Source organism: Amorphoplanes digitatis (assembly GCF_014205335.1).
Classification (GTDB): Bacteria; Actinomycetota; Actinomycetes; order Mycobacteriales; family Micromonosporaceae; genus Actinoplanes; species Actinoplanes digitatus.
Genome location: NZ_JACHNH010000001.1, coordinates 1,713,832 through 1,944,517, shown reverse-complemented (window position 1 = coordinate 1,944,517; position 230,686 = coordinate 1,713,832). Strand labels below are relative to the sequence as shown.

The following is a 230,686-nucleotide window of genomic DNA, read 5'->3' as shown; positions in this document are numbered from 1 at the left end:
AAGAGCACGTCACCGGAGAGGCAGATCTGCTCCGCCTCCCACGGTGAGCCCGCGCCGGGCAGCCGGAAGAGCACCGACCCGCCGGTATGGCCGGGCGCGTGGTCGACGACGATCTCCAGCCCCGCCAGCGACAGCGTCATGCCGTCGGTCAGCTCGGCGACGTCGTCGGGCTCGGTGTACGGCAGCCGCCCGCCGAACAACGAGCTCAGGTCCATGCTCAGCGCCTTGGCCGGGTCGGCGAGCATCTCCCGGTCGGCCGGGTGCACATACGCCGTGATCCCGCGGGCGCCGCAGACGGGCGCGACCGAGAAGGTGTGGTCCAGGTGCCCGTGCGTCAGCAGGACCGCGGCCGGGTGCAGGCGGTGCTTGGCCAGCACGTCGTCGAGGCGGTCGAGCACGCCGATGCCCGGGTCGACCACCAGGCACTGCTCGCCGGGGCCCGGGGCAACCACGTAACAGTTGGTGCCGAAGGCATCGGCCGGAAAGCCGGTGACGAGCACTCCGCACCCCTCTCTAGCGGTCCGTCTTCGCCCGCAAGCCTAGTGGGACGCACGGTACACACCGTGACGGAACCTCGCACACCACATTCCCAGCGGCTACCCGTACACTCTTGCGGGCGTGTGGCGTGGCGCACCGACAAGAGTTTAAGGAAGGGGAGCGCTCCGTGGCTTCCAGCAAGGACAGGGCGCGGAAACTGGCGCGCGAGAAGCTCGACCGGCAGCTTGCACGCCGGGCGGGTAAGCAGCGCCGGCGCCGGCAGATCCAGGCCGGGCTCGGTGCCGCCCTGGCGCTCCTGTTGATCGTGGGTGGCGTGGCGTGGCTGGGCGGTGCCTTCGACGACGACGAGCCCGCCGACACCAGCGCCGCCGAGCAGTGCCTGTGGACCCCGCAGAACACCACGGCGAACCCGGAGCTCAAGGACGTGGGCCAGCCGCCGACCACCGGCATCCCGATCACCGGCACCCGGCCGATGACGATCACCACGGACAAGGGCGAGCCGATCGTGGTCAGCCTGGACCTGGCGAACGCGCCGTGCAGCGCCGCGAGCCTGACCCACCTGGCGTCGAAGCAGTTCTTCGACAACACGACCTGCCACGAGATCACCGCCGAGGGCGCGATCCGCTGCGGCGACCCCAGCGGCACGGGTCAGGGCGGCCCGTCGTACTCGGTCTACAGCGAGAACATGCCGGTGGCTCCCGCGCCCGAGCCGAGCGCCTCCGCGGGCGCCGCCGCCGCGAAGCCGGCCGCGCCGCTCTACCCCAAGGGCACCGTGGCGATGATCGGCAATCCGCCCGGCTCCAACGGCAGCCAGTTCCTGATCTTCTACAAGGACTTCACCCCGAAGACGGAGCCGCAGTACCCGATCGTCGGAACGGTCACCGGGGGCATGGCGACCGTCACCAAGCTCGGCAAGATCCCCACCGTGGCGAACACCGCGGGCGACAAGGTCACCCCGAAGGACAAGATCGCAGTTCAGAGCATCACCGTCGGCGAGCCCAGTGCCGAGCCCGCCGTCGTCCCGTCGGCCGCCCCCTCGGCGTCCCGCCAGTCCTGATTTCCACGGATCAGACCCGTCCCGACATAACCCCTCACCGCACCGAGGCATACAGGAGGAACACCGTGTCGTCGATCAAGGACCGGCAGCGCGCGGCGGCGCGGGCCCGGCTGGAGAAGGAGATGGCCGAGCGCGCGGCCTCAGCGCGCAAGCGCCGGCAGCGTCAGGCCATTATCGGCTCGACTCTGGGGGTCCTCGTGATCGCCGGCGCGGCCTTCTGGATCATCAACGTGCTCGGCGACGATGACAAGAAGGACACCAACACCGCCGCGGCACCCCCCGCCGGCACCGTCGCGTGCACCTGGATCCCGGAGGACGGCAGCAGCGGGGCCAAGGTCAAGGACGTCGGCACTCCCCCGCCGAACGTGCCGAACGTCGGCAAGGCCACGCTGACCATGGACACCAACCTCGGCACGATCGTCGCCGACGTCGACCAGTCCAAGGCACCCTGCACCGCGGGCGCCTTCACCCACCTGGCGAGCAAGCAGTTCTGGAACGACACCAAGTGCCACCGCCTCACCACCGAGGGCATCAAGGTGCTCCAGTGCGGCGACCCGACCGCGACGGGCAAGGGCTGGCGCGAGAGCGACGGCTCCGGCGGCCCCAGCTTCCGCTACGCGGAGGAGAACCTGCCGGTAAACGCCAAGCCGCCGTACCCGAAGGGCACGATCGCGATGGCGAAGACCAGCGCGCCGAGCAGCACGGGCAGCCAGTTCTTCATCGTCTACGAGGACACCGAGCTGTCGCCCGACTACACCGTCCTCGGCACGGTCACCAAGGGCATGGACGTCGTCGAGGCGGTTGCCAAGGCGGGCAGCGACAACTCCAACGGGCAGGGCGACGGCCACCCCAAGAAGGAGATCGTCATCAAGCAGCTGACGATGGCCGGAGCCTGATCACGCGAACATGAGGAGGGGGCGGGCCGAATTCGGCCCGCCCCCTCCTTCGCTTTTCCCGTGTCAGGCGCCCGAGGTCACCCGGTAGGCGTCGAAGACACCGTCCACCTTGCGCACCGCGGCGACGAGGTGGCCCAGGTGTTTCGGGTCGGCCATCTCGAAGGTGAAGCGGCTGACCGCCACTCGGTCGCGAGTGGTGGTGACCGTCGCGGAGAGGATGTTGACCCGCTCCTCGGAGAGCACCCGGGTCACGTCGGCGAGCAGCTTGTGCCGGTCGAGCGCCTCCACCTGGATGGCGACCAGGAACGTCGACGCGGACGTCGGCTTCCAGCTCACCTCGACGACGCGCTCGCTCTGCTCCCGCAGGTCCTCCGCGTTCGCGCAGTCCTCCCGGTGCACGCTGACGCCGCCGGAGCGGGTCACGAAGCCGAAGACGGCGTCGCCCGGCACCGGGGTGCAGCAGCGGGCGAGCTTCACCCAGACGTCGCTGACGTCCTTGACCACGACGCCGGGGTCCTGTGCCGTGCTGCGGTTGCGCGGCGGCCGGGTCGCGACGGCGGTCTCGGCGATGTCCTCGACCGCGCCCTCCTCGCCACCGAACCCGGCGACGAGCTTCTGCACGACCGACTGTGCGGAGACCGCGCTCTCGCCGACCGCCGCGTACAGCGAGGCGACGTCGGCCAGGTGCAGGTCGCGGGCGATGGTCGTCAGGTTGTCGCTCGTCAGCATGCGTTGCAGGGGCAGGCCCTGCTTGCGCATCGCCTTGACGATCGCTTCCTTACCGTCCTCGATCGCCTCTTCGCGGCGCTCCTTGTTGAAGTACTGCCGGATCTTGGTGCGGGCGCGCGGGCTCTTGACGAAGCCGAGCCAGTCCTGGGTCGGGCCGGCCGTTGCCGACTTCGACGTGAAGATCTCGATGACGTCGCCGTTGGACAGCGTGGACTCCAGCGGCACCAGCTTGCCGTTCACCCGGGCGCCGATGGTCTTGTGGCCGACCTCCGTGTGCACGGCGTAGGCGAAGTCCACCGGCGTCGAACCGGTCGGCAGCGGGATGACGTCGCCCTTGGGGGTGAAGACGTACACCTCCTGGCTGGACAGGTCGAAGCGCAGCGCGTCCAGGAACTCGCTCGGGTCGCTCGCCTCGCGCTGCCAGTCCAGCAGCTGCCGCAGCCACGTCATCTCGTCGATGTGCGCGGGCGGGCCCACGATCGTGGCGCCCTTCTGCTCCTTGTACTTCCAGTGCGCGGCGATGCCGAACTCCGCCGTGCGGTGCATCGCGAACGTCCGGATCTGCATCTCGACCGGCTTGCCGGACGGGCCGATGACCGTCGTGTGCAACGACTGGTACATGTTGAACTTCGGCATCGCGATGTAGTCCTTGAACCGGCCCGGCACCGGCTGCCAGTTCGCGTGGATGACGCCGAGCGCGGCGTAGCAGTCGCGGACCGTGTCGACCAGGATGCGCACGCCGACCAGGTCGTAGATGTCGTTGAAGTCGCGGCCCCGGACGATCATCTTCTGGTAGATCGAGTAGAGGTGCTTCGGGCGGCCGGTGGTCTCCGCCTTGATCTTCGCCGACTTGAGGTCGAGCTGGACCCGCTGGGTCACCTGGCGCAGCAGCGCCTCACGCTGCGGCTGGTGCTCGCCGATCAGGCGGTTGATCTCCTCGAACCGCTTCGGGAACAGCGTCCCGAAGGCCAGGTCCTCGAGCTCCCACTTGATCGTGTTCATGCCGAGGCGGTGTGCCAGCGGCGCGAGGATCTCCAGCGTCTCCTTGGCCTTCTGCTCCTGCTTGGGCCGCGGCAGGAAGGTCAGGGTCCGCATGTTGTGCAGCCGGTCGGCCAGCTTGATGACCAGCACCCGGGGGTCCTTGGCCATCGCGACGACCATCTTGCGGATCGTCTCGGCCTTGGCGGCGTCGCCGAGCTTGACCCGGTCGAGCTTGGTCACGCCGTCGACGAGCAGCGCGACCTCGCCGCCGAAGTCGGCACGCATCTGCTCAAGCCCGTAGTCGGTGTCCTCGATCGTGTCGTGCAGCAGGGCGGCCACCAGCGTCGTGGTGTCCATGCCCAGATTCGCCAGGATCGTGGCGACCGCGAGCGGGTGGGTGATGTAGGGGTCGCCCGACTTGCGGTATTGCCCGGAGTGCCAGCGCGCGGCCACGTCGAAGGCGCGCTGGAGTGCCCGGCCGTCGGCCTTGGGGTGGCTCGCCCGGTGCGTGGCGATCAGCGGCTCGAGGACCTCGCTGACCTGGGTGCTCTGCCAGGGCGCGTTGAAGCGCGCCAGCCGGGCACGGACCCGGCGGCCCGTTGGTGCGCTGGCCAGGCCGAAGCCGCTGCTGGGCTCGTCCGCCGGGGAGAGTGGCTGGGTGGTCTCGATGTCGTGCGTCTCCCCGGCGGCCGACGGCTCGGGCCTGGGGGCCTGGGTCGTCTGTTCCGGGGCGCTTTCGCCGGTCGGTTGCACCGTGCCCTCCGCCTGCGGGGCGACGTCGCTGGACACCGGCCTCCTCACACCATCGCCTGGGACCGCTGGGTCCTCACCTGGTTGAAAACGCCATCCTACCCGCCCCCACTACCCGCTTGGCCCGGCCCGAACCTCCGAAAGAGTGCCGCCGTAAGGGGCGTAAAAGCATCAAACGGTCAATAGCGCATGGACCGTACGCGGTGCCAGGCGCGCGCGCCCGTCCAGGAAGCTCAGCTCCATCAGGACCGTGAAGCCCGCGACGGCGCCACCGGCCCGCTCGACCAGTTCCAGGGCCGCGAGGGCCGTGCCGCCGGTTGCCAGCACGTCGTCCACCACCAGCACCCGCTCACCGGCCGCGAACGCGTCCTCGTGCACCTCGAGGGTCGCCTCGCCGTACTCCAGGGCGTACGAGACGGAGTGGGTCCTGCGGGGCAGCTTGCCGGCCTTGCGCACCGGCACGACGCCCTTGCCGGTCGCGTACGCGATCGCCGCGGCGACCACGAAGCCACGCGCCTCGACGCCCGCGACAACGTCGAACGAGTCCGGGCCGTGGTAGGCGACGATCTCGTCGATGACCTGCCGGAAGACCTCCCCGTCGGAGAAGAGCGGCATCAGGTCCTTGAACAGGATGCCGGGCTTGGGGAAGTCGGGCACGTCCACCACCCGGCTCGCCACGAGAGCGGCGGCCTCCGGGCCGCTGTCGCCGCGCACCTCTTGAGTCTCAGTCACGCGCCACAGCCTAGACAGGCCGACGGCCCGCGACCGCGTAGGTGGGGGCGGGCGCTGAAATCGCCACTGTTACCTCAGTTGTCGATGCCCGGAGCCGATTGCGATCCAGTGGAGGACCGGACCTGGAGGGGCCGTGGAGTGCAGCGCGGACAGTGGCGCAATGGGTGCCGAGGCGTTGTCGGCCGCCCTGCTGGCGATCGACGAGCAGATTGTCACCGACGCCGTGGCCGGGCTGGCCGCCGTGGCCGGGCTGCTGCGGCAGGCAATGGCGATGGGCGATGAGGGCCTGGTCATGCGCGCCCGCCTTCAGCATGCCCGCTTGAGTATGCGGATCGGCGAGATCACCGGGGTTGCCCGGGAGGTCTCCGACATCCTGCAGTGGGCCGCCCAGCACGGCGAGCGCCAGCTGGAGGCCCGCGCCCACATGCTGTTCGCGAACATCCACGAGCTGAGCGGCGACGCGGCCCGAAAACTGGAGCACGCGCTGAGCGCGGTCGAACTGCTCGACGAGACCGCCACCGCCCCCCAGCAGATCGCGGCTCGCACCCGGCTCGGTGACGCGCTGGCCGCGACCAGCGCGATGGACTCTGCGGGGCTGCAATACCAGCAGGCCGAGGAGCTGGCCCGGAAAGCACAGCGGTGGGACCTGCTGACCAACGGCGTGCTCAACAACTGGGCCTACTACGCCTACATCTGCGGCGACATCGCCCAGGCCCGTGAGGTCGCCGGCCAGATGATGACGGCCGCCGACAGGCACGGAGTCGAACTCGCTCCCTCGGGGCTGCACACGATCGGGGAGATCCAGGCCGCCAACGGCGAATACGCCGAAGCCGAGCAGACGACGCTGGCCTGCATCGCCCGGCACGACGCCGGGCACATCAACCACGCCGATGATCTGGCCTACTACCGGCTCACCCTGGCCCGCGCCCGGCGTGGGCTCGGCGACCTCGTCCAGGCTCAGCAGCACCTCGACGCCTGCCGCGAACTGTGCGCGGAACTCGACCTGCACGAACTCCTGGCCCAGGTACACGGGGAACAGGCCGAACTGCACGCCGCCTGCGGCGACCACCACGCGGCATTCACCCAGCTGAAAGCATTCATCGCCGCCCGCGACAACCTCAGCTCACGAGAACGCGAAGCCCAGGCCCAGGCGCGCCAGGCCATGTTCGAAACCACCGAAGCCCGCCAGCAAGCCGAACAGTTCCGCGAGCAGGCCCGCCGCGACCCCCTCACCGGCCTGCACAACCGCCGCTACGCCGACGAGGAACTGCCCGCCCTCATCACCAGCGACCCCGGCCTGACCCTGGCCATCGCCGACATCGACCACTTCAAACGCATCAACGACACGCTCTCCCACGATGCCGGCGACCAGGTCCTCATCCAGGTCGCAAAGATCCTCGATACCGAACTCGCCGCCGAAGTCCCTCACGGCTTCACCGCCCGCCTCGGCGGCGAAGAATTCCTCCTCGTGCTTCCCGCCACCGCCCTGGCCGCCGCGACCGCCGTCCTCAACCGCATACGGCACGCCGTCAGCGCCTACGACTGGCACGACACCGCCGGCGGCCTGCCCGTCACCATCAGCATCGGCGCCGGCGCCACCAGCGAAACCACGCCCTCCGGCCAGACCGCCACCCTCGCCAGCGCCGACCGCAACCTCTACGCCGCCAAACACCAGGGACGCAACCGCGTCGTCACCGGCACCCCCCGCGACAAACTCCCCCGCGCCTACCGCGACCGCGACATCACCTGAACACCCAGCCCAGCATGATCACGCGGCACACAGCGCTTGGCCGGCCCCGGAGGTAAAGCACAAGCTCAGGGCCTGTCTCGGAAAGGGGCGAGCGCCGCGGCCCGCCCACCTTTCCGAAACAGGCCCAAGCTTCAGCGGCGCTTCTGGCCGCCGCTGGGGCGGTTGCCGGCGCCGCCGCGGGTGCCGCCGCGCTTGGCGGCCGGCCGCGCGCCGGGCCTCGGCGTGGAACCGGCCAGCGCCGGCGCCTCCTCGGCGTCGGACTTGCCGGAGCGGGGCCGCTCGCCGCGGGCCACGTCGCCGGAGCGGGCCGCGGAACGCCGGGCCAGGACCCGGGCGTTGTGCGACTTGATCCGGGGCTCCTGGTTCTTGAGCGCCACCAGCATCGGCGCCGCGAACAGGATCGAGGAGATGACGCCGAGACCCATGCCGACGAAGAGCACCAGGCCGAGGTCCTTCAGCGAGCCGGCGCCGAGCAGGCCGGCGCCGATGAAGAGCAGCCCGCCGACCGGCAGGAGCGCGACAAGGCCGGTGTTGATCGAGCGCATCAGCGTCTGGTTGACCGCCAGGTTGGTGGCCTCGGCGTACGTCTGAGCGGTGCCGCCGGTGATCCCGCGGGTGTTCTCCTGAACCTTGTCGAACACCACGACCACGTCGTAGAGCGAGAAGCCGAGAATGGTCAGGAAGCCGATCACGGTCGACGGCGTCACCTCGAAGCCGACGAGCGAGTACACGCCGGCCGTCAGCACCAGGTCGATCAGCAGCGACATCACCGCCGCGACCGCCATCCGCCACTCGAAGCGCACCACCAGGTAGCCGAGCACCAGCACCAGGAAGATGCCCAGGCCGAGCAGCGCCTGCTGGGTGACCTGGGTGCCCCAGGCCGCGGAGACCCGGTCGTCGCTGATGTCGTCCGGCGACACCTTCAGGTCGGCGGCGACGGAGTTCTTGATCTCCGTCGACTTCTCCTGGCTCAGCGCGGCCGTGCGGATGGTGTAGACGGCGTCGGCGCCCTTGCCGACCTGCTGCACCGGCCCGACGTTCGCCTCCTCGGCGACACCGGCGGTCTCGACCGCCCGGGCCATCGCGCTCTGCGCCTCGGCCTGGGTGCCCGTGGAAGCCGGGATCGCGAACTGCGTGCCACCGGCGAACTCGATGCCGAGGTCGAAACCGCGGAGGACGAAGCTGCCGAGGGCGACGATCAGCAGCCCGGCGAAGATCCCGAACCACATCTTGCGGCGACCGACGATGTTCAGGTTCGCCTCGCCGAGGTAAAGGCGTTCGGCAAGACCCTTGCTGGCCATGTCAGGCCTCCTTGACATCGGTCGAGACACGCTGCTGCTGCTGCTTCATGGCGCGGCCGAGACCGCTGACCCGCGGCGACATGAACGCCTTCGTGTTGGCGAACATCGTCATGATCGGATGCCGGAACAGGAACACCACGACGAGGTCGAGGATCGTCGACAGGCCCAGCGCGAACGCGAAGCCCTTTACCGCGCCGATCGACACGATGTAGAGCACCACCGCGGCCATGATCGTGATCGTGTTGGCGGAAATGATGGTACGCCGCGCGCGGACCCAGGCCCGCGGTACGGCGGCGCGCGCGCTGCGCCCCTCGTGGATCTCGTCCTTGAGTCGCTCGAAGTAGATGACGAACGAGTCCGCCGCGACGCCGAGCGAGACGATGAACCCGGCGATGCCCGCCAGGGTCAGGGTGAAGCCCGTGGTCCGGCCCAGCACCACCAGGGCGCCGAAGGTCAGCAGGCCGGACAGGAGCAGGCTCAGGAAGATGACCGAGCCCAGCAGGCGGTAGTAGAAGAACGCGTAGATCGCGACCAGGCCCATGCCGATCGCGGCGGCGAGCAGGCCCGCCTCGAGCTGCTTCTTACCCAGCGTCGCCGAGACCGTCTTGGTCGCGGCGGCCTCGAAGGTGACCGGCAGCGCGCCGTAGGTGATCTGGTCGGCGAGCTCCTTGGCGCTCGCTGCGTCGAACTGGCCGGTGATCTGCGACTGGCCGGTCAGCACGCCCTGGATCTCGGGGGCCGAGATGACCTCCTTGTCGAGCACGACCGCCACGAGGCAGTGCGTCGCGCCGGTCGACAGCGCCTGCGCCGCCGCGAGACAGGGGTCGTCCGCCGCCGGCTGGAACGCCTCGCGGGTCAGCGCGGTCCACTTCTCCTGGCCCTCGGACGTGAAGTCGAGCGAGACGACCCACTGGCCCTGCTGCTGGTCAAGCTGCGGGGTCGCGCTGTCGATGTCGGTGCCGACGACCTTCGCGACGTCGAGGAACATCTTGGCGCCGCTCTGGCAGGCGACCACCTGCTCGTCGACCGCGTCGATCGCGCCGTTCGGCCGCTTGTCGAGCTGCTCGCAGCTGATCGTCGGCACGTTGAACTGCATCTCCGGCGTGAGCGCGTTGACCTCTTCGCCGGTGAGCGTGCTGAACGCCTTGAACGGCAGGCCGGCGGCCGGGTCGGTCTGTAGGTCGACCGGCGCGGTCAGCTTCTCGGCCGCCGTCCAGGCCGCCGGGCCGACCTTCTTCTCGATGGCGGCGCGCTGCTGCTTCTTCTTCTCGTTGACCGGGACCGGAGCCGGTGCCGCGGAGGCGGACGGCTTCGGGGCCGGCGCGGACGCGCTGGCGCTCGGGCTCGGGCTCGGACTCGGCGCCAGCTCGCCGCCGCCCTGGCCGCCGGACGGCGACGCGGTGACCTTCGGGCCGGGGCTGGTGTTCGCCTTCGGCGCGACGCTGCCGCTCGGCTTCGGCGCGGCGCTCGCGCTGGCGCTGGGTGCGGCCGACGGCGGGGCCACCGCGACGGCGGCGTTGTCGCCGGTCGCCTTGAGCACCTTGCGGAAGCGCATCTGCGCGGCCTGGCCGACGTTCTTCAGCTGGTCCTCGGCCTCGCCGGCCACGGAGACCACGATGTTGGTGTTGCCCTCGATGACCACCTCGGCCTCGGCGACGCCGAGCGCGTTGACCCGCTGGTCAATGATCTTGCGGGCCTCCTCCATGCTGCTGCGCGGCGGCGGCTGCCCGTTGCTCATCAGCGACGCGACGTAGGTCGCCTGGGTGCCGCCGACGAGGTCGAGCCCGAGCTTGGGGTGCAGCCGGTCGGTGAAGCTGCCCGACGCGCCCGGCCCGAAGAAGACCAGCGAATAGAGGATGACGAAGAGGAGACCCAGCACGGCGAGCTGCCGCCCGGGATGCATCTGTCCCTGTGGTGGTCGTGCCACGACTGTCGATCTCCTCGTGCTTTTCGGCCGGCGGGAGCGCGCGGCGCTGGGGATTGTGTGGGTCGGGCGGTCTTGGACCGGAAACGAGTTTCCGGCCGATTTGCCCGGCGACGATTATTCACAACTACGGGCCGCACGGCTGCCCCGCCCCGCGGCCTGCTGTGTTTTCCGTGGTCACGGCCCGCCCGTAGCGGCGGGCCGTGCACGGCGGATCGTCAGTCCTTGGACTTGCGGGTCTCGACGACCGGGCTCTCGATCGGGGTCTCCTCGACGGTCTCGGGCTCGTCGTCGGCCGGCTCCGGCACGACGTCGGACGCAGACGACACGACCCGGGCGATGGCCGGGCGGGCGAAGCGGACGTTGACACCGGGAGAGATCTCCACCGTGATGACGTCGTCGTCGACGGACACGACGGTCGCGTGCAGGCCGCCGATGGTCACGATGTCGTCGCCGGGGCCGAGCGCGGACTGCATCTGCTGGGCCTCACGGCGGCGCTTCTGCTGCGGACGGATCATCATGAAGTACATGACGCCGAAGAGCAGGACGATCAGAAGCAGAGGCATGAAGCTGCCGCCGCCCTGCGCTTGAGCTGCGATAAACACGAAGACGACCTTCCATGGGGCCTCCGGCGCGGCTCAGGGCACACGACGGGGCGATATACACAATCCCGTGCGAACGGCGGGGAGTCTAATCCCTCTACCTGGGAACTCCGTACGCGGCACGCGTCACGTTCACATTACGGAGGGGATTCCGCATCCCGGGCGAAGAGGTCGGGCTGATTCGGCGGAACGCCCCGGCCCTCGGGGGGCTTGCGGCCCAGGTGCAGCCAGCCCGCCTCGGTGGCGACCCGGCCACGCGGCGTCCGCGCGAGCAGGCCGGCCCGGACCAGGAACGGCTCGCACATCTCCTCGACGGTGTCGGACTGCTCCCCCACCGCGACCGCGAGCGTGGAGAGGCCGACCGGCCCGCCCCGGAACGAGTCGATGAGCGCCCGCAGCACCGCCCGGTCCAGCCGGTCGAGCCCGAGCTGGTCGACGTCGTAGACGGTGAGCGCCGCCTTGGCGGTGACCTCGTCGACCACGCCGTCGCCGCGGACCTCGGCGTAGTCGCGGACCCGGCGCAGCAGCCGGTTGGCGATGCGCGGCGTGCCCCGCGACCGGCCGGCGATCTCCGCGGCGCCGCCGGGCGTGATCGGCACGCCGAGGATGCGGGCGGAGCGGTGCAGCAGCGCGTCGAGCTCGGCCGGCGAGTAGAAGTCCAGGTGCGCGACGAAGCCGAAGCGGTCGCGCATGGGCCCGGAGAGCAGCCCGGCCCGGGTGGTGGCGCCGACCAGCGTGAACGGCTCGACATCGAGCGGGATCGCGGTGGCGCCGGGGCCCTTGCCGACGATCACGTCGACCCGGAAGTCCTCCATCGCGCTGTAGAGCAGCTCCTCGGCCGGCTTGGCGATGCGGTGGATCTCGTCGATGAACAGCACGTCGCCCTCGGCGAGCCCGGTGAGGATCGCGGCGAGATCGCCGGAACGCTCGATGACCGGGCCGCTGGTGGTCCGGATCCCGGTGCCGAGCTCCGCCGCCACGATGTTGGCGAGCGTCGTCTTGCCCAGCCCGGGCGGGCCGGACAGCAGGATGTGATCGGGCGGCGTGCCCCGGCCCTGCGCGCCACGCAGCAGCAGCTCCAGCTGGTCGCGCACCCGGTGCTGCGCGATGAACTCGGCCAGGCGGCGTGGCCGGACGCTCACCTCCGCGTCGAGCTCCTCGTCGCCCGCGAACGGGGAGACCAGGTCGTCGGGGCCGTCGGTCATCGGGTGCGGCCCAGCAGGCGGATGGCCTGACGCAGCAGCACCGGAACGGCCGGCACCTCGCCGTCGATCGACTCGGCGACGGCGGCCACCGCCTGGTCGGCCTGCTGCGCGGACCAGCCGAGCGCGATGACGCCCTGGCGCACCTGGTCCTGCCAGCCGCCGGCCAGGGCGCCGGCCACGCCGTCGGCGCCGGTCGAGACGGCGCCGATGCGGTCGCGCAGCTCCAGGACCAGGCGCTCGGCGCCCTTCTTGCCGATGCCGGGCACCCGGGTCAGCGCGGCGAGGTCACCGCCGGCGATCGCGCGGCGCACGACCTCGGGCTGGTGCACGGCGAGCACGGCCTGCGCCAGCCGCGGGCCGACGCCGCTGGCGGTTTGCAGCAGCTCGAACAGGTGCTTCTCGTCGTCGTCGGCGAAGCCGTACAGGGTCAGCGAGTCCTCGCGCACGACCATGCTCGTCGACAGCCGGGCCTGCTCGCCGGCCTTGAGCCCGGCGAGCGTCGCGGGCGCGCACTGCACCTGCAGGCCGACACCGCCGACCTCGATGACGGCGCTGTCTGGGGCGATCGCGGCCACCACGCCGCGCACGCTGGCGATCATCGTCGGACTCCTCCCCTGCGAGCCGAAGCGGCGGCAGCCTGGATGCGGGCGCGGGTTCCGCCGCGCCAGATGTGACAGATGGCCAGGGCGAGCGCGTCCGCGGCGTCGGCCGGCCGCGGCGGCGCGTCGAGCCCGAGCAGCCGGGTGACCATGCTGGTGACCTGCGCCTTGCCCGCGGTGCCCGACCCGGTGACGGCGGCCTTGACCTCGCTGGGCGTGTAGGTCTGCACGGGCAGCCCGGCCCGCGACCCGGCCAGGATGGCGATCGCGCTGGCCTGGGCGGTGCCCATGACGGTGCGCGTGTTGTGCTGGCTGAAGACCCGCTCGACCGCGACGCTGTCCGGCTTGTGCTCCGCGACGAGCTCGCCGAGCGCGGTGTCGAGATGCAGCAGGCGCAGGGCGATGTCCTCGTCGGGCTCGGAGTACACCACGTAGTAGCCGATCAGCTTGCCGGGCCGGCCGGGGACGCCCTCGACCACGCCGACGCCGCACCGGGTCAGGCCGGGGTCGATGCCAAGCACCCGCAAAGCAAGCCCCCTCGACTCGGACGTGTGTTCGACACCCTATTACCTGCCGTCCCGCCCGCATCCACCGACACACGGGTGTGCCGCGGGCGCACCTTGCGTTGCGTGCGCGCCGCGGCCGCACCCGCGTTTGCGCGGGTGCGGCCGCACCTTGCGCGGGTGTGCCCGCGGCGCCGACCATGGTGGCGGGAGGTCGCCATGGCACACCTAATTCCGCCGATGGACGACGAACCGCCCGCCGAGTTCGTCGCGTTCGTGGCCGGGCGGCTGGCCTCCCTGCGCAGCGAGACGGCCCGCCTGGTCGGCGGCGAACGCTTCGCGCCCGAGGTGTACACCGAGGTGCTGACCGACCTCGCCGGGCACTGGCGCCGCCTGTGCTGGCGCAGCCGCCTCAGCCACCGGGACGCGCACGCCGAATACCTGGACCGCCGCCTCACCGCCCGCACCCGGCAGTGGCGCGAGGAGCAGATCTACCCGGTCGAGGTGAGCGTCGCCGGGCACGACCCCTGGCCGGCGCCGGCGACCCCGCCGACCCCGGCGGCCCTGTACCGGCGCCCCGCGCCGGTGGCGCAGACGGTCGCACACCGGCTCGCGCCGCTGCTGCCGACGACGGCCCGGGCCGAGGCCCAGGTGCTCGCCGAGGCGGGGATCGCGTGGGTGCACGCCTACCGCCGCTACGTCTGGCGGCGCTACGCCCGGATGTGCGGCGGGATCGTGCTGCTGATCGGCTACCTGGTCCAGTTCATGTCCCAGTTCTCCACACCGAGCTGATCAGGAATCGAGAAGCACCGGCCCGGGGCCGCACGTAGCGTTACCGCCATGGACGCCCGGCGGTTTCCACACGCCCACGGCTCCAGGACTGACGGGCTCGCGGCCCGGGCCTGTCACACGTAGCTGCTTAGATCACGCAAGGCCAACAGATGGGGAGACGATGTCGCCTGAACCGCACGTCGCCGACAGTCACGACCTGATCCGCGTGCAGGGCGCCCGCGTGAACAACTTGAAGGACGTCAGCGTCGAGATCCCGAAGCGCCGGCTGACGTTGTTCACCGGCGTCTCCGGCTCGGGCAAGAGTTCGCTGGTGTTCGGCACGATCGCCGCGGAGTCCCAGCGGATGATCAACGAGACCTACAGCGCCTTCCTACAGGGCTTCATGCCGACGCTGGCCCGGCCCGAGGTCGACGTGCTGGACGGGCTCACCACGGCAATCATCATCGACCAGGAGCGGATGGGCGCCAACGCCCGCTCCACGGTGGGCACCGCGACAGACGCCAACGCGATGCTGCGCATCCTCTTCAGCCGGCTCGGCGATCCGCACATCGGCTCGCCGCAGGCCTACTCGTTCAACGTCGCCTCGATCAGCGGCGCGGGCGCGGTCTCCATCGAGCGGGCCGGACAGACCATCAAGGAGCGTCGCAGCTTCAGCATCACCGGCGGCATGTGTCCGCGCTGCGAGGGCCGGGGCTCGGTGACCGACATCGACCTGACCGCGCTCTACGACGACACCAAGTCCCTCAACGACGGCGCGCTGACCATCCCCGGCTACAGCATGGATGGCTGGTACGGCCGCATCTTCAGCGGCTGCGGCTTCTTCGACCCGGACAAGCCGATCAAACGGTTCACCAAGCGCGAGCTGAACGACCTGCTGTACAAGGAGCCGACCAAGATCAAGGTCGAGGGCATCAACCTGACCTACGAGGGGCTGATCCCCAAGATCCAGAAGTCGATGCTCTCCAAGGACGTCGACTCGCTGCAACCGCACATCCGCGCCTTCGTCGAGCGGGCGGTCACGTTCACGACCTGCCCGGAGTGCGACGGCACCCGGCTGTCCGAGGCGGCCCGGTCGTCGAAGATCAAGGGCCTCAACATCGCCGACGCCTGCGCGATGCAGATCAGTGACCTCGCCGATTGGCTGCGCAAGCTGAAGGAGCCGTCCGTTGCGCCGCTGCTCACGTCGCTGCGGCACACCCTCGACTCGTTCGTCGAGATCGGCCTCGGCTACCTCTCGCTCGAACGCCCGTCGGGCACGCTGTCGGGCGGCGAGGCGCAGCGCATCAAGATGATCCGCCACCTCGGCTCCTCACTCACCGACGTGACCTACGTCTTCGACGAGCCGACCATCGGGCTGCACCCGCACGACATCCAGCGGATGAACAACCTGCTGCGCCAGCTGCGCGACAAGGGCAACACCGTGCTGGTCGTCGAGCACAAGCCGGAGGCGATCGCGATCGCCGACCACGTCGTCGACCTCGGCCCGCGCGCCGGCACCGAGGGCGGCGAGGTGGTGTTCGAGGGCACCGTCGAGGGACTGCGGGCCAGCGGCACGCTGACCGGGCGGCACCTGGACGACCGCGCCACGCTCAAGCCCTCGGTGCGCAAGCCGACCGGGGTGCTGGAGGTGCGCGGCGCGGACACCAACAACCTCCAGGACGTCGACGTCGACATCCCGCTCGGCGTGCTGATGGTGCTGACCGGCGTGGCCGGTTCGGGCAAGAGCTCGCTGATCCAGGGCTCGGTGGCCGGCCGGGAGGGCGTGGTCACCGTCGACCAGAGCGGGATCAGGGGCTCGCGGCGCAGCAACCCGGCGACCTACACCGGGCTGCTCGAGCCGATCCGCAAGGCCTTCGCCAAGGCCAACGGCGTGAAGCCGGCGCTGTTCAGCGCCAACTCCGAGGGCGCCTGCCCCAACTGCAACGGCGCCGGCGTGGTCTACACCGACCTGGGGGTGATGGCCACGGTCGCCACCGTCTGCGAGGTGTGCGAGGGCAAACGGTTCATGGCCGAGGTCCTGGAGTACACCCTCGGCGGCAAGGACATCAGCGAGGTGCTGTCGATGTCGGTGACCGAGGCCGAGGCGTTCTTCGGTGCCGGTGAGGCCCGGACGCCGGCCGCGCACGCGATCCTCGCCCGGCTCGCCGACGTCGGGCTCGGCTACCTGAGCCTCGGGCAGCCGCTCACCACGCTGTCCGGCGGCGAGCGGCAGCGGGTCAAGCTCGCCACCCGCATGGCCGAGAAGGGCGGCGTCTACATCCTGGACGAGCCGACCACCGGCCTGCACCTGGCGGACGTCGAGCAGCTGCTCGGCCTGCTCGACCGGCTCGTCGACTCCGGCAAGTCGGTGATCGTCATCGAGCACCACCAGGCGGTAATGGCGCACGCGGACTGGATCATCGATCTCGGGCCCGGCGCCGGCCACGACGGCGGCCGGATCGTCTTCGAGGGCACGCCCGCCGACCTGGTCGCCGACCGCTCGACCCTCACCGGCCAGCACCTGGCGGAGTACGTGGGCGCCTGACGGGAGGTGCCTCACCGGAAGCGCCAGACCCCGGGGCGCCTGACCGGAGGGGCCTGACGGGAACGCCAGACCCCGGGGCGCCTGACCGGAGGGGCCTGACGGGAACGCCAGACCCCGGGGCGCCTGACCGGAGGGGCCTGACGGGAACGCCAGACCCCGGGGCGCCTGACCGGAGGGGCCAAGACCTCGACCAGTGCCGCCGCGTCGAAGACGCGGCGGCACTGGTCGGGCTACATGTCGAGCAGCGCGAGCGTCTCGTCGGAGACGTCGAAGTTGGCGTAGATGTTCTGCACGTCGTCGCAGTCCTCGAGGACGTCGATCAGCTTGAACACCTTGCGGGCCGCGTCCTCGTCGACCGCCACCGTCATGCTCGGCACCAGCGGGGACTCGGCCGACTCGTAGTCGAGGCCGGCGTCCTGCAGGGCCGTGCGGACCGCGACCAGGTCGGTCGGCTCGCTGACGATCTCGAACGACTCGCCGAGGTCGTTGATCTCCTCGGCGCCCGCGTCCAGCACGGCAAGCATGAGGTCGTCCTCGCTGACGCCGTCGGCCTTCTGCACGATCACGACGCCCTTGCGGGAGAACATGTAGTTCACCGAGCCGGCGCCGGCGAACGCGCCGCCGTTGCGGGTCAGCGCCGTGCGTACCTCGGTCGCCGCGCGGTTGCGGTTGTCGGTGAGGCACTCGATCAGCATCGCGACGCCGTTCGGGCCGTAGGCCTCGTACACGATCGTCTGCCAGTCGGCGCCGCCCGCCTCGAGGCCGGAGCCGCGCTTGACCGCGCGGTCGATGTTGTCGTTCGGTACGGAGCTCTTCTTCGCCTTCTGGATGGCGTCGTAGAGGGTGGGGTTGCCGGTCGGGTCTCCACCGCCGATGCGCGCCGCGACCTCGACATTCTTGATCAGCTTGGCGAACATCTTGCCGCGCTTGGCGTCGATGACGGCCTTCTTGTGCTTGGTCGTCGCCCACTTGGAGTGGCCGGACATGCGAAACCTCCGTGGTCTACCGCGTTAACGAGCGTCGTCTGCGGCCCGGCGGACCAGCTCGACGAAGTACCGGTGGACGCGGAGGTCGCCGGTTAGCTCCGGGTGGAAAGCCGTGGCGAGCAGGTTCCCCTGCCGAACGGCGACAATCCTACCGGCGGCGGGTCCGGACGTGACGCGGCCCAACACGCTGACTTCCGCGCCGACCTCCTCGACCCAGGGTGCGCGGATGAAAACGGCGTGGAAGTCAGGGCCGGCGATGCCGTCGATCGCGACGGCGGCCTCGAACGAGTCCACCTGCCGGCCGAAGGCGTTGCGCCGCACGGTCATGTCGATGCCGGCGAACGACTCCTGATCGGGCCGGCCGTCCAGCACCGTGGTGGCGAGCATGATCATGCCGGCGCAGGAGCCGTAGACGGGCATGCCGCCGGCGATGCGCTTGCGGATCGGTTCGAGCAGCCCGAACGTGATGGCCAGGTTGCTCATCGTGGTGGACTCCCCGCCGGGGATGACGAGGGCGTCGACCTCCTCGAGCTCCTCGGGCCGGCGCACCGGCCGGGCCAGGACGTCGCTCTCCGCGAGGGCGGACAGGTGTTCCCGCACGTCGCCCTGGAGGGCGAGCACTCCGATGTTCATGAGCTCCTCAAATGGTTTCGCCAATCACGCAGAAGGAAGGGCGCAGGGTCCTGTTCTGGAGCGACAGCTCCTCGGGACCCTGCGCCCGGCCTCGGCGTGAGCGACGGTCAGCACCATGCAACCAGGCACGACATGGTCCTGCCGTTGATCTTCAACTGCCCGCGCCTCGGCGGGAGCGACGGTAACCATGCAACCAGGCACGACAGCCGAATTTGATCTTGCCGGTTGGCCTACCAGCCGCGATCTTGTCTTTAGATTTACCAGCCACGCTCGGCGAGGCGGTGCGGCTGCGGGATCTCGTCGACGTTGATGCCGACCATTGCCTCGCCCAGGCCGCGCGAGACCTTGGCGATCACGTCGGGGTCGTCGTGGAACGTGACGGCCTTGACGATCGCGGCGGCGCGCTGCGCGGGGTTGCCGGACTTGAAGATGCCGGAGCCGACGAACACGCCCTCGGCGCCGAGCTGCATCATCATGGCGGCGTCGGCCGGGGTGGCGATGCCGCCCGCGGTGAACATGACCACCGGCAGCTTCCCGGCGGCGGCCACCTCCTTGACCAGGTCGTACGGCGCCTGAAGCTCCTTGGCCGCGACGAACAGCTCGTCCTCGGGCAGCGAGGTCAGCCGGCGGATCTCGCCCCGGATGGTGCGCATGTGCGTGGTGGCGTTGGAGACGTCGCCGGTGCCGGCCTCACCCTTGGACCGGATCATGGCGGCGCCCTCGGTGATCCGGCGCAGCGCCTCGCCCAGGTTGGTGGCACCGCAGACGAAGGGAACCGTGTAGGCCCACTTGTCGATGTGGTTGGCGTAGTCGGCCGGGGTCAGCACCTCGGACTCGTCGATGTAGTCGACGCCGAGCGACTGGAGCACCTGCGCCTCGACGAAGTGCCCGATCCGGGCCTTGGCCATCACCGGGATCGAGACGGCGTTGATGATGCCGTCGATCATGTCGGGGTCGCTCATCCGCGAGACGCCGCCCTGTGCCCGGATGTCGGCGGGCACCCGCTCGAGCGCCATGACGGCCACGGCGCCGGCATCTTCGGCGATCTTGGCCTGCTCCGCGTTGACCACATCCATGATCACACCGCCCTTGAGCATCTCGGCCATCCCCCGCTTGACGCGGGCGGTACCGGTGACGGACGTGGGCGCGCTCTCCGAGCTGGACACAGCGAAACTCCTCAAGGTGGGTGGACTGCCCCGATTTTAGGCGCGTCGCGGCGGGCCGCCGATGGCCAATCAACCCCACGGTGGCCTGCTTACCCGGTGCCAAAAACCCGACGATCATGGGGTAACGCGACATTCCAGTCGCGTCAGGTGGCCGCCTCGACCGGGACCGGCGGCTCCGGGATCGGGCCCCGGCCCGCCGCGGCGGGCTCCGGCAGGGTCGGATCCGCGATCTCGAAGTAGCCGGGCCGCTCGTAGCCGCGCGCCATCCGCAGCAGCCGGACCAGCGGGCGCCGCCGCGCGGTCAGGGCGTCGCGGACCAGGTCGGTGTGCACCTGCCGGGCCAGCGCGACCCGCCGGCTCGTCGCGACCAGCGCGTGCGCCGCCTCGTCCGGCGCCGCCAGCGGGACCGACCGCAGCTGCCGGGTCAGGTCGTTCTCCGCGACCTCGCGCTCGTCCTGCTCGGCGTCCAGCGCGAGCCGGGCCGCCGCGTAGAGCTCGACGGACGCCGCGTGCTCCGCCACCACCGCGGCCGCCGCCGCGCGGCGCATGAGGTGTGCGTCGAGCGCCCGGCGGGCCGAGGCCGCGCGGACGTGCACCCGCTCCACCCGGTGTGCGGTCCAGGCCAGGTACCCCGACAGAGCGGCCGCCACCGCGAGCACACCCAAGACCCACCACATGCGGGCATCGTAGCGACGACTTGTTTCGCCGGGCCTACGCCCCGGACCGTGGGCCCGCCCACTCCTCGTCGAAGACCCGGCCGTCGGTCGCCTCGATCGCCGCGGCGTAGACCTCGAGAATGCGGTCGGCCACGCTCGGCCAGTCGTACGCCTCGACCGCGGTGCCGGCGGCCGCCGCCAGGGCCGCCCGGCGGCCGGGGTCGTCCAGCAACTCGCCGAGCAGCGTCGTCAGCGCCGCCACGTCGCCGGTCGGGAAGAGCGCGCCGGCGCGGCCGCCGTCGAGCACCCGGCGGAAGGCGTCCAGGTCGCTCGCCACGATCGCCGCGCCGGCGGCCATCGCCTCGGTGAGGATCATGCCGAAGCTCTCGCCGCCCGTGTTCGGCGCCACGTAGAGGTCGACGCTGCGCAGCATCCGGGCCTTGTCGGCCTCGCTGACCAGGCCCAGGAACTCGACCCGGCCGTGCAGCTCCGCCGGGATGCCGTCGAAGAGCTCGTCGCGGTCGCCCGGCCCGGCCACCAGCAGCCGCAGGCCGGGCCGTTCCCGTGCCAGCGTGACGAACGCCGTACGCAGCAGGTCGAAGCCCTTGCGCGGCTCGGTGAAGCGGCCGAGGAAGCCCAGCGCCCCGCCGTCGCCGGGCCATCCCGGCAGGGGCTCGGCCGCGGCGAACTTCGCCACCGCGACGCCGTTGGGAATCTCCACCGCGCCGCCGCCCAGGTGCTCGACCTGCACCTTGCGGGCCAGCTCGCTGACCGCGATGCGCGCGGTGATCTTCTCGACCACCAGCTGGAGCATGCCCTGTGCCGCCGACAGCGCGCGGGAGCGGATCATCGCCGTGTGGAACGTCGCCACGACCGGGCCGCGGGCGGAGAGCACCGCGAGCAGGGCGATGCTCGGCGTCAGCGGCTCGTGCACGTGCAGCACGTCGAACCTGCCGCGGGCCAGCCAGCGCCGGACCCGCGCGGTGGACAGCGGGCCGAACGAGACCCGGGCCACCGAGCCGTTGTAGGGCAGCGGCAGCGCCCGGCCGGCGGCGACCACGTACGGCGGCAGGTCCGCGTCCTCGTCGGCGGGCGCCAGCACGCTGACCTCGTGTCCGAGACCGATCAGGGCCTCGGCCAGGTCGACGATGTGGTTCTGCACGCCGCCCGGCACGTCGAACGAGTACGGCGAGACGATCCCGATCCGCACGCCGGCCCGCCCCTCAGCCCCGGGGCTTCTGGTCGAGCCACATCTTCTGGAGCATGTGCCAGTCCTGCGGATGGTCGGCGATGCCGAGCGCGAACGCGTCGGCCAGCCGCTGGGTGGTCACCTGCACCCGGTGGTCGAGCGCGCCCTCGGCCGGGTCCGGCAGCGCGATGCGGCGCATCTTGCCGACCGTGCGGTCCGGCGTGAACCACAGGTCGACCGCGTAGAGCGGCGCGCCGGTCCGCAGCGCCAGCAGGGCCGGCCCGGCGGGCATCCGGGTGCGGCCGCCGAAGAACCGCACCTCGACGCCGCGCGCGGACAGGTCGCGATCGGCGAGCAGCGCCACCGCGTAACCCTGCTGGGCCCGCTCCGCGAGCACGTCGAGCGGCGCGCGCTCGCCGCCGGTGAGCGGGACCACCTCCATGCCGAGCTTCTCCCGGTACGCCACGAAGCGCTCGAAGACGCCCTCGGGCTTGAGCCGCTCGGCGACGGTGATCAGGTTCCAGCCGTTGGAGACCACCCAGGCGGCCGCGGCGTCCCAGTTGGCGACGTGCGGCAGGGCGAGCACGACACCGTTGCCCTCCTTGAGCACGGCGTTGAACTCGTCGGCGTCCTCGAGGTGGAAGTCGGTGAGGAAGTCCTCCTTGCGCTGCGAGGGCAGCCGGAAGGCCTCCATCCAGTACCGCGCGTACGAGCGCAGGCCGGCCCGGACCAGCTCGTCCAGCTCGGCCTCCGGCAGGTCGGGGCCGACGACCGTGCGCAGGTTGCGGCGCAGCCGCTGGGTGCCCGGGCCGTTGCCGCGTGCCGCCCGGTCGGCGCCGGCGTTGAACAGCGCCCGGGCCGCGGGCAGCGGCAGCGTCCGGGTCAGCCGCCAGCCGGCGGCGTAGCCCAGCTCGGTCAGCCGATCGCGCCCGGAGCTCACGCCGGGTCACCCGCGGCGGGAGCCTTGTCCGACTTCGCGGCGTGGACCAGTCGCTGAAGGACCGTGATGAGTGACAGCACGGCGAGGAACCATAGCGTGGCCGGCAGGCCCCACTCCAGGCCGGCGGCGCCGAGCAGGCCGCCGACGCCGACGATGAGCAGCCGCTCGAGGCGCTCGGCGATGCCGACGTCCGCGTCCAGGCCGAGGCTCTGCGCGCGGGCCTTGACGTAGGAGACGACCTGTCCCGCGGCGAGGCAGATCAGCGCGGCGACCAGGCCACCGTACGGATTGCCCAGGCCGGCCAGGTAGTAGGCGACGGCGCCGAACACGGCGGCGTCGGCGAGCCGGTCCATCGACGAGTCGAGCAGCGCGCCGAACTTGCCGGACGGGCCGCGCATGCGGGCCATCGTCCCGTCGAGGGCGTCGGTGAGCGCGAACGCGGTGACGATCACCGTGCCCCAGAAGAGCTCGCCGCGCGCGCCGAAGCCCAGCGCGCCGATCAGGACGCCGACGGTGCCGGCGACGGTGACCATGTTGGGGGTGACACCGAGGCGGAGCAGGAATCGGGCGGCGGGATTGAGGACGTACGACACGAGTGCGCGCGCGGGCACGCTGACGATCTTTGCCATGGCCGTCCCACCATAACGGCGCCCGACCACAACGGGTACGGCCTGCGTCACGCGTCGCCGGATCGTCACAAAGGCCGGTTCGTAACTACAAAGGGTTGCGGCGGCGACTGCGCTGGGTGTCAGATCCAAGGACGGGGACGTAACAGCCAGGGAACACTGAGGGCTGCCCGCCCTGGGCACGGCCGAGTGCCGGGTCCGGGAGAATGGGCGCCGACCGGCTGCCGACAGGAGGGCGTCACAGCATGACGCAGAAGATCCAGGAGAAGGGGCTCACCGCGGCGGTGGTGACCGAGCCCGGCAGGGTACGCAACGTGGTGCTGGTAGGCCACTCCGGCGCGGGCAAGACGACGCTGATCGAGGCACTGCTCGCCGCGACCGGCACGATCTCGCGCGCGGGCACGGTGGTCGACGGCACCACGGTGACCGACCACGACCCTGCGGCCGTACGCCAGCAGCGGTCCGTCTCCCTCTCGTGCGCCCCGCTGGTGCACGACGGAGTGAAGATCAATCTGCTCGACACCCCCGGCTACGCCGACTTCGTCGGCGAACTGCGCGCCGGTCTGCGCGCGGCGGACGCCGCCGTCTTCGTGGTGTCGGCCGTCGACGGCGTGGACGAGGCCACCGTCGTGCTCTGGGAGGAGTGCGCCGCGATCGGCATGCCCCGGGCTGTGACGATCACCCGGCTGGACCACCCGCGCGCCGACTACGAGGGCACCCTCCAGGACTGCCAGGAGGCGTTCGGCGAGAACGTCATGCCCATCTACCAGCCCATGCTCGGCGACGACGGCCAGTCCGTCGTCGGCCTGCTCGGGCTGGTCAGCCTGCGGGTGCTGGACTACTCGGCCGGCTACCCGCCGCAGGCCCGCGACGCCGAGCCCGAGCACCTGAACCCCATCAAGGACGACCGCGACCTGCTCATCGAGGGGATCATCGCCGAGAGCGAGGACGAGACCCTGATGGACCGGTACGTGGCCGGCGAGCTGATCAGCACCGACACGCTCGTGCCCGACCTGGAGAAGGCCGTGGCCCGGGGCAACTTCTACCCGGTCATCCCGGTCTGCGCGGAGACCGGCGTCGGGCTGGACGCGCTCCTGGACGGCATGGTCAGCAGCGCCCCGTCGCCGCTCGAACACGAGCTGCCGGTGGTCACCGGCGTCGACGGCACCCCGCGGCCGCCGCTGGTCTGCGACCCGGACGGCCCGCTGGTCGCCGAGGTGGTCAAGACGACGATCGACCGGCACGTCGGCCGGGTCTCGCTGGTCCGGGTCTTCTCCGGCACGCTGCGCCCCGAGCTGGTCGTGCACGTCTCCGGGCACGGCCTGGCCGAGCGCGGCCACGCCGACCACGACGCCGACGAGCGCATCGCGCACGTCTACTCCCCGCTCGGCTCCCAGCTGCGCGAGGTGGGCTCCTGCGTCGCCGGCGACATCTGCGCGATCACCAAGTCCGGCAGCGCCGAGACCGGCGACACCCTCTCCGGCAAGGACAGGCCGCTGCTGATGGAGCCCTGGACGATGCCCGAGCCGCTGCTGCCGATCGCGGTCGTGGCGAAGTCCCGCTCCGACGAGGACGCCATGGCCAGGAACCTGGCCCGGCTCGTGGCCGGTGACCCGACGCTGCGGCTGGAGCGCAACCCGGACACCCACCAGCTGGTGCTCTGGTGCATGGGCGAGTCGCACGCCGACGTCGTCCTGGACCGGCTCCGCTCGGGCGGCGTCGAGCTGGACACCGAGCCGGTGAAGGTCTCGCTGCGCGAGACGTTCGGCGCGGCGGCGAAGGGCCACGGCCGGCACGTCAAGCAGTCCGGCGGCCACGGCCAGTACGCCGTCTGCTCCATCGAGGTCGAGCCGCTGCCCCGGGGCACCGGCTTCGAGTTCGTGGACCGGGTGGTGGGCGGCGCGGTGCCGCACAACTACATCCCGTCGGTGGAGAAGGGCGTACGCGCGCAGCTCGAGCGGGGCATCGTCGCCGGATACCCCGTCGTCGACCTGCGGGTGACCCTGGTGGACGGCAAGGCGCACAGCGTCGACTCCTCCGACGCGGCGTTCCAGACCGCCGGGGCGCTGGCCCTGCGCACCGCGGCCGAGCAGGGCCAGATCGCGCTGCTCGAGCCGGTGGACGAGATCGTGGTGCGGGTGCCGGACACCTACGTGGGCGCGGTGATGAGCGACCTGTCCGGCCGCCGCGGCCGCCCGCTGGGCACCGAGTCCGAGGAGAACGGCGAGCACAGCCTGGTCCGGGCCGAGGTGCCCGCCACCGAGCTGGTCCGCTACGCGGTAGAGCTGCGGGCCCTGACCTCGGGCACGGGCACCTTCACCCGGACCTACGCCCGGCACGAGCCGATGCCGGCGCACCTGGCCGACGCGGTCCGCAAGGAGCACGCCGCCAGGTGATCTGGTGACTCAGACGGCCGGCGCCATCGGGTGGGAAGGCAGCTCGATGGCGTTGGCCGCCTCGTGCAGCGGCCGGGTGATCCGCTCGATGAGCTGGTGCCGGAGCGGGTGGTACTTCAGCGTCCGCATGCCGTAGTTGCGCACGGCCAGCGACAGCCGGCCGCCGGGGACCATGTCGCCGGCCATCTTGCGGCCGAAGGCGAGATTGCGTTCCACGTACGGCCGCAGCGCCGCCTCGTAGGAGCCGAACGCGGCCCGGTGCTCGCCCGCGGCCGCCGCCAGCTCGCCGGCCAGCACATAGGCGCCGACCAGCGCCATGCTGGTGCCCTGTCCCGCGGCCGGCGAGGGGCAGTACGCCGCGTCGCCGAGCAGGACGACCCGGCCGGCGGACCAGCGCGGCAGCTCGATCTGGCTCAGCGAGTCGAAGTAGACGTCGCGGGTGCCGCGCAGCACCTCAAGGAAGCGCGGCACCTGCCAGCCCATCCCGGCGAACCGCTCCTCGATCACCGACCGGTCCAGCACCGGCGATTCGGACCCGAACACCAGCCCGACCTTGGTCGGTGCCCCGCTGCCGGTGCTGTAGGCGAAGACCATCCGGCCGGGCTCGGTGTAGAAGACCTCCTCGCGGTCCAGGCCGAGGTCGTCCGGCACGTCGAAGATCGAGATGTGCGCGCCGAGGTGGCGTAGCGGCACCTCGCCTATGGCCATCCTGCGGGTGGCCGAGTGCAGCCCGTCCGCGCCGACGACGAGGGCGAAGCGCCGGACGGTGCCGCTCGCGAAGGTCACCTCGACGCCGTCGGCGTCCTCGGCCATCGCGGCGACGGCGTCGCCGAAGACGTACTCGACGTCGGCGGCGGTCGCGTCGTGCAGGATCCGGGTGAGGTCCGTGCGCATGACCTCGAGGTCGTCGCCGCGCCGGCCCATCAGCAGGTCGGCGTCGAGCCGCGCGAGCTGCCGGCCGTCGCGCCGGACGTAGGTGACGTGCCGCATGCCGGTGTCGGCGGCGCGGGCGGCCTCGAACAGCCCCATCCGCTTGAGCACCTCGGTGGCGGCGCCCCGGATGTCCACCTTGTAGCCGCCGTCGCGCAGGGCCGGCGCCCGCTCGACGACCGTCGGCACGAAGCCGTTGCGGTGCAGCTGGTGTGCCAGGGCGGGGCCGGCGAGGCCGGCACCGGAGATCAGTACCTCGCGATTCGTCATGTGGCTACTATACAAACGTCTTATACGTTTGTATAGAACTTAGGATGTCGGCCATGGGACACCGCGAAGACCTGCTCGCCGGAGCCAAGCGCTGCCTGTACGAGAAGGGCTACGCGCGCACCACCGCGCGGGACATCGTCGCGGCCTCCGGCACCAACCTCGGCTCGATCGGCTACCACTACGGCTCGACGCGGAGCCTGATGAACGCGGCGATGCTCAGCGCGATCGAGGAGTGGGGCGAGGCGATCGGTGCGGCCCTGGCCACCGGGGCCGACGACGGGACCGACGATCCGCTGGTGCGCTACTGGCGGCGGGTGATCGGCACCCTCGGCACCCATCGCGAGCTCTGGCTGGCCAGCGTCGAGGCGATGCTCCAGAGCGAGCACTCCCCCGAGCTCAAGGCCCAGATCGCCGCCGGCATGGAGCAGGGCCGGCGCGGCCTGGCCGCGCTGCTCACGGCCCGCGACGAGGACAGCCTCGACGAGCCGACGGTACGCACGGTCGGATCGGTGTCGCTGGCGCTGATGTCGGGCGTGATGACCCAGTGGCTGACGGACCCCGAGCACGCGCCGTCGGCCGAGCAGATCGCCGCCGGGGTCCGCGCCCTGGCCGGCGTGCCCGGTCTAGTCGGTGACCTCGGCCCAGGACTTCACCAGTAGGGCCCGGGTGTCGCCGAGCAGCTGCGGCAGCACCTTGGTCCGCCCGATCACCGGCATGAAGTTGCCGTCGCCGCCCCAGCGCGGCACCACGTGCTGGTGCAGGTGCGCGGCGATCCCGGCGCCGGCCACCGCACCCTGGTTCATGCCGAGGTTGAAGCCGTGCGGGCTGCTCGCATGCCGGATCACCCGCATCGCCCGCCGGGTGAACGCGGCCACCTCGGCGGTCTCCTGATCGGTCAGCTCGGTGTAGTCGGCGACGTGCCGGTAAGGGCAGACGAGCAGGTGCCCGGGGTTGTACGGATAGAGGTTGAGCACCGCGTACACCAGCAGGCCGCGCGCCACCACCAGGCTCTCGCCCTCGGGCAGGCCCGGCGCGACGCAGAACGGGCATCCGGCCGGCTTCTCGTAGCCGCCCTCGGGGCGGCCCTCGCCGGTGATGTACGCCATCCGGTGCGGTGTCCAGAGACGGTCGAGGCCGTCCGCCTCCCCAGCGCCTTCCCCAGCGTCACTCACCCTCCCACCCTAGGCCAGGTACCCATCGGACCGCCCGCGCGCGGGAGACATCGACGTACGTCATAGAGTGGCGGCGATCGATGCGAGGTGGACGACAATGCGTGGGACGCATACCCGGCCCCGGCGGGAGGTCTCGCCGACGGCGGTGGCCGTGGTGGCACTCGTCGTCTGCGCCGCGGCGGTGGCGATCGGCGTGCTCCGGATGCGCGACGACGACGAGGCGACGGCGCCGTCGGCGGCCGTCGCCGTCGTGCGGCAGCCCTGGCAGCTCACGCTCGGCCTGGACGCCGCCGCGGGTTACCTGGTGACCGCCGCGGTCGCCGACGGCGGGCGGCAGAGCCTGACCGTGCAGGACGTCGCCTTCGGCAGCCGGCCGGACGGCGTCTACGGCGGCGAGGTGACCGCGTTCCCGCCGGGCACCCTTGACGAGGGCCAGTTCGGCGCCGGCGAGCCGATCAACGGCGCGTACTACCTGCCGGCCTTCGTCTTCCCCGAGCACACCGCCGGCGACGCGAGGCCGTGGCGCACGGCGGCGGTTGGCCGGCCGGACCCGTCCGGCGTCTGGGTGGTCGTCTACGCCGACCCGGCCCGCGCCACCGGCGGCGCGGCCGTCGACCGTGACGACCTGCTCCGGCTGGCCGCGGCCGTCCGCGTCGGCGCGCCCCGTGACCTGCGGATGCCGCTGCGCCTCGGCACCGTCCTCCCGGCCGGGCTGCAACTGACCTACGTGCGCTCCCCCGACCAGCGGCTCGACCGGGGCCCGGCGGCGATCGGCCTGAGCGCGGCCACCCGCGGCCCGGCGGCCGCGGGCGTGTACGCGCAGGCGCCGCCCGGCCTCGACCTCACCGTCCTGATCGCACCCCGCGACGCCGCATGGAACGAGCGCCGCGCCGCGCTCGCGGGCACGACCAGAAGCGCCGGGTTCGAGGCCTGGTACGACGGGAGCAGGCGACTCACCGTCCAGGCGGAACGCTGCGTCGTCACGATCGACGCGGCGCTGCCGCGCGCGGAGCTGGACCGCCTGGTCGAGCGGATGACCATCGGGGACTGCGCCGACCCGGACTCCTGGATCCCGCCGGTATAGCGGAACAGGGGCAGGTACGCGGCCGCGCACCCACCCCTGTCGCCGTGGTCCGTCAGGCCGCGGACGGCCCGGTGTTGACCCGCGAGCGCACGACCTCGACGACGTGCGCCACCGCCTCGTCCAGCGGCACCCCGTTGCGCTGGGAGCCGTCGCGGTAGCGGAACGAGACGGTCCCACCGTTCACGTCGTCGTCGCCGGCGATCGCCATGAACGGGATCTTCTGCTGCTGCGCGGTGCGGATCTTCTTCTGCATCCGGTCGTCGGAGTAGTCCACCTCCGCGCGGATGCCCTCCTTGCGGAGCCGGGCCACGAACTCGCCCAGGTAGTCCGCGTGGTCGTCGCGGATCGGGATGCCGACCACCTGCACCGGCGCCAGCCAGGCCGGGAACGCGCCCGCGTAGTGCTCGGTGAGCACGCCGAAGAAGCGCTCGATCGAGCCGAACAGCGCCCGGTGGATCATGATCGGCCGCTTGCGGGTGCCGTCCGCCGCCGAGTACTCGAGCTCGAAGCGCTCCGGCAGGTTGAAGTCGAGCTGGATCGTCGACATCTGCCAGGTCCGGCCGATCGCGTCCTTGGCCTGCACGCTGATCTTCGGGCCGTAGAACGCCGCGCCGCCCGGGTCCGGCACCAGGTCCAGGCCGGACTCGGTGGCGACCCGGCGCAGGGTCTCGGTGGCGATCTCCCAGTTCTCCTCGGTGCCGACCGACTTCTCCGGGTTGCGGGTGGACAGCTCCAGGTAGAAGTCGTCGAGGCCGTAGTCCTTGAGCAGCTGCAACACGAAGGTGAGCAGCGAGGTCAGCTCGGCCTCGAGCTGGTCGTCGGAGCAGAAGATGTGCGCGTCGTCCTGGGTCATGCCGCGGACCCGGGTGAGGCCGTGCACGACGCCGGACTTCTCGTAGCGGTAGACGGTGCCGAACTCGAACATGCGCAGCGGCAGCTCGCGGTAGGACCGTCCCCGGGACCGGAAGATCAGGTCGTGGAACGGGCAGTTCATCGGCTTGAGGTAGTAGTTCGCGCCCTCCATCTCCATGGGCGGGAACATGCCGTCCGCGTACCAGTCGAGGTGCCCGGAGGTCTCGAACAGGTGCCCCTTGGTGATGTGCGGGGTGTTCACGAAGGAGTAGCCGGCCTCCTCGTGCTTCTGCCGCGAGTAGTTCTCCATCTCGCGGCGGATGATGCCGCCCTTGGGGTGGAAGACCGGCAGACCGGAACCCAGCTCCTCCGGGAAGGAGAACAGGTCGAGGTCGGCGCCGAGCTTGCGGTGGTCGCGGCGGGCGGCCTCCTCCAGCAGCTTCTGGTACGCCTTCAGCTCGTCGCGGGTCGGCCACGCGGTGCCGTAGATCCGCTGTAGCTGGGGGTTCTTCTCGCTGCCCCGCCAGTACGCGGCCGCGCTGCGCATCAGCTTGAACGCGCCGATCAGCCGGGTGCTGGGCAGGTGCGGCCCGCGGCACAGGTCGCCCCAGACGCGCTCGCCGTCCTTGTTGATGTTGTCGTAGTGGGTCAGCTCGCCGCCGCCCACCTCCATGACCTCGGCGTCGTCGATGTCGCCCTTGATGTCGACGAGCTCCAGCTTGTACGGCTCGTTCGCCAGCTCGACCTTGGCCTCGTCCAGCGAGCCGTACTCGCGGCGCCGGAAGGTCTGTCCGGACTTGACGATCTCCTGCATCCGCTTCTCGAGCTTCGCCAGATCCTCGGGCACGAACGGCTTGGCGACGTCGAAGTCGTAGTAGAAGCCGTTCTCGATCGGCGGCCCGATGCCGAGCTTCGCCTCCGGGAAGACGTCCTGCACGGCCTGGGCGAGCACGTGCGCGGTCGAGTGGCGCAGCACGTTGAGCCCGTCGGGCGAGTCGAGCGGCACCGGGGTGACCTCGGTGTCCAGCTCCGGCGCCCAGTTCAGGTCGCGGAGCCGGCCGGCCGGATCGCGCACGACGACGATCGCCTTCGGGCCCGCGGCGGGAAGGCCGGCGGCGGCCACCGCGTCGGCCGCCGTAGTCCCGGCCGGGACGACTAGGGCGTCGGCCACGACTTGGGTACGGGGTGCAGACACGGTGATTCTCCATTCACTGGAATTGCGGGGTCGACAACGATGCTAGTAGGTCCATTTGCTCATCCTTCGCCCGACGCGGCCACCCGTTTCCGCGACGGGGCGCGAGGCACCCGGCCCGCGGCCGCGGTATACCCCGAAATGGGTACCGGACCGGCCGGCGGGGCGGCCCGGATGGAGATCGAGACCGTCACTGTCGGTCAGGACGGCGGGGAGAGGGCGAGCCGCCTCACCGCCATCCGCCCGAATAATCCGTAATGTGACTACGCTCCGTGCTTGATAGCTGCCTCTCAATGACAAATTCGGCCTGGCTTGCCAAGGGCAGTACCTTCTTCGCATGGCCACGGTGTTGCTCGTCGAAGACGACCACGTCGTGCGCGGTGCGATGCTCCGGTCGCTGGCCGACCGGGGACACGCCGTGCACGCCGTCGGTACGGCTCTCGACGCACTGCGCCGAGTCGCCGCGGAGACCCCTGACCTGGTGGTGCTCGACCTGGGCCTGCCCGACCTGGACGGCTCGGACGCGCTGCGGATGCTGCGCGGCATCACCGACATCCCGATCATCATCGCTACGGCGCGTGACGATGAGCAGACGGTCGTCCGCCTGCTCCGGGCCGGTGCCGACGACTACATGGTCAAGCCGTTCACCGGCGCCCACCTGGACGCGCGCATCACCACCGTGCTGCGCCGCGTCGGCCGGGCCAGCCGGACCACCCAGCCCGCCGTGCACGAGGTCGGCGACCTGCGGGTGGACATCGGCGAACGCAGCGCCAGCCTGGCGGAGCAGCCGCTGGCACTGACCCGCAAGGAGTTCGACCTGCTGGCTTACCTGGCCGCCCGACCGGGCCGGGTCGTCTCGCGTCGTGAGCTGTTGGAGGAGGTATGGCGACAGCCGTCAGTCGGCGAGGACCAGACGATCGACGTGCATCTGTACTGGCTACGTCGGAAACTGGGCGAGTCCGCGGCGAAGCCTCGTTACCTGCGCACCGTGCGGGGGGTCGGATTCCGGTTGGTGGCGCCGGACTGAGGGCGCGGCTGGCCTACGTCAGCGCCGCCACCACCGCCATCGCCGCACTCGCGTTCCTGGTCCCGCTGGGCTGGGAGCTGCGTCAGGACCACCGTGAACAGGCCATCTCCGCCGCCGAGCAGCGCAGCGCCAAGGTCGCGGGCGCCGTCGTGTCCGGCGCGAACGCCAAGGCGCTCGACGCCGCCGTCGCGGGCGCGGGCGGCGGCCTGATCGTGCACCCGCCGGGCGCGACCGGTAACACCCGCGCCGGCGCCGACGACGTGCTCGACGCGGCCAAGGGCACCGAGCCCCTCGTGATCGATGTGGACGGCGGCCTGGTGGTGCTGGAGCCCGCCCGGACCGGCAACAAGACGTCGGTCGTCGAGGTCTTCGTCAGCGACGACGAGCTGAGCGCGGGCACCGCCCGCGACCTGTGGATCCTGCTCGGCATCATGCTGGGCCTGGTCCTCGGCTCGGTGATCGTGGTGGACCGGCTCGCCCGCGGCGCGGTCACCTCGGTGCGCGGCCTGGTGCACGCCGCGATGGCCGTCGGCGGCGGCGACCTGGGCGTGCGCATCCACCCGTCCGGCCCGCGCGAGCTGGCCGAGGCCGGGTACGCGTTCAACCGCATGGCCGACCGGCTGGTCACCTCGCGCACCAGCGAGCGGGAGCTGGTCGCCGACCTGTCGCACCGGTTGCGGACCCCGCTGACGGTGCTGCGCCTGGACGCCGAGGCGCTGGACCCCGACGACACGCACATCGGCGAGTACTCCGCGGCCGAGCTGGACCGGCGGCGCGGGATACGGCGGATCAGGCAGGCGATCGTCACCCTCGAGGCCGAGGTCGACCAGCTGATCAACACCACCCGCCAGGCGGTCGCCGCACAGGTCGCCGCGCCCGAGGAGGGCGTCTGCGACGCGAGCGAGGTGGTCCGCGACCGGATGGTCTTCTGGTCGGCGCTCGCCGGCGACCAGAACCGGCAGTACCGGGTGGTCGGCGCGCACCTGCGCATCCCCGTGCCGGTGGCGCGGGCGGAGCTGGCCGCGGCGCTCGACGCCGTGCTCGGCAACGTGTTCCGCTACACCCCGCAGGGCACGGCGTTCGAGGTGGGCATCACCCGTCGCGACGGATGGGCGGCGGTCCGGGTCGACGACGCGGGGCCGGGCATCGACGACCCGGAGAAGGCTTTGCGCCGCGGCGAGAGCGAGCAGGGCTCGACCGGCCTCGGCCTGGACATCGCGCGGCGGGCCGCGCAGGCAACCGGCGGCTCGGTGAGCATCGACCGGGCCGCGATGGGCGGTGCCAGCGTGGTGATGCTGCTTGCCGACGCCGAGGCCCTGCCGAAACAGGCGAGCCGGTTCGGGCTGGTCGGGCGGCTGGCCCGGGAACGCGATCCGGTGAAGCGCATGTGGCCGCATCAGCGCACGGACGAGACGTGAACGCCGGCCGCGGAGCACCGCACGCGCGAAACACCCGGACGGTACAACAATTGCTTAGATCTGTATTAAAGGCGTTCCCCTGGCGCGCCAGGACTGACACGCTCTATCCCGGTCCCATCCGGCTTTCCGGTCCGCGTCCCACGGCACGACCCCACACTCTGGGCCGGACGAGCCGATCAGCGGTGGGAGGTGGTCACCCCATAACCCCCTCCCACCGCGCCCCCGCAGCACGAGGAGATGGTTTGTCCAGCCACCGACAGTCCGCGCTGCGTGGGGAGGCGCTGCCGGGCCGGCGGCGCCCGGTCCCCGAGCGCGGACGGCGTCGCGCGACCCACCGACCGCACCGGCTGCTGCCGGTGGTGCTGGGCGTCGCCGTGCTGGGCATCGGCGGCGTGGTCGGGCCGAGCGTCGTCGGCGACGCCTGGAGCCCGGACGGCGGCGGCGACCGCGAGCGGATCACCTACGCGTCCCTGCCGGAGGACGACCCCGGCCAGGGCCTGGTCTACGACGGACTGGTGCCGGCCGGCAAGGGCTCGCTCTGCGCGGGCATGTACGAGCTCGACGAGGAGACCTGCACGCACGGCCCGGACACGGCACCGGCCGGGCTCGCGGTGAGCCGCGACGTGCCGCCGGTGACCGTGAAGGCGCCGGAGCCGGAGGAGCCGAGGCGCGAGGCCGCGACGGTGCCGCCGGACGCCGAGATCGTCCGCGACCAGGGCGGCAGCTCCCTGTCGCCGGGCGCGCCCGCGCTGATCCCGGACGCCGCGCCCGGCGAGGCGGACTTCATCATGGGCGCGCACGACGTCGCCTGCGAGGGCGACGGCCGGACCGGCAAGCGGGTCCAGGTGCTCTACCTGCACGAGTTCGGCACGCCGAGCCGCTTCACCGGCTTCGTCGGCTCGATCCGCACCTGGTCCGCGGGCGTCGACCAGATCTTCGACGCGAGCGCGGCCGAGACCGGCGGCTCGCGCCACATCCGCTTCGTGACCACGCCGCAGTGCCGGGTCGACGTCGCCGAGGTGCAGCTTCCGGAGGGCGCGCTCGAGTCGTTCACCGGCAACATCGCCGCGTTGCAGACGCTCGGCTACAACCGGACCGACCGAAAGTACCTGATCTTCGCGGACACCAACGTGTACTGCGGCATCGGCACGTTCATCGCCGATAGCCGGCCGGGGCTGGGCAACCGCAACAACGGCGGTCCGTCGTACGGCCGGGTCGACTCGGGCTGCTGGAGCTCGGCGGTCGCCGCGCAGCAGACCACCCAGATGCTGGGCGCCCTGCTACAGGACTCGCCCAACTCCACCGGCGCCGGCAGCTGCACCGACGACCACGACCTGCTCTGCTCCGGCGACCGCTCGGGCACCGCGCTGCGCACGGTCTGCCCGAAGAAGCACGAGAACCGCCTCGACTGCGGTCACGACGACTACTTCAGCACCGACCCGGCGCCGGGCAGCTACCTGGCGAAGAACTGGAACGTCGCGCAGAGCGAGTTCCTGCTGGGCGGCGACGGCGGCGACGAGGCGCCGGACGCACCGAACCAGCCGGACGCGAAGCCCTCCGTGACACCGCGGGCCACCCCGCCCACCGCGCCGACGCAGGCGCCGGGCGTGCCCGTGCCGGGCGCGAGCGGCGGCGACGTGTCCGACGGCGGCGGCGACGGCCCGCCGCCCGGCGGACCGGTGGTTCCGGTGCCCGGCCTGCCGGCGCCGACGACGGGCGCGCCCGTCGAGGAGGCCACCGGGCCGCCACCGGAGGTCGTCGCCACGGACCCGGCCGCCGCGCCGGCGCAGGCCTTCCTCGAGGTACGTGACCCGACGAGCACCTCCGTCCGGCTCACCTGGGGCGCCGCCGCGCCGGGTGCCACGTACGAGGTGCAGGTCGACGGGGTGAAGGTCGCGACGACGGTCGCCACCCGGGCCCGGCTCATCGGGCTGCGCCCGGACGCCAAGTACCAGGTGAGCATCCGCAGCACCGCGAACGGCTACCTCGCCCGGGCAACGGCGCAGTCGGCGCCCGCGGCACGGCCGGCGGCGAACGCGTGGTTCGTGCTGACGAACTCGCTCACCGGCGGCGCCGCGGACCTGTACGCGGCAAGGACCGCGAACGGCACGCCGCTCTCGCTCGGCGGGGTGGACGGCGACTCGCAGCAGCAGTGGCGGCTCGTGCCGGCCGGCGGGGGCGGCTACAGCCTCCAGTCCCGGGCCACCGGCAAGTGCGTGGTGCCGCTGGGCGGCAACCCGGTGGCGGGCGCGCCGCTGGTGCAGGGAGACTGCGCGAGCGCCGTCGCCGGCCGGTGGTCGCTGTTCGCCACCGACCACGGATTCAGCCTGCGTACCACCGTCGGTGACCTGGTCGCCGGCGTGGGCAGTCAGCGCTTCGGCGCCGCCCGGCTGCTCGTCCTGCAACAGCCGGACAAGGCCCGGCACCAGAGTTGGACGGCGGTTCCCGGCTGAGGTCCGGGCGAGGGGAGTCACGATGCTGGACACGGACGTACGGACCGACCCGGAGCTCGAGCCGGACGACGACCCGGGCCGGTTCAACCGGCGCCGGGTCGTACGGGTGGTCACGATCCTGACGCTGGGCATCCTCGCGGTGCTCGCGATCTGGCAGGACCCCCTCTACGCCGGCTTCGGCCGCTAGCCGGCGGCGTAGCCGTCGATCTCGGCAAGTAGGGCGGACTTGCCGCCGGCCGGGAGGAACGAGGCGCGCACCGCCGCGCGGGCCAGCTCGGCCACCCCGGCCGTGTCGAGGCCGAGCAGTCGCGCGGCCACCGCGTACTCCTCCTCCAGGGTGGTGCCGAACATCGGCGGGTCGTCGGAGTTGATCGTCACGGGCACGCCCGCGGCGACCAGGGCCGGCAGCGGATGCTCGTCGAGGCTCGGCACGGCACGGGTCCGCACGTTCGAGGTCGGGCAGACCTCCAGCGGCACCTGGTTGTCGGCCAGGTAGGCCATCAGCTCCGGGTCGCCGGCGGCGGAGACGCCGTGCCCGATGCGCTCGGCGCCCAGGTCGCGCAGCGCGGACCAGATCGTCTCCGGCCCGGTGGTCTCACCCGCGTGCGGGACGCTGCGCAGCCCGGCCGCGCGGGCCTTGTCGAAGTACGGCTTGAACTGCGGCCGCGGCACGCCGACCTCCGGGCCGCCCAGTCCGAAGCTGATCAGCCCGTCGGGCCGCTCCTCGAGCGCGATCCGCAGCGTCTCCTCGGCGGCCGGCAGCCCCGCCTCGCCCGGGATGTCGAAGCACCAGCGCAGGTCGATCCCGAAGTCGGCGGCGGCGCTCCTGCGGGCGTCCTCGATGGCCGCGCAGAACTCCGCCGCCGGGATGCCCCGCCGCACGTGCGAGTACGGCGTGATGGTCAGCTCGGCGTACCGGACCTGCTGACGGGCCAGCTCCCGGGCCACCTCGTAGGTGAGCGTCCGGACGTCCTCGTCGTCACGGATCAGATCGACCACGCTGAGGTAGACCTCGATGAAGTGGCCGAAGTCGCGGAACGCGAAGTAGTCGGCGAGCGCCGCCGGGTCGGCCGGCACCGGGCTCGCGCCCTCGTGCCGGGCCGCCAGCTCGGCGACGATGCGCGGCGAGGCGGATCCGACGTGGTGCACGTGCAGCTCGGCCTTGGGCAGCCCGGCGATGAACGAGGTCAGATCGGTCAACTTCTCCCCCTAAAGTTCTGCAACCACGAAGATTCGGCGGAACGGGAACGCCACAAATCCGTTGTGCGCAGGGTATTCGGCCGCCAGCCGGGCGCCGAGCGCGGCACGGAGATCGCGCCACCGCGTGTCGTCCAGCGCCGCCTTCACCGGGCGCAGCGCGGTGCCCTCCATCCAGCGCAGGACCGGGTGGTCCGCGCCCGTCTCCGGCAGCAGGTGCACGTAGGTGGTCTCCCAGGCGTCGACGGCCGCACCGGCGCCGGTCAGCAGCGCGGCGTAGCCGCTCGGATCGTCCACCGGCGCCTCCCGCACGATCTCGCCGATCGCCGCCCGGTACGGCTCGCCGCGGGCGAGCTCCTGGAGGGCGCGGTGCGACGGCGCGGCGAAGTTGCCGGGCACCTGCATGGCGAGGCAGGCGCCGGACGGCAGCGCCCGGGCCCATCGGCCGATCAGGTCTCGGTGGCCGGGCACCCACTGGAGCGCGGCGTTGGTGACGACCACGTCGGTGTCCGGTCCGGGCCGCCAGTCGCGCAGGTCTGCGACGGCGAACTCCACCGGCGTGTCCAGGCCCCGCGCCTTGGCGATCATCTCGGGCGAGGAGTCCAGCCCGGTGACCCGGGCTCCGGGCCAGCGCGCCGCGAGGGTCGCGGTGAGCTCGCCGGAACCGCAGCCGAGGTCGGTGACGGCCCGCGGCCGCTCGGCGCCGACCCGGGCCAGGAGGTCGAAGAACGGGCGTGAGCGCTCGTTGCCGAAGCGGTGATAGACGGCGGGATCCCACATGCGCGCCTCCAAACCGTACGTACGTCTTTTTTGCACCGTACCACCGGACGGATAGGGTCACGAGGTGGAGAATCGCACCTTCGACCGGATGGGCCGCACCGTCGGCGTCATCGGGCTCGGCGCCTGGCAGCTCGGCGCCGACTGGGGCACCGTCAGCGAGGACGACGCGCACGCGACGCTCGCCGCGGCGGTGGACGCCGGCGTAACCTTCATCGACACCGCCGACGTCTACGGCGACGGCCGCAGCGAGCAGGTCATCGGGCAGTTCATCAAGGGCCGGCCGCAGCTGACCGTGGCGACCAAGATGGGCCGCCGGATGCCGCAGGAGCCGGAGAACTACTCGCTCGACAACTTCCGGGCCTGGACCGACCGCTCCCGCGCCAACCTCGGCGTCGACACCCTCGACCTGGTGCAGCTGCACTGCCCGCCGACCCCGGTCTTCTCCACCGGCGCGGTCTACGACGCCCTGGACACGCTGGTCCAGGAGAAGCGCATCGCGGCATACGGCGTGAGCGTCGAGCGGGTCGACGAGGCGCTCGCGGCGATCGAGCGCCCCGGCACCGCGAGCGTCCAGATCATCCTGAACGCGCTGCGGCTCAAGCCCCTCGAGCGGGTGCTGCCCGCCGCCGCGGCGGCGGGCGTCGGCATCATCGCCCGGGTGCCGCTGGCCAGCGGCCTGCTCTCCGGCCGCTACGACGAGCAGACCACGTTCGGCGCCGACGACCACCGCAACTACAACCGGCACGGCGAGGCCTTCGACGTCGGCGAGACCTTCTCCGGTGTGGACTTCGGCACCGGGCTCGAGGCCGTGCGCCGGCTGCGGCCGCACGTGCCGGCGGGCGCGACGATGGCGCAGTTCGCGCTGCGCTGGATCGCCGACCAGGACGGGGTCACGGTGGTCATCCCCGGCGCGCGCAACCCGGAGCAGGCGCGCGGCAACGCGTCGGCCGCCGCGCTGGCGCCGCTGGACGCCGCGACGCACGAGGCGGTCCGCGCCGTGTACGACGAGTTGATCAGGCCGCAGGTCCATGACCGCTGGTGAGGGAGTGCCGATGAAGGGTTGGACCTGGCTCACCGCGGGCCTGCTCTGCGTCGTGGTGGGCGGGCTCTGGACGGCTCAGGGCCTCGACCTGCTCGGCGGCAGCGTGATGAGCGGCGTCACGCTCTGGGCCGTCATCGGGCCGATCGTCGTGATCGCCGGGCTCTTGATGATCGTCACCGGCATCCGGGTCCGCGCGCGGAGCAAGCAGCAGCCCTGACGGGCACAGAAAAACCCCGCACCCCCTGAGGGGGGATGCGGGGTCACTCAAGCCGATCTCCGCCAGGCGATCGACGGCCGGCGGCGACGCCGGCAGGTTGGTCTCAGAGCGGGCGAACCTGCTCCGCCTGCGGGCCCTTCTGGCCCTGGGCGATCTCGAACTCGACCCGCTGGTTCTCTTCCAGAGTGCGGTAGCCGCTCGTCTGGATGGCCGAGAAGTGGACGAACACGTCAGCACCCCCGCCGTCGACGGTGATGAAGCCGAAGCCCTTGTCTGCGTTGAACCACTTCACGGTTCCTTGCGCCATGCTGAACTCTCCTTCTGAAAATGCCGGCCCGGTGATGCGGGGCCGATGGTCGTTTTCGAGCAGCGGCACCGCGAGGGGGCGGCTTTTCAGAAGGACGAGCCCCTGAACCACTTACACAAAAACTGGCCACACTGTACCCGAAGAAGCAGTCCGAAGGCTGCCCCCTGGACGAATCCAGTCGGGCCCGCCAACGCCTGAATAGGCCTTCAGCAGCGCTCAGACGGGCACCTGAAGCCTCGACCGAGGTCTATGCCGAGTCCGGGCGGCGCCCCGGCCACGGTCTATGCGTGGCGAAATGTCAGTCCGGCCACTCGCCGGTGATACGACGGATACCGGCCGCGCCACCGCGATCGACGAGCGCCTTTACCGTTGCGAAGATCGCGCCTTGTAGCGCCGCCGCGGCGATGATCTCGCCCCAGCCCCGATCCTCGTCCGTGGCGTTCGGTGCGTCGTCGTCGCCGGAGGCGAGCCTCCAGACCTCCTTGAAGACGAAGCCCGCCACCGCGCCGGCGGCGACGCCGAGCAGCAGTCCGACGGGCTTGTACGCCACCTTGCGCAGCATGTGGCTCACTTGAGCCTCCCCCGCACGATCAGGATGACGCCGACCAGGGCGGCGCCCGCCACCAGCGCGGCGGCGAACGGCACCGGGTTGCTCCGCACCTTCACGGACGCGTCGTGCACCCGCACCCGCGCCCGCTGCTTGGTCTGCGCGACCTGCTCCCGCGCTCTCGCCTTCACGTCCGCCTTGGCCGCCAGGGCCTGCACGGTCTCGCCGAGATCGGCGCGAGTCTGCCTGATTTCCTCGCGGAGGGCCGTCACATCGGGCCGCCCACCAGCCGATCCGTTCACGTTGCTCATGCCAGGCTCCTGGTCTTGATCGCGTGCTTGACCTCGTCGACGTCCGCCTTCGCGCTGGCCATCGCGGCCGAGGGCTCCGGCGGGACCGCCTTGCTCACCTGCCGCTTGCCGAGCAGCGCCAGGACAGCGGCCGTGGCGAACAGCACCACGGTCACGATCAGCGCGGCCAGCCACAGCGGCAGGAACAGGTCGAGGACGATGATCAGCGTGGCGAACAGCGCGCCGACGCCGTAGAACGCGAACGCCGCACCCCCGCCGAACAGGCCCGCACCGATTCCGGCGTGCTTAGCCTTCTCCGCGAGCTCCGCCTTCGCAAGGGTGATCTCGTCCCGCACCAGGCGAGACAGCTGCTCGGTCGCCTGCTGCACCAACTCCGAGGTGGACTGGTCGGTCACCGGACGGGCCGGGCTTCCGTTCAGGACATCGGCCATGGTGTCCTCCTTCCCAATGACGGCTTAATGCCCTGCGCAGGGCCGGGTCAATCCTCGCAAACCGAGGCCCGGAATTACTGCCGCATACCGGACGTGGAGGCTCTCGAGGGCTCTTCGGGTCCACCGAAGGTGGCGGCCCGCTCGTCGCCGTCGCCCGCGCCGCCGAAGACCCGGCCGTCGTCGGGAGCATCCGAACCGGCCTGCGCCGGCACCGCGGGCCGGTCGGGCGCCACGGGCTCCTCGTTCGCCACGTCGGCGCGCAGCCGCGGCAGCGCGTCGCGCCGGTGCTCGAACACCCAGGCGACCAGCCGCTCGCGGACCAGGCAGCGCAGGTCCCACAGCGAACCGGCGTCGCCGGCGCTGACCAGCGCCCGTAACCGGATCATACCGCCGACCGCGTCGGTCACCTGGAGAACGCAGACCCGGCCGTCCCACAGCTCGGTGCCCTCGCAGACCGCGCGCAGCTCGGCACGCAGGGGCTCGACCGGTGCCGACCAGTCCACGTCGATCTCGGCGGTGCCCAGCACGGCGGAGTCGGTACGCGTCCAGTTCTGGAACGGCTTGGTGGTGAAGTAGGAGGTGGGCAGGATGAGGCGCCGGTCGTCCCAGATCTGCACGGCGACGTAGGTGAGCGTCATCTCCTCGATGCGGCCCCACTCGTTCTCGACGACCACCACGTCGTCGATGCGCACCGCGTCGCTGAAGGCGAGCTGGAGGCCGGCGATCAGGTTGCCCAGCGTGCTCTGCGCCGCCAGCGCGGCGATGACGCTGATCAGGCCCGCCGAGGCGAGCACGCTCACGCCGAGCGCGCGCACCTCGGGGAAGGTCATCAGCATCACCCCGACGGTGACCACCACGATGCCGGCCACGGTGACCCGGCGCAGCATCACCACCTGGGTCCTGAGCCGCCGGGCCTTCAGGTTGTCCGGCACGTCGACCCGCCAGCGCGCCAGCGCGACGTCCTCGAGCACCAGCAGGAGCGCGCCGACCAGCCACGCCGCCGACGCGACCACGAGGAGCACCAGGCCGTGCAGCACGAGCTCGCGGCCGGGGAAGTCCCCGGCGAAGCCGCGGACCGCCTGCTGCACCGCGAACGCGGTGAGCACGGCGAGGAAGGGCCGGTGCGCCGTCGCCGCCAGCTCGCTCAGCAGGGTCGATCGCCGGCCGAGGCGCTTGACGATCCAGTGCACGGCCTCGGCGAGCAGAAGCGCCGAGCCCGCCGCGATGACGACGGCGAGCAGGGCGGTCAGGATGCTGGTCACAGGGCTAGGTATACGTCACACCTTGCGGTAGCGCGACTGCGAGAAGCAGTAGACGCCGTACGCCGCGATGCCCAGCGCCACCAGGCCCAGCAGCCACGGCCCGTACGGCTGGCCGGCCAGCAGCTTGAGCGCGGCGTCGAGGCCGCGCGCCTTCTCCGGGTCGTAGGTGACCGCGGCGGCCACGATCAGGGCGCCGGCGATCGTGTAGGCGACGCCCTTGGCCGAGTAGCCGGCGACGCCGAGCCGCCGGGTCGTCCGGCGCACGGTGGCGTTCATCTGGTGGGTGTTGAGGTGCTTCTCGAACTTGCCGGTGACGCCGTACACCACCAGGCCGATGCCGATGGCGGCGACCGCGATACCGACGATGCCGATGAGCAGGCGGCCGCCGGAACCGTCCATCATGGTCGACGCGTTCTTCTCCTGGCTGTCCCCGGTCGAGGCGTTCACGCCTTGCAGCACCTTGACGCCGATCCAGGCGAAGTAGAGGTACAGCACCGCCCGGAAGCCGGAGACGACCCGCTCGACGAGCGCCGTCCGGCCCCGCACGCCGCTCTCCCCGATCGCGGCCTCGAAGGCCTGCCAGACGGCCAGGCCGATCATCCCGATGACGGAGACGACAACGAGGAACTTGCCGAACGGCTGAGCGGCGAGGTGCTGGATCGCGCCGGACTGGTCGCTCTCGGCCGAGTTGCCGAACGCGACCTGGAGCGCGAGCCAGGCGAAGAGCAGATGGATGACGCCGTACATGACGAAACCACCACGGGCGACCAGCTCGAGGGGCTTGCTGTCGGCGGCGCGTGAGGCCGTGCCTCGGACGTGCTCGGTGGCAGACATGCGACTTGGTTTGACCCGCGCCGCGAATGTTGAAACCTGCTACTGGCGGGCCACCACGAAGCTGATGTTGTCGGCGGTGATGCTGTTCAGCGAGACCTGGAGGCCACCGACGTCGACGGCCTGCTGGCCCTTGCTCAGCTGGATCTGCTCCCCGGCCACCTCGAGGGTCACCGTGCCGGCGTCGGCGCTGACGAACTTGGCCTCCACGCCGAGGACGCTGGCGCTCGCGCTGGTGCTGCGCTCCAGCGTGACGGTGCACTGGTCCAGGCTGCAATCGACGTTGTCGCTGCTGCACCCGGCGAGCAGCGTCAGCCCGAGGGCTGCGGAGGCGAGCAGGGCGGCGAGGCGGCGTACCGGGGGGTTTGTCACGGGACCAGGGTACGGGCCGCCCGCCAGCCGGAGCACTCAGGCCGCGAGCGCCTGCCGGGACGGGTGCGGAACCGAGGTGCCGGCGATGATCTCGGCGGCCGCCTGGCCACAGGCCCTTGTCGCACCGAACGTCGCCAGGTGTATGCCGCCGCTGATCGCGACCGGCACGCCCATCTCCACCACGATCGCGTCGGGCCGCACGGCGAGGGCGTGCTCGAGCGCGGCGGCGATCCACGGGTGCCGGTGCGCGTCCCGCACGACAAGCACCAGCGGGCGCGCGCCGACCCCGGCCAGGATCAGCCCCGCGACATCGGCGACGCCCGCCAGGTCCTCGGCGCTCAGCCGCACCGAGGTCGTGCCCGGCAGCAGCGTGCTCAGCGGCGCGCCGACGCCCCACGGCGTCTCGGCGCCGATGGCGATGTTGCGCTCCGGCGCGAACTCGACGACGTGCGGCGCCCGGGTGAGCGGCAGCTCGGGTGCGGCCGCGGCGGCGGTGACCCGGACCGCGCGGCGGGCGGCGGCCTGGCCGACGGCCGAGCCGCCGATGACCGCCACCTCGTGCGTGGCGGAGCCGGCGGCGTCGGCGACGGCGCGGGCGCCGATCGCGGTCTGCGTCTGCTGCGTCCACGCGGCAAGCCGGCGTACCCGGGCGGCGGCGTCGCGCAGCCGCGCCTCGGTCAGCTCGCCGCTGCGCACGGCGGCGACGATCGCGTCCCGCAGCCGGATCGCGGTGTGCTCGTCGGCGTGGTCGCCGCCGACGCAGATGGCGTCGGCGCCGGCGGCCAGGGCCCGCACCGTGGCGCCCTCGAGCCCGAAGGTGCGGCGCACGCCCTGCATCTCGATGCCGTCGGTGACGATCAGCCCGTCGAAGCCCAGCTCCTCGCGGAGCAGCCCGGTGAGGATGCGCCGGCTCAGCGTCGCGGGCAGGTCGGGGTCGTAGGCGGGCACCAGCAGGTGGCCGGTCATCACCGATTGCACGCCGGCGGCGATGGCCGCCCGGAACGGCACGAGCTCGACCTCGGCGAGGCGCGCCCGGCTGCGGTCGATGAGCGGTACGGCGTGGTGCGAGTCGACGGCGGTGTCGCCGTGGCCCGGGAAGTGCTTGGCGCAGGCGGCCACGCCGGCCTCCTGGAGGCCGCGGATCCACGCCGCGCCGTGCCGGGCGACGAGGTCGGGCTCGGCGCCGAACGCCCGTACCCCGATGATCGGATTGTCGGGGTTGCTGTTGACGTCGGTGTCCGGCGCGTAGTCGAGCGTGATGCCCGCGTGTGCCAGCTCGAGGCCGAGATCCCGGGCGACGGCGCTGGTCAGCTCGGTGTCGTCGATCGCGCCGAGGCCCAGGTTGCCGGGGCGGGAGCTGCCGTGCCGCGACTCGAGGCGGGTGACGTCGCCGGCCTCCTCGTCGATGGCGACGATGACGTCCGGGCGCTCCGCGCGCAGCTGCGCGGTCAGGGCGGCGACCTGCGCCGGCGTCTCGACGTTGCGGGCGAACAGCGCGACGCCGCCCAGCCCCTCGCCGAGCGCGCGACGGACCCAGTCGGGCACCGTGGTGCCGACGAATCCCGGCTGAAGAACCGTCGCCGCCAGCTCCGGCAGTTCCCCATGATTCGGCATAAGTCCGCGTACCTCCGGTGACGACATACGCGCTCAGCGAGCACGTCCCCCAACGTGATCGGCCGGGACCGTCATGGGCGCGGCGACGACTTATGGTCACCCACTTCCGGGTTTCAGTCAACAAACCTTTCTATTAAGCCTACTTAAAGTGTTCGGTCCATCGCTCGTCCGGTTAGGCTGCGATGCGTGCTGAACGACGCGATTCCCCCGGTCCTGGCCGCCTCCGGAGTGGACTGGTCCGAGGTGCACGCCGTGCGCCTGCTCGGCGTCGCGTTGGGGGCATTAGTCCTGTTTTGGGCGATTCGCCGGATGTTCGGCGGCAAATAACCGGCGTTTGCCTGTCGCACCCCTGGGGCACAATGGCCGCTCGATGAAGCTACCCATATACGGCCCCCGCCTGCGCAGGGTCGCCCGCCGGCACTTCGGCTGGCCCGCACTGCGCCCCGGCCAGTTCAAGCCCATGCGGGCCGTGCTGCGCCGCCGCGACGCGCTCGTCGTGCTGCCCACCGGCGCCGGCAAGTCGGCGATCTATCAGATCCCGGCGGTGCTGCTGCCCGGGCCGACGGTGGTGATCTCGCCGCTGCTCGCCCTTCAGCAGGACCAGATCGCCGCGCTCAACGAGCGAGCCGACCCCCGGGTCCGCGCGGTGCGGGTCAGCTCGGCCGAGACGCCCCGCCAGCGGCGCGAGGCGATCCGGGAGGTCGCCGAGGGCCGGGCGGAGTTCCTCTTCATCACCCCGGAGCAGCTCAGCAATCCGGAGTGGACGGCCGAGGTGCGCGCGCTGCGGCCCGGGCTCGTCGCGATCGACGAGGCGCACTGCATCTCCGCCTGGGGTCACGACTTCCGGCCCGACTACCTGTCGCTCGGGCACCTGATCAAGGGCATCGGCCGCCCGCCCGTGCTGGCGCTCACCGCCACCGCGTCGCCGCCGGTGCGCGACGACATCATCGCCCGGCTGGACCTGCACCGGCCCGAGATCCACGTCTCCGGCCTGGACCGGCGCAACCTCTTCCTCGAGGTGGCGCACTGCCCCGACGAGGACTACCGCTGGCGCCGCCTCACCGCGCTGCTCGACTCCTCGCCGCGCCCCGGCATCATCTACGTCGCCACCCGCCGCGCCGCCGAGGAGCTGGCCGAGCGCCTCACCGATGCCGGCTACCGGGCCGACTTCTACCACGGCGGCATGGCCTCGGGCGCCCGCGAGCAGCGACACGAGGACTTCACCGCCGACAAGATCGACATCATGGTCGCCACGTCGGCGTTCGGCATGGGCATCGACAAGGCCAACATCCGCTGGGTGGCGCACGTCGCGCTGCCGGACTCGCCGGACAGCTACTTCCAGGAGATCGGCCGGATGGGCCGCGACGGCGAGCCGGGCCGCGCGCTGCTGCTCTGGCGCGCCGAGGACGAGGCGATCCAACGGTTCTTCAACGGCGGCGCCCCCGACCCGGTGGAGATCCGCGAGCTGGCCGCCGCGCTGCGCGCCGGCCCGGCAACCAAGACGGCGCTCGGGCAGAAGACGGGCCTCGGCACCCGCCGGCTCGGCGCGCTGCTCGGCCTGCTCGAGCAGGTCGGCGCGGCCGTCGCCGGCCACGGCAACAAGTGGACGGTCCCGGTCTTCGCGCCGCTGCCGGCCGCCGCGGCCGAGGCCGCCGCCGCCGAGCACGAGCGACGGCAGGTCGTGCAGCGGTCCCGCAACGACATGATGCGCGCCTTCGCGCAGACCACCGCGTGCCGCACCCAGACCCTGCTCGCCTACTTCGGCGAGAACCTCGCCAAGCCCTGCGGACACTGCGACAACTGCGCCGGCGGCACGGCGGCGCGGACCGAGCGCGCCTCCGGCCCCGAGCCGTTCGCCGTGCACAGCACGGTCCGGCACGCCGACTGGGGCCCCGGCATGGTGATGGGCTACGAGGCGGAGCGCATGACGGTCCTCTTCGAGACCGTCGGCTACAAGACACTCTCCGTGCCGGTCGTGACCGAGCAGCGGCTCCTCACGGCCGGGTAGGCGATTCCCCGCCCCGGGTTCTGGGTAACGTCGACTGTCTCCGACAGCCGAGAGAAGCGAGGATCAGTGACGGACGCACCGCAGTACGCCGAGTTCGGCTTCACCGACAGCGAGTGGGGGCTGCTCGTCGGCCTGCCGCAGTCGGTACTGACCGCCGCGAGCGTGGCGACGCACGACAGCGCCCGCAAGACCCGCGCCGAGACGGCCGCGGGCCTCGACGAGATCGCCGACGCGCGCGCCTCGGCGAGCGCCCTGGTCGCCGCCGTCGCCGGGGCCGTCCTCGACCTGACCGGTGACCCGGAGCGCGGCGAGGTGCTGCCGGCGATCGAGCCGGCCGACCCGGTGGGCTACGCGCAGGACGTGCTGGAGCGCGCCGCGCAGGCGGCGGCCCTGCTGGCCGGCAAGGTCGCGGCGGCGGACGCGGAGACCTACAAGCACTGGCTGGTGGAGATCGCGGAGAGCGTGGTCGGCGCTGCGTCGACCGGCGGCGTCCTCGGCATCGGCGGCGACACCGTCACCGAGGACGAGCGCACGTTCCGCGACGAGCTGGCGAAGACCCTGGCGGGCTGACACCCGCGCCCTGACCGCGCCGGCGCCCTAGGCGCCGGCGCGGTGCCGTCTCAGACTCGGAAGCCGGCGGCCAGGTTCTGGAGCGAGCGGCTCAGCTCGTCGAGCTCGCCGGCCGCGCGCCGGGACTCGTCGACCGAGGACGTCGTGTCCCGGGCGGCGTCGGCCACGCTGCCGATGTTCACCGCGATCTGCTCGGAGGCGGCGGCCGCGTCGCCGACGCTGCGGTTCATCTCGTTCGTCGTCGCGGTCTGCTCCTCGACGGCCGAGGCGATCGTGGTCTGGTAGTCACTGATCCGGGTGATGACCTCGGAGACGTCGGCGATGGCGGCGACGGCGCTCGCGGTGTCGGCCTGGATCGCCTCGACCCGCCGGGAGATGTCCTCGGTCGCCCGTGCTGTCTCCTGCGCCAGGTCCTTGACCTCGCCGGCGACCACGGCGAAGCCCTTGCCGGCCTCGCCGGCCCGGGCCGCCTCGATGGTGGCGTTGAGGGCGAGCAGGTTGGTCTGCTCGGCGATGTTGGTGATCGCCTTGACCACGTCGCCGATCATGCGGCTCGAGTCGCCGAGGCGGGACACGGTGTCGGTGGTGGTCCGGACCGTGTCGACGGCGCCGGCCGCGACGGTGGCCGCCTCGTGTGCGTTGTGCGAGATCTCGCTGATCGACGCGCCCATCTCCCCGGCGCCGGCGGCGACGGTCTGCACGTTGAGGGAGACCTCCTGCGCGGCGCCGGCCACGACGTTCGCCTGCGCCGAGGACTCCGCGGCGCCCTTGGCGATCTGCCCGGACAGGCCGCCGATGCGGCGGCTGGTGTCCGCCAGCCCCTCGGCGCTGTGCGTCAGCTCCGTGATGACCGTGCTGATCGAGGTCAGGGCGGCGTTCGCCGACAGGCCCAGCTGGCCGACCTCGTCGGTGGAGGTCACGTTCACCCGGCGGGTCAGGTCCCCGTCCGCCACCGCGGCCAGCACGCTCGCCGCGTCGTTGATCGGCCCGGTGATGCTGCGGGTGATCAGCCAGGCGACCACGGCCGCGACGGCGGCCGCCAGCAGGCAGACGACCGCCATGGTGGTCACCAGGCCGTCGGCGATGTCACGGGCCTGCGCCGCCCCGGCGTTGTCGACGCCGGTCAGCCCGTCGCTGATCCTGCCTACCTGGAAGATCGCGATCGCGGTGAGCGCGACCATGCTGAGAATCACCACGAGGAAGCCGGCACCGAGCCTGCGTCCGACCTTGAGGTACGAAAACTTCACCTGATCACCTTCGGCAGCGGGTTGCGGGCCGACGGTGGCCCTACCGGTAGGTCGACCGGCCGGGGAGGCACGTGAGGTTTTTGTCGCTCCGCCGCACCCCGTGCGGGTGAGATGCTCGGAAGATGGTGGTGGACGAGTCCGCGTGGGCACGGCCGTGCGCGGCGCTGCGGCCGTACGTCGCGCACTACTCGGGCTGGCGGCAGGTCGGCGTGCCGAGCGTCACACACCGCGGGCTGCCGTCGCCGTACCTGACGCTGGTCCTGACCCTCGACGACCCGCTCGTCGTGTGCGCCGACCCCGATCGGGGGCGGGCGGCGCGGCGCTACGACGCGCTGGTCGGCGGCCTGCACCTGACCCCGACCCTGATCGCGCACGGCGGCCGGCAGTCCGGGGTGCAGGTCGCCGTGCACCCGCTGGGGTGCCGCGCCCTGTTCGGCCTGCCCGCGGGCGAGCTGGCCGGCCTCGACCTCGACCTGGCGGACGTGCTCGGCGCGCCCGGCGCCGAGGAGGTCCGCGAGCTCCTGCGGGCCGCGCCGAGCTGGCCGGGCCGGTTCGCGGCGGTGGACGCCGCGCTGCTCGCGCTCGCCCGGCGCGGCGCCGCCGAGGTGCACCCGGACGTGACGCACGCCTTCGGGCGGCTGCTGGCGACCGGCGGCAACCTGGGTGTCCGGGCGCTGGCCGGCGAGGTCGGCTGGAGCGCCCGCCACCTCACCGACCGGTTCCGGGTCGAGACCGGGCTGGGGCTCAAGGAGGCCGCCCGGGTGGTCCGCTTCGACCGGGCCCGGCGCCGGCTCACCCCGCGTACCCGGCTGGCCGACCTCGCCGCCGACACCGGCTACTACGACCAGGCACACCTGAACCGCGAGTTCCGGGCGATGGCCGGCTGCTCGCCGTCGCGCTGGCTCGCCGACGAGTTCACTTTCGTCCAAGACGCGGCCGCCGCGCGCGGCGACGATGGCTGACATGAACACGACCCCGCCACCCCAGGTGTGGCCCACGCTGCGGGCCCGCGACGCGCGCGCCCTGATCCGGTTCCTGGTCGACGCGTTCGGCTTCATCGAGACCGCCGTGCACGGCGAGGGCGACCGCGTCGACCACGCCGAGCTGGCCTGGCCGCCCGGCGGCGGCATCATGCTCGGCTCGCACCGCGACGACCCGGACGACATTTGGGCGCTGCCGCCCGGCACCTTCGGCGCGTACGTGGTCACCGACGACCCGGACGGGCTGCACGACCGGGCGAGCAAGTGCGGTGCGACCATCGTCAGGGCGCCGGCGGACACCGACTACGGCTCGCGGGACTTCGCCGCCCGCGACCCGGAGGGCAACCTGTGGTCGTTCGGCACCTATCGCGGCGAGCCGCGCACGCCTTAGGGCCTGTCCTAGGCGATCGCCTCGCCGGACCGGCGCCCGGCGACGGTCAGGTACACCGAGCCCAGCTGGGAGGCGACGCGCTTCCACGAGTACGCCTGCCGGGCCCGGTCCAGCGCCGCCGTCGCGTACGCGAACCGGCGGACCTTGTCGTTGACCAGCCGCCGCAGGGCGCCGCCCAGCGCGCGGGGGTCGCGGGCCGGCACCAGGTCTCCGGTGAGGCCGTCCACGACGGTCTCGTTGAGGCCGCCGACGGCGGTGCCGATCACCGGCAGGCCGCAGGCCATCGCCTCCAGCGAGGCCAGCGCGGACTGCTCGTGCCAGGGCGCCGCGACGAGCAGGTCGGCGGAGCGGTACCAGCCCGGCATCTCGGCGCCCGGCACGCCGCCGACCAGGCGGACCCGGTCGGCGACCCGGTAGTGCTCGGCGAGGGCACGCAGCCGCTTGGCCTGCGGGTCGGTGGCGAGCCGATCGGCGGGCGGACCGCCGACGACGACGTACTCGGCGCCGGGGACGTATCGCATGGCCTGGATGACGTCGCCATGGCCCTTGCGCTCGACAAGCGGTCCGACGGACAGGATGCGGGTCCGCTCCGGGTCACGCTCGGCGGCCGGCCCCTCGGGGGTGAAGCGTTCGCTGTCGACGCCAGCGGGGACCACGGTCAGCTGGGTTCGGGGAACGCCGATGCGCACCAGGCCGCGCGCCTCGTCGTGGCTCTGTGCCACCACCCGGTCGACGGCGCGGCCCAGGGCGCGCTCGTAGCCGTTGCGCGACGGCCCGTCCCGGGCGGCGCCGCCGGCGGCGCCGCCGAGCTCGTGGAACGACTGCACGACCGGGATACCGACCCGCCGGGCCGCGGTGACCGCGGCAAGGCCGCTGGTCCAGAAGTGCGCGTGCGCGACCTCGGGGACCCAGTCGGCCTCCCGCCATTCGGTACGCAGCCACTGCGCGAAGTCGCCCATGTGCGACAGCATCCGTTCGGGCGGCAGCGCCCGCGGTGGCCCGGCGGGCACGTGCACGACGTGGACGCCCTCGCCCATCGGCACGACACCGGGCAGGCCGGGCGCGTCCCGGCGGGTGTACACCCGCACGTCGTGGCCGGCGGCGGCCAGCGCGGTGGACAGGTCGGCGACATGACGCTGCTGCGCACCGGCGGCAGCGGTGGGCAGTGGGCTCGCCTGCTCGGAGATCATGGCGATGCGCACAGGGTCCTCCTCCGACAGCTTGGTTCCGGGAGAAGACCGGATTCGAGGCTGCGTCACCCGGCGAGTCATGCCCTACCCCCGAAACCGTAAACATCGCGGGGCGCCAGGTATGTCCAGCCTTGCGGCTATCGTCCAGCCTACCGCTCCGGCACCGGCCCGGGTGCCGTCCGCGCCGGAGCTCAGCGGTACACGGCCCGGTGCGCCGCGCCGACCGCGGCCTGGTAGAGCCGTCCGGTCAGCGCCCGGTCCCTGGCCAGCGCCGCCCGGGCCGCGTTGGCACCCGGCACGCCGTGCACCCCGCCGCCCGGATGCGCCGACGCGCTCGCCAGAAACAGCCGCTCCACCGGGGTGTCCGCCCGGCCGAGGCCCGGTATCGGCCGCAGGAACAGCTGCTGGAACGCCGCCGCCGTCCCGCCGCCCAGCGCACCGCCCACCAGGGACGGGTTCTCCCGCTCCAGGCCGGCCGGCGAGAACACATTGCGGCCGACGACCATCGCGCCGAAGCCCGGCGCGTACTCCTCCATCACCGCCTCCATCCGGGCCACCCGGGCGGCGATCTCGTCCGCCGTCCAGTGCCGGCGGTGCGGCAGGTGGGTGTACGCCCAGGCCGACTCCGTGCCCGCCGGCGAGCGGGACCCGTCCGCCGTGGTCATCTGGCCCATCAGCAGGAACGGATCCGGCGGCGGCTCACCGGTGGCCAGGTGGGCGGCGTACCGGGTCAGCCCGTTCAGGTCGGCGCCGAGGTGCACGGTCCCGGAACCCGCCGCGGCCGGGTTGCGCCACGGGATCCTGCCGTTCACCGCCCAGTCGACCTTGACCGTCGCGCCGTCCCAGCGGAAGAACTCCAGGTCCTGCACGACACGCGGCGGCAGCCACCGGGCGCCGACCAGGTCGAGATAGAGCGCCGGCGCCGGGACGTCGGCGAGCACCGCGCGGCGGGCGCGCCGGGCGCGCCCGTCCGCCGTACGCACACCCATGGCCCGGCCCCGCGCGACCAGGACGCGCGTCACCGGGGTCCCGTAGGTGATCCGGCCGCCGCGCTCCGAGAGGCGCCGGACCAGCGCCGAGGTGATCTGCTGGGCGCCGCCGACCGGCACCGGCCAGCCGACCTCCTGGCCGAGCATCGCCAGCAGCCAGCCGTACACGCCGCCGCCGGCGTCCTCCGGCGACAGGTCGGTGTGCAGCGCGCAACCCGCCAGCGCCAGCGTCGCACCCTCGCCCCGGAACAGCTCCGAGCCGAGGTCGCGCACCGACAGCATCAGGCGGCGGGCCAGCCGCAGCGAGCCGCCGGCCCGCAGCCGCCGGGCCAGGTCCAGACCCGCCCGCACCGGAGGGAACGGCCGGAACAACGCCTCCAGCAGCTGCGGGGAGACCGCGCGCCACTCCTCGTACGCGTGCCGCCAGCGCTCACCGTCGCCCGCCGCGAACCGCTCCATCGAGGCCATCGTGGTTTCCAGGTCGCGGCTGACCGTCGCCGCCCGGCCGTCCGGGAGCAGATGGGTGAACACGTCCGGGGCATGCGTCCACTCCAGCCCGTGCTCCCGCAGATCCAGCGCCTTGAGCACCGGCGAGGCGTAGCCGAGCGGGTAGAAGGAGCTGAACAGGTCGCTGAGGTAGCCCGGCGCGGTGACGTGTCCGGAGCGGACCGCGCCGCCCGCCTGCGGTGTCGCCTCGACGACCTCGACGCTCCAGCCGGCGTCGGCGAGCAGGTTCGCCGCGACCAGGCCGTTGTGCCCCGCCCCGATGACTATCGCGTCAACGGCTTCCACGCCGGCCGCCTCTCTGTCGTCAGCCCCAGACGGTCACGGTGCCCACCTCGGACTCCACGTCCACCGCGTACCTGTTGCGGGCGGTGAGCCAGCCGGCCGGGGCGACCAGCACCCCCGCCGCCGCCCGCGCCCGCCGGGTCCAGGGCACGGCCACCAGCGCCGCGCCGCCGCGCAGGCGCAGGCCCAGCGGGGTACCCGGCGGAATCGCCACCGCGATCTCGCCGACGCCACCGGTCAGCTTGATCGGGACCGTACCGCGCGGCGGCGGCAGCCGCATGCTCACCAGCCCGGTCCCGGAGCCGAGCTCGACCCGGCGGATCCGCCCGGCGGCCAGATCCAGGTGCTGCTCCCCCGCGCCGGCCGGCAGCCGGATGTCCCAGCGCACGGCCCGGTTGAGCAGGATCTCGACCGTGTCGGGGCCGTCCGCGCCGGTCGGCCGCAGGCCCAGCCGCACCCGGCCGGGCGTGCCGGTGACGGCCGGCGCCAGCCCGGAGTCGGCGGGCGTGCTGATCCGGTACAGCAGCCCCGGCAGGTCCGCGAGGCGCACCTCGACCCGGGACGCGGCGTCCCGGACGACCAGGAAGGCGCCCCTGCGGCCGTGCAGGGCGCCCGCGAGGACGTGTTGCTGCGGGCCGTCCCCGGCCGGCATCTGCCGCGCGCCGAGCGTCGACACCGGAGCGCAACCGGCCAGGGCGCAGCCCGCAAGCAGGCCCGCGACCAGCAGGAACAGGGATCGCGAACCGGCCGTTGAGCGGCGGCTACGTGGCGCAGTGTGCACCACCGGACAACCCGGGATCGGCCGAAAGGGTGACGGCGAAGCATCCAATTCCGGTCAGACTTTCCCAATGCGTTCTGCCGGTTTCCTGTCCGAGCGCCAGCGCGACATCGCCTGGCTGGGCTTCCTGCTCTCCGCCGTCCAGGCCCCGATCGCGGCCCGGCTGATGCACGACGCCTCCTGGCTCTTCGCCGTCGTCGTCGCCGTCCTGGTCGCCACCGTGATCCTGGCGGACGACGCGCAGCGCCGCCGCCCGGAGACCGAGGCGGAGGCGGAGTAGGTCAGCGGGCCTCGTGGCCCTCGCGGCCGTGTGTGCGGCGCCGCTCCTTGAGCTCGGCCTCGTAGAGGTGCCGCCGGCCGCCGGCCAGCTCGCCGCGGACGTCCCGCTCCACGGTGCGGAATTCGTCGTAGTAGCCGTCGTCGAACTCCTCGACGAGCTGGAACGTCCAGTGGCCCGGCACGATGTTGCGGCCGATGAGCTCCCGCTGGATCCGCTGGGCGATCCCGGCGTGCCCGGCCTGCATGAACAGCGACACCGCCTCGTCGAGCTTGAAGTCGGCCTGCCCGGTCAGCTGGTGCACCTCGTACAGGCACCCACGGACCCGCTCGATCACCTCCAGCGCCTCGCTGAGCTTGCCCAGCGCCTCGACCGTCGCGTCACTCATCCCCTCCGGGCGCCGGTGGGCGTCGTCGGGTCCGTCATGGTTCACAACCGCCTCCGTGGTCGCCGGGGTCCGGTTTCCGGCTCCGCGCCGGCCGAAGTTCAACCGTTCTGCACCGGTCGCGGGAACCCGTTGACTACCCCAGGATCCCTAACGTTCCTCCCATGAATGGCCTGTTCAGCGGCGCTGCCGCTCGTGCTGCCCTGCGTTCTGCCCAAGCCTGCCTCGAGGAGCTGATGAGGTCCGTCGGCGATTCCGGCCTCGCGGCCGCGGCGGAGTCACCGGGCCTGCTCGCCACCCTCGACCAGCACATCGCGGGCATCCGCGACAGCCTGTCGTCGGACGTGCGCCCGCTCACGGCCGTCATCCTCGCCGCGTACGCCGAGGGCGTCCGCGACGCCGCCTTCAAGCACGGCTGGGAGCCGCCGCTCGGCCCGGTCGACTGGACCGAGCAGGACTGGGTGCTGCACCGCCTGCTGGCGGTCTGCTCGCTCGCCAGGACGCTGCCCGGCAACCGCTGACGTTCGGGGCCGGCGGCGAAGCCGGCCCCTTCGCTCAGGTCTCGTCGCCGGGCTTCCGGGCCGGGATCACCTGGGTCCTGTCCGCGTCGGCCGATCCACCCTGCCGGGGAATCACCTGGCGTCGCTCCGTCACCGGAATGATCGCCGTCGTATCCGGGTCCGAGGCGATGTCGACGGTGGTGTCGGAGTCGTCCGTCTCTGGCGTCCCGCCCTTGTCGGAGTCGTCCGTTTCCGGCGTCCCGCCCTTGTCGGTGCCGTCCGGATCCTCGGCGGGCCGGGCCGGGCCGCCACCGGTGTCCGCCGTCGCGTCCGGGTCATCGGCGGGTCGCGCCCGGCCGCCACCGACATTCGGCTCGGTGTCCGGCTCGCTGTCCGGCTCCGCCGCCGGGCCGGGCTCGGCCGAGGTGTCCATCGTCAGCCGGGTCGTGGTCTCCGCGCCGGCGGCTTCGGCCACCGGCGGCCGGGGTTCGCCGAATCCCGGTACCGGATGCGGCCGATCGTCCTCGTCGCCGCTGCGCGGCAGGGGGATGACCTGCGTCGCCTCCGCGGCCGCCGCCCGCGCTGCCCGCTGCCGCTCGGCCTCGGCCGCCACGCGCTCCGCCTCCAGCCGGGCGGCCTCGGCCGCCGCGCGCTCCGCCTCCACCCGGGCGGTCTCGGCGAGCGCCGCCTCCCGGGCGATCCGCTCCTGTTCGGCGACGCGCGCCTGCTCGGCCGCCCGCGCCTCCTCCGCCGCCCGCGCCGCCGCGGCCTCCTCGGCCGCCTTCTTCCCGGCGGCCGCCCGGGCCCGCTCGTCGGCGTAGTTGCGGGCGTGTTCGCGGATCGCCGCCGACTCGGCGCCGGCCCGCTCCAGCCAGAGCTCCCACCGCTGCTGCATCGGCCGGATCAGCCCGCCGCCGACGCCGACGATGAGCACGCCCGCGACGGTGGCCAGCACGGCGATGAGGATCGGCTGGGTGACCGCCGTGGCGATCTGCACCTGCTCCAGCGCGGCGATGACGCCGAGCGCCACGATCAGCCAGTACGCCGCCTGCGCCAGCACCCGGCCGTAGGGCAGCCCGCCGAGCACGCTGCCGATGAGGTCGCGGACGGCGCCGCCGATCGCCGCGGCGACCACGATGATGACGATCGACACGAACGCACGGGGCAGCCAGGCGACGAGCGCGGTGAGCAGGTCGCTGACCGCATTCGGTCCCCAGACGCCGAAGGCCAGCTGCAACGCGAAGAGCAGCACGGCGTAGAAGGCGATCTTGGCGCACAGGTCGCTCGGCTCGACCCGGCCGCCCAGTGCCCGGCCGATGGCGCCGCGTTCGACCCCACGGTCGAAGCCGACCCGGCGCAGGGTCTTGCCGACCACCGTGCGCGCGATCCGGGCCAGCACGTAGCCGATGATCAGGATGGCGATGAACGCCAGCGCGATCGGCACGAACAGCAGCACGGAACTCCACATGTCACTCAGCGCATCGCTCAGATCGGGCCCGGTCATCCGCTCTCCTTCAACGCCCGCTACCCGCCCGGCATCGACGCCCGGCCTGTGCTGACCATAGGTCGCCCCGGGCCGTACCGCAGCTCGGCGCGGCGATGTTCTCCGGACCCGGCCGGGCGCGCGGCGGGACAGTCGATCATGGATTCCGGTCCGCGGGCGGCATGACGGCCCTTGTCGAATATGCGACACCCGCGGGCGAATGGGTCCACCGCACCGGCGCTGCGGAGAGTGGTCGCGCGAGAAACCCCGCCTGCGGCGACGGTTCCCGGACGCCTGCCGAAGAGCGGCCGGATCGCCGCAGCTCAGCGACGTGCCCCACGTCGCCCGGGTTCGATGCGGCCGGCCGCAGGACGGGAGCAGGACGAGCGCACCGGGGCCGGATCCCGCGCACCCGGACCACGCATCGTAAGATCTCGCCGGGACGGGTCCCGAGCGACACACCCGGTCCACCTACGCGTACCGGCCATAATCGGACGACCGTATGGTGCCCCCATCGTCCGAACGGCCGAGGCGGGCTACGCTCATCTCATGGTCGGCATGGGGAGCCCTTCAGCGATGACCACGCTGCCCAACCAGACCGGTGCTCCGGCGGCGCCCGCCGTCGACTGCGCCGCACGGGTCCGCGTCCACCCCTGGGCCGCCACCTCGCTGGGGTCGGCCGAGGCGTGGGATCCGGTCGTCCGCGCGACGGTCGACGTGCTCCTCGCCTCCCCCGTGCCGATGGCGCTGGCCTACGGCGACGACCACGTGCTTGTCTACAACGACGCGTACGCGGAGCTGCTCGGCGACCGGCACCCCGCCGCGCTGGGCCGCCCCGGCGCCGAGGTCTTCGGCGAGCAGTGGCAGGCGCCCGGCGTCGGCGGCGTCATCGAGGACGTCTACCGAACCGGCCAGCCGTTCCTCGAGGCCGAGACGCAGGTCGCGGTGGCCCGCGGCAGCGCCGGCCAGGTCGAGCAGGCCTCGTTCACCCGCGGCCACTCGGTGGTCCGCGACGCGCACGGCGCCGTCGTCGGCGTGCTGACCGTCGCGGCCGAGACCACCCAGGTGACCCGCCGGCTGCAGAGCCTCGGCGACCTGACCGCCAAGCTGGCGGCGGCGCTGACCATCGACGACGTCGCGCGCGTCGTCCTGGCCTACGCGATGACCTCGTTCGACGTGGACCACTGCGTCTTCGCCGTCGACGACGGGCCGGCGTTCCGCTACGTGCGGCGCATCCGCGGCGAGATGATGGACGAGGCCGACGAGCGCCTGCCGCCGCTGTGGAAGCGCATCGGCAACGACCCGGCGTCGCCCCTGGTCGCCGCGGCACAGACCGGCCGGCCCCTGTTCCAGCCGGACGGGTCGCCCCTCGCCAAGATCGCTACCGACCGGCACGAGCGCCGCATCCGGGCCCTGGCGGCCATGCCGCTGCGCACCGCCTCGCTGGTCGGCGCCCTCACCATGGGCTACCGCACGGCGCACACGTGGCTGCCGGCCGAGCGCGCGCTGCTCTACGCCGCCGCCGAGCTCGTCGCGCAGGCCGCCGAGCGCGCCCGCCGCTTCGAGGCGCAGCACGGCACGGCCCAGCTCCTCCAGCGCAGCATGCTGCCCGAGCACCTGCCGGAGCTGGAGCGGTTCCGGATCGCGGCCCGCTACGACGTCGGGGTGGACGGCAACGCCGCCGGCGGTGACTTCTACGACGCCTTCGAGCTCACCGACGGCCGCCTGGCGATCGTGCTGGGCGACGTGGCCGGCCACGACGTCCGCGCGGCCGCCGTGATGGGGCAGGTCCGGGCCGCGCTGCGTGCGCTGGCGCTGACCGACCCGGCGCCCGGCACGGTCCTCACCGGGCTGGACCGGCTGGTCACCTCGCTGGGCGCGGAGTCGCGCAACGAGGAGATCTTCGTGACCGTCGTCTACGGCGTGCTCGACCTCGCCGACGGCACGCTCACCGTGGCCAGCGCCGGCCACCCGCCGCCGGTGGTGCGCCGCCCGGGCACCGACGGCGGGCCGGCGACCGCGGAGCTCGTCGGGGTGCCGCCGGGCGCGCCGCTGGGCCTTGGCGGGCAGTGGCACACGGCGTCCCTGCGCCTCGAGCCGGGCGACTCGATCCTGCTGTTCAGCGACGGCGTGGTGGAGCGCCGCCACCGGCCGCTGAGCGAGGGACTCGCGGACCTGGTCGCCGCGGCCGCGGCGGCCAACAGCGGCGACCCGCGCAACCTGTGCTCGCTGGCGACGGCGGCGGTGGCCGGGCGCACCGACGACGACGTGGCCGTGCTGGCCGTGGAGCGGGCGGTGGCGCTGAGCCGCTCGGCGACGATGCTGGTGCCGGCCGAGCCGACGGGCCCGAGCCGGGTACGCCAGTGGATGTCGGCCCGCCTGCGCGAGTGGGCGGTCCCGGAGCCGGTGATCGGCGCCGCGATCCTGTGCACGAGCGAGCTGACCACGAACGCCCTGCTGCACGCGGGCACCCCGGCGCAGGTGCACATCGACCTGAGCGCGGAGCGCCTGCTGGTGTCGGTGGCCGACACGGGTACGCGGGGCAGCGTCACCCGGGCCCGCACCGACACGCTGAGCAGCCGGGGCCGCGGCCTGGGGCTGATCGAGGAGCTGACCGACGCCTGGGGCACCGACCCGACGGTGCGCGGCTCGACGGTCTGGTTCGAGATGCTGATCCCGCCGCGCTGAGCGCGGCATGTTTTGGCCTGTCGCGGGGCAGTTTGAGGACCGTGGAGCTGTCCGATCTTCTGTTCGCCCTGTTCGGCGTCGCGGCCCTGCTGGCCGGCATCCTGCCGCGGGTCCTGGAACGCCGCCCGCTGTCCATGCCGATCGCGTTCCTCGCCCTCGGGATGCTCGTCTTCGCGCTGCCGATCGGGCTGCCGGAGATCGACCCGATCGCCCGGCCGGAGCTGACCCAGCACCTCACCGAGGTGTGCGTGATCGTCGCGCTGATGGGCGCCGGCCTGAAGATCGACCGCCCGCTGGCAGGCCGCCGCTGGTCGTCGACGTGGCGGCTGCTTGCCGTCGCGATGCCGGTCACCATCGCGGCGATGGCGCTGCTCGGCTGGTGGTGGGCCGGGCTGGTGCCGGCGTCGGCGCTGCTGCTCGGCGCGGCCCTCGCGCCGACCGACCCGGTGCTGGCCGCGGAGGTACAGGTCGGCGAGCCGACCGACGAGGAGGACTCCGAGGACGAGGTGCGGTTCGCGCTGACCTCGGAGGCGGGCCTCAACGACGGGCTGGCCCTCCCGTTCGTGTACGCGGCGATCGCGGTGGCCGGCGCCGCCTCGGCACACGGGAGTCCGCTGGCCGAGTGGCTGCTGGTCGACGTGCTCTACAAGGGCGTGGTCGGGGTGGTCGGCGGGCTGGTCATCGGCCGGCTGCTCGGCAAGCTCTTCTTCCGGGCGCCCCGCCACGAGCTGCGCCTGGCCCGGCACGCGGAGGGCTTCCTCGCCCTTGCCGCGACGTTCCTCGCCTACGGGCTGGTCGAGGTGGCGGGCGGGTACGGCTTCCTGGCGGTGTTCATCGCGGCGCGCGCCATCCGCTCGGCGCAGCGCTCGCACGAGTACCACCAGGTGCTGCACGACTTCGCGGAGCAGATCGAGCGGCTGCTGACGGTGTTGCTGCTCCTGCTGCTCGGCGGTGCCGTCGTCGGCGGCCTGCTGGCGCCGCTGACCTGGCCGGCCGCCCTCGCCGGCCTCGCGCTGATCCTCGTGATCCGCCCGGTGGCCGGCTTCCTGTCGCTGCGCGGCGCGCCGGGCCGTACCGCCGAGCACTGGGTGATCGCCGCGTTCGGGATCCGCGGCATTGGTTCGTTTTATTACCTCGCCTATGCGATGAGCCTTGCGACGTTCCCGAACGTGGATGTCATATGGGCGACAGTGGCATTAGTCGTGGTCGTGAGCGTGGTGTTGCACGGCGTTGCGGCCACGCCTGTGATGCGGCTTTTGGATAGGTCCAACGAACGATCCCGGACCCCGGAAGAGCGCCACTCTCAGTAATGATCGCAACTCTGAGTAATGCTTGCCCCGCGAACTCGTAGTTTATTTAGGACATTGAACCCCAGCATGGTGGCAGAGCGTATTCATACCTGTAAGGTGGTCGGCACCTCCCAGGCCGAGATTCCACGATGGAACGACAGGAAAGGTGCGGCCGATGCGAATTCGGGGCTTTGCGCCGGCGACCCCCTGCTGGGTCGAACTGGCGAGTGCGGATCCCGCACGGGCGGCGGAATTCTATGCCGGTCTTTTTGGCTGGGAACCGGCCGGCGACCGTTTCAAACTGGGCGGGCGCGCCGCGGCCGGCCTGACCCGGGCGCGCGCCGACCGGCCGGTCGGCTGGCTCACCTACCTCACCGAGCACAACCTCGAGGCGTCGATCACCCGGGTCCGCGAGGCCGGCGGCCGGCTGGTCACCCCGCCCACCGACGGGCACGGCGGGCGCTCGGCGCTGATCGCCGATCCGGCCGGCGCGCTGCTCGGCCTCTGGGAGACCGGCGACTTCACCGGCGCGCAGGTGGGCGGCGAGCCGGGCACGATGACCTTCCCGGAGCTGCTCACCGACGACGCGGTCGCGGCGGCGGGCTTCTACGGCCGCGCCTTCGGCTGGCTGCTGCGCGACGAGTACGGCAGCGACGGCACCCGGGGCGAGTGGATCACCACCGCGCACGACGCGATGGCCGGCCTCGCGCCGAGCCGGGGCGGCAGCTGGTGGCGCGCGGCCTTCCAGGTCGCGGACTGCGCCGAGACGATCGAGCTGTGCCGCAGCCTCGGCGGCGGCGTCATCGCGGGCCCGACGGACATGGGCTTCGGCAGCTACGCGGAGCTGCTCGACCCGTGGGGCGTGCCGTTCTCGGTGGCGGCGCCGGCGGCCCTGCCGGTCGAGCTCAGCATGTCGTTCACCCCGACGGCGGGCATGGAGATGACGTTCGGGGTGTAGCAGCAGGTCGGATCGAACAACGAAAGGCGCCGGACCGGGTCCGGCGCCTTCTTCGTGCGCGACGGTCGATGTCAACCAGGGTTGACAGATCGGGCCGTGTCAACGTAAGTTGACAGCCATGACCGAAGCAACCGATCTCGCCGCGGCCGCGGGCAGCGCCGACCCCCGGGTCGGCCTGCGCGCGGTGGTGGCGCTGCGCCGCCTCCTGGAGGGCCTCGAGCATCTCCAGGTGGCCAACGCCCGCCGCAAGGGCTGGTCCTGGCAGGAGATCGCGGACGCCCTCGAGGTGACCCGCCAGGGCGTCCACAAGAAGCACGCCGGCCGCGTGCCGATGCAGGACCCACGGGAGGGCTGAGATGTTCGAGCGATTCACCCATGCGGCACGAACCGTCGTCGTACGCGCACAGGAGGAGGCCCGCGACCTGCGGCAGGAACCGATCGGGACGCAGCACGTGCTCCTGTCGCTGCTGGCGGACGCGGACGGCCCGGTGGCCTCGGCGCCGGCCCTGCGGGACCGCCACGTCGACGCCGCCTACGCCCGGGCCGAGATCATTCGCCGCGTCGACGGTGGCGCGACGCCCTACCGGGACGCGCTGGCGGAGGCGGACGCGGAGGACGCGGCGGCCCTCAAGGCGATCGGCATCGACCTGGACGCGGTCCGCCGGGCCATCGAGGAGAACTTCGGCCCCGGCGCGCTGCGCCTGCCGCGGGACACCGCGCCCAAGCGCCGGGGCCTGCTGCGCCGCTTCTACGGCAGCGGGCACACGCCGTTCTCGCCGCGCAGCAAGAAGGTCCTGGAGCTCTCCCTGCGCGAGGCGATCCGCCTCAAGCACAACTTCATCGCGCCGGAGCACCTCATGCTCGGAATCCTGCGCGAGGGTGAGGGCCTGGCCGTGCAGATCCTGACAGAGGCGGGCGTCGACCTCGCCCGGCTGCGCGAGGACGTGACCCGCTCGCTGCGGGACCAGGCGGCCTGATGCCTACTCCGGCGGCCGCCTGGGTATTACCCGCCGACCTGGGCGACCGCTGGAGGGCACGATGAACTACCGCGTCGAGTACAACGGCGACGACATCGATCTACCCACGCTGGATTCCGCGCTCGACAACGCCAAGCGTGCCATCGCCTCGGACCTCGGGACGATCAGCGGGTGGAGCGTCGAGCACGACGAGTCGATCAACGACTGGTTCATTCAGGGCGTGGTCGACGGCGAGGCCGTCGGCTCCACCGCCGTGATCACCGGACCGGAGCCGACGCTCACCGCGCGAAGCTACCCGCGGCACGCGCCGGCGCCGGCCGACGATCACGCCCGCCGGCGGGTCTTCACCGGCGGCACCCCCGCCGACGTGCTCGCCATGGCCGCGAACTGGCTCGCCGGGCGGCCCGAGGTGCGCGCCGTCGACGATCTGGGCTGGCGGACCCGCACCGACGGCTTCGAGCTGCGCCTCTACTACCGCGCCTGACCCAATATCCTCGTCGAACGAGGATATTGGAGGACGACGTGGATCCGAGTTCCATCGCGGCGGTGCTCTTCGACATGGACGGCACCCTTGTCGACTCCGACGCGGCCGTCGAGCGCGCCTGGCGCGCCTGGGCCGCCGAGTTCGACGCCGACCCGGACGCGGTGCTCGCGGTCGCGCACGGCGCGCCGGCCGAGCGCACCGTCCGGCTGACCCTGCCCGGCCTGCCCGAGGGTGAGGTGGCGAGCGTCGCGGCCCGCCAGCTCGAGCTCCAGTACGACGACCTCTCCGACGTCGTGGCCACCCCGGGCGCGCTCGGGCTGCTGGCGAGCCTGCGCCTGCCCTGGGCGGTCGTGACCAGCGCCGACCTGCGGCTGGCCCGGGCCCGGCTGGGCGCGGCCGGCATCGAGGCGCCCGTGCTGGTCACGGTCGAGGACGTCCGGGCCGGCAAGCCGGACCCGGAGGGCTACCTGCGCGCGGCCGAACTGCTCGGCGTCGCGGCGCGGCACTGCCTGGTCGTCGAGGACGCGGAGGTCGGTGTCGCCGCGGGCCGGGCGGCCGGCGCCCGGGTCGCCGCGCTCAAGGGCGTCGACGGCGACCTGCGCATCGAGGACCTCGGCGGGCTGCACCGGCTGCTGGGGCCGTGACGGCCGTTACCGCCGTACCGGTGGTATTTCAGATTTGAAAGAGTTATGGTCGCACCATGACGCGACCGCTCAGCGACAGCCAGCAGCAAGCCTGGCGGGCCTTCGTGGAGAGCAGCTGGGCGCTGCACACCCGCCTGGAGGAGGACCTGCGCGCCACCACCGGGCTGAGCATGGCGGATTTCCACGTCATGGTCGCGCTCTCCGAGGCGCCCGGCCACCGGGTCCGGATGGGCGAGCTCGCCAGCCGGCTTGTCTTCTCGCCGAGCCGGTGCACATACCAGATCACCTCGATGGTCAAGCGCGGCCTGGTCAGCAGGCAGAGCTGTTCCGACGACGGGCGCGGCCAGGAGGCCGTCCTGACCGACGCCGGCATGGCGGCGCTCACCGCCGCCGCGCCGCTGCACCTCGCCACCGTGCGGGAAACGTTCATCGACGACCTCGACGACGCCGAGATCGCCGCCATCACCCGCGTCTTCGGACGCCTGGGTCCGCGACTGCGCTCGCTGCCGGTCACAGCCTGAGGGAGAGAAATGCCCGCGATCACCGTCGACGACGTCCTGGTCCTGCCGCGCCTGCCGCGGCTCGACCCGGCCACCAGCAAGTACCGGCCCGTGCACCGGCTCACCACCGCGCCGTCGGGCTACGAGGGCGAGGGCTTCCCCGTCCGGCGCGCCTTCGCCGGGGTGCCGACCAACGAGCTGGACCCTTTCATCCACCTCGACCAGATGGGCGAGGTCGACTACGCGCCGGGCGAGCCCAAGGGCACCTCGTGGCACCCGCACCGGGGCTTCGAGACCGTCACCTACATGATCGACGGCCAGATGGACCACCAGGACTCCAACGGTGGCGGCGGCTCGATCACCAACGGCGACACCCAGTGGATGACCGCGGGCGGCGGCATCCTGCACATCGAGGCCCCGCCGGAGCAGCTGGTCACCAGCGGCGGACTCTTCCACGGCCTGCAGCTCTGGGTGAACCTGCCCCGGGCGGCGAAGATGATCGCGCCGCGATACCAGGACATCCGCGGCAGGCAGGCGGCGCTGCTGACCACCCCCGACGGCGGCGCCCTGATCCGGGTGATCGCGGGCGAGATCGCCGGGCATGCCGGTCCCGGGTCGACGCACACCCCGATCAACCTCGCACACGTCACGCTCCAGCCGGGCGCCGAGCTCGACCTGCCCTGGCAGCCCGACTACAACGCGCTGGTCTACGTGCTCGCCGGGCGGGGAACGGTCGGGGTGGAGGCACGCCCCATCCAGATCGGCCAGCTCGCCGCGCACGGCGCCGGCGACACCATCCGGGTCGCCGCCGCGAAATCGCAGGACTCGAACGTCCCCGCGATGGAGCTGTTCATCATGGGCGGCCGGCCGATCCGCGAGCCGGTCGCGCAGTACGGCCCGTTCGTGATGAACACCCGCGAGGAGCTCATGCAGGCGTTCGAGGACTACCAGAAGGGCCGCCTGGGCGTCATCCCGGCGGACCGGCTCCCGCACACCGACTGACACCGCGCCGGCGGATCACCCGGGCCGCACCGGCTCGCGCCCGGGTGTCCGGGCCGGCCCGGCGAGTCCGGCACCGACCAGCCGGGCGGCGGCCGCGGCGCGGCGCGTGACGCCGAGCTTGGCGTAGACCCGGCCGACGTGTATCGACACCGTGCCGGGGCTGAGGAAGAGCCGGTGGGCGATCTCCTTGTTGGTCAGCCCCTCGGCGACCAGGGTGACGACCTCGGTCTCCCGCGCGGTCAGCGCGGCCAGCCCACCGTCCTTGGCGCCGTCGCCCACCTCCGACAGGGCGGCGTCCAGCCGCAGCCGGGCCTCGCGGGCGCCGAGCGCGTCGCCCGCACCGGCGAGCAGGTCGGCGGCGAGCCGGGCCGCGTCGGCCGCGGCCTGCGGATCCGTGCCGTGCAGCGCACGCGCCTCGGCCAGCGCCGCGTACCCCCGGATCCGGTGGTCCGGCGTCCCCGCCGCGAGCTGCCGGGCCGACGCGGCGCAGGCCGAGGCGGACGCCGGGAGTCCCCGCTCCGCGCAGGTCAGTGCGGCCAGTTCGAGCCAGCGGACCCGCACCAGCGGATCGCCGCCGGCGGAGTCGAGGGCGCGGCAGAGGCGGTGTGCGGCGCTCGCGTCGTCGCCGAGCAGCCGCCAGGCCCGCAGCGCGGCGCCGCCGCCGACCAGGCGGGAGGCGACCGGGCCGTCCTGCTCGTGTGCCCGCGCCGCGAGCCGCGCCGCCGCGGCGGCGTCACCCTGCCACATCGACGACCAGGCGAGGCAGGCCGTCGCCTCGGCGCGGCACGCCGGGCTGCCGCTGCGCCCGGCGTCCGCGGCCGCCCGGTCCAGGCTCTCGACGGCGCTCGGCAGGTCGCCGCTGAGCAGCCGCGCCCGCCCCGCGATCCCGTGCAGCGTGGCGAGCACGTCGTACCGGTTCGAGCCCCGGGCGAGGGCCAGCATCCGCTCGGCGTGCCGCAGGGCGTCGCCGGCCCGGCCGGCCACCAGCTCGGCCTCGGCCAGCCAGCGGGCGGCCTCCAGCACGGCGACGAGCCGGTCGTCGAGCATGGCGTCGACCAGGTCGGCCGCCTCGTCGAGCAGGGCGCCGGCCGCGGCCGCGTCATCCACGCCGGCGGCGTCCGCCGGGCCGGTCATGCGGCCGGCCAGCACGTGAATCGCCGACGCCGCGACGCGGGGCGCGCCGCCGACGGCCCGGTCGAGGACCTCGGCGGACCAGCGCCGTGCCGCCACGGCGTCGCCGCGCAGCATCGCGCCCGCGGCGAGGGCCCCGGCCAACCCCACTTCCGGTCCGGCCACACCGGACGGCTCGGCCTCGCTGGACGGCTCGGCCGCACCGGACGGCTCAGCCCCGCCGGACGGCTCGGCGTTGACGGACGGCTCGGCGTGGGGGGCGTGCGGTTCCGGGTGCGGGGCGAGCGGTTCCGGGCGCGTCGCCCGGAGTTCGCTGCGCAGCAGCGCGTCGGCCTCGGCGTGCCGGCCCAGCAGCTGCTCGGCACGGGCCGCGAGCACGACCGCCTCGGCGCGGCGCCCGGCATCGGCGGCCGGCAGCTCGGCGAGCAGCCGGTGCAGCCGGGCGCGGCTCTCGTCCGGGCGGCCGGCCAGCCCCAGCGCCCGCGCGCACCGCAGGTTCAAGGCGGCCCGCCGCTCCTCGGTCGCCGGCCCGGCCGGCAGCAGCCGCAGGGCGACGGTGAGCCAGCGTGCCGCGTCGGCGGGTGCCCGGTCGGCCGCGCCGGAGGCGGCCCGGCTCAGCGTCGCGACGGCGTCCTCGTCGCCCGGCGCGGCGCAGCGCTCGAGGTGCCCGGCCCGGTCGGCCGCGGCGGCGCCGCGGTCGCGCAGCGCCGCGGCGGCCCGGCCGTGCGCGGCCAGCCGCCAGCCCGAGGGTGCGGACTCGTAGGCGGCGGCGCGCACCACCTCGTGCCGGAACCGGAACCCGGCGCCGGCGGGTGCCGGGCGCAGCAGGTCGTCCGCGGCGATCCGGTCCAGCGCGCGGTAGACGGCGGCCGGCTCGCACTCCGCGACCGCGGCGATCAGTTCCGGGTCGGCCGGGTCGCCGGCGACCGCGGCGGCCCACACCACCAGGCGCTCGGTCGGCGAGCCGGCGAGCAGCTCCGGCTCGAGGGCGGCCCGGACGCGTTTGGGCACGGCTCCCGGCGTACCGGCCGAGCCGAGCAGGTAGAGCGGGTTGCCCGCGGCCGCCTCGTGCAGCTCGGAGCGCCGGTGCGGCGGCGCCGACGGCAGCAGGGCCGCCGACTCGGCCGGGGTCAGCGGCCGCAGGGCGACCCGCCGCACCACCCCGGCGTCCGTTGCCGTGGCCAGCGCCGCGGCGAGGTCGCCGGTGAGCTGCCGCGGCCGGTGCGCGAGGACGAGCAGCACCGGGCCGAGCGGCGGGTGCCGCAGCAGGCCGGCGAGCAGCCGCGCGGACGCCGGGTCGGCCCGGTGCACGTCGTCGACGATCAGCACGTGGCGCTGCCCGGCCGCCGAGCGCAGCACCTCGGCGAACGGCTCGACCGGCGGTTCGGACTCGGAGATCGGCTGCCAGGACTGCGGGTGCCCGGCCGGCCCGTACCGCCAGGGCAGGACCTGCCATCCGGCGTCGGCCGCGTACCGACCGAAGCGGGCCAGGAGCGTCGACTTGCCCATACCCGGATCGCCCGTGACCTCGGCGACGACCCAGCGAGCGTCGGGCGCGCAACGGGACAGCGCCCGGCGCAGCGCGCCCATCTCGATCTCCCGGATCGCGGTGCGATCGTGCTTCTCGTCGGACCCGTTCCAGGTCATCTGTCCCCCGCCACCGAACGGACCGCCCGGCGCGGTCCGTTGATCACGCTGTCAGGCGGGCAGGGGTACGCACATCCGTAAGTACACGCATTCGCGCACACGTACGTGGGCCGGCGATCACGGCGCCGCTAGCGGAAAGGCTAGCGGCGGCGGCCCGCGACCGGGATAGGGCGAACGACAGATTCAGTTCGGGAACGAGTCCGGGTCCAGCTCGCTCGTCTTCGCGTTGCCACCGAGCACCGGGGTGAGCGTGACCGACCAGATCGTGTACGCGACGGACGTCGTGGTGTATTTGAACGTGTCCTCGATCCTGCTGAACGAGCAGTCCCGGGTGAAGCCCTTCTTGTCCGCGTTCCAGTCCGCACCGGACGCTTTGTATATCCGGTAGGTCCCGTCCCGGACGCCCTTGACCGTGTAGCTGCCGCCGCCGCGGACGTAGACCGTGACGACCGGCTTCTTGCCCTTGGCCGGCACCAGGCTGATCGCGGCGTCGTCGTCACCATTCTTGATCTTCAGGTGGCCGCGGCCACCCGGGCCCGAGCGCTTGAGGATCTTGCCGGTCTTCAGGCGCCGGTTGGTCTCCTTCGGCGCCGCCGGCAGGAACTTGCCGAACGCGTAGCGCGGGTCGGCGACGGCGAGCTTCCGGGCGTCCTCGCGGACACCCTCGGCCCAGCCGGACTGGAGCATCGTGTTCCACGGCGAGGCGGCCGGGCAGTCCGGCTTCGCCGCGGCCGACTCCTCGATCATGTCGCCCATGCTGCCCAGTTCGAGCGTCAACTGCTCGTGCGCCGTCTCGGCGCCCGACGGCGCCTCGATCGCGCGCAGCTTCTCGGACTCGGCGCGGATGGTGCCCGCGGCGGCCGGGGCGGCCTTGGCGAAGGCCGCGTTGTCGGCGGTCTTGAGCGTGCCGAAGGCCGCGCCGATCGCCGTGTCGGCGGACGCCAGGGCCTGCACGTACTGCTCCGGGTTGACCGGGGTGGGTGCCGATGTCGTGGTCGAGGTGCCGCCGGTGCGCTTGCCGGCCCGGTCGTCGTCGCCGCCGCCGATCAAGCGGACCCCCGCGCAGCAGCCCAGCACCAGCACGACGGCGAGCGTGCCGCCGATCAGTGAGTTGCGCCGGGCGTTACCCGACGGGGCCTTCGGCGGCCCGGCGAACGTGTGCGGCTGGCCCGGGACCGGCTGACCGGGATAGGGCTGGCCCGGGTAGGGCTGACCTGGGTAGGGCTGGCCCGGGAACGGCTGGCCGGGAGGCGGGTAGCCCGGCGCGGGCGGGCCGGAGGCCGGGACGCCGGCGAAGGGCGGCGGCGGTGAGAACGGCGAGGAGACCCGGACGGTGACCGCCACGTTGCCGGCCGGGCCCTGCACCCAGACGACCGCGCCGTCGACGGTGCCCGGCGGCACCACGACGTTGAGCGGACCGTGGGTCGGCGACCAGACGACCTTGGTCGTGCCGGCGGCCGCCTCGGCCTGCGGGACCTCGATGATGGCGCTGCTGAAACCCGGATCCCCCGTCATGACGACGAGTATGGATGAGGCGATCGAGCCGCCGCTGCCCCCTATCCGTCACTCGGCGGCAACAGATCGGTATCGACCGCGGACCGGCGAGATCCGGCCCGGCTCCGTTCCGGGTGCGGCGGGCCGTGGGGCGGCTTACCGTGAGGCTACGACGACCCGGAAAGGCCGCGACCCGGAGAGGCTGCCCCGTGCCACTGGAGGACTGGTTCCTGTCCGCGGACGAGCGCGGCAACCCGGACTCCCGGATACCCGCCTGGTGCCCCGCGAACGCGGTCGAGCCGCTCATCCACGGCAGCGCGTACTTCGACCGGCTGGTGACCGAGGTGGAGGCGCTCGGCGACGGCGACCACCTGTTCTTCACCGACTGGCGGGGCGATCCGGACGAGAAGATGCGCGACGGCGGGCCGACCGTCGCCGCGCTGTTCGCCGCCGCGGCCCGGCGCGGCGTCGTGGTCAAGGGCCTGCTCTGGCGCTCGCATCTCGACAAGCTGGCCTACAGCGAGGAGGAGAACCGCAGCCTCGGCGAGGACATCGCGGCCGCCGGTGGGGAGGTGCTGCTCGACCAGCGGGTCCGGCGCGGTGGCTCACATCACCAGAAGCTTGTCGTCCTGCGGCACATCGGCGCGCCCGCGCGGGACGTCGCCTTCGCCGGCGGCATCGACCTGTGCCACAGCCGGCGCGACGACGCGAACCACCGCGGCGACCGCCAGCCGATCGCGATGGCCTCGGCGTACGGCGAGAATCCGCCCTGGCACGACGTGCAGCTGATGCTGCGCGGCCCGGTGGTCGGCGCGCTGGACCTGTCGTTCCGGGAGCGCTGGACCGACCGGGTGCCGCTCGACCAGCACGGCCCGGTCGCCACGGCGCTGGACAAGCTGCGCCACGCCGACCTGCACGCCGACCGCCTGCCGCCGCGGCCACCGGACCCGCCCGAGTGCGGCCCGCACGACATCCAGGTGCTGCGCACCTACCCGGCGATGCGGCCGCCGTACGGCTTCGCCCGGCTCGGCGAGCGGAGCGTCGCCCGCGGCTACACCAAGGCCATCAAGCGGGCACGCAGGCTGATCTACCTCGAGGACCAGTACCTGTGGTCGACGGAGGTCGCCCGGCTCTTCGCGGACGCGCTCAACGACAACCCGGAGCTGCACCTGGTCGCGGTGGTGCCCCGGCACCCGGACGTGGACGGCCGGTTCGCGCTGCCGCCCAACCAGGTCGGCCGCGAGCAGGCCATCGAGCTGTGCCGCCGGGCCGCGCCGGAGCGGGTGCACGTCTTCGACGTGGAGAACCGCGAGGGCACCCCGGTCTACGTGCACGCCAAGGTCTGCGTCGTCGACGACGTGTGGGCGAGCACCGGCAGCGACAACTTCAACCGTCGTTCGTGGACGCACGACAGCGAGCTCTCCTGTGCCGTGCTGGACCGCACCGCGGACGACCGGGCGCCGGCGGATCCGGCCGGGCTCGGCGACGGCGCCCGCACCTACGCCCGTGACCTGCGGCTCGCGCTGCTGCGCGAGCACCTGGACAGGGCCGACGACACGGACCTGGTCGACCCGGCCGCGGCGCTGCGGGTGATCGACGAGACCGCCGAGGCCGTACGGGAGTGGCACGACGGCGGGGAACGGGGACCGCGCCCACCGGGGCGGCTCGTGCCGCACCGCACGACGCGGCTGCCCTGGTACCAGCGATTCTGGGCGGTGCCGGCATACCGGTTGATATACGACCCGGACGGGCGGCCGTGGCGGGAGCGGCGTGCCGGCGGATGGTAGTGCCAGGCATACCCCGGAACTAGCCGTGGACGGCTGGGATCGACCGCCTCGTGCTGGCTACCGTGACGCCGTGTCAACAAACGAGGAACCCTGGCAGGCCCGCTACCTGCTCACCGCCGGTCCGTGGCGGGCGCTGGCCTACGTCATCACCACCTGCCCGTTCGCCGCGCTGACCGGGATGGCGGTGGGCACGCTGATCCTGCCGTGGCTGGTGGCCGTCCTGCGGCTGCACGACGGCCGGATGCTGGAGGGGCCGCTGCTGTTCCTGATGGTCACCGCCCTCGCCCTGTTCGCCGGGCTCGGCCCGCTGGTCGCGATCCCCCTGGCGGCGGTCGAGCGCGGCCGCCTGGCGCTCGTCGACCGGCGCCCGGTGCGCTCGGGGCACCGCGCCGCCGAGCCGAACCCGGTGAGCTGGCTGCGGCTGCGGTACACCGAGGCGGCCACCTGGCGTGAGGTGCTCTACGCCGTCATCCTCGGCCTGGTCGTCCCGGTCGTCTACGGCGTGTACGCGCTGCTGGCGCTCATCGACGTCGCCTGCGTCGTGAGCCCGCTGTTCGCGGCAACCGGCACCGACTCCTGGCAGTTCGGCGTGTTCACGGTGAACTCGACCGCCGAGGCGATCCCGCTGTCGATCTTCGGGCTGCTGTTCGTCCCGGTGCTCGCCCACCTGCTCGGGCTGATCTCGGCCGGCCAGGCGGCGACGGCCCGGGCCCTGCTCGGCGACCGGGACGGCGCCGCCCTGCGGGAGGTGGCGCAGTCGCGGGCCCGGCTGGCCGACGCGTTCGAGGCCGAGCGCCGCCGCATCGAACGGGACCTGCACGACGGCGCACAGCACCGGCTGACCAGCCTTACGCTGCAGATCGGCATGGCACGCCTCGACGTGCCGGAAGACTCGCCGGCGGCGGCACCGCTGGCGCGGGCCCACGACGAGGCGAAGGAGCTGATGGTGGTGCTGCGGGACCTGATTCACGGCATCCGGCCGCAGTCGCTGGCCGACCTGGGGCTGCCCGCCGCGCTGCGCGAGCTCGGCGGCCGGTCGCCGCTGCCGGTGACGGTCACGGTCGCGGACGGGATGACCCGCCCCGCGCCGCACGTCGAGGGCTGCGCCTACTTCGTGGCGTCCGAGGCGCTGGCCAACGTGGTCCGGCACAGCGGGGCGAACCGCGCCGACCTGCTGCTCGCGCAGACCGCCGGCATGCTGGTGCTGGAGGTCCGCGACGACGGCCACGGCGGCGCCGACCCGGCGGGCGGCACCGGCCTGACCGGGCTGGCCGACCGGGTGGCCGCGGTCGGCGGGCGGGTGCTGCTGGCCAGTCCCGAGGGCGGCCCGACGCTGATCCGGGCGGAGCTGCCGTGCCGCAGCTGACCCGGGTGGTGCTCGCCGAGGACGGTGTGCTGCTGCGCGAGGGCCTGACCGGGGTGCTGTCCCGCTTCGGCTTCGAGGTGGTTGCCGCGGTCGGCGACGGCCCGGCCCTGCTGGCCGCCGCCGCGGAACACCGGCCGGACCTGGTGATCACCGACATCCGGATGCCGCCCGGCAACACCGACGAGGGCCTGCGCGCGGCGGTCACCCTGCGCCGGGAGCGGCCCGGCCTCGCGGTCGTCGTGCTGAGCCAGTACGTGCAGGAGGAGTACGCGGGAGCCCTGCTGGACACCGGCGACGGGCTGCGGGTCGGCTACCTGCTCAAGGACCGCGTCGTCGACGTGCAGGACTTCGTGGCCGCCCTGCGCACCGTCCTCGGCGGCGGCACGGTCGTCGACCCGGAGGTGGTCCGCAGGCTGCTGCGCCGCACGCGGGACCCGCTGGCGGCGCTGTCCGCCCGCGAGCGCGAGGTGCTGGCGCTGGTCGCGGAGGGCCACTCGAACTCGGCGATCGCCGCGCGGCTCTTCGTGACGGAGGCGGCGGTCGGCAAGCACGTCGGCAGCATCCTGGCGAAGCTGGACCTGCCGCCGGCCGAGGACACCAACCGCCGCGTCCTGGCGGTCCTTGCCTACCTGCGCGGTTAGCCGCCCAGCGTCCAGGTCGCCGGCGCCCAGATCGGCGCCGATTCCTCGCCGGTGAGCCGCAGGCCGATCCGCCACGCCTGCATCGGCGGCCGCCCGGCCGCCTCCCAGCGGTCGACGATCTCCACCGCCAGCGCACCGTACTCCGCCGCCCGCGCTCCCCCGGCCAGCACCGAGCCGTCGGGCAGGATCGCCGCGCCGCCGGTGCCGGTCTCGTCCAGCAGCACCAGGCAGCTCTGGTCGCGTCCGCGCACCGCGGCGTGGGTGGCGCGCTCGCTCCACACCCCCGCCGCGTACCAGAGGTCGCGGTAGACGATCGTGTCCAGCGCGGCGCCCCAGCGCGGCGGCGCGACCTCGGCGACCTCGGCCAGCGCACCGGACGGCGCCGGCGCCGGATGCGAGCGGGGATGCCCCGCGGTGAGCGGCCCGGCGGCGCTCATGAAGCCGGACGGGCAGATCACCGTCGCGGTCACCGGGCCGACGGCCGGTCCACGGACCGCCAGGACGGGATGGGTGCCGGCGTGCTCGACCGGTGCCACCACGGGACCGGGCTGTGCCTGCTCCAGCCAGTGTGGAGAGATCCCGGCGACGCCGACGGTGACGATCACGCGGTCGAAGCGCTCGCCCGGCGCGCCCGCGTAGCCGTCGCCGGCCATCACCCGTACCCCGTCGATCCCCGCCGCGGCCAGCGCGGACCGGGCCCGGTCCGCGACGTCGGCCTGCACGTCCACGCTGGTGACGAGCGCGCCGAGGACGGTGAGCAGCGCGGCGTTGTAGCCGGTGCCGGCGCCGATCTCCAGGACCCGGTCGCCGGGGTGCACGTCCAGCGCGTCCAGCATGATGGCCATGAGTGAGGGCTGGCTGGACGAGCTGACCGGCGTGCCGCCGTCGACCTTGGTGATCAGCACGTCGTCGCGGTAGACGGCCTCGAGGAAGCCGGCCGAGCCGGGCCGGGCCCAGGACCCGTCGCGGCGCTGGAAACCGGTGGGCACGAACGACTCCCGCGCCACGGCGGCGAAGGCCGCGGCGAGCCGGGGCGTCAGCGGGGCGCCGTGGCGCTGGATCTGCTCCACGAAGCGTCGGCGCAGGTCGCTCACGCGTCCACGGTACGGCCGCGGCGCCCGCGGCGCTGTGCCGAGCCGGTTCGCTACGGATACCGTGGCGGCCATGACCCACTCCCAGGTCGGCGCGAGCCTCGGCTTCGACGTCACCGAGCCGGCCGAACTCGTCCTACGGATCGCCGCCGCCCGGCCGCTCGCCGAGACCCTCACGGTCACCGGCGGCGCCGGGACCGTCGATGTGGTGGAGCTGCCGGGCCGGCTGCACCTCGTCCGGGCGCCCCGCGGCCGGCTGACGGTGACGTACACGGCCGAGGTCGCCGCGTCCGGCACCGAGCCGGCCGGCGTCACCGAGGTCGAGCGGATCGTCGCGCTGCGGCCCAGCCGGTACTGCCCGTCCGACCGGCTGGGCGGCTTCGCGGCCGCCATGTTCGGCCGGGCCGGCGACGACACCGCCATCGTCCGGGCGATCACCACCTGGGTGTTCGAGCACCTGAGCTACGAGTCTGGCAGCAGCGGGCCGACCACCGACGCGGCGGAGACGCTGCTCGACGGGCGCGGGGTCTGCCGGGACTACGCACACCTCGTGGCGACGCTCTGCCGGGCGCTGAACGTGCCCGCCCGGGTCGCCGCGGTCTACGCGCCCGGACTGTCCCCGATGGACTTCCACCTGGTGGCCGAGGCGGCGCTGGACGGCCGCTGGACGGTGTGGGACGCGACCCGGCTCGCGCCCCGGCAGAGCCTGATCCGCATAGCCACCGGCCGCGACGCCGCCGACACCGCGCTGGAGACGACCCTGTCCGGCCTGCTGACCATGCCGGAGCTGCTCATCACCGCGGTGGCCGGCGGCGACCTACCGGCCGACGATCACGTCTCGCTCGCCGAGCTGGCGTAGGGGCCCGCTACTTGCGCACGCGGTAGGTCAGGTGCGTGACGCCGGTGCCCTCGACGACCAGCGGGTCCTCCAGGCGGACCGGGGTCTTCGACAGGCCGGAGAAGAACGGGATGCCCGCGCCGAGCAACACCGGCACCAGCGACACCACGATCGCGTCCAGCTCGCCCGCGTCGAGGTACTGCCGGGTCAGCGTCGGCGTCGAGACCGCGACGATCCGGTCGCCGGCGGCCCGCTTCGCGGCCTCCAGGGCGCGCAGCGCGTCGTCGTAGAACGTCGTCGTCGAGTCCGCGCGCGGCCAGCCCTCCGGGATCGAGTGGCTGACCACGAAGACCGGCGCGCCGACCGGATGGGTGCCGCCCCAGCCCTGCGACTGGTCGAAGTTGCGCCGGCCCGTGAGCAGGGCACCGACCGCACCCGAGAACGCCGGCCGCAGGTGCCCGGCGCTCGCCTCGGAGACCCGGAAGGTCAGGTGCTCGTTCACCGTCGGCACCTCGACGGGCCCGTTGCCGTACCAGCCGAACAGCTCGTCGACCTCGCCGAGCGGGCTCGCGATGAACCCGTCCAGCGACATCGACATCTCCGCGACCACCGTGGCCATGATCCTCAACTCCTTCACCGTGGATGTTTGATGCTTCACCCTGTGGTCGGAGCCGCCGGGCGGTTCTCTACGTCACCGCCTCGTACCGGGCCCGCAGGACCCCGGCGTCCGGGCGCCCGATCAGCCGCAGCCGGGCCATCCCGCCGTCCGGGAAGATGTCCAGCCGCACGTGGGTCGCGGTCGGAACCGCCGGGATCGGGAAGCGGTGCCGGGTGTCCGGCGAGAGCCGCACCTGGGGCAGCAGCTCGAACCAGTCGCCCGGTTCGTCGAGCAGCCCGGTCCGGGCGTCGATGCCGCGCAGCGTGGCGCTGCCGGGCGCGTTGCCCTTGAAGTGGCTGGTGTCCAGGTCGGCCAGCTCGATCACCGACGGCACGGCGAGCTGCACGAGCACCCAGTCGTTGCCGTCGTCGCGGCGCCGCGACGTCTCCCAGCCGTCGCCCATCGAGCCGGCCAGGCCGGGCAGGATGAGGTTCTGCGGGTGGCCGTAGAACATGTTGCTGCAACCGGCGATCCGGCCGCCGTGCTCGGCCGCGGCCACGTCGAAGACGCTCGGCAGCAGGTCCGGGTCGGGCACGACCTCGCCGTGCACCCGCAGCCGGGCCACCCCGCCGTCCGGGTAGATGTTCAGCCGCACGTGGGTGAACCGCTGCCGGGAGTCGACGTTGAACAGGTTGCGGCTGTCGCCGGCGAGCGCCGAGTGCGACACCAGCGGCACCCAGTGCGCCTCGGCGAGCTGGATCGGGTCGGGATAGCCCTGTAGCGCGGTGCCGTCGACCGAGGCGTGCGGCGGGAAGTTGCCGGTGAAGAACGCCGTGTCGATGTCGATGCCGTGCACGACGCCGGGCGCGCCGAGCCGGATGATCGCCGTGTCGTGGCCGGGTGTGCGGCGCCGCCGGGTCTCCCATCCGTCGTACACCTGGCCCTTGAGCCCGAAGGTCTTCGGCGCGAAGACCGGCGCGGCCGGCTCGACCAGGTGGTCGGCGGCGGCGAACAGCTCGTCGTTGGCGAACACCACGCCGCCGCCGAACGTCCGCGACGCCAGGTCGGGCAGGAGCGTGAACTCTTCCATCAGGAGACCTCCCGGGTCAGAAAGACGCCGCGGGGCGCGTCGCCGGTCACGGCCCGTCCGCGCAGCCAGGTCGTGCGCACCACGCCCGTCAGGACCTTGCCCGCGTACGGCGTGACGGGGTTGCGGTGGTGCAGCTCGGCGGGGTCGACGGTGAAGCTCGCCTCGGGGTCGAAGGCGACCAGGTCGGCGTCGGCGCCCACGGCGATCCGGCCCTTGCCGGTGAGCCCGACCAGGTCGGCGGGGCGCCGGGCCATCCAGTTCACCACGTCGGCGAGGGTGTACCCGCGGGCCCGTGCCGCGGTCCAGATCACCGGCAGGCCGAGCTGCACGGACGCGATGCCGCCCCAGGCCGCCGCGAAGTCGCCGGTCTCCCGGCGCTTGAGCTCGGGCGTGCAGGGCGAGTGGTCGCTGACGACGCAGGTGATGAGGCCGGCGGCGAGGGCGGCCCAGAGCCGGTCGGCGTTGGCCCGGTCGCGGATCGGCGGGCAGCACTTGAACTCGGTCGCGCCGGACGGGATCTCGGCGGCGTCCAGGGTCAGGTAGTGCGGGCAGGTCTCGGCGGTGACCCGCAGGCCGTCGGCCCGGGCCGCCTCGATCAGCGGCAGCGCGCCGGCCGCGGACAGGTGCAGGATGTGCACCCGGGCGCCCGCCACCCGGGCGGCCTCGATCGCGGTCGCGACCGCCGCGTGCTCGGCGTCCGGCGGCCGGGAGGCGAGGAAGTCCGCGTACGCCGGCGAGGACGCGGCGGTGTGCAGGTGATCGGGGTCCTCGGCGTGCACCACGAACTGCGCGTCGACCGCGGCGAGCGCCTCGCCCAGCTGGTCGGGGCTCAGCGGCGGGAACTCGGGGACGCCGGAGTCGGCGAGGAACGCCTTGAAGCCGTACACGCCTGCGGCGTGCAGGGCCGGCAGCGCGGCGGCGTTGCCGGGGATCGCGCCGCCCCAGAAGCCGACGTCGACGTGGATCCGGCCGCGCGCGGCGTCCTGTTTGACCGCCAGCGCGGCGGCGTCGACGGTCGGCGGCAGGCTGTTGAGCGGCATGTCCACGATGGCGGTCACCCCGCCCGCGGCCGCCGCCCGGGTCGCCGTGTCGAAGCCCTCCCACTCGGTGCGGCCGGGCTCGTTGACGTGCACGTGGGTGTCGACCAGCCCGGGCAGCAGGGCCAGCTCGCCCAGGTCGACGTCCTCGGCGGCCTCCAGGGTCGCGCCGTGGTCGTCGACCGCGACGATCCGGCCCCCGCTGATCGAGACCGCGGCGGGGCGCTCCCCGCCCGCGGCGACGACGCGGCGGGACCGCAGCACGAGATCGACCATGGGCCGAGCCTAACCGCCGCGCGTCGCCGGGCGGCCGGGTCGCAGGAAGCTGCCCCCACCGGCTGGCCGCGCTGTGGCACGATGCGCCAAGATCGTGGGCCGCAGGAGCGGTCCCGGCACGGACGAGGGCGGAGCACGAAGAGCCATGACCCGACGGATGGCCTCCCGGAGCGTGGCGCTGACCGCCGCGTTCCTCGCGCTCGCCGCCGGTGGCGCAGCCGCCTGCGACTCCGGGTACTCCGACGACTCGGACTTCGACGACAGCCCGACGTATACCTACAGCTCCGACTACGAAGGCTCGGGCTACGACAACTCCGGCTCCTCCGACTCCTCCGGCGGCGACGACGACGGCTACGTCGAGGAGTCCGGCGACGAGGAGCCGGCCGACGAGGTGTTCTACTGCGCCGACGAGGACGGGGCGATCGTCGACGAGGAGTACTGCGCGGACAACGATTGGAGCCCGTCGTACTTCCTCTGGCATTCGCCCGACTACACCAGAGGGCTGTCGCCGGGCGAGCAGCTGGACGGTGGCGACTACTTCCCGGCGAACGACGGCGCGGCCCGGCGCGCCTTCAAGCTGCCGTCGGCCGGCAAGGTGTCCAACGGCACCGTCAAGACCAACGTCGTCGGCCGCGGCAGCACCGGCTCCGGGCTCACCAGCTCGTCGGGCGGCTAGCCGCTCGCCTCCAGGGCCGTGCGGCACAGGCTCAGAAGTTCCTCGTCGTCGCGGACCGGGGTGAGGCATCGGCGGCGCTCTCGCAGCTCGGCCAGCAGCAGCGGCCGGGCCGGCGCCGCCGACGGTCCCATCCGCGCCAACACCTCGGCGGTCGCCCGGCGAGTGTCCGCGCTCTCCCGCCACCCGTACGCGAGCACGGGCAGGGTGTCCTCGGCGTCGCCGGCCGCGGACCACAGCGCGCGGGCGGCGTCCATCCGTACCCAGAAGTCCTCGTCCCGGAGCAGATCGCGCAGGTACGGCGCGAAGTCGGCCAGCGGGGCGCCCACCGCGGCGATGAGCGACGTCATGTCGCGCTTGCCGTACTGGTCGTCGCCGTACCTGTCGAGCACGTGCCGGGCCGCGCTGTCGTCGCCGCACACCCGCCAGATCGCGGTGGCGGCGAAGGCCGCCTCGATCCGGTGCCCGGTGCCGACGCTCTCCGTGAGCCGCTGCTCCGCCCGCCGCGCCGCCGGGCCGAAACCGCCCAGCGCCCGGATGGCGCCCCGGTCCAGCGGCTCGGCGAGCAGGTCGTCGGTGGTCGCGGCGGCGGCCGGACCGATCCGGATCAGCGCGCCGATCAGATCCGACCGGCGCTGGTCGGCGCCGGGCAGCTCCCGCCGGCGTCGCACGATCAGCGGGGCGAGGTCGGCGGCGCGGGCGCCGTACCGGCCCACCAGGGCGCCGATGCCGCGGGGCACCGCCTCCGTCTCGAGCACCCAGGCGAGCATGGGCAGCGCGCGTGGGTCGCCGGTGCCGGCCAGCGCGGACAGCGCCGGGCCGACGACGGCACCGGAGTCCGAGGCGATGACCCACGGCGCCTTGCCGTCCCGGGCGGAGTCCCGAACGATCCGGTCGGAGTCCGTCAGCGCGGCGACGAGCGCGTCGGCCGCGGGCGCCGCGTGTACGTCCATCATCCCGAGCGCCTGGTACGCCCCGGCCCGGGCGGCCGCGCGGCCGCGGGTCACCTCCTCGGCGACGAGCACGGCCAGCGGCGCGTAGTCGGCACGCCAGCAGTTGACCAGGTATCCCGCGGCGGGAACACCGCTCTCGCGGCGCCTGCGGTCGGGCGAGCGCAGCAGCGCGACCAGCAGGTCCATCCGCTGCCCGAGCCGGTCACCCATCGAGTTGCTCAGGCCGATGACCAGCTCGCCCAGGTCGGCCCGGCGCCGCCGCGGGCCGGTGCCGTGCTGTGCCAGCAGGGCGAGCGCGGTCTCCACCTCGACCGGCGGTCCGCCGTGTTCCGTCAGCGTGATCGCCTGTGTCAGCGCGGCGGCGCGTACCCCGTGGTCCGGGTCGTCGCGGAGCACCTCGGCGAGCCAGGTTCCGGTCGCGGCGCCGTCGCCCGCCCGGCGGGCGAGCTCCGCGGCCGCGGCGACGACGGCCGTGCGGACACCGGCGTCGGGCTCCTCGTCGAAGCGTTGCCGCAGCGCGGCGCGGGCCCCGGCGGGGCGGTCCCGGCAGGCGAGCAGCGCGGTGCAGGTCGCCGCGCGGACCGCCGGCTCGGGGTCGGTCAGCAGGTCGAGGAAGATCGGGTACGCCGCGCCGACCGCCGCGTTGGCCCGCGCCTCCCGCGGGGTCAGCGCACCGCCGTGTTCCGCGTTGCCGATGCCGGCCAGCAGCTCCACCACGGCGGCGCGTCCCGGAGGGCGCCGGTCGGCCACCACGCGCAGCAGGAACGGGACGGCGGCCAGCGTGCTGTCGTAGATGTCGCCCTGGTGGTGGACGGAGCCGTACATGAAGTCCAGGGCCGCCTCGCGCACGGCCGGATCGGTGTCGATGAGCCCGCGCAGGCCCGCCGGCACGTCGGTCGCGGCGCCGTACGCGTGGGTCATCGACTCCCACGCCACCTCGTCGAGACCGTCGAGAACATCCACGGATCCGGCCATGACACGCGATCATGCCATCCCCGCGCGGCACCCGGTCAGCGGAAGGCGGACAGCTCCTCGCGGGTGAAGCCGGCGTCGTCGAGCGCGCCGCAGTCCAGGCCGCGCAGCAGGAAGCCGGCCAGCGCCCGGGCCGTCGCCGGCTCGTCCAGGATGCCGCCCGACTGGCGGTCGAGATAGCGGCGCAGGCGCGTCGCGGCCGCGTCCGCGCCGTCGGCGAAGAACGCGTAGGTGGCTGCGAAGCGGGTCGGCAGCTGCGCCGGGTGCAGGTCCCAGCCCTGGTAGAAGCCGCGTTCCAGGGACCGGCGGACGAGCCGGTGGTGCAGCGCCCAGGCGTCGTGCACGGCCGCGTCCGTGCCGACCGGCAGGATGTTGGTCGAGCCGTCGGAGAGCCGCACCCCGGTGCCGGCCGCGGCGGCCTGGATGACCGCCTTGGCGTAGTCGGCGACCGGGTGGTCCATCGCCTGGTACGCCGCCGCCACCCCGGCCGCCGCGCTGTAGTCGTACGTGCCGTAGTGCAGGCCGGTGCAGCGGCCGTCGGCCGCCGTGATGAGCCGGGCCACCGTCGCGGTGCCGTCGGCGCCCAGCACCGCCGACGGCAGCTCGATCTGGATCTCGAAACGCAGCGTGCCGGCGCCCAGCCCGTACCCGCGCTCCAGCCGCTCGCAGAGCGAGACCATCGCCGCGACCTGGTCCGGGCCGCTGACCTTGGGCAGCGTGACGACGAACGGCTCCTGATACTGCGACAGGAACAGGTCGAGGGTGCGCAGCGCCCGGCGCCGGGTCGCGGCCTCCAGCGACTTGATCCGGATGCCGACGAACGGCGGCCGGGCGCCGTCGGCGAGCACGGCGACGGCCGCCTTGACCGCGGCGTCCTCCTGGTCGTCGTCGCGGACGCCGTAGCCGTCCTCGAAGTCGACGCGCAGATCCTCGATGGGCTCGGTGACGAGTTTGGCCCGGACCCGGTCGGCGAGCGCGGCCGGGAACGGCAGCGGCGGATGCTCGTCCAGCGCCGCCAGCGCGATCGCGCCCCAGTCCCGGAAGCCGGCGATGCGGTCGGCCGGTATGTAGACCGTGTGCACCGGTTGCCGGCCCGGGCGCTCGCCCGGGTACCGCGAGGCCAGGAACGCGTCGTGTGCGGCGAGCCGGCCGTCCAGGGCGGCGTAGTCGTCGTCACCGAGCCGCATCGTCAGTCGATCGAGTCGTAGGCGGCCGTCGTCAGGAAGTCCGCGAAGTCGTCGGCGAGGGCGACCCGCTCGAAGAGCTTGCGGGCGTCGTCGAAGCGGCTGCCCGCCCACGCCTGCTCGCCGAGCGCCTCACGGATCTTGGCGAGCTCCTCGTCCTCGATCCGCGCGACCAGGTCCGCGGTGATAGCGGTGCCGTCGTCGAGGCGTACCCCGTTGTGGATCCACTGCCAGACCTGGGAGCGGGAGATCTCCGCGGTGGCCGCGTCCTCCATCAGGTTGAAGATGGCGACCGCGCCGTTGCCGCGCAACCAGGCCTCCAGGTACTGGAGCGCCACCGAGACATTGCTCCGCAGGCCGGCCTCGGTCACCACCCCGCCGGTGGCGGCGACGTCGAGCAGTTGCGCGCCGTCGACGGCCACGTCGTCGCGCCGGCGGTCGAGCTGGTTGGGGCGATCGCCCAGCACCCGGTCGAAGATCTCCCGGCAGACCGGCACCAGGTCGGGGTGGGCGACCCAGGAGCCGTCGAAGCCGTCGCCGGCCTCCCGCTCCTTGTCCTCGCGGACCTTGGCGAGGGCGATCTCGTTGACCGCGGGGTCGCGGCGGCTCGGGATGAACGCGGCCATGCCGCCCATCGCGAAGGCGCCGCGCCGGTGGCAGGTCGAGACGAGCAGCTCGCTGTATGCCCGCATGAACGGCGCCGTCATCGTCACCGCGGCACGGTCCGGCAGCACCATCGCCGGGTTGTCCCGGAAGTACTTGATGATGCTGAACAGGTAGTCCCAGCGGCCGGCGTTGAGGCCCGAGATGTGCGGGCGCAGCGCGTGCAGGATCTCGTCCATCTCGAACGCGGCCGGGATCGTCTCGATGAGCACGGTGGCCCGGATCGTGCCGACCGGGATGCCGAGCGCCTCCTGCGCGTAGGTGAAGACGTCGTTCCAGAGCGCGGCCTCGCGGTGCGACTCCATCTTGGGCAGATAGAAGTACGGCCCGCTGCCGCGGCTGAGCAGCTCGGCGGCGTTGTGGAAGAAGTAGAGCCCGAAGTCGACGAGCGCGCCGACCGCCGGCTCGCCGTCGACCGGCAGGTGCCGCTCGTCGAGGTGCCAGCCGCGCGGGCGCATCACGATGGTCGGGTAGGGCCCGCCGCCGAGCTCGTAGGTCTTCGCCGGCGTCTCCAGGGAGATGGTGCGCCGGATCGCGTCGTAGAGGTTCTGCTGGCCGTCCACCACGTTCGCCCAGTGCGGGGTGTTCGCGTCCTCGAGGTCGGCGAGCCACACCTTGGCGCCGGAGTTGAGCGCGTTGATGGTCATCTTGCGCTCGGTCGGTCCCGTGATCTCCACCCGCCGGTCCGTGAGGTCGGCCGGCGCGGCGGGCACCGTCCAGTCACCGGCCCGGATGTCGGCGGTCTCGGGCAGGAACCCGAGCGTGCCGCCGGCGGCGATCTCGGCACGGCGGGCGGCGCGGGCAGCGAGCAGCTCGTTGCGGCGCGGCCGGAATCGCCGGTTAAGATCGGCGACGAACGCCACGGCCTCGTCGGACAGAATTTCGGTCACGGTCTGCGACTCCCCTCGATACGCGAATCTCCGGTTACCGTATCGGCCCCAGGGTGTTCCGCACCTTACGGACTTTCACTATCCTTTTGCGGCTGGAAAGTTCTGCGATTCTTCCCGCCGTTGGCGCTGTGTAAACGATCACAGATACCACTCCATCGCGGCCGGCGGCACGTCGTCCCTGGTCACCGTCCCCTCGATGAGGCCGTACGGCCGGTCGCCGGCGATGAACACCTCATTCGGGTTCTCCAGCTCGAACGGGGACAGATCAACCAGGTAATGGTGCTTGTTGGGCAGCGCGAGCCGGATCTCGGCGATCTCGGACCGGCTGTCCAGCACCCGGGAACCCATCGAGAACAGCGTCTGTTGCAGCGAGTAGCTGTAGGTATTGACGAAGGCGTTGACCATCGCGTCCTTCGCGCCCTCGAACGACTCGTCCCAGTCGGCGGCCGTCGACCGGTGCCGCCAGCGGGCGTCGACCGCGGTGGACAGGATCCGCTCGGTGGTCTCCGGCAGCGTCGTGTACCTGTCGCGCGGGTAGCCGTGGAACTCCGAGGCGGTCGAGTTGAGCAGCACCAGGTCCTTCAGCCCGGACACCACCTGCTCACCGGCCGGCGAGACGATGACCGTCGCCGTCCGGACGAAGTCGCCGGCCCGCCGGAACGAGTGCGGGCCCAGCCGCTCCCAGCCGAACGACTCCAGGCCGACCACCGCGCCGGTGACCTGCGGCTGGGTGGCGACGAAGTGCCGGGCGAGCAGCAGCCCGAACTCCTCGGGCGAGCCGACGCCGTGCTCGCGGGCGAACGCGTACACGGTGTTCTTCATCGTGTCGGTGGGCAGCACGCCGGCGTTGTCGCCGGTCAGGTGGGTCGCCGCGAGCTCGCCGGAAAGCGCCACGCTCACGTTCAGGTCGATCAGAGCGTGGGTGTCGCCGGCCCGGGTCACGCGGACCAGCCGTGTCTCCGCCTTGCCGTAGCGGTTGCTACCCAACACGATCGCCACGCGTCAGCTCCCTCGGTAGGTGGTGTAGCCGTAGCGGCTCAGCAGCAGCGGCACGTGGTAGTGCCGCTCGGGATCGTGCACGTGGAACGCGACGGTGATCTCCGGGAAGAACGCGTCACCGCCGAGGTAGGGCTCCACGTAGAAGACGAGCCGGTAGCCGCCCGCCTGCCAGTCGTGCAGGGGCACCCGGTGCAGCAGGCGGCCGTCGTCGTCGGTGCGGCCCTCCGCGATCTGCCGCCAGCCGTCGGAGTCGCGCCGCTCCAGCCGCACGTGCACGTCGCGGGCCGGATCGCCGGTCACCGTGTCCAAGATGTGCGTGGAGATCCTGGCGTGGGTCCGCGCCGCCGTCCCGTCAGTCGAGGGCATCCAACAGCCTCTCCAGCCGCAGCAGGGCGATCTTGCGAAGCTCGCCGGCGACGACGGCCCGCTCGGTCTCCTCGTCGTTGCCGATCCGCGCCAGCGCCGCCGCCAGGATCTCCTCCTGCGTCCGCCCGCTCGCGAAGATCAGGAACACGTGGCCGAACCTGTCCTCATAGGCGTGATTCGCGGCGGTCAATGCGGCCCGGGTCTCGTCGTCCGCGCTGCTCGCGGCCGCCGACTGCTCCCGCCGCGACCAGGCAGCCTCCTTCGAGTCGCCCTGCGCACGCTCCCCGATCCGCGGATGCGCGGAGAGCCCCAGCAGGACCTCGTCCCAGCTCAGGTCGCGCGCGGCCGCGTCGGCCGCGGCCATGGCGGCGGCCCTTGACGGGTACGGGCGCCGCGCGACGACCGCCCGGCCCCAGGCGGGTGCGGCGCACACGGCGAGCAGATCCGCCTCGAGCTTCTCGGCGGGCAGGGAGTTGAGAACGTCGATCCGGTCCACCGCTCACCCCCTGTTTTCCGAACGGTCAGTCAAGCAGTCCGCCATCCGATCTTGCACTGCTTTCCGCAAATTAACACGGCCGGTACGCGCCGCCGGCCGGTCCACCCCGGTGCGCGAGACTTGTCCGGTGCTCATCGCCACGGGATCCCTGCCCGACCTGCCGATCCGGGCCGTGCTGCCGGCCGTGGGGGCCGCACTCGCGGACGCCGGCGCGGCGGTGCTCGTCGCGCCGCCCGGCACCGGCAAGACGACGCTGGTCCCGCTCGCCCTGGCCGGGCCGGAGGCGGCCGGCAAGGTCGTGGTGGCGGAGCCGCGCCGGGTCGCGGCCCGGGCGGCGGCCCGCCGGATGGCGGCGCTGCTCGGCGAGCAGGTCGGCGGCCGGGTCGGCTACACGGTCCGCGGCGACCGGCGGGTCACCGCCGAGACCCGCGTCGAGGTCGTGACCACCGGCGTCCTGGTACGCCGGCTGCAACGCGACCCGGAGCTGGCCGGGACGGCGGTCGTGATCCTGGACGAGTGCCACGAGCGCCACCTCGACACCGACCTCGCCCTGGCCTTCCTGATCGAGGTCCGCGCGGCGCTGCGGGACGACCTGCGGGTCCTGGCGACCTCGGCGACGGCCGAGTCGCACCGCCTGTCGGAGATCCTGGGCGGCGCGCCGGTCATCGAGGCGAAGGCGGCCCTGCACCCGGTGGACGTCCACTGGTGCCCGCCGCCGCAGCCCGTCGCGCCGCCGCACGGCCTGCGCGTCGACCCGAGGCTGCTCGACCACGTGGCCGCAACCGTCCGCCGGGCCCTGGCCGACGGCGACGGCGACGTCCTGGTCTTCCTGCCGGGCGCCCGGGAGATCGAGACGGTCGCGTCCCGCCTGCGCGGCGGCGATGCCGAGGTGGTGACCCTGCACGGCCGGCAGTCGGGGTCCGCACAGGACGCCGCGCTGCGGCCCAGCCCGGTACGCCGGGTGGTGCTGGCCACCGCGGTCGCGGAGAGCAGCCTTACCGTTCCCGGCGTCCGCGCGGTGGTCGACGCCGGCCTGAGCCGGGTGCCCCGGATGGACCACGGCCGGGGCCTCGGCGCCCTCGTCACGATCGCGGTGTCCCGCGCCTCGGCGACGCAGCGGGCCGGCCGCGCGGGCCGGGAGGCGCCGGGCCGGGTGTACCGCTGCTGGTCGCAGGCGCAGCACGACCGGCTGCCGGCCCAGCCCGAGCCGGAGGTGGCGGCGGCCGACCTGACCGGCTTCGCGCTGGACCTGGCGCTGTGGGGCCACCCGGACGGCAGCGGCCTGCGCCTGCCGGACGCGCCGCCGGCCGGCGCGATGCAGGCCGCGACGGGCACCCTGCGGGCGCTCGGCGCCACCGACGCGCAGGGCCGGATCACCGCACGCGGCCGGGCGCTGGCGGACGCGGGCCTGCACCCCCGCCTCGCCCGCGCCCTGCTCGACGGCGCGCCGGTGGTCGGCGCCCGGCGGGCCGCCGAGGTCGTGGCGCTGCTGGACGCCGACCGGACGGCCGACGATCTCGTCGCGGCCTGGCGCCGTGCCCGCTCCGACGACGACGGCGGCTGGCGCGCGGAGGTCCGCCGCCTCACCGCGGCGATCACCCGCAACCCGGACCCGGAGGCCGGGCCCGGCGGGCGCGGGCGGCTGCCGGACGACCTGGCGGCGGGGCTGATCATCGGCCTCGCGTACCCCGAGCGGGTCGCCCGGGCCCGCGAGCCCGGCGGGAGCGCGTACCTGATGGCGGGCGGGACCGCCGCGGAGCTCGGCGGCGGCAGCGGCCTTGCGGGCACGCCCTGGCTGGCGGTCGCGGACGCGGACCGGGCGCCCGGCGCCCGCACCGCCCGGATCCGCAGCGCCGCGCCGCTGGACGAGGCGAGCGCCCGCGAGGCCGCGGCCACCCTGCGCGAGACCGGCGACCAGATCGGCTGGATCGACGGCGACGTGGTCGCCCGGCGCGTCGACCGGCTCGGCGCGATCGTCCTGAGTGAACGCCGGATCGACCGCCCGGACCCCGCCGACGTGCACGCGGCCGTCGTCGACGGCCTGCGCCGCGAGGGCCTCGGCCTGCTCACCTGGTCGCGGGCGGCGACCGAGCTGCGGGAGCGCCTGGCGTTCGCGCACGCCGCGCTCGGCGAGCCCTGGCCGGCCGTCGACGACGACGCCCTGCTCGCCGGCCTCGACGACTGGCTGCCGCTCGGCCCGGTCCGCCGCCGCGCCGACCTGGCGCGGATCGACACCGCCACGGCGCTGCGCCGCCTGCTGCCCTGGTCGGTGGCCGGGCGGCTGGACGAGGTGGCGCCGGAGCGGCTGCCGGTGCCCAGCGGCTCGAAGGTGCGGGTCGACTACGCCGACCCGGCGGCACCGGTCCTGGCCGTCAAGGTGCAGGAGACCTTCGGCTGGCGGGAGGCGCCCCGGCTCGCCGACGGCCGCATCCCGGTCCTGCTGCACCTGCTCTCGCCCGCCGGCCGCCCGGTCGCGGTGACCCGGGACCTGGCGTCCTTCTGGTCGACCGGCTATCCCCAGGTCCGTGCGGAGCTGCGCGGGCGCTATCCCCGGCACCCGTGGCCGGAGGACCCGACCACCGCCGAACCGACCCGCCGCGCCAACCGCCGCTCGTCCTGACCGGGCCGCCCGGCCCGCGGGCGCCGGTCACAGCCCGAAGGCGCCGCCCTCGATCAGGATGACCAGGCCGATCGCGATGAGGACGACCGGCAGGATGAGATGGCCCCAGCGCGACAGGGTCTTCGCTACCGGCGGCCGGGTGGCGAGGAACCAGCCCGCCGCGCACCACACCGCGACGCCGATCAGGAAGACGGTCGCGTAGACGGTCATCCCGGCGATCCCGGCGACGGCGAACACCGGCACGTACACGCCGATGTTGTCGCCACCGTTGGCGAACGTCACGGCGGCGACCTGCCAGACGCCCGGTCCCGCCGCGTCGCCGGGCTCCCGCGCCCCGTCGTCGTCCGGCTCGTGCCGTTCGCGCCATACCGTCCACGCCGCCCGGATGCCGAGCAGCAGCGGCAGCAGGCCCAGATAGGGAATCGCGGCGTCGGGGAGCAGCCCGGCGCCGAGGGCGCCGAGGACGGAGGCCGCGAGGATGGCGAGGAAGCCCGCGTACTGGCCGATCACGATCCGCCGGGCGGCCGCGTGGTGGCCGGCGGTCCGGCCGAAGTACACCGCGAGCAGCAACATGTCGTCGATGTTGGTCACCGCGAACATGACGGCCGCCTGGCCGAGCACGGACAGCTCCACGGGCGTCCTAGGAGGCCAGGTGGGTGCCCGTGGGCGCCGGCTGCGTGGGGATCATCGCGGTCAGCCGGTGCAGCGGTCCCGGCTGGCCGAGCAGGTAGCCCTGGCCGAAGTCGCAGCCCAGCGCCGCCAGCGCCCGGGCCTGCGCGGGCGTCTCGATGCCCTCGGCGACCACCGCGATGTTCAGCTCGGCGCAGATCGCCAGCACCGAGCGGCACAGCGCGCCCGCACGCTCCGGCGAGACGTCCACGTCGGTGAGCGTCGAGTCCAGCTTGACGATGTCGACCGGCAGCGAGTGCAGCTGGGCCAGCGCGTTGTAGCCGCTGCCGAAGTCGTCGAGCGCCACCCGCACCCCGCGCCGGCGCAGCCGCTCCGCGACCTCCACCGCCCGCGGCATGTCCGGGATGCGGCGGGTCTCGGTGATCTCCACGACGAGCCGGGACGGCGGGACCGAGTGCCGTTGCAGCGCCCGGTCCACCGCCTCCTCCAGCCCGTGCTGGCCCAGCCGGGCGGCGGACACGTTGACGTGCATGTCGATCGGCCGGCCGTAGGTCTCCGCAAGCGCCGCGGCGTCGGCGCAGGCCCGGTCGAGCACGAAGTCGTCGATCGCCGCGACCAGGCCGGTCCGCTCGGCGACCGTCACGAAGACGTCCGGATCCACCAGACCGGCCACCGGGTCCGTCCAGCGCGCCAGCGCCTCGACCGCGACGACCGCGCCGTCCGCCAGGCACACGATCGGCTGGTAGTGCACCTCGAAGCCGGCCTGCGCCGGGTCGCCCGACAACGCCCGGGCCAGCAGGTGCGGCAGGTCGGCGTTGGGCCCGCCGTCGGCGCCGCCGGAGTACCGCGCGAGCGCGTTCTTGCCGCGCCGCTTGCTCACGTACATCGCGGCGTCGGCCCGGCGCAGCAGGGCGTCGGCGGACAGGTCGGCGTCGCCCGGATCGGAGAGCACCAGGCCGAGGCTGGCGCTGATCCCGACGGTGTGCCCGTCGATCACGAACGGCTCGCGGAGCGCCGCGAGGATGCGCTGCGCCGCCGGCTCGGCCTCGTCCGCGGGCCGCTCGAGCAGCGCCGCGAACTCGTCGCCGCCGAGGCGGGCGACCAGATCGTCCGCGCCGACGCAGGCGACGAGCCGGTCGCCGATCGCGCGCAGCAGCCGGTCGCCCATCGCGTGACCGAAGCTGTCGTTGATGAGCTTGAAGTCGTCCAGGTCGGCGAAGAGCAGGGCGACGGGCACGCCGGTGTCGCGGTGGTCCGCCAGCGCCAGCACCAGCCGCTCGCGGAACAGCGCGCGGTTGGCCAAGCCGGTCAGCGGATCGTGGTACGCCTGGTGGTGCAGCCGCTGCTGGCCCTCGGAGATCCGGGCGAGCAGCACCGTGTTGTCCACGATCGTGAACATCTGCCGGGCCACGACCAGGCCGAGCCCGAGCCAGCCCAGGTACGCCTCGTACGAGGTCAGCTGCCCGCCCGCCCCGGTGCGCACCGCGATGACCACGCCGGTGGCGACCACCGGCAGGTACGGCAGCAGCAGGTGCAGCCAGTCCGCCTCGGCCCGGTCGAGGGTCGGGCCGGCGGTGAGGCCCGGGTTGCTCAGCGCCGCGAGCGTGAGCAGCACCGGTCCGAGCAGGTAGCCGGCGGACTCGACCGGCGACAGCGCCCCGGTGCTCAGGTGCAGCAGCCTCAGCGTGTCGGAGACCCCGAAGGCCAGCAGCGCCAGGCACATCAGCCGCAGCGGCACCCGCCCGGCCAGCGACGTCGGCCGGGTGGTCAGCAGCAGCGCGACCATGACGGCCAGCCAGAGGTCGGCGATCGGGTACGCCGCCGCGGTGCCGGCCACCCAGGGGCTCGCCCACACCTCGTCGAGGATGCGGCCGGGCAGCGCCGACCAGAGCAGGGCCAGCAGCGAGCCGGCGACCAGCAGGCTGTCGATGACCAGCACCATCCGGTCCCGGCGCAGCGACGCCTGCGCGGGCCGAGGCAGCGCCATCGAGCCGGCGATCAGGGCCAGGAACATGAAGAACGGCAGGGTCAGGAAACCGACGTCGGCGGGCGTGGCCGCCGGGCCCCGGTCGGGATCGATGAGGTCATGGATCACGAACCAGAGCCGGGTGCCGGCCCACGTGGCCAGGCCCGCGCCGATCAGCAGCCGCCAGTGCCGGCGGGGACCGGACCGCCTGCGGCCCGCGACGACGCAGACGACGGCCGCGACGGCGCCGAGGACGAACTGGGCGGCGTCGTTGAAGAGCCGCTGGCCGGGGCCGGCGGGAACCGCGTACGCGCCGGTCGCCGTGACGGCGGCGACGAGCACCAGCGTCACGGCTGACCGTGCCGACAGCCGTTCCGTCGTCATCACCACCCGCAGCAGAGCCGCGGCTGGCCGTCCCGCGACCGGAGTAAGGTACCGCAGCCCCCGCCCCCTGCGGAAAGTCCGCGGTCGCGCGGTGCCGCGGCACTCATCCGGGGTCAGTCGATGGCTGTCAGATCAGCGACAATCACCGTGATGTTGTCCGGGCCGCCACCCTGTAGGGCGAGGTCGAGCAGGCGCTCGGCGCAGGCCTGCGGCCCGTCGCCGGCGAGCAGCTCCGCCTCGATCGCCTCGGCGGCGACCACGGTGGTGAGACCGTCGCTGCACAGCAGCCAGCGGTCGCCGGCCTCCGGCTCGACGATGACGTAGGACGGGCTGACCGGCTCGCCCTGCAGCGCCTGGGTGACCACCGCGCGGCGGGGATGGCTGCCCGCCTCCTCCGGCCGGATCAGGCCCTGGTCGACCAGCATCTGAACGTACGTGTCGTCCTTGGTGAGCTGGTTCAGCCGGCCGTCGCGCAGCAGGTAGGCGCGGGAGTCGCCGACGTGTGCCAGCGCGGCGCGGTCACCGGAGAAGATCACGGCGGTCAGCGTGGTGCCCATGCCCTGCATGGCGGGGTCGGCGGCGACGGTCTCGGCTATCCGGCCGTTCGCCACCTCGAGCGCCTTGTGCAGCGCGTCCATCTGACTCTCGTTGTCGATCGCGACGTCGAGCGAGACCATCGCCTCGACGGCGATGCGGCTCGCGACGTCACCGGCGGCCATGCCGCCCATGCCGTCGGCCACGACGAGCAGCCGGTCACCGGCGTAGTGCGCGTCCTGGTTGTTGCTCCGGACGTGGCCTTTATCGGTGACGGCAGCCCACCGCAGGTGCAAGGTCATGGCGTGCAGCCTGCCAGGTCACGTCCAGCCTGTCTGCACGTGGTCCGCGGCGCGTCGCGCCAACCGGCGTGTACCTGCGCAAATTCGCTGCTCGTCCCGGTCACCGCGGCCGGCCGAGGCAGCGCGGGTCGACCTCGGTGGCCCGCCGGGTCGGCGCGACCCACTCGAGCGTGGATTCGTCGATCGCCCATCCGCGTACGGTGATGCGGCTCTTCTGGGTCCGGATCGGCTCGGGGCACAGGGTCTTGGACCGCACCTGATCGTTCGGGATGAACACCACCTCGCCGCCGCGCTGGAGGATCGTGGTGGCGGTGTCGTCGACGGTGATCAGCTGGCCGCGGATCACCCGGACCGGCGCGCCGTCGTCGCCGGCGACCTCGACCGCGCTGTTGGGCAGCACGGGCGCGCGCAGGAAGACCACCCCGATCACGAACGGTGCGGCGATCATCGCCGCGACCGCGGGCCAGTGCGTCGCCAGCCGGGCCGCGCGCGGCGGCACCGGCCCGGTGAGCAGCCAGCCGAGCAGCGGCGGCACGACCAGCAGCACGGCGGTGGCGGTGTCGCCCGCGGCCAGCGCCGTCTGCACGCCGGGCCGGACCCAGATCAGCACGACCACGCCGAGCGCGATCGGCACCACCAGGGTGACCACGGCCAGCATCCGGCGCTCGCCCGGATAGCGCTGCACCGCGGTCAGCGCGACGATGACGGCGGTCAGCATGATCAGCGCGGGCAGCAGGCGCAGCTGCCAGGTGAAGCCGGCGAGCACCACCGCGACGGCCACCACCCAGTCCGGCATCCGCAGGGCGGTCAGCGCCAGCAGCGAACGCCGGGCCGCGTCCTCCGGGTCCGGCGAGCTGACCAGCAGCAGGCCGCCGAGGGCGCGCAGCACCAGGACCACCGCCGGTACGGTCCAGATCAGCGTGATGATCAACGCGCTGATCATGCCGAGCGGGCTGATGTACTGCACCAGCAGCAGCATCGTCGGCAGGTCCTGCCGGCTCAGGTACCAGAGCCGCAGCACGAGCAGCACCAGCGGGAACGCCGGCAGGGCGGTGAGCAGCCAGTTGAGCTGGGCGCGTCGGACCCGGCGCGGCGCCCGGGGCAGCGACGTCACGGTCACGGCGCCACCTCCTCCCAGGGCAGCTCGCGCACGTTCGGGCGGGTGGTGTCGGGCTGCTGCGGGCGGGCCAGCGGGACGCGCTTGCCGTCGGCCTGCCGGTTGTTCGGGGTCTCGGGCAGGATGTTGGCCGCGTAGGCCTGCTCCCAGCGCGGGTCCTTCGGGTCCTGGAAGGACCGGTAGAGGGTGAGGTTCACCAGGTCGCGCAGCGCCTCGTTGGCGCCGACGCTCACGCCCCAAGCCTCGGTCTTGTCCAGCCCCAGGTCCCAGTGGTCGTATTTGTCCGGGTAGCGGGCCTTGTAGCCGCCGAGGATCGCCGCGTCGGTGGTGATCGCGTCGACCAGGTTCCTGTCGAGCAGGTCGAAGCACTCCGAGACGCGGTTGCGGTTCACCAGCCGCGCGCCGGCCGCGGCCGCGGCCGCCACGCTGGTGGACGCCGACAGGGTGCAGACGTTCTTGCCCTTGAACTCGCCGAGACTGGCTACCTTGTCGTGGCCCTTGAGCGTGATCACCGACTGTTCGGTGTGCAGGTACGACTGGGTGAACATGACGTTCGGCTCGGCCTCGCGCTCCGGCGTGATGCTGTAGCTGGCGATCACCATCTTGACCGGCACCGGATTGCCGCCGAGGTCGGTCGCCTCCATCCGCGCCCGGTCCTCGCTCTCGATCCCGTAGAACCGCACCTCGTCGCGGCGGAACCCGAGGTCCTCGGCGATCATGTAGGCGATGTCGATGTCGAATCCCCGCCAGTCGCCTTGCTTAGGATCGCGCTCGGCGATGCCGGGCTGATCGTCCTTGACGCCGATGGGCAGCGTCTTCCACTCGTCGACCCCGGCGGCCCGGCGCAGGTCCTCGACCGAGGGCGGCCCGATGTGGAACAGCCACACCCAGAAGAACGTGAGCGTCAGGACGAGGACCACCCCGACCGCCACCAGGCGCCACGGCGCCAGCGAGCCGCCCCAGGTGCGCACGACCTGTTCGGGCTGGGTGAAGGTGCGGCGCAAACCCTCCATCGTGCGCTGGGCCCGCGCCGGGCGGGGACGGCGCCGCACCGGCACCTGCCGGTGGATCACCGCCTTGCGGAACCGGGCCTCGCCGTTTTCCTCGTCCATCGTCGGCAATGCCCTTCGTTACCCGTTCTCGGAGCGGCAATGATGCCCGACCAATGTCACGGAACGGGGTCCGCGGTCCCGAACGCGACACCCGGCCGGCAGCGCCGCAGCCGGCCGGCCGTCAGCCGCAGCCCCTTGCCGGTGCCGTAGCGCCGCACGGCCTCGAGACCGTAGGCGCTGCACGTCGGCGTGTAGCGGCAGCGGGTGGGCAGCCGGGGCGAGACCCTGCGGTAGCCGCGGATGGCGGCGGACACGGCGGCGTCGGTGCGCCGCGACCGCCCGCGCGCACCCAGGCCGGCGAAGGCGAGCAGCGCCGTGCTCAGCAGGCCGAAGTCGCAGCACGGCAGGTCACAGACGTCGCAGTCGCAGCTGTCGCAGCCGTCGTACCACCTGCTCTTCTTGCGCCCGCCGCGCTTCTTTCGTCCCCACATGACGACCATGGTGACCTACGGGTGCGACCTAGCCGAGGGCGATCACCGCGGCGGTCTCCGGCGGCAGGTCGACCCGGTCGCGTTGCAGTACCACGCCCGGCCCGGTCGCCAGCAGCACGCCGCGCGGCGCCGCGGGCAGGCTGACCGTTCGGGGCACCCCGGCGAGGTTCGCGGCGACGGCACAGTCGCCGCGGCGTATCACCACGTACCGGTCGCCGTGCCGGACCTCGACCCGGTCCAGCCGCGGGTCCGACAGGTCGGCCCGGCTCCGGCGCAGCGCGATGAGCCGCCGGTACAGGTCGAGGATCTCCGCGTGGCCGGGCTTCTCCCGCTCGGACCAGTCCAGCTTCGACCGCAGCAGCGTCGCCGGGTCCTGCGGGTCCGGCACCTCGGCCTCGGCCCAGCCGTGCGCGGCGAACTCGCGCCGCCGGCCGTTCTGCACCGCCGCGGCCAGCTCGGGCTCGGGGTGGCTGGTGAAGAACTGCCAGGGGCTGCTCGCCGCCCACTCCTCGCCCATGAACAGCATCGGCGTGAACGGCGAGGTGAACAGCAGCGTCGCGCCGATCTTGAGCAGGCCGGGCGACAGGCTCGCCGACAGCCGGTCGCCGGTCGCGCGGTTGCCGATCTGGTCGTGGTTCTGCAGGTACGCGACGAAGCGGTGCCCCGGCGTCCGGGCGCGGTCGACCGGGCGGCCGTGCCGGCGCCGGCGGAAGCTGGACCACGTGCCGGCGTGGAAGAACGCGCCGGTCAGCACCGTCTCCAGGCACTCCAGCGAGCCGAAGTCGCCGTAGTAGCCCTGCCGCTCGCCGGTGAGCAGCGCGTGCAGGGCGTGGTGCGCGTCGTCGTTCCACTGCGCCGGCAGGCCGTGACCGCCGGCCTCGCGCGGGGTGATCAGCCGCGGGTCGTTCAGGTCCGACTCGGCGATCAGCGACAGCGGGCGGTTGAGGTGGGTGGAGAGGGCGTCCACCTCGACCGCCAGCTCCTCGAGCAGGTTGACCGCGCCGTTGTCGACGAGCGCGTGCACGGCGTCGAGCCGCAGGCCGTCGACGTGGTAGTCGCGCAGCCAGGCGAGGGCGCTGTCGATGACGTAGCGGCGGACACCCTGCGACAGCGGGCCGTCGAGGTTGACCGCGGCACCCCACGGGTTGGCGCCGGCGCTCAGGTACGGCGCGAACATCGGCGCGTACGCGCCGCTCGGGCCGAAGTGGTTGTAGACGACGTCGAGCACGACGCCGATGCCCCGGCCGTGAGCGGCGTCGACGAACCGCTTCAGCCCGTCCGGCCCGCCGTACGCCTCGTGCGGCGCGTACCAGCAGACCCCGTCGTATCCCCAGTTGTGCTCGCCGTTGAAGGAGGCGACGGGCAGCAGCTCGACGAGGTCGACGCCGAGGTCGGCGAGGTGGTCCAGGCGCGCGGCGGCCGCGTCGAAGGTGCCCTCGGCGGTGAACGTGCCGACGTGCAGCTCGTACAGCACGGAGCCGGGAAGCTGGCGGCCGGTCCAGGCGCCGTCGGTCCAGCCGAAGGCCGAGTGGTCGTAGACCCGGCTGGGGCCGTGCACGCCCGCCGGCTGCCACGGCGAGCGCGGGTCGGGCAGGGGGCGGTCGTGGCCGGCCAGCAGGTAGGCGTAGTCCGTGCCGTGTCCCGCCTCCGGCACGTCCGCGCGCCACCAGCCGTCGTCGCCCCGCTCCATCTCCCGGTCCGTCCCGTCGATGCGCAGCCTGACCGCCTGCTCCGGCGCCCACACCCCGAAGCGCGTCACTGCTCTCGCACCAGGAGCGCGACGGGGTACGTGTGCAGGAGTTCGGCCACCGCCAGCCTGCTGCCGCCGTAGCTGGTATTTGTGAAGACTTCCGTCCAGGTGTGGCCGTCGAGTGACAGCGACGTGTCGTGCCACCCGCCGTGGCGTGACAATCCGACCGGCAGGCGGGTCGCCACCGCCACCGCGCCGCCGCGGTCGAAGGCCATCACATGGTCGCGGACCCGGCCGTCGGCGAAGACCGGCCGGTAGCCGGTGAACAGCTCGGGCCGGCGACGGCGCAGGCGCAGCGTCCGGCCGGTGACCAGCAGCTTCGCGGCGCCGGTTGCGTCGATAGGCGGCTGCCAGCCGTCGTCGACGCGGCCGAGCAGCTCCCGGCGCAGGCCGAAGTCGACCGGCCGCCGGTTGTCGGGATCGACAAGGGAGAAGTCCCAGAGCTCGGTGCCCTGGTAGGTGTCCGGCACGCCGGGCATGGCGAGCTGTACCAGCTTCTGGCCCAGCGAGTTGGACCAGCCGGGCGGCGTGATCGAGGCCGCGAAGTCGGCGACCTCGCCGTGCAGGGCCGGGTCGTCGTAGATCCGGTCGACCATCTCCCGCAGCGCGGTCTCGAACTTCTCGTCGGGGCGCCGCCAGGTGGTGACGGCGCCGCTCTCGCGCGCGGCCTTGAGCGCGTACGCCTGTAGCCGGTCCCGCTCGATCGGCCAGGCACCGACGGCCGCCTGCCAGATCAGGTGTGCCAGGGCCGGGTCCGGCAGCGGGGCGGTACGCACCCAGCGGCGTACCACCTCGGTCCAGTCGCCGGGCAGTTCGGAGAGCACGGCGAGCCGGGCCCGGACGTCCTCGCTGCGCTTGGTGTCGTGGGTGGACAGCGTGGTCATGCCCGTGGGCCACCACTGCTGCCGCTCCTGCGCGTGGTCGTGGAACCCGTCCGGGTGCACGCTGAACTTCGACGGGTCACCGCCGACCTCGTTGCGGGCGGTGAACCGGGTCCACCGGTAGAACGCGGTGTCCTCGACGCCCTTGGCCATTACCGCGCCGGTGTACTGCTGGAACCGCACCGCCAGCTCGTCGTCCGGGTCACGCAGCCGGGCGGTGAGCTGGTCGAGGACGCCGATGAGCGCGGGCTGGCGGCGGCCGGCCTCGGACCGGGCCTCGGCCAGATGCCGGGTGCCGGTCGGCAGGTAGGAGCGGTAGACGGGGAAGCAGGCGGCGAGCTCGGCGAGCGCCCGCGGCGCGGCCGCGATCTCGGGCACGAGCCGGCACATCCGGGCCAGCTCGGCGGCGAGCTGGACGGTGGCGACGTGCAGCTTGGTCCGGTGCACCAGGTCCTGCCAGCTGGTCTCGCCCCCGATCAGGTGATGGTCGAGGGTGTCGAAGAACGCCTCGGTGCCCGGGTCGACGAAGACGCCGCAGACCTCGGCGAGCGCGTCGTAGCCGGTGGTGCCGGCCACCGGCCACCGCGGCAGCTTCTCACCCGGCTCGAGGATCTTCTCGATCACGATCCAGGCGTCCGGCGCGGCCTCGCGCAGCCGGTGCAGGTAGCCGCCCGGGTCGCGCAGGCCGTCCGGGTGGTCCACCCGGATGCCCTGCACGCCGCCCTCGGCGTACCAGCGCAGGATCTCGCGGTGGGTGGCCTCGAAGACCTCCGGGTCCTCGACCCGCAGCCCGGCCAGGTCGACGATCGAGAAGAACCGGCGGTAGCCCAGCTCCGAGTCGCCGCGGGTCCAGGCGACCAGCTCGTAGTGCTGGCGGTCGTGCACCTCCCGCGGGGTGCCCTCGCCGGTGCCGTCGGCGATCGGGAAGCGCCGGTCGAAGTAGCGCAGCTCCCGGCCCTGCCCGGAGTCCTCGATGGTCAGCTTCTCGAGGGCGTCCGGCTCGTCGGCCAGCACCGGCAGCAGCAGCCGGCCCCGGGACCAGTCGATGTCGTAGAACTTCGCGTACGCCGAGGACCGCCCGTCGCGCAGCACCTCCCACCACGTCGGGTTCGCGGCGGGCATGGCGACGCCGGCGTGGTTGGGCACGATGTCGATCACCAGGCCCAGCCCGGCCGCGTCCAGGGCCGCCTTGAGCGCCAGCCGGCCCTGCTCGCCGCCGAGTGCCGGGCTGACCTGGCCGTGGTCGACCACGTCGTAGCCGTGCCCGGAGCCGGGCACCGCGGTGAGCAGGGGCGCGGTGTACAGGTGACTGACGCCGAGGTCGGCCAGGTAGTCGACGAGCTCGGCGGTGTCCTTCAGGGGGAAGCCGGGGTGGACCTGGACGCGGTAGGTGGCAGAGGGGTGCAATTTAGACCATCCTGTCCAAAACAACTAGCGAGCGGTCCGGCACGAGGATGGCGGTGCCCGACTCCACGATCGACGGGCGTTCCGGCGAGGGCTCGGCCGTCTCGATGACCCTCTCCCACTTCTCGCCGTACTCGGCGGGCGGCGTGCGGAACTCGATCGGCGCGTCGTGCGCGTTGAAGAACAGCAGGAACGAGCTGTCGACGTGGCGCTGGCCGTACTGGCCGCGCTCGCGGATGCCCTCGCCGTTGACGAACAGCGCCACGGCCCGGCCGAAGTCGTTGCCCCAGTCGTCGCCGGCCATCTGGCGACCGTCCGGGGTGAACCACTCCAGGTCGGGCAGCGGGTCGCCGCCGCCGCGCGCCGTCACCGGCAGCCCGGTGAAGAACCGGCGGCGCTGGAACACCTGGTGGCGGTGCCGGAACGCGGTCAGCTTGCAGGTGAACTCGAGCAGCGTCCGGTCGGCGTTCTCCCAGTCGATCCAGCTCAGCTCGTTGTCCTGGCAGTAGGCGTTGTTGTTGCCCTGCTGGGTGCGGCCCAGCTCGTCGCCGTGCGAGATCATCGGCACGCCCTGGCTGAGCATCAGCGTGGCCAGGAAGTTGCGCCGCTGCTTGGCCCGCAGCCGCAGGATCTGGCGGTCGTCGGTCGGTCCCTCGGTGCCGCAGTTCCAGGACCGGTTGTGGCTGTCGCCGTCCCGGTTCTCCTCGCCGTTGGCCTCGTTGTGCTTGTCGTTGTAGGAGACCAGGTCGTTGAGGGTGAAGCCGTCGTGCGCGGTCACGAAGTTGATCGAGTGGAAGGGCTTGCGGCCGTCGTCCTGGTACAGGTCGGCGGAGCCGGTGATGCGGCTGGCGAACTCCGCGAGGGTGGCGGGCTCGCCGCGCCAGAAGTCGCGGACCGTGTCGCGGTACTTGCCGTTCCACTCGGTCCAGTTCGGCGGGAAGTTGCCGACCTGGTAGCCGCCGGGCCCCACGTCCCACGGCTCGGCGATCAGCTTGACCTGCCCGACCACCGGGTCCTGCTGCACCACCTCGAAGAAGGTGGACAGCCGGTCGACGTCGTAGAACTCGCGGGCCAGCGTGGACGCCAGGTCGAACCGGAAGCCGTCGACGTGCATCTCGGTCACCCAGTAGCGCAGCGAATCCATGATCAGCTGAAGGCTCTGCGGGCTGCGCACGTTGAGGCTGTTGCCGGTGCCGGTGTAGTCCATGTAGAAGTTGGGCTGATCGTCCACGAGCCGGTAGTAGGTCCGGTTGTCGATGCCCTTGAGGCTCATCGTCGGCCCGAGGTGATTGCCCTCCGCCGTATGGTTGTAGACGACGTCGAGGATCACCTCCATCCCGGCCGCGTGCAGCGCCCGGACCATGCCCCGGAACTCCTGGGTCTGCTGGCCGAGCGAGCCCATCGCCGAATAGCCGTGGTACGGCGCGAAGAAGCCGATCGTGTTGTAGCCCCAGTAGTTGCGCAGGCCCAGGTCGGCGAGGCGGTTGTCGTGCACGAAGTGGTGCACCGGCATCAGCTCGACCGCGGTCACGCCGAGCTTCTTGAAGTGCTCGATGATCGCCGGGTGGCCGATGGCCGCGTACGTGCCGCGCAGGTCGTCGGGCACGTCGGGGTGCCGCTCGGTGAGGCCCTTGACGTGGGTCTCGTAGATCACCGAGTGGTGGTACGGGATGTCCGGCCGCCGGTCGTTGCCCCAGTCGAAGTACGGATTGACGACCACGCCCTTCGCCATGTGCGGCGCCGAGTCGAGATCCGACATCTCGTCGGGATTGTCGAAGTCGTAGGCGTAGAGCGACGGATGCCAGGCGACGTCGTCGTCGACGGCCCGCGCGTACGGGTCCAGGAGCAGTTTGTGCGGATTGCACCGCAGCCCCCGCGAGGGGTCGTACGGCCCGTACACCCGGTAGCCGTACCGCTGCCCCGGCTCGACGCCCGGCAGATAGGCGTGCCACACGAAGGCGTCCTGCTCGTGCAGCTGGACCTTCCGCTCGTTGCCCGACGGATCGAAGAGACACAGCTCTACCGCCTCGGCGACCTCGGAGAAGATCGCGAAGTTGGTGCCCGTGCCGTCGTACGTCGCGCCCAGTGGATACCGGTGACCCGGCCACACCTGCATGTGCTGCTCCCGCCCTCGACCGTCGGTGTGCCCGGCGGTCGCGAGGGCCTCGCCGCGGGCACGTCTGCGGTAATTCTCACCGACCGCACCGAGGGCGGCCCCGCGACTGTCCGGTTACCCGCCGATACTTCCCGCTTACACGTGAGCGTCGTCACCGAGCATAGGGCCGTTCAGTCCTCCCTGCCGCGGGCGTAAATCGACAGGCTCGTGTACGCCGCCGCGAACAGCGGGGCGTCCACACCCAGCCGCTCCGCGTGCGCCACCAGGTCACCGACGATCTCGTCGGCCTCCACCGGGCGGCCCGCCCGCATGTCCCGGTACAGCGACGAGGTCGTCGGCACGTCGCGGGCCGTCAGGCCGGCACGCAGGAACTCCACCGCCGCCGCGCGGGGCGGGTGGCCGGCCGCCGTGCCGATCGCGATCGCCTCGTCCGCCACCCGCTCGGCGAAGGCCAGGCCGCCGGGCGCCGCCGTGATGTCGCCGACCGTGCCGCGCAGGAGCGTCGTCGCCACCCCGAGGGCGGCCAGGAAGAGCCACTTCTCCCACATCCGCGCGACGATCCCGGTCGTCGGCTCGGAGGCGAAGCCGCCACCCGACAGCGCCTCGCCCACCGCCGCCAGCCGCGGGTCCGCGCCGCCGTCCAGCGGCCCGTACGCGAGCCGGTGCAGGCCGGTCAGTTGCACGACGTCGCCGTCGTCGTCGAGCGTGCCCGCGATCATGCAGACGCCGCCGTACACGTGCCCGGCGCCGAACGCCGCCACCAGGGCGTCGACGTGCCGCATGCCGTTGAGCAGGGGCACGATCACCGTCTCCGGCCCGACCGCCGGCCGCAGGTCGGCGATCGCGGCGCCCAGGCCGTAGCCCTTCACCGCGACCACGATCAGGTCGTACGGCCCGTCGAGCGCGTCCGCAATCACCGTGCGCGCCTTGATGACGCTCTCGCCGTCGGGCGAATGGATCCGCAGGCCGCGATCGGCGAGCACCGCCGCCCGGCCGGGCCGGACCAGGAACGTGACGTCCCGGCCGGCCTCGGCCAGCCGGCCGCCGAAGTAGCCGCCGGTCGCCCCGGCGCCGACGAACAGCGTCCTCATCCGAGGATCTCGTCCACGAAACACCACCGCCAGGTCTCGCCCGGCTCGTAGGAGCGCATCACCGGATGATCCTCGGTCTCGTGGTGCCGGGACATGTGCCGGCGCGGCGAGGAGTCACAGCAGGCCACGTGCCCACAGCCGAGGCAGAGGCGCAGGTGCACCCAGTCGTGGTGGCCGTCGGCCACGCACTCCGGGCAGCCACCCTCGTACGGCGCACGCGGTTCCGGCGCGCCGGCTTCCTTGAGATGCTGGCAGGTCAATCTTCACTCCGGTTCAGCTGGGACTCTTCGAGGTCGAGCTCGCGCTGTGCGCGGTTGAGCACCTCTTCGGAGATGCGCCCCTCGTTGCGGGCGACCTTGAAGACGTGGCGCTCCGCGGCAATCATCTCCCGCCGCAGCCGACCGTACGCGGCCGACGGGGTCTCCTGGTCCTGATTGCCCAGCCGCTCCCAGGCGACGTTGGCCCGGCTGCCGGTCAGCGCCCGCAGCCGGTCGACCACCGAGCTCGGCGCGCCGCCGGCCTGCTCCTCGAGCCGCTCCAGCGCCGCCCGGCTGGCCGCGTGCTGCACGCCGGCCTCGGCCAGGGCGTCCTCGGCGCTGTTGTCCTCCACGACGCCGAGGCGGCGGGCCAGCATCGGCAGGGTGGTGCCGTGGATCAGCAGGGTGAGCACGATGATCGCGAACGCGACGAAGACGAACAGGTCGCGCGGCAGGCCGTGGCTCGCCTCAAGGGTCAGCGCGGCGGCCAGGGTGACCACGCCGCGCATGCCGGCCCAGGCGATCACCGTCGGCACCGCGATCGGCGGCCGCTGCTCCCGGGCACGGACCCGCGGCACCAGGCGGGCCAGGTAGGTGGCCGCATAGAGGTAGGCGAACCGGACCACGACCAGGGTCAGGAAGACCGCGAGGGTGACCGAGATCGCGGTGGCCCAGTCCTGCTCGACATGGCCGATGAGCTCGCGCAGTTGCAGGCCGACCAGGAGGAAGACGACGCCCTCCAGCAGGAAGACGATCAGCCGCCAGACCGCGTCCATCTGCAACCGCGAGGTCGCCGACAGCAGGTAGGGGATCCGGTGTCCGAGGTAGAGCCCGGCCACCACGACGGCCACCACACTGGAGGTCTCCAACCGCTCGGCCACGATCACCACGACGAACGGGGTGAGCAGCGATACGGCGTCGTCCAGCAGCGGGTCCTCGATCTTCTTGTGCAGCCAGGCGGCGCCGAGCGCGAAGGCGATGCCGATCAGCACCCCGCCGCCGGCCTTGAGGGCCACCTCCTCGGTGATGTCCCAGAAGCCGACTGCCGTTCCGGCCAGCGCGCCGGTGGCGATCCGGAGCAGCACCAGCGCGGACGCGTCGTTGAGCAGGCTCTCACCCTCGAGGATGGTGACCACCCGGCGGGGCAGGCCGATCCGGCGGGCGATCGCGGTCGCCGAAACCGCGTCGGGCGGCGCCACCACGGCGCCGAGGGCGACGCAGGCCGCCAGCGGCACGCCGGCCGGCAGCAGCGCGTGCACGACGAATCCGACGGCCAACGCGGTCACCACCACGAGCCCGACCGCCAGCAGCAGGATCGGGCGCAGGGCGCGGCGGAACGCGACGACGCTGGTCTGCAGCGCGGCGACGTAGAGCAGCGGCGGCAGGACGCCGATCAGTACGAGTTCGGGCTCTACCTCGAACTTCGGCAGCCCCGGCAGGTAGGAGAGGCCGAGGCCCGCAACCAGCAGGACGAGGGGCGCGAGGAGGCCGAGCCGGCGTGCGAGCGCGGCGCCGAGCACGGCGATCGCCACCAGCACCACCGTGTCGGCAATGGGTTCCATACCGCGAAAGCTTAGAGAGCGCGCCGGCAGCTGCCTGTGGCATCAGCCACGTCCCGCGGCCCTGTGCCTGAGCGCCGGACCTGGAAAGAATGAGCCGTTCTACTCACGCCGCGGACCCCGGCATTGACGAAGGCTGGCGCCCATGACAATGACCGCTCCCCGCGTGGGCATCACCCAGGTGGCCTCCTTCCTGCCGGAACAGCAGGTGACGACCGCCGACCTGCAGCGGCGCGTCACGGTCGCAAGTGGCCTGCCGCTGCCGGACGGGATGTTCGCGCAGACCACCGGCATCGAGACGCGCCGGGTCGCCGCCGACGACGAGTACGCCTCCGATCTGGCCATCGGCGCCGGCCGGCTGGTCCTCGAGCAGGCCGGCCTGGACGCGCTCGACGTCGACCTGCTGCTGTTCGCCTCGGCGACGCGGGACATGATCGAACCGGCGACCGCGCACGTCGTCCAGGCGGCGCTGGGCGGCCGGGCGCACGCGCTCGACGTGACGAACGCCTGCAACAGCTTCCTCAACGGCATCGACCTGGCCCGCTCGATGATCCTGGCCGGCCGGGCCCGCCGTGCGCTGGTGGTGACCGGCGAGACGCCGACCCGCGCGATGCGGCCGCGGCTGGACGGCATGGCACAGGCCCGGCGGTCCTTCGCCGGCTACACCTTCGGCGACGCGGGCGCGGCCGTGCTGGTCGAGCCGGTGGCGACCGGCGGGATCCTGGACGTGGACGCCGAGACGCACTCGCGGCACTGGTCGGCCGGCGGCATCTTCGGCGGCGGATCGCGGCATCCGCGCGGCGACGAGCACACCTACTTCACCGGCGACGGGCACCGGCTGCGCGGCGTCTTCGAGAAGATCGGGCTGGGCCTGGTCGAGCGGGTCAACCATCGCACCGGCCTGACCTGGGACGACTACGCCCGGGTGCTGGTGCACCAGGTGACGATGCCGTACCTGGAGCGGTTCGTGGAGATCGCCGGGGTGCCGGTCGACAAGCTCGAGGTGACCGTCCCCGAGCTGGGCAACATGGCAAGCGCGACGCTCGGCGTGCAGCTCGCCCGGGTCCGATCGCGGCTGCGGCCCGGCGACCGGGTGCTGCTGCTCGGCCTCGGCGGCGGGGTAAGCCTGATGACCATGGTCTGGGAGGTGTCGTGACCGAGCTCTGGGTGATCGTTCCGGCGTACAACGAGGCGGGGCGGATCCGGCAGACCCTCGACGCGCTCGCCGCGCAGACCGACCGCGCGTTCGAGCTGCTGGTGGTGGACAACGGCTCCACGGACGACACGGCCGGGATCGCCCGCGCGTTCGCCGCGCCGTTCCCCGTGCACGTGCTCGTCGAGCCGGAGAAGGGCGTCGGCTGCGCGGTCGACACCGGCTTCCGGCACGCGATCGCGGCCGGGGCGACCATGCTGGCCCGTACCGACGCGGACTGCCTGCCCCGGCCCGGCTGGGTGGCGGCCGCCCGGGCCGGGCTGGCCGGCGGGGCCGGGCTGATGTGCGGCCGGATCACCGCCCGCCGCGACGAGCACGGCCCGCTCGGCCGGGCGTTCTTCCGCGTGCTCGTCGCGCTCGCCGCGGCCTTCGGCCGGCTGCGCCCGGCACACCGCGGCGACGGCTACCTGGCGCCCTACCGGATGCACGCGGGCAACAACATGGCGATCACCGCGCGGCTCTACCAGGCCTGCGGCGGGATGCCGCGGCGGCCGTCGCCGACGGACCGGGCCTTCCTCAACCGGGTACGCGCGAGCACGTCCGCGATCCGGCACAGCCGCGCGATGGTGGTCGAGAACTCCACCCGGCGGCTGGCCGCGTACGGGGTCGTCGGCACCGCGAAGTGGTATCTCGACCGCGGCAGCGGCGCGCTGACGGCGGATCCCCGCTGATGCTCGACGCACTCATCGCGGGCCTGCGCGACGACGACGACCGCCCGGCGATCCTGTCCACCCGGCGCACCGGCCGCACGGTGGTGCTGGCGACCCGCGGCGACCTCTCCCGGCTCACCGGCGGCTACGCGACGGCACTGCACGCCCGCGGCCTGACGGCCGGTGACACGGTCGGCGTCGCCGTACGCCCGGGGCCGCGCTCGCTGGCGGTGGTGCTGGCCGCGTACCGGCTGGGTCTGCGCGTCGCGGTGCTCGACCCGACCGCCGGGCCGGACGTGCTGCTGGCCCGGCTCGCCCTGGCGCGGCCACGGCTGGTGCTCGCCGACGCGGCCGCGCAGGCGGTCGCCGGCTGGGCCGCACCGCTGGCCCGCCGCGCCCACCTCGCCCTGCCCGACCTCGCGGCGCTGGCGCCGACGGTGACGATCGGGCGGCGGCTGCCCGGCACCGCGCCGGTCCTCGCACCGGCGGGCGGCCCGCGGCCGCGGGATCACGACGGCGACGGCGACGCGGTCGTGGTCTTCACCTCCGGCACCACCAGCCGGCCGCGGGCGGTCGTGCACACCCGGGCGAGCGTGGCCGCGGGCATGCGCGCGGTCCGCGACCTGTTCGAACCGGTCCCCGGCCGGGCCGTGCTGGGCGGCACCTTCTTCGTGCTGGTGCCGTCGCTGGCGGGTGGCGCGCCGGTGGCGCTGCCCGCGCGCCGGGCGGGCGTGCTGGCCCGCCAGCTGGCCCGGCTGGCGCCGCAGGCGACCTACCTGACGCCGCCGGAGCTGCGCGCGGCCCTCGCGGCGTCGGCGCGGTTCACCGGCCGGGTCTACAGCGGATCCGCTCCGGTGAGCGCGCACCTGCTGGCGGCGGTCCGCCGGGCCGGCGCCGAGCAGGCCTGGTGCGTGTACGCCCTCACCGAGGTCTTCCCGGCCGCGGCGGTGGAGAGCGCCGCGAAGGGCGCCTTCTCCGGCGAGGGTGACCTGGTCGGCGAGCTGCTGCCGGGCCTGCGCGCCCGGGTCGGCGAGACCGGCGAGCTGCTGCTGGCCGGGCCGAACGCGGCGGACCGCTACCTCGGCGAGGAGCCGATGGAGTGGGTGGCGACCGGCGACGTCGGCCGGGTGAACGGCGCGACGGTGGTGCTCGGCGGCCGCCGCAAGGACATGATCCTGCGCGGCGCCGAGAACATCTACCCCGGCCTGTACGAGCCGGCCCTGCACGTGCCCGGCGTCGAGCTGGCGGTGATCGTCGGCGTGCCCGCCGGCGACGGCGACGAGCGGGTCGTCGCCGTGGTGCAGCCCGCGCCGGGCGCCGCGCCGGACGCGGTCCGGGCCGCGCTGCGCGAGCCGCTGCGGCGGATGGGCTCGGCGCGGCCGGACGCGGTGGTCCTGGCCGAGATCCCGCTCTCCGGCCGGTCCCGCAAGCCCGACCGCGCGGCCACCTCCCGGCTGGCGGGTGCGGCACCGTGAGGGACCTCGCGGTGATCCTGCCCGCCTACAACGAGGCCGCGCTGCTGCCGGGTGCGCTGGCCGCGCTCGCGGCACAGTCCGATCGGGACTTCACGCTCGTCGTCGTGGACAACGGGTCCACGGACGACACCGCGGCGCTGGCCGCGGCGTTCCCCGGCGACGTCGAGGTGGTCCGGGAGCGCGAGCCGGGCGCGGGCACGGCTGCGGACACCGGCTTCCGGCACGCGATCGCGGGCGGCGCGACCCGGCTGCTGCGCACCGACGCCGACTGCCTGCCGGCCACCGACTGGGTGGCCACCGGCCGGTCACTGCTCGACGGCGCGGACCTCGCCTGCGGCCGCAGCGTCCCCCGCCGCGACGAGCGGCCCAGCCTCGCGGAGCGCCGGCTCTACCCGGCCGTGGTCCGGCTCGCCGCCCGGTACGGCCGCCTGCGCCACCGCTCACCCGGGTTCCGTTGCCCGTTCGTGCTGGTGCACGGCCACAACCTGGCGATAACCGCGGAGCTCTACGCGCGCTGCGGCGGCACACCGCGCGAGGCACTCGGCGACGGCTCGGAGGACGTGACGCTGCTGAACAGGGCGCGCCGGCACAGCGACCGGATCGTCCGCGCCGAGCACCTCGTGGTCGAGTCGAGCCTGCGCCGGCTGCGCGCGTGGGGACCACGCCGGACGCTGCTGTGGCACTGGGACCGGCGCTACCGCCCGGCGAACGACGCGGTGCACGTCCGATGAGCGAGCTTGCGAGCGAATCATCAACTCAGTTCAAAACTCATGTCATCGCCGGAGCGCCAGCGGAGGCGATGGCATGAGCGCCCGTACCCGTGACCGGCGTGTCTACCTGGGCAGTCATCCGGTGCTGTTCTCCGTGCTCGCGGCCTCCCGGGGCCGGGCGGCTCGGCGGCTCGGCGGCACCGTGGTGGTGCACGATCAGGCGGGGTTCACCGCCGGGCTCACCCGGATCCCGCTGGACCGCACCGCCGAGGGCACGACCGGCGGCGCCGCGAACCGGCTGGCCGGCGGCGACGGCCTGCTCTTCGACCAGCACGGCGACGACCACCGGCGGGCCCGGCGCGGCGCCGCGGACTCGCTCGGCGCCGCCGCCGTCGCGCGGCTGCGTCCGGTCTGGACGGAGATCCTGGACCGCGGCCTCAAGCCGCTTGCCGACGGCGACACCGTCGACCTGGTGCCGCTCGCCGCCGAGCTGGCCGGCACGACAACGGCCGCGCTGCTCGGCGTCGCGGCCGACGGCGTCGAGCTGGCGACGGCGGCCCGGGCGGCGGCGGGCGCCGCGGCCCGCGCGCACCTTCCCGGCCTCGCCCGGCCCGGCGCCGCCCGGCGGGCCCGTGCGGCCACCGACCGGCTGTCCGCGCTCGTCGCGCCGGACGGCGGGCCGGACGCGGGCCGGGCGACGATGCTGGCGGTCGCCGCGATCACCACGACGGTCGCGGCCCTGCCGCGCTGCGCGGCCTGGGCCGCCGACGCCGACCTCTGGGGGTACGCGGGGAGCCCGGCCCTGGTGGACGAGCTGCTCCGGGTGACGGCACCGAGCCCGCTGCTGCCCCGGGTCGCCGCGGCGCCCGGCGTGCTGCCCGGCGGCTGCCCCGTGCGGGCCGGCGACCGGATGCTGCTTGTCGCGCGGCACGCCGTCGGCGCGCACCACCTCGACCCGGACCCCGTTTCGCCGGTGCCACCGCGGATCGCGCACCTGGTCTTCGGCGCCGGGCCGCACGCCTGCCCCGGCGCCCGGCTCGCCCGCGCCCAGCTCGCGGACCTCCTGCTGGCCCTGGCCCCGCTGCGACCCGTGGTGGTCCGGGCCCGGGTGGACCGCCGCGCCGCGCTGCCGGGCTGGCGGTCCCTGGTGGTGCGCGCGTCATGAGGCTCGTCGTCACCGGCGCGTCCGGCTTCTGCGGCGCGGCCGTCGCCCGGCTCGCCGCCGCCCGCGGGCATGAGGTGCTCTGCCTCGGCCGGCGCCCCGGGCCGGTCGGCCGGCACGTCGCCTGGGACGCCACCGGTCCGGCGCCCGACCTGGCCGGCGCCGACGCGGTCGTGCACCTGGCGGCGGCCGTCGGCGACCCCCGGCCCGGGCGCCGGGCGGAGCGGCGGTTCCGCGCGGTGAACGTCGACGGCACCGCCCGGCTGCTCGGCGCCGCGGCCGGGCGACCGGTCGTGTGGGTGAGCAGCGCGAGCGTCTACCGCCCCGGCCCGTACGCCGGGCCCGTGCGCGAGGAGCACCCGGCCGACGGCCAGCGCGGCCCGTACGGGCGGACGAAGGCGGCCGGCGAGCGGCTCGCGCTGGCGGCGGGCGCGGTGGCGCTGCGGCCGAGGGCGGTGTACGGCGAGGGCGACCGGCACCTGCTGCCGCGGCTGCGCCGGGTGGTGCGCGGCGGCCGGGCCTGGCTGCCGGGGCCGGACGTGGCGATGAGCCTGACCGCGGTGGAGAACCTGGCGGCGGCCTGCCTGGACGCGCTGTGCTGGCCGGGCGGGGCGTACAACATCGCCGACGAGCGGCCGTACTCCCGCGACGAGGTCTTCGGGCGGGTGCTGGGTGTCCCGGTGCGGCACATACCGGCCGGGCTCGCGCGGGCGGCGGCCGTGGTGTCACCGACGCTGACCCGCTACGCCGTCGACCAGCTGACCGACGGGATGGTCCTCGACCTGGGCCGGGCCCGGGCGCAGGGCTTCCGCCCGGTGCGCACGCTGGCGGACTACTTGGTGTCGACCACGGACGAGCGGAAGACCGTCGCGGCGTGTGTGCCGTCGCCGCTGCGCCGGGTCACGACCGCGTCGACCGAGAAGACGTAGCTGGTCTTGCGGAGCAGCTTCGGCAGTGTCGCGGTCAGGTAGCCGCACGGGTTCGCCGGCTTGACCACCACCGTGCCCACCGCGATCTGCCTGCCGACGCCCAGGTCCTGGTTGATCGCCGTGACCCGGTACTCGACGAGGTTGTAACCACCGACGTTGTACCAGCGAACCTTCGCGGAGGTGGTGCCCGGCTGGACCTCGAGGGCGTTGATCTTGTCGAAGTGCGGGGTGTCCCGGGCGCAGGTCGCGGTCGGTTTCGGCCGGGGCGTCGCCGGCGGCAGCGGAATGAAGCCGCTGGTCGCCGTGGGGGTGGGCCGCACGCCGCTGCTGCTCGGCTTCGGCGACGGGGTCGCGCTGCCCTTAGAGACGATCAGCCACTGGTCTCCGCCGGTCACGACGCTGTCGTCGCTCGCCGCCCCGTTGCCGCCCTTTGACGCGGTGAACATGGCGCAGCCGGAGAGCAGCAGAGGGAGCGCCAGCAGCACGAGCCAGCGCCCGGGCGGCGTTCTGCCCGGGGTGCGCACCGACTCTCTGACCTTCACGCAGGACCCATCGGCGCCGCGGCGGCGAATGTTAGGACCTTAGAGCCTTATGCGGGCGGCGAGATCGAGCCGGATGCACGTGCATATGCACGTGCTGGGCAACTTTTCGAGGCGCCGCACGCTCGGACCTCCCGAAGTGACGCCCACCGCCCGGCGTTCCGCTCAATCCGGCCACGCTTCGACCGATTGGCCCTGCGAGACAGGCAGGACACTCGGCGGGAGGACCACGCGACGATGACGACGGGCGACGAACGGCGGGTGGAGCGGCTGCGTCCCACTCCGCTGCTGATCGCGGCTGTCGCCGTACTCGCCGGGTCGATCATCCTGCTGGCCGTCAACGTGACCGAGCAGCGCACCCAGGCCGTCTGGGGCTGGCTGCCCGCGATCGTGGGCACCGCGATCGCCGGCTGGGCCTGCTGGCGGGCGGCCTCCTCGCCCGGCCTCGACCCGAACACCCGCCGGGTGTGGCGCTCCCTGTCCGTCGTCTGCGTCCTGATCGTGCTCGGCGTCGTCGGCGACACCCGCCTGGCCGTGACGAACCCGCACCGGCCGGACGGGCTGGACTACCTGCCGACCTCGGTCTGCTACGCCCTCGCGATGATCGTCCTGCTCTGGGCCCTGCTGCGGGTGCCGATCCGGGACCGCGCCGAGGGGGACCGCATCATGGTCCGCTTCGTCCTCGACGCCGCCATCGTCGGCATCACCGCCGCCATCTTCGTCTGGTACCTCGCCAGCCAGGTCCGGGACCCGTGGAACTCGGACGGCGCGGCCGCCGTACCCATGATCATGCTGATGGCCCTCGGCCTGGTCGGCTCGCTCGCCTTCATCAAGGTCACGATCAGCGGGTCCGGCGGCTCGGACCGCGTCGCGCTGCGCCTGCTCGCGGCCGCCGCGGCCGTCGGCGTCGCCGGCGGCGCGCTGTTCCCCGTGCTGTTCGACGTTCGCCCGGGTCAGAGCGGCTCGCAGATGTTCATACCCGGCACCCTGCTCTTCGTGGTCCTCGCCGCCGACCGGCAGCGCCGGGCCGCCGGGATGCCGACGCCGCGGCGGCGCCGCCGCTCCTTCAGCGCCGTGCCGTACGTGGCCGTCGCCGCCACCGACGTGCTGCTGCTGGTGGTCGGCCACGCCGCCGGCGGCACCGTGTTCACCGTCGCGCTCGGCGCCGTCCTGCTCACCGCCCTGGTGGTGTTCCGGCAGGTCAACGCGCTCTGGGAGAACGGCCGGCTGCTGCGCCGGGTGGACGCCAACCTGGTACAGCTCAACAGCTACCAGTCCCAGCTCACCCACCGAGCCAGCTACGACGATCTGACCGACCTCGCCAACCGGACCCTGTTCGAGCAGCAGACCCGCGAGGCCCTCGACGCGATCGTCCCGGGTGAGACGCTCAGCCTGGCGCTCATCGACCTCGACGACTTCAAGACGATCAACGACCGGCTCGGCCACGCCGTCGGGGACGCCCTGCTGATCGTGGTCGCCCAGCGGCTGCGCGAGGCCGTCCGCGAGGGCGACGTGGTCGCCCGCCTCGGCGGCGACGAGTTCGGCCTGCTGCTGCACGGCCTGCGCAGCGGGGAGGCGACCGAGGTGCTGGACCGCATCGCCGAGTCGCTCACCCGCCCGGTGCACGCCCTCGGCCACGACCTGCTGGTCAACGCGAGCATCGGCCTGTCCGAGGTGTGGCCGGACGCCAGCCCGCAGGAGCTGCTGCGCCGCGCCGACCTCGCCATGTACGCCGCCAAGGAGCGCGGCAAGGGCCGGCACGCCGTCTACGACGCCCGGCTCGAACGGGACCAGGCGGCCGACGCCCAGCTCGGCGCCGAGCTGCGCCAGGCGCTCGACAACGGCGACTTCACGCTGGTCTACCAGCCGATCGTCTCGCTGCCCGGCGGCGAGTGGACGTCGCTGGAGACCCTGATCCGCTGGAAGCACCCCGAGCGCGGCTTCATCGGCCCGGACGTGTTCATCCCGATCGCCGAGCGGACCGGCCAGATCGTGCCGCTGGGCGACTGGATCCTGCGCACCGCGCTGGCGCAGGCCGCCGAGTGGCAGGAGACGTTCGGCGACCGCGCGCCCGGCGAGATCGGCGTCAACGTCTCGGCACGCCAGCTGCGCGAGCCCGGCTTCGCCGCGGACGTGCGGGCGGCGCTCGCCGACACCGGGTTCGACCCGGAGAAGCTGGTCGTCGAGGTCACCGAGACCGCGGTGTTCGACGGCGGCATCGCCCTGGACACGCTGCAGAACCTGGTGACGCTGGGCGTCCGGATCGCGCTCGACGACTTCGGCACCGGGCACTCCTCGCTGGGCCTGCTGCGCACCTGCCCGGCGGACATCCTCAAGGTGGACAAGTCGTTCGTCGACGGGATCGGCGGCCGCTCCGAGGAGGCGGTCATCGCCACCGCGATGATCCAGATCACCAACGGCCTGCACCTTCAGGCGATCGCCGAGGGCGTGGAGACGGCCGAGCAGGCCGAGACGCTGCACCGGCTGGGCTACCGGTACGCGCAGGGCTACCACTTCTCCCGGCCGCTCTCCCCCGAGCAGGTCAGCGAGCAGTTGCGGGCGGCGAGCGTCCTGCCGGTGTAGTCCCGAACATGCGGATATCACCCCGGCAGACCCGTATGGCAGTCGATAGTGAGAAAGGGACGATCCGTTCCAGCCGGACTACTCACGAGGTTGCACACCGATGACTGCCGACGCGCCCAAGACCTCCGCCCGGAAGCGCTGGAAGAACCCGGCGAGGCGCTGGATCGCCAACCGGTCGCTGAACGCGAAGATCCTCATCATCGTCGGCACGATGACCCTCGTCACGGCGCTGGTGGGTGCGGCGGCGATCCTGGGCATGTCGACGCTGAACAAGGCGGTCAGTGACCTCTACGACGAGAGCTTCGTGGCGTCGCAGCAGCTCAACAGGATCACCTCGGACGTCGGCAGCCAGCACTCCGCCGTTCTCAACTACGGACAGACACCCGACCCGTCCTGGCTGCCGACCATCAAGGCGCTCGATGCGCAGATCGACGCGGACAACACCGCGTACCGCGCCAACACCGTCAACCCGGCACTGATGGACCAGACGATCCTGCTCTGGGACAAGTACAAGGTCGCCCGGGACACCTACCTGAAAACGGCGCGCGGCGGCAACCCCGCCGCCACCATCGCCGTGCGCGACTCCCAGCTCACACCCGCGATCATCCGGGCCAAGTACAACCTCGAACAGCTCGCCATGCAGGAGAACGAGGCGGCGAAGACGAACAAGGCCGACGCCGAGGCGGCGTACAAGTCGGGCCGCAACTTCGTCATCATCGTGCTGGTGGTCGGCCTCGTACTCGGCATGGCGCTGGGCCTCGCGATCGCACGCGGCATCGTGAAGCGGGTCGGTACGGTCGCCGGCGTCATCGACCGGATCGCCGAGGGCGACCTGACCGCCAAGATCGGCGAGACCAGCACCGACGAGATCGGGCGGATGGGCGCGCAGCTCGACCGGGCCACCGCGACCCTGAGCAGCACCATCTCGCAGATCAGCGGCAGCAGCCACACCCTGGCCGGCTCGGCGCAGGAGATGACCGAGCTCAGCGGCCGCATCGCGGTGAACTCCGAGCAGACCAGCACGCGGGCCGGCCACGTCAGCACCGCGGCCGAGCAGGTCAGCGCCAACGTCGCCACGGTCGCCGCCGCCTCGGAGGAGATGAGCGCGTCGATCCGGGAGATCGCCACCAGCGCCGCCGACGCCGCCGAGGTCGCCCGCGGCGCGGTCGAGGTGGCGCAGTCGGCCAACATCACCGTCGCCAAGCTCGGCGTCTCCTCCGCCGAGGTCGGCAACATCGTGAAGGTGATCACCTCGATCGCCGAGCAGACCAACCTGCTGGCGCTGAACGCGACGATCGAGGCGGCCCGCGCGGGCGAGGCCGGCAAGGGCTTCGCCGTGGTCGCCAGCGAGGTCAAGGACCTGGCACAGGAGACCGCGAAGGCCACCGAGGAGATCTCCAGCCGGATCCAGGCGATCCAGACCGACACCTCGGCCGCGGTCGACGCGATCGCCCAGATCGCCGAGGTCATCGAGCGGATCAACGCGTACTCCGACACGATCGCCTCGGCCGTCGAGGAGCAGACCGCGACCACCACCGAGATCGGGCGCAGCGTCTCCGAGGCGGCCGGCGGGTCGACGGAGATCGCGCAGACCATCACAGCCGTCGCCGAGGCCGCGCAGAGCACCAACGACAGCGTGGGCGACTCCCGGCGTACGGCCGCGGAGCTGGCCCGGCTCGCCGACGAGCTACAGAGCCTCGTGTCCCAGTTCCAGGTCTGACCGCCGAGGTCTGCGAAGATCATCTGTATCGGGTCGGAGCGCGGACGGCAGGAATTAACGTGCGGGCTCCGGTGTTGACACCACATTGCCCGCCCCTCCGCGGGCGCATCCTGAGGAGGTCAAGAGCGTGCTCGACCCACACGGGCTCTACGAGTTGGCCGACGACCTGCCTGAGCTGGACTCCCCGGTGCTTCTGCAGGCACTCACCGGCTTCGTCGACGCCGGGAGTGCGATTCAGCTTTCCCGCGAACACCTGCTGGACCAGCTCGACACCCGGGTCCTCGCGACCTTCGACGTCGACCAGCTGCTCGACTACCGCTCCCGCCGGCCTTCGATGATCTTCGTCGAGGACCACTGGGAGAGCTACGAGGAGCCGAGCCTGGCGCTGCACCTCGTGCGCGACCAGCTCGGGACGCCGTTCCTGCTGCTCGCCGGCCCCGAGCCGGACCTGCAATGGGAACGCTTCATCGGGGCCGTCACCGCCCTGATCGAGCGCTTCGGCGTGAAGCTGACCGTCGGACTCAACGCCATCCCGATGGCGGTGCCGCACACCCGCCCGGTGAGCATCACCGCGCACGCCACCGACCAGCGCCTGCTCGGCGACCGCGAGTCGTGGCTGCAACGCGTCCAGGTGCCGGCGAGCGTCGGCAACCTGCTGGAGTTCCGGCTGGGCCAGGCCGGACACGACGCGATGGGCTACGCCGCACACGTGCCGCACTACCTGGCGCAGACCACCTATCCGGCGGCGGCCGAGCTGCTGCTGGACTCCGTGTCCCGGACGACCGGACTGGCCCTGCCGACCGGTCAGCTGCGCGAGGCCGCGGAGCTGGTCCGCGAGGAGGTGGACAAGCAGATCGCCGCCGACGAGCAGGCGGGCCGGCTGGTGTCGTCGCTGGAGGCGCAGTACGACGCGTTCCTCCGGGGCCGCCGGGGCAACCTGCTGGCCGAGTCGGAGGGTCCGCTGCCCACCGCCGAGGAGCTCGGCGCCGAGCTGGAACGGTTCCTGGCCGAGCAGGCCCGCGACACCGACTGAACCGCGCCGCAGCTTCGTCAATCCGGCCCGTGACCGGCCCGCGCTGTCCCATGATTAGTGGATTGCGGGTGCGGGTGACGGACACGGCATTGGAGTGACACGGTGGCCCCTTTTCGATCACGGCCAGCGGCCGGCGCGACGCTGCGTCCCGTACCGCAGGACGTCGAGAGCCTCGAGAAACTGATCACGGATCTCGAGGAGGTCACCGACGGGCCGTCCACCTGGCGGATCACCGTCGACAGCACCGTCGCGTCGCACAACTTCAGCTACGGCGCGGCCTGGCTGCCCGACGGCGAGGGCAACCTCGTCGTGGCGTACGAGACCGGGCCGATCACGCCCGAGCTGCGGGCGGTCGTGGCGGACCGGCCCGTGCCGGCCGACGTCGGCCTGGTCGGCAAGGCGTGGAGCACGAAGCGCTTCGTCTACCTCGGCGCGCTGGCGGGCTGCGAGGACTGCCTGCGCTGCCAGGCCGCGTCCCGGGCCGGCATGGCGGCCGCCGTCGTCATTCCCGTCCTGCACCGCGACCAGCAGATCGCGGTGCTGGAGTACTACTCCGCGGAGCCGCTCTACATCGACGGGCCGCGGGGCGAGAAGTGGGCGTCGATCGCGCGCATCGCCGAGCAGGCCCGGTTCAGCGCCGTCGCCGCCGCCGAGCTGCGGCAGGCCGCCGTCGACCGGGCCGCCGTCACGAACGTGGTCGCCGTGCTCGGCGAATCGGCCGACCTGTCGTCGGCGCTGCGCAACACGCTTGACGCGGTACGCACGACGTTCGGCTGGTCCTACGGCTCGTACTGGCAGGTCGACGAGGAGCAGGAGGTGCTGCGCTTCAAGGTCGACTCGGGCACGGTCAGCGACGAGTTCCGCAAGGTGACGCTGGCCGCCACGTTCGCCGAGGGCGCCGGCCTCTCCGGCCGGGCCTGGCGCGCCGGGGACCTGGTCTTCGTGCGCGACATCGGCGAGCTCACCGACTGCGTACGGGCGCCCGCCGCCCAGCGCGCCGGGGTGTCCTCGGGCGTGTGCTTCCCGATCCACAGCAACGGCCGCATCGTCGGCACGATGGACTTCTTCACCGGCGACTTCATCGACCTGTCCGAATCGCGCGCGTCGGCGCTGCGCAACGTGGCGCAGCTGGTGTCGCAGCGACTCGAGATCGTCCGCGCCGTGGAGAACACCGCGGAGAACGCACAGGCCCTGCTGGACACGGTCTCGCGGCTGCGCGCGGCAAGCGACGACGCGACCCGGGTCGCACAGGACGCGGTCAGCCGCGCCTCCGACATGACCAACGAGGTCGAGGCGCTGGGCAACGCGTCCACCGCCATCGGCGACGTCATCAAGATCATTTCGTCGATCGCCGAGCAGACCAACCTGCTGGCGCTCAACGCGACGATCGAGGCGGCCCGCGCCGGCGAGGCCGGCAAGGGCTTCGCCGTGGTGGCCGGCGAGGTCAAGGACCTGGCCCGGGAGACCGCCGAGGCCACCCAGCGGGTCGCGGAGCAGATCGCCGGCATCCAGAACAGCACGCGCACGGTCTCCGCCGGCATCCTCACCACGAGCGAGACGATCGGCCAGATGGACGCCGTGCAGGCGCGCATGAACGAGGTCCTCGAGGAGCAGGCCCGGATGGCGAGCAGCCTGCGGTCCTAGCTCTTGATCGGCAGCCAGTCGAGGACAGCGCGGATCTGGGCGTCCCAGTAGGACCACTCGTGCGCGCCCGGCCCGAAGGCGGCGTCGATCGCGACGCCGTGCTCGTGGCAGGCGGCCACGAACCGCTCGTTCTGCGCGACCAGGTGGTCGTCGGCGCCGCAGCGCAGCAGCAGCCGCGGCAGGTCGCCGCCGTTGGTGGCGAGCAGGTGCAGCAGGTCGTCGTCGGTACCGGCGACCGAGCGGCCGGCGAAGACCCGCGCGATGAGGGCGGTCATGTGCGGGCGCTTGTCCCACTGGCTCATGTAGGCCAGATCCAGCGCGCCGGAGAGGCTGGCGGCGGCCGCGAACCGGCCCGGCTCGCGCAGCGCCCACTTGAAGGCGCCGTAGCCGCCCATGGACAGGCCCGCCACGAACGTGTCCTCGCGGCGGGTCGAGACGCGGAAGAACGACGACACCACGGCCGGCAGCTCCTCGGACAGGAACGTCCAGAACCTCGCGCCGTACGCCTCGTCGGCGTAGAAGCTGCGGTGCACCTGCGGCATGACCACGGCGAGGCCGAGCTCGGCCGCGTACCGCTCGATGGACGTGTACCGGGTCCAGGCGGTGTCGTCGTCGGTCAGGCCGTGCAGCAGGTAGAGCACCGGCGGCGGCGCCCCGGTGTCGTGCCCGGTGAGCCCGATCTGGGCACCCGCGCGCTCGGGCAGCAGCACGGTCATCGAGGTGCCGAGCTCGAGCGCCTCGGAGGAGAAGTCGCAACGGATCAGTGCCATGGTCCCCAGTATTCATTGACCGCCGCCCGGCGGCCCGGGGCGCGTCCGGGTGCGCAGGCTCCGCGCCAGGGCGGGGATCATCACCGCCGCGGCGACGAGGTGCAGCATGAGGAGGGCGGCGACGGTGGCGGCGTCGGCGCCGGAGATGAGGGGCGGGACCAGCGAGATCACGGTCAGCGACCCGGCCGTCCACACGAATCGCGCGGCGGGCCGGGCGCTCCAGCGAAGCAGCGCCGCGGCGATGACGACGCCCACGACCGAGAAGAAGCCGGTCACCACGGCGAACCCGGGCAGCGGGATGGTCTCGCCGCCGTCGGGGATCTCGAAGTCGACGCCGGCGGCCTCGGCGAGCGCGGCGGCGAAGGTGGTGGCCGCCACCGCCGCGGGCGTGGCGATCAGGCCGGTGACGGCGAGCCCGCGGAACCGCCCGGTGTCATCCCTGCTGTTCATGTGCTCCTCCATCGTTCGGCGTGTTCCTGACCTTGGGCGTGAAGATGCGCACCCGCGCCGTGCGACGGCCGGGATTGCGCAGGGCGCGGACGCCGGTGCCGCGGAGCCAGAACCCGGCGCCGCGCCCGAGGACCGGCCCGGGCTCGCCGTCGCGCAGCTCCAGCCGCACGCGCCCGCGGGTGACGACGCCGAACGCGTCGCGCCACTGGGCCGCGACCACCGCGACGCGCGCGCCGCCGCGCAGCGCGAGCGTCCGCACCGGTACTACTCGGTGCCGTCCGCCGGCAGCCGCTCCGGCAGGCCGAGCCGCGGGAACCGGTCGGCGTGGAACGTGGTGATCTCGGTGATCGCCCCGCCGGTGACGCGCAGGACGTCGATCGTCAGCGGCAGGTACGCGCCCTCCCGCTCCCGCCAGTGGTAGAAGGCGACGGCCGGCTGCCGGTTCACGGAGGTGGGTACGGTGCGCAGATTCTCCATGTCCCCGAAGCCGCTCTCGACCCAGTCGTGCACCACCGCGTCGCGGCCGAGGAACAGCCCCGGCGTCGGCGGCATCGAGCAGCGGACGTCGTCGCGCAGCAGCGCGGCGACCAGGTCGATGTCCGTGGCCACGCTGGCCTCGGTGTAGCGGCGCACCAGCTCGCGCGTGCCGGCGTCCTGCTCGCCGCCGGTCCAGTCCTGCCGCTCGGCGGGCAGGTGCTCCCGCATGCCGGCCCGGGCCCGTTGCAGCGCGCTGTTCACGGAGTTGACGGAGTCACCGAGGAGCTCCGCGACGTCCTTCGCCGGCCAGCCGAGCACGTCCCGCAGGATCAGCACGGCCCGCGGGCGCGGCGCGAGGTGCTGGACCGCGACCAGGTACGCCAGCTCGACGGTCTCCCGCGCGACGGCGACGGCCTCCGGCTCGTCCGCGCCGGCCGCGGGCAGCTCGTCGAGCAGCCGGTCCGGGTACGGCTGCAGCCACCGCACCTCGCCGCCGGTCGCGGGCTCCGGGCGGCACTTGGCGAGCAGGTCCAGGCAGGCGTTGGTGGCGATCCGGTACAGCCAGGCCCGGAACGTCGACCGGCCCTCGAAGGTCTCCCGCCGCCGCCAGGCGCGCAGGAACGTCTCCTGCACGGTGTCCTCGGCGTCCTCGAACGACCCCAGCATCCGGTAGCAGTGCACGTGCAGCTCCCGCCGGTGCCGCTCCACCAGTCCCGCGAACGCCGGCTCGCCGACCTCGCTCATTTCCAGCCGCGTGTCCGCACCCATCACGTCATCCTTCCGCCAATTCGTGTCCCGTCGTAGGTGTGACGGGAGCGGACCCGAGAACTCATCACCGGGGCCGGCCGGCCGGACTGATCGTTGATCACTCACCGCGTTCACGCGACCACCCGAGGTTTGGGGAATGTCGTACCCCTCGATTAGTATGTGTGTACTAAAACCAGCGCTGAGCTGCGGGGAGATCATTGTGACGACGCCTGTTTTGTCCACGATTCCGCCATACACCACGATGCTCGGGTTCACCCGTTATGTCGCGCGGACAGGTCCGGCCAAGGCCACCTTCGTCGGCGGACTCCGGCGCCAGCGCGAACGCCGCTCCGGCTTCAACCCGCACGGCCAGATGGTCAAGGCGCTCAAGGCCGACATCGCGTTCCGCACCGGCGGCAGCTACCTCAACGGCGTCCCCGATCTGGTGAAGCCGCGGTGGAAGCCGCTCTACGAGGCCGTCAGCGCCGGCGCGACGACCTACCTGCACTCCCTCGGCGACCCGGAGGAGGTCAGCCTGGCGCAGACCCGGGACGCCCTGGCCTCCGTCGGCCCGCTCGCGGTGAAGATCAACCCTCACTTCGGGCTGCGCTACGCGGACGGCCGCCGCGAGGCGGTCCGGCTGCACTTCGACGAGCAGCCGCCGACCCCCGAGGCCATCACCGCGACGCTGCACCTGATGGCCCGGCACATGGACCAGGTCCTGCCCGGCGCCGAGCCGGTGCTTGTCGACCTGCGCCGCGGCGTCTCACACCGGATGGACCCGGGCGCGAAGGCCGGCGACGTCGAGCGCTGGCTGGCCGGCGAGGCGGCCGCGTTCATCGCGATGTGGGCGGCCACGGCCGCCTGATCCAGGCGTGTTTACCCGAACGGTCCCGATTTTTTTTGGTTTCGGCGTGGGAACTTCTTAGTTGCAGCCCGGTTGCGACGATCGTGGAGGTACAAGCAGGGACTACGTCGGGGGGCGTCGGACATGAGGGCAGTCACGCGGTTCGCGGGCAACACGGTGGTGGCGGTGGCGGGGGTCGCCGCGGGAGCGGCCTTCCAGGCGGCGCCCGCGGCGGCGGCCACGCCGACGATGCCCAGCCTGGTGGCCTACGTCCGCTCCGGCGACGTGTACGCGAGCAAGGGCGCGACCGAGACGAGGCTCACCACCGGCGGCGGCTGGTCGCGCCCGCGCTTCTCGCCCGACGGCAAGTCGATCGCCCTGCTCAAGGCCGGCCAGCTGTGGACCATGAAGGCCGACGGCAGCGCCAAGCGCCGGCTGACCACCCGCGCCGCCGCCGGCCCGTCCTGGGCGCCGGACGGCAGGACGATCGCCTTCGCGTCGCTGTCCTGCACCGGCGGCCCGGGCGTCTACCGGATCTCGGCGACCGGGACCGGCGCGAAGCCCGCGGTGGTCTTCCCCAGCTCCTGCAAGGAGCAGGACCTGCCGGACGAGGCCGCGGCCACCAAGGCAGCGGCGACCGGCTCGCTCATCGACCGGCTGCGCTATGACGACGCGGTGGCCTGGTCGCCGGACGGCACGCGGGTCGCCTTCCGCGGCGGCGACTGCGAGTCGATCTACGACGCCTGCCTGACCATCGGCACGGTGGCGACCGGCGGCGAGAAGACCGTTGCGGCGTACGGCGGAGGCAGCCTCCAGAACTCCGGCTTCGCGGTGGTGCCGAGCTGGCGCCCGGACGGCGCGAAGCTGGCCTGGACGGCGTGGCAGCTCGGCGAGACCGCGGCCGACAACCAGCCGGTGCACGTGGTCGAGTACGACGTCGCGACCGGCGCCAAGCGCAACGTCGGCGCCGGCCAGGACCGCGAGATGGCGTACGTCGACAAGGCCCGCGGCGTGCTGACGGGCAACCACAGCGGCAGCTCCTGGATCATGGTCATCAACCTGACCACGGGCGCCCGGACCCCGTTCCACCCGGGCTCCCAGCCCAACGTCCAGCCGACGCGGTAACCCGCCCCGAACGCCCACAGGCCGGCCCGGCACCCCCGGGCCGGCCTTCACGTCCACCCAAGGCGGCGGCAAACCGACCAGTCCCAACCTGGCCCCCGCACTCCCAGACCAGCCCTGCACTCCCCAGACCAGCCCTGCACTCCCAGCCCGGTCACGCACTCCCAGGCCAGCCCGGCGCCCCCCAAGCCAGCCCCGCACTCCCAGCCCGGCCCGGCACTCAGCCCGGTCACGCACTCCCAGACCAGCCCGGCGCCTCCCAAGCCAGCCCGGCACTCCCAGACCAGCCCTGCACCCCAACCCAGCCCGGCACTCCCAGCCCGGCCCGGCACTCCCAGCCCGGCCCGACGCCTCCCAGGCCAGCCCCGCACTCCCAGGCCAGCCCCGCACTCCCAGACCAGCCCCGCACTCCCAGACCAGCCCCGCACTCCCAGACCAGCCCCGCACTCCCAGACCAGCCCGCGCGGCCGCCGGAGGCGGGGGGGCAGGCGGGCGGGCGTGGGCCGGGCCGGTCGTTCGGGTTGGGATCCGCGTATCCTGGGCGGCCTGATGAGCGACACGACCGAACGCCCGATCCGGACGTTCCATCCCCGGCGCGGCCGGATGAGTGGCCGGCACGCGGACGCGATGACCGACCTCTGGCCGACCTTTGGCTTGACCGTCCTCGACGGCGACCGGGCGCCTCTCGACCTGGCGGAGCTGTTCGGCCGGGAGGCGCCGCGGGTGCTGGAGATCGGGTTCGGGATGGGTGACTCGGCGGCGGCCATGGCCGAGGCCGACCCGGGCCGCGACCTGCTGGCGGTGGAGGTGCACACGCCGGGCATCGGCAACCTGCTCGCGCTGATCGGCGAGAAAGGTCTGACCAATGTGCGGGTCGTGCACGGCGACGCGATGGAGCTGGTCCGCAAGATCCAGCCGAGTGTCCTCGACGCGGTACACGTCTTCTTCCCGGATCCCTGGCCCAAGGCGCGCCACCACAAGCGCCGCCTGATCCAGCCGGCCAACGTCGCCCTGCTGCGGGACCGCCTGCGCCCGGGCGGCACGCTGCACTGCGCGACGGACTGGGCGCACTACGCGGAGTCGATGGCGCAGACGCTGTCGGCGGATCCGGGCCTGTCCAACGCGCACGAGGGCTACGCGCCGCGCCCGGCCTACCGCCCGGAGACCAAGTTCGAGCGGCGCGGGGTCACCGCGGGCCGCGAGGTCTTCGACCTGATCTATCGGCGCAGGTAGGCCTTAACCTCCGGTTTGCCGTTTTTACGGCTTTGCCGCCCGTAGGCTTGAGGGCGGAGGTCGGAGCATGCGGCAAAGTGATCTTGGCCTCGGGTGTCAGCCCGGTCCGGGAGCGCCGAGCGCCGGGTCCACCGGACCGGATCCGGATCCCCCGCCAACACCGACACCGGGACCGGGACCCGCCGCGCCCGAATCCCCCACGCCCGGACCACCCGAGCCCGGATCACCACCGACCGGATCACCCCCGCCTGAATCCCCGGCGCCAGGATCATCCGCGTCCGGAACACCCCCGCCTGAATCCCCAGCGCCAGGATCAACCGCGTCCGGAACACCCCCACCCGGATCCCCTACGGCAGAATTTCCCCGGGCTGGATCCCCTGCGTCTGAAACACCCCCACCCGAATCCCCCACACCAGAATTTCCCCGGGCTGGATCCCCTGCGTCTGAAACACCCCCACCCGAATCCCCCACACCAGAATTTCCCCGGGCTGGATCCCCTGCGTCTGAAACACCCCCACCCGAATCCCCCACACCAGAATTTCCCCGGGCTGGATCCCCTGCGTCTGAAACACCCCCACCCGAATCCCCCACACCAGAATTTCCCCGGGCTGGATCCCCTGCGTCTGAAACACCCGCCGTCGGACCACCCGCACCCGGGACATCCGCGCCTGGGTCGTCCGAGCCTGGGTCGTCCGAGCCTGGGTCGTCCGAGCCGAATGTTTGGACTCCGCGGACGGCGGCGTGGCAGCAGGACTCGGCTCCGCGGCAGAACCTGCTCACCAGCGGCGCCGCCGATCAGCTCGCCGCGCTCATCGCTCGGGCCGCCAACGCGCCCGCCGGCCTGGTGCACTTCGTCGAGGGTGGCCGGCTGCGCAGCTACGGCGGCTACGGCATCAGCGTGCGGTGGGAGGACGTCGCCGACGTCAGCCTGGACGACACCCTGGCCGGCATCCTGATCTCCACCGGCCGGCCGCTGCTCATCGAGGACCTCACCTCCGACTCCCGCGTCCCGGCGGGCTCGCCCGTGCACCGGGTCGGTATGACCGGCGCCTATCTGGGTCATCCGGTCCGGGACGACGCCGGCGTCGTCGTCGGCGTCTGCTGCGCCCTCGACAACGAGCCGCGCCGGTGGACCGAGGGCGAGGCCGCCGCCGTCGCCGACGCCGCGCACGTCGCCAACCTGCTCATCACCGAGCAGCTCACCCGGCTGGAGATCGATCGACAGCACCGCTTTCTCGATGCCGTGGTCGACAGCCTGCACGACGGCGTCACCGCCTGCGACGCGGACGGGCGGGTCGTTCTGGTCAACGCGCGCATGCACCGGCTGTGGGGCAGCGCGCCGTTCCCCGGCGACCTGGGCGACGACGCGGCCCTCTCCGGGCTGACCGACGCGCACGGCAGCCCGCTGCGGCACGAGGACATCGCGTTGTTCCGGGCGCTGCGGGGCGAGCGGTTGCGTGACGAGGAGATGGCGTTCCAGCTCCGGGGGCAGCGCACCCGCCACTTCCTCGTCGACGCCCAGCCCATCCTCGGGCCGGACGGGCGGACCGTCGGCGCCGTGCAGGCCATCCAGGACGTGACCCGGCGCAAGCGCGCCGAGCGGTTCCGCACCTGCGAGCTGGCCGTGATCACCGCCCTGGCCGCCGAACCCACCGTCGAGGCCGCAGGGCCGCGGGTGCTCGAGGCCGTGGTCACGACGCTGGGCTGGACACACGCCGAGCTGTGGCTCGCCGACGACGCCGCCGGGGTGGTGCGCTCCGCCGCGAGCTGGCACTCCCCGAGCTGGCAGGACGACATCGAGGTGCCCGGCGAACTGGCGTACGGCACCGGCCTGGCCGGGCGCGCCTGGCAGGCCGGCAAGCCGCTGTGGATCCGGGACGTCGGGCGGCCGCAGAGCCTGATCTCGGCGGCGACCGCCGCCGCCTCGCAGCTGCACACGGCGCTGGCCGTACCCGTGCGCAACGGGCTCGAGACGCTCGGCGTCCTTGTCGCGTTCGCCGACACCATCGAGGACCCCGAGGACGAGCTGGTCGCCCTGATGTCCGGCATCTCGGCGCAGATCGCCCAGTTCATCGAGCGGCGGCTCGTCGAGGACCTGCAACGGCAGCTGGCCCGCAGCAAGAGCGAATACCTCGCGCTCGTCGGCCATGAGCTGCGGACCCCGCTCACCTCGATCGCGGCCTACACCGAGCTGCTGCGCGACGCGGATGCCGAAGGGCTGGTCAAGGACGGTCCGCGGCTGCTCGAGGTCATCGACCGCAACGCCACCCAGCTTCGGCACATCATCAACGAGCTGCTGGAACTGTCCGCGCTGGACACCGGGCACGCGTCGGTGCAGCTCTCGCCCGTCGACCTGGCCCAGATCGTCCGCGAGTCGGTGGAGCGTACCCGGGAGGCGGTCGCGGAGGAGCCGGTCACCATCGTGGACGACCTGCCCGAGCGGCTCGTCCTGCCCGGCGACCGCGAGCGGCTGCGGCAGGTCGTCGACAACCTGCTGAGCAACGCCGTGAAGTACAGCCCGGACGGCGGGGAGATCGGCGTCACGCTGCACAGCGTCGGCCGGACCGCGGAGCTCGCGGTCACCGACACCGGGATCGGCGTACCGCAGGACGAGCGGGAGAAGATGTTCACCGGGCTCTACCGGACGAGCCGGGCCCGGGACCGGGCAATACCCGGCAGCGGGCTGGGGCTGACCCTCAGCCGCGCCGTCGTGCAGCGCCACCACGGCAGCATCGAGCTCACCGAGCACGAGGGTCCTGGCACGACGGTGCTGGTCCGGCTGCCGTTGAGCAGCCGTTGACAGGTCCTTGACAGTTGTCACCCTGTTCACCGCCCTGCCGCGGTAGCAGGATTACCGGCATGACCAGGTGGACCCCCGATCCGACGTTCTACCCGTCCGCACGCGATGCTGCCGGCGCCCCCGCCGAACAGCTGGCGTACGTCGCCGCGTTCGACCGCTCGGCCGAGCTTCCGGACGCCATCGCCGTCGTCGACACCGATCCCTCCTCCGCCTCGTACGGAACGGTGGTCGGCTGGACCGATCTGCCGCACACCGGCGACGAGCTGCACCACTTCGGCTGGAACGCGTGCAGCAGCGCCCTGTGCCCCACCGCGCCGCACCCGCACGTCGAGCGGCGCTACCTCATCGTTCCCGGCCTGCGCTCCTCGCGGATCTACGTGCTGGACACCAAGGCCGACCCGCGCAACCCCGTACTGGTGAAGGAGATCCCGGCCGAGGAGCTGGCCGGCAAGGCCGGCTATTCGCGGCCGCACACGATCCACTGCGGCCCGGACGGCATCTACGTCTCCGCGCTCGGCGGCGGCTCGGCCGAGGGCCCGGGCGGCATCGCGGTGCTGGACCACACCACCTTCGAGGTGCGCGGGGCGTGGGAGAACGACCGCGGCGACCAGTACCTGGCGTACGACTTCTGGTGGCACCTGACCCGCGACGTGCTCGTCTCCTCCGAGTGGGGCACGCCGTCCATGATCGAGGACGGGCTGGTGCCGGAGCTGCTGCTCGGCCGCAAGTACGGCCACCGCCTGCACTTCTGGGACCTGGCCAAGCGCACCCTCGTGCAGACGGTCGACCTCGGCGACCAGTACCAGATGACCCTCGAGCTGCGCCCGGCGCACGACCCCCGCAAGGAGTACGGCTTCCTCGGCGTCGTCGTCAGCGTCGAGGACCTGTCGGCGTCGGTGTGGGTGTGGCAGCGCTCCGGCGGCGAGTTCACCGTCACCAAGATCATCGACGTGCCGGCCGAGCCCGCCGACCCCGCGGACCTGCCGCCGGCGCTCCAGCCGTTCGGCGCCGTGCCGCCGCTGATCACCGACATCGACCTCTCCGTCGACGACCGCTTCCTCTACGTCTCGTGCTGGGGCACCGGCGAGCTGAAGCAGTTCGACGTCTCCGACCCCCTGCACCCGGTCGAGACCGGCTCGGTACGCCTCGGCGGCATCGTCGGCCGGGCGGCGCACCCGTCGTTCCCGCAGGAACGGCTCGCCGGCGGCCCGCAGATGGTCGAGGTCTCCCGCGACGGCCGCCGCGTCTACGTGACCAACTCGCTCTACGGCGCCTGGGACGACCAGTTCTACCCGGACGGCGTCGGCGCCTGGATGGCGAAGCTCGACGTGGATCCCGAAGCGGGCGGCATGACGCTGGATCCGCGCTTCTTCCCGCACGGCGACGACTTCCGGGGCCGGCGGGTGCACCAGACGCGGCTACAGGGCGGCGACGCGTCGTCCGACTCGTACTGCTTCCCGTGACGGCGGGCCAGCTGGCGGTGCTCGCCGCGCTGGGCGCCTTCCACGGGCTGAACCCGGCGATGGGCTGGCTCTTCGCGGTGGCCCGCGGCATGCAGGAGCGCAGCCGGACGGTGCTGCTGTGGTCGGTGCCGCCGATCGCCGCCGGGCACCTGGCCTCGGTGGCGATCGTCGCTGCCGTGGTGTCGGCGACGGAGTCGGTGGTCGCCGGGAACCTGGTCGCGATCGTGGGCGGCGCCGTCCTGGTCGGCTTCGGACTGTGGCGGCTGCTCTCGGCCCGGCACTTCCGGTGGGCCGGCATGCGCCTGTCGGCGGCGCAGCTGGCCGGCTGGTCGTTCCTGATGTCGTCGGCGCACGGCGCGGGGCTGATGCTGCTTCCCGTACTGGCGACGACGACGCCGGCGGCGCCGGCCGGGCACGCGGCGCACCTGGCCGCCGCCGCGCCGGCCGGGCTGGCGGGCACGCCCGCCGCGGCCCTGGACGGGCTGCTCGCGGCGGGTGTGCACACGGTGGCGATGTTCGCCGTGATGGCGGCCTGCGCGCTGCTGGTCTACGAGTTCGTCGGCCTCGGCGTGCTGCGCCGGGCCTGGTTCAACGTCGACAAGCTGTGGGCCGCGGTGATGGTCGCGGCGGGCGCCCTGACGATCGCCCTCACGGCCTGAGCCCTCGGTCCCGGCCTCCCGCGAGAGGCCGGGCCCCGGCGAGAGGCCGGGGCCCGGGCGAGAGGCCGGGGCCCCGGCGCCGGCCTCCCGCGAGGCCGACGCCGGAGGGCCGGCTCACCGCCGGGGCCGGACCACTCCCGCGGCGCCGCCGCCGCGCCGAGCCGGCTCGGCGGTGGCGATCAGCGAACCGCCCGGCCGGAACTCGATGGCGGTCGCCGCGCCCAGCTCCGCGACGTCCGCCGCGAAGCTGTGCCCGAGCTCCGTCAGCCCCGGGCCGTACCGGAGGTGGAAGGCGGGCTCGGACTGGATGCCGGCGGAGTTGCGCTGGGAGGCCCGCGGCGCGGCCATCGCCTCCGGCAGCGTCATGCCCAGGTCGATCCGGTTGATCAGCACCTGTAGCACCGTGGTGATGATCGTGGCGCCGCCGGGCGAGCCGAGCGCGAGGAAGGGCCGGCCGTCCTTGAGCACGATCGTCGGCGACATCGAGCTGCGCGGCCGCTTGTTCGGGCCGGGCAGGTTCGGGTCGGGCGCGCTGCCCTGCGTCGGCGTGAAGTTGAAGTCGGTCATCTCGTTGTTGAGCAGGAAGCCGCGGCCGGGTACGACCATCGCGTTGCCGCCGGTCTGCTCGATGGTCAGGGTGTACTCGACGACGTTGCCCCAGCGGTCGGCGACCGTGAGGTTCGTCGTGCTCTGGCCGTCCTCGACCGGCCCGCCGACGGCGACCGGCGTACACCCGGAGGCGTTGATGTCACCGGGCGGGACCGGCTTGACGAGCGCGTGCGCGGGATCGATCTGGCAGGCCCGCTGCCCCGCCCACGCGTCACTGATCAGCTTGTTCAGGACCGGCTGGGGAGTGTACGCGCCGACGTACCGGTTGCGGTCGGCGAACGAGAGCGCGGTCGCCTCGGCGTACTGGTGCAGGGCCTGGATCGTCGGTACCCGCGAGAGGTCGGTCCGCTCGAGGATGTTGAGCGCCTCGCCGACGGCGGTGCCGCCGCTGGACGGCGTCGACATGCCGTAGACGTCGAGCCCGCGGTAGACGGACCGGGTCGGCGCCGGGAACCGCAGCCGGTACCCGGCCAGGTCCTCCCGGGTCAGGCCGCCGGGGCGGATCGGGTAGGTCCAGGTGCCGGTCGGATGCTCGGCGACCGGCGGGCGCCGCACGGTCCGGACCAGGTCGGCGCCGACCGGGCCCCGGTAGAAGACGCCGGTGCCGCGCTCGGCGATCAGCCGGTAGGTGTCGGCCAGGTCGGGATTGCGCTGCGTCGAGCCGACCGCCGGCGGGGCGCCACCGGGCAGGTAGAGCTCGCGCGTGGAGTCGAACTGCCCGAACGCGGCGGCGTTGTCGGCGATCTGCTGCCGGAACGTGGCATCGACGGCGAAGCCCCGCTCGGCGACGCCGGCGGCGGGCGCGAGCAGGCTGCGCAGCGACCGCGTGCCCCACCGGCCGGCGGCCGCCTCCCAGGTGGCAAGGGTGCCCGGGGTGCCGACGGAGAGGCCGCTGACCCGGGCCTCCTGGAAGTCGTACGGCAGCCCGTCCGCGGGGTCGACGAAGATGTCCTCGGTCATCGCGGCGGGCCCGGACTCCCGGCCGTCGATGGTGTGCACCCGCCGCTGCCCGGCGTCGTAGTAGACGAAGAACCCGCCACCGCCGATGCCGGCGGAGAACGGCTCGGTGACCCCGAGCGTCGCGGCGGCGGCAACGGCGGCGTCGACCGCGTTGCCGCCGCGCCGCAGTACCTCGAGCCCGACCGCGGTCGCGGTCGGATCAACCGTCGAGACGGCGCCGCCGTATCCGATGGCGGTGGGGTCCCGCGGCGGCGCGCCGGCGTGCGCGGACGCCGCGGCGGGCACCAGCGCGGCCGTGGTCAGGGTGAGCGTGGCCGCCATGGCCAGCGCGGACGGGCGCATCATGCCTCCGAGTGATAGACAGTGGACAGACCTCCTGCCTACCGGCATGCGGTGCGGTGCACAACCCGGGACACGCTCTTCACCGTAGGCGGAAGAGGAGCGGCTCTATCAGCGCGATGGCGCCGATCCCGGCCGGCTTCGGCTCGACACCGGGGCAGCTCGCCCCGCGGCCGGCCGGCCGCAGCTCGATCAGGTAGCGGTCCACGGCCGCGTTCACGCAGTCGCTGCGGCCGTACACGACGTGGCCCCAGCCCTCGTAGGTCAGCCGCGACGCCTGCGGGCCGAGCTGGCGGGCGACGTTGCGGGCCCAGGCGTACGGGGTCGCCGGGTCGTGCCGGGCGCTGACCAGCAGCACCGGGCCGGTCCGCGCCGGCGGCAGCGGGGCCTGCGGGTTGGCGGTGCCCCGGTTCCAGCCCAGGCAGCTGTTGACCGAGGAGAGCGTGGACGGGGAGAACAGCATCCCGGGCGCCCGGGCGGCGGCCCGCTTCAGGTGTTTCCGCAGCTTCCGGTACCCGGTGACGGGCACCGCCCAGTCGTTGCAGAACACGGCCGGGTAGTTGTGCTCGCTGACGTCGACGCCGCCCGGGGCCAGCCGGCCGAACACGCCGCCCATGCCCAGGCCCATTCCCATGCCCGGGTCCGCGCCCGCCTCCGCGTCCCGCAGATAGCGGCCGAGCGCGTGCCACTGCGGTTCGTACAGGGAGTCGACGGCGACCTTGACCAGCTCGTAGACGGTCAGCCGGTCCGTGCGCACGTACGGGTCCCAGAGGACGCCCTCCCGGGCGGCGGCCAGCAGGCCGTTCCAGAGCCCGCGTACGTCGCGTCCGTGTGCCGCGCACTCGATGCTGCGGTCGCACCACCGCACGAACTGGTCGAACGAGTCCTCCGCGGCGGCGGCACCGCCGCCGAGGAAGCCGTCGACGCCGAGGCTGTGGTCGACGACGCCGTCCAGGACCAGGGCGCGGATCCGGTGCGGATACCGGCCGGCGTACTGCTCGCCCAGCAAGGTGCCGTACGACGTGCCGTAGAAGCTGATCTTCTCCTCGCCGAGCGCGGCCCGCAGCGCCTCCAGGTCCCGCACGACGCTGAGCGTGTCGACGTGGCCGTACAGCGGGCCGGTGCGCTCGGCGCAGTCGTCGGCGAGCCGGCGGTTGTACGCGACGGCCCGCTCGTACTCCCGCGCGTCGTCGACGGTGATCGGCGGGGCCGTGGCCAGCAGCTCGGTGGAGCAGACGATCGGGTTGCTGCGGGAGACGCCGCGCGGGTCGAAGCCGACGATGTCGAACCGGCGCAGCAGCTCCGGGCTGAAGAAGGAGATGCCGCCGAGCGCGAAGTCGACGCCCGAGCCGCCGGGGCCGCCGGGGTTGACCACCAGGGTGCCGATCCGGGCCGCCGGGTCGGCGGCCGGCCGGCGGGCGACGGCGACCTGGATCGTCGGCCCGTCGGTGTCCGCCCAGTCGACCGGCACCTCGAGCCAGGCGCACTGCGCGGTCGGGTCGTCGGCGCAGGCCGACCAGTCCGGCGCCGCGCCCCGCACCGCGCGGGCGGGTGCGGGGGCGGCGGTCAGGGCCGAGGCCGTCAGGACAGTCAGGAACGAGGCCAGGATCGGCCGTGTGATCGCTCGCACCGGTGGTCTCCGCCCTGCACGGCAGGCGCGCCGCGCGCCTCCTGTTTAGGGCAAGCGCGCGGCGCGGTCTGCAATATCGGGCGATTTACGTCCGAAAGTGATTACACCTTCAGGTGTCGCAGCACCCTGCGCATCAGGTCGGCCCGGTCCGCCTCGGGCAGCCCCTCCAGGCCGAAGCCCAGGTAGACGCTGTCCCGGGTGGTCACGGCCGCGCCCGAGTCGAAGGCGAGCTGGCTGCGCGCCCAGTCGGAGCTGTTGATGCCGGAGCCCGCGGGCGGCCCGGCGACGGCCCAGCCGCCGAGGTCGGCCTCGAACGAGGTCTGCTGCGACACGACGCCGTCGGTCTCGATCTGGACCGAGTCCAGGAACACGCCCAGGCCCTGGGTGGCCCAGTCGGACATGTAGGAGATCGAGACCTCCACCTGCTTGCCCGCGTACGCGGACAGGTCGGCGTCGAACGGCTTCCAGCCAGCGCTGTTGCCGGTCGCCGCGTTCCAGGTGCCGGTGGTGCCGGTCGGGGTGCAGTCGGCGCCCTGGTAGTGGGCCAGGAACGGGTGGATGGTGGTGATGCCGGACTGGCAGCTGTCGCCGGTATCGGTGGTGGTCAGCCCGCCCGCGTCCGGCAGCGTCGTCCACTCGTCGGTGCCGACGACGTGCGCCTCCACGAACATGAAGTCCCAGCTCGCCTCGGTGTCGAACGACGTCTGGAACTTCAGGTGCGCGGCGCTCGCCGACGTGAGGTCGACGGTCTTGGTGAGCCGCTTGTAGGAGACGTCCGCCTGACCGCTCCACACGTACCAGTCACCGTCGAACGGCTCGTACGGAGCGGCGCCGGCCGTCTGCCAGTCGAGCGGTGCCGAGCTGCGGAACTGCGGGAACTGCGAGCTCGGCAGGAAGCTCGAGGTGGCCAGGAATGCGGCGGTGTGGTCGCTGGTCGGCGTGGCCGAGAAGCCGGTGAAGGCCCCGGCGGTGCCGGTCAGCGGGTTCGGCGTCCCGTCGGCGCTGGTGCCGCCGTCGTCGACGTAGGAGTACGCGCCCAGCCAGTACTGCTCGAAGTCGTTCAGGATCGGCAGACAGGTGGGGTCGGTCGCGCTGGTGCACTCCCCGGGACCCTGCGGCTGGTACACGTACGCCCCGTTGGCGCCCTGCGCGAAGCCCGCGTACTTTCCGGCGAGCAGCAGCTTGCCGCCCTCGTTCAGGTAATCGCGGACGGCAAGCTCGGTCTCCAGGGCCGAGCGGGCGACCGTGCCGCCCACCTGGCCGGGCGCGCGCGGGATGATGTCGTCGCCGGTCTCCCAGACCACGGCGTCGTAGTGCGACAGCACACCCAGCGGGTGGGGTGCCTTGCGGCCGTTGGTGTCGATGTCGTAGACGTCGGCCGTGCGCCCGGCGGCCCGGATGGCCGCGACGTGCTCGTCGGCGTACCGGGCGCTGGTCGCGCCGTCGGTGTTGGCCGGCGAGATGCCGGTGACGTCCTCGGCGGCGAGCACCAGCACGTCACCGCCGATCTTGTCGGCGACCGTGTAGGTGAACGCGGCCGACCGCACGGTGTCCCGGCCCTTACGGGCGGTGAACCAGACCTCCACCTTGTCCTTCGGCTTGGCCTTGGCCACCGTGCCGCGGCGCTCGGCGAAGTACTGGTTGACGCCGTCGCCGTACCGCTCGCCGTCGTTCCACTCCCGGGTGCCGTCGGTCCGCTCGCGGCCGCCGTTGACCTTGTAGTGCAGGGTGACGTCGCGCAGGCTGCGCCGGGCGGTCACGGCGACCTCCTGGCGCGAGCCGTACGAGGTGTCGAACGCGTCGACGGTCAGGTCGGCCGTGGTGCGGCCGACGACCGAGACCGGGTTGTCCGGGCTCTGCGCCGACTTGGCGACCGAGAGGGCGAACGGCACGTTCTTGAGGAACTCCTCCTGGATCAGCTTCTCGTCGTCCGGGAAGTTGAAGCCGCTCTCGCAGTCCGCCGCGTTCCACTGGTCGTCCGGGTACAGGTTCGAGATGGTCTCGCAGGTGCTCATCTCGGGCGTGAAGCCGATCGCTCCGGTACGCACCTGTGCGTGGAAGTCCGTGTCACCGTTTGTGGTGTACAGCTCAGCCGAGATGTCCGGGTCGTAGCCGGGCACCGCCGGGTGCGCGTCGTCGCCGACCATGGCGATCGCGATCTGGTCGTCCGGGCTGGGCGTGCTGACCTGCCAGCCGATGCCGTAGAGCAGCAGCTCGGCGGCCGAGTGGTAGTTGATCAGGAACTCGAAGCCGACCCGCTTGAACAGGCCGTCGAGCGCCTTGGTCTCGGGCTCGGAGTTCGCCGAGGGGCCGCGGTAGGTCTCGCTGGCCGGGTCGGGCGACGAACCCTCGTTGTCGTAACCCCACTTCTCCGCGAAGTTGCGGTTGAGGTCGACGCCGTCGCCGGCGGTGATCTCGCCGTCACCGTTGTTGTCGCGCAGGTTCTTGCGCCACAGCCGGTTGCCCTCGGTGAAGGTGAAGTCGTAGCCGTCCGGGTTGACCACCGGCACGAACCACAGCTCGGTGGTGTTGATCAGCCGGGTCAGCTCCGGGTCCGTGCCGTAGCTGTCGATGACGTGGTGCAGCAGGCGCCGGTTCATCTCGGGCGTGATCCACTCCCGGGCGTGCTGGCCGCCCAGGTAGATCACCGCGGGCCGGCGGCCGTCGGGAACCACGCGCGCGTCGCGCGTCACCTTCACGGCCTGGATCGGTACGCCGCGCACCGTCTTGCCGATGGTGACCAGCTTGGCCAGGCGCGGATTCGCGGCGGCCGTCGCGGCGTACTCGTCGCGGAGGCCGCCGGGCGCGTTGTACTGCCGGAAGACCGTCGGCGCGGCGGCGGCCTGCCGGCGCATCGCCGTCGTGGTCCGCTTCTGGGTCAGCGGCACGCCCGCGGCGACGAGCCGTTCGGCCTGGCGCCGGCCGAGGATGGTCTCGACGGTGACTTTGCCTTCGGCGGCGGCGGTCACCGCGCTCTCGTCGTGGTCGATGCCGACCGCGCGCAGGCGTTCAAGCTGTGGTGCGTCGAGGGTGCCGACGTACACCGCGAGGTTGTCCTCCGGTGCAGCGGCGGCCGCCGGCGTGATGCCGGACAGGACCGTTGCGGCCGCTGTCACGAGCGATAACGCGCCAGCGGTAACCCAACGAGTTGGGGTCATGGTTGGAGCCTCCATGGGTGGGAAGGTCGTGTGTGGACCCTCCCGGCCCGCGCGAGAGGCTGTCAAGGATGCAAATCAGTAGATCTCGTCACCGTTCAGGTTTTTCTCAGGACGGCAGGGCACGGTATGCGGATGTCAACCGCCATACGGACGAATGCACGTTGGTCGATCGGGGTGGTCACGGCGAGTGTCGCGCTGCTGACCGGCTGTTCGGGCGACGCGCCGCCCGCCGGACGACCCACCTCGGCCACGCCGACGTCCGCACCCGCCTCCGCCGCACCGGCGGCACCCTCCGCGAGCGGGGGCGTGCCGGACCTGAGCGCGCCCGAGACCGTCGCTACCGGCCTGGACGTGCCGTGGGGGCTGGCGTTCCTGCCCGACGGCAGCGCGCTGGTCGCCGAGCGGGACCGGGGCCGGGTGCTGCGGGTGGCGCCGGGCGGCGGCGCGCCGAGGCAGGTCTTCGAGGTGCCGGGTGTCGCCGCGGCCGGCGAGGGCGGCCTGCTCGGCCTCGCGGTGGCCCGGGACTACGCCGAGACCGGCTGGGTGTACGCCTACCACACGGCCGCGGACGACAACCGGATCGTGCGCTTCAAGCTCGGCGGCGGCGCACCGGAGGTGCTCTTCGACGGCATCGACAAGGCCGGCATCCACAATGGCGGCCGGATCGCCTTCGGCCCGGACGGAATGCTCTACGCGGGCACCGGCGACGCGGGCGAGGGCTCGGCCTCCCAGGATCCCGGCGACAGCAACGGCAAGATCCTGCGGCTGACCCCGGAGGGCCGGGCCGCGCCGGGCAACCCGACGCCGGGCTCGCCGGTCTGGAGCCTCGGGCACCGCAACGTGCAGGGCCTCGCCTGGGCGGCGGACGGCACGATGTACGGCATCGAATTCGGCCAGAACCGGTTCGACGAGGTCAACGTGATCAAGCCCGGCCGGAACTACGGCTGGCCCGAGGTGGAGGGCAAGGGCGGCGGCTCCCGGTACGCCGACCCGATCGTCACCTGGACCACCGACGTTGCCTCGCCGTCCGGCGCGGCGATCGCCGGCGACACCCTGTACGTGGCCGCGCTGCGTGGTCAGCGGCTCTGGACCGTGCCGCTCGGCGGCGGCGAGCCAAGGGCCGAGTTCCCGGGGCGGTACGGGCGGCTCCGGACGGTGGCCGTGGCGCCGGACGGCGCGCTCTGGCTCACCACGTCGAACACCGACCGCAACGGCGACGGCCGGGACGGCGACGACCGGATCCTGCGCTTCCCGGCCCGGTGACCCGAGAACGGCGAAGGCCGGCGCGGGGCCGGCGGGATCGAACGGGGGGTCAGACCTACTTGGTGGGAGGCATCTCCGGCAGTTGGCTGATCACAGCGGCGTACTGGGCGACCTGCCTCCAGTTCGGCACGACGCCGACACTGCGAAGCTCATCCTGAATGGCCTGCGAGACCACATCCTCGGACTGACCGCGATGCGTCTGCATGACCCTGTTGACCGCGAAGTCAACACGAAGCTGCATCTGCCAGCCGGCGGGCCGCTGAGCGGCGCCGGCGAGGCTTACAGGGGCGACGGGTTCCATGCATTGAGTATCGGTAGCACTAGATCGGAATCGGAAGGTATCGGGGTGCCGCGCAACCAGCTTGCACCCGAGCCGCACCGCCCTCTCCATCAGACGGCCGATCGTCGCGGCCGTTCAGTCCCCGGCGGACGCCTCCGGGCCGGCCTCCGCCGCCGAACTCCTGTGTTGTTCGGGCACACCGGCGGGCCGCAGCCGGAGCCAGATCAGGAAAAAGGCACCCAGGGCCAGCATCGCCAAACCCATCCAGAGGTTGATCCGGACACCCTGCGCCTTGGCGATCTCCGCGCTGCCGTCGAAGACACCCACCAGCGTGACGATCAGCCCGTATACCACGAACAGGCCGCCGATCACCCGGCGCACGTCGAACAGCCGCGCCGCCGCCGAGACCTTCTCGTCGTCCGGGCGGTTCATCTCCTCGTCCATGACGCCTCCTTACCAGACGGGTATGTAGAGAAGTAGGGCGAGCGCTACGGCGGTGACGCCGAGCAGGACCGGGTTGCGCCACCAGACCTTGTCGGCGGCCAGGATCGTCTCGCCCGAGGTGGAGGTGCCGGCGAGGCCGTAGACGAGCCCGCGCAGGTCGTCGTCGGGCTTCGGCCGGGTCAGCGGCGTTACCAGGGCGGCGACGGCGAGGGCGACGATGAAGGCCAGCCCCGCGCCCCAGAAGCTCTCCTCCAGGTCGGAGTCGAACCTGACCACGTCGCCGAGGTAGAGCAGGTAGAGCGAGAGCGACGACAGCGTGCCGAGCAGCAGCGACCAGAAGCCGGCCCAGGCGGTCATCCGCTTCCAGAACATGCCCACGATGAAGGTGGCGAACAGCGGGGCGTTGAAGACCGAGAACAGCGCCTGGATGTAGTTCATGATGTTGCTGAAGCCGGCCGCGATGAACGCGGTACCGATGCCGATGATCACGCCGCCGACGGTGGCGATCCGGCCCACCCGCAGGTAGTAGGAGTCCGGGCGGTCCCGGCGCAGATAGGCCTGCCAGATGTCGTAGGTGAAGACCGTGTTGAAGCCGCTGACGTTCGCCGCCATGCCGGCCATGAACGCCGCCAGCAGGCCGGTCACCGCGACGCCGAGCACGCCGTTGGGCAGCAGGTCGCGCATCAGCAGCGGGATCGCGTTGTTGTACATCAGGTCGCCCTCGTCGGCGCCGAGGCCCTGGATCGTGACGAGGGCGATCAGGCCCGGCACGACCGTGACGACCGGGATGATCAGCTTCGGGTACGCGCCGATGATCGGGGTACGCCGGGCCGCGCTCATGTCCTTGGCCGAGAGTGCCCGCTGCACCTCCGCGAAGTTCGTCGTCCAGTAGCCGAAGGAGAGCACGAAGCCGAGGCCGAACACGATCCCGATCCAGCTCGCGCCCAGCGGGTTGTCCGAGGTCGCCGTGCCCTGCCAGGTGTGCAGGCCGGCCTCGCCCAGCTTGCTGTCGCGGACCGCGGCGAACAGCCCGTCGACGCCGCCGACCTTGACCAGGCCGACGATGGTGATCGGGATCAGGCCCGCGAGGATCACGAAGAACTGGAGCACCTCGTTGTAGATCGCCGAGGAGAGGCCGCCGATGGTGATGTAGGTCAGCACGATCGCGGCGCCCACGACGATCGACACCCAGAGCGGCCAGCCGAGCAGCGCGTCCAGGACGAGCGCGAGGGCGTACAGGTTGACGCCCGCGATCAGCACCTGGGCGACCGCGAAGCTGAGCGCGTTGAACAGGTGGGTCGGCCGGTTGAAGCGCAGCCGCAGGAACTCGGGGACGCTGCGGACCTTCGAGCCGTAGTAGAAGGGCATCATCACGATGCCGAGGAAGACCATGGCCGGCACCGCGCCGATCCAGTAGTAGTGCAGGGTCATCAGGCCGTACTGTGCGCCGTTGGCCGCCATACCGATGATCTCGAGCGCGCCGAGGTTGGCCGAGATGAAGGCGAGACCGGTGACCCAGGCGGGCATCGCCCGGCCCGACAGGAAGAAGTCCGCGCTGGTGCTGATCGCCCGCCGGGCGGCGATGCCCACGCCGAGCACGGTCACGAAGTAGATCGCCAGGATCAGGTAGTCGAACACGTCGAGATCGAGCCGTAGCCCCTCGGCAGCTAGCGTCTCCACGGGCACCTCCGAATGGTCGGAGAAGCCGATACCCCGCTGTGGCGTGGTTACACCCGCCCGGTCCGGCGGTCGATCAGGCTCTCCAGGCCGTCGAGGATGCGGTCCAGGCCGAAGGCGAAGGCCAGGTTCTGGCCGCCCCCGGTGGCCGTCTCCGTCATCGCCGCGGTGAGGTACGGGAAACGGTCGCCGTGCTGCCGCATGACCTCGCCCATCGCGGCGGTCATCTCCGCCTCGTTCATCCGCGCGTCCGCCTGCTGGGCCAGCATCCGGGCGTGGCCGGCCAGCACCGCGACGGCGTCGAGGCGCTCGGCGCCGGTGAGCCCGCAGTCGCGGCCGAGCCGGGCCAGCGCGCACTCCATCCAGCCGAGCTCGCGCGGGCCGAGCGGCCGGCTCCCGACGGTGGCCCCCATCGTCCACGGGTGCCGCAGGAAGGCCTCATACAGCAGCTCGGACCATTCGGCGAGCGCCTCGCGCCAGCCGGACGCGCGCAGCTCGGGCGGCTCGCCGATGGCCCGCTCCACCATCAGCGCGACCAGCTCGGCCTTGCCGGGCAGGTAGCGGTAGAGCGACATCTTCGTGAAGCCCAGCTCGCCGGCCACCCGCTGCATCGACACCGCGGCCAGGCCCTCGGCGTCGGCGACGGCGATGGCCGCGTCGGCGATGGCCGCGAGGCTCAGCGCCGGCTTCGGCCCGCGCGTCGGCGCCGCGCGGTCGCCCCACAGGAATTCCACCGACATCCGTCAACCCTCTTGCGTCCCGGCGACAACTGTATCTACCGTACACAGAAAATAACTGATTCCTACGGACACAGTTTGGAGCCGCCATGAACGGCAGGACCGTCCTCATCTCCGGCGCGAGCATCGCCGGACCCGCGCTGGCCTACTGGCTGGGCCGGCACGGCTTCCGGCCGACGATCGTGGAGATCGCACCGGCGCTGCGCACCGGCGGCAACGCCGTCGACTACCGCGGCCCGGTGCACCTGGGGCTGCTGAGCAGGATGGGGGTGCTGGAGGAGCTGCGCGCGGTGCAGACCGGCGGGACGGCGATGCGGTTCGTCGACGAGCACGACCGGCGCCTGATGGAGATGCCGTCCGACTTCGCCGGCGGCGACGTCGAGATCCTGCGCGGCGACCTCTCGCGGATCCTCTGCGCCGCCGGCGCCGAATGGACGGAGTACCTGTTCGGCGACAGCATCGCGGCGCTGGACGAGACGCCGGACGGCGTCGACGTCACGTTCGCCGGCGGCGCCCGGCGCACGTTCGACCTGGTCATCGGCGCGGACGGGGTGCACTCCGCCGTGCGGCGGCTGACCTTCGGGCCGGAGCGGCAGTTCGTGCGCCACCTCGGCTACTACGTGGCCGGCTGGGACGTGCCGAACGATCTCGGCCTGGGCCGCGACACGCTGAACTACAACGTGCCGGGGCGGCTGGTCTCGATCGGCGGGGACCACCGCGATCCGGACCGGGCGGGCGCGTTCGTCGCGTTCGCGTCGCCGGAGATCGCGTACGACCGGCACGACCTTTCCGCGCAGAAGCGCATCGTGCGCGAGCGCTTCGCGGGGCTGGGCTGGCGGGTGCCGCGCCTGCTCGACGCCCTGGACACCGCCGACGACCTCTACTTCGACCAGATCTGCCGGGTCGACATCGACACCTGGCACCGCGGCCGGATCGCGCTGGTCGGCGACGCGGCCTGCGGCGCCACGATCGGGGGCATGGGCAACGGCACGGCGGTGGTCGCGGCGTACGTGCTGGCCGGTGAGCTGGCCGCGGCGGGCGGCGACCACGCGGCGGCGTTCACCCGCTACCAGGCCCGGATCGGCGCGTTCGCCCGGCGCGCGCAGCGGGGCGGCGGCGGTGCCGGCCGGTTCCTGGCGCCGCGCCGGGCGTACGGCATCCGGGTCCGGAACTGGCTGCACAACCAGGGCTGGTTCATGGCCCTGACCATGCGGGTCGCGGGCGACCGGAGCGCCGGCATCGATCTGCCGGACTACGAGGCCACGCTGGTGTGACCGTCAGCGCAGCTTGCCGACCGCCTCGACGGTCAGCTCGTCCAGGCCGTCGATGACCAGGCTCGCCAGCGCCAGCGCGTCCTCGGCGGGCGGGTAGACCCCGTGCGGCACCGCGATGACCGCGAGCCCGGCCGCGGCGGCCGAGCGCAGGCCGTTGCTGGAGTCCTCGACGGCCGCGCAGACCTCCGGGGTCAGCCCGAGGCGCTCGACCGCGGCCAGGTACACGTCCGGCGCGGGCTTGCCGCGCGGCACCTCCTCGGTGGACAGCGTCACCCGGAACGTGTCGGTGAGCCCGGCCGTCTCGAGCACCTGGTCGATGAGGATCCGCGCGGACGAGCTGGCCAGGGCAACCGGGAAGTGCCCGGCGATCCGCCGGACCGCCTCGACCGAGCCCGGGATCAGCGGCAGGTCCTCGCGGTAGCGCGCGGCCATCCGGTCGAGCACGTCCGCGGCGACCTCGCGCGGGGTGCGCGGCACGCCCAGGTCCGCACTGAGGTGTGTGGACCACTCGGGCGTGCTCATGCCCATCATCCGGCCCTGGCTGTCGGGCAGGAAACGCCGGCCGCGCTCGGCCACGTAGCCGCGGCGCACCTCCTCCCAGACCTCCTCGGTGTCGATGATGACGCCGTCCAGGTCGAAGACCACAGCCCGCACCCCACCCATTAGCTAACCCTCCGTAATTCTGAGACCGGTGGTATCCACCTAGTTGACTCACCGTAATCGATTGGTAAGTTGATGGCGGTCTCCACACCCGCAGACCCCGCGCCCGTCCCCCCGCCGAGGAGCCACCGCCATGCCTCCCGCGCCGTCCCCCACCGTGACCGTTGTCATCCCCGCACTCAACGAGGAGCACAACCTGCCCCTCATCCTGGAGAACCTGCCGCCCGTCCACGAGGTCGTCGTGGTCGACGGCCGCTCGCAGGACGACACCGTCGCTGTCGCCCGCGAGGTCCGCCCCGACGTGGTCGTGATCCGGCAGACCCGCTCCGGCAAGGGCAACGCGCTGGTCTGCGGCTTCGCCGCGAGCACCGGCGACATCGTCGTCACCCTCAACGCCGACGGCTCCGCCGACCCCGGCGAGATCTACCGCTTCGTCGACGCCCTGCTCTCCGGCGCCGAGGCCGCGCACGGCTCCCGCTTCCGGCCCGGCGGCGATCACCGCGACGGCGGCGCGCTGGTGCGCGCCGCGCACTTCGTGCTGAGCCGCGCGGTGAACCTCTTCTTCGGCACCCGCTTCACCGACCTCACCTGCGGCTACGACGCCTACTGGCGCGAGCTGATCCCGGCGCTCGAGCTGCCCTCCCCCGAGGTGCGCGGCCCCCGGCGCGGCCTCGCCTGGGGCGAGGGACCCGAGATCGACACCCTGACCACGATCCGGATGGCGACGCAGGGGCTGCGGGTGGTGGAGGTGGCCACCGTCGGCTACCCGCGAATACACGGCGACCGGCAGCGCCGGCTGCTCCCGGCCGCGCTGCGCGCGCTGCGCACCGCCGGCTCGGAGTACGTGCGCCGGTGGCGGATCGGCCACCGACCGGAACCGCGGCACCACCAGACCGCCCGCTACGACCCGGCGCCGGCGCCGGCCCCGTTCGTCCGCGCCGACGAGCCGACCGGGCGCCACGCCGCCCGCCCTCCCGCGTCGCCGGCCCGGGACCGTGCCACCCGGCGCGGCGCTGGCTCACGCCGCCCCGACCTCACCGTCATCCGCGGTGAGGGCCGGGACGAGCGCAGCGGCCCGTCACACCTGCGCGCCGTACCCGGCGAGAACTACTACGGGTAACTAGAGGTTCTTCGCACGGTCACGGAGCCGGGGCAGGATCTCCTCGCCGTACACGTGCAGGAAGCGGTCCTGGTCCGGGCCCGGCGCGTGGAAGACCAGGTGCTTGAAGCCCATCTCGAGGTACTCGGCCACCTTCGCCGCGTGCTCGTCCGGGTCGGACGAGACGATCCAGCGGGTCACCGTGCGGTCGACCGACAGCGCGTCCGCGCGGCGCTGCATCTCGATCGGGTCCTCGACGCCGGTCTTCTCCTCCGGCGAGAGCGCCAGCGCACCCCAGTAGTGGGTGTCGTTGCGCGCCTTCTCCAGGTCCGGGTCGAACGAGACCTTCACCTCGATCATCAGGTCGAGATCGTCCAGCGGGCGGTCCGCCTTCTCCGCACCCTCCCGTACGGCCGGGAGCAGCGTCTCGGTGTACAGCTCGCGGCCCTTGCCGCTGGTGGTGATGAAGCCGTCGGCGATGCGACCGGCGAGGCGGGTCGCGGCCGGGCCGGACGCGCCGATGTAGATCGGCACCGGCTGCTCGGGCTTGTCATAGATCGTGGCGACCTCGGTGCGGTAGAACGCGCCCTCGAAGGTCACGCGGTCCTCGGTCCAGAGCCGGCGGATGAGGGTGACCGCCTCCTTGAGGCGGGCGAAGCGCTCCTTGCCGTCGGGCCAGGCCAGGCCGAGCGGGACCTCGTTGAGCGACTCACCCGAGCCGACGCCGAGGATGACCCGGCCGGGCGCGAGGCAGCCGAGGGTGGCGAACGCCTGCGCGACGACGGCGGGGTGGTAGCGGAAGGTCGGTGTGAGCACGCTCGTGCCGAGCAGCACCCGCTCGGTGCCCGCCGCGAGCGCGCCGAGCCAGGGCAGCGCCGCGGGCGCGTGCCCGCCGTCGTGCCGCCAGGGCTGGAGGTGGTCGCTGACGAAGACCGAGTCGAAGCCCAGCCGCTCCGCCTGAACGCCGTAGCCGAGCAACTCGCGCGGGGCGAACTGCTCCGCCGATGCCTTGTAGCCGAACCGAATCATGCTTCGACCCTATCCTGCGGCCCGGTACGCCCTGCCCGCTTCGGTCGGCGTCGAGGCATCGAGGTAGAGGCCGAAGTCGACGCTGTCGCCGATCGCCGGCAGGCCGAACCAGGCGTACCGCTCGACGAAGGAGCGTCGCCGCATCGCGGCGGTCGTGCCCTTGATGAACGCCGCCTGCTGGGCGCCCGTCGGGTACTTCGGCGTGCCGGTGAAGTTGATCAGGCCGTACTCGGTGACCCAGATCGGCAGGCGGTATCTGGCGTGGACGGCGTCGACGTAGCCGAGGAACTGTGCGACCGCGGCGTCGCTGAAGTCCGAGCCGTACCAGTGCAGGGTGATGAAGTCGACGCGCAGGTTCCTGGCCTTCGCGCCCTTCATGAACCGGTCCAGCCAGCCGCCGGGTGTGTCACCGCCGAACGCGACCGCGGGGCTGCCGAGCCGCATGCCCGTGCCCTCCAGCCCGGGCCAGGCGCCGAGCGCGTCCTCGACGCTCATGTCGGCCTGCCCGGCCATGTCCGGCTCGTTGAAGCCGAGCAGCACCTCGCCCTCCCGCTTCGCCTTGGCGAAGGTCGCGGCGGTGGCGTTCTGCCGGCCCCAGATCATCGGGACGAACTCGACGCCGGCGGGCCCGGGCATGGTGTCGTCGTCCGGCGACCAGTTGTAGTACCAGCCGGCGCCGACGTCCCGCAGCGCGCCCTTGATCCCGTCGAATCGCCAGGTGCCGACGCCCTTCTTGGCCGAGTCGCGAGCCGGCGGCACCGGCGTCGCGGGCGTCCGGGTCCTCGACCTGGCCGCCGAGGGCCGGGCCGACGGCGACGCCGAGGTGGCGCCGGGCGCCGGCAGGGACAGCCGCGGCGCGGGCGCCGAGGTCGACACCACCGCGGCGGCGCCGGCGACCGGCTCGTCGCCGCCGGTGTACACGACCGCGGCGGCGGCACCGGCGACCGCGCCGGTGGCCAGCAGGGCGGTCAGCACCCGCCGGCCGACTCCGGCGGCGCCCCGGACCGCGACCTCCGCGGCGACCGCCTTGCCCGAGGCCGCGGGCGCGGCGGCGTGCCCGGCGGCGTGCGCCCCGCCGAGGGCGGCCGGTCCGCCGCCGTACGCGTGCGGCAGCGGGACGAGCGCCATGCCGGCCAGCAGCCGCTCCGCCGCCACCAGGCCCGACCAGGCCGGCGCGCACTGCCGGCAGTCCCGGGTGTGCCGGGCGATGCGCTTGCGCCAGAGCGCGCCGGGCCGGCGGTCCCAGTCGGCGGTGACCAGGCCCAGCTCCGGGCAGGGCGGGGTCGCCGCCAGCGCCCGGACCACCACCCGGGCCGTCTCCAGCTGGCCCTTCATGCGCTGGATGCGGACCGCGGCGTGCTGCCTGCTCACCTCGATCGCCGAGACGATCTCGTCGCGGGTGAGCTCGCCGGACGCCTCCAGCCACCACAGCGAGAGCAGCTCGCGGTTGTCCTCGTCCAGCCAGCGGGTGGCCTCGGCGGTCTCGCGACGCTGCCCGGCCAGCTCGAGGCGGGTGATCGCCAGGTCGGTGAAGTCGGCGCCCGGGTCGCGCACGTCGTCGGGGAGCAGCACGTCCGGCGCCGACCGGCGTACCCGGTGCCGCTCGCGGACCTGGCGCACGGTGATCGCCACCAGCCAGGACCGGAACGCCGCGGGTTCGCGCAGGTCGCCGAGGTTGCGCAGCACCCGGAGCATGGTGTCCTGGACGACGTCGTCGACGTCGGCGTGCCCGTCCAGTGCCCGGCCGACGATCGTGTACACCAGCGGCAGGTACCCGGCGACGAGGAGGTCGACCGCGGCCGGGTCGCCCGCGCGGGCGGCGACCACCGTCGCGGTGTCCGGTTGAAACGCCATGGGTGTCGTGACCTCTCCGTGGGGCATCGATCATCGCTCGCGTCCGGCGTTTTGCCGACCACGGAAAGGGAGACCGGCCGAACGGCCCGCGATAACAGGAACTTCGGGCGATCAGTTCCGGATCCACCCGAGGTTAGGTCCGGCCCCGAACGGGCACAGACAGAAGCCGAGGCCGGACGAAGGAGGCAGACGCCCCATGCGCATCTCGCTACGACTCGCCCTGCCCCGCGAGGCCGACAGCGTCCCGACGATCCGCCGGCTGCTGCGCTGCGCGCTGTCGCTGTGCCACCTCTCCCGCGACGACGGCCACGACCTGGAGCTCGCGCTGACCGAGGCCTGCGCCAACGTGGTCGAGCACGCCGCGGGCGCCGACCGGATCGAGGTCGACCTCGACGTCGCGGAGGACCGCTGCGCCATCGACGTCCGCGACAACGGTGCCGGCTTCGATCCGTCCACGGCGGGTGGGCCGGCCCGTGGCGACGACCGCGGACGGGGCCTGTTCCTGATCAGGGCGCTGAGCGAGAACGTCCGGATGCAGTCCGCACCGCGCCGCGGCAGCCTGATCCACTTCGAGAAGTCGGTCGCGGGCGCCACGGTTCGGTGAATCCGCGGCCGCGACCGCGGTGCGCCGGACGCGCCTGCGGCCCGCCGCCCGGCCGGTCGGTACGGTGACGCTCACACTTCTCGTACACAGAGGACCGGCATGGAGCCCCTCACAGACGTCGCCGCGGCGGTGGAATCGACGGTCGAGTCGCTGCTGAGCGTCCTTGAGCGCGCCCGGCTGGCGCAGTCGCCGGTGGTACCGCCGGCGCAGTTGCGCGTCCTCACGATCGTCTCGCGCAACCCGCACACCAACATGAGCCGCCTCGCCGAGGCGCTCGAGGTGGTCCCCTCGTCGGCGAGCCGGCTCTGCGACCGCCTCGAGGCGACCGGCCTGCTGCGCCGGGTGCCGGATCCCCGCGACCGGCGGGAGGTCCGGCTGCTGCCGACCCCGGCGGCCCGGCGGCTGCTGGACGAGCTGCGGGACCGCCGCCGCGCGGCCCTGCTCGAGGTGCTGGAGCGCATGAGCCCGGCCCGCCGCGCCGATCTGGTCCGGGCGCTCGGTGCGTTCGACGCGGCCGCCGATCCCCCTGCGGCGGGTGGCGAGGAGGGCCTGCGTTCTGCGTGAGATAGCGTCCTGACGTGCGCATAGGCATCGCGATCCTCCCCGACGAGCGCTGGTCCGTCGCGTCCGGCCGCTGGCGCCGGGCCGAGGAGTACGGCTTCGACCACGCCTGGACCTACGACCATCTGGGCTGGCGTGATCTGGTGGACGGGCCCTGGTTCGACGCCGTGCCGACCCTGACCGCCGCGGCGACGGTGACCGACCGGATCCGGCTGGGCACCTACGTGGCATCGCCGAACTTCCGGCACCCGGTGCACTTCACCCGGGAGATCACCGCGCTGGACGACATCTCCGAGGGCCGGCTGCTGCTGGGCGTCGGCGCGGGCGGCATCGGCTTCGACGCCGAGGTGCTGGGCCGGCCGGAGCTGACCCCGCGCCAGCGGGTCGACCGGTTCGCGGAGTTCCTGGCGCTGCTCGACCTGCTGCTGAGCAACGACCGGGTCGACTTCGCCGGCGACTACTACCAGGCGGTCGACGCCCGCAGCACCCCCGGCCCGGTGCAGAACCCGAGGCCGCCCCTGCTGGTCGCGGCGAACGGCCCGCGCGCCCTGCGCCTGGCCGCCCGGTACGGCGACGGCTGGGTCACCACGGGCGACCGTTTCCTGGACGACCCGGAGGCCTGGTGGCGCTCGGTCGCCGCGGTGAGCGACCGCTTCGCCAAGGCGGAGGCCGACGCGGGCCGCACGCTCGACCGCTACCTCAACCTGGACACGTCGCCGGTGCTGTCGCTGAGCAGCCCGGAGGCCTTCGCGGACGCGGTGGGCCGGGCGGCACGGCTGGGCTTCACCGACGTCATCGCGCACTGGCCGCGGGCGAGCGGCTGGTATGCCGGCGACGAGAAGGTGCTGGAAATGGTTGCCCCGATGCTGCCGGAACTGCGTACTTCCTGAGCCGCCGGTGCGTCTTCGCCGGAATCCTTGCGGCCCTTTCCGGCCGCGGCACCGGCCGGATCGGGCGGCACACGGGAACCGGAACACCGCCCGGCACCGGCACCCGGCGGCGGGCGTTGCCGGGGCCACCAAATGACGGCGCCGCCCGGTCCCGGCGCGACGTTACGGTGGCGGCCTTTCGGCACCGGCCCGGGCTTACCGGACCGGGTGGCCCAATACCCGCGCCGGGTCGGCCGCTATACGCCACGCAGGGCAATGCTTTACACACGCTGGGCCATCGTTAACGGGTTCCGGGCCGGGATTGACGCACCGTCGACCCGTGTTAACACTCGCGAAGACTTTCCCGCCATAGGAGGCGGGCCTTTCCGGCACCCGCGGGGCTCTTTGCGGGTGCGCCGGGCCCATTGCGGCGCGGACCGGACCGCCTGGCGGACTCGCGCCAGAACGGCACGGCCCGCAGTATGCCCGGGGCAGGCATGCGCCAGAAAACGGCGCGGCCCGGAGCGCATCCGGGCCGGGCACGCGCCGGGACCGCGCGAGCCGGGCCGGACGCCCGCCGGGTCCGGCTCGGCCGTCGGCCTCCTGGTAGCGGACACGACGCATCGACCGCGGGCATAGCCGCGGTCGATGCGATCAGGATCCGCCGTGTATCAGCGGCCGTGCGCCGCCCGGTAGGCGCTGCTGACGCTCTGCGGGATGCGGCCGCGCTCGGAGATCTGGTGGCCGTGCTCGGCCGCCCATTCCCGGATCAGCCTGTTCTCGTCGCGGCTGCCGGCGGTGCGGGTGCCGCTCGCCGGCCGGCCCGGGCCACGACCGGAACCACCGCGCCCGATACGGGTACCCGCGTTGATGAACGGGTCCAGCGCCTTACGAAGCTTGCCGGCATTGGCCTCGGAAAGGTCGATGGTGTAGCTCGTCCCGTCGAGGCTGAACTCGACTGTCCGGTCAGCCGGCTTTCCGTCGAGGTCGTCGATGAGAGTGGTGATTACCTGCCGCGCCATAACGACTCCTGACGTAATCCGAAGAACCGCGCCCAGTCTCGCCTGTCGCGACTCCGTGCGCAACAGTTCTCCGGGATTTCACAGACTATCGCCGACTCGGGGCAATTAGCGCGCCGCCTTCCCTAATTGCGACCTTGCTATTTCGGGGTAATCGGCGCCGGACCGATCCGGATGCGCGGCCGCTAAACCCGGGTGGCTGAGTGCGTCCGGGTGCCGTTAGGGTCGTCGCCATGAACGCCGACGACGAGCGTGCCGCCTGGCACGAGCAGCGCCGGCAGGCCGTTGCGGGGCACGCCGCCGCGCTGGAGGCCGGCCGCGCCGCGGAGGCCGAGCAGGCCGGCCGGCTGCTCGCCGACTTCGTGCGGGCGGCCGCCGAGCGCGGCGTGGCGCCGACCGGGCTGCGCGCCCGCGCGTTCGACGGCCGCGCGACCTACCGGACGCGGCTGCGCGGCTGGTACCTCAAGGCGAACCGCTCGGTCGCCGTCGGCGAGGACGGGCACTACTACGTCCTGACCGTGCCCTCGTCGCTGCGGGCCCGCTTCGCGGGCGCCGACGTGTCGCCCAGCGCGCCCCGGCTGATCGTGGGCGCCGGCGGCGGCGACGGCGAGACAATGCCCCTTGCCGAGCTGCTGCGGCGCCGGCTCGACGCGGAGGCCCGGTGACCGTGATTCGGCGCTACACCCCTGCTACCACCCGCCGGCGCGTCGTGGCGGCCGTGACCGCGGTGGTGACCGCGTTCCCCGCGGCGGCCGCCCTGCCGGTACCGGCGGACGCGGTGCCGCCCGTCGCGAGCAAGGTCGAGACCATTCCTTGCCCCCGGCCCAAGGTGAAGCCGCCCAAGGGCCGCCCGGCCCGGCCGACCCCGCCACCGGACGACCCGGTGCTGCGCGCGGTCGGCGGCGACGGCCTGGCCACCGACGGCCTCGTCGTGCCGGCGGGCAGCCCCCGGCCGCCCGCGCTCACCGCCACCAGCTGGCTGGTCGCCGACCTGGACACCGGCGAGGTGCTCGGCGGCTGCGGCCCGCACGTGTACGGCACCCCGGCCAGCGTGCAGAAGCTGCTGCTCGTGGCGACCGTCCTGGACAAGCTCGACCCGAAGCAGGTCATGACCGCCACGGCCGGCGACCTCGACATCGAGGTGAACAGCTCCGCGGTCGGCCTGGTCAAGGGCGGCAGGTACAGCATCGAGACGCTCTGGCTGGGTCTGCTGCTCAACTCCGGCAACGACGCGGCGAACGCGCTGGCCCGCCTCGGCGGCGGCGCGGGCGGGCTGCCGGCCACGATCGACGACATGAACGCCGAGGCGAAGCGGCTGGGCGCGTACCAGACGCATGCGGTGACCCCGTCCGGGCTGGACGGGCCCGGGCAGTTCACCAGCGCCTACGACCTGGCCCTGATCGCCCGTTCGTGCTTCGCCAAGCCCGACTTCCGCAAGTACGCGCTGACCAGGACCGCCCAGATCCCCGCGCAGAAGAAGCTGAAGCGGGGCGGGTTCCAGATCCAGAACGAGAACAAGCTGGTCTACAACTACAAGGGCGCCCTGGGCGGCAAGACCGGCTTCACCACCCTGGCCCGGCACAGCTACGTCGGCGGCGCCGAGCGCAACGGCCGGCGCCTGGTCGCGACCGTGCTCGGCGCCGAGGCCGCGCCGCTGCGCGGCTGGCAGCAGGGCGCCGCGCTGCTCGACTGGGGCTTCGCCCTGCCCAAGGACGCCTCGGTCGGCAAGCTCGTCGCGCCCGAGGACGTCGCCGCGACGAGCACCGCCGCCGACGGGAGCGCCGCGCCGGCCGCACCGGCGCAGGGCGGCAAGGACGCCTCGGCCGCCGGGACGACGACGGACCGCGGCCTGTCGCTCGGCATGGCCGCGGTGATCGCGGTGGTGCTCGCCGCCACCCCGCTGCTGCTCCTGCTCACCCAGCGGCGACGCCGGCGGGTGCGTAGCCGCTAGCGGCTAGCGGCTACGCCGCCACGAGTCCGAAGACCCAGATCACCGCGATGCCGAGCGCCGCGGCGAACTCCACGAGCAGGGACAGGCCCACCGCGGCCAGGGCCTGCCGGCTCGACGGCCAGGCCTGACCCGGGCCGAGCCGCACCCGCTCGGCCAGCCAGAGCCCCAGGACGAAGCCGAGCACCAGCCCCACCACCGGCACCACGAAGAAGCCGACGATGCCGAGCACGCCGCCGGCGAATATCGAGGACGTGGGCACGCCGGTGCTCTTCAGGCGGCGGCCCGGCCACAGGTACTTCACCACCGTGCCGGCGATCGCGACCACCGTGGCCAGCGCCAGCACCACCCAGCGCCCGCCGCCGACCTCGCCGAGGATCGCCCAGAGCAGCACCGCCAGCCAGCACAGCAGCAGCCCCGGCAGCACCGGGATCACGACCCCGAGGATCCCGGTGAGCATCGCCACGCCGGCGATCAACGTGACAACGGTGCCGGTATCGGTCAGATCCATACCAACCAGCCTGCCGCAGCCGCGCCACAACCCTCAACCCGCGCGACCGCCCGCCGATGGGGCTCAGCAACGCCGAACCCCCTCGGCGGCGCCCATTCACACGGGAGGCCGATGTGCGTCGAGTACACACCCCACCCGGATGCGCGGCATGACCCGCAGCGTGCTCGCCGTCGGCGCGCACCCCGGCGACATCGAGTTCGGCTGCGCCGGCACCCTTGCCGCGCACCGGGCCGCCGGCGACTCCGTCACCATGCTGGTGCTCACCTGCGACGGACCGGACACCGCACGCAGCAGGCAGGCGGAGGCGGCCGCGCGGGCGCTCGACTGCCTGCTCGTCTGGGGACCGCAGGCCGCCGAGCGCCGTTCCGGCGCGGACCGCCGGGCGCTCAGCCGCGGCCCCGGCGACCGCCGCGTACACCGCCCGCGCGCCGATCAGCCCTGGGGCTCCGGCCCGGTCACCCCGGACGGCATGACCGTCGCCGCCATCGAGAACGTGCTCACCGGCGTCGACGCCGACGTGATCTACGTGCACGCACCCGACGACGCCGACACCGAGCACCGGGCCGCCGCCGTCGCCACGCTCGCCGCCGCCCGGCACAGCGGCCGGATCCTGCACTACGCCGTCGACTCGACGCTGAGCTTCGCCCCGGCGCTGTTCGTCGACATCTCCGCGTACCTGGGGCGCAAGCTGGCGGCGCTCGCCGCCGCGCCGCACCCGGTCGATCCCGAACTGCCCACCGGCACGGCCCGGCACTTCGGCGCGCAGGCCCGGGTCCGCTACGCGGAGGCGTTCGCGCCGGCCCGCTTCGTGTGGGACCTGGCGACGGCGGATCTCCCCGCTAGGACGACTTGAGCAACTGAGACGAGCGCAACCGGGAGGCAACGCTGCGCCACCGGGCCGCGCACCCGTAGTCACCCAGAGTTTCCCCTTGTCAAGCCGTGGGCCACCAGCCGCGGGTCACGGACAACACACGGGGGAAATACATGACCAGTGCCGCCATGACGACCGCTGCCGACAGCGCGCCCGCCGTCCCGGCGCTGTCCGCCGCCGAGCAGGAAGAGCTGATCCGGACCCACATGCCGTTGGTCGGTCACCTCGTGCGCGACATGCTCACCCGCATCCCCAACCACATCCACCGCGACGACCTCACCAGCGCCGGCCTGCACGCGCTGGTGACCGCGGCCCGCGGCTGGGACCCGACCCGTGGCATCCCGTTCCACCGCTTCGCCACGACCCGTATCCGCGGCGCGATCCTCGACGAGCTCCGCTCGCTGGACTGGGCGACCCGCTCGGTGCGCACCAAGGCCCGGATGACCGACACCACGCGGCAGAGCCTGACCACCACCCTGGGCCGCACGCCGACGAACGAGGAGCTGGCGCAGGCGCTGGGCACCACCACGACGGACCTGCACCAGACCGACAACGACGTGCAGCGCGCGACAGTGCTGTCCCTGCAGGGCTTCACCACCAGCAGCGCAGACGACCTGGTCACCGAGCGTAACCCCGGCCCGGAGGACATGCTGCTGCGCCGCGAGCAGATCGGCTACCTGCACCACGCCATCGAGTCGCTGCCGGAGCGCCTGCAGACCGTCGTCACGGAGTACTTCCTCAGGGAGCGGCCGATGGCGGACATCGCCGCCGACCTGGGCGTGACCGAGAGCCGGATCAGCCAGCTGCGCGCCGAGGCGCTGTCGCTGCTCAAGGACGGCCTCAACACGCACCTCGACCCGCACCTCGCGCCGGAGGTGGAGAACCCGGAGAGCATCGTCGCGCGCCGTCGCGCCAGCTACTTCGCGACGATCGCCGGCAACACCAGCCTGCACTCGCGGCTGGCACTGACCAACGCGCACGGCCTGACCCCGCTGGCCATCCAGGACCCGACGGCCGCCTGAGCCACGGGCGACTCAAGAAGGGCCGGCGCGATCGCGCCGGCCCTCTTTCGTCGCGTCGCCGATCAGGCCAGGGCGTTCAGGACCTTCGGCAGGTCGGCGGTGTGCAGCACGCCGAGCGCCAGGGTCGAACGGGTGACCGCCACGTAGAGGTCGCTCAGGCCGCGCGGGCTCTCCGCGAGGATCCGGTCCGGCTCGACCACGATCACGCTGTCGAACTCCAGGCCCTTCGCCTGCCGCACCGTCATCAGCACGATGTGGTTGAGCAGGTCGGGCTGCTCGCCGACCGCCGACTCCGGGATCGCCGCCGTCAGCTCGCGGCCGAGCTCCTCCTCGAGCTCCGCCGGCACCAGGACGCCGACGCGCCCGCCCGTGACGCCGCCCGCCTCCCGGCGTACCGCCTTGATCAGCTCCGTGGCCAGCTCGGCGGGCCGCACCCGGGCCGCCCACGGCTCGACGCCGGCCGTCCGGACCGACCGCGGCGGCCGCAGCGACGGGTCGACCGCGGCGAGCACGTCCGCGGCCACCGTCATCACCTCAGCCGGGGTGCGGTAGTTGACGCTCAGCTCGGCCAGCCGCCAGCGCTGCGCGACGTACGGCTCGAAGACCTGCTCCCAGGTCGTCGTCCCGGCCAGCTCGCCGGTCTGCGCCACGTCGCCGACCACGGTCATCGACCGGCTCGGGCAGCGGCGCATCAGCAGCCGCCAGGCCATCGGCGAGAGCTCCTGCGCCTCGTCGACGATCACATGGCCGAAGACCCAGTTGCGGTCGGCGGCCGCGCGCTCCGCCGCGGTCCGGGTGTCGATCACCTCGTGGCGCTCGACGAAGGCGCTCGCGTCCACGACGTCGATCGCGGAGAGCACCTCCTCCTCCTCGTCCTCGAAGTCGAGCGAGCGGGAGCCCTCGACGATCTCCAGCACGCCCTCGGCGTACTCGATCGCCTGCTCGCGTTCGCGGGCCACGGCCCGGGCCCGCAGGGTGTCGTCGACGCCGAGCAGCTCGGCGAGCTCGTCGAGCAGCGGCACGTCGGCCGGCGTCCAGCCGGCCCGGTGCGCGCGCAGCAGCAGCCCGCGCTCGTCGTCGGTGAGCCCGGGCGCGGCCGACGCCAGCCGGCCGGCGTCGGCGAGCAGGTCGCGCAGCACCTGCCGCGGGGTGAGGATCGGCCACAGGTCGAAGAGCGCGGCCTGCACGTCGGCGTCCTCGCGCAGCTCGCGGCGGGTCTCGGCGAGGTCGGCCTCCTCGAGCAGGTTGTCGCCGCCGAGCGGGTCGGCGCCGATGCGCTCGGCGATCTGCAACGACAGGGTGTGGATGACCGCGGTCACGAAGATCGACCGGGCCAGGTTGTGCGGGCGCCCGGAGCGCCGGGCCTCGTCGCGCGCCTGCTCGCAGACGGCCCGCTCGATGCGCAGCGGGAAGCCGTCGTGATCGACCTCGACGTGGTCGTCCGGCACGGTCTGCCGGTCGGCGACCGCGGCGGCGAGCACGTCCAGCATGTCCGTGCGGCCCTTGAGGGCGGCCGCCTCCGGCGCCTCGGCGGCCCGGGCGGTCACGCCCGGGAACATGTCACCGAGGGTGGCGAGCAGCACGCCGGTCTCGGCCAGCGAGGGAAGCACCTGGGAGATGTAGCGCAGGAACGTCGCGTTCGGCCCGAGGATGAGCACGCCCTGCTTGGTCAGCTGGGCGCGGTGCGTATAGAGCAGGTACGCGGCGCGGTGCAGCGCCACCGCGGTCTTGCCGGTGCCGGGGCCGCCCTGCACCACGAGGACGCCCGGCAGCCCGGCGCGGATCACCTCGTCCTGCTCGGACTGGATCGTCTCGACGATGTCGCGCATGCGCCCGGTGCGGTGCGCGGTCAGCGCGGAGAGCAGCGCGGCCTCGCCGGTCACGTCCTCACGGCCGCCGGCCGCGCCGGCCGCCAGGTCCAGCACCTCGTCGTCGATGCCGGTCAGCTCCCGGCCCCGGGTACGCAGGTGGCGCCGGCGGGTCACCCCCTCGGGTGACACGGCGGTGGCGAGGTAGAACGCCCGCGCCGCGGGGGCACGCCAGTCGACGAGCAGCGGATCCCGGGTGCGGTCCTCGGCGAAAAGCCCGATCCGGCCGATGTAGCGCGGATTGTCGGCGGCGAAGTCGAGCCGGCCGAAACACAGACCATTCTCGACCGCATTCATCTGGGCGAGTTGTTCGGCCCAGTGACTACGGGTCGCCTCCCGCTGCGATCGGCCCTGCGGCGTGCCGCCCGCCTCGAGCAGGATCGACCGCAGCCGCTCGTCGGCCTGCTCACGCAGCAGATCGAGGCGGCCGTAGAGCGTCGCGAGGTAGGTCTTTTCAGACTCGATGTCGTCGTTCCGCTGTGTTTCCGTACTGCCGGCGGAGCTTGACAAAGCTACTCCTTGCTGTGGTAGCATTCCGAGGTCAGCCACCCTTTGAGGTGGCTTTTTTGCTTTCCATGGAAACGCTCAGAATAGCTGATGTCTATGTCGGGCGGCGACACGGTCGGCGAGGTTACGGCCCGCGCGGGCAAGTGTAAGGAATCCGTCACCGCGGACCCTGGGCCGTTACGCCGGGCGGCACATCGACATTAAGCGGTACATGAACCACAGCCACCCGTTCCGACGCCTCGGCGCGCTGGCGCTCATCGCCGTCGCCGCGCTCACCCTCACCTCCGCCTGCTCCGACGACAAGGCCGACGCCCCCGCCGGCAACGCCGCCGCGGCCGCACCCGGCGGCCCGGAGCCCAAGACCATCGAGGCCGCCAAGACCGCCGCGCAGACCGTGTTCGACCGCTTCAGCGGCGGCGACTTCGCCGGCGCCTGGGAGGGCTACACCGCGGCCGGCAAGAAGGCCATCAGCAAGGACGACTACGTCAAGCTGAACACCGCCTGCTCCCGCAAGGGCCTCGCCATCCAGCTCACCAGCGCCCGCATGGACGGCGCCGACCGCGCGATCGTCATCGCCAAGCAGCTCGTCGCGGCGCAGTCGTACACCATGGTGTACGAGGGCGACGCCTGGAAGCTCGAGCCCGCCAAGGAGGGCCTGGCCCTCTACGCACAGGGCGCCGACAAGGCCATCGCGGCCCAGAAGAAGGCCGGCACCTGCGCCAACGCGTAAATCCACCGCCTGGGGCCGGTCCACAGTGGCCGGCCTCAGGCGGCTACCGGCATCCCGTCCACGCCGGTGACCGCGAGCCGGTCCCGCAGCGTTCCGCGCGTGGCGATCTCGTCGAAGTACGCCGACCGGCGCCGGGCGACGCAGCCCTCCTTGGCCGGGCTCTCGGCCGCGAGGGCCGGGTCGAGGTGCGTGTTGAGACCGTCCTTGAGCAGCGCGAGCGCCTCCGCGCGCAGCTGCGACACCCGCGACTCGGTCACACCGAGCTCGGTCGCGATCTGCGCCATCGGGCGCTCGTCGAAGAAGTAGCCGGTGATGACCGCGCGCAGCCGCTCCGGCAGCACGTCGACGGCGTGCCGCAGGTAGCCCAGCCGCTCGCGGCGGATCAGGATCTCCTCCGGGCCGAGGCTCGGCTCGGTGACCATGTCGTCCGCGCCGGCCGTGGCGAAGCCCTGGAGGCTGAACACCACCGCGCGCTGCACGTCGTCGTCGGCCGACTCGACGTCCTCGACCGTGCAGCCCAGCCGCTCGGCCACCTCGGTCGCCGACGGCATCCGGCCCAGCTCGGCGGTCAGCTCCTGGCGCGCGCTGTCGGTGCGCCGGGCCCGCTGCCGCACCGACCGGCTCGCCCAGTCCAGGCCGCGCAGCTCGTCGAGCAGGGCGCCGCGCACCCGTGCCGCGGCGAACCGGGCGAACGGCACGCCGCGCTCGTCGTCGAAGCCGCGGGCCGCGGCCACCAGGGCGGCGTACCCCGCGGAGAGCAGGTCGTCGCGGTTCACATGGGCCGGGACCCGGGCCAGCATCTCCCGCACCAGGTGGCCGACGAGCGGCATGTGCGCCCTCACGACATCCTCGCGACGACGGTCGAATGCGGGTTCTCCGCTCATGGGGGTCACTCCTCGCAGTACCCGGCCGGCGGGGGGAATCCGGCACTGACGAGAAAGGTCGCGGCCCACAGGTGCAGGACAGGTCACAGTCGGGTGCAGCGAGGTTGCAGCGATCACGACGTACACTTGATCTCGCGGCCCGCCCAGTTCTGCCTCGGGCCGCCTTTGGATCGACCACCACGCGCCGCGACCCGTGAAGGTCTGCGCCGGGCAGGACGACCCCTTCGAACCCCGGAGTTCACACCTACATGTCCTCGTTCACCGACCTCGGCGTGCCCACCAAGCTCGCCGCGGCTCTTGCCGCCCGCGGCATCGAAACCCCCTTCCCGATCCAGGCAGCGACGCTGCCCGACTCGCTCGCCGGCCGCGACGTGCTCGGCCGCGGCCGCACCGGCTCCGGCAAGACGTACGCCTTCGTGCTGCCCGTCCTCGCCCGGCTCGCGGAGAGCAAGGCCCCGCGCCGCCCGATGCGGCCCCGCGCGCTGATCCTGGCGCCGACCCGCGAGCTCGCCACCCAGATCGAGGCGACCCTCGCCCCGCTCGCCGAGGTTCTCGGCCTGCGCACCCTCACCGTCTTCGGCGGCGTCGGCGCGAACCCGCAGATCCGCGGCCTCAAGGCCGGCGTCGACGTGCTCGTCGCGTGCCCCGGCCGGCTCGCCGACCACCTCCAGCAGGGCTACGCCAGCCTTGACTCCGTCGAGATCACCGTGCTGGACGAGGCCGACCACATGGCCGACCTCGGCTTCCTGCCGGTGGTACGCCGGCTGATGGACGCGACGCCCCGCGAGGGCCAGCGCATGCTCTTCTCCGCGACGCTGGACGGCGGCGTGGACGTGCTGGTCAAGCGCTTCATGCACAAGCCGGTCACGCACCACGTGGACTCCGCGGCCGAGGCGCCGATCGAGATGGCGCACCACGTGCTGCACGTGCGCCACGACGACCGCTTCCCGGTGCTCGTGGACCTGGTGGCGGCGCCGGGCCGCACGGTGATCTTCACCCGCACCAAGCGCCGGGCGAAGACGCTCACCCGTCAGCTCGTCCAGGCGGGCGTGCCCGCGGTGGAGCTGCACGGCAACCTGGCGCAGAACGCGCGCAACCGCAACCTGTCGGCGTTCTCCGACGGCAGCGCGCAGACGCTCGTCGCGACGGACATCGCGGCACGCGGCATCCACGTCGACGACATCGCGCTGGTCATCCACGCCGACCCGCCCGTCGAGCACAAGGCGTACCTGCACCGCTCGGGCCGTACGGCACGGGCCGGCGCGCAGGGCACGGTCATCACGCTGATGACCGACGATCAGCTCAGCGACGTGCGCGACCTGACCCGCAAGGCGGGCATCAAGCCCACCACGACCAAGGCCCGCCCGGGCGACGCCCTGCTCGCGCAGCTGGCGCCGGGCGAGCGCACGTTCAGCGCGCCGGTCTCCCCGGTTGCCGAGCCGGAGGCCGCGTCCACCGGCGGTGGCGGCGGTCGTTCGCGGCGGCCCCGGGGGTCGGCGCACCCGGCCGGCACTCGGACCGCGGGTGCCACCCGTGGCGCGGGCGGCTCCCGCACCGGCGGCGCGGCACGCAGCGGCGAGCAGCCCGCCCGGGCCGGCGGCCGCGGCCAGGGCGGCGGCGCCCGGTCGCAGGGCGGCCACGCGCAGGGCGGCCACTCGCAGGGCGGCTCCTCGCGGGGACGCCGCGGCGGGACCGGATCGACCGCGGTGCACACCAGCCAGTCGCCGACCGGCGGCGCGGCCGCCTTCTCGGCGCGCAGCCGGGCGGCTCGCTAAGAAGCGTCGTAAGCCCGCCACGGTCCAGACCGTGGCGGGCTTCGTGCTGTCATGATCAAGCCGCGCTGGGCTCCACGCGGCATTCCACGGTCACCCGGACCCGCCGGGCGATGATCCCGCGGCCCGCGGTCACGCCCGCGGCCACCCGGTCGACGAGCGCGGTCGCCCGGAACCGGTAGCCGTCGCCGGCCGGCGCGGCGTCCACCACGTCGAGGACCATCGGGGCGGAGCCGCCGCGGACACCGAGCACGCCGGCCAGCCGCCAGCCCTCGGGCGTGCGGGTCAGGCCGGTGCTGCGGAAACCGATCACCGGATAGGCGTCCGCGGCCAGGAAGCGCTTGCCGCGGATGTCGGCGTCCCGCCGCTTGTCGTCGGTGGTGAAGCTGGCCGCGTCCAGCTCGGCGGAGGCCGTGGACTGCTCCCGTCTCGCAGCCACCACCAACGTGCCGGCGCGGATGGCGAAGGTGCCGTCGACCGGCTTGAGGCCGAAGACGTGCGTGGCCGTGAACCGCACGGTCGAGCGGTGCGGGTCGATGCGGTAGGTGCCGGGCAGGACGTCTGTCTCAAGATGAGTTGTCATGCCCGCAAGCCTCGCCGCCCGGGCGCCGCGGGCCCTCAGTGCTACCGCTGAGAAACGGTACGTACCCAGGACGCCACCTGGGTACGGTTGCTCAGCCCGAGCTTCGCCAGCAGGTTGCGGACGTGGGTCTCCACCGTGCGCTCGGAGAGCACCAGCTTCGCCGCGATGGCCCGGTTGGCGAGCCCCTCGGCGACCAGGAAGGCTATCTCGCGTTCCCGGGCGGTCAGCGCGCCCGGCCCCGCCCGTACCCCCGCGGTCTCCTCGGCCAGGGCCTGCGCCGACGCCGCGACGGCCGGCATGCCCAGCCGGCGGGCGGCGGCCGCGGCCGCCGCCGCGAGTTGCCGTGCCCGCCCCCGGTCACCCGGCGCGGCCCGCGCGACCAACGCGCGCGCCAGGCCCAGCCGGGCGTGCGCCAGGAACGGCGGCGAGCCCTCGTCCATCGTCACCGCGGTGGCGAGATGGCCGACCGCCGCCTCGTGCTCGCCCAGCGCCGAGGCGATCGCGCCGAGCGACCTCGCCGTCGCGCCGTAGCAGCTCGTGGTGTTGTTCAGGTAGGTGTGCTCGTAGCGGACGGCGCGCTCGTAGCAGTCGCGGGCCGCGTCGTGGTCGCCGAGCCGGGCCGCCAGCTCCCCCGCGGTGATGAGGATGTAGCTGCGGCGGGCGTCGGGTGCCAGGTCCGCGAGCGCGGGCCGCAGGCTCTGCCAGCACAGCTCGACCGTCTCGCTCGCGTCGGCGTCCATCGCCAGCCGGCCGAGCTGGGCCGTCGCGACCGGCAGCGACAGCGCGACCGGCACCCATTCGGCGGCGGCGGTGCTCAGGTAGCTGCCGGAGTCCCCGGTCTGTAGCACCAGCCCGCTCGCGAACGCGTGGTAGAGCTGGGCCGCGGTGTCGTCCTGCATCCGGACGCCGACCTCGCGGGCCTGCTGCGCCAGCTCGCCGGCCTCGGTGAACCGGCCCGCCAGCAGCGCACGCGCGGCCCGGGCCCGCAGCAGATGCCAGCGAGCGAGCGGCCAGCCGAGCCGGTCCGCGAGCACGCCGAGCCGTACTGTCTCCTGCTCGGCCGCGGCGTTGTCGCCGCTCATCAGGTAGGCGTCGATGCGCCAGGTCCGGCCCCACAGCTCGGCGTCCGGGCGGCCCAGCGAGCAGCTCCGGTCGGCGAGCTCGAGCACCAGGCCGGGGCGCTCGAACGGGTCGATGACCTGGTGCCGGGCGTGCACCGCGGCGGCCAGGTCGCCGGGGAGCCCGGACTCCTCGGCCAGCGTCATGGCCTCGATGCTGATCTCCGCCGCCCGGCCCGCGTCGCCGCTGTCCGCGAGCAGGAACGCGTACTGGGCGAGGACCCGGGGATTGCGGCCCGCCAGCGCCAGGGCCCGCTCGCAGAGCAGCAGCAGCGCCGGGGCCAACGGGCCGGCGACGCCGCGCACGACGAGCGCGGCGTCGACCGCGAGGGCCGGCCGCCCGGCGCGTTCGGCCACGTCGAGCAGGGCCACGCAGTCGGCGATCGCCAGGTCGAGGCGGCCGTCGGCGTACGCCGCCGTCGCGCGGGCGAGCCGGTCGGCCGGATCGTCGGCCAGGTCGACGGCCTGGCCGTACCAGCGGACCGCCTCCGCGAGGTCGAGGGCCGCGGCGGCCGCGGCCCGGCTGGCCTCGACGGCCGCCTGCCGCGAACCCGAGTCGACGGCGCAGCGGACCCGGTGCCGGGCCACGTCGGCCGGTGCGGCGCCGGCGGCCGTCAGCGCGTCGGCGAGGCGGCGGTGCCAGGCGATCCGCTCCGCGCGGGCGAGATCGTCGTAGCGGGCCTGGCGCACCAGTTCGTGCGCGAAGCGCAGCAGGGCCGGGCGCCACGGGTCGTCGGTCAGCACGCCGGCGTCGAGTGCCTCGGCGAGCAGGTCGTCCACCGCCGCCGGGTCGCTCGCCGCGGCCCGCAGCACGGCGACGTCGATCTCGGCGCCCAGCGCCGCGGCGCCGCCGAGCAGCTCGCGGCAGGCCGGTCCGAGCTGCGCGGTACGCCGGCCGACCAGGCGCCGCAGCTCCGTTGGCACGCCGACGTCGGCGGCCGGGTGCCGCAGCCGGTCCTCACGCTCCAGCTGCCGGGTCAATTCCCTTACGTAGAGCGGGTTTCCGCCGCTGATCCGGTGCATCGCGGCCGGCCATGAGCCGTGCACGCCCGGACCGGCCTGTGCCCTCAGGTACGCGCCGACGGCGGCCGGTTCCCACGGGTCCAGCCGCAGCACCTCCGCGCCGGGCAGCGCGTCGGGCGGGAACGGCGGCCGCGCCGTGCCGATCACCATCAGCCGGGTGCCGGGCAGCTCGTGGCAGAGCAGGCGCAGCAGGGCGAGCGACGGCGCGTCGGCCCAGTGCAGGTCCTCGAGGACCAGCACGAGGTGGCCGGCCTCGCGCAGGGCGCGCACGGTGGTCTGCGCCACCCGGAAGCGGAGCGCCGCCGGGGACTCGCCCTCGGCGGCGGGCGCGGTCAGCAGCTCCGGCGACAGGCCCGGCGCGTCCTCGAGCAGCCGCAGCCACGGCCAGTACGCGGGCGCGCCCTCGTCAGGCACCGCCCGCCCGGTGCCCACCGTCGCGCCGGCCGCGGCGGCCCGGGCCACCGCCTCCTCGACGAGCGTGGTCTTGCCGATCCCGGCCTCGCCGACCAGCAGCGCGGCGGAACCCTCCCCGGCGACCGCGGCGGCGCGCAGCCGGTCGAGGGCGACCACCTCGGGTACCCGGCCCACCAGTCCCACGGGCCAACCCTATGGCGTGTGCACCGCGATCTCCGCACCGAGCCGGTAGCCGTTGCACAGCTCCAGGTCGTCGCCGCTCCAGAACCGGCCCGGGTCGTACCAGCTGGGCTGCTTCTTGCTCCCCAGCAGCCCCATGTCCTCGTAGGTCACCGCGACGACCTCGGCGCAGTACGCGGTCTCGAGGTCCGCGTCCTCGGTGGCCTTCTCCTGCCACGGCAGGCGCAGCTGCGGCACCCGGCCGCGCGCCCACCGCCAGGCGAGCTGCGCGCTGGACGGGAACGGCGTGCCGTCGAGCCGGGCGACCGTCTTGAGCGCCCTGTCCTCCATCTGGGGTGTCACCGGCTGCTCCAGCTGGCGCAGCCAGCCGCGCTGGCCGTACCGGTGCGCCCAGACGGTGACCGCGTCGCGCAGGTCGTGCAGCTGCACGCCGCGCTGGAACGTCCCCGACCAGAGGTCGGGCAGCGACTTGCCCAGCTCGGCGTGCCACATCAGCGGCGGCATGTCCTCGATCACGAGCGACATGCCGACGTGGTTGACGGGGCTGTTGGTCATGGCCTGGATAGCACGGTCGGGTCCGGAGCGGCCCCGGAATATCCAGATATCACCCGTACGCGTCAGATCGATGGCCTCGTCGAGGCTGATGTCGGCGACCACTTGTCTATCCTCATCAGATGCGTTGGTGGAAGGTAGCGGGATTGGCCGGGCTGGCAGGGGTCGCCGCCACGGGTGTGGTGCTGGCTCGTTCGGAGCGCCGGCGCCGGGCGTACACGCCGGAGGAGATCCGCGAGCGGTTGCACGAGCGGTTGTCCGAGGCGACCAGCGGGACGGCGCCGTCCCCGGCCGGCGAGGACTGAGCCCACCCGGTCAGACGACATCGGTGTCCCGCAGCAGCGACCAGAGGCCCGCGCCGTCCGGCGCGGCGAACCAGGTCTTGCCGCCGGAGCCGACCGCCTCCGGGCCGCCCGTCGGCCCGGGGATCGCGCCGGCCAGGACCGCCTGCGTCGGCGAGAGCCGGCGGATGGCGACGGCGGCGACGTTGTCCGGGTGCGCGTGCGCGAACTCCGAGTAGATCTCCTGGTCGTGCTGCCCGTCGTCGCCGATCAGCAGCCACCTGATGTCGGGAAACTCGGCCGCGAGCCGGCGCAGGGTGCTGCGCTTGTGCTCCTGCCCGCTGCGGAACCACCGGTCCGGGGTCGGCCCCCAGTCGGTGAGCAGCAGCGGGCCGGCCGGGTACAGGTGCCGGGAGAGGAAGCGGGTCAGCGTCGGCGCCACGTTCCAGGCGCCGGTGGAGAGGTAGAAGACCGGCGCGCCCGGATTCGCCGTCACCAGGCGCTCGTAGAGCACCGCCATGCCCGGCACGGCCGCGCGGGCGTGCTCGTCGAGCACGAACGTGTTCCACGCCGCGAGCAGCGGGCGCGGCAGCGCGGTCACCATCACCGTGTCGTCGATGTCGGAGATCACGCCGAACTTCATGGCCGGGTCGACGACGCGGATCGGCGCCTCCACCGACTCGGCTCCCTCGGTGCTGAGCCGCACTGTCGCCCAGCCGGGCTCGAGATCGCCCTTGACCCGGGTGTCGATGTAACCGCTGCGGTCGGTCCGGGTCTCGTGGATCCGGTCGCCGACGCGCAGCAGCACCGGAGCGTTGTTGACCGGGGACGTGGTGAAGCTACGCCAGCCGCGCGTCTTCTCCGGGCGGCGCTTGGCCGGGGTGCGCCGGGTCAGCACGACGCGGGCCATGACGCGGGCCCAGCCCGGCGCCCCGTAGCCCGTGTAGGCGGTGATGACGGGCTGCCAGCCGCGCTGGCGCAGCCGTCGCTCGATCACCTCGTGCACGGCGTCCTCGATGCGCGCGGCCCGGTGCAGGCGCACGGCGGGCGGTCCGCCCGCCGGGGTCAATGACACTCAAGGCCTCCTGCCATCCCTCATGAGCGACTCTGTGACGGTACCTGGCCTGCCGGTGTTACGCGGCGCAACGGGGTGCGCGGCCGGCCATCGGGTGACCGGGTCCACTCAGGACGATGCCCGTAACGCGCGGGCCCGGTGCACGGCGATCCGCGCCTTCGCGGGCCGCGTCGGCGTCCACCGCTGCGGGTGCCGCACGTCCTGCCCGGCGCGGGACTGCACGGCCAGCGCCTCGGCCCGCAGGCCCCGCACGGTCGCCGCGGCCCGCTCGGCGTCCTGCCAGGCCCTCCGCTCCCGGTCGGTCGCCGCCCGGTAGAGCGCGAACCGGTGCTCCCGCACCGCCGCGCGCAGTGCGGCCTCCTGCGCGACCGGATGGCGGCGCGGATTCCACCCGCCGCGGTGCGCGAGCACCTCGTTGAGCTGCGCGATCGACAGCTCCCTCCGGCGGCAGGCCGCCGTGGCCCGCCGGTGCAGGTCGCGCTCGCGGTCGGCGAGCTCCGCACGGGTGCGGCGCTGCTTGAGGACCGGGAAGGCGGCCGCGGTGACGGACTTGCGGGCGGCGCGGTCGGCGGCGTCGAACGCCGCCCAGGCCGCGTCGACCTCGTCCTGTGCGCGCGCCCAGTCGGCGCGGCGGCGGCGGGCGATGGCGGCGGCCTGCTCGGCGGCGAGCGCCACCTGGTCGGCGTAGAGCTCCTCGACCGGCCATCCGGCCGCGCGGGCGGTTCGCCGCGGCGCGGCGAGGGCCGCCGTCGCGGCGGCCAGGGCGAGCAACAGCACCAACCAGACACTTGCGGTGAATTCCACAATGAACACCGGCCTCTCTCGGGGTATCAGCTGTGGGTTGCGCTTCGACCCCGAATCCCTTACGCGCACAGGGTTTCCGGAGGCCGCGGTGCGGCGCTGCCCGTGGTACCCGGTCGGAGTCGCGGGCACACGGCGGCGTCACGGGACGCAGGGGTGGTGAGTGGCTAGATGCGCGGCGGTGCGCGCTCGCCGCCGGCGTCCCGGTCGGCCTCGCCCGCGGGCGTGCGGGCCTCGACGCAGATCCGCTCGCCGGGCACCGCCGCGTCCGCGACCCCGTCCGCGACCCCGTCCGCGACCTGGTCGGCCGCGACGGGCTCGGCCGGTGCCGTCGCGGTGTCCTGGTCGGCCGGGCTCAGGGCGGCCGCGGCCGGGCTCTCCACCTCGACCCGGCCGGTCAGGCTGGTGTCGGCGGGTAGCTCCGGCGCGGCCGGGGTGTCGACGGTGGTGATGATCGTGACCGGGGGCTCCGCGGGCTCGACCGCCGGGGAGGCCGCCAGGACCGGGGCCGCGAAGGCCAGCGCGATCAGGGCCAGCCCGGTCAGGAACCGCAGCAGGCGGCGCCCGTCCCAGTGACGGGGAAGCAGGCGCGCGACGGCAGTCACCCGATCAACTTACCGTTCTCGGCCCGTCCGTGCACAGATCGGCGTGACTGCGTTCTTCGTCCCACTCCGGAGGGTGAGGGACCATGGACGGGTGACAGGGATCGAGCAGCTCGCCGAGTGGGTCGGCGACGGCGGCGTGGTCGTGCTCAGCGGCGCCGGCATCTCCACCGAATCGGGCATTCCCGACTACCGTGGCCCGACGGGCACGGCCCGGCGCGCCACGCCGATGACCTACCAGGCCTTCACCGGTGACCCGGCCGCCCGGCGGCGCTACTGGGCGCGCAGCCACCTCGGCTGGCGCACGATCGGCGGCGCCCGGCCGAACGGCGGCCACCGGGCGGTCGCGCGGTTGCAGGCGCTGGCCCGCGTCGACGGCATCATCACCCAGAACGTGGACGGGTTGCACCAGGCCGGCGGCGCGCACGGCGTCGTCGAGCTGCACGGCAACCTGGCCCGGATCGTCTGCCTCGGCTGCGGCGCGCTGACCGCCCGGGAGGAGCACTCGGCCCGGCTGGACGCCGCCAACCCGGGCTTCGCGGCGGCGGTGACCCGGATCAACCCGGACGGCGACGTGGACATCGACGACGAGGCGCTGGGCGGCTTCGCGGTGGTCGACTGCGTCTCGTGCGGTGGCCTGCTCAAGCCCGACGTCGTCTACTTCGGCGAGACGGTGCCGGCCGCGCGGGTCAGCCGCGCCTTCGGCCTGGTCGCCGGCGCGCGGACCCTGCTCGTGCTTGGCTCGTCGCTGACGGTCATGTCGGGGCGGCGGTTCGTGGTGCGCGCGGCCCGGGACGGCGTCCGGGTGGCGATCGTCAACCAGGGTGTCACCCGGGGCGCGCCGTACGCGGATCTGACCGTCGACGCCGCGCTGGGCGAGGTCCTGCCCGACCTCGTCGGCCGGGTCGAGCGCGCCGCGGTACCCGGCTGATTGGGGCGGTTTTCTCCACCTTCCCAGGCCGGGAGGCATCGATGGACCCCTTCGATATCGTCTCGAAACCTAAATAAAGCTTCCGACTCGTTGACGTGACCCGGCTCACCGGAGTTTACTGCCGGAACCGCTCCCGAAACCGGTTCCGAAACCGCGGCTCAATGATCACGTAACACAGTCGGAGGACACGTGCCAATCACCATCGCCGATGTGGCGGCCCGGGCGAAGGTCAGCAAGACCACCGTGTCCCGGGTGCTGAACGGCAAGGGTGAGCTGGACGAGTCGACCGCCGCCCGGGTCCGCAAGGTGATCGAGGAACTGGGCTACGTGCCCAGCTCACGCGCGGTCGGCCTGGCCCGCGGCCGGACCCGCGTGGTCGGCATGCTCGTCCCGTCGCTGACCTGGCCGTGGATCGGCGAGGTGCTGCAAGGCGCGGTCGACGTGCTCGAGACCGAGCGCTACGGCCTGCTGCTGTTCACCTGCAACCGCGGCGAGGAGTCGATGCGCCAGTTCGGCGCCCAGGTCTCCGCCAAGAGCTTCGACGGCCTGCTGGTGATCGAGCCCGAGGGCACCCTCGACTTCATCGCCACCCTGCACGCCCGCGGGCTTCCCGTGGTGCTCATCGACGACCGCGACACGCAGCCGGTGCAGATCCCGAGCGTGGGCACCACCAACCACACCGGCGCCGGCGCGGCCGCCCGGCACCTGCTGGAGACCGGCCGGCACCGCCCGATCGTCATCACCGGGCCCGAGCGCTTCGGCTGCACCGCGCAGCGCCTCGACGGTTTCGCCGCCGTGTACGCCGAGGCCGGCCACCCGATCACCCCGGACCGCGTACTTCTCGGCGACTTCACCATCGCCCGCGGGTTCGAGCTCGTGCAGGCGGCCATCGCGTCCGGCCTCGAGTTCGACGCCATCTTCGCGCACAACGACCTCTCCGCCACCGGCGCGATGCAGGCGGTGCTCGACAGCGGCCGCCGCATCCCGCAGGACGTCGCGGTGGTCGGCTTCGACGACATCCCGATGGCGGCACACACCCAGCCGCCACTCACCACCGTGCACCAACCGTTGCGCGAGATGGGCGAGGCGGCGGCACGCACGCTGCTTGCCCACTTCGAGGGCACACCCCTGCCCAACCGCCCGACCGTCATTCCCGCCACCTTCACCGTCCGCGGCTCAACCGGCGCGGGCCCCTACGCCGAACCCTCGTAGTCAGTACGCAGAACCGATAGAAGACCCGCACCTTCGGCCGGCGCTTCGGCTCCCGGCGCACTTCGCCCTGCCTCGGGGCACCCCTCTCACCCCAAATCCGTAACACCTGAGGAGAATCAGTGATGCAGAGAAGGAAACTGTTCGCGGTCGCCCTCGCGGGCGTGCTCGCCTCGGGCGGACTCGCCGCCTGCAGCGAGTCGCCGAACGCGGGCAACAAGAACGCTTCCGGTGGTGCCACCTTCCTGAACGTCGGCATGCCGAACGGCCCGCAGACCGAGAACCACAACCCGTTCCTCACCACCTCGGCGGGCGCCTCCCTCGGCTACCGCTGGATGATCTACGAGCCCCTGATGATGTGGAACCCGGTCAAGCCGGCGGACGCGTCGCGGCCGTGGCTGGCCACCGGCGCCGAGTGGGCACCGGACTTCAAGAAGGTCACGATCACCGTTCGCGACAACGCGACCTGGTCGGACGGCCAGAAGGTCACCGGCGACGACGTCGCGTACACCTTCGAGCTGATCAAGAAGAACGAGGCGCTGAACCTGGCCGCCACGCCGTACGGCGAGATCTCCGCGAGCGGCAACACGGTGACGGTCACGTTCACCAGCTCGATGTTCGTCTACAAGGACAAGTGGCTCGGCCAGACCCCGATCGTGCCGAAGCACGTCTGGTCGGCCATCAAGGACCCCACCACCGACCCCAACAAGACGCCGGTCGGCTCGGGCCCGTACACGCTGAAGTCCTTCACGCCGCAGACCACCACGCTGTCGGTCCGCACCGACGGTTACTGGCAGGACCTGCCGCAGGTCAAGGAGCTGCGCTACACGTCGTACACCGACAACAACGCGCAGACCACCGCCCTGTCGGACGGTTCGAACGAGTGGAGCTTCGTCTTCATCCCGAACTACAAGACGGTCTTCATCGACAAGGACCCGGCGCACTACAAGGTCTGGGCGCCGCCGGTCCTCGGCATCCACGGCCTCTACATCAACACCACGAAGAAGCCGTTCGACAACCCGGCCCTGCGCAAGGCGATGAACATGGTCGTCAACCGCGAGGACATCTTCAACCAGGCCGAGGCCGGCTACTTCCACCCGCTGATCACCAGCGTGACCGGCCTGCCGTCGCCCGCCGGTGACGCCTACGTCGCGCCGGACTACAAGGGCAAGAACCAGGCCGTCGACGTCGAGGGCGCCAAGAAGGTCCTCACCGACGCCGGCTTCAAGCTCAACGGCACCACGCTGACCGACCCGAGCGGCAAGCCGGTCAAGCTGACCCTGACCGACCCGAGCGGCTGGTCGGACTACCAGACCTCGCTCGAGATCGTGAAGGACAACCTGGCGCAGATCGGCATCACCGCCACCGTCGACAAGGCGAACCAGGACGCCTGGTTCCGCAACGTGGAGGAGGGCAAGTTCGACGCCACCTTCCGCTGGACCAACGGCGGCTCGACGCCGTACGACATCTACCAGACGGTGATGGACGGCAAGCTGCTCAAGCCGATCGGCACCGCGTCGCCCGGCGGCAACTTCGGCCGCTTCAACAACCCCGACGCGACCGCGGCGCTGGCCGCGTACGCGAACGCCGCGGACGACGCCGCACGCACCACCGCGCTCAACACGCTCCAGAAGGTCTTCGTGGAGCAGACCCCGATGATCCCGGTCGGCGCCGACAACATCGGCATGGCCTACAGCACGAAGAACTGGGTCGGCTGGCCCGACGACACCAACCCCTACAGCGCCGGCCAGCCCACGCAGGCCAACGCCCTGGACGTCGTCCTGCACCTCAAGTCCGCCACCTCCTGATCCGCACCGCCGTGCCCCGGACGGGGCCATCCCGTCCGGGGCACGGCACCGCGGCAGTTCTGACCCCCTGCGAAGGAACTCGGCATGACGTTGAGCCAAGAGGCCGAGGCGCCGGCTGACGAGGTGGTGCTCGAGGCGATCGGCCTGAGCAAGCACTTCCCCGTACGCCGGAAGCTGCGCGACCTTTTCAACCGCACGCACGACGCCGTCCACGCGGTTGATGACGTGAACCTCATCCTGCGGCGGGGCCGCGTGACCGCCCTCGTCGGCGAGTCCGGCTCCGGCAAGTCCACGGTGGCCCGGCTGCTCGCGCAGCTCTACCCCCGCACCGACGGCGACATCAAGCTGCACGGCCTGAGCACCAGGGTCCGCGGCGGCCGGCAGTTCCGGCGGTACGCCGCCCGGGTCCAGATGATCTTCCAGGACCCGTTCGCCTCACTGAACCCGGTGCACACGATCCGGTACCACCTGACCCGGTCGCTGAAGATCCACGGCAACGCCGGCACCAACGCCGAGGAGCTCGAGGCGGCGCTGGCCAGCCTGCTCAACCGGGTACACCTCACGCCGCCGGAGCGGTACCTCGACAAGTTCCCGCACGAGCTCTCCGGCGGCCAGCGCCAGCGCGTCGCGATCGCCCGGGCGCTCGGCGCGGACCCGGAGGCGCTGCTCGCCGACGAGCCGGTGTCCATGCTGGACGTCTCCATCCGCCTCGGCGTGCTCAACCTGCTGCGCGACCTGAAGGAGCGGCTGAACCTGGCCATCCTCTACATCACCCACGACATCGCCTCGGCGCGCTACTTCGCCGACGACACGATGGTGATGTACGCGGGCCGCATGGTCGAGGGCGGCGACAGCGAGACGGTCACCCAGTCGCCGGCGCACCCGTACACCCAGCTTCTGATCGACTCCGCGCCGGACCCGGACCGGATCGAGAACCTGCTCGGCGACCACGCCGACCGGGGCAACGGCGAGCCGCCGAGCCTGATCAATCCGCCCAGCGGCTGCCGCTTCCACCCGCGCTGCCCGATGGCCATGCCGCGCTGCTCGCGGGAGCTGCCGACCCGCCTGGAGATCGGCGACCAGCCCGGCCACTGGGCCGCCTGCTGGCTCTACGACCCGGCGACCGTCGCCGCCGAGAAGCCCGGCTCCGCCGCGGTCGACTACTCCCCCGAGGCCGTCGCCGTCGCCGAGAACGCACACCCGGAGGAGGTCCGATGAAGTTCCTGATCCAGCGGACCCTGTTCTACCTGTTCACCGCGTGGGCCGCGATCACCATCAACTTCTTCATCCCCCGGATGATCCCGGGTGACCCGGTCAAGTCGCTGCTGGCCCGCTTCCAGGGGCAGATGAGCAGTGACGCGATCGCCTCGCTCTACGTGCTGTTCGGCCTCGACAAGGACGCCAGCCTCTGGGAGGAGTACGTCGACTACTGGAAGCAGCTGCTCCACGGCGACCTGGGCCTGTCGTTCACCGCGTTCCCGACCCCGGTCTCCGAGATCATCGGCCAGGCCCTGCCGTGGACCGTCGCCCTGGTCGGCATCACCACGATCATCAGCTTCTCCATCGGCACCAGCGTCGGCGTCCTCGCCGGCTGGCGGCGCGGCTCGTGGGTCGACGGCCTGCTGCCGGTCACCACGTTCCTCTCCTCCATCCCGTACTTCTGGCTGGGCCTGCTGGCGATCTACCTGCTTGCCGGTCCGGACAGCTTCTTCCCGTCCTCCGGCGGGTACGACAGCGCCTACGTGCCGGCCTGGGACATGTACTTCATCCCCAGCGCCATCAAGCACAGCCTGCTGCCCGCGCTGACGATCCTGATCTCGTCGGTCAGCGGCTGGATCCTGAGCATGCGCAACATGATGGTCACCGTCGCGGCGGAGGACTACATCACGGTCGCGCACGCCAAGGGCCTCTCCGACCGACGGGTCGCGCTGAGCTACGCGGCCCGCAACGCCCTGCTGCCCAACGTCTCCGGCTTCGCGCTGGCGCTGGGCTTCATCGTCGGCGGCACCCTGCTGGTGGAGATCGTCTTCTCCTATCCCGGCCTGGGCTACCTGCTCTTCCGGGCGGTCGGCGCCAAGGACTATCCGCTGATGCAGGGCATCTTCCTGGTCATCACGATCTCCGTGCTGGTCGCGAACCTGATCGCGGACATCGCGTACCTGATGCTCGACCCGCGCACCCGCAAGGAGGGCTGACAGGTGACGATACCCACCTCCAGCATCGACGAGGTCATCCTCGACCAGGCAACGGCGGCGCAGACGGAGGCGCCGCAGCCCGGCCGGGCGAAGCGGCGCAAGTTCCGGTTCGTCTCCAACGGCAAGGCCCTGACCGGCATCATCGTCCTCGGCCTCTACCTGCTGTTCGCGGTCATCGGCCCGTGGGTCGCGCCGTACGACCCGGACGCGCGCGGCGACCAGCTGGTGCAGCCGCCGTCGGCCGAGCACTGGTTCGGCACCACGCACCTGGGCCAGGACGTGTTCAGCCAGATCCTGGTCGGCACCCGGGCCGTCATGGTCGTCGGCCTGGCCGCCGGCATCCTCGCCACCCTGTTGTCCGTGCTCATCGGCGTCACCGCGGGCTACCTCGGCGGCGGCTGGGACGACAGCCTCTCCGCGCTGTCCAACGTGTTCCTGGTGATCCCGGCGCTTCCTCTGATCATCATCGTGACCGCGGCCGTGCCGGAGGGCGGCGACACCCTCGTCGCGCTCATCATCGGCTTCACGTCGTGGGCCTGGGGCGCCCGAATACTCCGGGCACAGACCCTGTCGCTGCGCAGACGCGACTACGTCGAGGCCTCCCGGGCCAACGGCGAGTCGACCTGGCGGATCATCATCTTCGAGATCCTGCCGAACCTCACCGCGATCATCGCGTCCGGCTTCGTCGGCACGGTCATCTTCGCGGTCACCTCGGAGATCACCCTGGCCTTCATCGGCATCGGCTCGGTCTCCTCGTGGAACTGGGGCACGATCCTGTTCTGGGCGCAGAGCCAGCAGGCCCTGGCGCAGGGCGCCTGGTGGTGGTTCGTGCCGGCCGGTCTCGCGATCGCGTTCCTCGGCACCGCCCTCTCACTGATCAACTTCGGCATCGACGAGTTCGTCAGCCCGCGCCTGCGCAGCATGGGCAAGACCAAGCTCAAGACCGCCTCCGGGCGCACGGTGCGGATGCGGGTCGGCTTCACGCCGGTCCTCGACAACTCGTCCGCGCCGCACACCCACGCCACCCCGATCCCGGTCACCGGCGGCAAGCCGACCCCGGTGAACCGCAGCAAGGAGGCGACCCAATGAGCGAGCTTGCGAGCGAATCATCAATTCAGGTCCAAACTCAGGACATCGCCGGAGCGCCAGCGGAGGCGATGGCATGAGCGAGCCCGTGTTGGAGATCAAGAATCTCAACGTGGACTACGGGCTGGGGGACCAGGCGGTGCACGCCGTCCGGGACGTGAACCTCACCCTGCACCGCGGCGAGGTCCTCGGCCTGGCCGGCGAGTCCGGCAGCGGCAAGTCCACCCTGGCGTACGGCCTGACCCGGCTGCTCGCCCCGCCGGGCGTGGTCACCGGCGGTGAGGTCATCTACCACCCGGAGAACGCCGAGGCGTACGACATCCTGGGGCTGAGCGACAAGCAGCTGCAGGCGTTCCGCTGGGCCGAGACGGCGATCGTGTTCCAGGGCGCGATGAACTCGCTCAACCCGGTGCACAAGATCTCCACCCAGCTGACCGACGTGCTGGCGGCGCACGAGCCACAGATGTCACCGCACAGCCGCAACGCCCGGGCCCGCGAGATGCTCAAGCTGGTCGGCATCTCGCCGGACCGGATGGACGCGTACCCGCACCAGCTCTCCGGCGGCATGCGCCAGCGCGTGATGATCGGCATGGCGCTGATCCTCCAGCCGCAGGTGGTCATCATGGACGAGCCGACGACGGCGCTCGACGTGGTGATGCAGCGGCAGATCCTGGGCCAGCTCATCGAGCTGCGCGAGCGGCTCGGCTTCTCGGTCATCTTCATCACGCACGACCTGTCGCTGCTCGTGGAGTTCTCGAACCGCATCGCCATCATGTACGGCGGCCGGATCGTCGAGGAGGCGCAGGCGACGGCGCTGTACCGGGACTCGCTGCACCCGTACAGCGCGGGCCTGCTGAACTCCTTCCCGGCGCTGCGCGGGCCGCGCCGCGAGCTGTCCGGCATCCCGGGTTCCCCGCCGGATCTCAAGGGGATGCCGACGGGATGCTCGTTCCACCCACGCTGCCCGAAGGTCTTCGACCCGTGCGCGGACAACATCCCCGTGCTCGGCAACCCCAGCACCCCCGACGGGTCGACCCGCACGGTCGCCTGTTGGCTCCACCCGGTCAAGCAGCCGGTCGGCTGAGACATAACGCCGACGGCCCCGGCCCACCAGCCGGGGCCGTCTTCGTATCCATCCCCATCGCCGAGTTCTGCCAGGAGAACCATGAACCCCACCGCCACCGGAGCACCCGGCCTGCTCCTGCCCGCCACCGCACTGCCACCGTCGTTCACCTGGGGCGTCGCGACGTCCTCGTACCAGATCGAGGGTGCCGTCGCCGAAGACGGCCGCACGCCGTCCATCTGGGACACGTTCTGCCGCGTGCCCGGCGCGGTGTCGGGCGGCGACAACGGCGACGTCGCGTGCGACCACTACCACCGGATGCCGCAGGACATCGCGCTGATCAAGAGCCTCGGGGTCGACGCATACCGCTTCTCGGTGGCGTGGCCGCGGGTGCAGCCGGGCGGGAAGGGCCCGGTCAACGAGGCCGGCCTGGCGTTCTACGACCGGCTCACCGACGAGCTGCTCGGCGCCGGCATCGACCCGTGGGTCACCCTGTACCACTGGGACCTGCCGCAGGAGCTGGAGGACGCGGGCGGCTGGCCGAGCCGCGACACGGCGTACCGGTTCGCCGACTACTCGATGCTGGTCTTCGACCGGCTCAGCGACCGGGTGGACACCTGGACCACGCTGAACGAGCCGTGGTGCTCGGCGTGGCTGGGCTACGCCGTCGGCGTGCACGCGCCGGGCCGCAAGGACTTCGACGCCGCGATCTCCGCCGTGCACCACCTGCTGCTCGGCCACGGCCTGGCCACCCAGCGGATGCAGGCCGCGGCGACGCGGGAGATGAAGTTCGGCATCACGCTCAACATGGGCACGGCCGACCCGGCCACCGACTCGCCGGCGGACCGGGACGCGGCGCGGCGCGCGGACGGCATGGGCCTGCGGGTCTACCTGGACCCGCTGCGCAAGGGCGAGTACCCGGCCGACATGGTCGAGGACCTGGCGGCGCGCGGCTCGGCGTTCCCGGTGCGCGACGGCGACCTGGAGATCATCTCGACGCCGTTCGACCTGCTGGGCGTGAACTTCTACTTCGGACAGGACTTCAGCGGCACCGACGAGCAGGGCAACACCCACGACGCCGACGGGAACCCGGTCGTGCGCGTGGTCCTGCCGGACCGGCCGCGGACGGCGATGGACTGGCCGATCACGCCGGAACGCTTCACCCAGCTGCTGGTCCGGCTGCACCGCGACTACCCGGACCTGCCGCTGTTCATCACCGAGAACGGCGCCGCGTTCGACGACACCGCGGACGCCGCCGGCTTCGTCGCCGACGACGACCGCACCGCCTACCTGGCCGACCACATCGCGGCGGTGGCGGCGGCCCGCGAGCAGGGCGCCGACATCCAGGGCTACTTCGCGTGGTCCCTGATGGACAACTTCGAGTGGGCCGAGGGCTACGCGAAGCGGTTCGGCATCGTGCACGTCGACTACGAGACTCAGGCGCGTACGCCGAAGCAGTCCGCGCTCTGGTTCCGCGACACGATCGGTCGCCTGCGCGGGGCCTGATCGGGGGTGTGGAAGGCCCGGCCACGGCCGGGCCTTTCATTAATACATGTAAATTATGTAACAAGCTTTACCGTCTGTTCCAGCGGCGGGAAAATCTGTTTCGTGACCACTCCCCGGAAGTTCACCGTGGCCGCGACCGCCACCCTCATGCTCGCCGCGACCGGCGCAGCCGTGCTCCTCGGTACCCCCGCCGAGGCTGCTGCCGAAGCCGTCAACATCTACCTGACCACCACCAACGACTCCCGCGGCGTCAACGTCACCCGCGGCCTACAGCAGCAGACCCCGATCGCCTTCGCGTCCTCCAGCGCGGCGGCGAACACCACCGTCACCGTCAACGAGGGCACGCAGTATCAGCAGTTCTCCGGCGGCGGCGCGTCCATCACGGACACCACCGCGTACCTGCTGCGCGGCGGCCCGGTCAGCGCCGCGACCCGCGACGCCGTGATGCGCAAGCTGTTCAGCCCGACCGACGGCATCGGCCTCTCCTTCGTGCGCAACCCGATCGGCGCCTCCGACCTGTCGCGGCCCGGCAACGTCTCGCTCGACGACACCTGCTGCGACCTCAACGACTTCGGGTCCAACGGCTACGACACCAACGTGCGGCTCCTGACGCAGCAGGCCCGGTCGCTCAACCCGGCGCTGCGGGTCAAGGGCGTGCCGTGGAGCTCGCCGGGCTGGATGAAGGACAACGGGCGGATGGACCAGATGGGCTGGCTGAAGTGGGAGTACTACCCCACCTACGCGCAGTACCTGGTGAAGTACGTCCAGTCCTATCAGGCCGCCGGCGTGCCGGTGAACTACATCTCCGTGCAGAACGAGCCGAACTGCTGCAACGCCACCAACCCGGTGAACCAGACGTACCCGGGCATGAACTGGAACTCCGCCGGGCTCGTCGAGTTCACCAAGAACTTCGTCTACCCCGCGTTCCGGGCCGCCGGCATCACCACCAAGGTGCTCATCCACGACTGGAACTACGGCGACTACGCCGGCATGGGCGCGGCGATCCTGGCCGACGCCGGGGTGCGCAACGACCCGCTCTTCGGCGGCATCGCGTGGCACGGCTACTTCGGTGACCCGGCCGTCGGCACCCAGGTACACAACCAGTACCCGAACGTGCCGCAGTTCTCGACCGAGCACTCGGGCGGCACCTGGATCTCCAACCAGCACAACGAGGACCTCGCCGACATCGTGAACTACGCCCGGAACTGGAGCGGCAGCCTGGTCAAGTGGAGCCTCGCCGTCGACCAGTCGATGGGCCCGCACAACGGCGGGTGCGGCACCTGCACCGGGCTCATCACCGTGCAGAACGGCGGCTCCCGGGCAGGGCAGGTCGACTACACGGTCGAGTACTACACGACCGGGCACCTGACGAAGTTCGTGCGGCCGGGCGCGTACCGGATCGACTCGACCGCGAGCGGCACCGTGCCGAACGTCGCCTACCGCAACGCCGACGGGTCCAAGGCGCTGATCGCGCACAACGGCGGCACGTCCGCGCAGTCGGTCAAGGTGGTGTGGGGCAACCAGTCGTTCACCTACAGCCTGCCGGCGCGCACGACGGCGACGTTCACCTGGAGCGGCACCCCGGGCACCGGCGGGCCGACGACCCCGCCCGGCGGCGCCCAGGGCCCGATCGTCAGCGCGGCCAACAACAAGTGCCTGGACGTCACGGACGGCTCGACCGCGGACGGCAACCTGCCGCAGATGTGGACCTGCTACGCCGGCTCGGCGAACCAGACCTGGCAGCGGGCGTCGGACGGCACGGTCCGCGGCCTCGGCAAGTGCCTCGACGTACAGAACAACGCCACCGGCGACGGCGCCACCGTGCACCTGTGGACCTGCATCGCCGGGGTGGCCAGCCAGCAGTGGCAGGCGACCGCGGGCCGCGACCTGGTGAACACCGCGTCCGGCAAGTGCCTCGACATCAAGGGCAACAATCTCGCGGACGGCGCGAAGCTCCAGCTCTGGAGCTGCACCGGCGCCGCCAACCAGAAGTGGACCGTCCCCGCGTAGCGCGACCGGCCCGGGGCCACTCAGCCGCGGCCCCGGGCCAGCGACCGCCGATGGGCGGCACGCGACGGCGGTGCCGAGACGTCCGACGCCGGCGGCAGGCCGCCGTCGGCGAGCAGCCGCGCGATCGGCAGCGTCGCCGCGCCCATCGCGACGGCGTCGGGCCCGAGCTGACAGAGATCGATTCGGGTACGCGAGTACGGCTGCTTCAGGGCGTTTCGTGCGGCAGCAGCCCGAATGTCGGGAAGAAAGCGCTCTCCCAGCGCCAAGCCCGCCGGGCCGCCCAGCACGATGCGCTCCGGGGAGAAGAGATTGATCAGCCCCGCGATGCCCGCGCCCAGATAGCCGACGGTCTCCGCCATGATCTCTGCCGCCGGGCCCTCCAGGGCGCCGCCGGCCGCCAGCATCCTGGTCAGCAGCCCGGGCTCCGGCTCCTGCCCGGTCGCCGCCGCGATCCGGGCGATCACCTTCGCCGACCCGATGTACGCCTCCAGGCAGCCCCGCGCGCCGCACCGGCACAGGTCACCGTCGTAGACGAGCGTGGTGTGCCCCCACTCCCCCGCGTTGCTGAACGCGCCGCGGTAGCTGCGCCCGTCCAGGACGACCGCCGCGCCGACCCCGGCGCCGACAAGCACTATCACCGCGTGCCGCGCGCCCCGGCCCGCGCCGAACCACATCTCCGCCTGGCCGACGGCCTTCGCACCGTTCTCCACGAAGACCGGCACATCGGTACCCGCGCGCAGCAACTCGCCCAGCGGCACCGCGTCCCAGCCGGTGGTCTGCGAATGGACGACCGGCGAGCCGCCGGACTGGTCGACGACGCCGGCAACGCCCACCCCGAATCCGAGCACCTCCCCGCACCGGACGCCGGCCTCCTTGACGACCGCCGCCAGGCCATCGAGCAGCAGCGCCACCGCCGCCGCGGGGTCCGAGCCGTCGTCGAGCGGGTACTGCGCCATCGCGAGCCGGGACATCGCCAGGTCGTAGAGCTCGACCAGGACCCGGGTCTCGCCGACGTCGGCGCCGACCACGTAGCCGTGACCGGGCGCCACGCGCAGCAGCGCGCGCGGCCGGCCGCCGTCCGAACCGACCAGGCCGGCCTCCTCGACCAGGCCCTCGTCGATCATCTCGCCGATCAGGTTGCTCACGCTCGCCTGGCTCAGTGCGGTCGTCTCGCCGAGTTGCTGGCGGCTCTGCCGGCCGCCGTGGAACAGGTCCGTGAGCAGGCTGGCCCGGTTCGCGCGGCGGACATCCCGCACCGTCGTACGCCTGGTCTCCAAACCGTTACCGCCTTCACATCCAGCCGCCATGACCCTGACATCATGTGACACGGGCGGCCGGGAAACCACAGCGCGGATCCAGCCGGGCGCGATACCGTCGCGCCGTGACCGACTATCGCGCACTCAACCGGGCAAGTTGGGACGATCGGGCACCGGCACACGCCGCCTCCGCCGACTACCGGGTGAACGACTTCGCCGACGACCCCGCACACCTCAGCGACGTGGTCCGCTTCGACCTGCCGCTGCTCGGCGACATCAGCGGCCTGCGCGGCGTACACCTGCAATGCCACATCGGCACCGACACGGTGTCGCTGGCCCGCCTCGGCGCGACGATGACCGGCGTCGACTTCTCACCCGCCTCGCTCGCGGAGGCGCGGCGGCTCTCCCGGCTGGCGGGCAATCCGGTCGAGTTCGTCGAGTCGGACGTCTACGACGCCGCCGGCAAGCTCGGCGGCGGCGGCTTCGACCTGGTCTACACCGGAATCGGCGCACTCTGCTGGCTGCCCGACATCCGCCGCTGGGCGCGGGTCGTGGCGGAGCTGCTGCGCCCCGGCGGCCGGCTGTTCATCCGGGAGGGCCATCCGGTTCTGTGGGCGCTGTCCGACCCGCTGCCCGAGGGCGGGGCGCTGACCCTCGAATACCCGTACTTCGAGCAGGCCGAGCCGCTGGTCTGGAACGAGGGCGGCACCTACGTCGAGACCGACGCCGAGTTCACCCACAACACCACCCACGAGTGGAACCACGGCCTCGGCGAGATAGTCACCGCGCTGATCGACGCCGGGATGTCGGTGACCGGGCTCGTCGAGCACGACTCCGTGCCGTGGGAGGCGCTGCGCGGCCACATGCGCCGGGTCGGCAACGACGAATGGCAGCTCACCGACCGTCCCGAGCGGCTGCCGCACACCTACACGCTCCAGGCGGTCCGCACGGCGGTTTAATGATCGACGGTTTCGGGGTAATCCGGCGCGCAGTCCCCAACGACCTAGGAGCCCCCCGATGCGCGCAGGATCAATCGGCGGCGTCATCGTCGCCATCTGGCTCGTCCTCGGCGTAGTCGCCGCGTTCGAGCGCGGCTATTTCAACGACAGCGGCGACGCCGGCTGCGCGGAAGCCGGCACGGTAATCGTCACCGTCGTCGCCGGCCCACTCAACTGGCTGGGCGTCAACCCGAAAATTACCTGCGATGTTCCGGAGCCTTCGAAGTAGATCGGCGTAGATATTGCGCCTAGCCTGACTGGGTGCCCGGCGCTGTGTCGTCCCACGCAGGTGCCGCCGTTCGTCTGAGAGCGGCGGCACCCTGCCGAACAGGCGCGTGTCCCGCGCCCGGCCGGCCGGCCGGATTCAGGCGGACGTGATGCGCCAGAGGCTCCGCGCGCTGAGCTCCGACCGGCTGCTGCTCGCCCTGATCGCCGCCACCGCCGGCCTGGCCGTCTGGTACGCGACCGGCCCGTCGAGCCGCACCGTCCAGGTCGTCACGGCCTGGGTCTTCATCGCCTCGATGCACGCCTGCCTGATCTGGATCACCCGGTCGTTCACCCGCACACCCGGCCTGCCCGCGCCGATCCTGCGCTTCTGGCGCGCCGTGCTGGTCGGCGCGATCGCCTACCTCGCCGGCGACCTGGCCCAGGTGGTGCTGGCGGCCACCCAGCCCGGCCTGCCCAGCGCCGCGACCGGCGGAACGATCCGGACCGCGACCCTGTCGGCCGGCAGCGCCTGGCTGCTGCTCGCCCTGCTCGCCTCCCCGCTGGGCCTCGCCACCCGCCGCGCGCGCCTGCGCTTCTGGCTGGACGTCGCCACGGTGATGGTCGCGGCCGTCGTCGTCGGCTGGTACCTGGTGGCGCCCGACCGCCCCGCCGACCTGCTGAGCGCCGCGGCCCCGGTCCTGACCGGCCCGGTGATCCTGCTGCTGTGCGTCTTCGCCGTCGCCAAGCTGACGATGTCGGGCACGGCGCTGTTCACCCGCGCCTGCGCCGTCATCGGCACCACGGCCGCGGCGATCAAGGCGGGCGCGGACCTGCTCATCTGCGACGGGCTTGACCCCCGGCGGCTGCACTGGTTCCTGGCCATGACGATCGCCGCGAACGCGGGACTGACGATCGCGGCGCGCGTCACCCAGATGCAGCTCGCCCGCAACCCCCTGGCGCTCGACGGCCCGCGGGTGCGCCGGCCTTACAGCCTGCTCCCGTACGGCGCGATCGTGGTCACCTACGGCCTGCTGACCGTGGCGATCTGGCGCAACGAGGCGGCCACCGTCCCGATCGCGCTGACCGGCGCGGCGATCAGCACGCTGCTTGTGGTGCTGCGCCAGCTGGACGCGTTCCACGAGAACGCGCAACTGCTCGCCAAGCTGCACTGCTCGCTCGATCAGCGCGAGACCCTCGCGGCCCGGCTGCAACACCAGGCCTTCCACGACGGCCTCACCGGCCTGCCCAACCGCCAGCTGTACTCGCACCGGCTGGACGCGGCGCTCGCCGCCGGCGCACCGGCGGTGGTCATGCTGATCGACCTGGACGACTTCAAGCTGGTAAACGACGCACACGGCCACGCGGCCGGCGACCACCTGCTGAAGGTGATCGCCGACCGGATGCGTGCCTGCGTCAGGAGTTCGGACACGGTGTCCCGCATCGGCGGCGACGAATTCGCGGTACTGCTGTCGTCCCTGCCCGGCGACGACGCCCTCGAGATCGCGGCCCGCATCGTCCGCGAGATCGAGGCACCGGTCCCGGTCGACGGCGGCGCGGCGCGGGTGGGCGCCAGCGTCGGCATCGCCTTCGCCCGCCCCGGCCCGGCGGGCCACCTCCCCGACGGCGAGGCCCTGCTCCGCGAGGCCGACCACGCGATGTACGCGGTAAAACGCGACGGCAAGGGCTCCTACGCGGTATCCCCAGGCTGACCCGACCTCAGCCACTCGCCCGAGGTGGGCGTCAGCGCACCCAGGGCGGGCTGATCGAGGAGCCGTCGGGGAGGGTGGCCTCGAGTCCGACGCTAGTGGTGACCCAGGCGGTGGCCGGGACGCCGGAGGCGTTGTCGAGACCGAACATCGCGCCCGCCGGCACGAACGCGACCTCGCCGGGCCGCAACGCGCTGACGACGCCGTCGATGGACACGGTGACCTCGCCGGACATGATGAGAAGCACCTCCTCGCGGCTCACCCGGTGCGGCACCCCGGTCGTGCCGGCGGCCACCTCGAGCCGCCAGGCGCAGAGCTCGGTGCTGCCGGACGAGGGCGCGACGAAGGAGTTGAAGGTGGCGCCGTGCAGCTGGTGCGCGACGGCGTCGTGCTCGCGGACGACTGGCATGTCGATCCCTTCGGGAAGGTAGTCAAGCTGCTTGACGAAATAGTCCAGCAGCTTGACCAAGCTGTCAAACTCCTTTCGTGGAACGTGACCTCCTCGACCTTCCGGTGCTGCTGCTCAGCGCCGCCCGCGCGCTGGTGGACGGCATCGACGCCGGCGTGCGGGCCCGCGGCTTCGACGACCTGCGCCCGGCGCACGGCTTCGCGTTCGTGCGCCTCTCCGGCGACGGCGCGACGGTCGGGCAGCTCGCCGAGCACCTGAACGTGACGAAGCAGGCAGCCAGCCAGATGATCGAGGAGCTGGTGACCAAGGGCTACGTGACGCGCCGCCCGCACCCGGACGACGCCCGCGCGCGGCTCGTCGTGCTGACCCCGAAGGGCTGGGCCTGCACCCGCGCGGCCGACGAGGCGGCGACCGAGCTGCTGCGCCCGTGGGCGGCCGCCCTGGGACCCGAGCGCCTGGCGGCACTACGCGCCGACCTCGCCCGGCTGGGCACCCCCGGCCGCGTGCGCCCGATCTGGTGACCGGCTACCCGATGAGTTTCCGGCGCGCGCGGCGTATACCTCCCATGAACCAGAACAGAGAACTTCGCGAAGCGGTGGCCGCGGAACGCCGCGAGCAGGCCGAACTGCTCGCCGGCCTGCGACCGGAACAGTGGGACGCGCCGACCCTGTGCGAGGGCTGGCGGGTCCGCGAGGTCGTCGCCCACACCACCATGCCGTTCCGGACGTCATTGGGCCGGACCGTGCTGGAGCTGGCGCGGGCCCGGGGAGACGTCAACCGCATGGCGGACCGCTGCGCACGCCGCGACGCCGCCCGGCTCTCGGACCGTGAGTTGCTGGCCGCGCTGCGCGACAACATCGACCACCCATGGACGCCACCGGGCGGCGGCGTCCGCGGCGCGCTCTCGCACGACGTCATCCACGGCCTCGACATCACGGTCGGCCTCGGCCTGGATCGGCGGGTACCGCCGGAGCGGATCGCCCTGGTGCTGGCCGGACTCAGCCGGAGGAACATCGCGTTCTTCGGCGTGGACCTCGACGGCATCGCCCTGCACGCGACCGACCTCGACTGGACCTACGGCACCGGCACCCCGGTCCGAGGCGCCGCGCAGGACCTGTTGCTGGTCCTCTGCGGACGCAACCTGCCGCCTGGCCGCCTCAGCCCCGCACTACCGGCACGCGGCCCGGCCCCGGCACGATGACGACACCCACCACGCACTCCCCGCCGACCCGAACCACCGCCACCCACCGCGGCCGACGGTCGCGGTAGCCGACCGGATCCAGCGGATCGCCCGGCGCGGCGGCGCAACCTCGGCAACCTGGACCGGCGTCCCGGCGGCGCCGAGGAATGCTCCGCCGCGCCAGTCGGACGCCACGGCGGCCAGTAGAACTCACAGGCCGGTCGTGCTTCCGGACCAGCTCTCAACACCTGGATCGGTGAAGGCCTGGCATCCCCCGGTCGCGGGTTGCCGATCGTCCAGGCCCACGACCGGACCGCCGGCCAAGCTGCTCCCAGCCTGAGCCCGCATGTCGCCAGACTCAACCGGCCAGACAAACCCAACCGCGCGGCAGCCGACCACCCGAACCGCAGCCAAACCGCCCGCCAAGCCGTTCCGCACCTGAACCCGCAAGTCGCCAGACTCAACCGACCAACCGCGAGGCGGCCGACCGCCTAGGCCCGCGACAAAGGCGCCCGCGCTGCCGTTTCCCGGCTGAGGCGGTGTGTCGTCAGGCTTTGTCGGCCGTGCGAGCCGGCGGGCCGGTCACGTCCGCCAGGTGGTGCTCCACGTCGTGAAGCAGGTAGCGGCCCAGCGACTCGAAGGTGAAGACCGATCCGTTCGAGCGCACGCCGCGGCGGCCCCAGGTCTGCTCGGGCGCCGCCGCGAACACCGCCGCGACATGCCGGCATCGCGCCGCCAGTTCGTCCGCGACCGTCGACGGGTCCTGCTCCCAGTAGCGGTCGGCCAGCGCGGCGGCGTCGCCGTCCCAGTCGGCGAAGCGGGCGTCGTCGTCGGCGAGGATCAGTTCGGCGCGCTCGCCGAAGACGGCGAACACGTCGCGGACGTGGCAGGCGTACTCCAGCGGGGACCAGATCGCCGGTTCGGGGCGCTCGGCGACGTCGGCGCGGGTGAGGACCTGCCGCCACTGGGGCGCGAGGCCCGCGATGGTCGTGGCCAGGTCCGCCGCGGCGAGGTCCCGGCTGTCGAAGCCGCAGAACCCGCACGGCTTGTCGAGCACCCAGGTCCAGTCCTTGGTCTCCGGAGCGGGAAGCGCGGGGTCGGTTGCCGCGCCGGGACGACGGGCGAGGGTTCGGTCATGACGCAAGACCTTACTTAATGATCTTGAGAGGGGCAGGTGCTCTGCCCCTCCCGTCGCGGTCAGCCTCGTTCGATCAGGTGGCCGATGATCTGCGGGCCCATCAGGACGGCCTCGCCGGAACCGTCGCGGCGGCCGTCCGGGTCCGGAAGCTCCACCGGGTCGCCGTTCCTGCTCGCGCCGACCGGGCGGGTGCCCACCCAGGCCAGTTCGAGGCGGGACTCGCCCTTGAGGAAGCGCTGGACCCGGACGCCGCCGGTGGCCCGGCCCTTCGCCGGGTAGGACGCGAACGGGGTCACCTTGACCTGGGTGCCGGTGGAGGTCACCACCATCGGGTCGCCGTGCTGCGGGTCCGTCGTGTCCACCACGTTGAACGAGACCACCTCGGCTTCCGCCGCCAGGTTCATGCCCGCCATGCCGCCGCCCTTGAGGCCCTGCGGGCGGACCAGTTTCGCGGGGAAGCGCAGCATCGAGGCGTCCGAGGAGACGAAGGCCAGCGATTCCGCGCCGTCGGTCAGCCAGCCCGCGCCGAGCACCTCGTCGCCGTCCTTGAGGGTGATGACCTCGAACTCGTCCGAGCGGACCGGCCACTCCGGCGAGCAGACCTTGACCACGCCCAGCCGGGTGCCCATCGCCAGGCCCGGCGAGCCGTCGGTGCCGAGTGGGGCCAGGCCGACCACCCGCTCACCCGGCGCCAGCGGGATCAGCTCCGAGGCCGACATGCCGCCGCGCACCGACACCGTGCCCGACTGCTCCGGCAGCACCGGCAGCGGCAGCACGTCCGTCTTGAACGCCCGGCCGGCGCTGGTCACCAGCAGCACCCGGCCGCGGGCGGTCGAGTGCACCACGGCGCGGACCGCGTCGTGCTTCACCCGGCCACTGCGGCGGCGCGCCTCGATCGTCTCCTCGCTCTCCGCCGCGGTGCGGGCGATCAGCCCGGTCGCGGAGAGGATGACCTGGCACGGGTCGTCCGCGACCTCCAGCGGCCCGGCCGGAACCGAGGCCGCGAGGACCTCCTTGAGGTCGCCGTCGATGAGCGTCGTGCGGCGCGGTCCGCCGAACTCCGCCGCCACCGCCGCGAGCTCGTCGGAGACGACCTGCTTGAGCACGTCGTCGTTGTCGAGGATGCGGCTGAGCTCGGCGATCTCGGCGCGCAGGCGCTCCTGCTCCGTCTCCAGCTCGATGCGGTCGAAGCGGGTGAGCCGGCGCAGCGGGGTGTCCAGGATGTACGTCGCCTGGATGTCGGTGAGGCCGAACTCGCTCATCAGGCCGACCTTGGCGGCCGCGGCGTCGTCGCTGCCGCGGATGATCGCCACCACCCGGTCGATGTCGATGAGCGCGATGAGCAGGCCGTCGACCAGGTGCAGCCGGTCCTGCCGCTTGGTACGCCGATGCGTGGTGCGCCGGGTCACCACCTCGTAGCGGTGCGCCAGGAACACCTCGAGCAGCGCCTTGAGGCCCAGCGTCCGCGGCTGCCCGTCGACAAGCACCAGGTTGTTGATGCCGAACGACGACTCCAGCGGGGTCAGCCGGTAGAGGTCGGCGAGCAGGGCCTGCGGGTTGACGCCGACCTTGCACTCGATGACCAGGCGGATGCCGTGCTCGCGGTCGGTGAGGTCCTTGACGTCGGCGATGCCCTGCAGCCGGGCCGGCTGGCGCTGGCCCTTGCGCGGGCCGGAGGTGATGAGCTTGCCCTTCACCTCGTCGGTGATCGCCTCGATGATCTTCTCGGTGCCCACGCCGTAGGGCAGCTCGACCACGGTGATCGCCTGGCGGCCGCGGCCGCCCTCCAGCGGGCCGGTCTGCGCGCGGGCCCGCATCCGCACCACGCCGCGGCCGGTCTCGTATGCCCGGCGCACCTCGTCGAGGCCGAGCAGCTGGCCGGCGGTGGGCAGGTCGGGGCCGGGCACGAAGCGCATGAGCGCGTCGAGGTCGGCCTCGGGATCCGTGATCAGGTGCCGGGCCGCCGCGACGATCTCGCCGAGGTTGTGCGGGATCATGTTGGTCGCCATGCCGACGGCGATGCCGGACGTGCCGTTGACCAGCAGGTTGGGGAAGGCCGCGGGCAGCACCCGCGGCTCCTGCTCGGAGCCGTCGTAGTTGGGCTTGAAGTCGACGGTGCCCTCGCCGAGCTCGCCGACCAGCAGCATCGCCTCGCGCGACATCCGGGCCTCGGTGTATCGCGAGGCGGCCGGCCCGTCGTCGGGCGAGCCGAAGTTGCCGTGCCCGTCGATCAGCGGCGCGTTCAGCGAGAAGCCCTGCGCCAGGCGAACCATCGCGTCGTAGATCGCAAGGTCACCGTGCGGGTGGTACTTGCCCATAACATCGCCGACGACGCGGGCCGACTTCACGTAGGGGCGGTCGGGGCGGTGGCCCTGCTCCTGCATCGACCAGAGGATGCGACGGTGCACGGGCTTGAGCCCGTCGCGCGCGTCCGGCAGGGCGCGGGAGTGGATGACCGAGTACGCGTACTCCAGGTAGGAGTCCTCGACCTCGGTGGTGAGCGAGTTGTCGATGACCCTGGCGCCGGCCTGGTCGAAGGCCGACAGGTCCACCCGGGACTGTTCGTTCTTGCGGCGTGCCATGTCTTAACAGCCCCTCAGGCGTCGATCGTCTCGTGGTCGATGCGGCCGGCGGCCTCGATCAACCAGTTCCTGCGCGGTTCGACCCGCTCGCCCATCAGCAGTTCGAGCGTGGCCTCGGCCTGCTCGGCGTCGTCGATGGTGATGCGCCGCACGGTGCGGGTCGCCGGGTTCATCGTCGTGTCCCACAACTCGTCGGCGTCCATCTCGCCGAGGCCCTTGAACCGGGGCACCGGCTTGACCACGGACTTGCCGGCCTGTTCGAGCCGGCCGACGGTCCGCTCCATCTCCTGCTGCGTGTAGGTGTAGACGGTCTCGGCGTTGCGGCCCTTGGTGGCGACCTTGTGCAGCGGGGGCATGGCGGCGAACAGCCGGCCACCCTCGATCACCGGGCGCATGTACTTGGCGAAGAGCGTGATCAGCAGCGTGCGGATGTGCGAGCCGTCGACGTCCGCGTCCGCCATGATCATGACTCGGCCGTATCGCATCGTGCTCATGTCGAAGGTGCGGCCGGAGCCCGCGCCGAGCACCTGCACGATGGCCGAGCACTCGACGTTGTCGAGGACCTGCTGGAGGCTCGCCTTCTGCACGTTGAGGATCTTGCCTCGGATCGGCAGCAGGGCCTGGTATTCCGAGCTGCGGGCCATCCGGGCGGTGCCGAGCGCGCTGTCGCCCTCGACGATGTAGAGCTCGCTGCGGCCGATGCCGGTGGAGCGGCAGTCGACAAGCTTGGGCGGCATCGAGGCGCCCTCGAGCGCGGTCTTGCGGCGGGCCGCGTCCTTCTGCTGCTTCTGGGTCAGGCGCACCCGGGCCGCGTCGACGACCTTCTGCAGGACCGTGCGGGCCTCGGTCTTGGTGCGCCGATCGTCGATCCAGCCCTTGATGTGCTGCTCGACCAGGGTCTGCAGCACCCGGGTCACCCCGGCGGTGGAGAGCTCGTCCTTGGTCTGCGAGGTGAACTGCGGCTCGGGCACCCGCACGTGGATGACCGCGGTCATGCCCTCGAGCAGGTCGTCGAGGACCGGCGGGTCCTCCTTGGGCTTGAGCAGGCCGCGGGCGTTGCGGATCGCGTCGGTCAGGGCGCGGACCAGGGCCCGCTCGAAGCCCTTGCGGTGGGTGCCGCCGTGCACGTTGCGGATGGTGTTGGTGAAGCACTCGACCGTGCGGTCGTAGCCGGTGCCCCAGCGGAACGCGATCTCGACCTGCGCGTGGCGGACGACGTTGGACTGCATGACGCCGTTGGCGTCGGCGGCGTTCTCCTTGTAGGTGCCCTCGCCGGTGATCATCAGAATCCCGGAGACCGGCTTTTCACCCGACGGGGTGAGGAACTCCACCATGTCGGTGAGGCCGTGCGGGTAGTGGAACTTCTCCTCGACCGGCTCCTCGCCGGTCTCGTCGCGCAGCACGTAGGCCACGCCGGGCACCAGGAAGGCCGTGTTGCGCAGCTTGGCCTTGACGATGTCGACGTCCAGGCGCGCGCCGGCCTCGAAGTAGCGGGCGTCGTACCAGTAGCGGATCGAGGTGCCGGCGCGCTCGCCGCGCTTCATCCGGCGGACCACGCGCAGGCCGGACTCGGGCACGAAGGCCGCCTCGGGCCCGGGGCCTGCGAAGACGCCGGGCACGCCGCGGCGGAAGGAGAGCTCGTGCACCTTGCCGTCGCGCTTGACGGTCACGTCGAAGCGCAGCGACAGCGCGTTGACCGCCGAGGCGCCGACGCCGTGCAGGCCGCCCGAGGTCTTGTAGCCGGAGCCGCCGAACTTGCCGCCCGCGTGCAGCCGGGTCAGGACCAGCTCGACGCCGTTGAGGCCGGACTTGGCGTTGATGTCGGTGGGGATGCCGCGCCCGTCGTCGTCGACCTGGACCGAGCCGTCGGCGTGCAGGATGACCGCGACGTGCTCGGCGTGGCCGCCGACGCCCTCGTCGGTGGCGTTGTCGATGATCTCGTTGGCGAGGTGATTGACGCCACGGCTGTCGGTGGATCCGATGTACATGCCCGGGCGCTTGCGGACAGCGTCGAGTCCTTCGAGGTGCGTGAGGTCGTCAGCCCCGTAGAGGATCTCTGGTTGCGCAGTCACGAAGCACTACTCCCGGCGATGGCGGCTGTCAACGACGCGGCGAGCCTACCGGGCACCTACGACGAGTCTGGGTGAGGCCGACAGTGAGCGTCATGACATAACAGCGACGAAAGGGATGAATCCTACTGGTCGTGAGCCACGACACGGTTACGGCCGGCCTGCTTGGCCTCGTACAGCCCGGCGTCGGCCCGGCCCAGCAGCGTGTCGGGGGTCGCGTCCTCGGTGCGCAGGCGGGCCAGCCCGATGCTGATCGTGACCGGGATCGGACCGGACCTGGTGTCGATCGGCGAGCCGCCGACCACCGCGCGCAGCTCCTCCGCCAGGTCGGGGCCGGAGGTGTCGATGCCGGGCAGCAGGACCGCGAACTCCTCGCCGCCGTACCGGGCGACCAGGCCCTCCGTCGGCAGCCCGACGAGCAGCCGGCCGACGACACCCTTGATCACGTCGTCGCCGGTCTGGTGCCCGTACGCGTCGTTGATCCGCTTGAAGTGGTCGATGTCGACCATCAGGGCGGTCACCGGACCGTCCTTGGCCCGGGCGACGGTCAGCGATCGCTCGGCGAGTTCGAAGAACCGCCGCCGGTTCGCCACGCCCGTGAGGCTGTCCGTGGTGGCCAGCTCGTTGACCCGGCTGAACAGGCGCGCGTTGTCGTAGGCGACCATGCCCTGGCCGACCAGCGCGGCCGCCACGCCGAGGTCCGCGGCCGCGTAGGCACCCGGACGGTCGGAGGCGAGCACCAGCACGCCGACCGCGCCGTTGCGGTCGTCGAGGGTGACCGCGAGCCAGCTCTGCCCGGTCGAGTCGTCCAGGGAGCCGGCCCACGGCGGCGTGCCCGAAAGCATATCGGCCTGCCGGTGCTCCAGCAGCGCCCGCAGCTCCGGGTGGTCGGCGAGGGTCAGGGTCAGCGGTACCGGCCCGCCGTGCACGGTGACCTCGGCCGAGGCCGAGGTGCCGAGGATCAGCCAGCCGCGGTTGGCGCCGGGCGTCTGCCGCGCGGTGAGCAGCAGCCGGCGCAGCACCAGCTCCGGGTCGAGCGTTCCGGTGAGCCGGGCCATCGCCCGGCGCAACGTCTCGGCGATGTCGCGCTGGCGGTTGGCGGCGGCCACCGCGACCTCGAGCTGTGCGGCGCGGGCCGTCTCCAGGCCGACGGCGATGTGGTGGGTGATCGCGGTGAGCACGTCGGCGTCGTCGACGTTGAAGACGCCCTTGGCGACCCGGCTGTCCAGGTAGACGACGCCGAGCAGGCGGTCGTCCAGCTCGAGCGGCGCGACCAGGATGCTGCGCAGGCCGAACTGGACCACGCTCTGCGCGCCCAGCGCCGCACCCTCCTCGGTGCCGGTGACCACGAGCGGCTCGCGGCTGTGCCGGACCCGGTCGACGACGGTGGCGCTGTAGCCGGTGAGCTCGTCCAGGTCCCGGCCGGCGGCGTCCCGCCCGACGTACGGCGCGAGCACCTGCGTCTCGGCGTCCATCAGGAACAGGATGGCGCGCTCGGCGCCGAGCAGCCGGGTGGTCTCGTCCAGCGCGACCCGGGTCAGCCGCTCCGGGTCGCTGAGCCGCGACGCCGCGAGGCTGAGCTGCTCGAGCGCGGCCCAGCGCTGCCCGGCCCGGCCCCGCGCGGCCTGTACGGGCACGCGGTTGCGGCGCCCGGTGTCGAGCCCGAACTCGGTGGCGACCTTCCGCGCGCGGTGCGGCCAGCCCTGCGCCTCGGCGATGCCCGCGGCCATCCGCGCCTGCCGCTCGGCCTCGCCGGTGCTGCCGGTCGCGGTGAGCGCGCGGGCGCGTACCAGGGCGGCCTCGAAGGCCGGCAGCGGCGCGTCCACCCGGCGCAGCAGCGGCTCCGCCGTGGCGAGCAGGTCGAGCGCGGCGTCGCCGCGCTCGGGGTCGAGCGCGAGCAGGGCGGCCCGGGCGATCTGGTGGTGTGCGGCGACGATCGGGCGGCGGGTGATCTTGCCGAGGCTGGCGACCGCGGCGCGGGCCGTCTCCAGGGCGGCCTCACGGTCCTCCGGCGCGGCCCGGCGGGCCTGCTCCAGCCGGCCGTACGCGAGGCAGACGTAGTAGCCCTGCTGCGCCGGGAGCAGGTCGATGGGGCGCACCCCGAACGTGTCGAACTCGGCGACGGCGTCGTCGAAGGCGGCACCGAGATCGTCGCGCTCGATGGCGGCGAGCAGCCGGGCGGTGACGGTGTGGATGACCTCGTGGATGCCCTTGGGCCGGTTGTCGGCGCGGGCCAGCGCCGCGAGCGCCTCGCCGGCCCGTCCGCGCAGCGCCAGCAGGCCCGCGTCGACGGCCACGACGGCGCTGCGGTCGGCGTGCCCGCCGGCGTCCAGGCAGCGCTGCCGGCCGGGACGCGCGGCCTCCGCGACGCCCACCTCGCCGCGCAGCACCCAGTCCCAGCCCAGCACGGTGTAGCAGTCCAGGATCAGCCCGACGTCGAGGAAGCGCTCGCGCTCGGCCAGGACCTGCCCGATCCGCTCGCCGGAGTCGGCGCCGCTGCCGTGGAAGGAGATTCCGGTCATCCAGTCGATCCGGGCGACAAGCGTGGGGTCGCCGAGCTCGTGCGCCAGACCGAGTGCGTTCGCGGTGATCCGGTCGGAGGTCTTGCGCAGGCCGAGCATGCGCAGCGCGAGGGTCAGCGCGACCAGGTCGCGGGCCCGCTCGGGAGAGCGGCCGAGCCGGCTGATCGGGTGCATCATCCGCATGCCGTAGAGCAGGGACCGCAGCGGCCGCATGGTCCGCACGCTGCCGGAGGCGCCGTAGTGGTAGAGCGTCGACTGGAGCCGCAGGCGCTCGCGGTACGCGCCCTTCGCCGTGCCGTAGCCCAGCCGGGTGACCCGGATCAGGCAGCCGATGATCAGCAGCCAGAAGCTGGTCAGGGCGGACAGCACCGGGTTGGCGGGCAGCGGCCGGCCGAGCTCGGCCAGGCCCTCCTCGACGGCGCTCAGCTGTTCGGCGCCGCCCCAGTTGCTCTCGTGCACCCGGGCGAGCATCAGGTGTACGTGCGCCCGCTCGGTGGGGTCGGTCGACTTCTCCAGCGCGGCGGTGAACGTGGCGATCGCCTCGTCGAAGCGGCCGTTCTGGTGGTACGCGGTCCCGAGCAGCTGGAGGAACGCGCTGCCCAGGGCGATGCCGGCCGCCTCGGCGGCCTCGGCGGCGTAGTCGAGGTAGATCAGGGCCGTGTCCGGCGCGTGCTCGGCGAGCGCGCGGGCGCCGGCCGCGTGACCGGCGCGCACCATCCGGTCCGGGTCGTGGCTCGGGTCGCCCAGCGCGCAGTGCCGGGCGAGTGCGTAGACGTCGGCGTCCGGCGTGCCGTCCAGCACGTCGGCGATCCGCTGGTGCAGGGCGCGCATCTCGTCGTCCGGAATGCCGTCCAGCAGCGCGATGCGGATGCTGTCGTGCAGGAAGCGGTGCACTCCGTCGCGGTGCTCGACGAGCCCGCGGCGGACCGCGTCGGAGAGCACGTCGAGCACGCGCCGGCGGTCGGCGCCCGCGACATCGGCCACCAGGCCGGGCGCGAACGAGGTGCCGACGACGCCGGCCACCCGCAGCAGGCGGCGGCTCTCCTGGTCGAGTTCGCCCATCCGGCGCAGCACGAGCTGCGCCGAGTCGGCGGGCAGCGCCAGGTCGCGGATGCCGGCCGCGTCGATCTGCCACACGCCCCAATCCGGTAGGAGCAGCCCCGCGTCCATCACGGCCTTGGCGTACGCCAGGGTGACGAACGGGTTCCCGCCGGTGAGCATGGCGATCATCTCGGCGCTGTCGGCGTCGATCCGGTTGCCGCCGGAGAGCGACTCGATGAGGGTGCCGACGTCCTCGGCGGGCAGGGCCTGCAGCGTCACGTCGGTGTCGCGGGCCGGGCCGAGGCGGGCCAGGGTGGCCGCGACCTCGGGCGCGGCCTCGTCGTCGCGGGCGGTGGCGAGCACCAGCAGCGGCACGCCGGACAGGTCCGTCGCGAGCTGTTCGAGCACCCGGACCGTGCCGTCGTCGTACCAGCGGACGTCGTCGAGGAAGAGCAGCACCGGGCCGGCGCCCCGGGCCACGCCGGTGAGCAGGTCGGCGACGGCGGCCGAGTGCCGCTCCAGGCCGATTTCGCCGGCGACCTCCGGCACGCCGAGCAGTTCGGCAAGCACCGGGGACAGGCTGGTGACCAGGGCGGCGCCCTGCCCGGCCGCGGAGCGCAGCAGGGTGGCGGCGGCGGCCCGGCCGCCGGGCTCGCCCAGCAGGCCGCGCACGTACTCGTCGACCGCCGCCCGGATCGGCGCCATCGGCCGGCGTTCGCTCGGCGTGGCGCTGCCGCGCAGCAGGATGCCGCCGGCGGCGGTGACGGCCGCGCCGAGCTCGGCGGCGAGGCGGGTCTTGCCGGACCCGGCCGGGCCGTGCAGCACCGCGATGCCGCCGCGGCCCGCCACCGCGTCGGCCCAGCGCGCGCGCAGGGTACCGAGCTCGGCGTCGCGGCCGGTCAGCGGCGCCTCGCCGATGACTGTCGGCCCGTCGTTCAGTGCCAGCGGGAAGATCGCGTCCGGTTCGAGGGCGAGCCGGCGCAGGTCGGCGAGCAGCCCGCGGGCGCCCTGGTAACGGTCGTCCGGGTCCTTGGCGAGCAGCCGGACGATCACCGCGGCGAACGACGCGCTCAGGCCCGGCGCCAGGGCGCGGGGGTCCGGCACGGACGCGGTCGCGTGCAGGTGCAGCAGCTCGCCGACGTCGGAGGCGGCGAACGGCGGCGCGCCGGTGACGCACTCGAACAGCACCGCGCCCAGCGCGTACAGGTCGGAGCGGGCGTCCACCGGCCGGTTCAGCATGCCGGCCTGCTCCGGTGCGGAGTAGGTGAGCGTGCCGGCGATCGGGTCCGTGGGCCCGGTGAGGCCGCCGGGGGCGTCGGAGGCGCGGGTGACCAGGCCGAAGTCGACGAGCCGGGCCGCGCCCTGCGGCGTGACGATGATGTTCTCCGGCTTGACGTCGCGGTGCACGAGGTCGTACTCGTGCGCCGCGCGCAGGGCGGCGGCGATGTCGGCGGCGATCTGCACGGCGGCGCGCTCGCGGATCGGGCCCCGGACCAGCCGGGCGGCGAGCGTGTCGCCCTCGATCAGCTCCATCACCGCGTAGGGGCGCCCGCCGGCCATGCCGACCTTGTGCACGCGGGGCAGCCCAGGGCTCACGATGGCGGCGAGCAGGGCGCTCTGCCGGCGGAACTCCTGTGCCTGCTCGGGGTGCTGTGCGGCGTCGCTGCGCAGCAGCCGCAGGGCGTACTCGCGGCCGCGGTAGCGGACCCGGTGCACGACGGCCTGCGCGCCACGGCCGATCTCGCCCAGCACCTCGAGCCCGGCGGCATCGCCGGGCTCGAACTGGATCTGCTCCGGCTCTGCCGGCAGCGATGGCGAGACACCCACGGCTGCTCTATCGGCGCGCGCCGAGCGCGCTGAAGGATTGTCAGCCGCACGCCTGTAGCGCGCGCCCGGCGGCCGGGATCTGCGGATGCAGCGCCCGCCAGAGCTCCACCGGCGCCGCCTTGCCGGCCACGGACACCGGCGGCATCTCCTGGTAGGCCACCGCGGCGTCGGTGACGTCGCGGGTCGTGGCGCAGACCACAACCGTGTCGTGCGGCGCGTACGCCTGCAACCGGGACGCCGTGCTCACCACACTGCCGCTGATCATGCCGTAGCCGCCGTCGCGGGTCTCGTCCAGGTCGACGATGGCGTCGCCGGTGGCCAGCCCGACCCGGGTCCGCACCGGGAACCGGCCGGCCATGAGGCGCCCCCGCAGCGCCTCCTGGACCCGCAGGCCCGCACGCACCGCGCTCGCCGCCGCGCAGGCGACCCCGTCCGGTGTGCCGGCGTCCGGGCCGAGCGCGCCGAACACCGCCATCACCGCGTCCCCGATGAACTTCTCCACGACTCCGCCGGCGGAGCGCACCGCGGCGGAGACCGTCGCGAAGTAATCGACCTGAAGATCCCGTACGTCCGCGCAGTCCAGCTCGTCGACGATGCTGGTGAAACCGACGATGTCGACGAAAAGCACCGTCACAGCCTGTCGCCGGCAGCGTATGCCGGTCGCCGTTCTGTTCATGCCCACGCTCCTTCGCCGCCTTGGCGAGGAGAACGGTGCCATTCCGGTGCGAGCGGCGGATCTGCAAAATGACGTATCTGTGACAGCCACCTGACGGTCGAATTTGTGACGCAGAACCGTCCGAACCGACGAGAACCTGCTACCGGAATGGGCACTAGGCTGCCACGCATGGCCAGTGAGGGGGACGACGCGCCACTTGTCGGACGTACCGGCACGTTGGCCGCGGTCCGCACGGATCTGCTGGACGCGGGGCCCGGCGGCACCTCGGCGGTGTTCGTCACCGGCGAGAGCGGCGTCGGCAAGAGCCGCCTGCTCCGGGAGACCGCGGACGCGCTGCGCGAGGCCGGCATCGCCGTGCTCTCCGGCACCTGCCTGGACATCGGCGACGCCTCACCCCTGCACCCGGTCCTCCAGGCGCTGCGGCGCGCCGGCGTGCACACCGAGCCCGGGCCGGCCGACGCGGGCGCCCAGGACGGTGCGGGCGCCCTGCTCGAACGGGTCTCCCAGCAGCTGCGCTCGCTCGCGCAGGGCCGCCGGCTCCTGCTGGTCCTCGACGACCTGCAATGGGCCGACCGCAGCACCCGTCAGCTGCTGCTCTACCTACTGGCCGGCCTCGGCGAGCTCAACCTGTCGGTGCTGGCCGCGGTCCGGGCCGAGTCGTTGCACGGGTCGCATCCGCTACGCCGGGTGCTGGCCGAGCTGCGCCGGCTGCGCTCCGTACGCGTGCTGGACCTGGCCCCGCTCGACCGCGACGCGACCGGTGAGCTGGTGGCCGCGATCGCCGGGACGGACGTCGCGGCCGAGGACACCGAGCGGGTCTTCAAGCGCAGCGGCGGCAACCCGTTCGTCGTCGAGGAGCTGGCCCGCGACCTGCGCGACGGCCGGGTCGAGCTCTCCGACACGCTGCGCGAGATCTTCCTCTCCCGCGTCGACGAGCTGCCCCCGCACGCGCACGAGGTGGTGCACGCGGTCGCGGCCGGCGTCGAGCCGGTCGAGCACGCCCTGCTCGCCCGGGTGCTGCCGCTGCCCGAGTCCGAGCTGATCGAGGCGGTCCGGGCCGCGGTCGCGCACCGCTTCGTGACCAGCGCCAACGACGGCTACCGGCTGCGCCACCGGGTCGTCGCCGAGGTCCTCGAGCACGAGGTGCTGCCGGCCGAGAGCGCGGCCCGGCACCGCCGCTACGCGGAGGCGCTGGAGGCCGCGCCGGGCGGGCCGGACCACGCCCGGCTGGCACACCACTGGCGGCAGGCGGGCGAGCCCGAACGCGCGCTGCCGTCGGTCATCGCCGCCGCACACGACGCCGAGCGGATGTACGGCTACGCCGAGTCGCACCGCCAGTGGACCCTCTCCCTCGAGCTGACCGGCGACGACGCGCCGCAGCGCACCGAGCTGCTGGCGCACGCCGCCGAGGCCGCGCACCGCTGCGGCGAGCACCAGCGTGCCCTGACCCGCATCGAGGAGCTGGCCACACGCTCGGACGGCCCCGGCGAGTGCGAGATCCACCTGCGCCGGGCCCGCTACCTGGCGGCGGCCGGTCGGTCGGCCACCGCCGAGATCGAGTACGAACGGGCGCTCGCAACGCAGGCGTGCACGCAGAAGGAGAAGGCAAGCGCGGCGGCGAACCTGGCCGAGCTGCTGCTGCACCTGGGCCGCTACGCCGACGCCGGTGTCCGCGCCCGTGAGGCCCTCGAGCTGGCCGAACGCGCCGACGGCTCGACCGCGGACCTGGTACGCGCCAGCGCGGCGCTCGGCTTCAGCCTGGCCTTCCGCGAGGACCCCGACGCCGGGCTCGCGGTGATCCGGCAGGCGGTGGAGATCGCCGAGCGCTCGGGGCACCCGGACGACGTCGGCTGCGCCTACCTGCACCTGGCCGAGCTGCTCACCGGGCCGCTGAACAGCGTCGAGGAGGGCGTGCTCGTCGCGCGCCGGGGCGCCGCGAAGCTGGCCGAGATCGGCCTGGGCCGCACCTACCAGGCCCGGCTGCTGGCGATCGCCGCGAACGGGCTTTTCCGGGTCGGCGACTGGGCCGAGGCCGAGCGGGTGCTCGAGACAGCGATGAGCCACCGACCGTCCGGCGCGGACGCGGTCGAGCTGCTGCTCTCCCGGTGCCGCCTCTGGGTCGGTTTCGGCGACGTCGAGCAGGCGGACCGCGACCTGGACGCCGTCGCCACCATCCTGGCCGGCGGGGGCGCCCGGCACGTGATGCCGATGCTGACGCTGCGCGCCGGGCTCGCCATGTGGCAGGGCCGGCACGCCGACGCGCGGGCGGCCGTGCAGCGCGGCCTGACCGAGACCCGCTCCGACGACCTGGTGCTGCTCGGCGTGCTGGCCTGGCACGGGCTGCGCGCCGAGGCCGAGGCGCAGGCCGGCGGCGAGGTGCCGGTCGACCCGGGCGCGGTCCGGCGGTTGCAGGTCGTTGTGGAACGGCTGGGCCGGGGCGCGGGCAGCGCGGCGCCGGCGGTCCGCGCCGTCGTCGACGGCTACCTGGACCTGTGCGCGGCCGAGCAGAGCCGGATAGACGAGCGCAACGACCCCGACCTGTGGGCCCGGGCGGCGACGTCCTGGGACCGGCGCAAGCAGCCCTACCCGGCGGCATATTCGCGGCTGCGGCAGGCCGAGGCGTCGTTCGCGCGCCGCCCGAGCCGGTCCGCGCGGGCGCGGGCGGCGGCAACGGCGGCGCTCCGCGAGGCGTACGCGACCGCGCGCGCGATGGGCGCCCGGCCGTTCGCGGCCGAGATAACCACGGTGGCGACCCGGGCCCGGGTGGCCCTGACCGGCGACGAGGACACCGTGCCGCACCCGCCGCCGGGCCCGGACCCCGACGACGAGCTGGGCATGCTCACCGACCGCGAGCGCGAGGTGCTGGCGGCGGTCGCCGAGGGGCTGACCAACCGGGAGATCGGCCAGGCGCTGTTCATCAGCGAGCGCACGGTCGGCGTCCACGTCGGGCACATCTTCGACAAGCTCCAGGTCCGCACCCGGGTGCAGGCCAGCCGGGTCTACCTACGGGCGGCGTGACCGTTTCGTTATCCGCGTACCCGGAATACGTCGTTCTACCGATCCCCCCGTACGTCGTCGATGGAAGGCTGGCTCTCGTTCGGGGGAGCACCGCCCGGCGCCCGGCAACGCCGGGCGGTGCTGGAGGGCCTCCGCCGGGAAGTTTCGTGTGTGGAGGACCGCTATGACCGTCGACTCCGTCTGGGGCCCCGTCCAACGGGAAATGGCCGCCGTGCTGGCCGGGCACCCCGACGACGTGCCGGCCGTGGTCGACCAGCTCACGAAGCTTCAGGACGTGCTGCTGCGGGTGCCGCCGCTGCTGGCCAGCAACCCGCTCGCCGACTTCAACAAGCTGTACCTGACCATCACGACGAACGTGCTCGAGCGCCTGTACGCCGGCCGGTTCGCCGATCCGGCGTTCCTGGCCCGGCTGGACGTCGAGTTCGCCGCCCGCTACTTCGACGCCCTGCGCCAGTGGTCGGACGCGAGCAGCGGCTGCCCGCGCGCCTGGGCCGTGCTGTTCCACCGCATTCCGGGGCCGGACGCCCGGCCGCTGCCGTCGGCGGCCGCCGGCGTGAACGCCCACATCAACTACGACCTGCCGTTCGCGCTGGTGACGACGTTCGACCACCTGGGCTCGGATCCGGTCGACGACAGCGAGCAGCACCACGACTACCTGCAGATCAACGACATCTTCGCCGAGTCCATCCCGGGCCTGCGCCGCGGCATGCTGGAGAAGTGGCAGCTGATCATCGACATGATGAACGGCGACCTGGACGACTGGTGGCAGGGCGAGCTGATCGAGTACACCCGCAACGTGGCCTGGCGTAACGCGCAGCGGCTCTGGGCGGTCCGCCACGACCTCCAGGCGCTGGGCCGGGAACGGAACCGGCTGGACAGCACCGCCGAGTCGTTCGGCAAGCTGCTGTTGTCACCGATGGGCGCGATCCTCCAGTAGCCCGACGGACTTTCTTCGAGGGGGCGGTGGAAGGGCCCGTGCTCGTCCAAGAGCGCGGGCCCTTCTCATCGGGGGTGTCTCCTACTTGACCGCGATGAGGCGGGCGACGTTCTTGTCGCCGTCCTTGCGGCCGGCCACGCCGACCTCCGCGCCGGTCTTGATCGCCGCGGTCTCGACGGCCTTGCGGTCCTGCACGACCCGCAGCTTGTCGCCGAACGTCCAGGTCAGGGCGAAGCCGTCGGACGACTTGACGCTCACGGTGTCGCCGTCGACGGCGGTGACGGTGCCCCGCTGCACGACGACCGTCCGCACGCCGTCCTTGCCCTGGACCGTCAGCTCGCCGTGCAGGGTGTTCTTCCGCAGGAACCGGCGGGCGCCCGGGTGCCGGCGCCCCTTGTCCTCGCCCGGTCCGGCCGAGGCCGGCGCCGCCGGCTCGGCCTCCAGCCCGGTCTCCAGGCCGGTCTCCAGGCCGACCGCCTGTAGCGCGTACGCCTCCCCGGCGACGTCGGCGATGGTCGCCGAGGAGGCCCCCGTGCTGCCGGCGCCGCCCCCGCAGGCCGTGAGCGCGAGCAGGCCGGTGAGGCCCAGCGTGGTCAGGGTCAGCGCGATTCGGGTTCGTGTCATGCCGATCAGGTTGCGCCCCGGTTGCACGGGCCGGGTCAGCGTCATGTTCGGGCTGTGTAAGGGAGCGTCACGGTGAACATCGCGCCGCCCTCGGGTGCGTGGCCGGCCGCGATCGCGCCGCCCAGCCGGCCGACCAGCCGGGCCGCGAGTGCCAGACCGAGGCCGCTGCCGGTCTTGCGGATACCCCGGTAGCGCCGGTGCAGGGCGCCGCGCTGGAAGGCCACGGACAGGTCCTCGTCGGTGAAGCCGGGGCCGCCGTCACGGATCTCGACAACCCCGCCGTGCTCGCCGGCCCGCACCGCCAGCACGAGCGGGGCGCCGGCCGGCACCACCCGCAGCGCGTTCTCGCAGAGCCCGTCGATGACCTGGCGGATCCGGCCAGGATCGGTGTCGACCACGATGGACTCCGGCGGCAGCTCGGTGAGCAGGCGCGGCCCGTCCGGCACGCAGCGCGTCGCCCACGCCTCGGCGGCGGAGCCGACCAGGTCGACCAGGTCCACCGGCACGACGTCGACCGGCAGGTCCGCGGCCTCGAGCCGGGCGAGCACCAGCAGGTCCGAGATGAGCCGGTCGAGCCGGTCCGCCTCGGCGAGCATGGTCTCCCCCGCGCGCGGCGCGCCGTCCGCGCCGATCACTCCGTCGGCGAGCGCCTCGGCGTACCCCCGGATCGTGGAGAGCGGCGTGCGCAGCTCGTGCGAGACCGAGAGCAGGAAGTCGCGCTCGCGGCCCTCGCTGATCTGGAGCGCCGCGCCGAGGTGGTTGAGCGCCGAGGCCAGCTCGGCGACCTCCTCGGGCGGCCGGACCGCGAGGCGCACGGACCGGTCGCCGGCCGACAGCAGGCTCGCGGCCACCGCCGCGTGGCGCAGCGGCCGGGCGATGAAGCGCGCCAGCAGCGCGCCGGCGAGCACGCCGCCGACCAGCCCGGCGAGCAGCGCGAGCCAGACGCCGCGGAGCACCCGGCCCGCGGTGCCGGACGCCGTGTCGCGGGTGAGCACCACGCCGCTGTCGACGCCGCGCAGCGGGCGCCCGACGATCATGACCGGCTGGCCGCCGACGATGGCCCGGGTGTCGACCTCCGCGCCGCTGGCCACCTGGGTGATCACCTGGTCCGGCAGCCCCGCGCGGTCGACGGCACCGCGCCTGATCAGGTAGACGTCGACGCCGTCCTCGCGCAGCCGCGAGACGATCCGCTCGCGGGCGACCTGGCGCTCGGTGGTGAGCAACTCGACGGCGAGGGCGGACTTCTCCACCAGGTCCCGGCGGGCCGCGCTGTTCGCCGAACGCACGGCGATGGGGAGCGCCACCAGCGCGGTGACGATGACGGCGACGACCGCGGTGGCGGCGGTGACCAGGACGATCCGCCCGGACAGCGTGCCGAGGAATTTACGCATCGGCGGTGTAGCCGACGCCGCGGACCGTGCGGATCAGGTTCGCGGCCGGCCCGAGCTTCGCGCGGACCTGGGCCACGTGCACATCGACCGTACGGGTGCCGGCATGCGACGCGTACCCCCAGACGCTGGCCAGCAGCTCCTCCCGGGTGAAAACCCGCCCCGGCCGGCCGAGCAGGTGTCCGAGCAGGTCGAACTCGGTGGGGGTGAGCGAGAGCGCGGCGCCGTCCACGGTGACCAGCCGCCGGCCGGGGTCGAGCAGCAGCGGCCCGAGGGTGCGCACCCGGCCACCGTCGGGCGGCCCGGCGGCCCGGCGCAGCAGCGCCCGCACCCGGGCAACCAGCTCGCGCGGGCTGAACGGCTTGGTCAGGTAGTCGTCGCCGCCGAGTTCGAGGCCGAGGATCCGGTCGACCTCGTCGTCGCGGGCGGTGAGGAAGACGACCGGGGTCCAGTCGCCCTCCTCGCGCAGCCGCCGGCAGATCTCGGTGCCCTCGAGACCCGGTAGCGCGATGTCCAGCACGCAGGCGACCGGGCGCATCCGCCGGGCGGCCGCCAGCCCGGCCACGCCGTCGTGCTCGACGTGCACCCCGAAGCCGTCCCGGGTCAGGTAGAGCCGGACCAGGTCCGCGATCGGCCGCTCGTCCTCGACGAGCAGGATCAGGCCCTTGGCGGAAGCTTCGCTCACCGCCCCATTCTGCCCGGGTGGCGCACCGGTCAATGTTCGGATGTTGTACGGGTCGCCAGCGCCGCCGCCCGCAGCGTCAGGTAGCGCTGCTCGGGCAGGCTGGCCGTCATGCCGGCGGCCCGGATGTAGCAGGCGTGCGCGGCCGCGTGGTCCCCGGCCAGCTCGAGCAGGTGCGCGCGGACGGATTCCAGCCGGTGGTTGCCGGCCATCCGATCGTCGCCGTCGAGGTCGGCGAGCACGGCCAGCCCGGCCAGCGGCCCGCGCGCCCGGGCGACGGCCACCGCCCGGTTCAGGGTCACCACCGGACCCGGCGAGACCCGCTCGAGGACCTCGTACAGGGCGAGGATCTGCGGCCAGTCGGTCTCCTCGGCGGTGGCGGCCTCGTCGTGCAGCGCGGCGATGGCGGCCTGCAACTGGTACGGGCCCAGCGGCCCCCGGCCGAGCGTGGCGGAGACCAGCGCGACCCCCTCGGCGATGAACGCGGCGTTCCACGACGTCCGGTCCTGCTCGTCCAGCGGCACCAGGGCGCCGTGCGCGTCGGTGCGCGCGGCCCGCCGGGCGTCGGTGAGCAGCATGAGCGCGAGCAGCCCCGCCGTCTCGCCGTCGCCGGGCGCCAGCCGGTGGAGCATCCGGGTCAGCCGGATCGCCTCGGTGGTCAGGTCGGCGCGCTGTAGCTGCTGCCCGGCGCTTGTCGTGTAGCCCTCGTTGAAGACCAGGTAGAGCACCTGCCGCACGACGGCGAGCCGCTCGGCGCGCTCGCCGGGCGGCGGCTCCTCGAAGCCGAGCCCGCTGGTCCGGATCCGCTGCTTGGCCCGGCTGATCCGCTGCGCCATCGTCGCCTCGGGCACGAGGAAGGCGCGGGCGATCTCGGCGGTGCTCAGGCCGCCGACCGCGCGCAGCGTCAGCGCGAGCTGCGAGGGCCCGGACAGCGACGGATGGCAGCACAGGAACAGCAGCGTGAGGGTGTCGTCCCGCTCCGGGGCGGCGGCCGCCCCGGCCGGTTCGAGCAGCGCCACGTTCTCCTCGCGGGCCCGGCGGGCGCTCTCGCTGCGCCACTCGTCGACCAGGCGCCGCCCGGCCACGGTGATCAGCCACGAGCGGGGATTGTCGGGCAGCCCCTCGACCGGCCACTTGAGCGCGGCGGCGAGCAGTGCCTCCTGCACGGCGTCCTCGGCCGCGTCGAACTGGCCGTACCGGCGCACGAGCGCCCCGAGGGCCTGCGGCGCGAGCTCGCGCAGCAGGCCCTCGAACTCGGGTGTCTCGGCGCTCACTGCTCGGGCGGGCCGGCGGCGACCTCGCGCAGCTCGACCCGGTCGGCCCAGACGACGACCTCGCCGGCCCGTTCGATCGCGCGCCGCTCGTCGGCGACCTCGAGGATCCAGTATCCGGCCAGCGACTCCTTCGCCTCCGCGAACGGCCCGTCGGTGACCACGACCTGGCCGTCGACCAGGCTCACCGTCTTGGCCGAGCTCGGATCCGCGAGGCCCTCGGCCGTGACGAGCTCGCCGGTCTTCTCCAGGTCGGCGATGAAGGTCTCCATGAACGCCATCATCTCGGTGACCCACTCCGGGCTGCGGGTCTGCATCATCGTCGCGCCGTCGCCGAACATCATCAGCATGTATTTCATGGCTCAGTCTCCCAGCTCGCGGGCGCCCCGGCGGGGTCGCTGCCACCGGTGAGTCGGAGGCCGGGCGCGGTTCTCGACATGCGCCTGCGGAAATTCCGGCGTGACCGGCGGCGCGGACCGCCGGCCACTCTTGGAGAGCGCTCTCCAAGTGCCCTCCAAAATCGTCCTCCGTCCGTCCAATGTCAAGAGATCGAGATCCGATAAGCGGCATTAGACCGCAAAGTCATAGCGACTTTCCGGCCATCGAAGCCCAGCTATTGACACGAAAGAAAAGCGGGCGTAACACTGCGGCATGCGTGGAGAGCGCTCTCCATGAATCCCCGTTCCCAAGTGACTCCGTCCCCGATCGTCAGGAGTTTCCCGTGCATACGGCTACTTCCCCGCCAAGACCCCGCCGATGGCGCCGGCTGATCCCCGTCACCGTGCTCGCCGTCGTCGTCGCCTATCTGGGCGTCGTGCAGCTCTCCGCGCAGGCCGCCGATTCGTTGCTGTCGCAGGGCAAGCCGGCGACGGCGTCCTCTCAGGAGGGTGCCGACGTGACCGCGGCCAAGGCGGTCGACGGTGACGCGGGCACTCGCTGGTCGAGCGTGTTCAGCGATCCGCAGTGGTTGCAGGTCGATCTGGGCGCCACGGCGACGATCAGCCAGGTGGTGTTGCAGTGGGAGGGCGCTTACGGCAGGGCGTACAAGATTCAGACCAGCCCGGACGGCAGTGCCTGGACCGATGTGTACAGCACGACCACCGGGGCCGGTGGCACCGAGACGCTGACGGTGAGCGGGTCCGGCCGGTATGTGCGGATGTACGGGACCGTCCGGGCCAGCGGTTACGGCTACTCGCTGTGGGAGTTCAAGGTCTACGGGACGACGGGTACCACTACACCGCCGGGCAACTGTGGCACCTCGAACGCCGCGCAGGGCAAGCCCGCGACCGCGTCGTCGCAGGAAGGCGCGGACGTGACCGCGGCCAAGGCCGTCGACGGTGACGCGGGCACTCGCTGGTCGAGCGTGTTCAGCGACCCGCAGTGGTTGCAGGTGGACCTGGGTGCCGGCGCCTCGGTCTGTCAGGTGGTGTTGCAGTGGGAAGGCGCTCACGGCAGGGCGTACAAGATCCAGACCAGCCCGGACGGCAGCGCCTGGACCGACGTGTACAGCACGACCACCGGGGCCGGCGGGACCGAGACCCTGACGGTGAGCGGGACCGGCCGGTACATCCGGATGTACGGCACAGTCCGGGCCAGCGGTTACGGTTACTCGCTGTACGAGTTCAAGGTCTTCACCACCGGCGGAACCACCACACCGCCGACGGACCCGACCACCCCGCCGACCATCCCCGGCGACTTCACCACGGTCTGGACCGATGACTTCTCCGGCGCCGCCAACACCTCGCCCAACCCGGCGAACTGGCTGCTGCGCACCGGCACCCAGTACCCGGGCGGTGCCGCGAACTGGGGCACCGGCGAGGTCGAGACCGCCAGCAACTCGACCGCCAACGTCTACCTCGACGGCGCCGGCAAGCTCAACATCAGGGCGATCCGCGACGGCGCCGGCAACTGGACGTCCGGCCGGATCGAGACCCAGCGCACCGACTTCGAGCCGCTCGCCGGGCAGCAGACCAAGTTCACCGCGGTCCTGCGGCAGCCCGACGTCGCCAACGGCGACGGCTACTGGCCCGGCTTCCGTGCCACCGGCGCGGCCTACCGGGGCAACTACAACAACTGGCCGGGCGTCGGCGAGACCGACATCATGACCGACGTCAACGGGCACAGCCGGCTGGCGCAGACCCTGCACTGCGGCACCGCGCCCGACGGGCCGTGCGCGGAGTACAACGGCCGCAGCAGCGGGTTCGCCACCTGCGCCGGCTGCCGGACCGGCTACCACGAGTACACCCAGATCATCGACCGGACCAGGACCGACGAGGAGATCCGCTTCTACCTCGACGGGCGGCAGACCTGGGTCGTGCGCGAGTCGCAGGTCGGCGTCACGGCGTGGAACGCGGCCGTGCACCACGGCTTCTTCCTCCGCTTCGACCTCGCGGTCGGCGGCTCGCTGCCGAACGCCATCGCCGGCTACACCACGCCGACGCCGGAGACCACCTCCGGCGGCGTGCTCAGCGTCGACTCCGTGACGGTGGCCCGCGCCGCCGGCACCGCGCCGGCGGCGATGACCGACCCGGCCACCCCGGCCGGGCCGTCGACCGTGCGGGTCACCGGCTCGCAGGGCAACTGGCAGCTCACCGTCAACGGCGCGCCGTACGAGCTGAGGGGCCTCACCTACGGCCCGCCGCAGGCCGCCGCCGACGGATACATGCGCGACCTGAAGAACATGGGCGTCAACACGATCCGCATCTGGGGCGTCGACGACGCCAACACCCCGCTGCTGCTCGACCGGGCCGCCCAGCAGGGCATCAAGGTCGTCGTCGGGCACTGGCTCAACCAGGGCGCCGACTACGTCAACGACACCGCGTACAAGACGAACACGAAGAACGAGATCGTGGCCCGGGTCAACGCGCTCAAGAACCGGCAGGGCGTGCTGATGTGGGACGTCGGCAACGAGGTCATCCTGACCATGCAGGACCATGGGCTGCCGGCCGCCGAGGTCGAGGCGCGGCGGGTCGCCTACGCCCGGTACGTCAACGAGGTCGCGCAGGCGATCCACGCGGCGGACCCGAACCACCCGGTCACCTCGACGGACGCGTACACCGGCGCGTGGCCGTACTACAAGCAGAACGCGCCGGACCTGGACCTGCTCGCCGTCAACTCGTACGGGGCGATCGGCAACGTCAAGCAGGACTGGATCAACGGCGGCTACACGAAGCCCTACATCCTCACCGAGGGCGGCCCGGCCGGCGAGTGGGAGGTGCCCAACGACGTCAACGGGGTGCCGACCGAGCCGTCCGACCTGCAGAAGCGCGCCGGCTACACGGCGAGCTGGAACGCCATCAAGGCGCACCCGGGCGTGGCGCTGGGCGCGACCGAGTTCCACTACGGCCTCGAGAACGACTTCGGCGGCGTCTGGCTCAACACGTTCACCGGCGGCTGGCGCCGGCTCGGTTACCACGCGCTGCGGCAGGCGTACACCGGGCAGGCCTCGGCGAACACCCCGCCGGAGATCACCTCGATGTCGGTGAGCAACCAGACCGCGGTGCCCGCGGGCGGGACGTTCACGGTCAACGCCGCGGCGACCGACCCGAACGGCGACCTGATCCGCTACAACCTGATGTACAGCAACAAGCACATCACCGGCGGCACCGGGCTGACCAATGTGGTCTTCACCGCGGGCGCGAACGGCACGTTCACGGCGAAGGCACCCGAGCAGCTCGGCGTCTGGAAGGTCTACGTGTACGCGTACGACGGCCAAGGCAACGTGGGCATCGAGCAGCGCTCGTTCCGGGTGGTCCCGCCGACGATCCCGGGCACCAACCTCTCCCGGGGGCGGCCCGCGACGGCGTCCAGCTACCAGCCGACCGGCACGAACGGGCCGCAGCTTCCCGCGTACGCGGTGGACGGCGACTACGGCACCCGGTGGGCCAGCGAATGGGTCGACACCGCGTGGCTACAGGTCGACCTCGGCTCGGTGCAGTCGTTCAACCGCGTGCTGCTGGCGTGGGAGGCGGCCTACGCCAAGGGATACACGGTGCAGGTCTCCGACAACGGCACCACCTGGAACACGATCTACACCGCGACGGCCGGCAACGGCGGCTTCGACGACCTGGCGATCTCCGGCTCCGGCCGCTACGTCCGGGTCAACGGCACCGCCCGCGCCACCGCGTACGGCTACTCGCTCTGGGAGCTCGGCGTCTACCGGAGCTGAGCACCCGATCGGACCCGGCGGCGGACGTCTGGCGGTGGCCGCCGTACCGGAAAGGTGGGCGCCCCTCACTCGGCGAGGGGCGCCCACCGTAATGTTGGTGAATGTCTCAGGTCGCGCGCTGGAGCGCCCGGATCACCGGCTCGCGACTGTTCGAGGTCTCCATCGTCGTCGCCATCGGCGCCAACGCGATCGTGCTCGGCCTCGAGACATACCCGCACCTGGGCGAGGCCCGCCCGCTGCTGCACGGCCTCGAACTGTTCTTCCGCGCCCTGTTCGTCGTCGAGATCGCGATCCGCATCCTGGCGTACGGCCGGCGCCCGCAGGACTTCTTCCGCAACGGCTGGAACGTCTTCGATTTCGTGGTCACCATGGCCGTGTTCGTGCCCGGCCTGCACGGCGACTCGACGATCCTGCGGGTGGTCCGGATCGCCCGCGTGCTGCGGCTGGTGCGCTTCTCCCCCGGCCTGCGCACCATCGTCTCGGCGCTGCTGCGCAGCCTGCCCGGCGTCGGCGGCGCCCTCGCGCTCGCGCTGGTCACCCTCTACGTGTACGGGATGGCCGGTTGGCTGATCTTCAAGGACGTCTACCCCGAGGAGTACGGCAACATCGGCCGGGCCGTGCTGACGCTCTTCGTGCTGCTCTCCCTTGAGACGCTGCCCGAGCTGATCGAGCAGGGGCTCGCGGTCTCGCGGTGGACCCTCGTCTACTACGTCAGCTACGTCCTGATCACGGCGAACCTGCTGGTGAACATCCTGATCGCGGTCATCGTGAACTCGATGGAGGAGGTACGCCGGCTGGAGATGACCGAGGGCCTCGCCCCGGACTTCGACGAGGACGGCGACGGTATTCCGGACGAGCTGGACCGGATCGCGATCAGCCAGCGCCTCGACGACCTGCGCGCGGTGATCATGGAGCTGGAGCGTGAACTTCGCGTCGGCCGGCGCGATACGCACTAACGTCGGCGGGGAACGCCAACGCTGAGGAGCGGCCATGGACAAGGTGGTCCATTTCGAGGTTCCCTACGACGACGCCGACCGGGCACACGCCTTCTACCGCGAGGCCTTCGGCTGGCAGCTGCGGACCATGCCGCAGATGGGTTACACGATGGTCACGACCACGCCGACGGACGAATCGGGACGGCCCGGTGAGACCGGCGGCATCAACGGCGGGATGCTCGCCAGGCAGGGTCCGATCACCAGCCCGGTCATCACGATCGGTGTGGAGGACCTGGACGAGTCGCTGGCCCGGGTGGAGAAGCTGGGCGGCTCGGTGAAGCTCGGGCGGCAGCCGGTCGGCGACATGGGCTTCTCGGCCTACGTCACCGACACGGAGGGCAACCTGATCGGCCTCTGGCAGAACGCCTGACGGCCTGGGTCAGCCGGCCAGTCCGGCGGCCCAGGCCAGTACGCGGTCCACGTCGGCGCGGGTCCAGCCGATCGCCGAGTCGACCGGCACCAGCAGGGTGGGTGCCGATCGCTCGGCGGCCCACCGGCGCCCGGCCTCGGTGTGGTTGTCGTCGATCCAGGCGAGCGGGCGGTCGCCAGCCACCGCCGCAACGGCCGGCACCTTGGCCTCCGGCGGGAACGGCAGCGGCGGGAACGGCACCACCGGCAACGGCTCGACGCCCAGCACGGTCCCGTAGAGCGTGTTCGCGTCCTCGCCCCAGGCGCTCGCCCAGTGCAGGTCACCGGCCGTGGCCAGTTCGGTGATCCAGGCGGCGTGCGCGGGGCAGTAACGCTCCGGTCCCTCGCCCGGGTAGAACTCGTGCTCGAGGTAACCGTCGGGGCAGGAGGACGCGGCGAACGGGTTCAATACCCCGTCGAGGTCCAGCAGCAGAACGGATCGGCTCACGGTGCCATCTAAACGCGCCGGGTTTCCGGTACGCCAGCCCGGGTCCCGCCGCGGGTGATGGAAGCCCCTGCGCGCCACAGCCTCGGTGGCACCGTGGCGCGCAGGGGGATTCTGTTGCGGTGGTTACGGGCCGGACGTCAGGTACTGGATCTCCGCGCCCCGCTGCGCCGTACCACCCTTGTCGTTGATGATCTTGTTGATGGTGCCCTGGCCGCCCAGGGAGACCGTGACCATGTTGGTGAACCGGATGCCGGCCTTGACCGGCACCTCGATCGCGCGCTCACCCACCACCGACTGGTCGAGGGTGAAGACGCAGTAGCTGCCGACGCCCCAGGCCTGGTGGGTGTTCACCGCGTCGGCGACCTTATACGCCGCGTAGCCGCGGGTCGCCCCGTTCATCCAGGCCGCCTGGTTCGGCATCTCGTACGGCATCTCGTTCTGGTAGAAGTACGTCCGGCCGCGCTCGCCGTTCCAGACCGTCTGGTACTTCTGGAAGTGCTCGACGAACAGGCCGTACATGGTGACGTCGGCGCCGTTGACGACCAGGCCCTGGTCGGCGGTGTTTACCGACCAGCCGACGCCGTCGCCGTGATCGGCGCGCCACAGCCACAGGTGGTCGCCGATCACCTGGTTGCTGTTGACCACGACGCTGTTCGTCGCCCGGCCGACGCCGGAGCCGCCGATCCGGACGAACACGTCGTGCAGCGAGATCGGGTTGGCCGCGTTGTTCGCGGTGGAGCCCGCCGGGCCGACCTCGATCAGCGTCGGCGAGTTGGTCGCGCCGGCCTCGACCAGCACGCCCGCCAGCTTGACGCCCGCGACGTCCGCGATCTTGACGGCCGCGGTGCCCGCGGTCGGCTTCAGCGTGGCCAGGCCGAGGCCGAGGATCACGGTGTCCGCGCGGTTCACCTGCAACGGCTGGTCCAGGTTGTAGACGCCCGGGGTGACCAGCAGGTGCCGGCCCTGCGCCAGGGCCGCGTTCATTGTCGCGGCGGTGGTGCCGGGCCGGACCACGAAGAACTGGCTCAGCGAGATCGACGAGCCGGCCGGGGTCTTGTTGTACCAGCTCGTGCCGGTGCTGTTCTGGCGCAGCGCGGGCACGAACACCTTGTACTCGCCGGCGCCGTCGACGTACAGGAAGGGCTTCTCCCGCACGGTCGGGGTGGTGGCGATGACCGTGTGCGAGGGGTTCGGGAAGTTCGGCGGCGGTGCGCCCTGCACGCCCTGGAACACCATGTTCCAGACCGAGCCGGCCCAGCTGCCGAACTCGCTGTTGCGCGAGTACCACTGCTGCTGCGAGCCGGAGACGACCGCGCCGTCGACCTTGGTGTCGGCCATCAGGCCGCCGGACGACCAGCCGTCGCCGCCGTTCCAGAGCTGGATCTGGTTGCCGGCGCCCCGGAGGTGCATGCGGCGGTACGGCGCGGCCTGCGAGACGGCGTACCGCTCGACGGTCGTGCCGGCCGGCAGGGTGACGGACAGGTTCTCGGCAACGCGCCAGAAGTTCTGGGTGGCGTTGCCGTTCATCCAGTTGGCCTCGACGCGCACGTGGCCGTTGAGGTTGACGTCGTCGGGAGAGAGGCCGAGGCCCGAGACCTGGGTGAAGAAGCCGAGGTTGACGTCGGCGGTATAGGTGCCGGGCTTGAACAGCACGGCGTAGCGCTCGGGGCCGAACTGGTTGGTCTCCTGGGCGGTGAAGAGCTGGTTGAACCGGTTCTGGATGGTCGCGGCCGGCGTCGACGGGTCGAAGACGTTGACGTTCGGGCCGAAGTTCGGGTTACGCGGGTCGGTCGTCTCGACGGGCGGCGTGGTGGTCCCGCCGGTGGTGAAGACCTTGAACTCGTACAGCGAGTAGCCATAACCGCTGGCCCGGACTGTGCCGTACATCCGGATGTACCGGCCGGTCCCGCTCACCGTCAGGGTCTCGGTCCCGCCGGCCCCGGTGGTCGTGCTGTACACGTCGGTCCAGGCGCTGCCGTCCGGGCTGGTCTGAATCTTGTACGCCCTGCCGTAAGCGCCTTCCCACTGCAACACCACCTGACAGACCGAGGCGCCGGCACCCAGGTCCACCTGCAACCACTGCGGGTCGCTGAACACGCTCGACCAGCGAGTGCCCGCGTCACCGTCGACGGCCTTGGCCGCGGTCACGTCGGCACCTTCCTGCGACGACGCGGTCGCGGGCTTGCCCTGCGCGGCGTTCGAGGTGCCACAGTTGCCCGGCGGTGTAGTGGTACCCGTCGTCCCGTAGACCTTGAACTCCCACAGCGAGTAGCCGTAACCGCTGGCCCGGACGGTCCCGTACATCCGCACATACCGGCCGGACCCGCTCACCGTCAGCGTCTCGGTGCCACCGGCCCCGGTGGTCGTGCTGTACACATCGGTCCAGGCACTGCCGTCCGGGCTGGTCTGAATCTTGTACGCGCGGCCGTAAGCGCCCTCCCACTGCAACACCACCTGGCTGATCGTCGCCGTGGCGCCCAGATCGACCTGCAACCACTGCGGGTCGCTGAACACGCTCGACCAGCGAGTGCCCGCGTCACCGTCGACGGCCTTGGCCGCGGTCACGTCGGCACCCTCCTGAGAGGACGCCGTCGCCGGCTTGCCCTGCGACAACAGCGGATCGGCGGCGCGGGACGGGCCGGCGACGGTCAGGCTCAGTGCGGTGACAAGGACTGCGACGAGGGCGGTCAGCTTTCGGCGCCCGCGCGCGAGCGGCGGTATCGGATTCATGGTCCTACCTGTCATGACGGGGGCGGCACCCGCTGGCGGGATCGAGAAGGCCACCACAGAATGATCTTTGGAAAGCGCTCTCCAAGTAAATCGATTGTTACGGCGCCGTTGTTCCACGTCAATACGCCGAGGTTCCGGAAATGAAATCGGCGACGCGTTGACACCCCCGGCCGGGGCGCCGAGACTAAGACGCTTGTCTTTCGAATGGAGTTCGCGTGAACCTCGCGCAGCGCACCGCCGCGACCGGCTGCCTGCTGGCAGTGCTGCTCGGCGCCGCGGCCTGCGACGGCGGCACCGTCGCGCCGGCGCCGGCCTCAATCGCGCCGTCCGCGACAAGCGTCTTCGGCGGCACCGACCTCGCCTGGGTCGAGATCAACATCGCCATGAACGAGGAGCTGCGGCCGCTGCTCGAGCTGGTCGCCACGCACAGCTCGAACGCCGCGACGAAGGCGCTCGCGGCGGAGGTCGCGGCCTTCAACGACCAGGAGCTGGCCGCCCTGCAAGGACTGCACGACCAGGCAGGACTGCCGTCCGAGAACCCACACAAGGGCATGCCGATGCCGGGCATGGTGACACCCGAGCAGGTCACCGCGGCGGCCGCGGCCAGGGGCGCGGCGTTCGACGCCCTGCTGGCCGGGCACCTCAAGGCGCACTTCGAGCAGGGCGTGAAGCTGGCCGAGAGCGAGGTGAAGGCCGGCGTCGAGCCGCGGACCAAGACCCTCGCCGCACAGGTGATCAGCAGCCGGGAGCGGTACCTGCCGAGGCTCGCCGCGCGCTGAACCCGTACACCGGAAAGGCAGTGAGAATTGCACCCGGCTTCCTTTTTCCGGGTGGCCGGAAATTGTCCGGGCGCCGGTTTCGACGCCCGGACGAATTTCGTTTCCTGTTACGGCAGGACGTAGTTCTCGTTGAGGGCCGCGCCGCGATCCGGCTTGTACTGGTCGAAACCGCGCGGGTCGCATTGCAGCCCGCCCCTGATGCAGTGGTTGACGAGCGCGTTGAGGGTCGGCGCGTCCCACGCGTTGTAGAAGTCGTAGTGGAACGAGTAGGCCCGCCCGCTCGACAGCCGGACGTTCGACATGTTGCCGCTGACCGGGAACGCCATCTTGAACTCGATCATCGGCACGGCCACCGGGTGGCTGGCCGGGCAGACGCCGACGGTCGGGTACGCCATGTGGCTCTTGTGGTCCGGCGTGTCCAGGTAGATGCCGTCCCAGCAGCTCGGTGCCTGGTAGCGGATGTTCAGCTGGGTGCCCGCCGGGCACGAACCCGGGAAGTCCCAGTTACGGACGCTGTCGCCGCACTCCCAGCCCTCGACCGCGCCGGGCGCGTTCTTGAACTCGTCAAGCGTCGCCGCCGGGCTGCCCACGACGTACCGCAGGCCGGGCGGGGACGGGCGGACGCTGCGGTAGTCGATCACGCCACTCTTGTAGTAGATGACCTGACGGCCGACCGGCTGAACGGCGGTGTCGCCGTTGAGCAGCGTCGGCATCCAGTAGCCGGTCTTGTCACCCGGCGTGATGCAGGAGGTCCCGCCCGCGTTCAGGCTGGCCAGGGTCGTCGCCGCGTTCGTGGTGGTGTTGCCCATGAACGTGTGCGAGTGCGAGGCGCCCGGCAGGTTCGGGAAGACGATCGGGTCGTCGGGCAGGTTCGACCGGCTCACCGAGCAGTTCGCCTGGAACTCGTGGTGGGTCGTCGGCGGATTCGTCGCCGGCGGGGTGGCCGTGGACGGGACCACGCCGGTGACCGGCGGGTTGGCCAGGACGTAGCCGGCACCGCCGGTCGGCGGCGGTGCGCTGCTCGTGCCGTACACCTTGAACTCGTACAGCGAGTAGCCGTAGCCGGTGCCGCGCTGGGTGCCGTACATGCGCACGTACCGGCCGGAGCCGCTGACCGCCAGCGTCTGGGTGCCGCCGGTCGCCGTCGTGGTGCTGTAGATGGTGGTCCAGGCGTTGCCGTCGGGCGAGGTCTGCACCTGGAAGGCCCGCGCGTACGCGGCCTCCCACTGCAACACGACCTGGGTGACCGTCGCGGTGGCGCCGAGGTCGACGCGCAGCCACTGCGGGTCGGCCCACTGGCTGCCCCATCGGGTGTCCGCGCGGCCGTCGACCGCGGCGGCCGCGGGCGATTCACCGTTCTCCAGCGAGGAGGCGAGGGCCGGCCTGCCCTGTGACAGCAGGCTGTCGGCGGCGTGCGCCGACTGGACCCCCGCCACCAGCAGCGATCCGACGACGGCGGCCACGCCGAGCGGCGCGACGAGCCGTCTGAGCCGGCTTTTCCCTGATCTCATGAGTTCTCCCGGGGATGAGGACGAGTGCCTCACCCGGCCTGGCGCCGGCATGACGGCGTGGCGGAGCGCCACGCCACGGCGACGCGGGGATCGGCCGGGCGATGCGGGACGTACTTGGAGAGCGCTTTCCGAAGTGTTACGCCAAGGTTGCACGTCCGTCAATATGCCGAGGCAGATCCGGAACCCGGCGGCCCGCGACCGGGCCGTCAGGGCCGTTTCGGAGAGCGCTCTCCAACGTGTGCTATAAAAACTGTTATGCAGACCCGGAACGCGACCCGATGACCGCCGGCACCGGGCGGGTGCCCGTCGGCGAGCGACTGCCGACCCTCGAGGACGTGGCCCGGGTCGCCGGCGTCTCCCGGGCCACCGTGTCCCGGGTGATCAACGGCATCCGCAACGTTGACCCGCAGCTGCACGAGATGGTGTGGAACGCGGTCGGCCAGACCGGCTACGTGCCGAACCGGCTGGCCCGCTCGCTGGTCACCCGCCGGACGGGCACGGTGGCGCTCGTCGTCTCCGACTCCGAGTCGCACGACGACGACCCGTTCATGGGCCGGTTCTTCGCGGACCCGTACTTCGGCCGGGTGGTCGGCGGCCTGATGAGCGTGCTGCGGGCCGCGGGGATCCAGCTCGCCCTCCAGATCGTCGGCACGGAGGAGCAGCGCACCCGGCTCGTCGGCGACCTGCGCCACGGCCAGGCGGACGGCGTGATCGTGCTGTCCCTGCCCGGCCACGACCCGCTACCGCGGATGCTCACGGACGTGGGCGTCCCCGCGGTGATGATCGGCCGCCCGGCCGACCCGGTGCCGATCAACTACGTCGACCTGGCGAACGACACGGGCGCGTCCCTGGCCGCCGACCACCTGGTCGAACGCGGCTGCCAGCTGATCGGGATGATCTCGGGCCCGGCGGACGTGCCGGCCAGCAACGACCGGATCGCCGGGTTCCGCCGCTCGATGGCCCGGCACGGCCACGCCTGGGTGCCGCTGGCCTCCGGCAACTTCACCCAGGAGAGCGGCGAGGTCGCGATGCGCGCCCTGCTCGCCGAGAACCCCGGCATCGACGGCGTCTTCGTGGCCAACGACCTGATGGCGCTCGGCGCACTGCTCGCGCTGCGCGACGCGGGCCGGCGGGTGCCGGACGACGTCGCGATGGTGGGCTTCGACGACAGCAGCGCGGCGGTGGCGGCGAGCCCGGCGCTGACCACGGTGCGGCACCCGCTGGAGGACATGGCGGCCGAGAGCGCGCGGCTGCTGCTGGCCCGGATCGACGACCCGAGCATGCGGATCTCCTCGGTCATCTACGAGCCGACCCTGGTACTACGCCAGTCGGCGTGATCAGCGACCCGTCACGCCGTCGATGAGCTCCCGCAGGATATCGGCGTGCCCGGCGTGCCGGACCGTCTCGCCCGTCACGTGGGCGAGCACCCAGCGCAGCGTGCGCGGCTCGTCGTTCACCGGGTTGGCGGTACGGGCCTCGGGGCCGCCCGCCGCGCGGATGTGGGCGTCGCTCTCGGCGATAGCGGTGCGGTAGTCCGCGATGACCTGATCCACGGACCGCTCCGGCGCGACCACCATGTCGAACGTGACCTCGGCGTATCGCGGGTCACCGGCCAATGTGTATCCGAACCAGTACCGCTCGGCGTCGACCAGGTGCTGCACCAGCCCCAGCAGCGTCGTGCCGGACACGACCAGGCGCCGCCGCACCTGCTCCTCGTCCAGCCCACTCAGCTTCTTCAGCACACAGGACCGCGCAAAAGCCAGAAACGCCAGCGCCGTATCCAGCTCACCGCCGTCATTGAGCGGCACCCGTTCACGCTGCGACTCGATCATGAGCCGACCCTACGTCCCGGCGCTCGTGAAGCATGGGGTGAGAGCCGCGGGAAAGCTGAGCGTTGCCACCGCCAGTGTTGCCAACGATGGCAACGCGATGACCCTGCCGTTCCCCGTGCGTGAGGCGCGACGCTGCGTCTGGAGACGGCGTCCTGACATTTCGACCTCAGCCGCTGTCCCCATTGATCAAGGGCGGGCTGAACGGTGACGCGACGGCGGCAGCAGACCTGGCTATTGACCCGGTGGTCCAAGCGGCAACGACAGGCGGTGCTCGATGCCGCTGCGGCGGCCCAGGAGGCCGAACGGTGTGCCGCTCGGATGCGACTGCTGAAGACGGCCGCCCAATGGCCCGTCCCTCCTTGGCTCGACAGGTGACGTTCCGAGTCCTGCCCGACAGCGCCGTATCGCTGGCAGGGATGGGTCAACCAGCGGGGTGGTCCGATGTGGCACGAACGGCTCCGAGTCGCCAGGCGGACCGCCGGGCTGTCGCTGCGTGAGCTGGCCGCGCAGGTCCACTACTCGCGTGGCCACCTCCACGACCTGGAGACGGGCCGCCGCAACCCGGCCGCGGAAACGGCGGCCCGCCTGGGCGTCGCGTTGGGCGCCGACCTCAGCCTCTCCGACGAGGACGACCGACTGGCCTGGGCCGCCGAACACCCCTCCCACTCCGAGCCGGGGGCGGCCGACGGCCAGTGACCTGTTCGACCGCTTCCTTCGGTGGACCGGCTGATCCGCCTCGTGGGCTACGGGCTGGCGGCGAGGAAGAGGAAGACCGCCAGCAGGCTCAGGTGGATGCCGCCCTGGAGGACGTTCGCGCGGCCCGGTACCACCGTCAGGGTGCCCACCACCACGGTCAGCGCCAGCAGCACCATCTGCGTGCCGCCCAGGCCGAGCAGCAGCGGGCCCGGCAGCCAGATCATGGCGATCGCGATGGCCGGGATGGTCAGGCCGATGCTCGCCATCGCCGAGCCGAGCGCCAGGTTCAGGCTGGTCTGGATGCGGTCGCGGGCGGCGGCGCGTACCGCCGCGATGGTCTCCGGGAGCAGCACCAGCAGGGCGATCACCAGGCCGACCACGGCCGGCGGCCACCCCGCCTTGAGCACGCCCGTCTCGATCGCGGGTGAGACGCCCTTGGCCAGGCCGACGACCGCGACCAGGGCCACCAGGAGGAAGCCGAGGCTGGCCATCGCCGCCCGGCCGGTGGGCGGTTCCAGGTGGTCCTCTTCCTCGATCACCTTGCCGGCGGTCGTGATCGGCAGGAAGTAGTCGCGGTGCCGGTGCGTCTGTACCAGCACGAAGAGCAGGTACAGGGCGAGCGAGGCCACCGCCGCGAAGGCCAGCTGCGCCGGCGAGAACTGCGCGCCCGGGCGGCTGGTGGTGAAGCTGGGCAGGACCAGGCCCAGTGTGGCGATCGTGGCGACGGCGGCCAGTGCTCCGCCCGTACCCTCCGGATTGAAGACCGCGAAGCGGCGGCGGACCGCTCCGACCAGCAGGGACAGGCCCAGGATGCCGTTGCAGGTGATCATCACGGCGGCGAAGACGGTGTCGCGGGCAAGTGCCTGTGACTTCTCGGGACCGGTGATCATCAGGGTGACGATCAGGGCGACCTCGATGACGGTGACGGCGACGGCCAGGACCAGCGAGCCGAAGGGCTCGCCGACCTTGTGCGCGACCACCTCCGCGTGGTGCACGGCCGCGAGCACCGCGCCGGCCAGCAGCGTGCCGCTGATGATCACAAGCGGCGCCGGCAGTTCGCGGCCCCAGGTCAGGATGAGCGCCACGACGGCCAGCACCGGAATCCACGCCGTCCACCGGGCAAGGTAGGAACCGATCTTGGCGTTCATCCGACTACCTTGCCAGAAAATCCGGGGCACCGCCCAGGACCGGCGGTTTCCGGCACCGACCCGGTCACCTCGGCGCCGGCGGGGGCGGCGGTGCCGTGCATTGACGCCCTACGATGCTCGGCAAAGTCCACCATGGAGGTCCCCGTGAGCGACCAGATCGACAGCTCGACCGCTCAGCCGGCCCGCCGGTACAACTACTGGCTCGGCGGCAAGGACAACTTCGCGGTCGACCGCGCCTCCGGGGACGAGATCCTCAAGTCCTTCCCGACCGCCCGGATCGCGGCGCTGGAGAATCGCCGCTTCCTCCAGCGGGCGACGCGCTACCTGGTCGCCGAGGCGGGCATCCGGCAGTTCCTGGACATCGGCACCGGCCTGCCGACCGCCGACAACACCCACGAGGTCGCGCAGCGCATCGCGCCCGAGAGCCGCGTCGTCTACGTCGACAACGACCCCATGGTCATGGTGCACGCGCGGGCGTTGCTGAACAGCACGCCGGAGGGCAGAACCACCTACCTCGAGGCCGACCTGCGGTCGCCCGAGGCCATCGTCGCGGACCCGGCCCTGCGGGAGACCCTCGATCTCGGCCGGCCCGTCGCGCTCATGCTGGTGGCCGTCCTGCACTTCATCGAGGGGTACGGAGCCGGCGCGCCGCTCGTGCGCACCCTGATGGACGCCCTCCCCAGCGGCAGCTTCCTGGTGATCACGAACGCCACCAAGGACTTCCTCGGTCCGGAGATGGCGGCGGCCTACGACGCGGCCCTGGCCGCCGGCATCACCAACGTCTGGCCGCGGGACCGGGCCGAGTTCACCGCCCTCTTCGACGGACTCGAGCTCGTCGAACCCGGCGTGGCCGCGGTCAGCGAGTGGCGCGCCGAGGACGAGCCGGAGCCGCGGCCGGACCCGGCACACATCGCGATGTTCGGCGGTGTCGCCCGTAAGCCGTAAGGGGTTTCGTGTTTGACAGGTGACTTCAGGCTGGATTCAGGTGGACTGGTTGAAGGGCCAGACCAGACCGGGAGCCGGCATGCTCATCGCCCTGTCGCAGGAACCCAACTGGATCATCGTGACTCTCGTCGGCGCCCTGGTCGGCGCGTCGGTGACCTGGTGGTCGTCGCCGATCAGGTACCTGCGTGCGCGCAACGATCACCAACATCTGCTGGGTACCTGGTACGAGTACCACTACACGTTCCGGCACGGCCAGGTGATCCTCGGCCGCGCGGCCGTGACCATCCGGCCGGGTTTCAAGAACGCGCTCATGGCCGTCGTCGTGCAGCACGAGACACACCCCGACGGTGAGGTCACCGATCTCAGCTACGCGGGACGGGTGAGCTACGAGGGACACCTCGTGCTGTCGCTGTCCGGGAGCCCGCACGACCACACGGTGGTGATGCGGTACCTCGAGCGGCTGCCGTCCAACACCGCGCCGATGCTGGGAATGTGGATGAGCCAGGACCACGATTGCCTGCCGGCCGCCGGCGTGAGCGCGTTGAGCAGAAGAGAACTGACCGACGAGCAGGCACGCGAGGTCCTCAGGTTCGAGGGCTCGTCATCGGGCGCGCTGCGGGCCGTACAGACCTTCCCGCGGTGACCTCAGGGGGTTTTCTCGAGCGGGGCGAGCGCCTCCCGTAGCAGGTCCGCGAGTTGCCGCTGGGTCGCCGGTGACAGGTGTGACAGCAGGCGCTGCTGCTCGGCCAGGCCCGCGGCGACCGCCCGGTCGACGACCTCGCGCCCCTTCGGCGTGAGCCGGACCTGCACGCCGCGGCGGTCGGTCGGCGACGGGGAGCGGCTGGCCAGCCCCGCCCGCTCCAGCCGGTCGAGCCGGGCGGTGGTGCCGCCCGTGCTGGCCATCATCGACGCGGCGAGCGCGCCCGGCGAGAGCTGGAACGGCTCACCCGCCCGGCGCAGGGTCGCCAGCACGTCGAACTCGGGGCGGCCGATGCCGTAGCCGGCGTAGACGCGCTCCATCTCGTCGCCGGCGATCCGGGACAGCCGGAAGATCCGGCCGAAGACGGCCATCGCCGTCGTGTCGAGCTCCGGGCGCTCGCCGCGCCACTGCTCGGTGATGCGGTCTACGCGGTCGAGGTGTGCCACGTCTCCATTGTCTCGATGTCGAGCATCTTGACAAGAAGATGGTCCAGAGAGAGTCTCTTGATGTCGAGATACTTTACGTCAAGGGAGTTGGGATGCGCCCGCCGGTCCTGCTGGTCACCGCCCTCACTCCCGTCGCCTGGGGCACCACGTACGCGGTGACGACCGAGTTCCTGCCGCCCGACCGTCCGCTGCTCGCCGGCACCCTGCGGGCGCTGCCGGCCGGGCTCCTGCTGATCGCGCTCGCCCGGCGGCTGCCGCACGGCGTGTGGTGGTGGCGGTCCGCGGTGCTGGGCACGCTCAACATCGGGGTGTTCTTCGCGCTGCTGTTCGTCAGCGCCTACCGGCTCCCCGGCGGGATGGCCGCCGTGCTCGGCGCCGCCGCGCCCCTGTTCGTCGCCGGGCTGACCGCGCTGCTGCTGACCGAGCGGGTCGCGCTGCGTACCGTCGTCGCGGCTGTCGCCGGCGCGGGCGGGGTCGCGGCGACGGTGCTGACGGCCGTCGTGGGGCTCGATCCCGTCGGGCTGCTCGCCGGGCTGGGCGGCACCGCGTCGATGTCGCTCGGGCTGGTGCTGACCAAGCGCTGGGGCCGGCCCGACAAGACCTCGCTGCTGACCACGACCGGCTGGCAGCTGACCGCCGGCGGGCTGCTGCTCGCACCGGTTGCGGTCGCCGTCGAGGGGCTGCCGGCCACGCTCACCTCCGCGAACCTCGCCGGGTACGCGTACCTGTCGCTGGTCGGCACCGCGGCGGCGTACATGATCTGGTTCTGGGGTCTCGAGCGGTTGCCGGCCGCCCGGATCTCCCTGCTCGGGTTACTCTCGCCGCTGGTGGCGACCGCGGTCGGCTGGGCGGTGCTCGGCCAGGTGCTCACGCCCGCGCAGCTGCTGGGGATGATGGTCGCCTTCGGCGCGGTCCTCTACGGTGCGTCAGCGCAGGTCCGCGTTCTCCACGACGTGCGTGGGGAAGCCGGTGCGGGCCGCCCGCAGCATGGCCCGGCCGAGCCGGTCGGTGCTGGTCACGTACCTCGGCGCCACGCGCCCGAGCAGCGGCAGCAGCGGAGCGGTGAGCGTGTACAGGGCCCGGTAGAGGCCCGTCTTCGAGGTGGCGCCCTGCGTCGGCTGGATGAAGGCCGGGCGGAACGCGTACCCGTTCGGGAAGGTCTTGATGATCTCGAGCTCGGTGCGGCCCTTGACCCGGGCCCACATGGCGCGGCCGTCGGGATTCGTGCCGGCGCCTGACACGTAGAGAAAGGTCATCTCGGGGTTGAGCCGGGCGAGCAGGTGCGCGGCCGCGACCGGGAAGTCGTACGAGATGCGGGTGTACTCCGCCTCGCTGAGCCCGACCGACGAGACGCCGAGGCAGTAGAAGCAGGCGTCGTAGCCGCGCAGCTCGTCCTCGATGCCGCCGAGGTCGGCGAAGTCCGCCCAGACGAGTTCCCGGAGTTTGGGATGCCGCACCCCGGCCGGCCGGCGCACCACGGTGAGCACCTGCTCGACATCGTCCGCGAGCAGGCTCTCACGCAGGGCGCCCTGGCCGACCATGCCGGTCGCACCGAAGATGATGACCTTCATGTACGCATTCTCCCGCCGCTCGCGGGCGCGGAACGTCGTACCCGGCTTCTACAGTGCTCCGGTGCCCGTTGAACTATGGTCCACCGCACAGATCGACGCCCTGGCCCCCGACGCGAGTTCGCTGAAGGGTGCCCGCGGCGTCAATCAGTGGCTGGAGGCCGGCCTGCTCGATGAGGTCCTGTGGGGTCTCTGCAAGGGCAGCGGGCAGAAGCCGTACCAGGTCTGCGTCGACCTGGCCGGGCCGGCTTACCGATGCTCGTGCCCGAGCCGGAAGTTCCCCTGCAAGCACGCGCTCGGCCTGCTGCTCTACTGGGCCGGCGGCGGCCCGGTCGAGGCGCCAGCGCCCGCGTTCGCCGGCGAGTGGCAGGCGGCCCGCGCGGCCCGCGCGACGGCGGCGCCGGCCCGGGGCGCCGGGACGGTGGACCCGGCCGCCGCCGAGAAACGCGCCCGGCAGCGGGCGGACCGGGTCGCGGCCGGCATGGCCGAGCTGCGGCGGTGGCTCGACGACCAGGTGCAGCAGGGCCTGGCCGGCGCGGAGCAGGCGGGGCGCCGGCCCTACGAGGCGATGGCCGCCCGTCTCGTCGACGCGCAGGCGCCCGCCGCCGCCTCCGCGGTGCGCCGGCTGGGCGGGGTCGCGGGCATCGGGCCGCACTGGGCCGACCGGCTGCTCGGCGAGCTCGCGCTGCTCCGGCTGCTGGTCGCGGGTCATGAGCGGCTCGGCGCGCTGCCGCCGGCGCTGGCCGCCACGGTCCGGTCCCGGATCGGGTTCCCGGTGGCCAACCAGGACGTGCTCGCCACCGCCGAGGTCCGGGACCTGTGGCAGGTGCTGGGGCAGATCGACAGCGAGGAGGGCGCCATCACGACCCGGCGGACCTGGCTGCTCGGCGTCGGCAGTGGACGGTTCGCGCTGCTGCTGTCGTTCGCGGCGCCCGGGCAGTCGCCGGCGGCCGAGGTGGTGCCGGGCACGGCGATCGAGGCGGCGCTCTGCTTCTACCCCGGCGCCGCGCCGCTGCGGGCGCTGGTGAAGGAGCAGTTCGGCACGCCCCGGCCGCTGACCGCACCGGCACCGGCCGCCGGCCTGCGGGCGGCGCTGGCCGGCTGGTCGTCGACGCTGGCCGCCGAGCCCTGGCGTCACGACGCGCCGGTGCTGCTGGCGGACGTGGTGCCGGGCGCCGACGGGTTCCTCGTCGACGCCGCCGGGGAGTCCCTGCCGCTGGCGCCGGGGCACCGCGAGCCATGGTGGCTGCTGGCCGCCGCCGGCGGGTCGCCCGCGACCGTCGCGGGCGAGTGGTCGCCGTCGGGGCTGCGGCCGCTGGCCGCGTGGGTCGACGGCAACTATGTGCCGGCGCCACCGCCGGCGCCCGGCGGCGGGGGCGGGCGCGGGCCGGAGCTGCCGGCCGACCTGCTGGCGGCGGCCCTCGTCGGCACCGCCCGGCGGCCGTGGACATCACCGGGGTTGCACGTCGGCGACCGGGTCCTGAGCCTGGCACCGGCCGGTGCTCCGGCCGCCGATCTGTTGGAGGCGGCCGCGACCGCGCTGACCTATCGGCGGGCGGGCGTCACGCCGTCGTCCGGCCACGCGCCGGTCCCGTCCGCGCCCGCCGAGACCGGCCCGCCGCTGCCCGCCGCGGCCGGGGCCCGGCTTCGGCGGTTGCTGACCGACGGCGGCGCGCCCGGCGGCGCCCAGCAGGCGCAGGAGCTGCTCGCACAGTGGCTGACCGCGGCCGCCCGGCACGGCGGGTTCGTCCCGCCCGAGTCGCTGCCCGCGCTGCTCGACGCCGGCCGCCGCAACGGCGCCGTCCGGCCCGCGATCGGCCGCGTCGCCGGCCGGCGCGGCGACTGGCTCGCCGCGATGCGCGCCGACTGGCGCTGGCTGCGCGACGAGGCGCCCGGCGCCGCCACGCCGTCGGATCCGCAGGTGTGGGAGACCGGCACCGGCGGCGAACGCCTGGCCCACCTCACCCGGCTGCGCGGCACCGACCCGGCCGCCGCGCTCGCCCTGCTGGAGAGCACCTGGCAGACCGAGACGCCCGAGGACCGCACTCGGTTCGTCGACGCGATCGGCACCGGGCTGTCCCTCGCCGACGACGCCTTCCTCGACCGTGCACTCGACGACCGGCGCAAGGGTGTCCGCGAGGCCGCCCTCGACCTGCTGCGGCGGCTGCCGGGATCGTCGCTCGGCCGGCGGATGACCACCCGGGCGACGGCGGCGGTGCGCCTCGAGCGCCGCACACTCGGGCGCGACCGGCTCGTCGTCGGCCCGCCCGCTGAGCTGACGACCGAGCTGCGGCGCGACGGCGTCGGCGCACAGCCCGCGCACGGCACCGGGGTGCAGGCCTGGCTGCTCGAGGAGGTCGTCGCCGGCACGCCCCTGACCATCTGGACCGACGCATTCGGGCGCTCCCCGGCCGCGGTCGTCGACCTGGCCCGCGGGCACGACTGGGAGACGCCGCTGCTGCACGGCTGGGCCAAGGCGGCGATCATGCAGGCCGACTCCGCCTGGGCGGCCGCGCTCGTCGACAACGACACCCGGGGAAGCGCGACCGGGCTGCGCGAGGCCGTCCGATGGGACCTGCACCTGCTGCTGCCGCCGGCCGACCTGGCCCGCATCGCCGCCGACTTCCTGCGACGCGAGGACCATCTCGCGCACCGGCTGCTTGCCGTGCACCCGGGCGCCTGGCCGGACGAGCTCGCCGTCGCGGTGGTGGAGACCATCGCGCACCGGGTGCGTGCGGACAAGCACAGCTGGCAGCTCGCCGAGCTGTGCCGGGCCGCGGCGATGGCGATGCCGCCCGGCTACGCGGCGCAGGTCGCCCGGCTGGCCGAGCAGCTCGATCAGCAGCCGGCCGACCCGTCCCGGGTGCGGCCGGTCGCCGAGCTGGCCCGGATCCTCGCCTTCCGCCACGAGATGCTCCGGGAGCTGCGGCCGCCGGAATCCGAGGTGGAGCCCGGCTCGCGCACCTGACCGGTTCTTGTCGGAGGTGCTTAGTAACGTGCCAGTCATAGCAGCGCCGGCGGGCCGGGCAGCCGGGCCGTGGGACAGACAGGAGTTCGAGTGACCGCACTGCGACCGCACGCCGAGGATCAGTATGCCGAGGAGCTCGCGCTGCTCGCCGCGACCGACGACCGGCCGCGACCGCCGGGCTGGCGGCTGTCCCCGCACGCGGTGGTGACCTACCTCCTGGGCGACGGCGCCAAGATCACCCCGAAGTATGTCGGCCCTCGGCGGCTCATGGAGGTCGCGGTGTCCACGTTGGTCACCGACCGGGCGCTGCTCCTGCTCGGCGTGCCCGGCACGGCCAAGACCTGGGTCTCCGAGCACCTCGCGGCCGCGATCTCGGGCGACTCGACCCTGCTGGTGCAGGGCACCGCCGGCACGGCAGAGGAGGCGATCCGCTACGGGTGGAACTACGCCCGCCTGCTCGCGGACGGCCCGTCCGAGGCGGCCCTGGTGCCCAGCCCGATCATGCGCGCCATGCGGACCGGCGCGATCGCCCGGATGGAGGAGCTGACCCGCGTCCCGTCCGACGTGCAGGACGCGCTGATCACCGTGCTCTCGGAGAAGACCCTGCCGGTGCCGGAGCTCAACACGGAGGTGCAGGCCCAGCGCGGCTTCAACCTGATCGCCACCGCCAACGACCGCGACCGCGGCGTCAACGAGCTCTCCAGCGCGCTGCGCCGCCGGTTCAACACGGTGGTCCTCCCGGTCCCGGCCTCGGCCGACGACGAGGTGGAGATCGTGTCCCGCCGGGTGGCCCAGCTCGGCAAGTCGCTCGACCTGCCCGAGGTGCCGGCCGCCCTCGACGAGATCCGCCGGGTGGTGACCATCTTCCGCGAGCTGCGCACCGGCCTGACCGAGGACGGCCGCACCAAGCTGAAGTCGCCGACCGGCACGCTCTCCCCCGCCGAGGCGATCTCGGTGATCACCAACGGCATGGCCCTTGCCGCACACTTCGGCGACGGCACCCTGCACCCGTCCGATGTGGCCGCCGGCATCGTCGGCGCCGTGGTCAAGGACCCGGCCTCGGACGGCGTGGTCTGGCGCGAATACCTCGAGACGGTCGTCCGCGAACGCACCGACTGGCGCGACTTCTACCGTGCCGCCCGCGATGCCTGAGCAGTTCTACGGCATCCGCCACCACGGACCCGGCTCGGCCCGCGCGGTCGTCCAGGAGCTGAATCGCCAGCGCCCCGCAATGGTGCTGATCGAGGGCCCGCCGGAGGCCGACGACCTGGTCCGCTGGGCGGCGGACACCGGCCTGGAACCGCCGGTGGCGCTGCTGGGCTACGCGGCGGACGACCCCGCCCGCGCGGCCTTCTGGCCGTTCGCGGTCTTCTCACCGGAGTGGCAGGCAATCCGCTGGGCGGTGGAGCACAGGGTGCCGGTCCGCTTCTTCGACCTCCCCTACTCCTACCGCCTCACCGACGACCGCACCCAGGACACCCCACCGACCGCCGGCCCGCGCCCCGCCACACCGTCGCCCCCACCCGCCGACACGGGCCCGATCGACACCCACACGCCGCACCCGCCCACCAACACACACCCAGCCGACCTGAACACGCACCCTGCCGCCGACCCCGCCGCACCTGCCCAGAGCGGCCCCGGTCCGGCCGTGACGGGCGACCTGGGCAGCGCGGGTCCGGGCGAGTTGGACGTCTCGGAGGGCGGCGGTGGGCCGGGGCGGGTGACTCCCGGGCCGACGGAACCCGGTGAGGACGGGGGTGTCACGGCGCCGGTGCGGGTGCGGCCGGTCGATCCGATCGGGGAGCTCGCCGCTGCCGCCGGATATGACGATCCCGAGCGCTGGTGGGAGGACGTCGTCGAGCACCGGGGGCTGCCCGCGTTCGAGGCCATCGCCGAGGCGATGACCGCCATCCGCGAGTCGTCGCCTGAGGACCCCGAGGACCTCGTCCGCGAGGCCTACATGCGCACGGTGCTGCGCGAGGTGCGCCGCACCCACGACAACATCGCGGTCGTGTGCGGCGCGTGGCACGTCCCCGCGCTGGCGCGCAAGGTCGCCGCCAAGGACGATGCCGCGCTGCTCAAGGGGCGGAAGAAGGCCAAGGTCGCCTTCACCTGGGTGCCGTGGACCTACGGGCGGCTGGCGGCACAGTCCGGCTACGGCGCGGGTGTGCGGTCGCCGGGCTGGTATCACCACCTGTTCACGACGACCGACGACGTCGTGCCGCGGTGGCTCGTCGACGCGGCCGGGGTGCTGCGCGCCGAGGGCGTGCCCACCTCGTCGGCGCACGTCATCGAGGCCACCCGGCTCGCCGAGGCGCTCGCGGTCGTGCGCGGGCGGCCACTCGCGGGGCTCGCCGAGGTGACCGAGGCGGCCGAGGCCGTCATGTGCGACGGCGAGCCGCTGCGCCTTGAGCTGATCGACCGGCGCCTCGTCGTCGGCGAGCGGCTCGGCGGCGTGCCCGACGACATGCCGGCCGTGCCGCTGGCCAAGGATCTCGCGGCGCAGCAGCGCACCGTGCGGCTCAAGCCGGAGGCGCTGGAACGCGAGCTCGAGTTGGACCTGCGCCGCGACATCGACCTGTCCCGCAGCCGGCTGCTGCACCGGCTGCGCGCCATCGGGGTGCCGTGGGGCGAGGCGGAGACGGCCCGGCGCGGCACCGGCACGTTCCGCGAGCAGTGGCGGCTGCGCTGGCAGCCGGAGTTCGCCGTTCAGCTGGTCGAGGGCAGCATGTGGGGCACGACCGTCGCCGTCGCGGCGACCACCAAGGTGATCGACGCCGCCCGCAAGGCGGCCACGCTCGCCGACGTGACCGAGCTGGTCGAGGTGTGCCTGCTGGCCGACCTGGCCGGCGCGTACCCGCCCGTGCTCGCCGCCCTCGACACCCGGGCCGCGCTCGACTCGGACATCGGCCACCTGATGGCGGCGATCCCCGCGCTGGCACGCACCCTGCGCTACGGCGACGTCCGCCGCACCGACCTCGCCGGCCTGTCCACCGTGACGGCGAGCCTGCTCGCCCGCGTCTGCGCCGGGCTGCCGGCCGCCGCCGGTTCGCTCTCCGACGAGGCCGCCGAGCAGCTGCGCGAGCGCGTCGACGGCGTGCATTCCGCCGTCGCCCTGCTGGACGACGACGAGCTGCGGGAGCGCTGGCTGACCACGCTGTCCTCCGTCTCGCAGCGCGCCGACCTGCACGGCCTGCTCGCCGGCCGGCTGACCCGCCTGCTGCTCGACGCCGGCCGCCTCGGCATCGCGGAGGTGCTGCGGCGGCTGCGGCTGCCGTTGACCGTCGGCACGCCGCCCGCGCACGGCGCCGCCTGGGTCGAGGGCTTCCTGGGCGGCGGCGGTCTGCTGCTCGTGCACGACGACACGCTGCTGGACCTGCTCGACGGCTGGGTCGCCGACATCCCGGCGGAGGCGTTCGACGACGTCCTGCCGTTGCTGCGCCGCACGTTCGGCGGGTTCGCCGCCGGCGAACGACGCGCGATCGGCGAACGCATCGCGGGCTCGGGCGCCGGCGGGCGGGCGGCCGCCGAGCCGCTGGTGCTGGACCACGAGAGGGCGGCCCTCGCCCTGCCGACGCTGAGCGCGCTGCTGGGCCGGGAGATCAGATGACCCACAACGACGAACCGGCACAACGCCCACGCCGCCAGCCACCCCCACTGCCGACCCTCAGCGCGCCACTAGGCCGGGAGATCAGATGACGGACGATGAGGATCCGGCGCGGCGGGAGCGTCTGCGCCGGTGGCGGCTTGTGCTGGGTGGTCCGGCGCAGGAGTCCCTGGGCACGGCGCAGGGGCGCGATTCCGCGATGGACGCGGCGCTGGCCGCTCTCTACGACGCGGGTGGTGACAGCGAGGGGGCCGGCACGTCGCGGTCCGCCGGCCTCGGTGGGTCCGCGCCGAAGGTGGCGCGGTGGCTGGGCGACATCCGGGAGTACTTCCCCAGCACGGTCGTGCAGGTGATGCAGGCGGACGCGATCGAGCGCCTCGACCTGACCCGGCTGCTGCTGGAGCCGGAGATGCTGGACGCCGTCGAGCCGGACGTGCACCTGGTCGGGACGTTGCTCTCGCTGAACGCGGTGATGCCGGAGCGGACCAAGGACGCGGCACGGCAGGTGGTCCGCAAGGTCGTCGCCGAGCTGGAGCAACGCATCTCCCAGCACACCCGGGCGGCGGTGAGCGGCGCCCTGAACCGGGCGGCACGCATCAACCGGCCCCGGCACGCCGACATCGACTGGGACCGGACCATCCGCGCGAACCTGAAGCACTACCAGCCGGAACACCGCACGGTGATCCCGGAACGCCTGGTCGGCTACGGCCGCCGCGCCACCGCGATCCAGCGCGACGTGGTGCTCTGCGTCGACCAGTCCGGCTCGATGGCCGCGTCGGTGGTGTTCTCCGGGGTGTTCGCGGCGGTGCTGGCGTCGATGCGCTCGCTGCGCACGTCGCTCGTGGTCTTCGACACCGCGGTGGTCGACCTGACCGACCAGCTGAGCGACCCGGTCGAGGTCCTGTTCGGCACGCAGCTCGGCGGCGGGACGGACATCAACCGGGCGATCGGCTACAGCCGGCAACTGATCACGCGGCCGCGGGACAGCATCTTCGTGCTGATCAGCGACCTCTACGAGGGCGGCGTCCGCGAGCAGATGCTGCGCCGGGTCGCGGAGATGACGGCGGCCGGTGTCCAGGTGGTGGTGCTGCTGGCGCTCTCGGACGAGGGTGCGCCGGCCTACGACCACGAGAACGCGGCGGCGCTGGCGGCCCTGGGCGTGCCGGCCTTCGCGTGCACGCCGGACGCGTTCCCGGACCTGATGGCGGCGGCCATCGAACGCCGCGACCTGATGGCCTTCGCGGCCCGCCAACAGCAGTGACCGCCAGGCTTCGGCAGTCGTATCCGGGCGATCCCGGCGGACGGCCAGGGGACACGTCTCGAGGCGCTCGGCGGCAGTTGAGCGAGCGCGGGGAGTTCCTGCCGGAATGACCGCCTGGATCCGCAGGGAGGGCACTTCGGCGGCCCGTTCCTGTACCTGCTGCATGCCGCGCATGGCCGGGTCCGGCTTGGCGCGCTGGAGATCGGCGGTGTCAGGCCGGTAGAGGCCGCCTCGTCGTGCCCGGTCCCGTGCGGCGGCTGGTCACGAAGTTGGGATGATGGACTCGATGGACGTCTATCGCGCGGTACGAACAAGGCAGTCGATTCGTGGATTCACCGATCAACCCGTCCCGCGCGAGGTTCTCGAACGGGTGCTGGCGGCGGCCGCCGATGCACCGTCGGGCAGCAACATGCAGCCATGGAATGTCTACGTCGTGACCGGTGACCCGCTGGCCAGGCTGAAAAGGACAGTGGCCGATCGGGTCGCGGCCGGCGGCTCCGGCGACAGTCGAGAGTTCGCGACCTACCCGTCCGAGTTGCGTGCGCCGTACGTCGAGCGCATGGCGGCACTGGGCGGGTCCTCTACGGCTCACACGGTGTCGCGCGCGAGGATGTAGCGGGCCGGGCCCGGATCCGGGCCCGGAACTGGAACTGCTTCGGTGCCGGCACGGCGCTGTTCTGCTATCTCGGCCGGGACATGCCGACGCCGCGCTGGGCCGACGTCGGAATCTACCTGCAGACGGTGATGCTGCTACTGCGGGCCGAAGGTCTGCACAGCTGCGCACAGGAGGTGTGGGCGGAGTATCACCGCAGCGTCGCTGAGGTGATCTCCCCGCCGCCGGAACGAATGCTGTTCTGCGGCATGTCGATCGGCTTCGCCGATCCGGCGGTCGCGCATCCGCGGATCCGCCGCGCCCCGCTGTCGGAGACCGTGACATTCCTGGACTGACGCCCAAAGCGGTTGGTGTCGGCTGTGGAGGTCTTAAGTCGGCGCGAAGAGCCGGGCCAGGCCCGCGATCGACTTCTCCCGATAGACCGGCTGGTCCGTGGCGATGCCGTACGCGAGGTCGGCGATGAGCCCGCATCGCGCATAGAAGAGCGCCCGCTCGGCGATTCCCGGGTCACGCAGTTCCGGCGCGATCTGCTCCACCGCCGCCGCGAACGCCACCGGTCCGAGATCGCGCAGGATCAGCCCGAGGTCCTGGGCGGGGTCGCCCACCGCCGCATCCGACCAGTCGATGATCCCGGTGATCTCCCACGTGCCCGGATCGACCAGAACGTGCTCGGCGCCGAGATCCTGGTGCGAAAAGGCCGGCGACGGCGCCGGGTCCGGCGCCGGGTCGGCCAGGAACGCCCGCACCGCGCCGTGCCAGGCCGCCGGCACCTCCGCCACCACCTCGGGCCACAGCGAAAGCGCCTCGTCCAGCCACTCCTGGGGCACGGAGTCGTCCGTCTCCCAGAGAGACTCCGCCTCCGAAGAGGACTCCGCCGCCATGGGCGACCCGGCCAGGGGTGAGGCCGGCAGGGGGTGCAACGCCAGGGGTGAGGCCGGCAGGGCGTGCAACGCCGCGAGTAGGCGGCCAAGTCCTCGGCCCAGCTCGCCCGCGTCCCAGCCTGCGACCGAGAGCAACGGCACCCCCGGCAGCATCCGGTAGGCGAGACACCCACCCACCGGGTCGACGAACTCCGGCACGGGCACCGCGATCGGCGACACCGCCGCGACCGCCCGCAGCACCCGGGCCTCCCGCGAGACCGCACCCGGGTCGGTGCGCCGGAACCGCACCACCAGGTCGTCGATCAGGTACGCGACGTTGTCCACGCCCGCACCCAGCCGTTTCATCGCACCGGACCGCCGAGGGTGATGGCCGTCAGCACGATCCCGTCCGCCACCAGGAACCGCCCGGCCAGCGTCTCGAACGGCCCGTCGACAAGCAGCCGCGCCGTGAACGTCTCCGCCTCCGGATCGAACGTCACCGCCGCACCCTCGAAGCCGAGCCATTCACCGGTCAGCGGCGACCACACCTTGTAGACGGACTCCTTCGCGCTGAACAGCAGCCGCTCCCACTGCACCGCCGGCCACTGCCGCGCCAGCTGCCCGAGGTGCTCCCGCTCCCGCTCCGACGAGACGAGATCCAGTACGCCCTCCGGCAGCGGACCGTCCACCTCCGCGTCGATGCCGACGCCCCGGACCGCGCCCGCCCGCGCCACCGCCGCGCCGCGGTAGCCCACGCAGTGCGTCATGCTGCCCACGATCCCCGCCGGCCAGACCGGCGCGCCGCGTACCCCGGGCAGGATCGGCGCGGGCGGCACGCCGAGCTCGGCCAGGGCGAGCCGCGCGCAGTGCCGGACCGTGGTGAATTCGTTCCTGCGCTTCTCGACGGCGTTGGTGATGAGGGCGGCCTCCGCCGGGAAGATCTCGGCATCCGGCGGGTCGGTCGTGGTGGACGCGGTCCGCACGTCCGGCGGCAGGAGACGCTCAAGCATCGGCGAAGAACTCCAGGACGGCCTCGTTCACGGCGTCCGGCTGCTCCAGGTAGCCGTAGTGGCCCGCGTCCGCGATCCGGGTGTACCGCGCGCCGGGAATCGCCGCGGCCAGTTCGCGGCCGCGGACGGCCGGCGCGATCAGGTCGTCGGCGAACGACAGCACCAGGGTGGGCACGCGGATCGTCCGGTACGCCTCCCGCCGGTCGGTGTCCACCGTCACCTCCAGCTGCGGGCGCTGGCCCTCGTCGGCCCAGTCCGTCGGGGACATCTCCAGGATGTCGAGCCAGTCCTGCGCTGTCTCCGGCTCCTCGAGGGTCCGCGGCGACAGGTTCTGGAGCGCGCGGTTGACGGCGTCGTACCCGGGCGGCAGCACGATCCCGGCGTCGGCCATGGCGCGTTCC

The 230,686-nt window shown here is 72.9% G+C and carries 201 protein-coding genes and 1 pseudogene (2 of these 202 running past the window's edge); 96 read left to right on the top strand and 106 right to left on the bottom strand.

What is annotated here, in order from left to right:
* Positions 1–500, bottom strand: the 5' portion of a protein-coding gene (locus tag BJ971_RS08820; protein WP_184991475.1) for an MBL fold metallo-hydrolase. The gene continues 199 nt to the left of window position 1, outside the view; only the first 500 of its 699 coding nucleotides appear in the window; the start codon lies at positions 498–500; the stop codon falls past the left edge of the window.
* 164 nt (positions 501–664) lie between these two features.
* Between BJ971_RS08820 and BJ971_RS08815 the strand changes: the two genes are divergently transcribed.
* Together BJ971_RS08815 and BJ971_RS08810 are read left to right on the top strand one after the other, a co-directional pair.
* On the top strand, positions 665–1,555 hold the full coding sequence (locus BJ971_RS08815) for a peptidylprolyl isomerase (protein WP_184991473.1): 891 nt from the start codon (positions 665–667) through the stop codon (positions 1,553–1,555).
* A 65-nt stretch (positions 1,556–1,620) separates the two neighbouring features.
* Positions 1,621–2,451 carry a peptidylprolyl isomerase gene (locus BJ971_RS08810; RefSeq protein WP_184991471.1) on the top strand — a complete coding sequence of 277 codons (831 nt, stop codon included), beginning with the start codon at positions 1,621–1,623 and terminating at the stop codon, positions 2,449–2,451.
* 63 nt (positions 2,452–2,514) lie between these two features.
* Here BJ971_RS08810 and BJ971_RS08805 read toward each other — a convergent pair whose 3' ends face one another.
* Positions 2,515–4,950 carry a RelA/SpoT family protein gene (locus BJ971_RS08805; RefSeq protein ID WP_184991469.1) on the bottom strand — a complete coding sequence of 812 codons (2,436 nt, stop codon included), beginning with the start codon at positions 4,948–4,950 and terminating at the stop codon, positions 2,515–2,517.
* A gap of 132 nt (positions 4,951–5,082) precedes the next feature.
* On the bottom strand, positions 5,083–5,643 hold the full coding sequence (locus BJ971_RS08800) for an adenine phosphoribosyltransferase (RefSeq protein WP_184991467.1): 561 nt from the start codon (positions 5,641–5,643) through the stop codon (positions 5,083–5,085).
* 160 nt (positions 5,644–5,803) lie between these two features.
* On the opposite strand from BJ971_RS08800, the gene BJ971_RS08795 reads away from it, so the two are divergent.
* The gene (locus tag BJ971_RS08795) at positions 5,804–7,393 is read left to right on the top strand and encodes a tetratricopeptide repeat-containing diguanylate cyclase (RefSeq protein WP_184991464.1); all 1,590 of its coding nucleotides are present in this window, start codon (positions 5,804–5,806) and stop codon (positions 7,391–7,393) included.
* A 131-nt stretch (positions 7,394–7,524) separates the two neighbouring features.
* Here BJ971_RS08795 and secF read toward each other — a convergent pair whose 3' ends face one another.
* From secF to ruvC, 6 genes are all read right to left on the bottom strand, one after another.
* Positions 7,525–8,694 carry a protein translocase subunit SecF gene (gene secF / locus BJ971_RS08790; protein ID WP_184991462.1) on the bottom strand — a complete coding sequence of 390 codons (1,170 nt, stop codon included), beginning with the start codon at positions 8,692–8,694 and terminating at the stop codon, positions 7,525–7,527.
* Position 8,695: 1 nt separating this feature from the next.
* Positions 8,696–10,597: a protein translocase subunit SecD gene (secD, locus tag BJ971_RS08785; protein ID WP_184998738.1), complete on the bottom strand. Its 1,902-nt coding sequence runs from the start codon at positions 10,595–10,597 to the stop codon at positions 8,696–8,698.
* Positions 10,598–10,836: 239 nt separating this feature from the next.
* Positions 10,837–11,223 carry a preprotein translocase subunit YajC gene (gene yajC, locus BJ971_RS08780; RefSeq protein WP_184991460.1) on the bottom strand — a complete coding sequence of 129 codons (387 nt, stop codon included), beginning with the start codon at positions 11,221–11,223 and terminating at the stop codon, positions 10,837–10,839.
* A gap of 134 nt (positions 11,224–11,357) precedes the next feature.
* Positions 11,358–12,425, bottom strand: coding sequence for a Holliday junction branch migration DNA helicase RuvB (gene ruvB / locus BJ971_RS08775; protein ID WP_184991458.1), 1,068 nt, complete (start codon positions 12,423–12,425; stop codon positions 11,358–11,360).
* A complete protein-coding gene (gene ruvA, locus BJ971_RS08770; RefSeq protein ID WP_184991456.1) occupies positions 12,422–13,024 on the bottom strand; it encodes a Holliday junction branch migration protein RuvA in 603 nt (200 codons plus the stop codon). Before ruvA ends, ruvB begins: the two co-directional genes overlap by 4 nt.
* Positions 13,021–13,551, bottom strand: coding sequence for a crossover junction endodeoxyribonuclease RuvC (gene ruvC, locus BJ971_RS08765; RefSeq protein ID WP_184991454.1), 531 nt, complete (start codon positions 13,549–13,551; stop codon positions 13,021–13,023). Before ruvC ends, ruvA begins: the two co-directional genes overlap by 4 nt.
* 216 nt (positions 13,552–13,767) lie before the next feature.
* Between ruvC and BJ971_RS08760 the strand changes: the two genes are divergently transcribed.
* Positions 13,768–14,319: a hypothetical protein gene (locus BJ971_RS08760; protein ID WP_184991452.1), complete on the top strand. Its 552-nt coding sequence runs from the start codon at positions 13,768–13,770 to the stop codon at positions 14,317–14,319.
* A gap of 160 nt (positions 14,320–14,479) precedes the next feature.
* The gene (locus BJ971_RS08755) at positions 14,480–16,843 is read left to right on the top strand and encodes an ATP-binding cassette domain-containing protein (RefSeq protein WP_184991450.1); all 2,364 of its coding nucleotides are present in this window, start codon (positions 14,480–14,482) and stop codon (positions 16,841–16,843) included.
* 230 nt (positions 16,844–17,073) lie between these two features.
* Here the strand turns inward: BJ971_RS08755 and BJ971_RS08750 are convergent, their stop codons facing one another.
* From BJ971_RS08750 to pgsA, 7 genes are all read right to left on the bottom strand, one after another.
* Positions 17,074–17,829 (bottom strand): YebC/PmpR family DNA-binding transcriptional regulator, encoded by a 756-nt coding sequence (locus tag BJ971_RS08750; protein WP_184991448.1) that lies wholly within the window; start codon positions 17,827–17,829, stop codon positions 17,074–17,076.
* A 24-nt stretch (positions 17,830–17,853) separates the two neighbouring features.
* A complete protein-coding gene (gene pdxT / locus BJ971_RS08745) occupies positions 17,854–18,462 on the bottom strand; it encodes a pyridoxal 5'-phosphate synthase glutaminase subunit PdxT (protein WP_184991447.1) in 609 nt (202 codons plus the stop codon).
* A 257-nt stretch (positions 18,463–18,719) separates the two neighbouring features.
* Positions 18,720–19,628: a pyridoxal 5'-phosphate synthase lyase subunit PdxS gene (gene pdxS / locus BJ971_RS08740; RefSeq protein WP_184991445.1), complete on the bottom strand. Its 909-nt coding sequence runs from the start codon at positions 19,626–19,628 to the stop codon at positions 18,720–18,722.
* Between the two features lie 143 nt (positions 19,629–19,771).
* Entirely contained in the window at positions 19,772–20,305 is a 534-nt protein-coding gene (locus tag BJ971_RS08735; RefSeq protein ID WP_184991444.1) for a hypothetical protein, read from the bottom strand.
* Positions 20,306–20,339: 34 nt separating this feature from the next.
* On the bottom strand, positions 20,340–21,494 hold the full coding sequence (locus BJ971_RS08730) for a glycosyltransferase family 4 protein (protein WP_184991443.1): 1,155 nt from the start codon (positions 21,492–21,494) through the stop codon (positions 20,340–20,342).
* Positions 21,495–21,507: 13 nt separating this feature from the next.
* On the bottom strand, positions 21,508–22,413 hold the full coding sequence (locus tag BJ971_RS08725) for a phosphatidylinositol mannoside acyltransferase (protein ID WP_239087329.1): 906 nt from the start codon (positions 22,411–22,413) through the stop codon (positions 21,508–21,510).
* Complete coding sequence (pgsA, locus tag BJ971_RS08720) at positions 22,410–23,042, bottom strand: phosphatidylinositol phosphate synthase (protein ID WP_184991442.1); 633 nt, start codon at positions 23,040–23,042, stop codon at positions 22,410–22,412. The genes BJ971_RS08725 and pgsA overlap by 4 nt, the downstream gene beginning before the upstream one ends.
* Positions 23,043–23,284: 242 nt before the next feature.
* Here pgsA and BJ971_RS08715 point away from each other — a divergent pair, with 242 nt between their 5' ends.
* Complete coding sequence (locus BJ971_RS08715; protein WP_184991441.1) at positions 23,285–25,435, top strand: elongation factor G-like protein EF-G2; 2,151 nt, start codon at positions 23,285–23,287, stop codon at positions 25,433–25,435.
* Between the two features lie 9 nt (positions 25,436–25,444).
* Here BJ971_RS08715 and BJ971_RS08710 read toward each other — a convergent pair whose 3' ends face one another.
* A complete protein-coding gene (locus BJ971_RS08710; RefSeq protein WP_184991439.1) occupies positions 25,445–26,635 on the bottom strand; it encodes an FAD-dependent monooxygenase in 1,191 nt (396 codons plus the stop codon).
* A gap of 53 nt (positions 26,636–26,688) precedes the next feature.
* Here BJ971_RS08710 and BJ971_RS08705 point away from each other — a divergent pair, with 53 nt between their 5' ends.
* Positions 26,689–27,294 (top strand): TetR/AcrR family transcriptional regulator, encoded by a 606-nt coding sequence (locus BJ971_RS08705; RefSeq protein WP_184991437.1) that lies wholly within the window; start codon positions 26,689–26,691, stop codon positions 27,292–27,294.
* Here BJ971_RS08705 and BJ971_RS08700 read toward each other — a convergent pair.
* Entirely contained in the window at positions 27,259–27,741 is a 483-nt protein-coding gene (locus tag BJ971_RS08700) for an HIT family protein (protein ID WP_184998736.1), read from the bottom strand. The genes BJ971_RS08705 and BJ971_RS08700 overlap by 36 nt on opposite strands.
* A gap of 163 nt (positions 27,742–27,904) precedes the next feature.
* On the opposite strand from BJ971_RS08700, the gene BJ971_RS08695 reads away from it, so the two are divergent.
* Positions 27,905–28,891: a hypothetical protein gene (locus BJ971_RS08695; RefSeq protein ID WP_184991435.1), complete on the top strand. Its 987-nt coding sequence runs from the start codon at positions 27,905–27,907 to the stop codon at positions 28,889–28,891.
* A 52-nt stretch (positions 28,892–28,943) separates the two neighbouring features.
* Here BJ971_RS08695 and thrS read toward each other — a convergent pair whose 3' ends face one another.
* Positions 28,944–30,938 carry a threonine--tRNA ligase gene (thrS, locus tag BJ971_RS08690; protein WP_184991433.1) on the bottom strand — a complete coding sequence of 665 codons (1,995 nt, stop codon included), beginning with the start codon at positions 30,936–30,938 and terminating at the stop codon, positions 28,944–28,946.
* 334 nt (positions 30,939–31,272) lie between these two features.
* On the opposite strand from thrS, the gene BJ971_RS08685 reads away from it, so the two are divergent.
* From BJ971_RS08685 to BJ971_RS08670, 4 genes are all read left to right on the top strand, one after another.
* Positions 31,273–31,962: a response regulator transcription factor gene (locus tag BJ971_RS08685; protein ID WP_184991431.1), complete on the top strand. Its 690-nt coding sequence runs from the start codon at positions 31,273–31,275 to the stop codon at positions 31,960–31,962.
* Between the two features lie 8 nt (positions 31,963–31,970).
* Positions 31,971–33,380, top strand: coding sequence for a HAMP domain-containing sensor histidine kinase (locus BJ971_RS08680; protein ID WP_221479254.1), 1,410 nt, complete (start codon positions 31,971–31,973; stop codon positions 33,378–33,380).
* A 242-nt stretch (positions 33,381–33,622) separates the two neighbouring features.
* Entirely contained in the window at positions 33,623–35,833 is a 2,211-nt protein-coding gene (locus BJ971_RS08675) for an RICIN domain-containing protein (protein WP_184991428.1), read from the top strand.
* Positions 35,834–35,855: 22 nt separating this feature from the next.
* Positions 35,856–36,020, top strand: a complete 165-nt coding sequence (locus tag BJ971_RS08670; RefSeq protein ID WP_184991426.1) for a hypothetical protein — start codon at positions 35,856–35,858, stop codon at positions 36,018–36,020.
* On the opposite strand, the gene BJ971_RS08665 is transcribed toward BJ971_RS08670, so the two are convergent.
* Both BJ971_RS08665 and BJ971_RS08660 read right to left on the bottom strand, forming a co-directional pair.
* On the bottom strand, positions 36,017–37,033 hold the full coding sequence (locus BJ971_RS08665; protein WP_184991424.1) for an adenosine deaminase: 1,017 nt from the start codon (positions 37,031–37,033) through the stop codon (positions 36,017–36,019). The two genes, BJ971_RS08670 and BJ971_RS08665, sit on opposite strands and share 4 nt — an antisense overlap.
* 9 nt (positions 37,034–37,042) lie before the next feature.
* Positions 37,043–37,810 carry a trans-aconitate 2-methyltransferase gene (locus BJ971_RS08660; RefSeq protein WP_184991422.1) on the bottom strand — a complete coding sequence of 256 codons (768 nt, stop codon included), beginning with the start codon at positions 37,808–37,810 and terminating at the stop codon, positions 37,043–37,045.
* Positions 37,811–37,874: 64 nt separating this feature from the next.
* Here BJ971_RS08660 and BJ971_RS08655 point away from each other — a divergent pair, with 64 nt between their 5' ends.
* Entirely contained in the window at positions 37,875–38,852 is a 978-nt protein-coding gene (locus BJ971_RS08655) for an aldo/keto reductase (RefSeq protein WP_184991420.1), read from the top strand.
* Between the two features lie 10 nt (positions 38,853–38,862).
* The gene (locus BJ971_RS08650; RefSeq protein WP_184991418.1) at positions 38,863–39,069 is read left to right on the top strand and encodes a hypothetical protein; all 207 of its coding nucleotides are present in this window, start codon (positions 38,863–38,865) and stop codon (positions 39,067–39,069) included.
* Positions 39,070–39,172: 103 nt separating this feature from the next.
* Here BJ971_RS08650 and BJ971_RS08645 read toward each other — a convergent pair whose 3' ends face one another.
* The 8 genes from BJ971_RS08645 to BJ971_RS08610 all read right to left on the bottom strand — a co-directional run bounded on the left by BJ971_RS08645 (position 39,173) and on the right by BJ971_RS08610 (position 44,744).
* Positions 39,173–39,376, bottom strand: coding sequence for a cold-shock protein (locus BJ971_RS08645; protein WP_011905669.1), 204 nt, complete (start codon positions 39,374–39,376; stop codon positions 39,173–39,175).
* Between the two features lie 298 nt (positions 39,377–39,674).
* A complete protein-coding gene (locus tag BJ971_RS08640) occupies positions 39,675–39,938 on the bottom strand; it encodes a DUF4235 domain-containing protein (protein ID WP_184998734.1) in 264 nt (87 codons plus the stop codon).
* Between the two features lie 5 nt (positions 39,939–39,943).
* Positions 39,944–40,234, bottom strand: coding sequence for a DUF3618 domain-containing protein (locus BJ971_RS08635; protein WP_184991416.1), 291 nt, complete (start codon positions 40,232–40,234; stop codon positions 39,944–39,946).
* Positions 40,231–40,665 carry a phage holin family protein gene (locus BJ971_RS08630; RefSeq protein ID WP_184991414.1) on the bottom strand — a complete coding sequence of 145 codons (435 nt, stop codon included), beginning with the start codon at positions 40,663–40,665 and terminating at the stop codon, positions 40,231–40,233. Before BJ971_RS08630 ends, BJ971_RS08635 begins: the two co-directional genes overlap by 4 nt.
* Before the next feature lie 74 nt (positions 40,666–40,739).
* Positions 40,740–41,927, bottom strand: a complete 1,188-nt coding sequence (locus tag BJ971_RS08625; RefSeq protein WP_184991412.1) for a mechanosensitive ion channel family protein — start codon at positions 41,925–41,927, stop codon at positions 40,740–40,742.
* Positions 41,928–41,942: 15 nt separating this feature from the next.
* Positions 41,943–42,761, bottom strand: a complete 819-nt coding sequence (locus tag BJ971_RS08620; RefSeq protein WP_184991411.1) for a DUF1206 domain-containing protein — start codon at positions 42,759–42,761, stop codon at positions 41,943–41,945.
* Positions 42,762–42,800: 39 nt separating this feature from the next.
* Complete coding sequence (locus BJ971_RS08615) at positions 42,801–43,130, bottom strand: hypothetical protein (protein ID WP_184991409.1); 330 nt, start codon at positions 43,128–43,130, stop codon at positions 42,801–42,803.
* Between the two features lie 36 nt (positions 43,131–43,166).
* Complete coding sequence (locus BJ971_RS08610) at positions 43,167–44,744, bottom strand: glycoside hydrolase family 3 protein (RefSeq protein WP_184991407.1); 1,578 nt, start codon at positions 44,742–44,744, stop codon at positions 43,167–43,169.
* A 186-nt stretch (positions 44,745–44,930) separates the two neighbouring features.
* Here BJ971_RS08610 and BJ971_RS08605 point away from each other — a divergent pair, with 186 nt between their 5' ends.
* From BJ971_RS08605 to BJ971_RS08595, 3 genes are all read left to right on the top strand, one after another.
* Positions 44,931–45,071 (top strand): hypothetical protein, encoded by a 141-nt coding sequence (locus tag BJ971_RS08605; protein WP_184999369.1) that lies wholly within the window; start codon positions 44,931–44,933, stop codon positions 45,069–45,071.
* A gap of 43 nt (positions 45,072–45,114) precedes the next feature.
* On the top strand, positions 45,115–46,752 hold the full coding sequence (locus BJ971_RS08600; protein ID WP_184991405.1) for a RecQ family ATP-dependent DNA helicase: 1,638 nt from the start codon (positions 45,115–45,117) through the stop codon (positions 46,750–46,752).
* 66 nt (positions 46,753–46,818) lie between these two features.
* Positions 46,819–47,322: a hypothetical protein gene (locus BJ971_RS08595; protein ID WP_184991403.1), complete on the top strand. Its 504-nt coding sequence runs from the start codon at positions 46,819–46,821 to the stop codon at positions 47,320–47,322.
* Between the two features lie 50 nt (positions 47,323–47,372).
* Here the strand turns inward: BJ971_RS08595 and BJ971_RS08590 are convergent, their stop codons facing one another.
* Complete coding sequence (locus BJ971_RS08590; protein WP_184991401.1) at positions 47,373–48,569, bottom strand: methyl-accepting chemotaxis protein; 1,197 nt, start codon at positions 48,567–48,569, stop codon at positions 47,373–47,375.
* A 122-nt stretch (positions 48,570–48,691) separates the two neighbouring features.
* On the opposite strand from BJ971_RS08590, the gene BJ971_RS08585 reads away from it, so the two are divergent.
* Both BJ971_RS08585 and BJ971_RS08580 read left to right on the top strand, forming a co-directional pair.
* Positions 48,692–49,531 carry a helix-turn-helix domain-containing protein gene (locus BJ971_RS08585; protein ID WP_184991400.1) on the top strand — a complete coding sequence of 280 codons (840 nt, stop codon included), beginning with the start codon at positions 48,692–48,694 and terminating at the stop codon, positions 49,529–49,531.
* Position 49,532: 1 nt separating this feature from the next.
* Positions 49,533–49,940, top strand: coding sequence for a VOC family protein (locus tag BJ971_RS08580; RefSeq protein ID WP_203709197.1), 408 nt, complete (start codon positions 49,533–49,535; stop codon positions 49,938–49,940).
* A gap of 8 nt (positions 49,941–49,948) precedes the next feature.
* On the opposite strand, the gene BJ971_RS08575 is transcribed toward BJ971_RS08580, so the two are convergent.
* From BJ971_RS08575 to BJ971_RS08565, 3 genes are all read right to left on the bottom strand, one after another.
* The gene (locus tag BJ971_RS08575; protein WP_184991398.1) at positions 49,949–51,142 is read right to left on the bottom strand and encodes a glycosyltransferase; all 1,194 of its coding nucleotides are present in this window, start codon (positions 51,140–51,142) and stop codon (positions 49,949–49,951) included.
* A gap of 179 nt (positions 51,143–51,321) precedes the next feature.
* Complete coding sequence (locus tag BJ971_RS08570; RefSeq protein ID WP_184991397.1) at positions 51,322–52,911, bottom strand: phytoene desaturase family protein; 1,590 nt, start codon at positions 52,909–52,911, stop codon at positions 51,322–51,324.
* A 19-nt stretch (positions 52,912–52,930) separates the two neighbouring features.
* Positions 52,931–53,692, bottom strand: coding sequence for a toast rack family protein (locus BJ971_RS08565; RefSeq protein WP_239087327.1), 762 nt, complete (start codon positions 53,690–53,692; stop codon positions 52,931–52,933).
* A 64-nt stretch (positions 53,693–53,756) separates the two neighbouring features.
* Between BJ971_RS08565 and BJ971_RS08560 the strand changes: the two genes are divergently transcribed.
* Entirely contained in the window at positions 53,757–53,966 is a 210-nt protein-coding gene (locus BJ971_RS08560; RefSeq protein WP_184991396.1) for a hypothetical protein, read from the top strand.
* A gap of 1 nt (position 53,967) precedes the next feature.
* Here the strand turns inward: BJ971_RS08560 and BJ971_RS08555 are convergent, their stop codons facing one another.
* Positions 53,968–54,351: a hypothetical protein gene (locus tag BJ971_RS08555; RefSeq protein ID WP_184998732.1), complete on the bottom strand. Its 384-nt coding sequence runs from the start codon at positions 54,349–54,351 to the stop codon at positions 53,968–53,970.
* A 161-nt stretch (positions 54,352–54,512) separates the two neighbouring features.
* Between BJ971_RS08555 and BJ971_RS08550 the strand changes: the two genes are divergently transcribed.
* Positions 54,513–54,869, top strand: a complete 357-nt coding sequence (locus BJ971_RS08550; RefSeq protein WP_184991395.1) for a DUF6401 family natural product biosynthesis protein — start codon at positions 54,513–54,515, stop codon at positions 54,867–54,869.
* A gap of 34 nt (positions 54,870–54,903) precedes the next feature.
* Here BJ971_RS08550 and BJ971_RS42620 read toward each other — a convergent pair whose 3' ends face one another.
* Complete coding sequence (locus tag BJ971_RS42620; RefSeq protein ID WP_184991394.1) at positions 54,904–56,352, bottom strand: mechanosensitive ion channel family protein; 1,449 nt, start codon at positions 56,350–56,352, stop codon at positions 54,904–54,906.
* 528 nt (positions 56,353–56,880) lie between these two features.
* Between BJ971_RS42620 and BJ971_RS08540 the strand changes: the two genes are divergently transcribed.
* From BJ971_RS08540 to BJ971_RS08500, 9 genes are all read left to right on the top strand, one after another.
* Positions 56,881–59,019: an ATP-binding SpoIIE family protein phosphatase gene (locus BJ971_RS08540; RefSeq protein ID WP_184991393.1), complete on the top strand. Its 2,139-nt coding sequence runs from the start codon at positions 56,881–56,883 to the stop codon at positions 59,017–59,019.
* Positions 59,020–59,060: 41 nt separating this feature from the next.
* On the top strand, positions 59,061–60,329 hold the full coding sequence (locus tag BJ971_RS08535; RefSeq protein WP_184991391.1) for a cation:proton antiporter domain-containing protein: 1,269 nt from the start codon (positions 59,061–59,063) through the stop codon (positions 60,327–60,329).
* 154 nt (positions 60,330–60,483) lie between these two features.
* Complete coding sequence (locus tag BJ971_RS08530) at positions 60,484–61,266, top strand: VOC family protein (protein WP_221478755.1); 783 nt, start codon at positions 60,484–60,486, stop codon at positions 61,264–61,266.
* A gap of 118 nt (positions 61,267–61,384) precedes the next feature.
* Positions 61,385–61,621: a hypothetical protein gene (locus BJ971_RS08525; RefSeq protein WP_023560874.1), complete on the top strand. Its 237-nt coding sequence runs from the start codon at positions 61,385–61,387 to the stop codon at positions 61,619–61,621.
* A gap of 1 nt (position 61,622) precedes the next feature.
* A complete protein-coding gene (locus BJ971_RS08520) occupies positions 61,623–62,243 on the top strand; it encodes a Clp protease N-terminal domain-containing protein (RefSeq protein WP_184991387.1) in 621 nt (206 codons plus the stop codon).
* 61 nt (positions 62,244–62,304) lie between these two features.
* Positions 62,305–62,727: a hypothetical protein gene (locus tag BJ971_RS08515; protein WP_184991385.1), complete on the top strand. Its 423-nt coding sequence runs from the start codon at positions 62,305–62,307 to the stop codon at positions 62,725–62,727.
* A gap of 38 nt (positions 62,728–62,765) precedes the next feature.
* Entirely contained in the window at positions 62,766–63,371 is a 606-nt protein-coding gene (locus tag BJ971_RS08510) for an HAD-IA family hydrolase (protein ID WP_184991383.1), read from the top strand.
* 56 nt (positions 63,372–63,427) lie between these two features.
* Positions 63,428–63,892 carry a MarR family winged helix-turn-helix transcriptional regulator gene (locus BJ971_RS08505; protein WP_184991381.1) on the top strand — a complete coding sequence of 155 codons (465 nt, stop codon included), beginning with the start codon at positions 63,428–63,430 and terminating at the stop codon, positions 63,890–63,892.
* Between the two features lie 9 nt (positions 63,893–63,901).
* The gene (locus BJ971_RS08500; RefSeq protein WP_184991379.1) at positions 63,902–64,873 is read left to right on the top strand and encodes a pirin family protein; all 972 of its coding nucleotides are present in this window, start codon (positions 63,902–63,904) and stop codon (positions 64,871–64,873) included.
* 15 nt (positions 64,874–64,888) lie between these two features.
* Here BJ971_RS08500 and BJ971_RS08495 read toward each other — a convergent pair whose 3' ends face one another.
* Both BJ971_RS08495 and BJ971_RS08490 read right to left on the bottom strand, forming a co-directional pair.
* On the bottom strand, positions 64,889–67,651 hold the full coding sequence (locus BJ971_RS08495) for a helix-turn-helix transcriptional regulator (protein ID WP_184991377.1): 2,763 nt from the start codon (positions 67,649–67,651) through the stop codon (positions 64,889–64,891).
* A gap of 183 nt (positions 67,652–67,834) precedes the next feature.
* On the bottom strand, positions 67,835–69,166 hold the full coding sequence (locus tag BJ971_RS08490) for a hypothetical protein (protein ID WP_184991375.1): 1,332 nt from the start codon (positions 69,164–69,166) through the stop codon (positions 67,835–67,837).
* A gap of 188 nt (positions 69,167–69,354) precedes the next feature.
* On the opposite strand from BJ971_RS08490, the gene BJ971_RS08485 reads away from it, so the two are divergent.
* The 3 genes from BJ971_RS08485 to BJ971_RS08475 all read left to right on the top strand — a co-directional run bounded on the left by BJ971_RS08485 (position 69,355) and on the right by BJ971_RS08475 (position 72,939).
* Positions 69,355–70,932: a phospholipase D family protein gene (locus tag BJ971_RS08485; protein WP_184991373.1), complete on the top strand. Its 1,578-nt coding sequence runs from the start codon at positions 69,355–69,357 to the stop codon at positions 70,930–70,932.
* Positions 70,933–71,002: 70 nt separating this feature from the next.
* Positions 71,003–72,298 carry a sensor histidine kinase gene (locus tag BJ971_RS08480; protein WP_239087326.1) on the top strand — a complete coding sequence of 432 codons (1,296 nt, stop codon included), beginning with the start codon at positions 71,003–71,005 and terminating at the stop codon, positions 72,296–72,298.
* A complete protein-coding gene (locus BJ971_RS08475; RefSeq protein WP_184991371.1) occupies positions 72,286–72,939 on the top strand; it encodes a response regulator in 654 nt (217 codons plus the stop codon). Before BJ971_RS08480 ends, BJ971_RS08475 begins: the two co-directional genes overlap by 13 nt.
* Here BJ971_RS08475 and BJ971_RS08470 read toward each other — a convergent pair.
* Positions 72,936–74,033 (bottom strand): methyltransferase domain-containing protein, encoded by a 1,098-nt coding sequence (locus tag BJ971_RS08470; RefSeq protein WP_184991369.1) that lies wholly within the window; start codon positions 74,031–74,033, stop codon positions 72,936–72,938. The genes BJ971_RS08475 and BJ971_RS08470 overlap by 4 nt on opposite strands.
* 70 nt (positions 74,034–74,103) lie before the next feature.
* Between BJ971_RS08470 and BJ971_RS08465 the strand changes: the two genes are divergently transcribed.
* Positions 74,104–74,889 (top strand): transglutaminase-like domain-containing protein, encoded by a 786-nt coding sequence (locus tag BJ971_RS08465; protein WP_184991367.1) that lies wholly within the window; start codon positions 74,104–74,106, stop codon positions 74,887–74,889.
* Positions 74,890–74,896: 7 nt separating this feature from the next.
* On the opposite strand, the gene BJ971_RS08460 is transcribed toward BJ971_RS08465, so the two are convergent.
* The 3 genes from BJ971_RS08460 to allB form a co-directional block, all read right to left on the bottom strand.
* The gene (locus BJ971_RS08460; RefSeq protein ID WP_184991365.1) at positions 74,897–75,487 is read right to left on the bottom strand and encodes a dihydrofolate reductase family protein; all 591 of its coding nucleotides are present in this window, start codon (positions 75,485–75,487) and stop codon (positions 74,897–74,899) included.
* A 67-nt stretch (positions 75,488–75,554) separates the two neighbouring features.
* Complete coding sequence (gene alc / locus BJ971_RS08455; protein ID WP_184991363.1) at positions 75,555–76,556, bottom strand: allantoicase; 1,002 nt, start codon at positions 76,554–76,556, stop codon at positions 75,555–75,557.
* A complete protein-coding gene (allB, locus tag BJ971_RS08450) occupies positions 76,556–77,869 on the bottom strand; it encodes an allantoinase AllB (RefSeq protein WP_184991361.1) in 1,314 nt (437 codons plus the stop codon). The genes alc and allB overlap by 1 nt, the downstream gene beginning before the upstream one ends.
* A gap of 145 nt (positions 77,870–78,014) precedes the next feature.
* Between allB and BJ971_RS08445 the strand changes: the two genes are divergently transcribed.
* Positions 78,015–78,545 carry a hypothetical protein gene (locus tag BJ971_RS08445; protein ID WP_184999368.1) on the top strand — a complete coding sequence of 177 codons (531 nt, stop codon included), beginning with the start codon at positions 78,015–78,017 and terminating at the stop codon, positions 78,543–78,545.
* Here BJ971_RS08445 and BJ971_RS08440 read toward each other — a convergent pair.
* From BJ971_RS08440 to uraD, 6 genes are all read right to left on the bottom strand, one after another.
* Positions 78,542–80,470 (bottom strand): HEAT repeat domain-containing protein, encoded by a 1,929-nt coding sequence (locus tag BJ971_RS08440; RefSeq protein WP_184991359.1) that lies wholly within the window; start codon positions 80,468–80,470, stop codon positions 78,542–78,544. The genes BJ971_RS08445 and BJ971_RS08440 overlap by 4 nt on opposite strands.
* Before the next feature lie 35 nt (positions 80,471–80,505).
* Positions 80,506–81,654 carry a DUF6986 family protein gene (locus BJ971_RS08435; protein ID WP_184991357.1) on the bottom strand — a complete coding sequence of 383 codons (1,149 nt, stop codon included), beginning with the start codon at positions 81,652–81,654 and terminating at the stop codon, positions 80,506–80,508.
* A 2-nt stretch (positions 81,655–81,656) separates the two neighbouring features.
* A complete protein-coding gene (gene aceB, locus BJ971_RS08430; RefSeq protein WP_184991355.1) occupies positions 81,657–83,204 on the bottom strand; it encodes a malate synthase A in 1,548 nt (515 codons plus the stop codon).
* A 138-nt stretch (positions 83,205–83,342) separates the two neighbouring features.
* A complete protein-coding gene (gene pucL / locus BJ971_RS08425; RefSeq protein WP_184991353.1) occupies positions 83,343–84,203 on the bottom strand; it encodes a factor-independent urate hydroxylase in 861 nt (286 codons plus the stop codon).
* Positions 84,204–84,206: 3 nt separating this feature from the next.
* Positions 84,207–84,569 carry a hydroxyisourate hydrolase gene (uraH, locus tag BJ971_RS08420; protein WP_184991351.1) on the bottom strand — a complete coding sequence of 121 codons (363 nt, stop codon included), beginning with the start codon at positions 84,567–84,569 and terminating at the stop codon, positions 84,207–84,209.
* Positions 84,556–85,065 carry a 2-oxo-4-hydroxy-4-carboxy-5-ureidoimidazoline decarboxylase gene (uraD, locus tag BJ971_RS08415; protein ID WP_239087324.1) on the bottom strand — a complete coding sequence of 170 codons (510 nt, stop codon included), beginning with the start codon at positions 85,063–85,065 and terminating at the stop codon, positions 84,556–84,558. The genes uraH and uraD overlap by 14 nt, the downstream gene beginning before the upstream one ends.
* A 127-nt stretch (positions 85,066–85,192) precedes the next feature.
* On the opposite strand from uraD, the gene hrpB reads away from it, so the two are divergent.
* Positions 85,193–87,685 carry an ATP-dependent helicase HrpB gene (hrpB, locus tag BJ971_RS08410; protein ID WP_184991349.1) on the top strand — a complete coding sequence of 831 codons (2,493 nt, stop codon included), beginning with the start codon at positions 85,193–85,195 and terminating at the stop codon, positions 87,683–87,685.
* 27 nt (positions 87,686–87,712) lie between these two features.
* Here the strand turns inward: hrpB and BJ971_RS08405 are convergent, their stop codons facing one another.
* The 12 genes from BJ971_RS08405 to BJ971_RS08350 all read right to left on the bottom strand — a co-directional run bounded on the left by BJ971_RS08405 (position 87,713) and on the right by BJ971_RS08350 (position 103,222).
* Positions 87,713–88,318 (bottom strand): cadmium resistance transporter, encoded by a 606-nt coding sequence (locus tag BJ971_RS08405; RefSeq protein WP_203709196.1) that lies wholly within the window; start codon positions 88,316–88,318, stop codon positions 87,713–87,715.
* 7 nt (positions 88,319–88,325) lie between these two features.
* Positions 88,326–90,665, bottom strand: a complete 2,340-nt coding sequence (locus BJ971_RS08400) for a putative bifunctional diguanylate cyclase/phosphodiesterase (protein WP_184998728.1) — start codon at positions 90,663–90,665, stop codon at positions 88,326–88,328.
* Between the two features lie 113 nt (positions 90,666–90,778).
* The gene (locus tag BJ971_RS08395; protein ID WP_184991347.1) at positions 90,779–91,501 is read right to left on the bottom strand and encodes a PP2C family protein-serine/threonine phosphatase; all 723 of its coding nucleotides are present in this window, start codon (positions 91,499–91,501) and stop codon (positions 90,779–90,781) included.
* A gap of 100 nt (positions 91,502–91,601) precedes the next feature.
* Entirely contained in the window at positions 91,602–92,621 is a 1,020-nt protein-coding gene (locus BJ971_RS08390) for a hypothetical protein (protein ID WP_184991345.1), read from the bottom strand.
* Positions 92,618–93,730, bottom strand: coding sequence for a transporter substrate-binding domain-containing protein (locus BJ971_RS08385; protein ID WP_184991343.1), 1,113 nt, complete (start codon positions 93,728–93,730; stop codon positions 92,618–92,620). The genes BJ971_RS08390 and BJ971_RS08385 overlap by 4 nt, the downstream gene beginning before the upstream one ends.
* Positions 93,731–93,786: 56 nt before the next feature.
* Positions 93,787–94,161, bottom strand: coding sequence for a membrane protein insertion efficiency factor YidD (gene yidD / locus BJ971_RS42615; protein WP_239087323.1), 375 nt, complete (start codon positions 94,159–94,161; stop codon positions 93,787–93,789).
* Positions 94,162–94,189: 28 nt separating this feature from the next.
* A complete protein-coding gene (gene treZ, locus BJ971_RS08375) occupies positions 94,190–95,920 on the bottom strand; it encodes a malto-oligosyltrehalose trehalohydrolase (RefSeq protein ID WP_184991339.1) in 1,731 nt (576 codons plus the stop codon).
* Positions 95,917–98,199 carry a malto-oligosyltrehalose synthase gene (treY, locus tag BJ971_RS08370; RefSeq protein WP_184991337.1) on the bottom strand — a complete coding sequence of 761 codons (2,283 nt, stop codon included), beginning with the start codon at positions 98,197–98,199 and terminating at the stop codon, positions 95,917–95,919. Before treY ends, treZ begins: the two co-directional genes overlap by 4 nt.
* A gap of 1 nt (position 98,200) precedes the next feature.
* The gene (gene glgX, locus BJ971_RS08365) at positions 98,201–100,312 is read right to left on the bottom strand and encodes a glycogen debranching protein GlgX (RefSeq protein WP_184991335.1); all 2,112 of its coding nucleotides are present in this window, start codon (positions 100,310–100,312) and stop codon (positions 98,201–98,203) included.
* Positions 100,313–100,482: 170 nt separating this feature from the next.
* Positions 100,483–101,403 carry a ketopantoate reductase family protein gene (locus BJ971_RS08360; protein ID WP_184991333.1) on the bottom strand — a complete coding sequence of 307 codons (921 nt, stop codon included), beginning with the start codon at positions 101,401–101,403 and terminating at the stop codon, positions 100,483–100,485.
* Entirely contained in the window at positions 101,400–101,663 is a 264-nt protein-coding gene (locus BJ971_RS08355) for a UBP-type zinc finger domain-containing protein (RefSeq protein WP_184991331.1), read from the bottom strand. The genes BJ971_RS08360 and BJ971_RS08355 overlap by 4 nt, the downstream gene beginning before the upstream one ends.
* The gene (locus BJ971_RS08350) at positions 101,660–103,222 is read right to left on the bottom strand and encodes a Na+/H+ antiporter (RefSeq protein WP_184991329.1); all 1,563 of its coding nucleotides are present in this window, start codon (positions 103,220–103,222) and stop codon (positions 101,660–101,662) included. The genes BJ971_RS08355 and BJ971_RS08350 overlap by 4 nt, the downstream gene beginning before the upstream one ends.
* 142 nt (positions 103,223–103,364) lie before the next feature.
* Here BJ971_RS08350 and BJ971_RS08345 point away from each other — a divergent pair, with 142 nt between their 5' ends.
* From BJ971_RS08345 to BJ971_RS08320, 6 genes are all read left to right on the top strand, one after another.
* Positions 103,365–104,375: a 3-oxoacyl-ACP synthase III family protein gene (locus BJ971_RS08345; protein ID WP_184991327.1), complete on the top strand. Its 1,011-nt coding sequence runs from the start codon at positions 103,365–103,367 to the stop codon at positions 104,373–104,375.
* Entirely contained in the window at positions 104,372–105,103 is a 732-nt protein-coding gene (locus BJ971_RS08340; protein ID WP_184991325.1) for a glycosyltransferase family 2 protein, read from the top strand. The genes BJ971_RS08345 and BJ971_RS08340 overlap by 4 nt, the downstream gene beginning before the upstream one ends.
* Positions 105,103–106,557: a class I adenylate-forming enzyme family protein gene (locus BJ971_RS08335; protein ID WP_184991323.1), complete on the top strand. Its 1,455-nt coding sequence runs from the start codon at positions 105,103–105,105 to the stop codon at positions 106,555–106,557. The genes BJ971_RS08340 and BJ971_RS08335 overlap by 1 nt, the downstream gene beginning before the upstream one ends.
* Positions 106,554–107,288, top strand: a complete 735-nt coding sequence (locus BJ971_RS08330) for a glycosyltransferase (protein ID WP_184991321.1) — start codon at positions 106,554–106,556, stop codon at positions 107,286–107,288. Before BJ971_RS08335 ends, BJ971_RS08330 begins: the two co-directional genes overlap by 4 nt.
* A gap of 73 nt (positions 107,289–107,361) precedes the next feature.
* A complete protein-coding gene (locus BJ971_RS08325; RefSeq protein ID WP_184991319.1) occupies positions 107,362–108,432 on the top strand; it encodes a cytochrome P450 in 1,071 nt (356 codons plus the stop codon).
* A complete protein-coding gene (locus tag BJ971_RS08320) occupies positions 108,429–109,358 on the top strand; it encodes an NAD-dependent epimerase/dehydratase family protein (protein WP_184991317.1) in 930 nt (309 codons plus the stop codon). Before BJ971_RS08325 ends, BJ971_RS08320 begins: the two co-directional genes overlap by 4 nt.
* Here the strand turns inward: BJ971_RS08320 and BJ971_RS08315 are convergent.
* Positions 109,262–109,900, bottom strand: a complete 639-nt coding sequence (locus tag BJ971_RS08315; RefSeq protein WP_184991315.1) for a hypothetical protein — start codon at positions 109,898–109,900, stop codon at positions 109,262–109,264. The genes BJ971_RS08320 and BJ971_RS08315 overlap by 97 nt on opposite strands.
* 234 nt (positions 109,901–110,134) lie before the next feature.
* Here BJ971_RS08315 and BJ971_RS08310 point away from each other — a divergent pair, with 234 nt between their 5' ends.
* The 4 genes from BJ971_RS08310 (at position 110,135) to BJ971_RS08295 (ending at position 116,877) form a co-directional block, all read left to right on the top strand.
* Positions 110,135–112,480, top strand: coding sequence for a putative bifunctional diguanylate cyclase/phosphodiesterase (locus BJ971_RS08310; RefSeq protein WP_184991313.1), 2,346 nt, complete (start codon positions 110,135–110,137; stop codon positions 112,478–112,480).
* A 100-nt stretch (positions 112,481–112,580) separates the two neighbouring features.
* Positions 112,581–114,200, top strand: coding sequence for a methyl-accepting chemotaxis protein (locus BJ971_RS08305; protein ID WP_184991311.1), 1,620 nt, complete (start codon positions 112,581–112,583; stop codon positions 114,198–114,200).
* Between the two features lie 127 nt (positions 114,201–114,327).
* Positions 114,328–115,233 (top strand): proteasome assembly chaperone family protein, encoded by a 906-nt coding sequence (locus BJ971_RS08300; RefSeq protein ID WP_184991309.1) that lies wholly within the window; start codon positions 114,328–114,330, stop codon positions 115,231–115,233.
* 102 nt (positions 115,234–115,335) lie between these two features.
* Positions 115,336–116,877 (top strand): methyl-accepting chemotaxis protein, encoded by a 1,542-nt coding sequence (locus tag BJ971_RS08295; RefSeq protein ID WP_184991307.1) that lies wholly within the window; start codon positions 115,336–115,338, stop codon positions 116,875–116,877.
* Here the strand turns inward: BJ971_RS08295 and BJ971_RS08290 are convergent.
* The 4 genes from BJ971_RS08290 to BJ971_RS08280 are packed head-to-tail and all read right to left on the bottom strand — an operon-like array spanning position 116,874 to position 119,342.
* Complete coding sequence (locus BJ971_RS08290) at positions 116,874–117,647, bottom strand: alpha/beta hydrolase (protein WP_184991305.1); 774 nt, start codon at positions 117,645–117,647, stop codon at positions 116,874–116,876. The genes BJ971_RS08295 and BJ971_RS08290 overlap by 4 nt on opposite strands.
* 12 nt (positions 117,648–117,659) lie before the next feature.
* Positions 117,660–118,097 carry a DUF6069 family protein gene (locus BJ971_RS40530; protein WP_239087322.1) on the bottom strand — a complete coding sequence of 146 codons (438 nt, stop codon included), beginning with the start codon at positions 118,095–118,097 and terminating at the stop codon, positions 117,660–117,662.
* Positions 118,081–118,356 carry a hypothetical protein gene (locus tag BJ971_RS40525; protein ID WP_221478750.1) on the bottom strand — a complete coding sequence of 92 codons (276 nt, stop codon included), beginning with the start codon at positions 118,354–118,356 and terminating at the stop codon, positions 118,081–118,083. Before BJ971_RS40525 ends, BJ971_RS40530 begins: the two co-directional genes overlap by 17 nt.
* A 5-nt stretch (positions 118,357–118,361) precedes the next feature.
* A complete protein-coding gene (locus tag BJ971_RS08280) occupies positions 118,362–119,342 on the bottom strand; it encodes an RNA polymerase subunit sigma-70 (RefSeq protein WP_184991304.1) in 981 nt (326 codons plus the stop codon).
* 193 nt (positions 119,343–119,535) lie between these two features.
* Here BJ971_RS08280 and BJ971_RS08275 point away from each other — a divergent pair, with 193 nt between their 5' ends.
* The 6 genes from BJ971_RS08275 to BJ971_RS08250 all read left to right on the top strand — a co-directional run bounded on the left by BJ971_RS08275 (position 119,536) and on the right by BJ971_RS08250 (position 127,445).
* Positions 119,536–120,189, top strand: a complete 654-nt coding sequence (locus BJ971_RS08275; RefSeq protein WP_377885423.1) for a hypothetical protein — start codon at positions 119,536–119,538, stop codon at positions 120,187–120,189.
* A 123-nt stretch (positions 120,190–120,312) separates the two neighbouring features.
* Positions 120,313–121,293: a TolB family protein gene (locus BJ971_RS08270; RefSeq protein ID WP_184991302.1), complete on the top strand. Its 981-nt coding sequence runs from the start codon at positions 120,313–120,315 to the stop codon at positions 121,291–121,293.
* Positions 121,294–121,839: 546 nt separating this feature from the next.
* Positions 121,840–122,523, top strand: a complete 684-nt coding sequence (gene trmB / locus BJ971_RS08265; protein ID WP_184991300.1) for a tRNA (guanosine(46)-N7)-methyltransferase TrmB — start codon at positions 121,840–121,842, stop codon at positions 122,521–122,523.
* 844 nt (positions 122,524–123,367) lie between these two features.
* The gene (locus BJ971_RS08260) at positions 123,368–125,323 is read left to right on the top strand and encodes an ATP-binding protein (protein ID WP_239087321.1); all 1,956 of its coding nucleotides are present in this window, start codon (positions 123,368–123,370) and stop codon (positions 125,321–125,323) included.
* Between the two features lie 59 nt (positions 125,324–125,382).
* Positions 125,383–126,786: a selenium-binding protein SBP56-related protein gene (locus BJ971_RS08255; protein WP_184991297.1), complete on the top strand. Its 1,404-nt coding sequence runs from the start codon at positions 125,383–125,385 to the stop codon at positions 126,784–126,786.
* Positions 126,783–127,445: a hypothetical protein gene (locus BJ971_RS08250; RefSeq protein ID WP_184991296.1), complete on the top strand. Its 663-nt coding sequence runs from the start codon at positions 126,783–126,785 to the stop codon at positions 127,443–127,445. Before BJ971_RS08255 ends, BJ971_RS08250 begins: the two co-directional genes overlap by 4 nt.
* Positions 127,446–127,559: 114 nt before the next feature.
* Here BJ971_RS08250 and ggt read toward each other — a convergent pair whose 3' ends face one another.
* The 3 genes from ggt to BJ971_RS08235 form a co-directional block, all read right to left on the bottom strand.
* Complete coding sequence (gene ggt / locus BJ971_RS08245) at positions 127,560–129,359, bottom strand: gamma-glutamyltransferase (RefSeq protein WP_377885315.1); 1,800 nt, start codon at positions 129,357–129,359, stop codon at positions 127,560–127,562.
* 76 nt (positions 129,360–129,435) lie between these two features.
* Entirely contained in the window at positions 129,436–130,983 is a 1,548-nt protein-coding gene (locus tag BJ971_RS08240; protein ID WP_184991295.1) for an alpha/beta hydrolase, read from the bottom strand.
* Between the two features lie 101 nt (positions 130,984–131,084).
* Positions 131,085–134,141 (bottom strand): M14 family metallopeptidase, encoded by a 3,057-nt coding sequence (locus BJ971_RS08235; RefSeq protein ID WP_184991294.1) that lies wholly within the window; start codon positions 134,139–134,141, stop codon positions 131,085–131,087.
* A 126-nt stretch (positions 134,142–134,267) separates the two neighbouring features.
* Between BJ971_RS08235 and BJ971_RS08230 the strand changes: the two genes are divergently transcribed.
* A complete protein-coding gene (locus BJ971_RS08230; protein ID WP_260414868.1) occupies positions 134,268–135,404 on the top strand; it encodes a PQQ-dependent sugar dehydrogenase in 1,137 nt (378 codons plus the stop codon).
* Positions 135,405–135,459: 55 nt separating this feature from the next.
* Here the strand turns inward: BJ971_RS08230 and BJ971_RS08225 are convergent, their stop codons facing one another.
* From BJ971_RS08225 to BJ971_RS08210, 4 genes are all read right to left on the bottom strand, one after another.
* On the bottom strand, positions 135,460–135,705 hold the full coding sequence (locus tag BJ971_RS08225; RefSeq protein ID WP_239087320.1) for a hypothetical protein: 246 nt from the start codon (positions 135,703–135,705) through the stop codon (positions 135,460–135,462).
* Between the two features lie 114 nt (positions 135,706–135,819).
* Positions 135,820–136,128 carry a hypothetical protein gene (locus BJ971_RS08220; protein ID WP_184991292.1) on the bottom strand — a complete coding sequence of 103 codons (309 nt, stop codon included), beginning with the start codon at positions 136,126–136,128 and terminating at the stop codon, positions 135,820–135,822.
* Positions 136,129–136,137: 9 nt separating this feature from the next.
* The gene (locus BJ971_RS08215; protein WP_184991291.1) at positions 136,138–137,808 is read right to left on the bottom strand and encodes a sodium:solute symporter family protein; all 1,671 of its coding nucleotides are present in this window, start codon (positions 137,806–137,808) and stop codon (positions 136,138–136,140) included.
* 47 nt (positions 137,809–137,855) lie between these two features.
* Positions 137,856–138,545, bottom strand: coding sequence for a TetR/AcrR family transcriptional regulator C-terminal domain-containing protein (locus BJ971_RS08210; RefSeq protein WP_184991289.1), 690 nt, complete (start codon positions 138,543–138,545; stop codon positions 137,856–137,858).
* A gap of 86 nt (positions 138,546–138,631) precedes the next feature.
* Between BJ971_RS08210 and BJ971_RS08205 the strand changes: the two genes are divergently transcribed.
* Entirely contained in the window at positions 138,632–139,816 is a 1,185-nt protein-coding gene (locus BJ971_RS08205) for an FAD-dependent monooxygenase (RefSeq protein ID WP_184991287.1), read from the top strand.
* A gap of 3 nt (positions 139,817–139,819) precedes the next feature.
* Here BJ971_RS08205 and BJ971_RS08200 read toward each other — a convergent pair whose 3' ends face one another.
* On the bottom strand, positions 139,820–140,479 hold the full coding sequence (locus BJ971_RS08200; protein ID WP_184991284.1) for an HAD family hydrolase: 660 nt from the start codon (positions 140,477–140,479) through the stop codon (positions 139,820–139,822).
* Positions 140,480–140,609: 130 nt separating this feature from the next.
* Here BJ971_RS08200 and BJ971_RS08195 point away from each other — a divergent pair, with 130 nt between their 5' ends.
* Complete coding sequence (locus tag BJ971_RS08195; protein WP_184991282.1) at positions 140,610–141,596, top strand: glycosyltransferase family 2 protein; 987 nt, start codon at positions 140,610–140,612, stop codon at positions 141,594–141,596.
* On the opposite strand, the gene fgd is transcribed toward BJ971_RS08195, so the two are convergent.
* The gene (gene fgd, locus BJ971_RS08190) at positions 141,597–142,604 is read right to left on the bottom strand and encodes a glucose-6-phosphate dehydrogenase (coenzyme-F420) (protein WP_184991280.1); all 1,008 of its coding nucleotides are present in this window, start codon (positions 142,602–142,604) and stop codon (positions 141,597–141,599) included.
* A gap of 9 nt (positions 142,605–142,613) precedes the next feature.
* Positions 142,614–144,458, bottom strand: a complete 1,845-nt coding sequence (locus tag BJ971_RS08185; protein WP_184991279.1) for a sigma-70 family RNA polymerase sigma factor — start codon at positions 144,456–144,458, stop codon at positions 142,614–142,616.
* 196 nt (positions 144,459–144,654) lie between these two features.
* Here BJ971_RS08185 and BJ971_RS08180 point away from each other — a divergent pair, with 196 nt between their 5' ends.
* The 3 genes from BJ971_RS08180 to BJ971_RS08170 all read left to right on the top strand — a co-directional run bounded on the left by BJ971_RS08180 (position 144,655) and on the right by BJ971_RS08170 (position 146,513).
* Positions 144,655–145,062 carry an ATP-binding protein gene (locus tag BJ971_RS08180; RefSeq protein WP_184991277.1) on the top strand — a complete coding sequence of 136 codons (408 nt, stop codon included), beginning with the start codon at positions 144,655–144,657 and terminating at the stop codon, positions 145,060–145,062.
* 99 nt (positions 145,063–145,161) lie between these two features.
* On the top strand, positions 145,162–145,626 hold the full coding sequence (locus BJ971_RS08175; protein ID WP_184991275.1) for a MarR family winged helix-turn-helix transcriptional regulator: 465 nt from the start codon (positions 145,162–145,164) through the stop codon (positions 145,624–145,626).
* Positions 145,627–145,640: 14 nt separating this feature from the next.
* On the top strand, positions 145,641–146,513 hold the full coding sequence (locus BJ971_RS08170) for an LLM class flavin-dependent oxidoreductase (protein WP_184991274.1): 873 nt from the start codon (positions 145,641–145,643) through the stop codon (positions 146,511–146,513).
* A gap of 650 nt (positions 146,514–147,163) precedes the next feature.
* On the opposite strand, the gene BJ971_RS08165 is transcribed toward BJ971_RS08170, so the two are convergent.
* On the bottom strand, positions 147,164–147,514 hold the full coding sequence (locus tag BJ971_RS08165; protein WP_184991273.1) for a histone-like nucleoid-structuring protein Lsr2: 351 nt from the start codon (positions 147,512–147,514) through the stop codon (positions 147,164–147,166).
* A 230-nt stretch (positions 147,515–147,744) separates the two neighbouring features.
* Here BJ971_RS08165 and BJ971_RS08160 point away from each other — a divergent pair, with 230 nt between their 5' ends.
* Together BJ971_RS08160 and BJ971_RS08155 are read left to right on the top strand one after the other, a co-directional pair.
* Positions 147,745–148,176, top strand: coding sequence for a hypothetical protein (locus BJ971_RS08160; RefSeq protein WP_184991272.1), 432 nt, complete (start codon positions 147,745–147,747; stop codon positions 148,174–148,176).
* Entirely contained in the window at positions 148,173–149,462 is a 1,290-nt protein-coding gene (locus BJ971_RS08155) for a D-alanyl-D-alanine carboxypeptidase family protein (protein ID WP_377885314.1), read from the top strand. Before BJ971_RS08160 ends, BJ971_RS08155 begins: the two co-directional genes overlap by 4 nt.
* A 10-nt stretch (positions 149,463–149,472) precedes the next feature.
* Here BJ971_RS08155 and BJ971_RS08150 read toward each other — a convergent pair whose 3' ends face one another.
* The gene (locus BJ971_RS08150; RefSeq protein WP_184991271.1) at positions 149,473–149,970 is read right to left on the bottom strand and encodes a DUF456 domain-containing protein; all 498 of its coding nucleotides are present in this window, start codon (positions 149,968–149,970) and stop codon (positions 149,473–149,475) included.
* Positions 149,971–150,118: 148 nt separating this feature from the next.
* Here BJ971_RS08150 and BJ971_RS08145 point away from each other — a divergent pair, with 148 nt between their 5' ends.
* Both BJ971_RS08145 and BJ971_RS08140 read left to right on the top strand, forming a co-directional pair.
* On the top strand, positions 150,119–150,823 hold the full coding sequence (locus BJ971_RS08145; protein WP_184991270.1) for a PIG-L deacetylase family protein: 705 nt from the start codon (positions 150,119–150,121) through the stop codon (positions 150,821–150,823).
* 146 nt (positions 150,824–150,969) lie between these two features.
* Entirely contained in the window at positions 150,970–151,863 is an 894-nt protein-coding gene (locus BJ971_RS08140) for a sigma-70 family RNA polymerase sigma factor (RefSeq protein WP_239087319.1), read from the top strand.
* A 62-nt stretch (positions 151,864–151,925) separates the two neighbouring features.
* On the opposite strand, the gene BJ971_RS08135 is transcribed toward BJ971_RS08140, so the two are convergent.
* The gene (locus BJ971_RS08135; protein WP_184998723.1) at positions 151,926–154,265 is read right to left on the bottom strand and encodes a HelD family protein; all 2,340 of its coding nucleotides are present in this window, start codon (positions 154,263–154,265) and stop codon (positions 151,926–151,928) included.
* A gap of 184 nt (positions 154,266–154,449) precedes the next feature.
* Here BJ971_RS08135 and BJ971_RS08130 point away from each other — a divergent pair, with 184 nt between their 5' ends.
* Positions 154,450–154,968 carry a hypothetical protein gene (locus BJ971_RS08130; protein ID WP_184991266.1) on the top strand — a complete coding sequence of 173 codons (519 nt, stop codon included), beginning with the start codon at positions 154,450–154,452 and terminating at the stop codon, positions 154,966–154,968.
* A 35-nt stretch (positions 154,969–155,003) separates the two neighbouring features.
* Here BJ971_RS08130 and BJ971_RS08125 read toward each other — a convergent pair whose 3' ends face one another.
* The gene (locus BJ971_RS08125) at positions 155,004–155,852 is read right to left on the bottom strand and encodes a sigma-70 family RNA polymerase sigma factor (protein WP_184991264.1); all 849 of its coding nucleotides are present in this window, start codon (positions 155,850–155,852) and stop codon (positions 155,004–155,006) included.
* Between the two features lie 248 nt (positions 155,853–156,100).
* On the opposite strand from BJ971_RS08125, the gene BJ971_RS08120 reads away from it, so the two are divergent.
* A complete protein-coding gene (locus BJ971_RS08120; protein WP_184991262.1) occupies positions 156,101–157,627 on the top strand; it encodes a DEAD/DEAH box helicase in 1,527 nt (508 codons plus the stop codon).
* Between the two features lie 55 nt (positions 157,628–157,682).
* On the opposite strand, the gene BJ971_RS08115 is transcribed toward BJ971_RS08120, so the two are convergent.
* From BJ971_RS08115 to BJ971_RS08105, 3 genes are read right to left on the bottom strand one after another with little or no spacing between them, the layout of a single operon-like run.
* Complete coding sequence (locus BJ971_RS08115; RefSeq protein ID WP_184991260.1) at positions 157,683–158,207, bottom strand: YceI family protein; 525 nt, start codon at positions 158,205–158,207, stop codon at positions 157,683–157,685.
* A 41-nt stretch (positions 158,208–158,248) separates the two neighbouring features.
* Positions 158,249–160,945, bottom strand: coding sequence for an AAA family ATPase (locus BJ971_RS08110; RefSeq protein ID WP_184991257.1), 2,697 nt, complete (start codon positions 160,943–160,945; stop codon positions 158,249–158,251).
* A gap of 9 nt (positions 160,946–160,954) precedes the next feature.
* Positions 160,955–161,599, bottom strand: a complete 645-nt coding sequence (locus tag BJ971_RS08105; RefSeq protein WP_184991255.1) for a hypothetical protein — start codon at positions 161,597–161,599, stop codon at positions 160,955–160,957.
* Positions 161,600–161,616: 17 nt separating this feature from the next.
* Here BJ971_RS08105 and BJ971_RS08100 point away from each other — a divergent pair, with 17 nt between their 5' ends.
* A complete protein-coding gene (locus BJ971_RS08100; protein ID WP_184991253.1) occupies positions 161,617–161,799 on the top strand; it encodes a hypothetical protein in 183 nt (60 codons plus the stop codon).
* A 10-nt stretch (positions 161,800–161,809) separates the two neighbouring features.
* Here BJ971_RS08100 and BJ971_RS08095 read toward each other — a convergent pair whose 3' ends face one another.
* From BJ971_RS08095 to BJ971_RS08085, 3 genes are all read right to left on the bottom strand, one after another.
* Positions 161,810–162,850, bottom strand: a complete 1,041-nt coding sequence (locus BJ971_RS08095; protein ID WP_377885313.1) for an App1 family protein phosphatidate phosphatase — start codon at positions 162,848–162,850, stop codon at positions 161,810–161,812.
* A gap of 108 nt (positions 162,851–162,958) precedes the next feature.
* Positions 162,959–163,627 carry a hypothetical protein gene (locus BJ971_RS08090; protein ID WP_184991251.1) on the bottom strand — a complete coding sequence of 223 codons (669 nt, stop codon included), beginning with the start codon at positions 163,625–163,627 and terminating at the stop codon, positions 162,959–162,961.
* Positions 163,628–163,818: 191 nt separating this feature from the next.
* Entirely contained in the window at positions 163,819–164,256 is a 438-nt protein-coding gene (locus tag BJ971_RS08085; RefSeq protein ID WP_184991249.1) for a hypothetical protein, read from the bottom strand.
* Positions 164,257–164,347: 91 nt separating this feature from the next.
* Here BJ971_RS08085 and BJ971_RS08080 point away from each other — a divergent pair, with 91 nt between their 5' ends.
* The 9 genes from BJ971_RS08080 (at position 164,348) to BJ971_RS08040 (ending at position 176,061) form a co-directional block, all read left to right on the top strand.
* A complete protein-coding gene (locus tag BJ971_RS08080; protein ID WP_184991247.1) occupies positions 164,348–165,184 on the top strand; it encodes an NAD-dependent protein deacetylase in 837 nt (278 codons plus the stop codon).
* Positions 165,185–165,373: 189 nt separating this feature from the next.
* On the top strand, positions 165,374–166,396 hold the full coding sequence (locus BJ971_RS08075) for a LacI family DNA-binding transcriptional regulator (RefSeq protein WP_184991245.1): 1,023 nt from the start codon (positions 165,374–165,376) through the stop codon (positions 166,394–166,396).
* Positions 166,397–166,518: 122 nt separating this feature from the next.
* Positions 166,519–168,201, top strand: a complete 1,683-nt coding sequence (locus BJ971_RS08070) for an ABC transporter substrate-binding protein (protein WP_184991243.1) — start codon at positions 166,519–166,521, stop codon at positions 168,199–168,201.
* Positions 168,202–168,285: 84 nt separating this feature from the next.
* The gene (locus BJ971_RS08065) at positions 168,286–169,419 is read left to right on the top strand and encodes an ABC transporter ATP-binding protein (protein WP_184991240.1); all 1,134 of its coding nucleotides are present in this window, start codon (positions 168,286–168,288) and stop codon (positions 169,417–169,419) included.
* Positions 169,416–170,396 (top strand): ABC transporter permease, encoded by a 981-nt coding sequence (locus tag BJ971_RS08060; protein ID WP_184991238.1) that lies wholly within the window; start codon positions 169,416–169,418, stop codon positions 170,394–170,396. The genes BJ971_RS08065 and BJ971_RS08060 overlap by 4 nt, the downstream gene beginning before the upstream one ends.
* A 3-nt stretch (positions 170,397–170,399) precedes the next feature.
* The gene (locus BJ971_RS08055) at positions 170,400–171,485 is read left to right on the top strand and encodes an ABC transporter permease (RefSeq protein WP_184991236.1); all 1,086 of its coding nucleotides are present in this window, start codon (positions 170,400–170,402) and stop codon (positions 171,483–171,485) included.
* Between the two features lie 73 nt (positions 171,486–171,558).
* Positions 171,559–172,566 carry an ABC transporter ATP-binding protein gene (locus BJ971_RS08050; RefSeq protein WP_184991234.1) on the top strand — a complete coding sequence of 336 codons (1,008 nt, stop codon included), beginning with the start codon at positions 171,559–171,561 and terminating at the stop codon, positions 172,564–172,566.
* An 81-nt stretch (positions 172,567–172,647) separates the two neighbouring features.
* A complete protein-coding gene (locus BJ971_RS08045) occupies positions 172,648–174,051 on the top strand; it encodes a GH1 family beta-glucosidase (RefSeq protein ID WP_184991232.1) in 1,404 nt (467 codons plus the stop codon).
* 147 nt (positions 174,052–174,198) lie between these two features.
* A complete protein-coding gene (locus tag BJ971_RS08040) occupies positions 174,199–176,061 on the top strand; it encodes an RICIN domain-containing protein (RefSeq protein ID WP_184998721.1) in 1,863 nt (620 codons plus the stop codon).
* A 20-nt stretch (positions 176,062–176,081) separates the two neighbouring features.
* On the opposite strand, the gene BJ971_RS08035 is transcribed toward BJ971_RS08040, so the two are convergent.
* Positions 176,082–177,338: an ROK family protein gene (locus BJ971_RS08035; protein ID WP_184991230.1), complete on the bottom strand. Its 1,257-nt coding sequence runs from the start codon at positions 177,336–177,338 to the stop codon at positions 176,082–176,084.
* A gap of 104 nt (positions 177,339–177,442) precedes the next feature.
* Between BJ971_RS08035 and BJ971_RS08030 the strand changes: the two genes are divergently transcribed.
* From BJ971_RS08030 to BJ971_RS08020, 3 genes are all read left to right on the top strand, one after another.
* The gene (locus BJ971_RS08030; RefSeq protein WP_184991228.1) at positions 177,443–178,276 is read left to right on the top strand and encodes a class I SAM-dependent methyltransferase; all 834 of its coding nucleotides are present in this window, start codon (positions 177,443–177,445) and stop codon (positions 178,274–178,276) included.
* A gap of 58 nt (positions 178,277–178,334) precedes the next feature.
* Positions 178,335–178,544 (top strand): hypothetical protein, encoded by a 210-nt coding sequence (locus BJ971_RS08025; protein ID WP_184991226.1) that lies wholly within the window; start codon positions 178,335–178,337, stop codon positions 178,542–178,544.
* Positions 178,545–178,692: 148 nt separating this feature from the next.
* A complete protein-coding gene (locus BJ971_RS08020; protein ID WP_184991224.1) occupies positions 178,693–180,231 on the top strand; it encodes a GGDEF domain-containing protein in 1,539 nt (512 codons plus the stop codon).
* Positions 180,232–180,262: 31 nt separating this feature from the next.
* On the opposite strand, the gene BJ971_RS08015 is transcribed toward BJ971_RS08020, so the two are convergent.
* Complete coding sequence (locus BJ971_RS08015) at positions 180,263–180,697, bottom strand: cupin domain-containing protein (RefSeq protein ID WP_239087318.1); 435 nt, start codon at positions 180,695–180,697, stop codon at positions 180,263–180,265.
* A 17-nt stretch (positions 180,698–180,714) separates the two neighbouring features.
* Between BJ971_RS08015 and BJ971_RS08010 the strand changes: the two genes are divergently transcribed.
* The gene (locus tag BJ971_RS08010; protein WP_239087317.1) at positions 180,715–181,158 is read left to right on the top strand and encodes a MarR family winged helix-turn-helix transcriptional regulator; all 444 of its coding nucleotides are present in this window, start codon (positions 180,715–180,717) and stop codon (positions 181,156–181,158) included.
* 44 nt (positions 181,159–181,202) lie between these two features.
* Entirely contained in the window at positions 181,203–181,838 is a 636-nt protein-coding gene (locus tag BJ971_RS08005) for a maleylpyruvate isomerase family mycothiol-dependent enzyme (RefSeq protein ID WP_184991222.1), read from the top strand.
* Between the two features lie 526 nt (positions 181,839–182,364).
* Here BJ971_RS08005 and BJ971_RS08000 read toward each other — a convergent pair.
* The 5 genes from BJ971_RS08000 to BJ971_RS07980 form a co-directional block, all read right to left on the bottom strand.
* A complete protein-coding gene (locus BJ971_RS08000) occupies positions 182,365–182,961 on the bottom strand; it encodes a DinB family protein (RefSeq protein ID WP_184991220.1) in 597 nt (198 codons plus the stop codon).
* 53 nt (positions 182,962–183,014) lie between these two features.
* Positions 183,015–185,537, bottom strand: a complete 2,523-nt coding sequence (locus BJ971_RS07995; RefSeq protein WP_184991218.1) for a DNA gyrase/topoisomerase IV subunit A — start codon at positions 185,535–185,537, stop codon at positions 183,015–183,017.
* Positions 185,538–185,551: 14 nt separating this feature from the next.
* Entirely contained in the window at positions 185,552–187,609 is a 2,058-nt protein-coding gene (locus BJ971_RS07990; RefSeq protein WP_184991216.1) for a DNA gyrase/topoisomerase IV subunit B, read from the bottom strand.
* Between the two features lie 122 nt (positions 187,610–187,731).
* A complete protein-coding gene (locus BJ971_RS07985; protein WP_184991214.1) occupies positions 187,732–192,996 on the bottom strand; it encodes a diguanylate cyclase in 5,265 nt (1,754 codons plus the stop codon).
* 40 nt (positions 192,997–193,036) lie between these two features.
* A complete protein-coding gene (locus tag BJ971_RS07980; RefSeq protein ID WP_184991212.1) occupies positions 193,037–193,672 on the bottom strand; it encodes an adenylate/guanylate cyclase domain-containing protein in 636 nt (211 codons plus the stop codon).
* Between the two features lie 168 nt (positions 193,673–193,840).
* Here BJ971_RS07980 and BJ971_RS07975 point away from each other — a divergent pair, with 168 nt between their 5' ends.
* The gene (locus BJ971_RS07975; protein WP_184991210.1) at positions 193,841–196,690 is read left to right on the top strand and encodes a helix-turn-helix transcriptional regulator; all 2,850 of its coding nucleotides are present in this window, start codon (positions 193,841–193,843) and stop codon (positions 196,688–196,690) included.
* Positions 196,691–196,853: 163 nt separating this feature from the next.
* The gene (locus tag BJ971_RS07970; protein WP_184991208.1) at positions 196,854–197,627 is read left to right on the top strand and encodes a DUF5995 family protein; all 774 of its coding nucleotides are present in this window, start codon (positions 196,854–196,856) and stop codon (positions 197,625–197,627) included.
* A gap of 81 nt (positions 197,628–197,708) precedes the next feature.
* Here BJ971_RS07970 and BJ971_RS07965 read toward each other — a convergent pair whose 3' ends face one another.
* The 5 genes from BJ971_RS07965 to BJ971_RS07945 are packed head-to-tail and all read right to left on the bottom strand — an operon-like array spanning position 197,709 to position 201,951.
* On the bottom strand, positions 197,709–198,251 hold the full coding sequence (locus BJ971_RS07965) for a hypothetical protein (protein WP_184991206.1): 543 nt from the start codon (positions 198,249–198,251) through the stop codon (positions 197,709–197,711).
* Between the two features lie 41 nt (positions 198,252–198,292).
* Positions 198,293–199,642: a HAMP domain-containing sensor histidine kinase gene (locus BJ971_RS07960; protein WP_184991204.1), complete on the bottom strand. Its 1,350-nt coding sequence runs from the start codon at positions 199,640–199,642 to the stop codon at positions 198,293–198,295.
* Positions 199,635–200,324, bottom strand: coding sequence for a response regulator transcription factor (locus BJ971_RS07955; protein ID WP_184991202.1), 690 nt, complete (start codon positions 200,322–200,324; stop codon positions 199,635–199,637). The genes BJ971_RS07960 and BJ971_RS07955 overlap by 8 nt, the downstream gene beginning before the upstream one ends.
* A 29-nt stretch (positions 200,325–200,353) precedes the next feature.
* Complete coding sequence (locus tag BJ971_RS07950; protein WP_184991200.1) at positions 200,354–201,595, bottom strand: RNA polymerase sigma factor; 1,242 nt, start codon at positions 201,593–201,595, stop codon at positions 200,354–200,356.
* Entirely contained in the window at positions 201,592–201,951 is a 360-nt protein-coding gene (locus BJ971_RS07945) for a YciI family protein (RefSeq protein ID WP_184991198.1), read from the bottom strand. Before BJ971_RS07945 ends, BJ971_RS07950 begins: the two co-directional genes overlap by 4 nt.
* A 362-nt stretch (positions 201,952–202,313) precedes the next feature.
* Here BJ971_RS07945 and BJ971_RS07940 point away from each other — a divergent pair, with 362 nt between their 5' ends.
* From BJ971_RS07940 to BJ971_RS07930, 3 genes are all read left to right on the top strand, one after another.
* Positions 202,314–205,760, top strand: coding sequence for a galactose-binding domain-containing protein (locus BJ971_RS07940; RefSeq protein ID WP_377921812.1), 3,447 nt, complete (start codon positions 202,314–202,316; stop codon positions 205,758–205,760).
* A gap of 101 nt (positions 205,761–205,861) precedes the next feature.
* The gene (locus BJ971_RS07935) at positions 205,862–206,716 is read left to right on the top strand and encodes an ion transporter (protein WP_184991196.1); all 855 of its coding nucleotides are present in this window, start codon (positions 205,862–205,864) and stop codon (positions 206,714–206,716) included.
* Between the two features lie 34 nt (positions 206,717–206,750).
* Complete coding sequence (locus BJ971_RS07930; protein WP_184991194.1) at positions 206,751–207,125, top strand: VOC family protein; 375 nt, start codon at positions 206,751–206,753, stop codon at positions 207,123–207,125.
* A gap of 9 nt (positions 207,126–207,134) precedes the next feature.
* Here the strand turns inward: BJ971_RS07930 and BJ971_RS07925 are convergent, their stop codons facing one another.
* Both BJ971_RS07925 and BJ971_RS07920 read right to left on the bottom strand, forming a co-directional pair.
* Complete coding sequence (locus BJ971_RS07925; protein WP_239087915.1) at positions 207,135–207,611, bottom strand: hypothetical protein; 477 nt, start codon at positions 207,609–207,611, stop codon at positions 207,135–207,137.
* Positions 207,612–207,734: 123 nt separating this feature from the next.
* Entirely contained in the window at positions 207,735–210,341 is a 2,607-nt protein-coding gene (locus BJ971_RS07920) for a discoidin domain-containing protein (RefSeq protein ID WP_184991192.1), read from the bottom strand.
* Between the two features lie 215 nt (positions 210,342–210,556).
* Between BJ971_RS07920 and BJ971_RS07915 the strand changes: the two genes are divergently transcribed.
* Complete coding sequence (locus BJ971_RS07915; RefSeq protein WP_184991190.1) at positions 210,557–211,120, top strand: DUF305 domain-containing protein; 564 nt, start codon at positions 210,557–210,559, stop codon at positions 211,118–211,120.
* Positions 211,121–211,227: 107 nt separating this feature from the next.
* Here BJ971_RS07915 and BJ971_RS07910 read toward each other — a convergent pair whose 3' ends face one another.
* Positions 211,228–212,631 (bottom strand): DUF1996 domain-containing protein, encoded by a 1,404-nt coding sequence (locus tag BJ971_RS07910; protein ID WP_184991188.1) that lies wholly within the window; start codon positions 212,629–212,631, stop codon positions 211,228–211,230.
* Between the two features lie 278 nt (positions 212,632–212,909).
* Here BJ971_RS07910 and BJ971_RS07905 point away from each other — a divergent pair, with 278 nt between their 5' ends.
* The gene (locus BJ971_RS07905) at positions 212,910–213,968 is read left to right on the top strand and encodes a LacI family DNA-binding transcriptional regulator (RefSeq protein WP_184991186.1); all 1,059 of its coding nucleotides are present in this window, start codon (positions 212,910–212,912) and stop codon (positions 213,966–213,968) included.
* Here the strand turns inward: BJ971_RS07905 and BJ971_RS07900 are convergent, their stop codons facing one another.
* Entirely contained in the window at positions 213,969–214,463 is a 495-nt protein-coding gene (locus BJ971_RS07900) for a DinB family protein (protein WP_184991184.1), read from the bottom strand.
* A gap of 441 nt (positions 214,464–214,904) precedes the next feature.
* Between BJ971_RS07900 and BJ971_RS07895 the strand changes: the two genes are divergently transcribed.
* Entirely contained in the window at positions 214,905–215,159 is a 255-nt protein-coding gene (locus BJ971_RS07895; RefSeq protein ID WP_184991182.1) for a helix-turn-helix domain-containing protein, read from the top strand.
* A gap of 47 nt (positions 215,160–215,206) precedes the next feature.
* Here the strand turns inward: BJ971_RS07895 and BJ971_RS07890 are convergent, their stop codons facing one another.
* Positions 215,207–216,307 carry a calcium:cation antiporter gene (locus tag BJ971_RS07890; protein ID WP_184991180.1) on the bottom strand — a complete coding sequence of 367 codons (1,101 nt, stop codon included), beginning with the start codon at positions 216,305–216,307 and terminating at the stop codon, positions 215,207–215,209.
* Between the two features lie 132 nt (positions 216,308–216,439).
* On the opposite strand from BJ971_RS07890, the gene BJ971_RS07885 reads away from it, so the two are divergent.
* Positions 216,440–217,252 carry an SAM-dependent methyltransferase gene (locus BJ971_RS07885; RefSeq protein ID WP_184991178.1) on the top strand — a complete coding sequence of 271 codons (813 nt, stop codon included), beginning with the start codon at positions 216,440–216,442 and terminating at the stop codon, positions 217,250–217,252.
* Positions 217,253–217,331: 79 nt separating this feature from the next.
* Positions 217,332–217,895 carry a hypothetical protein gene (locus BJ971_RS07880; protein ID WP_184991176.1) on the top strand — a complete coding sequence of 188 codons (564 nt, stop codon included), beginning with the start codon at positions 217,332–217,334 and terminating at the stop codon, positions 217,893–217,895.
* A 2-nt stretch (positions 217,896–217,897) separates the two neighbouring features.
* On the opposite strand, the gene BJ971_RS07875 is transcribed toward BJ971_RS07880, so the two are convergent.
* Entirely contained in the window at positions 217,898–218,398 is a 501-nt protein-coding gene (locus tag BJ971_RS07875; RefSeq protein ID WP_239087545.1) for a MarR family winged helix-turn-helix transcriptional regulator, read from the bottom strand.
* Positions 218,399–218,436: 38 nt separating this feature from the next.
* Here BJ971_RS07875 and BJ971_RS07870 point away from each other — a divergent pair.
* Positions 218,437–219,303: pseudogene (locus BJ971_RS07870) on the top strand (EamA family transporter); the annotation flags it as partial.
* A 21-nt stretch (positions 219,304–219,324) separates the two neighbouring features.
* Here the strand turns inward: BJ971_RS07870 and BJ971_RS40970 are convergent.
* Complete coding sequence (locus BJ971_RS40970; RefSeq protein WP_239087544.1) at positions 219,325–219,969, bottom strand: NAD-dependent epimerase/dehydratase family protein; 645 nt, start codon at positions 219,967–219,969, stop codon at positions 219,325–219,327.
* Positions 219,970–220,030: 61 nt separating this feature from the next.
* Here BJ971_RS40970 and BJ971_RS07865 point away from each other — a divergent pair, with 61 nt between their 5' ends.
* The 6 genes from BJ971_RS07865 (at position 220,031) to BJ971_RS40515 (ending at position 228,750) form a co-directional block, all read left to right on the top strand.
* Positions 220,031–222,934, top strand: coding sequence for an SWIM zinc finger family protein (locus BJ971_RS07865; RefSeq protein ID WP_184991172.1), 2,904 nt, complete (start codon positions 220,031–220,033; stop codon positions 222,932–222,934).
* A 90-nt stretch (positions 222,935–223,024) separates the two neighbouring features.
* Complete coding sequence (locus BJ971_RS07860) at positions 223,025–224,086, top strand: ATP-binding protein (protein ID WP_184991170.1); 1,062 nt, start codon at positions 223,025–223,027, stop codon at positions 224,084–224,086.
* Positions 224,079–226,544, top strand: a complete 2,466-nt coding sequence (locus BJ971_RS07855) for a DUF5682 family protein (RefSeq protein WP_184991168.1) — start codon at positions 224,079–224,081, stop codon at positions 226,542–226,544. Before BJ971_RS07860 ends, BJ971_RS07855 begins: the two co-directional genes overlap by 8 nt.
* 85 nt (positions 226,545–226,629) lie before the next feature.
* Positions 226,630–227,802 carry a VWA domain-containing protein gene (locus BJ971_RS07850; RefSeq protein ID WP_184991166.1) on the top strand — a complete coding sequence of 391 codons (1,173 nt, stop codon included), beginning with the start codon at positions 226,630–226,632 and terminating at the stop codon, positions 227,800–227,802.
* A 286-nt stretch (positions 227,803–228,088) separates the two neighbouring features.
* Positions 228,089–228,418 (top strand): nitroreductase family protein, encoded by a 330-nt coding sequence (locus BJ971_RS40520; RefSeq protein WP_203709405.1) that lies wholly within the window; start codon positions 228,089–228,091, stop codon positions 228,416–228,418.
* Between the two features lie 80 nt (positions 228,419–228,498).
* Entirely contained in the window at positions 228,499–228,750 is a 252-nt protein-coding gene (locus BJ971_RS40515) for a nitroreductase family protein (RefSeq protein WP_203709404.1), read from the top strand.
* A gap of 33 nt (positions 228,751–228,783) precedes the next feature.
* Here BJ971_RS40515 and BJ971_RS07840 read toward each other — a convergent pair whose 3' ends face one another.
* The 3 genes in view from BJ971_RS07840 to BJ971_RS07830 are tightly spaced (each overlapping or abutting the next) and all read right to left on the bottom strand, a layout consistent with a single transcriptional unit that may run on beyond the window.
* Complete coding sequence (locus BJ971_RS07840) at positions 228,784–229,641, bottom strand: phosphotransferase family protein (RefSeq protein ID WP_184991164.1); 858 nt, start codon at positions 229,639–229,641, stop codon at positions 228,784–228,786.
* Positions 229,638–230,285: a 4'-phosphopantetheinyl transferase family protein gene (locus BJ971_RS07835; RefSeq protein ID WP_184991161.1), complete on the bottom strand. Its 648-nt coding sequence runs from the start codon at positions 230,283–230,285 to the stop codon at positions 229,638–229,640. Before BJ971_RS07835 ends, BJ971_RS07840 begins: the two co-directional genes overlap by 4 nt.
* On the bottom strand, positions 230,278–230,686 hold the 3' portion of the coding sequence (locus BJ971_RS07830; protein WP_184991159.1) for an alpha/beta fold hydrolase. 401 nt of this gene lie beyond the right edge of the window; the window shows 409 of its 810 coding nt (coding positions 402–810); the start codon falls outside the window, past its right edge — the gene reads right to left on this strand; the stop codon is at positions 230,278–230,280. The genes BJ971_RS07835 and BJ971_RS07830 overlap by 8 nt, the downstream gene beginning before the upstream one ends.

Bases quoted from the DNA above. Each gene is read 5' to 3' on its own strand.
- BJ971_RS08640 (WP_184998734.1), bottom strand. From the start codon at position 39,938: ATGCTGCGCAAGGTGGCGTACAAGCCCGTCGGACTGCTGCTCGGCGTC.
- BJ971_RS08695 (WP_184991435.1), top strand. From the start codon at position 27,905: ATGCGTGGGACGCATACCCGGCCCCGGCGGGAGGTCTCGCCGACGGCG.
- BJ971_RS08335 (WP_184991323.1), top strand. From the start codon at position 105,103: ATGCTCGACGCACTCATCGCGGGCCTGCGCGACGACGACGACCGCCCG.
- uraH (WP_184991351.1), bottom strand. From the start codon at position 84,569: ATGCCCTCGACTGACGGGACGGCGGCGCGGACCCACGCCAGGATCTCC.
- BJ971_RS08465 (WP_184991367.1), top strand. From the start codon at position 74,104: ATGACCCACTCCCAGGTCGGCGCGAGCCTCGGCTTCGACGTCACCGAG.
- BJ971_RS08760 (WP_184991452.1), top strand. From the start codon at position 13,768: ATGGACGACGAACCGCCCGCCGAGTTCGTCGCGTTCGTGGCCGGGCGG.
- ruvB (WP_184991458.1), bottom strand. From the start codon at position 12,425: ATGACCGACGGCCCCGACGACCTGGTCTCCCCGTTCGCGGGCGACGAG.
- BJ971_RS08050 (WP_184991234.1), top strand. From the start codon at position 171,559: ATGAGCGAGCCCGTGTTGGAGATCAAGAATCTCAACGTGGACTACGGG.
- BJ971_RS08045 (WP_184991232.1), top strand. From the start codon at position 172,648: ATGAACCCCACCGCCACCGGAGCACCCGGCCTGCTCCTGCCCGCCACC.
- BJ971_RS07910 (WP_184991188.1), bottom strand. From the start codon at position 212,631: ATGAGATCAGGGAAAAGCCGGCTCAGACGGCTCGTCGCGCCGCTCGGC.
- BJ971_RS07880 (WP_184991176.1), top strand. From the start codon at position 217,332: ATGCTCATCGCCCTGTCGCAGGAACCCAACTGGATCATCGTGACTCTC.
- BJ971_RS08710 (WP_184991439.1), bottom strand. From the start codon at position 26,635: ATGACGAATCGCGAGGTACTGATCTCCGGTGCCGGCCTCGCCGGCCCC.
- BJ971_RS08270 (WP_184991302.1), top strand. From the start codon at position 120,313: ATGAGGGCAGTCACGCGGTTCGCGGGCAACACGGTGGTGGCGGTGGCG.
- BJ971_RS08160 (WP_184991272.1), top strand. From the start codon at position 147,745: ATGAACGCCGACGACGAGCGTGCCGCCTGGCACGAGCAGCGCCGGCAG.
- BJ971_RS08020 (WP_184991224.1), top strand. From the start codon at position 178,693: ATGCGCCAGAGGCTCCGCGCGCTGAGCTCCGACCGGCTGCTGCTCGCC.
- BJ971_RS40520 (WP_203709405.1), top strand. From the start codon at position 228,089: ATGGACGTCTATCGCGCGGTACGAACAAGGCAGTCGATTCGTGGATTC.
- BJ971_RS07960 (WP_184991204.1), bottom strand. From the start codon at position 199,642: ATGCGTAAATTCCTCGGCACGCTGTCCGGGCGGATCGTCCTGGTCACC.
- BJ971_RS08310 (WP_184991313.1), top strand. From the start codon at position 110,135: ATGACGACGGGCGACGAACGGCGGGTGGAGCGGCTGCGTCCCACTCCG.
- BJ971_RS08795 (WP_184991464.1), top strand. From the start codon at position 5,804: ATGGGTGCCGAGGCGTTGTCGGCCGCCCTGCTGGCGATCGACGAGCAG.
- BJ971_RS08645 (WP_011905669.1), bottom strand. From the start codon at position 39,376: ATGGCGCAAGGAACCGTGAAGTGGTTCAACGCAGACAAGGGCTTCGGC.
- BJ971_RS08525 (WP_023560874.1), top strand. From the start codon at position 61,385: ATGACCGAAGCAACCGATCTCGCCGCGGCCGCGGGCAGCGCCGACCCC.
- BJ971_RS08505 (WP_184991381.1), top strand. From the start codon at position 63,428: ATGACGCGACCGCTCAGCGACAGCCAGCAGCAAGCCTGGCGGGCCTTC.
- BJ971_RS08515 (WP_184991385.1), top strand. From the start codon at position 62,305: ATGAACTACCGCGTCGAGTACAACGGCGACGACATCGATCTACCCACG.
- allB (WP_184991361.1), bottom strand. From the start codon at position 77,869: ATGGTCGATCTCGTGCTGCGGTCCCGCCGCGTCGTCGCCGCGGGCGGG.
- BJ971_RS07900 (WP_184991184.1), bottom strand. From the start codon at position 214,463: ATGATCGAGTCGCAGCGTGAACGGGTGCCGCTCAATGACGGCGGTGAG.
- secF (WP_184991462.1), bottom strand. From the start codon at position 8,694: ATGGCCAGCAAGGGTCTTGCCGAACGCCTTTACCTCGGCGAGGCGAAC.
- BJ971_RS08630 (WP_184991414.1), bottom strand. From the start codon at position 40,665: ATGGCCGATGTCCTGAACGGAAGCCCGGCCCGTCCGGTGACCGACCAG.
- BJ971_RS07975 (WP_184991210.1), top strand. From the start codon at position 193,841: ATGGCCAGTGAGGGGGACGACGCGCCACTTGTCGGACGTACCGGCACG.
- BJ971_RS07920 (WP_184991192.1), bottom strand. From the start codon at position 210,341: ATGAATCCGATACCGCCGCTCGCGCGCGGGCGCCGAAAGCTGACCGCC.
- BJ971_RS08200 (WP_184991284.1), bottom strand. From the start codon at position 140,479: ATGGGTGGGGTGCGGGCTGTGGTCTTCGACCTGGACGGCGTCATCATC.
- BJ971_RS08165 (WP_184991273.1), bottom strand. From the start codon at position 147,514: ATGGCGCGGCAGGTAATCACCACTCTCATCGACGACCTCGACGGAAAG.
- BJ971_RS08175 (WP_184991275.1), top strand. From the start codon at position 145,162: ATGGAGCCCCTCACAGACGTCGCCGCGGCGGTGGAATCGACGGTCGAG.
- pgsA (WP_184991442.1), bottom strand. From the start codon at position 23,042: ATGGCAAAGATCGTCAGCGTGCCCGCGCGCGCACTCGTGTCGTACGTC.
- BJ971_RS07930 (WP_184991194.1), top strand. From the start codon at position 206,751: ATGGACAAGGTGGTCCATTTCGAGGTTCCCTACGACGACGCCGACCGG.
- BJ971_RS08650 (WP_184991418.1), top strand. From the start codon at position 38,863: ATGAAGGGTTGGACCTGGCTCACCGCGGGCCTGCTCTGCGTCGTGGTG.
- BJ971_RS08755 (WP_184991450.1), top strand. From the start codon at position 14,480: ATGTCGCCTGAACCGCACGTCGCCGACAGTCACGACCTGATCCGCGTG.
- BJ971_RS08145 (WP_184991270.1), top strand. From the start codon at position 150,119: ATGACCCGCAGCGTGCTCGCCGTCGGCGCGCACCCCGGCGACATCGAG.
- BJ971_RS08185 (WP_184991279.1), bottom strand. From the start codon at position 144,458: ATGGCGTTTCAACCGGACACCGCGACGGTGGTCGCCGCCCGCGCGGGC.
- BJ971_RS08670 (WP_184991426.1), top strand. From the start codon at position 35,856: ATGCTGGACACGGACGTACGGACCGACCCGGAGCTCGAGCCGGACGAC.
- BJ971_RS08235 (WP_184991294.1), bottom strand. From the start codon at position 134,141: ATGACCCCAACTCGTTGGGTTACCGCTGGCGCGTTATCGCTCGTGACA.
- BJ971_RS08230 (WP_260414868.1), top strand. From the start codon at position 134,268: ATGCGGATGTCAACCGCCATACGGACGAATGCACGTTGGTCGATCGGG.
- BJ971_RS08580 (WP_203709197.1), top strand. From the start codon at position 49,533: ATGAACACGACCCCGCCACCCCAGGTGTGGCCCACGCTGCGGGCCCGC.
- BJ971_RS08005 (WP_184991222.1), top strand. From the start codon at position 181,203: ATGAACCAGAACAGAGAACTTCGCGAAGCGGTGGCCGCGGAACGCCGC.
- BJ971_RS08550 (WP_184991395.1), top strand. From the start codon at position 54,513: ATGAATGGCCTGTTCAGCGGCGCTGCCGCTCGTGCTGCCCTGCGTTCT.
- BJ971_RS08705 (WP_184991437.1), top strand. From the start codon at position 26,689: ATGGGACACCGCGAAGACCTGCTCGCCGGAGCCAAGCGCTGCCTGTAC.
- ruvA (WP_184991456.1), bottom strand. From the start codon at position 13,024: ATGATCGCCAGCGTGCGCGGCGTGGTGGCCGCGATCGCCCCAGACAGC.
- BJ971_RS07980 (WP_184991212.1), bottom strand. From the start codon at position 193,672: ATGAACAGAACGGCGACCGGCATACGCTGCCGGCGACAGGCTGTGACG.
- BJ971_RS08610 (WP_184991407.1), bottom strand. From the start codon at position 44,744: ATGCCGAATCATGGGGAACTGCCGGAGCTGGCGGCGACGGTTCTTCAG.
- BJ971_RS08065 (WP_184991240.1), top strand. From the start codon at position 168,286: ATGACGTTGAGCCAAGAGGCCGAGGCGCCGGCTGACGAGGTGGTGCTC.
- BJ971_RS08125 (WP_184991264.1), bottom strand. From the start codon at position 155,852: ATGAGCGGAGAACCCGCATTCGACCGTCGTCGCGAGGATGTCGTGAGG.
- ggt (WP_377885315.1), bottom strand. From the start codon at position 129,359: ATGATGCGCCCGTCCGCGCTGGCCATGGCGGCCACGCTCACCCTGACC.
- BJ971_RS08715 (WP_184991441.1), top strand. From the start codon at position 23,285: ATGACGCAGAAGATCCAGGAGAAGGGGCTCACCGCGGCGGTGGTGACC.
- BJ971_RS08320 (WP_184991317.1), top strand. From the start codon at position 108,429: ATGAGGCTCGTCGTCACCGGCGCGTCCGGCTTCTGCGGCGCGGCCGTC.
- BJ971_RS08490 (WP_184991375.1), bottom strand. From the start codon at position 69,166: ATGACGGGGGATCCGGGTTTCAGCAGCGCCATCATCGAGGTCCCGCAG.
- BJ971_RS08205 (WP_184991287.1), top strand. From the start codon at position 138,632: ATGAACGGCAGGACCGTCCTCATCTCCGGCGCGAGCATCGCCGGACCC.
- BJ971_RS08500 (WP_184991379.1), top strand. From the start codon at position 63,902: ATGCCCGCGATCACCGTCGACGACGTCCTGGTCCTGCCGCGCCTGCCG.
- BJ971_RS08395 (WP_184991347.1), bottom strand. From the start codon at position 91,501: ATGACCTTGCACCTGCGGTGGGCTGCCGTCACCGATAAAGGCCACGTC.
- BJ971_RS07840 (WP_184991164.1), bottom strand. From the start codon at position 229,641: ATGAAACGGCTGGGTGCGGGCGTGGACAACGTCGCGTACCTGATCGAC.
- BJ971_RS08635 (WP_184991416.1), bottom strand. From the start codon at position 40,234: ATGAGCAACGTGAACGGATCGGCTGGTGGGCGGCCCGATGTGACGGCC.
- BJ971_RS08735 (WP_184991444.1), bottom strand. From the start codon at position 20,305: ATGTGGTGGGTCTTGGGTGTGCTCGCGGTGGCGGCCGCTCTGTCGGGG.
- BJ971_RS08440 (WP_184991359.1), bottom strand. From the start codon at position 80,470: ATGGCCGGATCCGTGGATGTTCTCGACGGTCTCGACGAGGTGGCGTGG.
- BJ971_RS08070 (WP_184991243.1), top strand. From the start codon at position 166,519: ATGCAGAGAAGGAAACTGTTCGCGGTCGCCCTCGCGGGCGTGCTCGCC.
- BJ971_RS08400 (WP_184998728.1), bottom strand. From the start codon at position 90,665: ATGACGACGGAACGGCTGTCGGCACGGTCAGCCGTGACGCTGGTGCTC.
- BJ971_RS08220 (WP_184991292.1), bottom strand. From the start codon at position 136,128: ATGGACGAGGAGATGAACCGCCCGGACGACGAGAAGGTCTCGGCGGCG.
- alc (WP_184991363.1), bottom strand. From the start codon at position 76,556: ATGGAAGAGTTCACGCTCCTGCCCGACCTGGCGTCGCGGACGTTCGGC.
- BJ971_RS40515 (WP_203709404.1), top strand. From the start codon at position 228,499: ATGCCGACGCCGCGCTGGGCCGACGTCGGAATCTACCTGCAGACGGTG.
- BJ971_RS08195 (WP_184991282.1), top strand. From the start codon at position 140,610: ATGCCTCCCGCGCCGTCCCCCACCGTGACCGTTGTCATCCCCGCACTC.
- yidD (WP_239087323.1), bottom strand. From the start codon at position 94,161: ATGTGGGGACGAAAGAAGCGCGGCGGGCGCAAGAAGAGCAGGTGGTAC.
- BJ971_RS08350 (WP_184991329.1), bottom strand. From the start codon at position 103,222: ATGGAACCCATTGCCGACACGGTGGTGCTGGTGGCGATCGCCGTGCTC.
- BJ971_RS08325 (WP_184991319.1), top strand. From the start codon at position 107,362: ATGAGCGCCCGTACCCGTGACCGGCGTGTCTACCTGGGCAGTCATCCG.
- fgd (WP_184991280.1), bottom strand. From the start codon at position 142,604: ATGATTCGGTTCGGCTACAAGGCATCGGCGGAGCAGTTCGCCCCGCGC.
- BJ971_RS08180 (WP_184991277.1), top strand. From the start codon at position 144,655: ATGCGCATCTCGCTACGACTCGCCCTGCCCCGCGAGGCCGACAGCGTC.
- BJ971_RS08120 (WP_184991262.1), top strand. From the start codon at position 156,101: ATGTCCTCGTTCACCGACCTCGGCGTGCCCACCAAGCTCGCCGCGGCT.
- BJ971_RS08255 (WP_184991297.1), top strand. From the start codon at position 125,383: ATGACCAGGTGGACCCCCGATCCGACGTTCTACCCGTCCGCACGCGAT.
- BJ971_RS42620 (WP_184991394.1), bottom strand. From the start codon at position 56,352: ATGACCGGGCCCGATCTGAGCGATGCGCTGAGTGACATGTGGAGTTCC.
- BJ971_RS08585 (WP_184991400.1), top strand. From the start codon at position 48,692: ATGGTGGTGGACGAGTCCGCGTGGGCACGGCCGTGCGCGGCGCTGCGG.
- BJ971_RS08135 (WP_184998723.1), bottom strand. From the start codon at position 154,265: ATGCTACCACAGCAAGGAGTAGCTTTGTCAAGCTCCGCCGGCAGTACG.
- BJ971_RS08040 (WP_184998721.1), top strand. From the start codon at position 174,199: ATGCTCGCCGCGACCGGCGCAGCCGTGCTCCTCGGTACCCCCGCCGAG.
- BJ971_RS08495 (WP_184991377.1), bottom strand. From the start codon at position 67,651: ATGACCTGGAACGGGTCCGACGAGAAGCACGATCGCACCGCGATCCGG.
- BJ971_RS08345 (WP_184991327.1), top strand. From the start codon at position 103,365: ATGACAATGACCGCTCCCCGCGTGGGCATCACCCAGGTGGCCTCCTTC.
- BJ971_RS07835 (WP_184991161.1), bottom strand. From the start codon at position 230,285: ATGCTTGAGCGTCTCCTGCCGCCGGACGTGCGGACCGCGTCCACCACG.
- BJ971_RS08560 (WP_184991396.1), top strand. From the start codon at position 53,757: ATGCGTTCTGCCGGTTTCCTGTCCGAGCGCCAGCGCGACATCGCCTGG.
- BJ971_RS08660 (WP_184991422.1), bottom strand. From the start codon at position 37,810: ATGTGGGATCCCGCCGTCTATCACCGCTTCGGCAACGAGCGCTCACGC.
- BJ971_RS08140 (WP_239087319.1), top strand. From the start codon at position 150,970: ATGACGACCGCTGCCGACAGCGCGCCCGCCGTCCCGGCGCTGTCCGCC.
- BJ971_RS40970 (WP_239087544.1), bottom strand. From the start codon at position 219,969: ATGAAGGTCATCATCTTCGGTGCGACCGGCATGGTCGGCCAGGGCGCC.
- BJ971_RS08100 (WP_184991253.1), top strand. From the start codon at position 161,617: ATGCGTTGGTGGAAGGTAGCGGGATTGGCCGGGCTGGCAGGGGTCGCC.
- BJ971_RS40530 (WP_239087322.1), bottom strand. From the start codon at position 118,097: ATGAACAGCAGGGATGACACCGGGCGGTTCCGCGGGCTCGCCGTCACC.
- BJ971_RS08445 (WP_184999368.1), top strand. From the start codon at position 78,015: ATGACCCGACGGATGGCCTCCCGGAGCGTGGCGCTGACCGCCGCGTTC.
- secD (WP_184998738.1), bottom strand. From the start codon at position 10,597: ATGCATCCCGGGCGGCAGCTCGCCGTGCTGGGTCTCCTCTTCGTCATC.
- BJ971_RS08750 (WP_184991448.1), bottom strand. From the start codon at position 17,829: ATGTCCGGCCACTCCAAGTGGGCGACGACCAAGCACAAGAAGGCCGTC.
- BJ971_RS07965 (WP_184991206.1), bottom strand. From the start codon at position 198,251: ATGACACGAACCCGAATCGCGCTGACCCTGACCACGCTGGGCCTCACC.
- BJ971_RS08555 (WP_184998732.1), bottom strand. From the start codon at position 54,351: ATGAGTGACGCGACGGTCGAGGCGCTGGGCAAGCTCAGCGAGGCGCTG.
- BJ971_RS08060 (WP_184991238.1), top strand. From the start codon at position 169,416: ATGAAGTTCCTGATCCAGCGGACCCTGTTCTACCTGTTCACCGCGTGG.
- BJ971_RS08225 (WP_239087320.1), bottom strand. From the start codon at position 135,705: ATGGAACCCGTCGCCCCTGTAAGCCTCGCCGGCGCCGCTCAGCGGCCC.
- BJ971_RS08130 (WP_184991266.1), top strand. From the start codon at position 154,450: ATGAACCACAGCCACCCGTTCCGACGCCTCGGCGCGCTGGCGCTCATC.
- BJ971_RS08700 (WP_184998736.1), bottom strand. From the start codon at position 27,741: ATGGCGTACATCACCGGCGAGGGCCGCCCCGAGGGCGGCTACGAGAAG.
- BJ971_RS07885 (WP_184991178.1), top strand. From the start codon at position 216,440: ATGGAGGTCCCCGTGAGCGACCAGATCGACAGCTCGACCGCTCAGCCG.
- BJ971_RS07895 (WP_184991182.1), top strand. From the start codon at position 214,905: ATGTGGCACGAACGGCTCCGAGTCGCCAGGCGGACCGCCGGGCTGTCG.
- BJ971_RS08210 (WP_184991289.1), bottom strand. From the start codon at position 138,545: ATGTCGGTGGAATTCCTGTGGGGCGACCGCGCGGCGCCGACGCGCGGG.
- BJ971_RS07935 (WP_184991196.1), top strand. From the start codon at position 205,862: ATGTCTCAGGTCGCGCGCTGGAGCGCCCGGATCACCGGCTCGCGACTG.
- BJ971_RS07890 (WP_184991180.1), bottom strand. From the start codon at position 216,307: ATGAACGCCAAGATCGGTTCCTACCTTGCCCGGTGGACGGCGTGGATT.
- BJ971_RS07970 (WP_184991208.1), top strand. From the start codon at position 196,854: ATGACCGTCGACTCCGTCTGGGGCCCCGTCCAACGGGAAATGGCCGCC.
- glgX (WP_184991335.1), bottom strand. From the start codon at position 100,312: ATGCAGGTGTGGCCGGGTCACCGGTATCCACTGGGCGCGACGTACGAC.
- BJ971_RS07855 (WP_184991168.1), top strand. From the start codon at position 224,079: ATGCCTGAGCAGTTCTACGGCATCCGCCACCACGGACCCGGCTCGGCC.
- BJ971_RS08435 (WP_184991357.1), bottom strand. From the start codon at position 81,654: ATGCGGCTCGGTGACGACGACTACGCCGCCCTGGACGGCCGGCTCGCC.
- trmB (WP_184991300.1), top strand. From the start codon at position 121,840: ATGAGCGACACGACCGAACGCCCGATCCGGACGTTCCATCCCCGGCGC.
- BJ971_RS08025 (WP_184991226.1), top strand. From the start codon at position 178,335: ATGCGCGCAGGATCAATCGGCGGCGTCATCGTCGCCATCTGGCTCGTC.
- BJ971_RS08600 (WP_184991405.1), top strand. From the start codon at position 45,115: ATGAAGCTACCCATATACGGCCCCCGCCTGCGCAGGGTCGCCCGCCGG.
- BJ971_RS08150 (WP_184991271.1), bottom strand. From the start codon at position 149,970: ATGGATCTGACCGATACCGGCACCGTTGTCACGTTGATCGCCGGCGTG.
- BJ971_RS07850 (WP_184991166.1), top strand. From the start codon at position 226,630: ATGACGGACGATGAGGATCCGGCGCGGCGGGAGCGTCTGCGCCGGTGG.
- BJ971_RS08530 (WP_221478755.1), top strand. From the start codon at position 60,484: ATGCGAATTCGGGGCTTTGCGCCGGCGACCCCCTGCTGGGTCGAACTG.
- BJ971_RS08685 (WP_184991431.1), top strand. From the start codon at position 31,273: ATGGCCACGGTGTTGCTCGTCGAAGACGACCACGTCGTGCGCGGTGCG.
- BJ971_RS07945 (WP_184991198.1), bottom strand. From the start codon at position 201,951: ATGAAATACATGCTGATGATGTTCGGCGACGGCGCGACGATGATGCAG.
- BJ971_RS08520 (WP_184991387.1), top strand. From the start codon at position 61,623: ATGTTCGAGCGATTCACCCATGCGGCACGAACCGTCGTCGTACGCGCA.
- BJ971_RS08620 (WP_184991411.1), bottom strand. From the start codon at position 42,761: ATGTCTGCCACCGAGCACGTCCGAGGCACGGCCTCACGCGCCGCCGAC.
- BJ971_RS08290 (WP_184991305.1), bottom strand. From the start codon at position 117,647: ATGGCACTGATCCGTTGCGACTTCTCCTCCGAGGCGCTCGAGCTCGGC.
- BJ971_RS08540 (WP_184991393.1), top strand. From the start codon at position 56,881: ATGGTCGGCATGGGGAGCCCTTCAGCGATGACCACGCTGCCCAACCAG.
- BJ971_RS07995 (WP_184991218.1), bottom strand. From the start codon at position 185,537: ATGGCACGCCGCAAGAACGAACAGTCCCGGGTGGACCTGTCGGCCTTC.
- BJ971_RS07905 (WP_184991186.1), top strand. From the start codon at position 212,910: ATGACCGCCGGCACCGGGCGGGTGCCCGTCGGCGAGCGACTGCCGACC.
- BJ971_RS08460 (WP_184991365.1), bottom strand. From the start codon at position 75,487: ATGGCCACGGTGGTCGCGGAGATGTCGATGTCGCTGGACGGGTTCATC.
- BJ971_RS08385 (WP_184991343.1), bottom strand. From the start codon at position 93,730: ATGGACGAGGAAAACGGCGAGGCCCGGTTCCGCAAGGCGGTGATCCAC.
- BJ971_RS08305 (WP_184991311.1), top strand. From the start codon at position 112,581: ATGACTGCCGACGCGCCCAAGACCTCCGCCCGGAAGCGCTGGAAGAAC.
- BJ971_RS08115 (WP_184991260.1), bottom strand. From the start codon at position 158,207: ATGACAACTCATCTTGAGACAGACGTCCTGCCCGGCACCTACCGCATC.
- pdxT (WP_184991447.1), bottom strand. From the start codon at position 18,462: ATGAACATCGGAGTGCTCGCCCTCCAGGGCGACGTGCGGGAACACCTG.
- BJ971_RS08280 (WP_184991304.1), bottom strand. From the start codon at position 119,342: ATGGGTGCGGACACGCGGCTGGAAATGAGCGAGGTCGGCGAGCCGGCG.
- BJ971_RS08360 (WP_184991333.1), bottom strand. From the start codon at position 101,403: ATGAGGACGCTGTTCGTCGGCGCCGGGGCGACCGGCGGCTACTTCGGC.